General features: G+C 63.6%; 227 protein-coding genes, 2 tRNA genes, 1 other RNA gene and 1 pseudogene (2 of these 231 running past the window's edge). 110 read left to right on the top strand and 121 right to left on the bottom strand.

Annotated features, from left to right (window positions below):
* On the top strand, positions 1-134 hold the end of the coding sequence (locus tag BN69_RS05760) for a hypothetical protein (protein ID WP_014890622.1). 385 nt of this gene lie to the left of the window's left edge; only the last 134 of its 519 coding nucleotides appear in the window; the start codon falls outside the window, past its left edge; the stop codon is at positions 132-134.
* 17 nt (positions 135-151) lie between these two features.
* Here the strand turns inward: BN69_RS05760 and ypfJ are convergent, their stop codons facing one another.
* Together ypfJ and BN69_RS05770 are read right to left on the bottom strand one after the other, a co-directional pair.
* Positions 152-1045, bottom strand: coding sequence for a KPN_02809 family neutral zinc metallopeptidase (gene ypfJ / locus BN69_RS05765; RefSeq protein WP_014890623.1), 894 nt, complete (start codon positions 1043-1045; stop codon positions 152-154).
* A gap of 98 nt (positions 1046-1143) precedes the next feature.
* Entirely contained in the window at positions 1144-1986 is an 843-nt protein-coding gene (locus BN69_RS05770) for a TIGR00282 family metallophosphoesterase (protein ID WP_014890624.1), read from the bottom strand.
* Between the two features lie 293 nt (positions 1987-2279).
* On the opposite strand from BN69_RS05770, the gene BN69_RS05775 reads away from it, so the two are divergent.
* From BN69_RS05775 to BN69_RS05785, 3 genes are read left to right on the top strand one after another with little or no spacing between them, the layout of a single operon-like run.
* Positions 2280-2762, top strand: a complete 483-nt coding sequence (locus BN69_RS05775) for a hypothetical protein (RefSeq protein ID WP_148277042.1) — start codon at positions 2280-2282, stop codon at positions 2760-2762.
* A gap of 51 nt (positions 2763-2813) precedes the next feature.
* Positions 2814-3998, top strand: coding sequence for an aminodeoxychorismate synthase component I (locus tag BN69_RS05780; RefSeq protein ID WP_014890626.1), 1185 nt, complete (start codon positions 2814-2816; stop codon positions 3996-3998).
* A complete protein-coding gene (locus tag BN69_RS05785) occupies positions 3947-4612 on the top strand; it encodes an aminotransferase class IV (RefSeq protein WP_041926820.1) in 666 nt (221 codons plus the stop codon). The genes BN69_RS05780 and BN69_RS05785 overlap by 52 nt, the downstream gene beginning before the upstream one ends.
* Before the next feature lie 292 nt (positions 4613-4904).
* Here BN69_RS05785 and BN69_RS05790 read toward each other — a convergent pair whose 3' ends face one another.
* The 3 genes from BN69_RS05790 to BN69_RS05800 form a co-directional block, all read right to left on the bottom strand.
* Positions 4905-5948, bottom strand: coding sequence for an IS110 family RNA-guided transposase (locus BN69_RS05790; protein ID WP_014889743.1), 1044 nt, complete (start codon positions 5946-5948; stop codon positions 4905-4907).
* A gap of 244 nt (positions 5949-6192) precedes the next feature.
* Positions 6193-7473: a cell wall hydrolase gene (locus BN69_RS05795; protein WP_051013232.1), complete on the bottom strand. Its 1281-nt coding sequence runs from the start codon at positions 7471-7473 to the stop codon at positions 6193-6195.
* Between the two features lie 157 nt (positions 7474-7630).
* Positions 7631-8047 carry a secondary thiamine-phosphate synthase enzyme YjbQ gene (locus BN69_RS05800; protein WP_014890629.1) on the bottom strand — a complete coding sequence of 139 codons (417 nt, stop codon included), beginning with the start codon at positions 8045-8047 and terminating at the stop codon, positions 7631-7633.
* Between the two features lie 107 nt (positions 8048-8154).
* On the opposite strand from BN69_RS05800, the gene BN69_RS05805 reads away from it, so the two are divergent.
* Positions 8155-8826, top strand: a complete 672-nt coding sequence (locus BN69_RS05805) for a Crp/Fnr family transcriptional regulator (protein WP_041926821.1) — start codon at positions 8155-8157, stop codon at positions 8824-8826.
* A 162-nt stretch (positions 8827-8988) separates the two neighbouring features.
* Here the strand turns inward: BN69_RS05805 and ppdK are convergent, their stop codons facing one another.
* Entirely contained in the window at positions 8989-11667 is a 2679-nt protein-coding gene (gene ppdK, locus BN69_RS05810; protein ID WP_041927179.1) for a pyruvate, phosphate dikinase, read from the bottom strand.
* Between the two features lie 228 nt (positions 11668-11895).
* Here ppdK and BN69_RS05815 point away from each other — a divergent pair, with 228 nt between their 5' ends.
* The 3 genes from BN69_RS05815 to aspS all read left to right on the top strand — a co-directional run bounded on the left by BN69_RS05815 (position 11896) and on the right by aspS (position 15282).
* Positions 11896-12084, top strand: a complete 189-nt coding sequence (locus BN69_RS05815) for a DUF1192 domain-containing protein (RefSeq protein ID WP_014890632.1) — start codon at positions 11896-11898, stop codon at positions 12082-12084.
* An 87-nt stretch (positions 12085-12171) separates the two neighbouring features.
* On the top strand, positions 12172-13395 hold the full coding sequence (locus BN69_RS19385; protein ID WP_014890633.1) for a lipase family protein: 1224 nt from the start codon (positions 12172-12174) through the stop codon (positions 13393-13395).
* Positions 13396-13500: 105 nt separating this feature from the next.
* Positions 13501-15282, top strand: a complete 1782-nt coding sequence (gene aspS / locus BN69_RS05825; RefSeq protein ID WP_014890634.1) for an aspartate--tRNA ligase — start codon at positions 13501-13503, stop codon at positions 15280-15282.
* A 79-nt stretch (positions 15283-15361) separates the two neighbouring features.
* Here aspS and BN69_RS05830 read toward each other — a convergent pair whose 3' ends face one another.
* On the bottom strand, positions 15362-15706 hold the full coding sequence (locus BN69_RS05830; RefSeq protein ID WP_014890635.1) for a PepSY domain-containing protein: 345 nt from the start codon (positions 15704-15706) through the stop codon (positions 15362-15364).
* Between the two features lie 237 nt (positions 15707-15943).
* On the opposite strand from BN69_RS05830, the gene BN69_RS05835 reads away from it, so the two are divergent.
* The 8 genes from BN69_RS05835 to BN69_RS05865 all read left to right on the top strand — a co-directional run bounded on the left by BN69_RS05835 (position 15944) and on the right by BN69_RS05865 (position 21788).
* On the top strand, positions 15944-16579 hold the full coding sequence (locus BN69_RS05835; RefSeq protein WP_041927180.1) for a 50S ribosomal protein L25/general stress protein Ctc: 636 nt from the start codon (positions 15944-15946) through the stop codon (positions 16577-16579).
* Positions 16580-16716: 137 nt separating this feature from the next.
* Complete coding sequence (gene pth / locus BN69_RS05840) at positions 16717-17322, top strand: aminoacyl-tRNA hydrolase (RefSeq protein WP_014890638.1); 606 nt, start codon at positions 16717-16719, stop codon at positions 17320-17322.
* A 61-nt stretch (positions 17323-17383) separates the two neighbouring features.
* Positions 17384-17742, top strand: a transfer-messenger RNA (tmRNA) gene (ssrA, locus tag BN69_RS18690).
* Positions 17743-17842: 100 nt separating this feature from the next.
* Positions 17843-18448 (top strand): SspB family protein, encoded by a 606-nt coding sequence (locus tag BN69_RS05845; protein ID WP_041926822.1) that lies wholly within the window; start codon positions 17843-17845, stop codon positions 18446-18448.
* A complete protein-coding gene (locus BN69_RS05850; protein ID WP_014890640.1) occupies positions 18448-18642 on the top strand; it encodes a DUF4169 family protein in 195 nt (64 codons plus the stop codon). The genes BN69_RS05845 and BN69_RS05850 overlap by 1 nt, the downstream gene beginning before the upstream one ends.
* On the top strand, positions 18639-18920 hold the full coding sequence (locus BN69_RS05855; protein ID WP_014890641.1) for a ribbon-helix-helix domain-containing protein: 282 nt from the start codon (positions 18639-18641) through the stop codon (positions 18918-18920). The genes BN69_RS05850 and BN69_RS05855 overlap by 4 nt, the downstream gene beginning before the upstream one ends.
* Before the next feature lie 171 nt (positions 18921-19091).
* A complete protein-coding gene (locus BN69_RS05860) occupies positions 19092-21446 on the top strand; it encodes an ATP-dependent helicase (protein WP_014890642.1) in 2355 nt (784 codons plus the stop codon).
* Positions 21447-21593: 147 nt separating this feature from the next.
* Positions 21594-21788: a type II toxin-antitoxin system HicA family toxin gene (locus BN69_RS05865; protein ID WP_014890643.1), complete on the top strand. Its 195-nt coding sequence runs from the start codon at positions 21594-21596 to the stop codon at positions 21786-21788.
* Here BN69_RS05865 and BN69_RS05870 read toward each other — a convergent pair whose 3' ends face one another.
* The gene (locus BN69_RS05870) at positions 21789-22085 is read right to left on the bottom strand and encodes a type II toxin-antitoxin system HicB family antitoxin (RefSeq protein WP_014890644.1); all 297 of its coding nucleotides are present in this window, start codon (positions 22083-22085) and stop codon (positions 21789-21791) included.
* A 413-nt stretch (positions 22086-22498) separates the two neighbouring features.
* Here BN69_RS05870 and BN69_RS05875 point away from each other — a divergent pair, with 413 nt between their 5' ends.
* Positions 22499-24142 carry a L,D-transpeptidase family protein gene (locus BN69_RS05875; protein WP_014890645.1) on the top strand — a complete coding sequence of 548 codons (1644 nt, stop codon included), beginning with the start codon at positions 22499-22501 and terminating at the stop codon, positions 24140-24142.
* On the opposite strand, the gene BN69_RS05880 is transcribed toward BN69_RS05875, so the two are convergent.
* Positions 24131-24808 (bottom strand): class I SAM-dependent methyltransferase, encoded by a 678-nt coding sequence (locus tag BN69_RS05880; RefSeq protein WP_014890646.1) that lies wholly within the window; start codon positions 24806-24808, stop codon positions 24131-24133. The two genes, BN69_RS05875 and BN69_RS05880, sit on opposite strands and share 12 nt — an antisense overlap.
* Positions 24809-24908: 100 nt before the next feature.
* On the opposite strand from BN69_RS05880, the gene BN69_RS05885 reads away from it, so the two are divergent.
* Positions 24909-26717 (top strand): ABC-F family ATP-binding cassette domain-containing protein, encoded by a 1809-nt coding sequence (locus tag BN69_RS05885; RefSeq protein ID WP_014890647.1) that lies wholly within the window; start codon positions 24909-24911, stop codon positions 26715-26717.
* Between the two features lie 178 nt (positions 26718-26895).
* Positions 26896-27357, top strand: coding sequence for a pseudoazurin (locus tag BN69_RS05890; RefSeq protein WP_014890648.1), 462 nt, complete (start codon positions 26896-26898; stop codon positions 27355-27357).
* A 102-nt stretch (positions 27358-27459) separates the two neighbouring features.
* On the opposite strand, the gene BN69_RS05895 is transcribed toward BN69_RS05890, so the two are convergent.
* The 16 genes from BN69_RS05895 to msrB form a co-directional block, all read right to left on the bottom strand.
* Positions 27460-28779, bottom strand: coding sequence for an MFS transporter (locus BN69_RS05895; protein ID WP_014890649.1), 1320 nt, complete (start codon positions 28777-28779; stop codon positions 27460-27462).
* Positions 28780-28782: 3 nt separating this feature from the next.
* A complete protein-coding gene (locus BN69_RS05900; RefSeq protein WP_014890650.1) occupies positions 28783-29490 on the bottom strand; it encodes a class I SAM-dependent methyltransferase in 708 nt (235 codons plus the stop codon).
* A gap of 42 nt (positions 29491-29532) precedes the next feature.
* On the bottom strand, positions 29533-30384 hold the full coding sequence (locus BN69_RS05905) for an NADPH-dependent oxidoreductase (RefSeq protein WP_014890651.1): 852 nt from the start codon (positions 30382-30384) through the stop codon (positions 29533-29535).
* A gap of 106 nt (positions 30385-30490) precedes the next feature.
* A complete protein-coding gene (locus tag BN69_RS05910; protein ID WP_014890652.1) occupies positions 30491-31765 on the bottom strand; it encodes a glycerate kinase type-2 family protein in 1275 nt (424 codons plus the stop codon).
* A 129-nt stretch (positions 31766-31894) separates the two neighbouring features.
* A complete protein-coding gene (locus BN69_RS05915; RefSeq protein WP_051013233.1) occupies positions 31895-32647 on the bottom strand; it encodes a DUF3142 domain-containing protein in 753 nt (250 codons plus the stop codon).
* Positions 32617-34746: a PA5441 family protein gene (locus tag BN69_RS05920; RefSeq protein WP_014890654.1), complete on the bottom strand. Its 2130-nt coding sequence runs from the start codon at positions 34744-34746 to the stop codon at positions 32617-32619. The genes BN69_RS05915 and BN69_RS05920 overlap by 31 nt, the downstream gene beginning before the upstream one ends.
* Positions 34747-34921: 175 nt before the next feature.
* Positions 34922-35893, bottom strand: coding sequence for an HpcH/HpaI aldolase/citrate lyase family protein (locus tag BN69_RS05925; RefSeq protein WP_014890655.1), 972 nt, complete (start codon positions 35891-35893; stop codon positions 34922-34924).
* A gap of 21 nt (positions 35894-35914) precedes the next feature.
* Positions 35915-38668 (bottom strand): phosphoenolpyruvate carboxylase, encoded by a 2754-nt coding sequence (locus tag BN69_RS05930; RefSeq protein WP_014890656.1) that lies wholly within the window; start codon positions 38666-38668, stop codon positions 35915-35917.
* A 101-nt stretch (positions 38669-38769) separates the two neighbouring features.
* Positions 38770-39657 carry a succinate--CoA ligase subunit alpha gene (gene sucD / locus BN69_RS05935; RefSeq protein WP_014890657.1) on the bottom strand — a complete coding sequence of 296 codons (888 nt, stop codon included), beginning with the start codon at positions 39655-39657 and terminating at the stop codon, positions 38770-38772.
* A gap of 17 nt (positions 39658-39674) precedes the next feature.
* Positions 39675-40847 (bottom strand): malate--CoA ligase subunit beta, encoded by a 1173-nt coding sequence (locus tag BN69_RS05940; protein WP_014890658.1) that lies wholly within the window; start codon positions 40845-40847, stop codon positions 39675-39677.
* Positions 40848-40881: 34 nt separating this feature from the next.
* A complete protein-coding gene (gene fchA, locus BN69_RS05945; protein ID WP_014890659.1) occupies positions 40882-41514 on the bottom strand; it encodes a methenyltetrahydrofolate cyclohydrolase in 633 nt (210 codons plus the stop codon).
* Between the two features lie 12 nt (positions 41515-41526).
* The gene (locus tag BN69_RS05950) at positions 41527-42387 is read right to left on the bottom strand and encodes an NADP-dependent methylenetetrahydromethanopterin/methylenetetrahydrofolate dehydrogenase (protein WP_014890660.1); all 861 of its coding nucleotides are present in this window, start codon (positions 42385-42387) and stop codon (positions 41527-41529) included.
* A gap of 166 nt (positions 42388-42553) precedes the next feature.
* Positions 42554-43495 (bottom strand): D-2-hydroxyacid dehydrogenase, encoded by a 942-nt coding sequence (locus BN69_RS05955; RefSeq protein WP_014890661.1) that lies wholly within the window; start codon positions 43493-43495, stop codon positions 42554-42556.
* Between the two features lie 95 nt (positions 43496-43590).
* On the bottom strand, positions 43591-44784 hold the full coding sequence (locus tag BN69_RS05960; protein WP_014890662.1) for an aminotransferase class V-fold PLP-dependent enzyme: 1194 nt from the start codon (positions 44782-44784) through the stop codon (positions 43591-43593).
* 63 nt (positions 44785-44847) lie between these two features.
* Complete coding sequence (locus BN69_RS05965; RefSeq protein ID WP_014890663.1) at positions 44848-46581, bottom strand: formate--tetrahydrofolate ligase; 1734 nt, start codon at positions 46579-46581, stop codon at positions 44848-44850.
* 684 nt (positions 46582-47265) lie between these two features.
* A complete protein-coding gene (gene msrB / locus BN69_RS05975) occupies positions 47266-47667 on the bottom strand; it encodes a peptide-methionine (R)-S-oxide reductase MsrB (protein ID WP_014890665.1) in 402 nt (133 codons plus the stop codon).
* Positions 47668-47787: 120 nt separating this feature from the next.
* Between msrB and BN69_RS05980 the strand changes: the two genes are divergently transcribed.
* A complete protein-coding gene (locus tag BN69_RS05980) occupies positions 47788-49356 on the top strand; it encodes a phytoene desaturase family protein (RefSeq protein WP_014890666.1) in 1569 nt (522 codons plus the stop codon).
* A gap of 50 nt (positions 49357-49406) precedes the next feature.
* Here the strand turns inward: BN69_RS05980 and BN69_RS05985 are convergent, their stop codons facing one another.
* Together BN69_RS05985 and BN69_RS05990 are read right to left on the bottom strand one after the other, a co-directional pair.
* Positions 49407-49649 carry a hypothetical protein gene (locus tag BN69_RS05985; protein ID WP_014890667.1) on the bottom strand — a complete coding sequence of 81 codons (243 nt, stop codon included), beginning with the start codon at positions 49647-49649 and terminating at the stop codon, positions 49407-49409.
* A gap of 124 nt (positions 49650-49773) precedes the next feature.
* Positions 49774-50985 (bottom strand): cation:proton antiporter, encoded by a 1212-nt coding sequence (locus BN69_RS05990; RefSeq protein ID WP_014890668.1) that lies wholly within the window; start codon positions 50983-50985, stop codon positions 49774-49776.
* A 203-nt stretch (positions 50986-51188) separates the two neighbouring features.
* Here BN69_RS05990 and BN69_RS05995 point away from each other — a divergent pair, with 203 nt between their 5' ends.
* Both BN69_RS05995 and BN69_RS06000 read left to right on the top strand, forming a co-directional pair.
* A complete protein-coding gene (locus BN69_RS05995) occupies positions 51189-52772 on the top strand; it encodes an MFS transporter (RefSeq protein WP_014890670.1) in 1584 nt (527 codons plus the stop codon).
* Positions 52773-53025: 253 nt separating this feature from the next.
* Positions 53026-53535 (top strand): CopD family protein, encoded by a 510-nt coding sequence (locus BN69_RS06000; protein WP_244435045.1) that lies wholly within the window; start codon positions 53026-53028, stop codon positions 53533-53535.
* On the opposite strand, the gene BN69_RS06005 is transcribed toward BN69_RS06000, so the two are convergent.
* Entirely contained in the window at positions 53505-54017 is a 513-nt protein-coding gene (locus BN69_RS06005; protein WP_041926823.1) for a DUF2231 domain-containing protein, read from the bottom strand. The genes BN69_RS06000 and BN69_RS06005 overlap by 31 nt on opposite strands.
* Positions 54018-54044: 27 nt before the next feature.
* Here BN69_RS06005 and BN69_RS06010 point away from each other — a divergent pair, with 27 nt between their 5' ends.
* From BN69_RS06010 to BN69_RS06020, 3 genes are read left to right on the top strand one after another with little or no spacing between them, the layout of a single operon-like run.
* A complete protein-coding gene (locus BN69_RS06010) occupies positions 54045-54704 on the top strand; it encodes a cytochrome c oxidase subunit II (RefSeq protein ID WP_041926824.1) in 660 nt (219 codons plus the stop codon).
* A complete protein-coding gene (ctaD, locus tag BN69_RS06015) occupies positions 54701-57184 on the top strand; it encodes a cytochrome c oxidase subunit I (protein ID WP_014890673.1) in 2484 nt (827 codons plus the stop codon). The genes BN69_RS06010 and ctaD overlap by 4 nt, the downstream gene beginning before the upstream one ends.
* Entirely contained in the window at positions 57181-57504 is a 324-nt protein-coding gene (locus BN69_RS06020; RefSeq protein WP_014890674.1) for a hypothetical protein, read from the top strand. Before ctaD ends, BN69_RS06020 begins: the two co-directional genes overlap by 4 nt.
* A 37-nt stretch (positions 57505-57541) precedes the next feature.
* Here BN69_RS06020 and BN69_RS06025 read toward each other — a convergent pair whose 3' ends face one another.
* From BN69_RS06025 to gph, 6 genes are all read right to left on the bottom strand, one after another.
* Positions 57542-58024: a DUF1643 domain-containing protein gene (locus tag BN69_RS06025; protein WP_014890675.1), complete on the bottom strand. Its 483-nt coding sequence runs from the start codon at positions 58022-58024 to the stop codon at positions 57542-57544.
* A gap of 203 nt (positions 58025-58227) precedes the next feature.
* Entirely contained in the window at positions 58228-59040 is an 813-nt protein-coding gene (locus BN69_RS19060; protein ID WP_148277044.1) for a hypothetical protein, read from the bottom strand.
* A 545-nt stretch (positions 59041-59585) separates the two neighbouring features.
* A complete protein-coding gene (locus BN69_RS20030) occupies positions 59586-59798 on the bottom strand; it encodes a hypothetical protein (protein WP_244435046.1) in 213 nt (70 codons plus the stop codon).
* A 489-nt stretch (positions 59799-60287) separates the two neighbouring features.
* A tRNA-Val gene (locus tag BN69_RS06035) sits at positions 60288-60362 on the bottom strand.
* Between the two features lie 147 nt (positions 60363-60509).
* The gene (locus BN69_RS06040) at positions 60510-61061 is read right to left on the bottom strand and encodes an HD domain-containing protein (protein WP_014890677.1); all 552 of its coding nucleotides are present in this window, start codon (positions 61059-61061) and stop codon (positions 60510-60512) included.
* Between the two features lie 63 nt (positions 61062-61124).
* A complete protein-coding gene (gene gph, locus BN69_RS06045) occupies positions 61125-61829 on the bottom strand; it encodes a phosphoglycolate phosphatase (RefSeq protein WP_014890678.1) in 705 nt (234 codons plus the stop codon).
* 129 nt (positions 61830-61958) lie between these two features.
* Here gph and BN69_RS06050 point away from each other — a divergent pair, with 129 nt between their 5' ends.
* Genes BN69_RS06050 through gor form a run of 3 tightly spaced genes read left to right on the top strand, consistent with a single transcriptional unit; the run spans position 61959 to position 64479 of the window.
* Complete coding sequence (locus tag BN69_RS06050) at positions 61959-62357, top strand: hypothetical protein (protein ID WP_014890679.1); 399 nt, start codon at positions 61959-61961, stop codon at positions 62355-62357.
* Positions 62358-62386: 29 nt separating this feature from the next.
* Positions 62387-63109, top strand: coding sequence for a ribose-5-phosphate isomerase RpiA (gene rpiA, locus BN69_RS06055; RefSeq protein ID WP_041927182.1), 723 nt, complete (start codon positions 62387-62389; stop codon positions 63107-63109).
* Positions 63106-64479: a glutathione-disulfide reductase gene (gene gor, locus BN69_RS06060; protein ID WP_014890681.1), complete on the top strand. Its 1374-nt coding sequence runs from the start codon at positions 63106-63108 to the stop codon at positions 64477-64479. Before rpiA ends, gor begins: the two co-directional genes overlap by 4 nt.
* A gap of 94 nt (positions 64480-64573) precedes the next feature.
* Here gor and BN69_RS06065 read toward each other — a convergent pair whose 3' ends face one another.
* Positions 64574-65791, bottom strand: a complete 1218-nt coding sequence (locus tag BN69_RS06065) for an acyltransferase family protein (protein ID WP_014890682.1) — start codon at positions 65789-65791, stop codon at positions 64574-64576.
* A 193-nt stretch (positions 65792-65984) separates the two neighbouring features.
* On the opposite strand from BN69_RS06065, the gene BN69_RS06070 reads away from it, so the two are divergent.
* Entirely contained in the window at positions 65985-67364 is a 1380-nt protein-coding gene (locus BN69_RS06070) for a class II 3-deoxy-7-phosphoheptulonate synthase (protein WP_014890683.1), read from the top strand.
* A 31-nt stretch (positions 67365-67395) separates the two neighbouring features.
* On the opposite strand, the gene BN69_RS06075 is transcribed toward BN69_RS06070, so the two are convergent.
* The gene (locus tag BN69_RS06075) at positions 67396-68538 is read right to left on the bottom strand and encodes a ceramide glucosyltransferase (RefSeq protein ID WP_014890684.1); all 1143 of its coding nucleotides are present in this window, start codon (positions 68536-68538) and stop codon (positions 67396-67398) included.
* A 244-nt stretch (positions 68539-68782) separates the two neighbouring features.
* Between BN69_RS06075 and gltX the strand changes: the two genes are divergently transcribed.
* From gltX to BN69_RS19065, 4 genes are all read left to right on the top strand, one after another.
* A complete protein-coding gene (gene gltX, locus BN69_RS06080) occupies positions 68783-70135 on the top strand; it encodes a glutamate--tRNA ligase (protein ID WP_014890685.1) in 1353 nt (450 codons plus the stop codon).
* Complete coding sequence (locus BN69_RS06085; protein WP_244435047.1) at positions 70116-70541, top strand: DUF1622 domain-containing protein; 426 nt, start codon at positions 70116-70118, stop codon at positions 70539-70541. The genes gltX and BN69_RS06085 overlap by 20 nt, the downstream gene beginning before the upstream one ends.
* A 306-nt stretch (positions 70542-70847) precedes the next feature.
* Positions 70848-71960, top strand: coding sequence for an RNA-binding domain-containing protein (locus tag BN69_RS06090; RefSeq protein WP_158491294.1), 1113 nt, complete (start codon positions 70848-70850; stop codon positions 71958-71960).
* Positions 71957-72379, top strand: a complete 423-nt coding sequence (locus BN69_RS19065) for a hypothetical protein (protein ID WP_014890688.1) — start codon at positions 71957-71959, stop codon at positions 72377-72379. The genes BN69_RS06090 and BN69_RS19065 overlap by 4 nt, the downstream gene beginning before the upstream one ends.
* A 236-nt stretch (positions 72380-72615) precedes the next feature.
* Here BN69_RS19065 and BN69_RS06095 read toward each other — a convergent pair whose 3' ends face one another.
* The gene (locus BN69_RS06095) at positions 72616-73188 is read right to left on the bottom strand and encodes an NnrU family protein (RefSeq protein WP_014890689.1); all 573 of its coding nucleotides are present in this window, start codon (positions 73186-73188) and stop codon (positions 72616-72618) included.
* A gap of 30 nt (positions 73189-73218) precedes the next feature.
* Positions 73219-73566, bottom strand: a complete 348-nt coding sequence (locus BN69_RS06100; RefSeq protein WP_014890690.1) for a hypothetical protein — start codon at positions 73564-73566, stop codon at positions 73219-73221.
* A gap of 142 nt (positions 73567-73708) precedes the next feature.
* On the opposite strand from BN69_RS06100, the gene BN69_RS06105 reads away from it, so the two are divergent.
* The 14 genes from BN69_RS06105 (at position 73709) to BN69_RS06165 (ending at position 87465) form a co-directional block, all read left to right on the top strand.
* Positions 73709-74287: a hypothetical protein gene (locus BN69_RS06105; RefSeq protein ID WP_014890691.1), complete on the top strand. Its 579-nt coding sequence runs from the start codon at positions 73709-73711 to the stop codon at positions 74285-74287.
* A gap of 371 nt (positions 74288-74658) precedes the next feature.
* Positions 74659-75972 carry a winged helix-turn-helix domain-containing protein gene (locus BN69_RS06110; RefSeq protein ID WP_014890692.1) on the top strand — a complete coding sequence of 438 codons (1314 nt, stop codon included), beginning with the start codon at positions 74659-74661 and terminating at the stop codon, positions 75970-75972.
* Positions 75973-76028: 56 nt separating this feature from the next.
* A complete protein-coding gene (gene mce, locus BN69_RS06115) occupies positions 76029-76433 on the top strand; it encodes a methylmalonyl-CoA epimerase (RefSeq protein WP_014890693.1) in 405 nt (134 codons plus the stop codon).
* 5 nt (positions 76434-76438) lie between these two features.
* Positions 76439-76675 carry a DUF1467 family protein gene (locus BN69_RS06120; RefSeq protein WP_014890694.1) on the top strand — a complete coding sequence of 79 codons (237 nt, stop codon included), beginning with the start codon at positions 76439-76441 and terminating at the stop codon, positions 76673-76675.
* A 142-nt stretch (positions 76676-76817) separates the two neighbouring features.
* Positions 76818-76893 (top strand) — tRNA-Lys (locus tag BN69_RS06125).
* Positions 76894-77301: 408 nt separating this feature from the next.
* On the top strand, positions 77302-79092 hold the full coding sequence (locus BN69_RS06130) for a carbamoyltransferase family protein (RefSeq protein WP_014890695.1): 1791 nt from the start codon (positions 77302-77304) through the stop codon (positions 79090-79092).
* A complete protein-coding gene (locus BN69_RS06135; RefSeq protein WP_014890696.1) occupies positions 79089-80477 on the top strand; it encodes a formyl transferase in 1389 nt (462 codons plus the stop codon). The genes BN69_RS06130 and BN69_RS06135 overlap by 4 nt, the downstream gene beginning before the upstream one ends.
* A 13-nt stretch (positions 80478-80490) precedes the next feature.
* Positions 80491-80697 (top strand): hypothetical protein, encoded by a 207-nt coding sequence (locus BN69_RS19070; RefSeq protein ID WP_148277046.1) that lies wholly within the window; start codon positions 80491-80493, stop codon positions 80695-80697.
* Between the two features lie 661 nt (positions 80698-81358).
* On the top strand, positions 81359-82132 hold the full coding sequence (gene rfbF / locus BN69_RS06140) for a glucose-1-phosphate cytidylyltransferase (RefSeq protein WP_014890698.1): 774 nt from the start codon (positions 81359-81361) through the stop codon (positions 82130-82132).
* A gap of 59 nt (positions 82133-82191) precedes the next feature.
* Positions 82192-83247, top strand: a complete 1056-nt coding sequence (rfbG, locus tag BN69_RS06145; protein WP_014890699.1) for a CDP-glucose 4,6-dehydratase — start codon at positions 82192-82194, stop codon at positions 83245-83247.
* Between the two features lie 4 nt (positions 83248-83251).
* Complete coding sequence (locus BN69_RS06150) at positions 83252-84490, top strand: class I SAM-dependent methyltransferase (protein WP_014890700.1); 1239 nt, start codon at positions 83252-83254, stop codon at positions 84488-84490.
* Positions 84487-85020, top strand: a complete 534-nt coding sequence (locus BN69_RS06155) for a dTDP-4-dehydrorhamnose 3,5-epimerase family protein (protein WP_041926827.1) — start codon at positions 84487-84489, stop codon at positions 85018-85020. Before BN69_RS06150 ends, BN69_RS06155 begins: the two co-directional genes overlap by 4 nt.
* Before the next feature lie 93 nt (positions 85021-85113).
* Positions 85114-86004: an NAD-dependent epimerase/dehydratase family protein gene (locus BN69_RS06160; protein WP_244435048.1), complete on the top strand. Its 891-nt coding sequence runs from the start codon at positions 85114-85116 to the stop codon at positions 86002-86004.
* 132 nt (positions 86005-86136) lie between these two features.
* Positions 86137-87465 (top strand): glycosyltransferase family 2 protein, encoded by a 1329-nt coding sequence (locus tag BN69_RS06165; RefSeq protein ID WP_014890703.1) that lies wholly within the window; start codon positions 86137-86139, stop codon positions 87463-87465.
* Positions 87466-88146: 681 nt separating this feature from the next.
* On the opposite strand, the gene BN69_RS19075 is transcribed toward BN69_RS06165, so the two are convergent.
* Positions 88147-88401 (bottom strand): hypothetical protein, encoded by a 255-nt coding sequence (locus BN69_RS19075; protein ID WP_014890706.1) that lies wholly within the window; start codon positions 88399-88401, stop codon positions 88147-88149.
* Positions 88402-88816: 415 nt separating this feature from the next.
* On the opposite strand from BN69_RS19075, the gene BN69_RS06180 reads away from it, so the two are divergent.
* The 5 genes from BN69_RS06180 to BN69_RS06200 all read left to right on the top strand — a co-directional run bounded on the left by BN69_RS06180 (position 88817) and on the right by BN69_RS06200 (position 92761).
* Positions 88817-89638, top strand: coding sequence for a hypothetical protein (locus BN69_RS06180; protein WP_014890707.1), 822 nt, complete (start codon positions 88817-88819; stop codon positions 89636-89638).
* A gap of 94 nt (positions 89639-89732) precedes the next feature.
* Entirely contained in the window at positions 89733-90002 is a 270-nt protein-coding gene (locus BN69_RS06185) for a hypothetical protein (protein ID WP_014890708.1), read from the top strand.
* Between the two features lie 72 nt (positions 90003-90074).
* On the top strand, positions 90075-90659 hold the full coding sequence (locus BN69_RS06190) for a hypothetical protein (RefSeq protein WP_014890709.1): 585 nt from the start codon (positions 90075-90077) through the stop codon (positions 90657-90659).
* Between the two features lie 39 nt (positions 90660-90698).
* Positions 90699-92255 (top strand): porin, encoded by a 1557-nt coding sequence (locus BN69_RS06195; protein ID WP_014890710.1) that lies wholly within the window; start codon positions 90699-90701, stop codon positions 92253-92255.
* A gap of 149 nt (positions 92256-92404) precedes the next feature.
* The gene (locus tag BN69_RS06200; RefSeq protein ID WP_014890711.1) at positions 92405-92761 is read left to right on the top strand and encodes a hypothetical protein; all 357 of its coding nucleotides are present in this window, start codon (positions 92405-92407) and stop codon (positions 92759-92761) included.
* A 152-nt stretch (positions 92762-92913) separates the two neighbouring features.
* On the opposite strand, the gene BN69_RS06205 is transcribed toward BN69_RS06200, so the two are convergent.
* A complete protein-coding gene (locus BN69_RS06205; protein WP_014890712.1) occupies positions 92914-93918 on the bottom strand; it encodes an MORN repeat-containing protein in 1005 nt (334 codons plus the stop codon).
* A gap of 155 nt (positions 93919-94073) precedes the next feature.
* A complete protein-coding gene (locus BN69_RS06210; protein WP_014890713.1) occupies positions 94074-94916 on the bottom strand; it encodes a lytic murein transglycosylase in 843 nt (280 codons plus the stop codon).
* Between the two features lie 35 nt (positions 94917-94951).
* On the opposite strand from BN69_RS06210, the gene BN69_RS19395 reads away from it, so the two are divergent.
* Positions 94952-95092 carry a hypothetical protein gene (locus BN69_RS19395; protein WP_158491295.1) on the top strand — a complete coding sequence of 47 codons (141 nt, stop codon included), beginning with the start codon at positions 94952-94954 and terminating at the stop codon, positions 95090-95092.
* Here the strand turns inward: BN69_RS19395 and BN69_RS06215 are convergent.
* The 5 genes from BN69_RS06215 to galK all read right to left on the bottom strand — a co-directional run bounded on the left by BN69_RS06215 (position 95073) and on the right by galK (position 99014).
* Positions 95073-95339 carry a hypothetical protein gene (locus tag BN69_RS06215; protein ID WP_244435049.1) on the bottom strand — a complete coding sequence of 89 codons (267 nt, stop codon included), beginning with the start codon at positions 95337-95339 and terminating at the stop codon, positions 95073-95075. The two genes, BN69_RS19395 and BN69_RS06215, sit on opposite strands and share 20 nt — an antisense overlap.
* A 115-nt stretch (positions 95340-95454) precedes the next feature.
* Entirely contained in the window at positions 95455-96120 is a 666-nt protein-coding gene (locus BN69_RS06220) for a 3-oxoacid CoA-transferase subunit B (protein WP_014890715.1), read from the bottom strand.
* Entirely contained in the window at positions 96120-96776 is a 657-nt protein-coding gene (locus BN69_RS06225) for a 3-oxoacid CoA-transferase subunit A (protein ID WP_014890716.1), read from the bottom strand. The genes BN69_RS06220 and BN69_RS06225 overlap by 1 nt, the downstream gene beginning before the upstream one ends.
* 15 nt (positions 96777-96791) lie before the next feature.
* On the bottom strand, positions 96792-97841 hold the full coding sequence (locus BN69_RS06230; protein WP_014890717.1) for a UDP-glucose--hexose-1-phosphate uridylyltransferase: 1050 nt from the start codon (positions 97839-97841) through the stop codon (positions 96792-96794).
* A 9-nt stretch (positions 97842-97850) separates the two neighbouring features.
* On the bottom strand, positions 97851-99014 hold the full coding sequence (gene galK, locus BN69_RS06235) for a galactokinase (protein WP_014890718.1): 1164 nt from the start codon (positions 99012-99014) through the stop codon (positions 97851-97853).
* A gap of 83 nt (positions 99015-99097) precedes the next feature.
* Between galK and BN69_RS06240 the strand changes: the two genes are divergently transcribed.
* On the top strand, positions 99098-101056 hold the full coding sequence (locus tag BN69_RS06240; RefSeq protein WP_014890719.1) for a beta-galactosidase: 1959 nt from the start codon (positions 99098-99100) through the stop codon (positions 101054-101056).
* Between the two features lie 25 nt (positions 101057-101081).
* On the opposite strand, the gene BN69_RS06245 is transcribed toward BN69_RS06240, so the two are convergent.
* Positions 101082-102095 (bottom strand): magnesium transporter, encoded by a 1014-nt coding sequence (locus tag BN69_RS06245; RefSeq protein WP_244435050.1) that lies wholly within the window; start codon positions 102093-102095, stop codon positions 101082-101084.
* A gap of 220 nt (positions 102096-102315) precedes the next feature.
* Between BN69_RS06245 and BN69_RS06250 the strand changes: the two genes are divergently transcribed.
* Both BN69_RS06250 and BN69_RS06255 read left to right on the top strand, forming a co-directional pair.
* A complete protein-coding gene (locus BN69_RS06250; protein WP_014890721.1) occupies positions 102316-102660 on the top strand; it encodes a DUF5132 domain-containing protein in 345 nt (114 codons plus the stop codon).
* Positions 102661-103104, top strand: coding sequence for a hypothetical protein (locus tag BN69_RS06255; RefSeq protein WP_014890722.1), 444 nt, complete (start codon positions 102661-102663; stop codon positions 103102-103104).
* A gap of 2 nt (positions 103105-103106) precedes the next feature.
* Here the strand turns inward: BN69_RS06255 and BN69_RS06260 are convergent, their stop codons facing one another.
* A complete protein-coding gene (locus BN69_RS06260) occupies positions 103107-104288 on the bottom strand; it encodes a methionine adenosyltransferase (RefSeq protein ID WP_041927184.1) in 1182 nt (393 codons plus the stop codon).
* Positions 104278-107178, bottom strand: coding sequence for a cation-translocating P-type ATPase (locus tag BN69_RS06265; protein ID WP_041926830.1), 2901 nt, complete (start codon positions 107176-107178; stop codon positions 104278-104280). The genes BN69_RS06260 and BN69_RS06265 overlap by 11 nt, the downstream gene beginning before the upstream one ends.
* A 476-nt stretch (positions 107179-107654) precedes the next feature.
* Here BN69_RS06265 and BN69_RS06270 point away from each other — a divergent pair, with 476 nt between their 5' ends.
* The 3 genes from BN69_RS06270 to BN69_RS06280 are packed head-to-tail and all read left to right on the top strand — an operon-like array spanning position 107655 to position 110796.
* The gene (locus BN69_RS06270; RefSeq protein ID WP_014890726.1) at positions 107655-107846 is read left to right on the top strand and encodes a hypothetical protein; all 192 of its coding nucleotides are present in this window, start codon (positions 107655-107657) and stop codon (positions 107844-107846) included.
* The gene (locus tag BN69_RS06275) at positions 107843-108988 is read left to right on the top strand and encodes a catalase family protein (protein WP_148277049.1); all 1146 of its coding nucleotides are present in this window, start codon (positions 107843-107845) and stop codon (positions 108986-108988) included. Before BN69_RS06270 ends, BN69_RS06275 begins: the two co-directional genes overlap by 4 nt.
* Positions 108976-110796, top strand: coding sequence for a c-type cytochrome (locus BN69_RS06280; protein ID WP_041926831.1), 1821 nt, complete (start codon positions 108976-108978; stop codon positions 110794-110796). The genes BN69_RS06275 and BN69_RS06280 overlap by 13 nt, the downstream gene beginning before the upstream one ends.
* A gap of 270 nt (positions 110797-111066) precedes the next feature.
* Here the strand turns inward: BN69_RS06280 and BN69_RS06285 are convergent, their stop codons facing one another.
* The gene (locus tag BN69_RS06285; protein ID WP_244435051.1) at positions 111067-112218 is read right to left on the bottom strand and encodes a lysozyme inhibitor LprI family protein; all 1152 of its coding nucleotides are present in this window, start codon (positions 112216-112218) and stop codon (positions 111067-111069) included.
* Positions 112219-112338: 120 nt separating this feature from the next.
* Here BN69_RS06285 and BN69_RS19715 point away from each other — a divergent pair, with 120 nt between their 5' ends.
* The 3 genes from BN69_RS19715 (at position 112339) to BN69_RS06300 (ending at position 117897) form a co-directional block, all read left to right on the top strand.
* Positions 112339-113145 (top strand): ImuA family protein, encoded by an 807-nt coding sequence (locus BN69_RS19715; protein ID WP_014890730.1) that lies wholly within the window; start codon positions 112339-112341, stop codon positions 113143-113145.
* 91 nt (positions 113146-113236) lie between these two features.
* Positions 113237-114601, top strand: coding sequence for a Y-family DNA polymerase (locus BN69_RS06295; RefSeq protein WP_014890731.1), 1365 nt, complete (start codon positions 113237-113239; stop codon positions 114599-114601).
* Positions 114598-117897: an error-prone DNA polymerase gene (locus BN69_RS06300; protein ID WP_014890732.1), complete on the top strand. Its 3300-nt coding sequence runs from the start codon at positions 114598-114600 to the stop codon at positions 117895-117897. The genes BN69_RS06295 and BN69_RS06300 overlap by 4 nt, the downstream gene beginning before the upstream one ends.
* Positions 117898-117920: 23 nt before the next feature.
* On the opposite strand, the gene BN69_RS06305 is transcribed toward BN69_RS06300, so the two are convergent.
* From BN69_RS06305 to rpsL, 36 genes are all read right to left on the bottom strand, one after another.
* Positions 117921-118262, bottom strand: a complete 342-nt coding sequence (locus BN69_RS06305; protein WP_014890733.1) for a LapA family protein — start codon at positions 118260-118262, stop codon at positions 117921-117923.
* A 112-nt stretch (positions 118263-118374) separates the two neighbouring features.
* Complete coding sequence (gene ihfB, locus BN69_RS06310; protein ID WP_014890734.1) at positions 118375-118665, bottom strand: integration host factor subunit beta; 291 nt, start codon at positions 118663-118665, stop codon at positions 118375-118377.
* 36 nt (positions 118666-118701) lie between these two features.
* Positions 118702-119673 (bottom strand): signal peptide peptidase SppA, encoded by a 972-nt coding sequence (gene sppA / locus BN69_RS06315; RefSeq protein ID WP_041926833.1) that lies wholly within the window; start codon positions 119671-119673, stop codon positions 118702-118704.
* Positions 119674-119769: 96 nt separating this feature from the next.
* A complete protein-coding gene (gene cutA / locus BN69_RS06320; RefSeq protein ID WP_014890736.1) occupies positions 119770-120087 on the bottom strand; it encodes a divalent-cation tolerance protein CutA in 318 nt (105 codons plus the stop codon).
* 6 nt (positions 120088-120093) lie between these two features.
* A complete protein-coding gene (locus BN69_RS06325; RefSeq protein ID WP_014890737.1) occupies positions 120094-121584 on the bottom strand; it encodes a DegQ family serine endoprotease in 1491 nt (496 codons plus the stop codon).
* Positions 121585-121839: 255 nt separating this feature from the next.
* Positions 121840-122253 (bottom strand): 50S ribosomal protein L17, encoded by a 414-nt coding sequence (gene rplQ / locus BN69_RS06330; protein ID WP_014890738.1) that lies wholly within the window; start codon positions 122251-122253, stop codon positions 121840-121842.
* A 118-nt stretch (positions 122254-122371) separates the two neighbouring features.
* Entirely contained in the window at positions 122372-123391 is a 1020-nt protein-coding gene (locus tag BN69_RS06335; protein WP_014890739.1) for a DNA-directed RNA polymerase subunit alpha, read from the bottom strand.
* A gap of 86 nt (positions 123392-123477) precedes the next feature.
* Positions 123478-123867 (bottom strand): 30S ribosomal protein S11, encoded by a 390-nt coding sequence (gene rpsK / locus BN69_RS06340; protein ID WP_014890740.1) that lies wholly within the window; start codon positions 123865-123867, stop codon positions 123478-123480.
* A gap of 127 nt (positions 123868-123994) precedes the next feature.
* Positions 123995-124363: a 30S ribosomal protein S13 gene (gene rpsM, locus BN69_RS06345; RefSeq protein ID WP_014890741.1), complete on the bottom strand. Its 369-nt coding sequence runs from the start codon at positions 124361-124363 to the stop codon at positions 123995-123997.
* Between the two features lie 207 nt (positions 124364-124570).
* Positions 124571-125158, bottom strand: a complete 588-nt coding sequence (locus tag BN69_RS06350) for an adenylate kinase (RefSeq protein ID WP_014890742.1) — start codon at positions 125156-125158, stop codon at positions 124571-124573.
* Positions 125155-126495, bottom strand: coding sequence for a preprotein translocase subunit SecY (gene secY, locus BN69_RS06355; RefSeq protein WP_014890743.1), 1341 nt, complete (start codon positions 126493-126495; stop codon positions 125155-125157). Before secY ends, BN69_RS06350 begins: the two co-directional genes overlap by 4 nt.
* Positions 126496-126646: 151 nt before the next feature.
* On the bottom strand, positions 126647-127123 hold the full coding sequence (gene rplO / locus BN69_RS06360; protein WP_014890744.1) for a 50S ribosomal protein L15: 477 nt from the start codon (positions 127121-127123) through the stop codon (positions 126647-126649).
* Positions 127124-127133: 10 nt separating this feature from the next.
* On the bottom strand, positions 127134-127343 hold the full coding sequence (gene rpmD / locus BN69_RS06365) for a 50S ribosomal protein L30 (protein WP_014890745.1): 210 nt from the start codon (positions 127341-127343) through the stop codon (positions 127134-127136).
* 11 nt (positions 127344-127354) lie between these two features.
* On the bottom strand, positions 127355-127927 hold the full coding sequence (gene rpsE / locus BN69_RS06370; protein WP_014890746.1) for a 30S ribosomal protein S5: 573 nt from the start codon (positions 127925-127927) through the stop codon (positions 127355-127357).
* A 139-nt stretch (positions 127928-128066) separates the two neighbouring features.
* Positions 128067-128429, bottom strand: coding sequence for a 50S ribosomal protein L18 (gene rplR / locus BN69_RS06375; protein WP_014890747.1), 363 nt, complete (start codon positions 128427-128429; stop codon positions 128067-128069).
* A 9-nt stretch (positions 128430-128438) separates the two neighbouring features.
* Complete coding sequence (rplF, locus tag BN69_RS06380; RefSeq protein ID WP_014890748.1) at positions 128439-128972, bottom strand: 50S ribosomal protein L6; 534 nt, start codon at positions 128970-128972, stop codon at positions 128439-128441.
* 32 nt (positions 128973-129004) lie between these two features.
* The gene (rpsH, locus tag BN69_RS06385; protein WP_014890749.1) at positions 129005-129403 is read right to left on the bottom strand and encodes a 30S ribosomal protein S8; all 399 of its coding nucleotides are present in this window, start codon (positions 129401-129403) and stop codon (positions 129005-129007) included.
* A 10-nt stretch (positions 129404-129413) separates the two neighbouring features.
* Positions 129414-129719 carry a 30S ribosomal protein S14 gene (rpsN, locus tag BN69_RS06390; RefSeq protein WP_014890750.1) on the bottom strand — a complete coding sequence of 102 codons (306 nt, stop codon included), beginning with the start codon at positions 129717-129719 and terminating at the stop codon, positions 129414-129416.
* A 47-nt stretch (positions 129720-129766) separates the two neighbouring features.
* Positions 129767-130480 (bottom strand): 50S ribosomal protein L5, encoded by a 714-nt coding sequence (gene rplE, locus BN69_RS06395; protein WP_014890751.1) that lies wholly within the window; start codon positions 130478-130480, stop codon positions 129767-129769.
* Entirely contained in the window at positions 130473-130790 is a 318-nt protein-coding gene (gene rplX / locus BN69_RS06400) for a 50S ribosomal protein L24 (protein WP_014890752.1), read from the bottom strand. Before rplX ends, rplE begins: the two co-directional genes overlap by 8 nt.
* Positions 130790-131158 (bottom strand): 50S ribosomal protein L14, encoded by a 369-nt coding sequence (rplN, locus tag BN69_RS06405; protein ID WP_014890753.1) that lies wholly within the window; start codon positions 131156-131158, stop codon positions 130790-130792. Before rplN ends, rplX begins: the two co-directional genes overlap by 1 nt.
* Before the next feature lie 84 nt (positions 131159-131242).
* Positions 131243-131485, bottom strand: a complete 243-nt coding sequence (gene rpsQ / locus BN69_RS06410) for a 30S ribosomal protein S17 (RefSeq protein WP_014890754.1) — start codon at positions 131483-131485, stop codon at positions 131243-131245.
* A 6-nt stretch (positions 131486-131491) separates the two neighbouring features.
* Complete coding sequence (rpmC, locus tag BN69_RS06415) at positions 131492-131704, bottom strand: 50S ribosomal protein L29 (protein ID WP_014890755.1); 213 nt, start codon at positions 131702-131704, stop codon at positions 131492-131494.
* A 10-nt stretch (positions 131705-131714) separates the two neighbouring features.
* Positions 131715-132128: a 50S ribosomal protein L16 gene (gene rplP, locus BN69_RS06420; protein ID WP_014890756.1), complete on the bottom strand. Its 414-nt coding sequence runs from the start codon at positions 132126-132128 to the stop codon at positions 131715-131717.
* Between the two features lie 24 nt (positions 132129-132152).
* Positions 132153-132902 (bottom strand): 30S ribosomal protein S3, encoded by a 750-nt coding sequence (gene rpsC, locus BN69_RS06425; protein ID WP_014890757.1) that lies wholly within the window; start codon positions 132900-132902, stop codon positions 132153-132155.
* 13 nt (positions 132903-132915) lie between these two features.
* A complete protein-coding gene (gene rplV, locus BN69_RS06430; RefSeq protein ID WP_014890758.1) occupies positions 132916-133302 on the bottom strand; it encodes a 50S ribosomal protein L22 in 387 nt (128 codons plus the stop codon).
* 22 nt (positions 133303-133324) lie between these two features.
* Positions 133325-133603: a 30S ribosomal protein S19 gene (gene rpsS, locus BN69_RS06435; RefSeq protein WP_014890759.1), complete on the bottom strand. Its 279-nt coding sequence runs from the start codon at positions 133601-133603 to the stop codon at positions 133325-133327.
* A 3-nt stretch (positions 133604-133606) separates the two neighbouring features.
* Positions 133607-134446 carry a 50S ribosomal protein L2 gene (gene rplB / locus BN69_RS06440; protein ID WP_014890760.1) on the bottom strand — a complete coding sequence of 280 codons (840 nt, stop codon included), beginning with the start codon at positions 134444-134446 and terminating at the stop codon, positions 133607-133609.
* A 21-nt stretch (positions 134447-134467) separates the two neighbouring features.
* Positions 134468-134764, bottom strand: a complete 297-nt coding sequence (locus tag BN69_RS06445; RefSeq protein WP_014890761.1) for a 50S ribosomal protein L23 — start codon at positions 134762-134764, stop codon at positions 134468-134470.
* On the bottom strand, positions 134761-135381 hold the full coding sequence (rplD, locus tag BN69_RS06450; RefSeq protein WP_014890762.1) for a 50S ribosomal protein L4: 621 nt from the start codon (positions 135379-135381) through the stop codon (positions 134761-134763). The genes BN69_RS06445 and rplD overlap by 4 nt, the downstream gene beginning before the upstream one ends.
* 3 nt (positions 135382-135384) lie before the next feature.
* Positions 135385-136122 carry a 50S ribosomal protein L3 gene (rplC, locus tag BN69_RS06455; protein ID WP_041927187.1) on the bottom strand — a complete coding sequence of 246 codons (738 nt, stop codon included), beginning with the start codon at positions 136120-136122 and terminating at the stop codon, positions 135385-135387.
* Positions 136123-136180: 58 nt separating this feature from the next.
* Complete coding sequence (gene rpsJ / locus BN69_RS06460; protein ID WP_014890764.1) at positions 136181-136489, bottom strand: 30S ribosomal protein S10; 309 nt, start codon at positions 136487-136489, stop codon at positions 136181-136183.
* Between the two features lie 112 nt (positions 136490-136601).
* Complete coding sequence (gene tuf / locus BN69_RS06465) at positions 136602-137792, bottom strand: elongation factor Tu (RefSeq protein WP_014889814.1); 1191 nt, start codon at positions 137790-137792, stop codon at positions 136602-136604.
* Positions 137793-137838: 46 nt separating this feature from the next.
* Positions 137839-139914 (bottom strand): elongation factor G, encoded by a 2076-nt coding sequence (gene fusA, locus BN69_RS06470; RefSeq protein WP_014890765.1) that lies wholly within the window; start codon positions 139912-139914, stop codon positions 137839-137841.
* Positions 139915-139945: 31 nt separating this feature from the next.
* Complete coding sequence (gene rpsG / locus BN69_RS06475; RefSeq protein ID WP_014890766.1) at positions 139946-140416, bottom strand: 30S ribosomal protein S7; 471 nt, start codon at positions 140414-140416, stop codon at positions 139946-139948.
* An 11-nt stretch (positions 140417-140427) separates the two neighbouring features.
* Complete coding sequence (rpsL, locus tag BN69_RS06480; RefSeq protein WP_014890767.1) at positions 140428-140799, bottom strand: 30S ribosomal protein S12; 372 nt, start codon at positions 140797-140799, stop codon at positions 140428-140430.
* Between the two features lie 575 nt (positions 140800-141374).
* Here rpsL and cydP point away from each other — a divergent pair.
* From cydP to BN69_RS06500, 4 genes are all read left to right on the top strand, one after another.
* Positions 141375-141527 carry a cytochrome oxidase putative small subunit CydP gene (gene cydP / locus BN69_RS19400; protein ID WP_158491296.1) on the top strand — a complete coding sequence of 51 codons (153 nt, stop codon included), beginning with the start codon at positions 141375-141377 and terminating at the stop codon, positions 141525-141527.
* Positions 141528-141535: 8 nt separating this feature from the next.
* Entirely contained in the window at positions 141536-143128 is a 1593-nt protein-coding gene (locus BN69_RS06490) for a cytochrome ubiquinol oxidase subunit I (protein WP_014890770.1), read from the top strand.
* 1 nt (position 143129) lies between these two features.
* The gene (gene cydB / locus BN69_RS06495; RefSeq protein WP_014890771.1) at positions 143130-144275 is read left to right on the top strand and encodes a cytochrome d ubiquinol oxidase subunit II; all 1146 of its coding nucleotides are present in this window, start codon (positions 143130-143132) and stop codon (positions 144273-144275) included.
* Between the two features lie 207 nt (positions 144276-144482).
* Complete coding sequence (locus BN69_RS06500; protein ID WP_014890772.1) at positions 144483-144722, top strand: HP1242/YdcH family protein; 240 nt, start codon at positions 144483-144485, stop codon at positions 144720-144722.
* Between the two features lie 195 nt (positions 144723-144917).
* Here the strand turns inward: BN69_RS06500 and BN69_RS06505 are convergent, their stop codons facing one another.
* Complete coding sequence (locus tag BN69_RS06505) at positions 144918-145343, bottom strand: hypothetical protein (RefSeq protein ID WP_014890773.1); 426 nt, start codon at positions 145341-145343, stop codon at positions 144918-144920.
* Positions 145344-145829: 486 nt separating this feature from the next.
* On the opposite strand from BN69_RS06505, the gene BN69_RS06510 reads away from it, so the two are divergent.
* From BN69_RS06510 to BN69_RS06535, 6 genes are all read left to right on the top strand, one after another.
* Positions 145830-146528, top strand: a complete 699-nt coding sequence (locus tag BN69_RS06510; protein ID WP_014890774.1) for a response regulator transcription factor — start codon at positions 145830-145832, stop codon at positions 146526-146528.
* 22 nt (positions 146529-146550) lie between these two features.
* Positions 146551-148476, top strand: a complete 1926-nt coding sequence (locus BN69_RS06515) for a sensor histidine kinase (protein ID WP_014890775.1) — start codon at positions 146551-146553, stop codon at positions 148474-148476.
* A complete protein-coding gene (locus tag BN69_RS06520; protein WP_014890776.1) occupies positions 148473-148937 on the top strand; it encodes an HPr kinase/phosphorylase in 465 nt (154 codons plus the stop codon). Before BN69_RS06515 ends, BN69_RS06520 begins: the two co-directional genes overlap by 4 nt.
* 189 nt (positions 148938-149126) lie before the next feature.
* Positions 149127-149528: a PTS sugar transporter subunit IIA gene (locus tag BN69_RS06525; protein ID WP_014890777.1), complete on the top strand. Its 402-nt coding sequence runs from the start codon at positions 149127-149129 to the stop codon at positions 149526-149528.
* On the top strand, positions 149525-149842 hold the full coding sequence (locus tag BN69_RS06530) for an HPr family phosphocarrier protein (RefSeq protein ID WP_014890778.1): 318 nt from the start codon (positions 149525-149527) through the stop codon (positions 149840-149842). Before BN69_RS06525 ends, BN69_RS06530 begins: the two co-directional genes overlap by 4 nt.
* 168 nt (positions 149843-150010) lie before the next feature.
* Entirely contained in the window at positions 150011-151825 is a 1815-nt protein-coding gene (locus tag BN69_RS06535) for a glucan ABC transporter ATP-binding protein/ permease (RefSeq protein WP_014890779.1), read from the top strand.
* 113 nt (positions 151826-151938) lie between these two features.
* On the opposite strand, the gene rpsR is transcribed toward BN69_RS06535, so the two are convergent.
* Together rpsR and rpsF are read right to left on the bottom strand one after the other, a co-directional pair.
* Positions 151939-152175, bottom strand: a complete 237-nt coding sequence (gene rpsR / locus BN69_RS06540) for a 30S ribosomal protein S18 (protein WP_014890780.1) — start codon at positions 152173-152175, stop codon at positions 151939-151941.
* Positions 152172-152627 (bottom strand): 30S ribosomal protein S6, encoded by a 456-nt coding sequence (gene rpsF / locus BN69_RS06545; protein WP_014890781.1) that lies wholly within the window; start codon positions 152625-152627, stop codon positions 152172-152174. The genes rpsR and rpsF overlap by 4 nt, the downstream gene beginning before the upstream one ends.
* Positions 152628-153082: 455 nt before the next feature.
* Between rpsF and BN69_RS19560 the strand changes: the two genes are divergently transcribed.
* Together BN69_RS19560 and panB are read left to right on the top strand one after the other, a co-directional pair.
* A complete protein-coding gene (locus BN69_RS19560) occupies positions 153083-153220 on the top strand; it encodes a hypothetical protein (RefSeq protein WP_170162538.1) in 138 nt (45 codons plus the stop codon).
* A 68-nt stretch (positions 153221-153288) separates the two neighbouring features.
* A complete protein-coding gene (gene panB / locus BN69_RS06550; RefSeq protein WP_256364810.1) occupies positions 153289-154116 on the top strand; it encodes a 3-methyl-2-oxobutanoate hydroxymethyltransferase in 828 nt (275 codons plus the stop codon).
* On the opposite strand, the gene BN69_RS06555 is transcribed toward panB, so the two are convergent.
* Positions 154100-155455, bottom strand: coding sequence for an O-linked N-acetylglucosamine transferase, SPINDLY family protein (locus BN69_RS06555; RefSeq protein WP_014890783.1), 1356 nt, complete (start codon positions 155453-155455; stop codon positions 154100-154102). The genes panB and BN69_RS06555 overlap by 17 nt on opposite strands.
* 171 nt (positions 155456-155626) lie before the next feature.
* On the opposite strand from BN69_RS06555, the gene hemH reads away from it, so the two are divergent.
* Positions 155627-156634 carry a ferrochelatase gene (gene hemH / locus BN69_RS06560; protein WP_014890784.1) on the top strand — a complete coding sequence of 336 codons (1008 nt, stop codon included), beginning with the start codon at positions 155627-155629 and terminating at the stop codon, positions 156632-156634.
* Between the two features lie 196 nt (positions 156635-156830).
* Here the strand turns inward: hemH and BN69_RS06565 are convergent, their stop codons facing one another.
* Complete coding sequence (locus BN69_RS06565; RefSeq protein ID WP_014890785.1) at positions 156831-159110, bottom strand: membrane protein; 2280 nt, start codon at positions 159108-159110, stop codon at positions 156831-156833.
* A gap of 30 nt (positions 159111-159140) precedes the next feature.
* The gene (locus tag BN69_RS06570) at positions 159141-159686 is read right to left on the bottom strand and encodes a TetR/AcrR family transcriptional regulator (RefSeq protein WP_051013398.1); all 546 of its coding nucleotides are present in this window, start codon (positions 159684-159686) and stop codon (positions 159141-159143) included.
* A 138-nt stretch (positions 159687-159824) separates the two neighbouring features.
* Here BN69_RS06570 and BN69_RS06575 point away from each other — a divergent pair, with 138 nt between their 5' ends.
* The 5 genes from BN69_RS06575 to BN69_RS06600 all read left to right on the top strand — a co-directional run bounded on the left by BN69_RS06575 (position 159825) and on the right by BN69_RS06600 (position 167596).
* Entirely contained in the window at positions 159825-160274 is a 450-nt protein-coding gene (locus tag BN69_RS06575) for a copper uptake system-associated protein (RefSeq protein WP_014890787.1), read from the top strand.
* 604 nt (positions 160275-160878) lie between these two features.
* Complete coding sequence (locus tag BN69_RS06585) at positions 160879-163242, top strand: TonB-dependent receptor family protein (protein WP_014890789.1); 2364 nt, start codon at positions 160879-160881, stop codon at positions 163240-163242.
* Positions 163243-163324: 82 nt separating this feature from the next.
* Positions 163325-164038: an ABC transporter ATP-binding protein gene (locus BN69_RS06590; RefSeq protein ID WP_014890790.1), complete on the top strand. Its 714-nt coding sequence runs from the start codon at positions 163325-163327 to the stop codon at positions 164036-164038.
* Positions 164035-166503, top strand: a complete 2469-nt coding sequence (locus BN69_RS06595) for an ABC transporter permease (protein WP_041926836.1) — start codon at positions 164035-164037, stop codon at positions 166501-166503. Before BN69_RS06590 ends, BN69_RS06595 begins: the two co-directional genes overlap by 4 nt.
* A 34-nt stretch (positions 166504-166537) precedes the next feature.
* Positions 166538-167596 (top strand): lipocalin-like domain-containing protein, encoded by a 1059-nt coding sequence (locus tag BN69_RS06600; protein ID WP_014890792.1) that lies wholly within the window; start codon positions 166538-166540, stop codon positions 167594-167596.
* A 10-nt stretch (positions 167597-167606) separates the two neighbouring features.
* Here BN69_RS06600 and BN69_RS06605 read toward each other — a convergent pair whose 3' ends face one another.
* Positions 167607-168035, bottom strand: a complete 429-nt coding sequence (locus BN69_RS06605; RefSeq protein WP_041926837.1) for a MarR family winged helix-turn-helix transcriptional regulator — start codon at positions 168033-168035, stop codon at positions 167607-167609.
* 593 nt (positions 168036-168628) lie between these two features.
* Here BN69_RS06605 and BN69_RS06615 point away from each other — a divergent pair.
* Both BN69_RS06615 and BN69_RS06620 read left to right on the top strand, forming a co-directional pair.
* Positions 168629-169396: an enoyl-CoA hydratase-related protein gene (locus BN69_RS06615; RefSeq protein WP_041926838.1), complete on the top strand. Its 768-nt coding sequence runs from the start codon at positions 168629-168631 to the stop codon at positions 169394-169396.
* Positions 169397-169515: 119 nt separating this feature from the next.
* Positions 169516-170499: a DnaJ C-terminal domain-containing protein gene (locus BN69_RS06620; protein WP_014890796.1), complete on the top strand. Its 984-nt coding sequence runs from the start codon at positions 169516-169518 to the stop codon at positions 170497-170499.
* 9 nt (positions 170500-170508) lie between these two features.
* On the opposite strand, the gene BN69_RS06625 is transcribed toward BN69_RS06620, so the two are convergent.
* Positions 170509-171402, bottom strand: coding sequence for an anti-sigma factor family protein (locus tag BN69_RS06625; protein WP_014890797.1), 894 nt, complete (start codon positions 171400-171402; stop codon positions 170509-170511).
* A 2-nt stretch (positions 171403-171404) separates the two neighbouring features.
* Entirely contained in the window at positions 171405-171905 is a 501-nt protein-coding gene (locus BN69_RS06630) for a DNA-directed RNA polymerase sigma-70 factor (protein ID WP_014890798.1), read from the bottom strand.
* A gap of 217 nt (positions 171906-172122) precedes the next feature.
* Here BN69_RS06630 and fabI point away from each other — a divergent pair, with 217 nt between their 5' ends.
* The 3 genes from fabI (at position 172123) to BN69_RS06650 (ending at position 174951) form a co-directional block, all read left to right on the top strand.
* Entirely contained in the window at positions 172123-172983 is an 861-nt protein-coding gene (gene fabI, locus BN69_RS06635) for an enoyl-ACP reductase FabI (protein WP_014890799.1), read from the top strand.
* 90 nt (positions 172984-173073) lie between these two features.
* Positions 173074-173301 (top strand): hypothetical protein, encoded by a 228-nt coding sequence (locus BN69_RS06640; RefSeq protein ID WP_014890800.1) that lies wholly within the window; start codon positions 173074-173076, stop codon positions 173299-173301.
* A 339-nt stretch (positions 173302-173640) separates the two neighbouring features.
* A complete protein-coding gene (locus BN69_RS06650) occupies positions 173641-174951 on the top strand; it encodes a hypothetical protein (RefSeq protein WP_014890801.1) in 1311 nt (436 codons plus the stop codon).
* A gap of 228 nt (positions 174952-175179) precedes the next feature.
* On the opposite strand, the gene BN69_RS06655 is transcribed toward BN69_RS06650, so the two are convergent.
* The 5 genes from BN69_RS06655 to lspA form a co-directional block, all read right to left on the bottom strand.
* On the bottom strand, positions 175180-177225 hold the full coding sequence (locus BN69_RS06655) for a M3 family metallopeptidase (RefSeq protein ID WP_014890802.1): 2046 nt from the start codon (positions 177223-177225) through the stop codon (positions 175180-175182).
* A gap of 49 nt (positions 177226-177274) precedes the next feature.
* The gene (locus BN69_RS06660; protein WP_014890803.1) at positions 177275-178558 is read right to left on the bottom strand and encodes a M16 family metallopeptidase; all 1284 of its coding nucleotides are present in this window, start codon (positions 178556-178558) and stop codon (positions 177275-177277) included.
* An 84-nt stretch (positions 178559-178642) separates the two neighbouring features.
* Complete coding sequence (locus BN69_RS06665; protein ID WP_014890804.1) at positions 178643-179968, bottom strand: M16 family metallopeptidase; 1326 nt, start codon at positions 179966-179968, stop codon at positions 178643-178645.
* Between the two features lie 63 nt (positions 179969-180031).
* Complete coding sequence (locus BN69_RS06670; protein WP_014890805.1) at positions 180032-180748, bottom strand: hypothetical protein; 717 nt, start codon at positions 180746-180748, stop codon at positions 180032-180034.
* A 102-nt stretch (positions 180749-180850) separates the two neighbouring features.
* Entirely contained in the window at positions 180851-181360 is a 510-nt protein-coding gene (lspA, locus tag BN69_RS06675; RefSeq protein ID WP_041927190.1) for a signal peptidase II, read from the bottom strand.
* A 429-nt stretch (positions 181361-181789) separates the two neighbouring features.
* On the opposite strand from lspA, the gene groES reads away from it, so the two are divergent.
* Together groES and groL are read left to right on the top strand one after the other, a co-directional pair.
* Positions 181790-182077, top strand: coding sequence for a co-chaperone GroES (gene groES, locus BN69_RS06680; RefSeq protein ID WP_014890807.1), 288 nt, complete (start codon positions 181790-181792; stop codon positions 182075-182077).
* 37 nt (positions 182078-182114) lie between these two features.
* On the top strand, positions 182115-183752 hold the full coding sequence (gene groL, locus BN69_RS06685) for a chaperonin GroEL (RefSeq protein ID WP_014890808.1): 1638 nt from the start codon (positions 182115-182117) through the stop codon (positions 183750-183752).
* A 55-nt stretch (positions 183753-183807) separates the two neighbouring features.
* Here the strand turns inward: groL and BN69_RS06690 are convergent, their stop codons facing one another.
* Positions 183808-184683: a LysR family transcriptional regulator gene (locus BN69_RS06690; protein WP_014890809.1), complete on the bottom strand. Its 876-nt coding sequence runs from the start codon at positions 184681-184683 to the stop codon at positions 183808-183810.
* An 80-nt stretch (positions 184684-184763) separates the two neighbouring features.
* Here BN69_RS06690 and BN69_RS06695 point away from each other — a divergent pair, with 80 nt between their 5' ends.
* On the top strand, positions 184764-185531 hold the full coding sequence (locus tag BN69_RS06695) for a haloacid dehalogenase type II (RefSeq protein ID WP_014890810.1): 768 nt from the start codon (positions 184764-184766) through the stop codon (positions 185529-185531).
* A gap of 2 nt (positions 185532-185533) precedes the next feature.
* Here the strand turns inward: BN69_RS06695 and BN69_RS06700 are convergent, their stop codons facing one another.
* Together BN69_RS06700 and BN69_RS06705 are read right to left on the bottom strand one after the other, a co-directional pair.
* Entirely contained in the window at positions 185534-186325 is a 792-nt protein-coding gene (locus tag BN69_RS06700) for an SDR family NAD(P)-dependent oxidoreductase (RefSeq protein WP_041926840.1), read from the bottom strand.
* A 59-nt stretch (positions 186326-186384) separates the two neighbouring features.
* Entirely contained in the window at positions 186385-186888 is a 504-nt protein-coding gene (locus tag BN69_RS06705; protein WP_014890812.1) for a YciE/YciF ferroxidase family protein, read from the bottom strand.
* A gap of 264 nt (positions 186889-187152) precedes the next feature.
* On the opposite strand from BN69_RS06705, the gene BN69_RS06710 reads away from it, so the two are divergent.
* From BN69_RS06710 to BN69_RS06725, 4 genes are all read left to right on the top strand, one after another.
* Positions 187153-187299, top strand: a complete 147-nt coding sequence (locus BN69_RS06710; protein ID WP_014890813.1) for an aa3-type cytochrome c oxidase subunit IV — start codon at positions 187153-187155, stop codon at positions 187297-187299.
* Positions 187300-187371: 72 nt separating this feature from the next.
* On the top strand, positions 187372-188499 hold the full coding sequence (locus BN69_RS06715) for a Re/Si-specific NAD(P)(+) transhydrogenase subunit alpha (protein WP_014890814.1): 1128 nt from the start codon (positions 187372-187374) through the stop codon (positions 188497-188499).
* A 37-nt stretch (positions 188500-188536) separates the two neighbouring features.
* The gene (locus BN69_RS06720) at positions 188537-188989 is read left to right on the top strand and encodes an NAD(P) transhydrogenase subunit alpha part 2 (RefSeq protein ID WP_014890815.1); all 453 of its coding nucleotides are present in this window, start codon (positions 188537-188539) and stop codon (positions 188987-188989) included.
* 4 nt (positions 188990-188993) lie between these two features.
* Positions 188994-190391 (top strand): NAD(P)(+) transhydrogenase (Re/Si-specific) subunit beta, encoded by a 1398-nt coding sequence (locus tag BN69_RS06725; protein ID WP_014890816.1) that lies wholly within the window; start codon positions 188994-188996, stop codon positions 190389-190391.
* 268 nt (positions 190392-190659) lie between these two features.
* Here BN69_RS06725 and BN69_RS06730 read toward each other — a convergent pair whose 3' ends face one another.
* Complete coding sequence (locus tag BN69_RS06730) at positions 190660-193272, bottom strand: TonB-dependent receptor (protein WP_014890818.1); 2613 nt, start codon at positions 193270-193272, stop codon at positions 190660-190662.
* Between the two features lie 581 nt (positions 193273-193853).
* Between BN69_RS06730 and BN69_RS06740 the strand changes: the two genes are divergently transcribed.
* The 8 genes from BN69_RS06740 to BN69_RS19730 all read left to right on the top strand — a co-directional run bounded on the left by BN69_RS06740 (position 193854) and on the right by BN69_RS19730 (position 199469).
* On the top strand, positions 193854-194282 hold the full coding sequence (locus tag BN69_RS06740; RefSeq protein WP_014890820.1) for a hypothetical protein: 429 nt from the start codon (positions 193854-193856) through the stop codon (positions 194280-194282).
* 154 nt (positions 194283-194436) lie between these two features.
* Positions 194437-195081, top strand: coding sequence for a MotA/TolQ/ExbB proton channel family protein (locus tag BN69_RS06745; protein WP_014890821.1), 645 nt, complete (start codon positions 194437-194439; stop codon positions 195079-195081).
* Entirely contained in the window at positions 195081-195608 is a 528-nt protein-coding gene (locus BN69_RS06750; protein WP_014890822.1) for an ExbD/TolR family protein, read from the top strand. Before BN69_RS06745 ends, BN69_RS06750 begins: the two co-directional genes overlap by 1 nt.
* Positions 195605-196324 (top strand): hypothetical protein, encoded by a 720-nt coding sequence (locus tag BN69_RS06755; protein WP_014890823.1) that lies wholly within the window; start codon positions 195605-195607, stop codon positions 196322-196324. The genes BN69_RS06750 and BN69_RS06755 overlap by 4 nt, the downstream gene beginning before the upstream one ends.
* Before the next feature lie 241 nt (positions 196325-196565).
* A complete protein-coding gene (locus tag BN69_RS19725) occupies positions 196566-196856 on the top strand; it encodes an energy transducer TonB family protein (RefSeq protein ID WP_244435052.1) in 291 nt (96 codons plus the stop codon).
* Positions 196857-196941: 85 nt separating this feature from the next.
* Entirely contained in the window at positions 196942-197463 is a 522-nt protein-coding gene (locus tag BN69_RS06765; protein WP_014890825.1) for a hypothetical protein, read from the top strand.
* Between the two features lie 66 nt (positions 197464-197529).
* A complete protein-coding gene (locus tag BN69_RS06770) occupies positions 197530-198819 on the top strand; it encodes a sialidase family protein (RefSeq protein WP_014890826.1) in 1290 nt (429 codons plus the stop codon).
* Between the two features lie 230 nt (positions 198820-199049).
* Positions 199050-199469 (top strand): TlpA family protein disulfide reductase, encoded by a 420-nt coding sequence (locus tag BN69_RS19730; protein ID WP_244435053.1) that lies wholly within the window; start codon positions 199050-199052, stop codon positions 199467-199469.
* A gap of 6 nt (positions 199470-199475) precedes the next feature.
* Here BN69_RS19730 and BN69_RS06780 read toward each other — a convergent pair whose 3' ends face one another.
* Positions 199476-199676: a twin transmembrane helix small protein gene (locus BN69_RS06780; protein WP_014890828.1), complete on the bottom strand. Its 201-nt coding sequence runs from the start codon at positions 199674-199676 to the stop codon at positions 199476-199478.
* Positions 199677-199736: 60 nt separating this feature from the next.
* Positions 199737-202205 carry a TIGR02302 family protein gene (locus tag BN69_RS06785; RefSeq protein WP_014890829.1) on the bottom strand — a complete coding sequence of 823 codons (2469 nt, stop codon included), beginning with the start codon at positions 202203-202205 and terminating at the stop codon, positions 199737-199739.
* Positions 202206-202328: 123 nt separating this feature from the next.
* Between BN69_RS06785 and BN69_RS06790 the strand changes: the two genes are divergently transcribed.
* Positions 202329-202841, top strand: a complete 513-nt coding sequence (locus tag BN69_RS06790) for a hypothetical protein (protein ID WP_041926841.1) — start codon at positions 202329-202331, stop codon at positions 202839-202841.
* Positions 202842-202946: 105 nt separating this feature from the next.
* Here BN69_RS06790 and BN69_RS06795 read toward each other — a convergent pair whose 3' ends face one another.
* From BN69_RS06795 to BN69_RS06805, 3 genes are all read right to left on the bottom strand, one after another.
* On the bottom strand, positions 202947-203174 hold the full coding sequence (locus BN69_RS06795) for a hypothetical protein (protein WP_014890831.1): 228 nt from the start codon (positions 203172-203174) through the stop codon (positions 202947-202949).
* A 38-nt stretch (positions 203175-203212) separates the two neighbouring features.
* The gene (locus BN69_RS06800; protein WP_014890832.1) at positions 203213-203524 is read right to left on the bottom strand and encodes a hypothetical protein; all 312 of its coding nucleotides are present in this window, start codon (positions 203522-203524) and stop codon (positions 203213-203215) included.
* A gap of 94 nt (positions 203525-203618) precedes the next feature.
* The gene (locus BN69_RS06805; protein ID WP_014890833.1) at positions 203619-204944 is read right to left on the bottom strand and encodes a dihydroorotase; all 1326 of its coding nucleotides are present in this window, start codon (positions 204942-204944) and stop codon (positions 203619-203621) included.
* Between the two features lie 104 nt (positions 204945-205048).
* On the opposite strand from BN69_RS06805, the gene ygfZ reads away from it, so the two are divergent.
* Entirely contained in the window at positions 205049-205882 is an 834-nt protein-coding gene (gene ygfZ / locus BN69_RS06810) for a CAF17-like 4Fe-4S cluster assembly/insertion protein YgfZ (protein WP_014890834.1), read from the top strand.
* Between the two features lie 42 nt (positions 205883-205924).
* On the opposite strand, the gene BN69_RS06815 is transcribed toward ygfZ, so the two are convergent.
* Together BN69_RS06815 and BN69_RS19405 are read right to left on the bottom strand one after the other, a co-directional pair.
* Positions 205925-206521, bottom strand: a complete 597-nt coding sequence (locus BN69_RS06815; protein WP_244435054.1) for a hypothetical protein — start codon at positions 206519-206521, stop codon at positions 205925-205927.
* A 197-nt stretch (positions 206522-206718) separates the two neighbouring features.
* A complete protein-coding gene (locus tag BN69_RS19405; RefSeq protein WP_158491297.1) occupies positions 206719-206880 on the bottom strand; it encodes a hypothetical protein in 162 nt (53 codons plus the stop codon).
* A gap of 354 nt (positions 206881-207234) precedes the next feature.
* On the opposite strand from BN69_RS19405, the gene mch reads away from it, so the two are divergent.
* The 5 genes from mch (at position 207235) to fae (BN69_RS06840) (ending at position 211563) form a co-directional block, all read left to right on the top strand.
* Entirely contained in the window at positions 207235-208215 is a 981-nt protein-coding gene (gene mch / locus BN69_RS06820) for a methenyltetrahydromethanopterin cyclohydrolase (protein WP_014890836.1), read from the top strand.
* 15 nt (positions 208216-208230) lie between these two features.
* A complete protein-coding gene (locus tag BN69_RS06825; protein WP_244435055.1) occupies positions 208231-209190 on the top strand; it encodes an ATP-grasp domain-containing protein in 960 nt (319 codons plus the stop codon).
* A gap of 1 nt (position 209191) precedes the next feature.
* Complete coding sequence (locus BN69_RS06830; RefSeq protein WP_014890838.1) at positions 209192-210067, top strand: triphosphoribosyl-dephospho-CoA synthase; 876 nt, start codon at positions 209192-209194, stop codon at positions 210065-210067.
* Positions 210068-210205: 138 nt separating this feature from the next.
* A complete protein-coding gene (fae, locus tag BN69_RS06835) occupies positions 210206-210715 on the top strand; it encodes a formaldehyde-activating enzyme (protein ID WP_014890839.1) in 510 nt (169 codons plus the stop codon).
* Positions 210716-210993: 278 nt separating this feature from the next.
* Positions 210994-211563: a formaldehyde-activating enzyme gene (fae, locus tag BN69_RS06840; protein WP_014890840.1), complete on the top strand. Its 570-nt coding sequence runs from the start codon at positions 210994-210996 to the stop codon at positions 211561-211563.
* A gap of 29 nt (positions 211564-211592) precedes the next feature.
* On the opposite strand, the gene BN69_RS06845 is transcribed toward fae (BN69_RS06840), so the two are convergent.
* Positions 211593-212300, bottom strand: coding sequence for a HisA/HisF-related TIM barrel protein (locus tag BN69_RS06845; protein ID WP_014890841.1), 708 nt, complete (start codon positions 212298-212300; stop codon positions 211593-211595).
* Between the two features lie 45 nt (positions 212301-212345).
* On the opposite strand from BN69_RS06845, the gene BN69_RS06850 reads away from it, so the two are divergent.
* Positions 212346-212954 (top strand): hypothetical protein, encoded by a 609-nt coding sequence (locus BN69_RS06850; protein WP_014890842.1) that lies wholly within the window; start codon positions 212346-212348, stop codon positions 212952-212954.
* 162 nt (positions 212955-213116) lie between these two features.
* On the opposite strand, the gene BN69_RS06855 is transcribed toward BN69_RS06850, so the two are convergent.
* From BN69_RS06855 to xoxF5, 4 genes are all read right to left on the bottom strand, one after another.
* Positions 213117-213683 (bottom strand): PQQ-dependent catabolism-associated CXXCW motif protein, encoded by a 567-nt coding sequence (locus BN69_RS06855; protein ID WP_014890843.1) that lies wholly within the window; start codon positions 213681-213683, stop codon positions 213117-213119.
* Positions 213683-214585, bottom strand: coding sequence for a substrate-binding domain-containing protein (locus tag BN69_RS06860; RefSeq protein ID WP_014890844.1), 903 nt, complete (start codon positions 214583-214585; stop codon positions 213683-213685). The genes BN69_RS06855 and BN69_RS06860 overlap by 1 nt, the downstream gene beginning before the upstream one ends.
* A gap of 18 nt (positions 214586-214603) precedes the next feature.
* Entirely contained in the window at positions 214604-215071 is a 468-nt protein-coding gene (locus tag BN69_RS06865; RefSeq protein WP_041926843.1) for a c-type cytochrome, methanol metabolism-related, read from the bottom strand.
* A gap of 143 nt (positions 215072-215214) precedes the next feature.
* Entirely contained in the window at positions 215215-217023 is a 1809-nt protein-coding gene (gene xoxF5, locus BN69_RS06870) for a lanthanide-dependent methanol dehydrogenase XoxF5 (RefSeq protein WP_041927193.1), read from the bottom strand.
* A 291-nt stretch (positions 217024-217314) separates the two neighbouring features.
* Between xoxF5 and BN69_RS06875 the strand changes: the two genes are divergently transcribed.
* Both BN69_RS06875 and BN69_RS06880 read left to right on the top strand, forming a co-directional pair.
* Positions 217315-218238 (top strand): quinoprotein relay system zinc metallohydrolase 2, encoded by a 924-nt coding sequence (locus tag BN69_RS06875; RefSeq protein WP_014890847.1) that lies wholly within the window; start codon positions 217315-217317, stop codon positions 218236-218238.
* A gap of 198 nt (positions 218239-218436) precedes the next feature.
* Positions 218437-219231, top strand: a complete 795-nt coding sequence (locus BN69_RS06880; RefSeq protein WP_014890848.1) for a quinoprotein dehydrogenase-associated SoxYZ-like carrier — start codon at positions 218437-218439, stop codon at positions 219229-219231.
* 29 nt (positions 219232-219260) lie between these two features.
* Here BN69_RS06880 and BN69_RS06885 read toward each other — a convergent pair whose 3' ends face one another.
* The 5 genes and pseudogenes from BN69_RS06885 to cobT all read right to left on the bottom strand — a co-directional run.
* On the bottom strand, positions 219261-221417 hold the full coding sequence (locus tag BN69_RS06885; RefSeq protein ID WP_014890849.1) for a DNA/RNA non-specific endonuclease: 2157 nt from the start codon (positions 221415-221417) through the stop codon (positions 219261-219263).
* A gap of 163 nt (positions 221418-221580) precedes the next feature.
* Positions 221581-221892 carry a SorB family sulfite dehydrogenase c-type cytochrome subunit gene (sorB, locus tag BN69_RS06890; protein WP_014890850.1) on the bottom strand — a complete coding sequence of 104 codons (312 nt, stop codon included), beginning with the start codon at positions 221890-221892 and terminating at the stop codon, positions 221581-221583.
* A gap of 7 nt (positions 221893-221899) precedes the next feature.
* A pseudogene (sorA, locus tag BN69_RS06895) lies at positions 221900-223112 on the bottom strand (SorA family sulfite dehydrogenase catalytic subunit).
* Between the two features lie 50 nt (positions 223113-223162).
* Complete coding sequence (locus BN69_RS19565) at positions 223163-223303, bottom strand: hypothetical protein (protein WP_014890853.1); 141 nt, start codon at positions 223301-223303, stop codon at positions 223163-223165.
* A 124-nt stretch (positions 223304-223427) separates the two neighbouring features.
* Positions 223428-223844, bottom strand: partial view of a cobaltochelatase subunit CobT gene (cobT, locus tag BN69_RS06900; protein ID WP_014890854.1) — the end only. 1509 nt of this gene lie beyond the right edge of the window; 417 of the gene's 1926 nt are visible here — the last part of the coding sequence; its start codon lies off the right edge, out of view; its stop codon occupies positions 223428-223430.

Raw genomic sequence — 223844 nt, forward strand, 5'->3', positions numbered from 1 at the left:
GCTTGGCGCGTCCGGTCGGGCTCATCGCGCCAAAAAGCGCGCTCGCGACGGCGGCTGAAGGCGCGGATCTGGCGCGGCTTGCGCGAAAGATGCGGGGCGCCGATCTGACGACCCGCGCCCGCCGCGTCCTGTAGCCGCAGCGTCCGGCCGATCAGCGCGCGAATGTATTGCAGGCGTCAATGCTGCCCGTGCGCAAGCCTTTCAGCAGCCATTGCGTGCGCTGCGCCGCCGAGCCGTGGGTGAAGCTGTCCGGCACCACATAGCCGCGCGTCGCTCTTTGCATGCGATCGTCGCCGATCGCCTGCGCCGAAGCGACCGCCTGCTCAATGTCGCCTTCCTCGAGAATGGGCTTTTGCTTGTTGGCGTTGTTGGCCCAGACGCCGGCGAGGCAATCGGCCATCAGCTCCGCGCGCACCGAAAGCGCGTTGGCTTCCGAACGGCTGCCCGCCATTTGCTGCGCCCGCTGGACCTTCGGCAGAATGCCCATGAGGTTCTGAATGTGATGGCCCATCTCGTGCGAGATCACATAGGCATAGGCGAAATCGCCGCCGCCGCCGAACCGCCGCTGCATGTCGCGGAAAAAGGACGTGTCGAGATAGATGCGCTGGTCGAGCGGACAATAGAACGGCCCCATCGCCGACTGCGCCGCGCCGCAGCGCGACTGGGTGTAGCCGCTAAAGAGAACGAGCCGCGGCGGCTGGAAGCGCACGCCCCTCTGCTCCGGAAGCACCTGCGACCAGACCTGCTCGTTGGAGCCCACCACCTTCGCGACGAAACGCCCCATTTGATCCGTCGGCGCGCTTTGCCGCGGCGCCTCCTGGCGCGGCGAAGCCACGTCGCGCTCCTGGCGCATATTGTTGATCATCTGCGCGCCGCCGATGAGAATCGCAGGATTGACGCCGAGCGCCCAGCCGATCAGTCCGAGGATCACCATCGTGCCAAGGCCGATGCCGCCTGCGCCCATGCGGGGTCCGCCCCCCATCATCGGTCCGCCGCCGCGACGATCCTCGATATTGTCAGACGACTGGAGATCTTCCCACTTCATATTCGCGCGCTCCGGGGCGCGCCCCCCAGGGCGCTGCTCGATGAGCTATTTAATTGAGCTTACTGCCTCTGGGTAGAGCGGCCCTCGCGGACGGCGGCTCATGACGCGCCCCATTCCTTTGGCCACTCTTCCCGCAGCCGGCCGCCGAGCCGCACCGGCGAGATCATGGTCGCCAGCCCGTCGGCGCCGATTTCGGCCGCCACGCCGCAGAAGGTCGCCTCGCCATTCGCCGGCTCATAGCGCGCGCCGGGCGTCTTGCGCAGGAACCGGCGCAGCGGCTCCTCCTTGTCCATGCCGACGACGGAGTCGTAATCGCCGGTCATGCCGGCGTCGGTCTGATAGCCGGTGCCGCCCGGCAGGATCTGCGCGTCGGCGGTCGGCGTATGCGTATGCGAGCCGACCACCAAAGACGCGCGGCCGTCGACGAAATGCGCCATCGCCATTTTCTCGCTCGACGCCTCGGCGTGCATGTCGATGAAGATGGCGTCGCATCCGACGCCGAGCGGACAGGCGCCCAGCTCGCGCTCGATGGCGGCGAAAGGATCGTCGAGCGCCTCCATGAAGACCCGGCCAATCGGATTGACGACGAGCACCTGCTGCCCGCGCGCCGCCGTATAGAGGCCGGCGCCGCGTCCGGGCGTTCCCGGCGGATAATTGATCGGGCGCAGCAGCCGCGGCTGGCGTTCGATGAAAACCAGCGCCTCGCGCTGATCGAAGGCGTGATTGCCGAGCGTGACGCAATCGACGCCAAGGCCGAGCATTTCCTCGCAAATGGCTTCGGTGACGCCAAAGCCGCCGGCGGCGTTCTCGCCATTGGCGACGACGAAGTCGAGCGCCCATTTTTCGCGCAGCCGGGGGACAAAGCGCGACAACGCCGCGCGGCCAGAACGGCCAAGCACGTCGCCGATGAAGAGTAAGCGGAGCTGAGTTGCAAAGGTCACAGCATCTGGATAAGCGCGTAGAGGGACGTGCGCAACGCTGCCGCGCTGGGACACGCTTGAGATGACCAATAAGTTGCACCTAAATGACTACGTTATCGCCCATCACTCATGATCAGCAGAAAATCATTTCGCCCCTCTGTAGAGATGAAATATCTAGAAGGTTTGATTCGCTAAGAGGAATAATGTATTTTGTAATTTTACTTGCCAGCATGGCGCTTACGTACATAAGCATAGCCATATCCGCGAAGTTTTCAATAATATTAACAGAAGCTGTTATAATAATAATCTACTGCATGTTTGTTATTATCAATATAAACATTCTTGAACATTTATTGCGCAGGCGAATCGCTTATGTCATTACTCATATTTTATATGGAACTGCAATCAGAGCAAAAATAGCTGACATCAAGGTTATAGCAAGACGCTTCGCTCGCACGATGTCATATGATACCTTCATGACATGTAGACCAAGCGATGATCGGTTCAACATGATCCGTCAGAAAATATATGGCGATGTAACAGAATATGTAGCAGTTGGCGACGATATTCTATTTTTCTGGAACGGAGACATTAACTATCCAAATATTTATCCAGTGATGTATCAGAAGGAATTCAGATGTCTACTCCAAGAAAAAGAAGATCAAGACTTAGTGAAATTCGCTGATGCAGTCGTTAATCCAGCGCTTGGGGAAGACTATTTCCTCTTTGCAAATTTCCTCGATGAAAATGGCAGGCTTCTGAACTGGCTCGAACTTTGGCCTGCGCGCCACCTTTAATTAATGGAACGGTTTGATATAACACCCGCTCCCTTGAAAGCGCCGCCACACATGCAAGACGCCGCCGAACGCCCCGCCGTCCTGACGCAAAAAGACGCGCCGGCGCGGCCTTACGTCGTTTTCGAAGACGGCCGCAGCGACGGACAGGCGCTGCTGTTCGAGGAGCCGGAGGAGATCATCGTCGCCCGCGCGGCGAAAGACGTCGCGGCGGCGTTCGAACGCATGGAGGCGGCGACAAGGCGCGGCCTCTATCTCGCCGGCTACGCCGGCTACGAACTCGGCTATGCGCTGGAGCCCAAATTCGCCGCCCAGGCGACGCCCGACGCGCTTACGCCGCTGCTGCTCTTCGGCGCGTTTCGCGCGCCGCGGCCCTGGTCGCTGCCGCCGGCCGAGAGCGCGGCGCCGAACATTCCGCTTTCCCCCGCCTGGACTCAGGACGAATACACGCAGCGATTCAACACGTGCCGAGACTATATTTTCGCCGGCGACGTTTATCAGATCAATCTCACCTTCCCGATGTACGGACGCTATGACGGCGATCCGCTGTCGCTTTATCGCGGTCTGCGCCAGCGCCAGCCGGTCGCTTATGGCGGCGTCGTGGCGCTCGAAGCCGAGACCGTCGTGTCGCTGTCGCCGGAAGTCTTCTTCGAGGCGCAGGACCGCGACATTCGCGCCCGCCCGATGAAAGGCACCGCGCAGCGCGGCGTGATGCCGACCGAAGACATGGCGCGCGCGCAATATCTCGTCGAAGACGAAAAGTCGCGCGCCGAAAATCTGATGATCGTCGATCTGCTTCGAAACGATCTGTCGCGGCTCGCCGTCGTCGGCACGGTGAAAGTCACCGATCTCTTCACCATCCAGACCTATCCGACGCTGCATCAGATGACGTCGGGCATCGAGGCGCGGCTGCGCGACGACGTGACGCTGAAGGATCTCTTTACCGGGCTTTTCCCTTGCGGCTCGGTGACCGGCGCGCCCAAGATCCGCGCGATGGAGATTATCCGCGATCTCGAATGCGCCGCGCGCGGCGTCTATTGCGGGGCGCTCGGCGTCATCGCGCCTGATGGCGACATTCGTTTCAACGTCGCGATCCGCACGCTGACCATTTTTCCGGAAGGCGACCTCGTCTGCAATGTCGGCTCCGCCGTCGTCGCCGATTCCCGCGCGCGCGAAGAGTATGAGGAATGTCTGATCAAGGCGCGCTTTCTGACCGGCGCGAGAACGACTTCGGCCTGATCGAAACGCTGCTATGGACGCGCGACGAGGGCTTCGGCTTACTGGCCGAACATCTCGCGCGGCTTGCGGCTTCGAGCGCCGCGCTCGGCTTCGCCCATAGTGACGCGCGCGTCCGCGACGCGCTGAACGCCGCTGTTGCGGGCGCGTCGCGCGGGCGCCTTCGCGTGCGGCTAGTCCTTGCGCGGGACGGAACGATCGAGAGCAGCGTCACGCCCATCGAGCCGGTTCCGAGCGATACCGTCTGGCGCGTCGCCGTCGCGAAGCGGCGCTTTGCCTCCGCCGATCCGCTGTTGCGGCACAAGACGACGCGGCGCGCGCTCTATGAAGATTCTCTCACTGATGCGGCGCAGCGCTGCGGGGCCGATGAAGTTCTCTTTCAAAATGAGCGCGGCGAGTTTTGCGAAGCGGCGCGCTGCAACCTCTTCGTTCCGCAAGGCGAAGTCTTGCTGACCCCGCCGCTGTCTTGCGGCCTGCTGCCGGGAACGCTGCGCGCCGCGCTCATCGCGCAAGGTCGCGCCCGCGAGTCGATCCTGCGGCTTGAAGATATTTCAGAGTCGGAGTTTTTTCTCGGCAATTCGGTGCGCGGGCTGGTTCGCGCGCGGCTCGTCGAGTGACGCGATTCAGTTCCGAGCCGAACAGGCGGAATGTCATATGTGGACGGCCCCGCTTGGCAAGCGGTTTTTTGTCGGCGCGGTGAACCTGGTGGCGGGTTTCGGTCATATGTCCGGCCTTTTGGCGCGGCGCGTATGTCCGCTGGCCCTGATGAAGTTCGACTGCGAAGGCTCCTGATCATTCCCGCGAGCTTTGTGCACGTGACACGTAGCGGAGTGTCCTTCGTCGTCGTTTCCGACCCTGTCGTTCATCACGTCGATGTTTCGCCCTCGCCAAACTGGATGGTTCGAACGGTTACGCCATCGAGGGCTTCCCTGCGCGCGCCATGATCTGGGTTCGGAAGGCCTCGCCGGTCGTCATCATGGCCCAGATGATCCGCGCCAGCTTGTTGGCGAGCGCGAGGCTCACGAGCCGCGCCGGCTTCCTGGCCAGGAGGGCGACGAGCCAATCGCGCAGAACGCCGTTGCGTTTGCCGGCCACGCGCAACAGCGAGGTCGCGCCGAGCGTCAGCAGCTTGCGCAGATAGCGGTTGCCCTGCTTGGTGATGGCGCCGAGCTTTTCCTTGCCGCCGCTGGAGTTTTGCCTGGGCGTGAGGCCGAGCCAGGCGGCAAAGTCGCGCGCGGATTTGAAGACGCTGGGGTCCGGGACGCTGGCGACGATCGCCGTGGCGACGATCTTGCCGACGCCGGGGACGCCGGCGAGCAATTTGCTGATCTCGCTTTGCGCATGGACGTTGGCGATCTCTTTATCGAGCGCGACGATCGCGGCGCTGATCGCCTCCAGCTGCTGGACGAAAATCTTTACGGTCGCCTTGGCGATTTCTGGAAGCGTCGCGTCATTCTTGGCTTTTTCCAGCAGTTCGCCCGCATGGCCGACGCCCTTGGCGGCGACGACGCCAAACTCCGCGAGATGTCCGCGCAGCGCATTGACGCTCATGGTGCGCTGCTTGACCAGAAGCTCGCGCGTCTTGTGCAGCATCAAGCTCGCCTGGTTCTCGGCGCTTTTGATCGGCACGAAGCGCATGTCTGGCCGCGACACGGCCTCGCACACCGCCGCGGCGTCGACCGCGTCGTTCTTGCCGCGCTTGACATAGGGCTTGACGTAAATCGGCGGGATCAGGCGCACGTCATGGCCCATGGCGCGCAGTTCGCGTCCCCAATAATGCGCCGAGCCGCAGGCTTCCATGCCGATCAGGCAGGGCCCCGCCTCGGCGAAAAAAGCAAGAAAACCATCCCGCCGCAGCTTGCGCGTGACGGCCCGCCCATCCTCGCTCACCAGCGCGTGAACTTGAAAATACCGCTTGCCCAAATCAATCCCGATTCTGATAAACTTCTTCATGGACGGCCTCCCTCTCTGTGGCGCTCCGGCGACCACGTCTTGGCACTTTAGATGCCGTTAAGGCGGGGCCGTCCACCCCATCATTCCCGACGCGCGCTTTGCGCGATCGGGAATCCCGAGCAAGACTAGCGATCCTGGATTGGCTCTGGATTCCCGGTCAGGCCTTCGGCCTGCCGGGAATGACAAGACCCAAGCGAAACGGATCAGGCGGAAGTCGTATGACCGTCGGCAAAGAGCGCAACGATCACGTCTGCCCCGGTTTCAGCCGGTAGAAAATATGCCTGCCGATGACGTCCATCTTTCGGAGCGCGCGCGCCCAGCGCGGATGGACGTAATTGGCGTGATAATGCGTCGAACGGCCGACGTCGGAGATGTAGGTTCGACCAACCATGACCTCCTTGGCGACGCGCACCGCCTGTTCCCAGGCGTCGCCTTCGGTGATGCGGAGCGATTTGCCCTCGCAGGCGAAGGAAAACTGGCAGCCGCGATAATGGCGCCGGTTCTGATAGACGACGCCGCAGACGCTCGACGGATAGAGGCCGCTCTGGACGCGGTTGAGCACGACCTGCGCGACCGCGGCCTGCCCCGCCTCGGGCTCGCTGCGGGCCTCGAAATAGACCGCTTCCGCCAGGCAGCGGGCCTCGCGGCCAAGCTTTTCCGGATCGATCGAAGCGGCGTAATCCGGACGTGACGCGCTCAACGCCTTGCCGGGCGTCGACAGCGCCAGCGTCGCGCCGGGGAAGGACGACACTTCGATGGGCACGGCGTCCGGCTGCGCCGGCGTCGACGACCCCAGCGCGACGGCGCGCGGCGTCTGCGGGGTCGCGCCATGAAGGGCGCGTTCGGTCCGCGCCTCCCGCGCGAGGTCGCGGAGCGCGTCGGCGCCGGTCGGCGTCGAGATCGACGAACTCTGCGCCGGCGAGGCGGCCGCCATTGACTTTTGCGTCGTCGCCGGCTCCGGCGCGGCGCCCGCGTCCGCCTCTTCGAGCGCGTCGTCGCCCGGGGTTTTGCCGCGCGGCGCAAGCGGCGTCGCCGTCGGCCGCGTCGACTTGCCGTCGAGTCCGAAGGAGAGCGGCGGCGACTCGCTCAGCCCCAGATTCGCCGGCTGCGGCCGGCGCGTCTCGAAACCGGGCCGCATGGCGACCACCGGGTCGCCCTTATGCCGCCGATCGACCTGGGGAAAATGCTTCACATCGGGCTTGAGGTCGACATGCGGCTCGCGCTCGTCACGAACGGCGTCATCCTCCTCCGGGCCGCCAACCACAAGGCGCGCCTGCTGAATTTGGGCGCGCGTCTCGCCATAGAACCCGTAGTCGCCGCTCGCCGCCTCGCTGAAGCCGAGCGTCAGCGCCCCTGGCGCGCGCGCCGCGAGCGGAGAAACGCGCCAATCGGCGACGGGGTCCTGCCCGGCGGCCGCGGTGAAGGAGACCAAGACGCCGACGCCGAGCGCCCATGGCGCCGTTACGCTGAAGACCCAGGGCGCAACCCCTCTGCGCACGAAACGCGTTCTCGACTGACGACGCATAGACTGATCCATGTGCGACGGCGCGTCTGGCAAGGCGCCGCGATTTGCGTCGCTCCGCCCCGGATGCGATCCTTCGCAAAACCTTATCGTTCATTAGCCTTGCGGAACCGTTGCCGGGGCGTCGCCGCCATCGTGCCAGAATGACGCAGCGGCGCGATCATTCGCCGATCAGATGCAGCGCGACCTCGCGCCGGTGCGGCCGCCGGCGATGCTCGAATAGAAAGACGCCCTGCCAAGTTCCAAGCGCCAGCGCGCCGCCAATGAGGGGGATCGAGAGCTGCGTCTGGGTGAGCGCGGCGCGAATATGCGCGGGCATGTCGTCGGCGCCTTCCGTATCATGGGCGTAATCCGCGCCTTCGGGCGCGAGCCGCGCGAAGACGGCTTCGAGATCGCGCAGCACGGTGGGATCGGCGTTCTCCTGAATGAGCAGCGACGCGGAGGTGTGGCGACAGAACGCCGTCGCCAGCCCCTGCGTCATGCGCGCGCCGCGGGCAAAGTCGCGGACGGCCTCGGTGAATTCGTAAAAACCGCGCCCGGATGTATCGATCCGCAGAATTCGGCTCGTTTGTCGCATGGAGCGAATGTGCGAAGGCGCATGGGAAAGTCCAGCCCCGCAGGCTTTTTGAACGCTTGTCTTGGACACGCGCAAAGGTTAAGCGCGGCGTAAGGATGGAAGCTGCAATGTCCGAACTGATTGATACGCTAATGAGTTGGGCCGCGTCGGATACGGGAAAGACGGTCGGCGGGGCGGCGCTGACGGCGCTCGCCTGGGCCGAAGCGTCGACCGTCGTCGGCGCCGCTTACATGAAGCGGATGATCCCGCTGCGCATCACGGCGATGCTCGGCAATGTGCTCGGCGTGACCTTGGGGCTCATCATCGCCAGCCCGCCGACGATCGCCAAACATGCGATCAACCTGCCGCTGAACTTCACCCGCATGCGCGAAATGCGCAAGCTTATCGCCAGCGTGCGCGAAGCCAACGGCAGCGACCTGAACATCGAATGGCTGAAGCCCTTCATGCATCCGCGCACCCTGCGACGCGGCGAAGCGGTCTTCAAGAAGGGCGACGCCGCCGACGAGGCCTTCGTCGTCGTCGAAGGACGCGTCGAAATCGTCGAACGCGACGCGATTCTCTCGCCGGGCGCCATTTTCGGCGAGATGGCGCTGTTTACGACCAACGGCAAACGCACCGCGACGGCGCGCTGCGTCGACGACGTCAGCCTGCTCGTCATCACCTATGAGCAGTTCGAACAGCTCTATTTTCAAAACCCCGAATTCGGCCTGTATCTCGTGCGGCTGATCGTGCGCCGCTTCGAGATGAATCATCGCGAGGAAGAGCTGGAGAGCGCGTAAATCCGATTGAACGGTTCAGCTGTCATTCCCGACGCGCGCGACGCGCGCGAGCGGGAATTCAGAGCCAAATCAGCGTTCTCGCAGTGACCCTGGATTCCCGGTCAGGCCTTCGGCCTGCTGGGAATGACATGGCCCAGGCGGACGGATCAGCCGGAATTCGTATCACGCCGTGCTCACGGCCTTTTCGCCGAGCGCCGCCTGGGCGGCGGCGAGCCGCGCGATCGGCACGCGAAACGGCGAGCAGGACACATAGTCGAAGCCGATCTTGTCGAAGAAGGCGACGGAAACCGGATCGCCGCCATGTTCGCCGCAGACCCCGAGCGTGATCGTCGGATTCGCGGCGCGGGCGCGTTTGCAGCCGACTTCGACCAGTTCGCCGACGCCCTCCTGATCGATCGTCACGAAGGGGTCGGCCGGCAGCAGCCCCTTTTCGACATAGGCGTTGAGGAAGGAGCCCGAATCGTCGCGCGAAATGCCGAGCGTCGTCTGCGTCAGGTCGTTGGTGCCGAAGGAGAAGAAATCCGCCGACGGCGCGATGTCGCCGGCGCGCAGCGCGGCGCGCGGCAGTTCGATCATGGTGCCGACATGATAGTTCGGCCTGATCCCGGTCTCGCCCTCGACGAGCTTCGCCATTTCGGCGACGCGCGCCTTGACGAGATCGAGCTCGGCGCGGGTGAAGACGAGCGGCGCCATGATCTCGATGTCGACGGGTTCGCCCGTCGAGAGAGAGGCTTCGATCGCCGCCTCGAAGATCGCCCGCGCCTGCATGTCGACGATCTCGGGGAAGATGACCGCAAGCCGCACGCCGCGAAAGCCGAGCATCGGATTGAATTCGGAGAGCTGCGCGGCGCGGCGGCGCAGCTTCACCGGATCGGCGCCCATCGCCTTCGCCACGGCGGCGATCTCGGCGTCCGAATGCGGCAGGAACTCATGCAGCGGCGGATCGAGCAGTCGGATCGTCACCGGCAGGCCCGACATGATCTCGAACAGCTGCTTGAAGTCCTCGCGCTGCATCGGCAGCAGCTTCGCCAGCGCGAGGCGGCGTCCCTCAGTGTCGTCGGCGAGAATCATCTCACGCACCGCGACGATGCGCTCGCCCTCGAAAAACATATGCTCGGTGCGCGCGAGGCCGATGCCCTCGGCGCCGAAACGGCGGGCGGCGCGCGCATCGGACGGCGTTTCGGCGTTGGCGCGGATTTTCAGGCGCCGCTTCTGATCCGCCCAGGACATCAGCACGGCGAATTCGCCGGTGAGTTCCGGCCGCTGCATCTTCACCTCGCCGGCGATCACCTGGCCGGCGGAGCCGTCGATGGTGATGCGCTCGCCCTTGCCGAAGCGCTTGCCGGCGACGGTGAAACTCTGGTCCTCATAGTCGATCCGCAGCGCGCCGGCGCCGGTGACGCAGGGCTTGCCCATGCCGCGCGCCACGACGGCGGCGTGCGAGGTCATGCCGCCGCGCGCGGTGAGAATGCCTTCCGCCGCATGCATGCCGCCGATGTCCTCGGGACTCGTTTCGATGCGCACGAGGATGATCTTGCGCCCGTTCGAGGCGAGCTTGGCGGCCTCTTCCGGATCGAAGACGATTTCGCCGACGGCCGCGCCGGGCGAGGCGGGGAGACCCGTGGCGAGAATATTGCGCTTCGCCGCGGGATCGATGGTCGGATGCAGCAATTGTTCGAGCGACTGCGGCTCGACGCGCGTGATCGCCTCATCCTTGCCGATGAGGCCTTCGCGCGCCATGTCGACGGCGAGTTTCAGCGCCGCGCGGGCGGTGCGTTTGCCGGCGCGCGTCTGCAGCATCCATAATTTCCCGCGCTCGACCGTAAACTCCATGTCCTGCATGTCGCGGAAATGGCGTTCGAGCTTGTCGGCGTATCCCTTGAATTCGGCGAAAACGGCAGGCATCGCCGCTTCGAGCGAGATTTTCTCGAAGCCCGACGCGTGGCTCGCGGACTGGGCGATCGGCTGCGGCGTTCGAATGCCGGCGACGACGTCTTCGCCCTGCGCATTGATGAGATATTCGCCGTAGAGTTCGCGCACGCCGGTCGAAGGGTTGCGCGTGAAGGCGACGCCGGTCGCCGATTGCGCGCCCATATTGCCGAACACCATCGCCTGGATGTTGACCGCTGTCCCCCAGCTTTCGGGGATGTTGTGCAGGCCGCGATAGACGATGGCGCGATGGTTCATCCAGGATGAAAACACCGCCTTGATCGCGCCCCATAATTGCTCGCGCGGATCCTGTGGGAAGCTCTTGCCGGCGGTCTGTTCGACGATCGCCTTGTATTGCGCGGCGACCTTGCGCCAATCGTCGGCGGTCAGCTGCGTATCGAGCGCGAAGCCCTTGCTCTCCTTGATCTTCTCCAGCGCCTCCTCGAACCGGTGATGTTCGACGCCGAGGACGACGCTCGAATACATTTCGATGAAGCGCCGGTAGCAGTCCCAGGCGAAGCGTTCATCGCCGGAGTCGCGCGCGACCGCTTCCACGGTCTCGTCGTTGAGACCGAGATTGAGCACCGTGTCCATCATCCCGGGCATTGAGGCGCGGGCGCCCGAACGCACCGAGACGAGCAGCGGCTGCTGCGGATCTTCGAAGGCGTGCCCGGCGACGCGGCCGATGTCGGCAAGCGCGGCGTCGACCTGCCCGGCGAGATCGGCGGGGAAGGTCTTGCCGTTGGCGTAAAAATAGGCGCAGACCTCGGTGGTGATGGTGAAGCCGGGCGGCACGGGCAGTCCGAGCGCCGCCATTTCAGCGAGATTGGCCCCTTTGCCGCCCAAAAGCTCTTTCATCGACGCCGATCCTTCGGACCGACCGGCGCTGAAACTATACACCCACTTGGTCATACCTTTTTCGTCCGGCGAGAGAGGCGGGCGCGCAACGCGCCGCGCCCGGGCGGTTTTGGCGTTCTTGGGCGCTTCCGGCCGCGCCGCGGCCGCCGACGCCCCGCCTGCGCGGATCATCAAGCGCGCCGGAAGTTACGCTCAAATGACGCGCGACCACAAGTTTGCGCATAACTCCTTGAGCGCTATTTTGGCCAGTGATCGAAGAAATCCAGCCGAGGTCGCGCGGTGATGAAAAGCGAACAGGATGACGCGCCGCGTCCCGCGGCTTTCGAGATCGGCCAGCCGCTCGATCTTCTGTCCGTCGCCGAACTCGACGAACGCATCGAGCGACTGCGGCTAGAGATCGCCCGACTCGAGGCCGCCCGCGCGGCGAAACAGGCGGCGAACGCGGCGGCGGAAGCGTTTTTCAGGAAGTAAGGCTTCAATACAAAAAAGAGCTTTACCTGCTCCTACAGTCGTGCACACTAGCATTTGCTGCGGATTTTTTTATTAGGAGTTTTTTCAATGAAAGCGTTTCTTTTGTTGCTGTTGATTGGCTTGTTCCAGTTGTTTCCCGCGGCGGCGCAAGCTGACATTCCGGATTACGTATTAGCCTATCGACTCGCAGTTGCTTCTTACTGCGCATATGCCGTAAACGACCTCGATGACGATCACGGCAAAGAGCGCGCCCGTCGTTGCCTAACAGAAGCCAAGAAACGGGACCCAGAGCGATTACAGTCCTTGGACGTGCAGGGCGCGGATATCGAGACTTATTTCGATCCGCGCCATAGTGAAAATGCTTATTTGCTGGCCCGTACAAAGGACGGTTTAATCCTGGCGTTTCGCGGCACTCTTACGCCGCCAATTGATCCCGATGGATCTTTATTTCATGTCGCGCGAAAAACGATTGAAGAGCATAACCTTCACGTTGCTGGTTTTCAAAAGTTCGTTGAGGACTGGTTGAGGGATATTGATGCTGTGACCTCCGCTGGTCGCCACCCCGGCATACAGGGTGCGTGGGAGGATATTCTCGCACATCTTGACACCAAATGCGGGCGCGAAGCCCAGCCCTGCTTTCGCGATTTGTTAGCGCATCTCGATCCGGAAAAGGGTGAAAAGCTCTTCATAACTGGGCACAGCAAGGGTGGCGCCTTGGCTACACTCGCTGCGTTGGACATCGCGAATAAGTTCGGCGTCGTGTCGCCGACCGTCTATACCTTCGCTGCTGCAAAAGCTCTTACCGAGAAACAGGCCGCAGAAGAGATGGTCAGAGCCAGCAATATATGGCGGTTTGAACGGGCTGACGATCTTGTGCCCGCCCTCGCGCCTGATAGTACCGCCTTCTATTGGCCTTGGCACTATGCTCATGTCGGTTCGCTGGCGCTCCTCGGCGCCGGCCGGTCACGATTGTGTCCGCCTAGCCCCAACGGCATCTACACTCCGAATGATCGAGACCGCATTGCCTCCATTTTATTGGATGCCGCGACATCCGCACCAATCAATTTCCTCGCTAGCGTGGCTCAGATTGATCCAATCGGCGCGTTAAAAAAAGTAGTTAATGGCGGCGAACCGGCTTGCCGAAAGTTTGTCGACGCTCATTTCGCTGTGTTTTCGGATGTCCGCCAACTGGCACGCAATGGCGACACCTCTGGGCCTGGTTTTTTTGTCGACGATCTTACGGACGACAACAAAGACAAGATTCTATGGGGTTATGGTCAGTGGTGTAATCTCGTAAAATTTATCGACTGAGTCTCCGCTCGCCTCTATTGCGCCGGCTTGACAGCCGGCCCTTTGGCGTGCGCTTTTCCGCGCTTGTCGCGCTAAGCGCCCCTCCTTGCCGAGACTGCCTATTCCATGCATCGCTACCGTTCGCATAATTGTGGCGCGCCCAATGAGGCGCTCGTCGGCGAAAAAATCCGACTTTCCGGCTGGTGCCATCGCATCCGCGATCACGGCGGCGTGCTGTTTATCGATCTGCGCGATCACTACGGGCTGACGCAATGCGTCGTCGATCCCGATTCGCCCGCCTTCGCGCAGGCGGAGAAATTGCGCTCGGAATGGGTGGTGCGGCTCGACGGCGAGGTGCGCAAGCGCCCCGCCGGCACCGAAAATCCCGACATGCCGACCGGACAGGTCGAGGTTTACGTCAACGAAATCGAGGTGTTGGGCGCCGCCGCCGAATTGCCGCTGCCGGTCTTCGGCGACCAGCAATATCCCGAGGACACGCGCCTCAAATATCGGTTCCTCGATCTGCGTCGCGAGAAGCTGCACCAGAACATCATGCTGCGCGGCCGCATCATCGATTCGATCCGCATGCGCATGAAGCAGGCGGGCTTCTTCGAGTTCCAGACGCCGATTCTGACCGCCTCCTCGCCCGAGGGCGCGCGCGACTTTCTCGTGCCCTCGCGCCTGCATCCGGGGAAATTCTACGCGCTGCCGCAGGCGCCCCAGCAGTTCAAGCAGCTGATCATGGTCGCCGGCTTCGATCGCTATTTCCAGATCGCGCCCTGCTTTCGCGACGAGGACGCGCGCGCCGACCGCTCGCCGGGAGAGTTCTACCAGCTCGACGTCGAAATGAGCTTTGTGACGCAGGAAGACGTGTTCGGCGCGATCGAGCCGGTGCTGCGCGGACTCTTCGAGGAGTTCGCCAACGGGAAAGCCGTTACGCAGAAATTCCCGCGCATTTCCTTCCGCGAGTCGATGCTCAAATATGGCACCGACAAGCCGGATCTGCGCAACCCGCTGCTGATCGCCGACGTGTCGGAGGAATTCGCCCGCGAGGACGTGAGCTTCAAGGCGTTCAAAGGCAAGACGGTGCGCGCCATCCCCGCGCCGGGCGCCGCGAGCCAGCCGCGAAGCTTCTTCGACAAATTGAACGATTGGGCGCGCAGCGAAGGCGCGCCGGGGCTCGGCTATGTGATCTTTGAGGAAGAGAACGGCGCGCTCGCCGGCAAGGGCCCGATCGCGAAATTCATTCCCGCCGAGGCGCAGGCCGCGATCGCCGCCAAGGCGGGCGTCAAGGCCGGCGACGCCGTGTTCTTCTCGGCCGGCGAAGCGACCGCCGCCGCGAAACTCGCCGGCATGGCCCGGCTGCGCATCGGCGACGAACTCGGCCTGTCGAAGCAAGACGTCTTCGAATTCTGCTGGATCGTCGATTTCCCGATGTATGAGTGGAACGAGGACGACAAGAAGGTCGATTTCTCGCACAACCCCTTCTCCATGCCGCAAGGCGGCATGGAGGCGCTGGAGACGCAGGATCCGCTCACCATCCTCGCCTACCAATATGACATCGTCTGCAACGGCGTGGAACTATCGTCCGGCGCGATCCGGAACCATCGTCCCGACGTCATGAAGAAGGCGTTCGAGATCGCCGGCTATGGCGAAGACGTGCTGATCGAAAAATTCGGCGGCATGTATCGCGCCTTCCAATATGGCGCGCCGCCGCACGGCGGCATCGCGCCCGGCGTCGACCGCATCGTGATGCTGCTCGCCGACGAGGAAAATTTGCGCGAGGTGACGCTGTTCCCGATGAATCAGCGCGCCGAGGATCTGCTGATGGGCGCGCCGTCGGAAGCGACGATGAAGCATCTGCGCGAACTGCACATCAGGCTGAATCTGCCGGAGACGAAGCCGTAGGCGCGCACCATTCTTATTGCAGGGCTGGCGCCGCTTGCCAAAGTCGGCAAGCGGCGCCATCCGCGCGGCGGTCCCGACCTCAGTAGCGATCCACGCCGCGCCTGTTGTCGCGCCACGTGTCGCGCCTATCGTAGCGGCCACTGCCATAATATCCGTTGCGGCCCGCCCTGCCTTCTAATTCTTTGTTCGTCAGCTTGAAGTTCTGATCGAAGGTCAGGTCGTAACGCTTGCCCCGACATTTGGCGTCGTCGACTTCGAATTTTCCGTCGTCGAATTCCATCTTGCCGCCGGAACAGCCCGCGTCCTTCATCGCTGAACGGATGCTGGATTTCTCTTCGCGGGTGAGCCGACGGTCGGCCTGGGCCGGAGTCGCCGCCATGCCGACGAGCCCGAGAAGCGCGATGCACGTCACGAGAATACGCATGTTCGAACCCTTTCTCTTGCAGCCGGAACGAAGCCGCGGCTGCGCCATGCCGCCCAAAAGGCCGGCGATCTGCGGCCATATGAGGCGCCAGCCGCTATCGGAAAGAGGGCCGCTGAATGTTTCGGCCCTCCGCCTTGCCTCCCGTGGCGCGGTCCCCTATAAGCGCCGCGGCGCCTGCGTTTCCGACACCCCTGGAGGCGAAGCAGCGCCTTTTCTTTTGACATGAAGGACACCGACATGGCCGAGACCAAGAAGCTCGCGGCCACGGTGCGCAGCGGGACAGGCAAGGGGGCCGCCCGCAGCGTTCGCCGTGAGGGCCGCATACCAGCAGTGCTCTATGGGGGCGGCGAAGCGCCGCAGCCGCTTTCGCTCGAAAAGAAGAGCCTCTCCCAGCTGATCTTCGCCGGGCACTTCCTCACGACGATTTTCGAGCTCGACATCGACGGCAAGAAGGAGCGCGCCATCCCGCGCGACTATCAGCTCGACGTCATCAAAGACACGCCGATGCACGTGGACTTCCTGCGCCTGAAGCCGGGATCGCGGCTGCGCGTGCAAGTGCCGGTGCATTTCACCAACCAGGAAGCGGCGCCTGGCATCAAGCGCGGCGGCGCGCTCAACATCGTCTATCACACGGTGGAGATGTGGGTGCCGGCCGACAATATTCCGGAGGCCATCACCGCCGACCTGACGGGCATGGACTTCAACGATTCACTGCATATTTCGGCGATTCCGCTGCCGGAGGGCTGCAAGCCCACCAATCCCGACAAGAATTTTACCGTCGCGAGTCTGACGCCGCCGGCGGGCGGCGGCGCCGAGGAGACTCCGGCGGCTGCGCCTGCGGCCGCTCCCGCCAAGGAAGAAAAGAAGAAGTAGCCCCTCCCCGTCCCTCCCCCGCCGCGCTTCGCTTGCGGGAGAGGGAACGCTAACGATCGGCATTCTCACGAAGCCGGCGAGCGCCGGTTCTGCGCCCTCTCCCGCGAAGCGGGGGAGGGTTGGGGTGGGGGTATTTCATGCTGCTCCTTGTCGGACTGGGCAATCCCGGACGCGCCTACGCCAAGAACCGGCACAATATCGGCTTTATGGCGCTCGAAGCGATCGCCAAGCGACACGGCTTTCCACAAGCGCGGGCGCGCTTCCAAGGTCTCGTCAGCGAGGGGGCGATCGGCGGCGAAAAGGTCATGCTGCTGCAGCCGCAGACCTATATGAACGAAAGCGGCCGTTCGGTCGGTGAAGCCGCGCGCTTTCACAAGATCGGCGTCGATGAGATCGTCGTCCTCCATGACGAACTCGATCTCGCGCCGGCCAAATGCCGGATCAAAACGGGCGGCGGCGTCGCGGGCCACAACGGGCTGCGCTCGATCACCGCGCATATCGGCAACGACTATAAGCGGCTGCGGCTCGGCATCGGCCATCCGGGCGATAAGGCGCTGGTCCATGCTTATGTGCTCAGCGATTTCGCCAAGAGCGAGGAGCCCTGGGTGGCTGCGCTCTGCGAGGCGATCGCCGAAAACGCCGGACTGCTCGTCAAAGGCGATGACGCCGGGCTGCAGAACCGGCTGCACCTCGCCATGGACGCGAAGGGCTTTGCTACGGTGAAGCGCGTCGGCGCGCGATAGGCCGGGCTCGTTCGCGCCACACGCCCCTTTCGACAAAAGCGCTGAAGACGCGGACCGTGGGGGACTTTCACAAAATCACGCAAGCGCCTATATTCAATTTGCCGGCGCTTGCGTCGGCTATGGCGATAAACGGACACCGTAATAAACCATTCGGACCCGGGGGCGGTACCCGGCGCCTCCACCCAAGCCCGTCGCAGCGGCGGGTTTCGGCGGGGGCGAAATAGGATTGACGAGGGTGTAAAGGGTGATTTTTCGCTCGGCATGATACCGCCGTTATCGGGTCAAACCTTATAGTTGCCAACGACAACTATGCTCCGGTGGCCGTCGCTGCGTAATGCAGCGCCCAAACTGGGAATTAAGCCCTAGGGGTTAGCACTTCTAGGCGGGGTCAGGAGGCGCCTGGCAACAGAAGCCTCCGCTTCAATTTTCTCGCGCCGCGCCGCCGTGATGCAAGCGCGGCAGGCATGGCGGTCGGAGCGGTAGCCGGTCGACCATACGGATGGCAGTCTGGCGCGACGCAATGGCTAAAGACATTATTCGCTATGATCTTCTTGTTCAGGACGCCATGCGCGGCGTCATGCGCAAAGTGTTGGGCGACGTCGCCGAGAGCGGGTATCTGCCCGGCGACCATCACTTCACCATCAGCTTCCGCACCGATGCGCCGGGCGTCACGATTTCGCGCCGCCTCGCCGAACAATGGCCGAGCGAGCTGACGATCATCCTGCAGCATCAATATTCAAATCTGGAAGTCGACGAAGAAGGTTTCGGCGTCACCCTGTCGTTCCGCTCGGTCCCCGAGCATCTCTATGTGCCCTTCTCGGCCGTCACCGGCTTTTTCGATCCCGCCGTCGAATTCGGCGTGCGCTTTGAGAGCGCCGAAGACGGGCTTGAGGAAGACGACGATGAGGACGCGCCTTCCCCGGGACCAAGCCTCGTTGCGAAAACGCCCGAGTCGGTGAAGGCGTTCAAGCCGACCAAGGTCGAGCCGGTAAAATCTGAACCGGCCAAAGCAGAGCCGAACAAGACGCCGAGCGCCGACAGGCAAAAAAAACTCAAGCCGGTCGAAACGAAGGAAGACGGCGACGACAAGATCGTCTCGATCGACGCCTTCCGCAAAAAGCCCTGATGGGCGAGGTCGTCAATCTGCGGCGCGCGCGCAAACAGCGCGACCGCCGCGTCAAGGACGACGCCGCGCAGGCGAAGCGCGCCGCCTTCGGGCGCGCCAAATCCGAGCGGGAGTTGACCGCCGCGCAGGCGCAGCTGGAAAGCGCCAGGCTGGAGGCGCATCGGCGCGAGCGGGAAGCGGACGATCCGGCGTGAGCGAGGCGCCGGCGTCGCAGAACTCCAGCTCCCGCGTCGTCAAGCATTCGGTCGTCATCGCCGGCCATCGCACCAGCGTCTCGCTTGAGGACGCCTTCTGGCGGGCGCTGAAGGACATCGCCGCGCAGGAGAGCGTGTCGCTCGCGGCGCTTATCGCCCGGGTGGATGCGGGGCGCGGCGAGGCGAATCTCTCCTCGGCGCTGAGGGTGTTCGTGTTGGAGCGGGCGCTCGAAGCGCGTGAAACGTCCCCAAGCCCCTCACCTCACCTCTCCCCGTGAACGGGGAGAGGAGTCATAGAGACTGCGCGCCTTGTGCAAATGTTTGCGCGACGTCGGCCGCCTCTTCTCCCCGCATGCGGGGAGAAGTGAGATGAGGGGCCGGGGGATTGGCGCCCAATAAACGGCCGAAACAGTGATTCGCCTTCCGTTCTCCTGTATGGTCGCAGAATCATGAAAAGCAGCCCGTCGCCCCAGCCCGACGACTATACGCCCCAGTCCGGCGGGCTCGCCGGGCGCGCCGCGGCCTCGAGTCGGCCGCGCTATCTCGACGCGCTCAATCCCGAGCAGCGCGCCGCGGTCGAGACGCTCGACGGTCCAGTGCTCGTGCTCGCCGGCGCCGGCACCGGCAAGACGCGCGCCCTGACGACGCGCATCGGCCACATCCTCGCGCTCGGCAAGGCCCGCGCCTATGAAATCCTCGCCGTCACCTTCACCAACAAGGCGGCGCGCGAGATGCGCCAGCGCGTGGAAGCCCTCGTCGGCGAAGGCGCGCAGGCCATGCAATGGCTCGGCACTTTTCACGCGATCAGCGCCAAGATTCTGCGCCGCCACGCCGAGCTCGTCGGCTTAAAGCCGAACTTCACCATTCTCGACACGGACGACCAGATCCGCCTCTTGAAGCAGGTGCTGCAGGCCGAGAATATCGACGACAAGCGCTGGCCGGCGCGCGCCCTCGCCATGCGCATCGACGGCTGGAAGAATCGCGGGCTGACGCCGGCGCAGGTCCCCGCCGGCGACGCCGAGAGCTTCGCCAACGGCAAGGGCGCGGCGCTTTACGCGCTCTATCAGGAGCGGCTCAAGGTTCTGAACGCCGTCGATTTCGGCGATCTCCTGATGGAGAGCCTGCGGCTCTTTCGCGACAATCCCGACGTGCTCGCCGATTATCAGCGGCGCTTCAAATATATTCTGGTCGACGAATATCAGGACACCAATGTCGCGCAATATCTGTGGCTGCGGCTGATTGCGCTGGGACGGGCGCAGGGTCAGCAAAATCTCTGCTGCGTCGGCGACGACGATCAGAGCGTCTATGGCTGGCGCGGCGCAGAGGTTGAGAACATCCTGCGTTTCGAGCAGGATTTTCCCGGCGCCAAGGTCATTCGCCTCGAGCGCAACTACCGCTCGACGGGACATATCCTCGCCGCCGCCTCGCATCTCATCTCGCATAATGAAGGCCGGCTTGGCAAAACGCTGTTCACCGATGGCGACGAGGGCGAGAAGCCGACGCTGACCGGCGTGTGGGACAGCCAGGAAGAGGCGCGCAGCATCGGCGAGGACATCGAGCAATTGCATCGCAGGGGCGATTCGCTCGAAGAGATCGCCATTCTCGTGCGCGCCTCGTTTCAGATGCGCGAATTCGAAGAGCGCTTCGTCGAAATCGGCCTGCCCTATCGCGTCATCGGCGGCCCGCGCTTTTACGAGCGGCTCGAAATTCGCGACGCGCTCGCGTATCTGCGCTGCGTCGCGCAGCCGGCCGACGATCTCGCCTTCGAGCGCATCATCAATACGCCCAAACGCGGCCTCGGCGACGCGACGCTGCAGATGCTGCATGAATATGCACGACGCGAAGCCATTCCGCTGATGCAAGCGGCGCGTTTTCTCGTTGAAAGCGAGGAGCTGAAGCCGAAGCCCCGCGGCGCGCTGCGCGGCCTCATCGGCGATTTCGACCGCTGGCGCACGCTGATCGATGCAAAGCCGCAGCATGAGCTCGCCGAGCAGGTGCTCGATGAGTCCGGTTACACCGAGATGTGGCGTTCGGACAAGACGCCCGAAGCCGCTGGACGGCTCGACAACTTAAAAGAGCTTGTGCGGGCGATGGAGGCCTTTCCTGACCTCGAGTCCTTCCTCGAACATGTGTCGCTGGTCATGGAGGCTGACAGCGCCGTCGATCAGGAGCGCGTCTCGATCATGACGCTGCATGGCGCGAAGGGCCTCGAGTTCGAGACCGTCTATCTGCCCGGCTGGGAGGAAGGGCTGTTTCCGAGCCAGCGCACGCTCGACGAACAGGGACGCGCAGGATTGGAAGAAGAGCGTCGCCTCGCCTATGTCGGGCTGACGCGGGCCAAGCGCCGCGCGAAAATCTATTTCGCCAGCAACCGGCGCATTCACGGGCTGTGGCAGGCGACCGTGCCGTCGCGCTTCATCGACAATCTGCCGTCGGACAATGTCGAGGTGGTCGAGGCGCCGAGCGGGTCGCAATATGGCTCCTATGGCGTCTCGCGCTTCGCCAATCTCGACGTCTATGGCTCCGACTATGCGACGCCGGGATGGAAACGCGCGCAGGCGGCGCGGGGCGACGCCGGGCGCGGCGAGCCGATGCGCGGCGCACGCGGCAAGCAGCCCGTGACGATCGAGGGCGAAGTGATCGCGCGCTCCTCGGGCGGTTCGCGCTTTTCAGTCGGCGCGCGGGTGTTTCACTTGAAGTTCGGGCCCGGCTCGGTGGCGGCGGTCGACGGCAACAAGCTCACTGTCGATTTCGACAAGGCCGGCAGGAAGATGGTGCTGGAGAGTTTTGTGCAGGCGGGGTGATTCGAGACAGTCAAGGCTTGACCAGCTTCTTTCCCCAATCTCCCCGTATTTCATCACCGCAATGTGCATAACGCGGAAAACTATTCTTCGTCCGCCAGAGGCTGTTTCTTGCTGAAATAATGAGCGCCGAATCGAAAAGGCGTTCACATGCTCACCAACAGCCGCGACATCATTCGCCGCCTCGAAAAAGAGGGATGGCGGCGCGTGCGCGTTACTGGTTCCCATCATCACTTCGCAAAGAACAGTCGGCGAGACATCGTTACCGTGCCTCACCCGCGAAAAGACATCCCTATCGGAACCGTCAAGCACATCTACCGGCAAGCCGGTTGGGACAAGAATTAATCAAGCCGCCTGTTGGATGAGTTCGGGACGCGGAGCGGGCAAGGCGATCACGAGTTCCGCGTCTTCGAAACTATCAGCCCATTTTGGATCGGCTTTGATGTCCGACAAGTCGCGCGTCGTCGGCAATGGATCGCCGAATTCGATCATCGCTTCGGTCCATCCTTCCAGCGCTTCAGCCGCCATGGCGAAAATATCATCGATCTCGTCGGCCGCCGAAAAGCATCCCGGCGCGTCGGGAAAGCTCATGCCGTAGGCGCTGTGTTCGTCCTTATGGACGATGACGATGTAGGGCTTCATTGGCGGCCTCTGGGGGTCCATGACAAATCATAGCGCGTTCGAGTCCGGCCCGCCATCGCTCGGCGTCGTTGTACAGGGCTTCGAACTTGGGCTCGCTTTCAGCCGTCACGCTCGGCCTTGTGCTGCCTTGCGCCGGGCATCCACGCCGGACGATCGCAAAACGCATCCCGGGGAGACGGCGGCCTCGCTACCCGGATTCGGAGCCCGGCGCCATTGTGGCGTCGCCGCCACAGTCAGGCTTTTTCGGGGGTTGAACGGGGCGCGTCGCCGCGCGCCGATTCACAAGCCTGATGCGGCGCCTTACTGTTCAGGCGAAGCAACGGAGGATTGCCGCGCGGCGGCGCTCCGCCCATATCTTGACTGGAAAGGCGCCGCAGATCTCGCCGCGACGGGATTTTGCGCAAGGAACCGCTATGACCGCTGGCGAAAAGGCCGAGCGACTTCTCCGCGCCGCGCTTGCGGGCGCGACCCTGTCGGCGTTCGCCGCTCCTGCGGCGGCGGCGCAATATCCGCCGCGTCGCGCCGAAACGTTTGACCCGCCGCCGCTCGTCGCGCTGTTTGACGTGGAGCGCCTCCCGACGCGCGCGCCATTGGACAACCCGAACTTCGCCGTCGCGGACCCGGCGCCCGCCGCGGTCCTGCTCGACGTCGAGCTGCGCGCCGAGCCTGTCGAGCCGGACTCGCTCGACCTCGCCAGGAGCCTTCAGCCTGAGGAGAAGCGCGATCTCGCCCTGGCGCTCGACGCCTGGGCGACGGCCGGCGATGCAACGCTCGGGCCCGAGCGCCGCCGGCTGCGCGCGGCGTTGGCGGCCGCCTACGCCGCCCGAGATCTCGCGCCGTTCTGGATCGAGAATGGAGAATGGCGCGCTTCGGCCCGGGCCGCGCTCGCGCGCCTCGCGCTCGCCGCCGATGACGGGCTCGATCTTCGCGCCTATGCGACGCCGGACGCCGAAAAGGCGGCGCCCACGGCGGCGGACGAACTCGCTCTGTCGGAGGCGATCGCCGCCTATGCGCTGCAGGCGCGTGGCGCCCGGATCGAACCTGAACGCATCTCGCGGCTCGTCGGGGCGAAAACGACCCTCCCCGATCCGGCGCAGGCCGTGGCCGAAGTCGCCGGCGCGGGCGCAACCGCCGGCGACGCGCTGCAGGCCTATAATCCCACGCATTACGGCTATCAGCAGCTGCGCGAAAAACTCATCGAGATGAGAATGCAGCGCGCCGGCGCGCCTGCCTCCGACGGACTTTACGCCGCAGCCGCCGAGGGCGTCACCCAGAGCGACGTCCTGCCGGCCGCAAGCAAGTCCAAGCGGCGCCGCGCCGCCGGGCTCGCCAAGGCTTCGACCTCGCGGGTCGAAGCCGAAATCATCGCCAATATGGAGCGGTGGCGCTGGTTGCCGCGCGACCTCGGCGAAGAGCGGGTCGAGGTGAATATTCCCGACTTCGAACTCGCCGTCGTGCGCAATGGCGAGGTGACGCATCGCACGCGCGTCATCGTCGGCAAAGAGGCGACCCCGACGCCGATCTTCTCCAATGCGCTGCAATACATCATCGTCAATCCCTATTGGAACGTGCCGCCGTCGATCCTGAACAAGGAGATGCTGCCGAAGGCGAACGGCGACGTCGCCGCCATCGCGGCGAGCGGCTTCAACGTGTCCTATCGCGGCGGCAAGCTCGTGGTGCGCCAGCCGCCCGGCGAGCGCAATGCGCTTGGCCGCATCAAATTCATGTTCCCCAACGATTTCTCGGTATATTTGCACGATACGCCGTCGCGCAACCTGTTCGCCGCGTCGCATCGCGCCTTCAGCCATGGCTGCATGCGCGTCGACGCGCCTTTCGCGCTGGCGGAAGCCGTGCTCGGCCCCCGCAGCGGCTGGTCGGAAAGCCGCGTGCGCCGGCTGATCGGCGGCTCGGAACGCTACATCAATCTCTCCAAGCCGCTGCCGATCCACATCGAATATTTCACCGCCTATGTCGACGAAGGCGGGCGCATCGTGCTGCGCCCCGATCTCTACGGCTATTCGGCGCGGGTGCGGAAGGCTTTGGGGCTAGGCGCCTGAACCTTTCACGGTTGCGGAAAACAGCGCGGCGCAGCCGATCGTTTCGACGCTCACCGCGCTGAAGCGCTTTTCGAGTTCGCGCGTCAACGTCTCCAGATCGTCCTGCGCATTCGAAAATACGCCCTTGGAGTTATAGAACGCCATCAGCCTCTGCGCCGCGAAGCTGCGTTCGACCCCGCCTTGCAGCAGCGTCGAGCCGAAGACGACGGCGCCGGGATTCAGCAGGGGCGCGAGGAAATCGAAGGCGCGCGCCTTCGTCGCCATGTCGCCCGGCAGGCAATGCAGGAGATAATTGACGCCGAGCGAGTCGAATTTGGCGCCCTCGGCGTCGATCGGCGCCAGCACATTGCGCACATAGATCTCGGGCCGATAGCGCGCGATGCGTCGCGCCGCATATTGCAGCGCGTCGCGGTTCATATCCATCAGCGCGACGCGCGGCGTCGGCGCCGGAAAACGGCAGCGATCGAGAAAATAGCCGGTGCCGACGCCGACATCGAGATGATTGCCGCTGATGTGTCGATCGTAATGGGCGAGCAGCCGGGGAGTGGGACATTTCCAGATCCACCGATTGGACAGGCCGAGCACCAGCAGATCGTAGATCGCGAGCATCTTCGGCGTGTAGACCGCCTGTCCGGCGTGAATTTGCTCGGTGGTGATCGGCGGCATCGCTCTGGCTCCGGAACTATCGGCGGCTTCGGGGGTGACAACCGGCCCGCCTGCGTGGAAGAAGCTTATCTCATGTTCATAAGGCGCTGCTAAGCTTCCAATGCCCCCTCCCCTCCTCGCCCTCCAGGGCGTCATGCTCACTCTCGGCGGAAAGCCGCTGCTGGAGGGCGCCGATCTCTCGGTGGCGCCTGGCGCGCGGCTGTGCGTCGTCGGCCGCAACGGCTCGGGCAAGTCGACGCTGCTCAAGATCGCGGCCGGCGAGATCGAGCCTGACGCCGGCGTGCGCTTCCTGCAGCCCGGCGCGAGCTTACGCTATCTGCCGCAGGAGCCGGATTTTTCGGGCTTCGCCACGGCGCTCGCCTATGTCGAAGCCGGCCTTGGGCCGCTCGACGATCCTCATGTCGCCAGAACCCTGCTCAACGATCTGGGGCTCGGGGGCGACGAAAACCCCGCACGCCTCTCGGGCGGCGAAGCGCGACGGGCGGCGCTCGCCCGAGTTCTCGCGCCTGAGCCAGAAATTCTGCTGCTCGACGAGCCGACGAACCACCTCGATCTGCCGACGATCCTGTGGCTCGAAGAAAGGCTCGCGGCGCTGCGCTCGGCGCTCGTGCTCATCAGCCATGACCGCCGCTTTCTTCAGGATCTGACCCGGGAAACGCTTTGGATCGACCGCGGCCGCACGCGTCATCTGGCGCGCGGCTTCAGGGAATTCGAGGCCTGGCGCGACCGCGAATTGGAGGAAGAGGAAAAGCAGCAGCACAAGTTGGAGCGCAAGATCGTCGCCGAAGAACATTGGCTGCGCCACGGCGTTTCCGGCCGGCGCAAGCGCAATATGAAGCGACTCGGGGGCCTGCATCATCTTCGCGCGGAGCGCCGCAATCGCGTCATGCCGACCGGCGACGTGAAACTTGAAGCCAGCGAAGCGCAGCTGTCCGGCAAGCTGGTCATCGAGGCGATCAAGATCGGCAAGTCGTACGGCGAACGCGTCATCGTCGAGAATTTCACGACGCGCATTCTGCGGGGCGATCGCATCGGAATCATCGGCGCGAACGGCGCCGGCAAGACGACGCTCGTCAATCTGCTGACCGGCGCGCTCGCGCCCGACAGCGGCAAGGTGCGATTGGGCGCCAATCTCGAAATGGCGACCCTCGAGCAAAGCCGCGCGAGTCTCGATCCGGGAACCACCTTGCAGGACGCGCTGACCGGCGGCGGCTCCGACACGATCGAGATCAATGGCGAGCGGCGTCACGTCATCGGCTACATGAAGGATTTCCTGTTCAAGCCGGAGCAGGCGCGCACGCCGATCGGCAGGCTTTCGGGCGGCGAGCGCGGGCGCTTGATGCTTGCGCGGGCGCTGGCGAAGCCGTCGAATCTCCTGGCGCTCGACGAGCCAACCAACGACCTCGATCTCGAAACGCTCGATCTCTTGGAGGAAATGCTCGCCGACTATCCCGGCACGCTGATCGTCGTCAGCCATGATCGCGATTTTCTCGATCGCGTCGCGACGAGCGTGCTGATGAGCGAAGGCGACGGCCGCTGGATCGAATACGCCGGCGGCTACAGCGACATGGTCGCCCAGCGGGGCAAGGGCGTCGAGACGCGGGGCGCGATCGCCTCGGCGCGGGAGACGAAAGAAAAACCCGCGCCGCGCGAAAAGGCGGCGATCCGGCAGAAGCTCTCCTTCAAGGAGCAGCATGCGCTCGCGACCCTGCCCGGCAAGATCGACGCGTGGCGGGAAAAATGCGCGAAATTGCAGACACTGCTCGATGACCCGGAGCTTTATGCGCGCGATCCGGCAAAATTCGCCAAGGCGAGCGAAGCATTCGCCGCGCTTCAAGCTGATATCGCTGAGGCCGAAGATGAGTGGCTCGCGCTGGAAATCAAACGCGAAGAAGAGCGCTCAAACTAGAAGACTTCCACTCTACAGCAGTCGGCACAATGGAAGTCTTCCATGCAAAGTTGTGTCGCTCGTTATTGATGATCGAAATTAGCATAGCTAGATGTCGGGCTCTCTTCCAAGAGAAACGCCGCTGCAGGGAAATTTGCATCGGCGCGTCGATTAAGAATAGTTCCAGGGAGAAAGCTTCGTGACACGCGCATATCTCACTTTTGGCCGCCCGTTCGGCGCGACCGCCTTGGCTCTTGCGATCCTCATCGGATGGTCGCGCCCTTCACGGGCGGGCGAAACCGTCGAGATCAAAATGCTCAACAAGGGCGCGGACCGTTACATGGTGTTCGAGCCGGAGGTCGTGCGGATCAAACCGGGCGACACGATTAAATTCGTCGCGGCCGACAAGGGGCATAACGCCGTCACGATAAAGGAGCTGCTCCCTTCCGGCGCGGAGCCGTTCCGCGGCAAGATCAATGAGGAATTGGCGATCACGCTGTCGACGCCCGGCGTCTATGGCTTCCGTTGCGATCCGCACTACACGCTGGGAATGGTCGGCGTCATCGTCGTCGGAGAGCCGACCAATCTCGAAGCCGCCAAGCAGGCGAAGCTGCCCGGCAAGGCGGGCGAGGTCATGACGAAACTTCTGGGAAGCCTCTGAGTCTTCGCGCCGATGCAGGTTGGCGAACGCCCAATCAGCCGCAACGAGAGAGGCTTTCGCCGCGGTGAAAGCCTTTCCGCGGCGCATGGCCGCAGCTGGACATCAGGCGCGAAGATATCGAAGGCTGACTCTGCCGATGCGGAGAATCAGCAAAGCCGCGATCAGCGGTCCGAGGGCGAGCGCGAGCAATGCGTCGGAAAATTCGCCCGTCGCGCCTTTGACGAGACCGACGAGGTAGGGCCCGGCAAGCCCCGAGATATTGCCGATCGAGTTGATCACCGCGACGCCGACCACGGCGTCGCCCGTTCCGAGCGCCAGCGTCGTGAAGCTCCAGAACGTCGGCAGCGCCGCGATGGCGCCGACGGCGGCGACGGACAGCGCGATCATCGACAGCAACGGCGTCGGCGCATAGGCGGCGCAGGCCAATCCCATGGCGCCGACGACGCCGGCGAGCGCCGTGTGGCCGACGGTCTCTCGTCGCCGGTCGGAGCTGCGGCTCCAGGCCCACATCGCCAGCGCGGCGCAAATATAGGGAATTGACGCCAGCAAACTCGTCGCGACGACGCCGAATCCGAAAGCTTTGATGATCTGCGGGAGCCAGAAGCTCAAGCCGTAGAGCGCAATGACGATTCCGAAATAGGCGACGCCGAGAATGAGAATGCGCACATCCTTGAACGCGCGCCAATGGTCGCCATGGTCCCGCCCGGCCTCGCGTTCGAGCACGGCGCGCAACGAGGCCTTTTCGCCGGACGTCAGCCATTTCGCCGACTGAGGTCCGTCAGGCAGATAGAAAAAACAGACGACCCCGAGAAGAACCGACGGCAGCGCCTCCATCAGGAACAGCCAGCGCCAGCCGCTGATCCCGCCGACGCCGTCGAGCGAGGCGAGGATGAATCCCGAGATCGGCGATCCGATCGCGCTGGCGAGCGGAACCGCAATCAGGAAGCCGGCGAGAACGCGCGCGCGCTGGGCGGCGGGAATCCAATAGGTGAGATAGAGAATGACGCCCGGCGCGAAACCGGCTTCCATCACGCCGAGCAGCAGACGCAGAACAACGAAGCTCGCCTCGCTCCAGATGAAGGCGGTGAGCGCCGAAACGAGGCCCCAGCTGACCATGATCCGCGCGATCCACATGCGCGCGCCAACGCGATGCATGATGTAATTGCTCGGCGCTTCGAACAGGCAATAGCCGATAAAGAACACCCCAGCGCCCCAGCCGAAGAATTCGGGCGTGAAGCCAAGCTCGGCATTCATTGTCAGGGCGGCGAAGCCGATATTCACCCGGTCGAGATAGGCGACGATAAAGCCCGTGACGAGAAACGGTATCAGACGCCGCGCCACTTTCGCGACGACGCGGTCGGCGTCGACGGTTTCACGCGGCGGGCCGAGCTTGGGGGGCGCTGCGACGGCCGCATCCGACATAAGTCAAGCCCGCTCAAAGCGCATGAGATGGTGCCAGCGATGCGGAACATCGCCCGGCAAGCGCTTAAGACCTGCAGCGCGCGCCTGCTGCTCCAGAAGCGACAATGGCTCGGGATAGTCGCTTGTCGAGACATGATCGAAAATCGCGTCCTTCTCAGCCCGCGAAAGGCCGGTCCAATCCTTCTCGATCCAAGCGAAATAATGCCTCAGATAGTCATCGCGCGTTTCGTCTTCCTCGCGCATCGTGTCGACCAGCAACAGCAGGCCGCCGGGCGCGAGCGCCCGCGACGCGCGGCGGAAAAATTCCGCTTTGTCCTCTGTAGACAGGTGATGCAGAACGAAACTGCTGTGGAGGACATCATAGGAGACGCCCTCGGCGAGAGCCGACAGCATGTCGCTGTGCGCGAGTTGCACCGGACATGGCAGAGATTTCAGATTTTCGGCTGCGAGCGCGAGCGCGGTTTCCGAAAGATCGATCCCCTTGTAGCTCGACGGCGAGATCCGGCGGAGAATCGGCGCAAAGACATGCGCGTCGCCGCAACCGAGATCGAGCAGAGAGAAGGCCCGCCCCTCGAAACGCTCGCGCAAGGCGCGCTCGACCTCTTCGCCGAGCGCCGCGTGGAACATGAAATCCTTGACGACGACCTTCTCGTAAGTGTCCCAGAGATCGAAAATCTCGCCCGAGTATGCGCGCTTTACATCGGCGTCCATGAGCCAGCCTTTTTGTCGATTCACTTAAGAGCGAAGCCAAGTTTACTTAAGTGCGAAGCCGAGTGCGTTGAGGGCTTCGCGAATGCGGTCGCGACCGCTCAACGCCTCCGGACCGCGCACGCGCGACAGCGCCTGACGAATCCATCCCTGATCCGGCAGGCCCTGCTCCTTCTGGAACTCCTTGAACTTTTCGTCGAGCGTTTCGATCGCCTCGCGCTGCGCCTCGCCCCATTCATATTGCTCGCGATGCAGCACCGCCCCCTGGCCGAGGCGAGGCTTGACGGCGGCGTTGGCGGCCGGATCGGGCACGCCGACGACCATGCCGAAGACGGCGAAGACGTTCGGCGGCAAATTCAATTCCCTGGCGACCTCTTCCGGCTTGTTGCGCATCGCGCCGATATAGCAGCAGCCCAGGCCGATCGATTCGAGCGCGGTGACGGCGTTCTGCGCGGCGAGCGCGGCGTCGACCACGCCGGTCAGGAACAATTCGAAATATGAGAGTCCGGCGCCGTCACGGCCTTTCTCGCGCCCGAGATGTTCGAGCCGCGCGAGATCGCAGAGCCAGACGAGCAACAGCGGCGCGTTATGGATATGTTTTTGCCCGCCGGCGAGATCGGCGAGGCGGGTCTTGCGCGCCTCGTCCTGGACCGCGACGACGCTCCAAACTTGCAGATTCGACGATGTCGACGCCGACTGCGCGGCGGCGACAATGATTTCCAGCGCGCCTTCGGGCAGCGGCTCGGGCAGGAAATTGCGATGTGAACGATGCGCCAGAATAAGGTCCAGCGTGTCGTTCCACTGCGTCGGCTTTGGCGAATCGTCGCGTCGATAGCGCTCAAACATCGCCGCCGCGCCGCGCGGATCGATGGGCTCCGGGCTCACAGGCTTGTTCATGGGCTTCCAAAGAGGAGAGGATGCGCTGCAAGCCAAGCTTGTCGGCGCTCTTTAGGTCAGTTTAACAAGCCACGCGCGAGGGTCCAAGCGCTTTGCCCAGGACGATTTACACCCGCCTTGGCACGAGGATCGCACGAAAATCATTAACGTTGGTGCGCGTCGGCCTGGTGACGACGAGATCGCCGAGCTTCTCGAAGGCGGTGTAGGCGTCATTGTTGGCGAACAGCGCCTTGAGATCGACGCCCGCCTTTTTGGCGCGTTCAAACGAATCCGCCGTCATGATCGCGCCGGCGTTGTCCTCACTGCCGTCAATGCCGTCGGTGTCGCAGGCGATCGCCGATATGCCGCCAAAGCCTTCGAGCGCGAGGGTCAGCCCCAGCAGGAATTCGGCGTCGCGTCCGCCCCGCCCCTTGCCGCGCACGGTGACTGTCGTCTCGCCGCCCGAGATGATGGCGACGGGTGGTTCGAACGGCTGGCCATGGAGGGCGATCTGCTTTGCGATGCCGGCATGCACGAGCGCCACGTCGCGCGACTCGCCCTCGAGGTCGCCCAGAATGCAGGGCGTGAACCCCGCCGACTTCGCTACAGCCGCAGCCGCATCGAGCGAGCCTTGCGGCGTGGCGATGAGAATGTTCTGCACTTTCTCGAAGATGGCGTCGCCGGGCTTGGGCGTTTCGCATTCGCTCTTTTGCAGATGCGCCAGCACCGCCGACGGCGCGTCGATCTTATATTTGGCGATGACGGCGCGCGCATCTTCGCGCGTCGTCGGATCGGGAACCGTGGGACCGGAGGCGATCACCGAAAGATCGTCGTTCGGCACGTCGGAGATCATCAGCGCCACGACCCGCGCCGGCGCCGCGGCGCGGGCGAGACGTCCGCCCTTGATGGCGGAGAGATGCTTGCGCACGCAATTCATCTCGGAGATGTTCGCGCCGCTCTTCAACAGGGCCTTGTTCACCGCCTGCTTTTCCTCGAGCGTGACGCCCTCGGCCGGCAGCGCCATCAGCGCCGAGCCGCCACCCGAAATCAGCGCGAGAACGAGATCGTCCTGCGAAAGTCCCTGCACCTTCTGCAAAATGCGCTTCGCCGCCTCGCGTCCGGCCGCGTCCGGCACCGGATGCGAGGCTTCGATCACTTCGATGTGTTTTGTCGGCGCGCCGTGCTCGTAGCGCGTGACGACGAGCCCTTCGAGCGGGCCTTGCCAATGCGCCTCCACCGCCGCCGCCATGGAGGCCGCCGCCTTGCCGGCGCCGACGACGATGGTGCGGCCCTTTGGCGGCGCGATCTTCGTCAGATGCGGCGGCAGGCACACGGCCGGCGATGCGGCGCCGACGGCGGCGTCAAACATGGCGCGAAGGAGGGTGCGGAAATCGTCGGACATCGCGCATTTTACCTTGTTCTTTTGGCAATCCGTCGGTTAGCGCCCTGGAATTGCGACAACCGTCGGCGCTGTCTTTTCAGCATCTCAAGCGCCCGTCAACCGGGCTCGGAGTCGCGCGCCGCGGCTCGCTCATCGCGGTGGATTACGCAAAAACACGACATAGCCGCGAAAATAGGGATGACGCGACAGCGTTTCTGGCGGCGACCAGACGGCGCCCTCGGCGAGGCCGAGCCGGAAAGGCGTATGGACACGTCCGACGCGCGCCAGATAATCGTCGATATGGTCAACCGTGGCGCGGCCGCGATAGGTCTGAAACACGACCTCGTCGACGCTCCGACCCAGTCTGTCAATGTCTTCCGGCGTGGCCTGAGAGGCCCAATCCATAAGTCCGCTAACGCCAAGCCCGCAATCCGCCGGCAATGTCTGACGTAACTCCGCAAGGAAGGCCGCGTATGTGGTCAGACCGCGCGTTGCGGCGTCAAAGTCGATCTGAACGCCGATGACCTTGTCCGACTTGGCGCGCCACTCGGCCAGCCGACGTTTGACCGCCGCAAAAATCGCGGGCGTCCAGTCGATGCTGCGCACGCGATAGACAAGCCATAGCGCTTGCGGATGAGGGCTCGGCTCGGTGGCGCCCTGCGCCTTCAGACGAATCTCACCTGAATCGTCGGGTCCGATTTCAGCCTGGAGCAGATAGATGGTCTTGGCGGAAGCGAGTTCGGGACGCGCGCGCACGCCCGCCCATAGCCAATAGGAGTCGTAATCCGCCGCGCGCACAATCGTGTCGGCTGCCGCTGTCCAAATGACGCCAACTGCGAGAAGACACGCGGCGGCGACGCGCCGCGACATCGTCACCAGTAAAATCTCAGGCTTTTCGCCCATGTTGTCGCGCCATATTGCGTCTTGAGCTGGTCATACCAGGCTTTGCGCTGCGCCTTCTCGACGTCCTTGCCGCCGCAAGTGTTGTTGTTCGCCGGCGCGTAGCAATTGACCGCGCGGTAGAGCGCATAAGCCCGGTCGCGCGCAGGCGTCACCGGCGAACCGACGAGCTTCTTATAGACCTCGCCACGCGCATAGGGTTCGCCGGGAAATATGGATTTGCCGCCGCCAAGTTCATCGGACGCAGGGCGGGACGCCTCAAAGCCGTCGAGACCGTTCAAGCGGATGAAGTCGCCAAAGCACAACATGGCGTGCGGGTCCTGAGGATTGGCGGCGAGTTCGCCGACAATCGACTTGATGTCTGGACAAGCGTAGCCCTTGTCGGCGCCGCCGCTCCACAGCAGGACGCTGGATTGGTAATTGGGATATTGCCCGGGCCGTGCGGTGTCGGCGTCGTCCTTCGCCAGTCCCTCCGCGGAATAATCCCGAAGGAACCCCGCATATTGGCCGTGCGTCGCCTCCTTGAGGAGAAGCACGAATCGCGCGAGCTTGCGCTCCTCAGCCGAAGCCGGGTCCGCGACGGCCATCCGCAGCAGGATCGGACCTGCAACATATCGCAGCAGCATCGCACGAATCCGCGGCGACGACAGTTGCGTGTCCTTCAAGAAGACTTTGTTGACCTCTCCGGAGCGTTCCCAGCTCAGCGCCAGGCCGAGTTCGACCGCCTCTTTCTGCCAGGGCTGCGTGGCGAGCGGCAGCAGGCGCGTCCAGTGGTCGATCGCCGCCGCATACTGCCCCGACGCCATCAGCGACTGGCCGCGAAGAACTTCGCGGCTGAAACCCAGATAGGGCGGCGACAACGGCCCGGGCGTCGGATCCCCTAACAGCTTCAATGCCGTCGCATGGTCGCCATCGACATAGTAGGCGCGCGCCGCCTTCAGAAAGGCGAATAACGCCTCATGGCCCGCGAAGTCCCGCGCCTGCGCATCGAGATCGGCCGCCGAGAACTTCTTCTGCGACGCATCCGCAGGCCGCATCATCGTCAAATCGTCGATCGCGAGAAGATTTGCGTCATGGACGTCTTTTGAATCGAGCCCGAGTTTCGAGTCGATTTCAGCGGCAAGATCCGAACTGCGCAGATTGGCGTCCGGATCGCGCGCATGCCTTAGTTGCCACGCGTACTCGGTCGCAGCTTGAGACCGGTCGCCAGCGAGCCAATAGACGCGACGCAACAGGCCGCGCGCCGACGCCGCGTAGCGGCCGTGCGGATAGTCGGCGAGATAGGATTTGAATTCGGATTCCGCCGCTTTCAGCGATTGGCGATCCGACACTTTTGGCTCGGGAACGCCGTCCAGTTCGGCGAACGCTCCAACCGACGCCTTGTTCAGAAGCGTGCGGGCGATCATGTAGCGCGCGCTCTCGCGCACCCACACATTCTGCGCTTTCGCGAGGCTGCGAAAAGCTGTGAGCGCAGCATCGAATGCGCCGCCGTAAAAGGACTCTGCGCCGGCAAGATAAGCGGCGAATTCGCGCGCGGCGGCCGATGCGTCGGCGCCCGCGACATAAGCCTTCGAGGCGCCAGGCGCCGCATCCTTTCCCTGGCAGGCCGTCGTTAGCTCCTTGCGTGAACGGATGAGCGCAGCGCGCTCAGCTTCGCTAAGAGTCTTTTCGGCCTGCGCCGCCTGAATAAAGGCGTCCTCGCCGCTTTGAGCGGAGACGCATCGCGTGCCTTCGTCAAAGAAGTCGCTCGGCGTCGTCGTCACGTCTTTGACGGGCCGGCCCGCATAATCGCAAGAGTTTCGCGCAAACGTGTCGTTAAACGCGTCACGCGCGAAAAGCACGAAATAGTCGGGATAGATGTCGAGCTTCACCTCGTCTTTTGGCGCCTCGACGGGCCAAGGCCGCGCGTCCATCATCAGGAACTGCGCGTTGACGCGGCTGTCATTGCCCGGACTGAGGAACGGCAAATTGTCGCGACTGGAAAAGTCCTTGTGATCCAGCTTCCATCCGGCGCGGCCGAGACCGTCGCCGGCGCAGGCGAACGCCTGGCTCGCGGAACACAGCAGCATGAGAGAGGCGAGACTCGAAGAAAGCTGGCGCATGGCGGTTCCCTGAACGTGGCCGGCAAGCTGCGTCGGACTGCTTCCTACCGGATCGGCGGGCGCGCGTCTGTTGAATATAATCAAGCAGAATTTAGAAGCTTCAAAAATAGGGCGAGGGTGGCGCTATGCCGTCCCCTCGCCCTTTATAGGCCCCGCTCTTTGGGAGCGCTGCGGCTTACGCCGCCATCGCGTTGGCCTTTTCGATCAACGCCTCGGCCATGCGGATCGAGGCGATGTCGATCAGGCGGCCGTCGAGCGAGACGGCGCCCTTGCCTTCCTTGGCGGCCTGGCTCATCGCGTCGAGAATGCGGCGCGCCTTCGTCACCTCGGCGTCGGACGGGGTGAAGACCTGATTGGCGAGTTCGATCTGCGAGGGATGGATCGCCCACTTGCCCTCATAGCCGAGCACCGCGGCGCGCTTGGCGGCGGCGATATAGCCGTCCGGATCGCCGAAGTCGCCGAAGGGTCCGTCGATCGGACGCAGGCCATAGGCGCGGCAGGCGACCATCATGCGCGTCTGCGCCGCATGCCACTGATCGGCCCAGTAATATTCGCGATTGCCGCTGGCGTCCTTGTCGGTCAGCACGCCGTAATCCGGATTGACGCCGCCGATGACGGTGGTGCGGGCGCGGGTCGAGGCCGCATAGTCGGCGACGCCGAAGGACATCGCCTCGAGGCGCTTCGACGACTGCGCGATGGCCTCGACATTGGCCATGCCGAGCGCGGTCTCGATCAGGATTTCGATGCCGATCCGCTTGGTGCGCTTTTTGTACTGCTCGATCTGCGTGATCATCATGTCGATCGCGTAGACGTCGGCCGGAACGCCGACCTTCGGGATCAGCACGATGTCGAGGCGCGGGCAGTTCTCGAGAACGTCGACGACGTCGCGATAGCAGTATTGCGTGTCGAGACCGTTGATGCGCAGCGTCATCACCTTCTTGCCCCAGTCGATGTCGTTGAGGCCCTGGATGATGTTCTTGCGCGCCTGTTCCTTGTCGTCCGGCGCGACGGCGTCTTCGAGATCAAGGAAGATCTGATCGGCCTTTGACTGCGCGGCCTTTTCGAACATGCCCGGCGCCGAGCCCGGCACGGCGAGTTCCGAACGATGCAGACGCGGCGTGGCCTGCTCAATTAACGTGAAGCTCATATTTTTCCCCTTCCTGTTGAATTAGCCTGTGGCGCCTAGGCCGGCGGCGACGCAGCTGATCGAGAGCAGCAGAGGCACTTTGACGGCCTCTTTCTCCGCCTCGTCCTTTGCCTCGCGAAACCGGCGAAGCAGCGCCACCTGCTCGCGATTGACCTCGTTGATGGTCTGCAGGCGATGCGACAGCCGCGCCTGATATTCCTTGAAGCGCTCCGCCAGTTCGACGCCGCCGGTGACGCGCAGCGCCATCTCGCGCGTCAGTGCGAATTCTTCTTCGATGGCCTTGAAGATTTTATTTCGCACGGCTTCGTCAGCGACAAGCCCCGCATATTGTTTGGCGATCGAGAGATCGACGAGCGCGAGTGTCTTCTCGACTTCGTCGATAATGAGCCTGAACATGCGCGAATCTTCGAACATGCGGCGCAAGAGCTCGAAACCGCGGTCGCCGCGCACGTCAACGAAATTCTTCAGACCGGATCCGACGCCGTACCAGCCGGTGATCGCATGGCGGTTCTGCGCCCAGGCGAAAACCCAAGGGATCGCGCGCAAATCCGCAAGGCTTTTCGCGCCGAAGCGCCGCGCCGGCCGCGACCCGATGTTGAGCAGCGAAATCTCCTCGAGCGGGCTGGCGGCCTGGAAGTAGGCGACAAGATCCGGATCGCCGATGAATTTCGCGTATGCGGCGAAAGAGGCGCCGGAAATCTCCTCGAGCGCCTCGTCGAATTCCGCGTGCGGGGCCAGCGCTTCCTCACGTTCGGACTTCAGCGCATGCTGAAACACGGATGAGGCCAACAGCTCCATCTGATAGGCCGCCGTGCCGCGATTGGCGTATTTGAACGACACGACCTCGCCCTGTTCGGTGACGCGAAAACGGCCGCGGATAGAGCCCGCCGGCTGCGCCGCGATGGCATGGCCGGTCGGCGCGCCGCCGCGCGACACCGAACCGCCGCGCCCATGGAAGAAGGCGATGGCGACGCCCTGCTCGCGGCCGACCTGAGTGAGGCGCGCCTGCGCCTTGAACAGCTCCCAATTCGACGACAGAAAGCCGCCGTCCTTGTTCGAATCCGAATAGCCGATCATCACCTCTTGCAGATTGCCCTGCCAGCGCGTCGAGCGGCGCACGACCGGAACCTGCAGAAGATCGCGCATGATCGCCGGCGCGGCGCGCAGATCGCCGATCGTCTCGAAGAGCGGCACGATGGGCAGCGTGAGGATCTCGACCCCGGGTTCGTCGAGAAACAGCCCCGCCTCCTTGGCGAGCAGATACACGCCGAGGACGTCGACCGCCGAACGCGTCATCGACAAAATAAATCCGCCGAAGGCTTCACGGTCGAGCTGCGTCCGCATCTCGGCGACGACCTCGAACATCTCGATGACGTCGCGGGTATCGGCGGAAAGCCTGTCGCGCGGGAGAGGCGTCTGACGCGGTTTTGCAAGCTCGGCGAGGAGCCATTGGCGCCATTCGGGAGCATCGAGGTCCGGCGGCGTCTCGCCGCCGGTCTTCAGGCGCCACAGCTCCTCGAGCGCCTGCGTCGTGCGCGTCGTGTTCTGGCGGATGTCGAGGCGCACCGTGCTGAAGCGGAAGGTCTCCACCGCGCGGCGCAGCGGGCGCACGAGATCCGTCGCGATCGCGTCGCTCTTGGCTTCCGTGAGCGCCTTTTCGAGCATCAGCAGGTCGGCGATGAGTTCGTCGGCGCTCGCATAGCGCGGACCTGTCGTCGCTTCGGCGTTGACGGCGCGCAGCGTCTGGTCGAGCTTGCGCAGAATCGTCATCACGAACTGCCGGTAAGGCTCGTTTTGATTGCGCGCTTCGATCGCCGCGCCGTCCGGCAGCGTCGCGAGGCGCTCAGCCAACTCCTCGCGGAACGATTGCGGAATATCGGCGGCGCGCTGGCTGATCGACAGCATGCGCGCGAGATCGACGAAGCGCGTTCGATAATAATTCAAGCTCGCCGCGGCGTTTTCGCGCATGGTGCGGCGGGTGACGTCATTCGTCACGAAAGGATTGCCGTCGCGGTCGCCGCCGATCCAGGACCCAAACTGGAAGAAGGGCGCGACTTCGAACGTCTCGTTGGGATAATGGCGTCGCAGCGCGCGTTCGCAGGATGACAGAAGCTCCGGCGCGAGATCGAAAATGCTCTCGTGAAAGAAGTGCTGGCCCCAGGCGACTTCCTGATCGACCGTGGGCTTTTCAAGATGCAATTCGCCGGTGAGCCACAGAAGTTCGATCTGATCATAGATCGACTTCACCAGCGCCTCGCGCTCGCGGTCCGTCCAGCGGGTCGATTCGAGTTCGCGCATCAGCAGATAGATGCGGCGATATTTTTCGAGGATCGAGACGCGCTTCGCTTCGGTCGGATGGGCGGTGATCACGGGCCGGATGCGCAGCGTGTGCAATTGCGCGCGTATTTCGTCCGGGGCGACGCCCGAGGCCGCCGCGCTCGACAAGACGTAATCGAACGTGCCGAGCAGCTTGTCGTGACCCTTTTCGCGCTCGATCCGGCGGCGCCGGCGCATGGCGTACGCCTGCTCCGCGATGGACACGAGCTGAAACAGGATGCCCTGCGCCTGAAGCGCGCGCGCCATCTGGCGCGGCTCCAGACCCGCGCCCGCCTTTGAGTCGCGCACGACGGCTTCGATCTCCGGCGTGTGCCGGCGAATGACGGTGAGCAGTTGCTCGCGCAGAAAGTTGGAAGCTTCGGTGACCGAACGAGTCGCGTAAGCAGACGGCAAGCCGGTCGAAGACAGGCTCTTCAATGTCTGGGTCTCGGCGGTCATCAAAACTCCTTAGGCGCTTACGACGCCGCGCGGGATGAACGGCTTCGCAAAATACAGCCCGGACGGCGGCGCGCGACGGCGCCGACGCCATGCTGCATTCCTCAGGCGCTCTGCAACACCTTGGCGACAGTCGATCCGAATTCGGCCGGGCTCGGCGCGACAGTCAGCCCGTAAGACTTCATGATCTCGGTTTTTTCCGCGGCGCTGTCGCCCGTCGCCGAAATGATGGCGCCGGCGTGGCCCATGCGGCGGCCCTTGGGCGCGGTGAGGCCGGCGACGAAGCCGATCACCGGCTTGGAGAAATTCTCCTTGATCCAGGCGGAGGCTTCGGCCTCCTGCGGACCGCCGATTTCGCCGATGATCAGCACGGCCTCGGTCTCCGGGTCCTTGTCGAACAGCACCAGATGGTCGAGGAACGACGAGCCGTTGATCGGATCGCCGCCGATGCCGACCGAGGTCGATATGCCGAGGCCAAGCGCCTTCAGCTGCGACGCCGCCTCATAGCCAAGCGTGCCGGAGCGCGAGATCAGCCCCACCGGCCCCTGCTTGTAAATATGGCCGGGCATGATGCCGAGCATCGCCTTGCCCGGCGAAATGATGCCGGCGCAGTTCGGTCCGACCAACATCGGCCGGCGATCCTTGGGAAAGCGCAGGAAGTAGCGCTTCACGCGCATCATGTCCTGCGCAGGAATGCCGTCGGTGATCGAGCAGATCAGGCGGACGCCGGCGTCGGCGGCCTCCATGATCGCGTCGGCGCAAAAGGCCGGCGCGACGAAGGTGATCGACGCCTGCGCGCCGGTTTCGCGCACCGCTTCGCGGACCGTGTTGAACACCGGCACGCCGTGATGGGTCTTGCCGCCCTTTCCGGGCGTGACGCCGGCGACGACATTGCTGCCGTAGTCGATCATCTCCTTGGTGTGGAAACTGCCCTTGTCGCCGGTGATGCCCTGGACCAGGATCGGCGTCTTTTCGTCAATGAGAATGCTCATGTGTCGTTCTCCGGCGCTTACTTGGCGCCCTGATAGGCGGCGACAGCCTTCTCGGCGGCTTCGGCCAGCGTGTCGGCCTGGATGATCGGAATGCCGCTTTCGGCGATGATCTTCTTGCCCGCTTCGACATTGGTGCCGGCGAGGCGCACGACGAGCGGCACGCCCTCGATCTTTTCGGCGCGCACCGCGTCGACGACGCCCTGCGCGACCCAGTCGCAGCGATTGATGCCGGCGAAGATGTTGACGAGCACGACTTTGACGCGTCGATCCGACAGAACGAGACGGAACGCGGTCGCGACGCGCTCGGGCGAAGCGCCGCCGCCGACGTCGAGGAAGTTCGCCGGATTGCCGCCGGCGTGCTTGATCATGTCCATGGTCGCCATGGCGAGTCCGGCGCCATTGACGATGCAGCCGATTTCGCCGTCGAGGCCGATGTAGTTCAGGCTGTGCTCGGACGCCTGCGCCTCGCGCGGATCGCTCTGCGAGGGATCGTTCATGTCGACGATGTTGTGACGGCGGAACAGCGCATTGTCGTCGAAGGACATCTTCGCGTCGAGCGCCAGAACCTTGTCGTCCTTGGTGACGACGAGCGGATTGATTTCGAGCATGGTCGCGTCATTGTCGCGGAAGGCGCGATAGGCGCCCATGATCGTCTTCACCGCGCGTGAGACCTGCTTGATACTGAGTCCGAGCTGAAAGGCGAGTTCGCGCGCCTGAAACTGCTGCAGGCCGACGGCGGGTTCGACGATGACCTGGAGCAGTTCGTCAGGGGTGTTCTTGGCGATCTCTTCGATATCCATGCCGCCATGTTTTGACGCGATGACGCGCACGCGCTCCAATTTGCGGTCGAGAACATAGCCAAGATAAATCTCGCGCTCGAAAGGATCGGCGACCTCGACATAGACGCGCTGCACCGGCTTGCCTTCCGGTCCGGTCTGCGACGTGACGAGCCGCTTGCCGAGCAGATCGCGCGCCGCCTGCTGCACTTCATGATAGGTGCGGCAGAGTTTGACGCCGCCCGCCTTGCCGCGCGCGCCGGCGTGAATTTGCGCCTTGACGACCCAATGCGAGCCGCCGAGTTCAGTCGCGGCGTAGACCGCCTGATCCGGGCTGAAAGCGACCGTGCCGGGCGGAACATCGACGCCGTGACTCGCCAGTATTTCCTTGGCCTGATATTCGTGGACGTCCATTTCAGTCCTCTCCTCGCAATGCGGCGCGGCTTTCTCAGCCGCCTATTTTGGCTTTGACCGTCTCATAGACCGCTTCCGTCTCGGCTGCGGCCTTGGCGAGCAGCGCATTGACTTCGGCAAGCTGCTGCTCGGCGAAATCGCGATCCTTGATCGCCTTGGCGTTGATGAAGACGTTGAGCGCGCAGCTGCGCAGGCCGGCGTTGGCGGCGAGCACCGCGACTCCGGCGTCGCTGATGACGTTGAGATTGCCCTTGTCGGCGGCCTCTTTCGACAGGCCGATGACGTCATAACAGATTTTGCACGTCTTCAGCGGCGCCAGCGTCGCTTCCTTCAGCGCCGACTGGATCGCCTCGGAGCGCTTCGCCTTCTCCTCATCCGTGCCGCGCGGCAAGCCATAGGCGCCCATCAGCGTGTTGAAGGCGACGACGTCTTCATCGACGCCCGCGGTCAGCTCGGCGCGCAGCTTTTCAGCCTTGGCGAGAGTGACCTGCAGATCGGCGGAAACGGCTTCATAATTCTTTTTGCCGATGGTGAGGTTGCACACCATAGAAACCAGCGCCGCGCCCATTGCGCCCGAGAGCGCCGCCGCGCCGCCGCCGCCGGGAGTCGGCGCGTCGCTGGCGAGTTCGTCGAGGAATTTTCCAATTGTATCGTTCTTGGCGCTCATATCTTTCCTCGCTCAGGCGAGCTCTTTGGCTTGCGCATAAATATTTTCGCAGTCGAACACCTGGTCGGCGGCGTCAAACAGCTTGCCGACGCATTCGCGATGCAGTTTGAGCTTGAGCCCGCCAAGGCCTAGAGCGCCGATCACGATCTTGCCGTGACGCTCCTTGGCCTTGTCGGTCGCCTCGACGCCGCCGATTCCGAGCGGCGGCTGCGCATTGCAGTCGGCGATGAGTTCGATCGTCGGATCGTTCCGCCAATCTTGCTCGTCGAGCAGCGGGACGCCGATGGCGCCTGCCGCGAAGACGATCTGAGCGCCTTTGACGGCCTGGGCGCGCGCCGCATTATCCGCGGCTTCGATCGCCGCCGGCGTGAAGCCAAAGCGTTCCTGAATGGCGTTGGCCGCCGCTTCGGCGCGCGACTTCTGACGCGAGGTGATTGTTACTTCCGCGCCTTCGATATTCAGCATCGCGGCGGCGCGCATGCCGACGGGGCCGGTGCCGGCGAGCACGACGGCCTTCTTGCCCTTGAGCGAACTCGCCTTGGCGAGCAGCGCCACGCCGGCCGCGGCGGTGGTGTTGGAGCCGTTCGAATCGAGCATCGCCGAGACGCGGAAATTCGAGAAGAAGCGCTTCTTCACCGCTTTGAACACGGCTTCGCCGGCCGTCATGCTGCCGCCGCCGACGAAAATCGCGGTGCATTGTTTTTCTTTCGGGCCGCGCGTGTAGATGCAGCCGTCGACCAGCGCGCCGACGTTCTCGGGCGTCACGGCGCCATAGCCGATAATGTGATCGGCGCCGCCGTCATAGCCGACGACCGTGTCGAACACGCTCGGAACCGGATCGGTGTCGAAAAGGAAAAGCAGTTTCTTGGTCATTGGAGCTCGAACCTTTCACCGGCCCCCTCCCCAACCCTCCCCCGCGCTTCGCGCAGGAGAGGGAGCAGACTCGGCCATTGACGCGCATTCGCGCAACCTCGGGCATTGGTCCCCTCTCCCGCTTGCGGGGGAGGGTGGCGCGAAGCGCCGGGAGGGGGCGTCAGCCTCACGCGGTCACGATGTTGCGCGGGCTGCCGGCGACAAAGGCGTCGATATTGTCGACAAGCTGGTCGGCGAGCACCTGCATCGCCTCTTTCGAGGCCCAGGCGACATGCGGCGTGATGATGAGATTGGGAATCGTCGGATCGAGCAGAATATTGCCGTTCTTCGGCGGCTCGACGGTTAAAACGTCCATGCCGGCGCCGGCGATGACTCCGTTACGCAACGCGTCGGCGAGCGCCTGCTCGTCGATGATGCCGCCCCGCGCGGTGTTGATGATGCAGGCGGTCTTCTTCATCGACGCGAATTCCTTCGCGCTGATCATGTTCTTCGTCTCCGGCGTGAGCGGCAGGTTGAGCGTCACGACGTCCGCCTCGCGCAGAATCGTCGGGATGTCGACCTTGTTCGGCACGTCCATGACGTCGTTGATCAGCACCTTCATGCCGAGCGCCGTGGCGCGCTTCTCGATCTCCTTGCCGAGCGCGCCATAGCCGACAATGCCGAGCGTCGAGCCGGCGATGTCATAGATCGGATAGTCGAAATAGCAGAACTGATTGGCGTAGCCCCAACGGCCTTGCCGCACCGAGTTGTAGTAGTTGATCAGATTGCGGCGCAGCGCGAAGAGCAGCGCGAACACATGTTCGGGCAGCGTGTTGAAGGCGTAGTTGCGGATGTTTGAAACGACAATCCCATTGGCGCTCGTATAGGCCTTGTCGATCACGTCGGTGCCGGTCGCGGCGACGGCGATGAGCTTCAAGTCGGGAAGCTGTTTCAAGGTCGCTTCGCGCAGCGGCACCTTATTGGTGATGCAGATCGTGGCGCCCTTCAGGCGTTCGACGATCTGGTCGGGCGGCGTCTGGGCGTATTCCGTGTATTCGTGAGGAAAATTCGGCTTGCGCACATTGGCGTCGAGCGTTTCGCGATCGAGAAAGACGATTTTGTGCGACATGTCCCAGTTTCCCCTCACGTCATTCGTTCTTGTCGGCAGTCGGCGATCGGGCTTCGGCAGTCGAAATTCTCCGACTGCCGACCGCCGATCGCCGATTACATCTTGAGCAACGGATTGGCGCGATAGACCGCCTGCGCCGCCGCCGCGCCCGAACCGGGAGTCACGGGAATGCCGACGTCGAGCATGGCCATCTCCGCGCCGCCGATGGCGCCAAGCAGCATGAGTTCGTTGAGGTCGCCGAGATGGCCGATGCGGAACACCTTGCCCGCGACTTCGGACAGACCGGCGCCGAGCGCGAGATTATAGCGCTTGTAGGCGATCTCGATGACCTTGGCCGCGTCAAAGCCCTCCGGCACGACGATCGCCGTGACGGTGTCGGAGTTCCACTTGGGCTCCTTGGCGCAGCACTTGAGGCCCCATGCGGAAACCGCCGCGCGAACGCCCTCGGCGAGATGATGATGCCGCTTGTAGACCTGATCGAGGCCCTCCTCGAACAGGATCGAGAGCGACTCCTTGAGGCCATAGAGCAGCGGCACGGACGGCGTGTAGGGGAAATAGCCGTTCGCGTTCTGGGCGATCATGTCCTGGAATTCGAAATAGGCGCGGCGCCCCTTGTTGCTCTTGCCCGCTGCGATCGCCTTCTGGCTCGCCGCCATCAGCAGCAGGCCGGCCGGCAGCATGAAGCCCTTCTGCGAGCCCGACACGATCACGTCGACGCCCCATTCGTCCATCTTGAACTCGAGCGAGGCGACCGAAGACACGCCGTCGACGAAGAGCATGGCGGGATGCTTGGCGTTGTCCATCGCCCGGCGCACCGCGGCGATGTCGGAGGTGACGCCCGTCGCCGTCTCATTATGCGTGGCGAGAACGGCCTTGATCTCGTGATTCTTGTCGGCCTTCAGCGTCTCTTCGATCAGCTCCGGATCATTGCCCGTGCCCCATTCGCGCTCCTGCACGACGACGTCCAGGCCCTGACGCTTACAAAGATCGATCCACAGATGGGAGAATTGGCCGAAGCGCTGCGCCAGAACCTTGTCGCCCGGCGACAGCGTGTTGGTGATCGCGGCTTCCCAGCCGCCGGTGCCCGACGCCGGGAAAATGAAGGCATGGCCCTTTTCGGTGCCGAAGACCTTCTTCAGGCCGGGGAAGAGCGGCTTGACGAGATCAGGGAAGGTCGGCGAGCGATGGTCTTCGGACGCGACCGACATGGCGCGCACGATGCGGTCGGGCAGATTGGTCGGGCCCGGCACAAACAGGAAGTTCTTGCCGGGAATTCTGGAATTCAACATTTCTCAAGCTCCTTTCGAGCGGCGGGTTTCAGAGGGCGCGGCGGCGACGACGCCGGGAACGCGCTAGAACAGGCCGGCGATGCGGCCGGAGTCGTCAACGTAGATGTTGTTGGCGGCAGGGACCTTCGGCAGTCCTGGCATCGTCATGATGTCGCCGCACACCACCACGATGAACTCGGCGCCCGCGGAGAGACGCAATTCGCGGATCGGGATCGTGAAGGCCGAAGGCGCGCCTTTGGCGTTCGGATCCGTCGAGAAGCTGTATTGCGTCTTGGCGATGCAAACCGGGAAGTTGCCGAAGCCCTCCTTCTCCAGTTCGGCGAAGCGCGCCTTGATGCTCGAATCATAGGAGATATCGGCGGCGCCGTAGAGCTCCTTGGCGATCGTGCGCACTTTTTCGGCAAGCGGCATGTCGTCCGGATAGAGCGGCTTGAAGTTCGAGGGCTGCGTCTCGATGGTGTTGACGACCGCCCTAGCGAGATCGGCCGCGCCGGCGCCGCCGGAGCCCCAATTGTCGGCGACGACGCAGTCGACGCCTTCCGCCTTGCAGAGCGTGTCGAGCGCCGCCATCTCGGCCGCGGTGTCAGATGAGAATTTGTTGATCGAGACGAGCACCGGCACGCCGAATTTGCGGACATTGCCGATATGGCGCTTCAGATTCTCGAAGCCCTTCTCGACCGCGGCGACATTCTCGGCCTTCAGATCGTCCTTGGCGACGCCGCCATGCATCTTGAGCGCGCGGATCGTCGCGACGATCACCGTGATGTCGGGCTTGAGGCCCGCCTTGCGGCACTTGATGTCAAAGAACTTCTCGGCGCCAAGATCGGCGCCGAAGCCCGCCTCGGTCACCACGTAATCGGCGAGCTTCAGGCCGGCCTTCGTCGCGATCACCGAATTGCAGCCATGCGCGATATTGGCGAAAGGCCCGCCGTGGATGATCGCCGGATTGTTCTCGAGCGTCTGAACGAGGTTGGGCGCGATCGCATCCTTGAGCAGCGCGGCCATGGAGCCCGCCGCCTTCACTTCCGAGGCGCGCACGCTCTTCTTTTCGCGGGTCTGGCCGACGATAATGTCGCCCAAGCGCCGCTGCAGATCGGCAAAATCCGAGGCGAGACAGAAGATCGCCATCACCTCCGAAGCGACGGTGATGTCGAATCCATCCTCGCGGGCGAAGCCGTTCGACACGCCGCCGAGCGACGACACGATCGAGCGCAAGGCGCGATCGTTCATGTCGACGACGCGCCGCCAGGAAACCCGGCGCGAGTCGATCTTGGGCTCGCCGCCCCAATAGATGTGATTGTCGATCAACGCCGCGAGCAGATTGTTCGCCGCGCCGATGGCGTGGAAGTCGCCGGTGAAGTGGAGATTGATGTCCTCCATCGGCACGACCTGCGCATAGCCGCCGCCGGCGGCGCCGCCCTTGACCCCGAAACAGGGACCGAGCGAGGGCTCGCGCAGACAGCACAGCGCCTTTTTGCCGATGTGATTGAGACCGTCCGTGAGGCCGACGGTCGTCGTCGTCTTGCCTTCGCCGGCGGGGGTGGGCGTGATCGCCGTGACCAGGATCAGCTTGCCGTCGGTCTGCCCCGCGAGAGAGGAGATGTAGTCGAGGGAAATCTTCCCCTTGTAGTGTCCGTAGGGCTGCACATGTTCGGCCGGGATGCCGAGCTTGTCGCGCGCGACGTCGATAATGGGCCGCATCTTGGCGGCCTGCGAAATCTCGATGTCGGACTTCGGCGCAAGATGCTGATTGTCCTTTCCGCTCGCGCCCGGCGCGGCGGCTGACCGTTCTGACATGCAGTCCACTCCCTATCAGGCCTGCGTCGCACAAGCCCAGAATTCGTTTTTTTCGGTCGTCGAGAACCGAGCGTCGGCGCCGCCGATCCCGCTCCCGGCCGACCGGGCTGAAATCCTGCCGATGCAGGCTGCAGCCTTTTTTGCGACCGTAGTTTTCTCCAATTCGCGCATCAAGGCCCGCGGTTCGCCGCAACGAGCCGACGCGCGCATGAATCCGCTTACTGAAAATTCATTGGCGGACACCTCGTATGACGGGAATCAAAATTGATCGTCAAGCCGGCAGAGCCGCCAGCGGCGTGACGACGTCATGGGCGCCGCGACGCGGCTCCCGCTCGCGCGACACACGCGCGAGGCGAATCGCTTATTCGACAAGCCGGGCCGGCCGCCTATCCTTGACCTGCCCGATAGTATGGTCTGAGGCAGGTTACGCGCCCACCGATCAATACGCGCATTCGCTACAAGAAGTGTGACGTTTCCTACACGCCCGAAAAGCTGATGCGACGGGTCTGGACGGGCGCGCCGCTTACGGCCGGGAGACGTCCGGCCCCGCCCTTACCTATCCGAAGAAACCGCAAGCCGGCGGGCGCGGCATGGGTTGCGGCGTCCTGAGAAAAAAATTTGTCGCAGTCAGCGTCGCAGCCTTGACTCTATCGGCCGATCACGAAGCTCGATAGTCTTTGACGCCTACTCCGGCTGAAAATCGAGTGCGACGCCATTGATGCAATAGCGCAGGCCGGTCGGCGGCGGGCCATCATTGAAGACATGCCCCAAATGCGAGCCGCATCGGCTGCAATGCACTTCCGTGCGCACCATGCCATAGCTGCGATCGACGGTCGAGCCGAGCGCGCCGGGAAGCGGATCGAAGAAACTCGGCCAGCCGGTGCCGCTTTCGAACTTCTCGCCCGAGCGAAACAACGGCTGGCCGCAGCCGGCGCAATTGAAGGCGCCGCGGCGCTTTTCGTGATTGAGCGCGCAACTCCCGGGACGCTCCGTGCCATGCCCGCGCATGACCTCATATTGCTCGGGCGTGAGACGCGCGCGCCATTCGGCGTCGGTGTGGGTTACGGGGAAGCTCGCATCGGCCATCGCCAGCGCCTCGTCTGAGATTCTTGGGCTGGGTCCTATCTTGTATCGCCCGCCGCCTTTCGCCAGAGGGGCGTGGCGGGATAGAGTGACGATCTTTCGGTGCGGCAAAGACGATTCGGAATGAGCGACAAGACATTCGACGCCGTGGTGATCGGCTCGGGACTGGGCGGATTGACGGCGGGCGCGCTGCTTGCGCATGCCGGCTACAGCGTCTGCCTGTTAGAGCGCAATTTCAGCCTGGGCGGCGCGGCGTCGGTGTACAAGGTCGGCCCGCTGACCGTCGAAGCCTCGCTGCATCAGACCTCCGACGCGCGCAACCCCCGCGACGTGAAGCACGACATCCTGCGTCGGCTGGGCATTCTCGACGAACTCGAATGGCTGCCCACCGGCGCCCTTTATAAGGTGCGCGGCGGGCCGGTCGGCGAGGCCTTCGAACTGCCTTTCGGCTTTGCGGCCGCCTATGAGGCGCTCGCCGCCCGCTTCCCCGACAAACGCGCCGCCATTCAAAGATTTCTCGGAGAGGTCGAGCAGATTCACGATGCGCTGTGGACCTTGAAGCAGGCCCGCGAGGAGAGCTCCTTCGCCAAATTGGCGCGCGGACTTTGGGAAGTCGCGCCGGCCGCGGCCGGCTGGCAGAATTCCTTGCACGAGATCATGGAGCGGGATTTCGCCGGCTGCGAGGCCTTGAAATGCGCGCTGGGCGCCAATCTCGCCTATTACGGCGACGACCCGCGCCGGCTCTGGTGGATCTTCTACGCGCTCGCGCAGGGCGGCTATATCGCCTCGGGCGGCGCCTATATCAAAGGCGGCTCGCGACAGTTGAGCCTCAAGCTCGCGAAGGCGATCACCAAGACCGGCGGCGTCGTGCGCATGGGCCGGCAGGTCAGCGCCATCGAGACCGATGCGGACGGCAATGTGGTCGCCATACGCCATGTCGCGCGGCGCGCCGGCGACGGCGAGGAACGCATCGAAGCGCGCGTCGTCATGGCGAATTGCGCGCCTTCGGAGGCGGCGGCGATGATGGACGCGCCCGCGCGCGCGAAAATGGAGGAGGCCTTCGGGTCCCGCCGGCTTTCGACCTCGCTGTTTTCAGCCAATTTCGGCCTGAGCGCGAAGCCCTCCACGGTCGGGCTGACGAATTTCACGACCATCGTGATGCCGCCCGACATGCGGCGCTTCGATCAATATGGCGATGGCGCCGGCGCGATGGCGGAGGATCCCAAGGGGACGTTGCCCCTCCATACGATCGCCAATTTCACCGCGGTCGACTCGGGTCTTTGGGACGAGCCGCCGATTCTCGTCAGCGTGCTCGGCCTCGATCGGCTCGACAATTGGCGCGATCTGCCGCGCGACGCGGGACTTGCGCGCCGGGAACGCTGGCTCGACGCCATACAGGCTTCTCTCGAGAAGGACTATCCAGGCTTTTCCGGCCTGGTCACGACGCGGATGCTGCTCAACGCCTATTCGATGGCGAGCTATCTCAATACGCCGGAGGGCGCCGTGTACGGCTTTGCGGCGCTGCCCGCCGAAGCGCCGATTCTGATGGGATTTCCGCGAACGCCGCAAACGCCGATCGCCGGACTCTATCTCGCCTCGGCTTTTGGCGGCGAGCATGGCTTCAACGGCGCGATGTTGTCGGGCGCCGAGGCCGCGCGGCTCGCCGAAAGACGGCTCGCCGTCGCGACCTGATGAAGTGAGGCGCGGATTGAGGCCGCGGCGACGCGTTGCGCCGCGCGTTGTTAGCGCTTGCGCTTCTTGCCGCCCGTCGACACGAGGCCGAGTTCGGCTTTGCAGGCGGCGCTGATCGATCCCGCATTGGCTCTCAGGCATCGCTCGATGGCGACGGCGTCCGGAATATACGCCTCGCAGACGCGATTCGCGTCGGCTTCGCAGGCCTCGCGCTGTTCAGGCGTTCCTTGAGCGAAAGCCGGCGTGAGCGCAAAAAAAGCCAGCACAGCCGATAGCCTCAAAATGATGCGCATTCAGATAGTCCTTCCTGTTGTCCGCGCTTCGAGGCGTATCGCAGGCGCGCCACGCGGCAGGCGCGCGTCCTCGAGCGACAATGGGACGTTGATTGCATCGCGCCCGCTGGGAATCAAGTCGCATTTATCCCTCCAGGACGGACTCCTTCGCCGGATCTGCGGAACGAACGCGCTGCGGCGCCGCCTCTCGCGGCAGCCGATGGCGCGGCAAATAAAGACTGTTCGCGATCATCGTGGGCACGATCGCCGTCGCGATGATCGCGGCGACGAGCGTCGAATATTGGTTTTCGTCGATGATATTGTTCGACAGGCCGAAAAGCGCCGAAATCGTGCCGAATGTGAGGCCGGAGGCCATCAGCAGCGTCGTATACATCGCGTCCTTGTGCGGCGAACCGAACCGGCGCGCCACGGGATAGACGCTGACGACCTTGGTCGCCATCTCGACGGCAAGAAAGGCGACGACGCCAAGCGGCGCGGCGAGAACGGCCGGGATGGAGACAAAATATCCGGCTCGGATGAAATAGAAGGGCGTCAGCAGGCCGATGGTCACCGCCCGGAACCTGCGGATGAGCGCATTGTCGCGGCCGACGGAGCCCGCGAGCGCCATGCCGATGAGATAAGCGGGCAAGACGCCTTCGCTCCCTGCCCAGGTCGCGAGCGCGCCGAGCGCCATCAGCGCGAAGAACAGGAATTTCGTCTCGAATTCGGAGGGGCGCCCGCCCAGCTTCGCAAAGATCACGGGCGTCGCCCGCGGCAATCCGACGAACGCCGCGCCCACCGCCGCGACGAACACGGCGGTCTTCCAGGTGAAGGGCGCGAATACGAGGCCGAGCGTCACGACCGTGCCGAGATCGGTGATGAAACAGGCGGCAAGAATGGTCTTGCCGAAATCGGTGCGGTTAAAGCCATATTCCATCATCACCGTATAGACGACGGCGACGGAGGTGGCGGCGAGCGCGATGCCGGCGAGCAGCGCCGGCGAACTCTCCCAACCCAGCAGATAATAGGCGACCGCCCAGCAGCCGATGGCGGGCGCAAGGAAGCTCGCGACGCCGACCGACGCGGCCTCCCTCCACTTCAGTTTAAGAACGTCGGGATCGAGTTCGGCGCCGGCGAGAAACGTCAGCGCGATGGCGCCAAGTCCGGCGAGCGTTTTGACCCAAGGCTCCTGGGCGCTAAAGATTTCGGCGCCCACAGTCGCGGCGAAAAGCGTCCGCGCGCACATGCCGATGATGATTTCGGTCAGCGCCGTCGAGATGCGGAATCTCGCGGCGATCATCGAGGCGATGAGCGCGAGGCCGAATATGAGCGCCGCCTGAAACCAGATCCCCGTCATGCGCCTGCTCCCTTGCCGGCTTGTATGGCGCATGGCGCAAGCAATTGGCAAGCTTGCGGCGTTTCAGACGACGCGCTTCGTGACAAGTCCGCTGTTTTGGGCGAAGACTCGCACGCACAAATGAGCAAACGGATGAGCTGCGCCTACGGAATTGACATAAGCCTGTTCGATGGGAGCCCACGTCCGCCCGGAGCAGGACGGTCGTGAATGAGTCAGGGCGCATAAAGGGCTGGCGATTCCTGCTGCTCAACGTCGCGGCGGGCGCGGCGAACGTCGTCATGTTGTCGAACGTGCCGGGCTATACGGTGCTCGCGCCCTACGCAGCCGGGAGCCTTGAGGGCGTGACGCCGAGCTACGGCACATGGGCGACGACCGACCATATGGTTGGGATCGCGCTCGGCCTTCCGTTGTCGCGGTGGCTTTCAGGCCGGCTTGGCGACTATCGGGTGCTGGTCGGCGCCCTTGTCGCCTACGCAGCCGCTTCGCTGATGTGCGCGGCGAGCGAGACGATCTGGTTTTTCGCGCCGATGCGCTTTCTGCTCGGCCTGATTGGCGGCGTCGCCCTTCCGCTCGCGCAATCGGTGACTCTTGGGCAATATCGGGATGATCAGCGCACGCTTGGCGTCGGCTTTTGGGGCGTCATGAGCATGGCGCCCTTCACCATCGGCGTGTTCATGGGCGGCTTCTGGGCGGAGTATTTCAACTGGCGCTGGCTGTTTTATTCCAACGTCATGGTCGCGCTGCCAGCGGCGGCGGCCATTTGGGCGCTGTTCTACCGGCGCGACGTTCAGCGCCGCATGACGCGCTTCGACACGATCGGCTTCATTCTGCTCGCGACAGTGCTGCTCGGCGTGCAGACGATTCTCAACATGGGCAATGATTTCGACTGGTTCGCCTCGCCCGTGCTCGCATGGCTGCTCCTGATCGTTCTCCTCGCTTTGCCGATGTTCATTTTCTGGGAGTTCGGCGAGCGGCGGCCCGCCCTCGACCTGCGGCTGTTTCTGCATCGCAATTTCGCGATCGCGACATTCTGTTCGCTGGTCGGCTTTCTGATCATTCAGGGGCTGCTGTCGGTGTTCATCGTGCAGCTGCAGGTGCTGCTCGGCTACACGTCTTCGCTCGCCGGCATGGTCTATCTGGCCATGATTTTTCTGGCGATGGCCGCCGCCGCCGTCGTGCATGAGATCACGAGAAACGTCGATGCGCGACTCATCGTCTTCCTCAATTTCATCGGCCTCGCGGTGACCTTCGTATGGCTCGGCCACTACGACAAGAGCGCCTCTTTCGATAATGTCACGACGCCGATGTTCTTCTTCGGCTTTTCGCTCGCGATGTTCTTTGCGCCGCTCGCGACGCTCGCCATGACAGGACTCGCCGGCGAGCGACTGATCCGCGCCGCGGAGGAGCTCGCGATGTTGCGCACGGTGTTCGGCGCCATGGGCATCACGCTGCTCGGCGTTCTCTTTTTCCGCCGCACGCCCTTCCATCAGCTCGACCTCGCCGATCATTTCGGCGGACGCCGCTTCGCCTCGCTCGACCTGCTCGCCTCGTTCCTGGAGCGTATGCAGGCCATGGGCATGTCGCCGAATGCGGCGCGCAGCCGGGCGGCGCAGCTCATCCGCCAGCAGGCCGGGATCCTGGCGCTCAACGACGCCTTTCTGTTCGGCGCGATGACGTTCATCTTGCTGGCGGGAGTCATCTGGCTCGCCTACCCCAGCTACGCATCCAAGAAGCGCCGACAGACGCTGACCCGGCTTACGGCCGAGGAGCTGATGGAGCAGCCGTAAGATCAGGCGAAAAGATCAGCTTCAACGCAGCGGTGCGTTTCATTCACGCCTGGCGTAAAGATTAGCTCTGGACTGGGAACACGGCGCAGCTTCGATCGTTTCAGTTTTGTATTTTTCCTTCGAAAGCGCCCGTGGTTCATCGGACATTGATCCCCGTCCCCGCGCCCATGGATGTGTGCATCGTTGCTCCTGGCGGCGATTCCGGAGCGGCGCCTGCGGCCCGCTGCGCGAAACCTCAGGACGGCCGTCGGTGATGGGTCCGCTCGCGCCGCTGGCTCCCTATTTTCTGGCGCTCCACATTGTAGCGCTTGCGCTGTGGTGCGCGGGGCTCATCGCGCTGCCGCTGATGCTCTCGCGCCACGACCCGGCGATCAGCCAGTCGGACTATGCGCGAATCCGCCGCTACACCCATTTCGCTTATACGCTCGGCGTGACGCCTGCGGCGGTTCTGGCGGTGGCCTCAGGGACGGCGCTGGTGTTCCTGCGCGACGCCTTCACGCCGTGGATGTTCCTGAAACTTGTCTTCGTCGCCGCCCTGGTCTTCACCCATGGCTGGGTCGGGCACACGGTCACGATGATGGAGGAAACGCACGGCCTTCATCAGCCGCCGCATCCCGCCCTGCAAGCGACGGCGGCGTTCATCCCGATCCTCGCCATCCTGTTTCTCGTGCTCGACAAGCCTGATTTGAGCGAATTTCGCTTTCCGCACTGGCTCTCGCAGCCGCAGGGCGGTCAGCTCCCCTTTTTGGCGCCCAGCCGATAATCGAAGACGAGCTTGCCGCCATGCCATCCCGTAACCGACACCAGGATTACGCCAAGGATCGACAAGAGCAGCCCATAGGGAAGCACGACCGCCTGATAGTCGTGGAGCCGATAGCCCCAGTTCACCCCGAGAAGCGCGAGCAACAATACGGCGAGGATGAAATGCGACCAGGCCGCGGTCCTGGCGCGTATGCCGGCGACCAGCAACAATTCCGCGGTTCCGGACACGCCCGCCACGAGGCCGAGCAGGAATCCCCCTCCCGCCGACCAGACGCCGGCGCGCGCCCAGAAGGCGTCGCCCGTCCACCAATAGAGGAGATCGGCGCCGAGCAAGGTGAAGGTCAGCGCGATCGGAAATGCGACGGACATCGCATGAATGGGATGGCCGAGCACCGCCACCCGGGATTCGGTTTCGTGAAACTCGGGCAACTGTCTGATCGGATCGATGAAGCCTCCTGGCTCGCCATCCCGTTTGTTCGCCACCGGCGTTCCTCCGCGCGTCGTCTCCTTGTGTTAACGCCCTTGGCGCTCGCCGGTTGCGCCGGACGCCTGTCGGCCGTCGATCCGGCGGGGCCCGCCGCCAAAAACATTGCGACGCTGTGGTGGACGATGTTGGCGGGGTCAGCGGCGATATTCGCGCTGGTGATGCTGCTGCTGCTGATCGCCTTTCGGCGAACGCCCGCGCGCGACCAGAGCGAGCGTCGGCAGGAGCGCTTCTGGCTGTATGGCCTCGGCCTCGCCTTCCCGCTCGCCACCCTGGCCGCGCTGCTGATCTACGGGCTGGTTCTGGGGGAGACGCTTCTTCCCAAAAGCGGCGAAAACGTCGTCACGGTGCGCGCACAGGCGCGTCAGTGGTCCTGGAGCTTCGGCTACGCTGACGCCGCCGGACTGCGCACGCAGGGCGTTCTGCACATCCCCGCCGGCCGACCCGTCGACGTCGAGATCACCTCGCTCGACGTCGTCCACAGTTTCTGGGCACCTCGGCTCGCCGGCAAGCTTGACGCCATTCCGGGGCAGGTGAACGTGCTGAGGATCGAAGCCGCGGAGCCGGGAGAATATCAAGGCGTCGACGCCGAATTCAGCGGCCCCGGATACAGCGGCGACGCCTTCACGGTGATCGCGCATGATCCGGCGGGCTGGGCGGCCTTTCTCGGGCGCGCGACAGAATGAACGCGCTCGCGCGCCATCGCGCCCTCAGTCGGATCTGGTCTTCGCGGCCCGGCTGGAGAGGCGTCATTTCGACCGTCAATCACAGCGATATCGGCAGAATGTTTCTTCTTGTCGCGACGCTCTTCTTTCTGATCGGCGGCGTCCTCGCCATGTTGATCCGAACGCAACTCGCCGCGCCGCGTTCGGCGTTCGTCGCGCCCGCGCTCTACGATCAGATCTTCACGATGCATGGAACAGTCATGATGTTCCTCTTCGCGATTCCGCTGTTCGAAGGCGCGGCCGTCTATCTGCTGCCGAAACTGCTGGGCACGCGCGACCTCGCCTTTCCGCGCCTCTCGGCCTATGGCTTCTGGTGTTACGTGTTCGGCGGGTTGATGCTGGTCTTCGCCTTGCTGGCCGGCCTTGCGCCAGACAGCGGCTGGTTCATGTATCCGCCGCTGTCTTCGAGCGCGCATTCGCCCGGCGTCAACGCCGACTTTTGGCTCATCGGAGTCACCTTCGTCGAAGTGTCAGCCATCGCGGCGGCGGTGGAGATTTGCGTCTCGATCCTGAAGTTCCGGGCGCCGGGCATGTCGCTGGACCTCATGCCGATCTTCGCGTGGTACGCGCTCGTCACCGCCCTGATGATCCTGATGGGCTTTCCGCCGTTGATCCTCGGCTCCATTCTGCTGGAACTGGAGCGCGCCTTCGGCTTTCCCTTTTTCGAATCCGCGCTCGGCGGCAGCCCCTTGCTCTGGCAGCACCTCTTCTGGCTCTTCGGCCACCCGGAAGTCTACATCATCTTCCTGCCCGCCGCCGGCGTCGTCTCCACCGTCCTTCCGGTGATGGCGCGCACGACGCTGCTTGGTTATCGCTGGATCGTGGCGGCGGCCGTCGCGCTCGCATTCCTGAGCTTCGGACTTTGGGTGCACCACATGTTCGCGACGGGCGTTCCGCATATGGGGCTGGCGTTTTTCTCGGCCGCCTCGACGCTTGTCGCGGTTCCCACCGGGATTCAGATCTTCGCCTGGCTTGGCACGCTCTGGAAGGGCGCGCCGCGCCTCACGCTGCCGATGCTCTACATCATTGGCTTTTTCTTCACCTTCGTGATGGGCGGCCTGACCGGAGTCATGGTGGCGATCGTGCCGTTCGACTGGCAGGCGCATGACACGGCCTTCGTCACCGCGCATCTGCATTATGTGCTCGTTGGCGGATTCGTCTTTCCGATGCTTGCCGGTCTGTACTATTGGCTCCCTCAGCTCACCGGCCGCAAGCGTTTCTTTCGAATCGGCGAGATGGCCTTCTGGCTCATCTTTCTTGGATTCAACGGCGCCTTTTTCGCCATGCATTGGGTCGGCCTCCTCGGCCAGCGACGCAGAATCGCCTGGTATCCCGAAGACGCGGGCTGGACCGAAATCAATCTCATCTCCTCGATCAGCGCATTCATCATGGCGATCGGCGTCGCGATGGTGGTGTTCGACATTGCGCTGCATGCGCTTCTCGCGATCCGAGGATCTCGCAATCCCTGGGGCGCCGGGACGCTGGAATGGGCGATGCCGACGCCGCCCGCCGCCTATAATTTCGCCAGCATACCGATGGTGGCCAATCGTGAGCCTTTGGCGAGGGACCCGGAACTCGCCAATAAAATCGCCCGCGGCGAATATTTTCTCGGCGCGCCGCGCGGAGAGTTGCGCGAGACGTTGACCGTCGACGCGGCGAGCGGAAGCCCTGAAGCGCTGGTCATTTTCCCCGGCAATTCGACGCTGCCTATCGCGCTTGCGGCGGCCACCGGAGCGTCCTTTCTCGGCGCGCTGATCCGAGCCTATTGGATCGTTCCGATCGCGCTGTTGCTGGTTATGGGAATCGCGCTGCGCTGGGGATGGTCGCAACAGGCGGCGAATTGTCCTGGACTTCAGAATGTCGGTCGCGCGACGCTTTTGCCCCAGGCCGTCGACACGGATCGTTCTCCCGGCTGGTGGGGATCGGTCTTCCTGCTTGGCGCGGACGCCGTTCTCTACGGCTCGCTCTTCTTCGGATACGCCTTTCTTTGGACCGTCGGACCGAATTGGCCGCCGCCCCAATTTCTGTCGCTATCCGCTATCGAACTGGCCCTCGGTCTCATCGGCGCGGCGGCGACGGCTTTTGGCCTCCGCGCCGCGGCGCGCGCCGCTTCGCGCGGCGCGTCTCTATGGCGCGGACTTCTCGTCGCGCTCGCCGGCGCCGCCCTGACGATCGCGGCGCTTGCGATGACGCTGACGCGCGCGGGCCAACTGACGGATTACGCCTATGGCGCGACGATTTTCGTGATGATCGCCTATGCGCTCATTCATGCTGCGATCGCGACGATCATGACATCCTCGCTCGCATGCCGAAGCTTGCGCGGCGGCGCGTCGCGCCCGCGAACATCCAACGTCAACATTGTGCGCCTCTGGACCGACTATGCGGCCTTTGTCGCCGCAACCAGCCTCGTCGCGACGCAATTTTCGAGCTATCTGACATGAAGGACGTCGTTCGACTCGTCATCGCCCTGCTCGTGTGGCTTGCCTTGTTCAGCGCCCTTTATGGGCTGGAAGGCGTCGGTTGCGCGGCAGGCTGGCAACGCATCCCGGTCAATGGCGCGACGCTGTTCCAAGCCGCGATGACGACCGCCTTTCTTGTCGCGCTTTTTATACTCGTCGCCGTTCTCGTCGCGCTGCGTTCGCAGCGCTTTCGCTCCGCCTCTCCCTTTGTCGCGCACGTCAGCACAATTCTCGCGATCGCGGCGCTCATCGCGGGCGCATGGACTCTGTTTCCGGCCTTGGCGCTTCCACATTGCGCATGAGGGCGTCAGGCCGAGCGCGCAGGCGCGGCGCGGCCTTTTACGAAAAATGCTCCAGCGGCTGGTCGGCGCGCACATAGAGCGGATGGCGCGGCGCGCCGCGCTGCGTCCTGCCGAGGCAGGCGAGACGCGCGCCCGACGCCTGAAACATCAGGAGCGCGCCGTCGATTTGATCTTGTCGGGCCAGCGCGCCCCACGCGCAGATGATGGGGAGCGACTGAGCGACCGCTTGCGCCGCGAGGCCAATGAGCGTGCGCCGATTCTTCGGCCCGATCGGATCGCGCGCCGACCAGAGCGCCTCGGGCGCGGGCGCGCGCAGCGCATAAAGATTGGCGACGATAAGTCCGCCCGCGCCTTCGCGCCGCGCGAAGCCGATGCAGCGGCGAATCGTCGGATCGTCCTCTTTAGCGTCGGCCGTCGACGGATTGAGCATGACGAAGGGCAGCAGCGGCGCATCGCTCCATCTGCGCGTGAGGCTGTAACGATAGGCGCCGCACGCGGAGATGACGGCCGCTCTTTCCATTTGGCGCGTGAGGGCGGAAAGGCTAGCCACAAGCTTAGTCTAAGAAAAAATCATGCTGACGATCGCACCACTATTCAACTGCCCGTCACACTATCTGAGGGCCGTAGAAGACCAATCGAATTAGCAAGGCGCTGCTATCCGACAGCTCGTGAGATGAGCAACCTCGCACAACCACGAATCACCATGACCTTGCAAGCGGGGCTCTATCTTATAACGGCTTCACAAGAGACTGCTTGGGTGTTCTCTGCCGTTGAAGCAGATACTAGGCTACCGCTTGAATTAGCCCAACTCCAATAAACTCTGAACTTATCTCCAGGCAACAAGCCAAACACATCTGCAACAGCGACACCGTTTTTCCATGAGTCAACATCTACATCTGTAGTTGATTCTGAGTTTTTCCTTTTAATACATAATTTTGGAGTACCATAGATAAGCTTACTCCAGTCAATTGCAGAGAAATCTATAACCAGCGTAATTCTGTCTGACGCGTATATGACGTTCTTTCCACAGTATGAGTTACCATCTTGAAACCCATTTCTGTACACATAGATCATCTTTGGATTAGGCGTCCGGTTTGAGAACGCAGCCTCGTCGCTATTATCTACGCTTACATCCGCATCTATTTCAATCCTGCTTTTCTCGTCAGTCTTTCTTGTTATGTTTGAAACAGAAGGATTAATAGACAGTATCTCTGGCTCAATGCCGCTGGATTGCAGCTTAATGTGATACGGAGCCTTGGTCTTGTGTATAGACACTTGTTCAACATAAGTCGCACTGTCAAAAACCTCGCTTCCGCGATGGATATCAATTGCGCTTTCTGCTTTCCTGTCCTTATAAAAATTTATATGCACATATATAAAGTCTTCAACAATGCGAATCTCATTTGTATAAAATACGCCCGGCACATATTTGTTAACTTCGGATTTAATCTCTAACCAATTTGTGCTCGCAACGGCGGAGACGGCTCCCGCAAGGGCAGTTATCGCGGCTATCAATTTCAGAAAAAAATCTTTCATTGCAACCTCACTCGTAAACAAACCAAGCAATTCTTTCTGGACTGAGTATGGCTCGCAGGTGCGAGAGGGCGAGTCGATATGACCTCTGCGGCGATCAGCGTCTCATCCCATAATTAGATGATAGTAGTCGACTCTCGCGGGTGCGAGCAAGAAGAGCGTCGACTGCTTGATATCTCCTCTCCGCCATCGTTTTTTGCTGATCAGGCTCGCATCACGCGAGAGAGCAGTAGCGAACGATGTTGGGAGTAGCGCTGGCCGCTTCTTGGCGTCTGTTACGTGTTAATGGTGGGCGGCACAGGGATTGAACCTGTGACCCCTCCCGTGTGAAGGGGCTCGGGCAGCTTTCGTATGTTTTTGATCTACAACTGACTACAGAAAATCCAGGGCCTTGATTATTGTCGTAGCCTGTCGTAGGCCGACAAAATGGTCCGGATTTGCCGGACTAAACGATCGTAGTCCGGCAAATCCGGACTGGATGTTAAAGTGGCACAGGTCCGTTACGATTTGTGGCCGAGGCAAAGTCGGCCCTCACTACGTTCCGGTTCTCATTTTCCCTGCTTTTCCGCCTCGGATAGCGCAGCAAGGATTTTAATTGCGGCGTCGTGAGGAATGATCTTTTTGAACTGAAAAAGCACCATGCCGGGCTGCCCAGTCGCCTCTTCCATCGTCCAGGCAGCCGCCGTGCTGTTTTTCGCCGCGATCTCCGGCGCCAGCTCCTCCGGCGGCATCTTCAGAGCGTCAGCAATCAGCTTGAGCATGCGCGGCTCGGGTTTGGCCCTGTTATTAACATAGGCGCTGATCCGATCCTTTCCGACAACCACTTCGTAGCCTCGAGCGTCCGTCTTCGTCTCATTCCAAACGAGTCGGGCTAGGTCAGACTGTGACATATTTCGCTCAAGTAGGATTCGCCTCAACCGATCTCCAAAGGTCATTATTGCTCCACAAGCTCTGCCATGAAAAATGCAGGAAGCGTGACTTCGCCATGTGTTCGTCTCTTCAATATCTCCGATGTGCCCGAAAGCTACAAAGCGGCGCCTCAGGTCGACCCGCCTACAAAACTGGGTCGGCTCTTGCGCCAGCAAAAACGACGGTGCATCCGCAAAGCGCTGGTCTTCCATACACACGATCAGGAAAGAACATGACAGAGCATGACAGAAGTGGTCAAAAGAGTCCGGAAATGCCGGACTAAAAGGCAGAAACTGCCCGCTGTGCGATGTGCTTGAAAGCAGAAAACCTTTTGATTTCAATGGTGGGCGGCACAGGGATTGAACCTGTGACCCCTCCCGTGTGAAGGGAGTGCTCTCCCGCTGAGCTAGCCGCCCGTCGCCATCGGCGATCGATCCTCCTCGTGTAGGAGAGCCCGGCGCCTTCCGTCAAGATCGGAGATCGCCTTTGGCGTCGCAGATCGCCCTGGCCGCCGCCGAGGCTCAAGCCTGGGCCGAGCCGCCGCGTCCCGCGCCCCCGGCCGCTCACGGCGGGGTCCACTCCTTCGAAAGAACGCGGCGCACCATCGGCTCGAAGGTCGCGAGCGGCTCATTCTTGTAGGCGGGATCGAAGGACACTTCGTCATATTTGGCGCAGAACTCGATCGTCTGCTCATAGGCCGGGTCCGAGCGGAATTTGTCGCGGGCGTTCGGATCGAGGCCAAGGTGCGCGGCGTAGAAATAGGTCTGGAACAGGCCGTGCTGCGCCAGCATCCAGTAATTGTCGCGGCTGATGAAGGGCCTCAGGATCGCGGCGATCACCTCGCCATGATTGAAAGGTCCAAGCGTTTCGCACGCGTCATGCAGCAGCGCGACGACCACATATTCCTCGTCCTTGCCGTCGCGCAGCGCGCGCGTCGCCGATTGCAGACAATGATCGCAGCGCGTGATGTTATAGGCCGTGTCCTTGCTCAGATCCCGCAACAGTCCAAAGAGCCGGTCCGGCAGTTCCTTGAGCGTATGCTCGTGAACCTGTTTGAGGATCTGAAAATCTTCGTCGGTGCCCTGGTCCATCCGCGTGAAGTGCATTTTCTCCATATTGCGAGCCTTTCCCGGAACTTGCGCGGCGCCGGCCTCGACGGCGAAGCGGGGCTCAAAAGATCAAGACGCCTCAATCGCGCGGTGGAACAGCGCCTCGTCCAGCGAGGCGACCGCGTCCCACAGCTCGTCGAAATGCGAAATCACGCGATCGGGCGAAAACGCCGCGACCGGCGTGTCGGTATAGCCGAAATCCACCGCCACCGACGGCGTTCCGGCGGCGCGGGCGGTGTCGATGTCGGTCTTGGAATCTCCGACCATCACCGCGCGCCTTGGGTCGCCGTCCGCCGCCTCGACCGTCAGCCACAGCGTGCGCGGATCGGGCTTGTGCATGGGAAAGCTGCCGCGGCCGCAGATCGCCGCGAAGCGGTCCGCCGCCGAGAGTTTTTGCAACAGCAGCCGCGCCAGTTCTTCAGGCTTGTTGGTGCAGACGGCGAGGCGAAAGCCCGCGGCCTTGAACCGGTCGAGCGCGGCGAGCGCGCCGGGAAACAGCATGCTCTCGTCGGCGATATGCGCCTCGTAGTAGACAAGAAAGTCGCGCACCAGCGCCTCCGTGCGCTCCGGATCGAGCGCCGCGCCATGATGGGCGAAGCCGCGCTCGATCAGCGCCCGCGCGCCGGCGCCGACGAACGGCCGCCCGGTCTCGAGCGCGAGCGGCGTCAGTCCCTCGCGCATGAGCAGAACATTGAGCGTGCCGATGAGATCATAGGCGGTGTCGGCCAATGTGCCGTCAAGGTCGAAAACGAGAACAGGGAAGCGGGCTGTCATACGCAGGGGGTAGCCGCGCGGGCCCCCGGGATCAAGCTTCGTTGGTTCGACAGGCGAATTTTGCCGCCTCCGCACACGCGGACTCTACGTGTAGACTGCGCCGACCGATTCGCGACAGGGAGCGCAAATATGCGTGGAACGCGCCATTTCCATACGCGTCGACGTGCAGCTTTGACGGCCGGCGCGCTTATCTTCGCCCTTTCCGGGGCGTCGACGGCGACGGCCGGAAATTACGAATTTCTGGCGGCGCCGCAGACGGATCTCAATCGCGTGTTTCGCCTCGACCGCTCCAATGGCGAGGTCGGCGCCTGCCAATACGGCTTGAAGGAAAGCGCAGCGATCGGCGTGACGCTGTGCTATCCGCCTGGCGAAGGCGCGCGCGCCGGCGTTTTCAGCGAATATGCGCTGGTGGCGTCGCGTCATACCGGCGAAGGCGGCGTATTCCGCGTCGATCTGCGTTCCGGCATGATGTCGATCTGCTTCGTGCTGAACGAAACATCGGTGGTCTGCACGCCGCCGGCCAAATGAGCGAGCGACTTGGCGAAGCGAATGTCCGTATGAGCGCCTTTTCCGCCGAGGCGATGAAGCGCGCCGCCGCGCGCGCGGCGCTCGAGTCCGTAACCCATGGCATGCGGCTCGGGCTCGGCTCTGGATCGACGGCGGCGCATTTCGTCGATCTTCTCGGCGCCCGCGTCAGGGAGGGGCTGGAGGTCGTTTGCGTGCCGACCTCCGAGCGCACCCGCGCGCAGGCCGAAAGCCTCGGGATAACGCTCTCCACCCTCGACGAGACGCCGCAACTCGATCTCACCGTCGACGGCGCCGACGAATTCGACCCGGCGCTTCGCCTGATCAAGGGCGGCGGCGGCGCGCTGCTGCGCGAAAAAATCGTCGCCGCCGCCTCGACGCGCATGTTCGTCATCGCCGACGCGACGAAGGAAGTAAGAACGCTCGGCGCCTTTCCCCTGCCGGTCGAAATCGATCGGTTCGGCGCGCGCTCCACCATGCTGCACATCGAACGGGTCGCGCGCGGACTGGGGCTCATCGGCCCGCTGATGATGCGCGAAGCGGAGCCTGGCGAGCGCTTCATCAGCGACGGGGGCCATTACATCGTCGATTGCGCATTCGGCGCCATTGACGATCCAGACGCCCTCGCTGCGCGGCTTTCGGCGATTCCCGGAATCGTGGATCACGGACTGTTCATCGGACTCGCAACGGCGATCTTCATCGCCGGCGCCGGGGGCGTGCGCATTCTGGGCAACATATCGGGCGACCCCTTATGACGTTCGACTATGACCTTATCGTCATCGGCGCCGGATCCGGCGGCGTCCGCGCCGCGCGCGTCGCCGCCAGCCATGGCGCGAAAGTCGCGATCGCCGAGGAATTTCGCGTCGGCGGCACCTGCGTCATCCGCGGCTGCGTTCCCAAAAAACTCTACGTGCTGGCGAGCCGCTTCCACGATGACTTCAAGGACGCCGCCGGTTTCGGCTGGCGCGTCGGCGACGTGTCCTTCGACTGGCCGGCGCTCGTCGCCGCCAAGGAAAAGGAGATCACGCGGCTGTCAGACCTTTACGCTGAAACGCTCGCGAGTTCCGGCGTCGAGCTCATCCGCGCGCGCGCGACGCTCACCGATCCAAACGGCGTGCGTTTCTCCAACGGCCGGACCGCCCGCGCCCGCTACATTCTTATCGCCACCGGCGGCGCGCCGGTGCTCGCCCCCCACATTCCGGGCATCGAGTTCGGCATATCTTCGAACGAGATTTTCGATCTGCCGAAGTTTCCGCAAAGGCTGCTGATCGTCGGCGCGGGATATATCGCCGTCGAATTCGCCAGCGTCTTCGCGCGGCTCGGCGCGACGGTGCATCTCGCCTATCGCGCCGATCTGCCGCTGCGCGGCTTCGACGACGATCTGCGTTCGCGCGTCTGCGAAGCGCTCAAGACGGCTGGCGTCGAACATCGGGCCGGCGTCCTGCCGACGCGCATTACGCAAAACGCCGGCGTTCTGAAGGTCGAGATGAGCGACGGCGCGCCGCTCGAGGTCGACTGCCTGCTCATCGCCACCGGGCGCAGGCCGATGACGCAAGATATGGGGCTTGAGGCCGCAGGCGTGGACTTACGCGAAAACGGCGCGGTCGCCGTCGACGAGCGCTCGCGCTCGAACGTCGACTCCATCTACGCCGTCGGCGACGTCACCGATCGGATCAATCTGACGCCCGTCGCCATTCGCGAGGGGCAGGCCTTCGCCGACAGCGTCTTCGGCGCCACGCCGACGACGGTCGATTACGCATGCACGCCAAGCGCCGTCTTCACCACGCCCGAAATCGGAACGGTTGGGCTGACCGAGGCCGAGGCGCTGGCGCAGCAGGGCGCGATCGATATTTATGAGACGCAGTTTCGCCCCATGCGCGCGACGCTCTCCGGACGCGGCGAACGCGTTTATATGAAGCTGATCGTCCACGGCTCGAACGGGCGCGTGCTTGGCGCGCATATTTTGGGTCCCGAGGCGGGGGAGATGGCGCAGCTCATCGCCGTCGCCTTGCGGATGGGCGCGACGAAGCGCGATTTCGACGCGACGATGGCCGTGCACCCGACGATGGCGGAAGAGCTCGTGACAATGCGCGCGCCGTCGCGGCTGCTCAGGCCGCAGGCTTAGCGCGCGACATCCGCATCGATCCCTGTATGCGCGCTAACTTCTTGAACCAACGCACTTTCTATGCCGAACCGGCATCCGCTTCGGCGCAAATGATTTAGGCTTCGATCCGCTGGCGCGGCGGCTGCGCCGCAACGGGCTGCTGCTCCGGAGCCGGAGCGGCGGGCGCCGGCGCCCATCTGTCGAGGAGGGCGCGAAGCTTGCGCCGCGCCGCGCCCGTCTTCGCCTCGGTGACCCGAGAGAAGAAATAGCCGGCGACGATGGCGACCCCCATCACCGAGAAGGCCACGGCATAATTCTGCGGGGTGGCGAGCTGCGTCGCCCAGTCATTCCCCCATGTGCTGCCGACCGCCGCCCGCGCGAAGATCAGGATCGGCATATGGATGCTGTAGAGCGAGAAGGAAAAATCGGCGAGCGTCTTGTGGAACTTGGGACGCAGCAGCGAAAAACCCTCGGACGGCCCGTAGCGGAAGGCGAGCAGGACATTGATGAACAGGCCGGACGCAAGGAGATCGCCGGCGTCGGCGAGCCAGGGATGGGCCTCAAGAAGATGGCCGCGCACGACCAGCCGGATGACCGCGACGACGGCGGCGTAGAGGATGAGCGCCTGCCAGCGCGAGCGGATCATCGGCCGGGCAAGCAGCGTGGCGAAGGCGCCGCCGGCCCAAAGAATATAGCCGAATTTGAACCAGCTCGCCGGCGTCGAGAGCGCCAGGAAGAGCGCCGCGCCGAGCGCGAAACCCAAAAAGCGCAGCGCCAGCGGGTAGTTGCGTGCGAAGGGCAACAGCAACAGCGGAAAGGTGACATAGTACCAGAATTCGCAGGCGAGCGACCAGAGCGGCCCGTTGGTGCCGAAATAGTCGAAGGCGATGCCTTGCAGATTGAGAAAACTCGCAAGAAACAGAAGCGGGGAGAAATGGCCCTTGAACAGCGGCCATTCGTAGACGCCGCTGCTGGCGAACAGCCACCTGCCGAGCGAATCGAGAACGAGCGTGAGCGCGACGGCGGGCCCCACGACGAGATAGATTCGCGACACGCGATGAATGAAGTATTCGCGCAGGAAGGGCTGGTTCTTGCGCACATGCGCGAGCACGGCGCCGCCGACGAGATAGCCAGACATCACGAAGAAGGCGAGCACCGCCTGGTGCCCAAGCTCGAAGGCCGAGTAGAACCACCAGAGATAGGCGAGCGGCCCGTGCGGCGCGCTCATGATGTCAGCCTGGTTGGTTAACAGGTTGTTCGTGTGGACCGCCAGCACGACAAGCGCGCCGAGCCAGCGGGACGCCTCGATGAATTGCGATAGAATGAACGGCATCGCCCCGGTTCGCCCCCTCGCTCTCGGCGTCGCTCGCGCCTCGGCTTTATAGCGGGTCGCCCCCGGCTTCGCCAAATCGTTGTGGCCAAGCGGAGGGTCGCATTGGAGGCGATAATCCACTATAAGCGCCGCTGGCGTCGCTGCGAGAACGACCCCAGCGCCTGTCGGGCCTGATTTTGCGGAGTTTTGCGAAGTGGAACGTTGGACGCCGGGCAGCTGGAGAAATCTACCGATCGAGCAGACGCCGGTCTATCTGGACCCGACGGCGCTCGCCGATGTCGAGCGCCAGCTCGCCGGCTTTCCGCCGCTGGTTTTCGCCGGAGAAGCGCGCAATCTGAAGCGCCACTTGGCGGAAGTGGCGGCCGGCAAGGCGTTCCTGCTGCAGGGCGGGGACTGCGCCGAGAGCTTCTCGGAACATTCGGCGGACAATATACGCGACTTTTTCCGCGTCTTCCTGCAGATGGCCGTCGTGCTGACCTACGCCGCCGGGTCGCCGGTGGTGAAGGTCGGGCGCATCGCCGGCCAATTCGCCAAGCCGCGCTCCTCGCCGATCGAAAAGCAGGGCGACCTGGAGCTGCCGAGCTATCGCGGCGACATCATCAACGACATCGCGTTCAACCCGCAGGCGCGGGAACCCGATCCGCAGCGCCAGCTGCTCGCCTATCGGCAGTCCGCGGCGACGCTGAATCTCATCCGCGCCTTTGCGGCGGGCGGCTTCGCCAATCTCGAAAACGTCCATCGCTGGATGCTGGGCTTCGTCAAAAGCAGCCCGCAATCCGAGCGCTATCAGAAGCTCGCCGATCAGATCACGGAAACGTTGAGCTTCATGCGCGCGATCGGTCTCGACCCGGAACATCATCCGGAGTTGCGCGGCACCGACTTCTACACGTCGCATGAGGCGCTGCTGCTCTGCTACGAACAGGCGCTGACCCGCATCGACTCGACGACGGGCGACTATTACGCGACCTCCGGCCACATGCTCTGGGTCGGCGACCGCACCCGTCAGGAAGACGGCGCCCATATCGAATTCGTCCGCGGCGTCAAAAACCCGCTCGGACTAAAATGCGGTCCGAGCCTGAAGCCCGACGCGCTGCTGCGCCTCATCGACGCGCTCGATCCCGAGAACGAGCCCGGCAGGCTGACGCTGATCTGCCGTTTCGGCGCGGACAAGATCGAGGACGCGTTGCCTGAGCTGGTGCGGGCGGTGACGCGCGAAGGCCGCAACATCGTCTGGTCCTGCGATCCGATGCATGGCAACACGGTCAGCGCCGGAGGCTATAAGACGCGGCCGTTCGATCGGATCATGTCGGAAATTCGCAACTTCTTCGCCGTGCATCAGGCGGAAGGCTCCTACGCCGGCGGCATTCATCTCGAGATGACCGGCAAGGACGTCACCGAATGCATGGGCGGCGCGCGGGCGATTTCCGAGAGCGATCTGCGCGACCGCTATCACACCTATTGCGATCCGCGCCTCAACGCCGAACAGGCGATCGAAGTCGCATTCTTGGTGGCCGAACTCTTGAAGGCGGAACGCGTCGCCCGCGGCGTGCGGGAGCAGCACGCGGCGGAGTGAGCCAAGAGCCAAGCCAAGACGCGCGGGCCGGCTAGCCCGTCGTCTCCTCCGCTTCGCGGACCGTCATCTCGGCGCCGTGCCAGACGAAATCGTCGTAGAGCAGCGCGTCGATGAACATCACCGGCAGCATCAGGTCGCGCACGATCAGCGCAAAGGGCGTGCGCCAGTCGAGCGGGAAGCCGCAGACCCGCGCCAGCCAGATTTCGCCGCCGTGCAGCGAAAACACGATGAGCGCCGTGACCAGCGCCACCGTGGAGACGCCGCCGTCGAGCTGAACGGCGGCGTAGGCGCCGAACACGATCGCCGCAAAACTGCCGTTCATGAATTCGGGAATGTAATGGGCGGGAAAGGTCGCCCGGCGCAGACGCGCCCAGCGCACATGCCGCGAGTAGACTTCGCGCGCGGTGCGCTTGCCAAGCGGCTGCTCGAAGGGCATGTCGACGAGGCGCACGTCCATGCCCTGCGCGCGGATGACCTTGGTGGACGCCGCGTCTTCGGCGATTTCGCTCGCCAGCGCGCGAATGCCCCCGGCTCTGTCGAGCACGTCGCGCCGCCACATCATATTCTTGCCCTGCGCGAAGCCGGCGCCGATCGCTTCCGCGCCATATTGCCAGCGCGCCTGGAACGTATTGAGGATCGCGCATTCGACCGTCGCCCAGAAGCCTTTCGGACGCGAACCGATGGGCATCGACACGCTCATCGCCGTATTGTCGCGGAACGCGGCGAGCATGGTCTGGATATAGTCGCGCGGCGGCAGCGCGTTGGAGTCGGCGAGGATCACATGATGATGCCGCGCCGCGTCCCACCCCTTGACGCAATTGTTGAGCTTGGGATTGGCGCTGACATAATCGTCGCCGACGAGCAGCCGCGCCTCGCGCTCGGGATGCGCCGCGATCAGCCGCTCGACCAGCGGAATGACCGGATCGCTCGGCGACTGCACGCAGAATATGATCTCGTAATCGGGATAGTCGAGATCGAAGGTCGCGCCGAGCGTCTCCTCGCTGAAGGGCTCCAGCCCGCGCAAGGGCCGCACGATGCTTACCGGCGGCGCATCGTCCGGCGGCGGCAGAGTTCGCTCCCGCGCCCGACATTTTCGGGACATCAGCGCCATGCTTGTGAAATTGAGGATGAGGATAACGGCGCACCAGCCGGCGCAGATATAGGCCAGGATCATGAACGGCGCTTTTGCTTAAGAGTCGTAACGGAGAGAATCACAACGCCGGACGCCAGCGGCGTGGCTCGGCTTTCGGCGCGCGACGCCCGGGCGCGGCCATTTCGAAATTCCGCCTGACAAAGACGTCGCCTCTTGGCAAAAGGAAGGTGGCGCGAGAATCTTCTCCCGACGCGCGGCCGCCGAACATTCCTGCTGAAAACCCTGCTGCTGCATCCCTTGTTGAAACTCCTGACGAAGCTTCCTCATGACCTCTCCGATCGTTCGTTTCGCGCCCTCGCCGACCGGCCGCATTCACATCGGCAACGCGCGCGTCGCGCTATTCAACTTTCTGTTCGCCGCCGCCAACTTTGGACGATTCGCGCTACGGTTCGATGACACTGATTTTGCTAGATCCAGCGAGGAATTCGCGCGTGGAATCGAGGTTGATCTCGCCTGGCTGGGCGTCGTTCCGCATGCGGTTTTCCGCCAGTCGGCGCGCGTCGCGCTCTATGAGGACGCCGCCGATCGCCTGCGGCGCTCCGGCCGCCTCTACCCTTGCTATGAAACCCAGGAAGAGTTGGACAAGCGCCGCAAGATGCAGCAGGCGCGCGGGCTGCCCCCAGTTTACGATCGTGCGGCGCTGCGCCTGAGCGCGTCTGACCGCGCCGCGCTCGAAGCCGAGGGTCGACGGCCGCACTGGCGATTCATGCTCGAGCCGGGCGTCGCCGAATGGAATGATCTTGTGCGCGGTCCGGCGCATATCGACTGTTCGGCCCTGTCGGACCCGGTCCTGATCCGCGAGGACGGCAGTTTTCTTTACACGCTGCCCTCGGTCGTCGACGACATCGACATGCGGATCACCCATGTGATTCGCGGCGAAGACCACGTCACCAATACGGCCGTGCAGTTGCAGCTCATCCGAGCGCTTGCGCCTGATGCGCCGGCGCCGATTTTCGCGCATCATAATCTTCTCATCGGCGCGGGCGGCGAAGCGCTGTCGAAGCGAACCGGATCGCTCTCCATCGCCTCGCTGCGCGAAGAAGGCTATGAGCCCCTCGCCGTCGCCGCGCTCGCGACGCTGACCGGCTCCTCCGACAATGTCCACGCCGTCCGCTCGCTCGACGAACTCGCGCAGAGTTTCAATCTGTCGCATGTCTCGCGCAATCCGGCGCGTTTCGACCCCGCCGATCTTGAGACTCTGACGCACCGGACGCTTGCGCTCTACGAATATGACGACGTGCGCGAGCGGCTCGAAGCCTTGACGATCGTCGGCCGCAAGGCGGAGCCCTTATGGCGCGCGGCGCGCGGCAATCTTGCGCGCTTCGACGATATTCTGACATGGTGGCGCGTCGTGGACGCGGAGATCGAGCCGATCCGCGAGGATAAATCATTCCTGCAAGACGCGGCGCAGCTTTTGCCGTCGGAGCCTTGGGACGAGACCACATGGGCGGCCTGGACGAGCGACATCAAGACGGCGACCGGCAGAAAGGGCAAGGCGCTCTTTCACCCGCTGCGGCTGGCGCTGACCGGCGCCGAGAGCGGGCCGGAGCTCGCCGCGCTGCTGCCGCTCATCGGCCACGCCAAGGCGCTCGCGCGACTTGTCGGCGCCCGCGAATGAAAGCGAAGCGCTCGTGACGTTTCTGGCGAGCATCCACGAGATCATCAACTTCGCGGGTCTGGCGCTCGACGTCGTCGGCGTGCTGATCATCGTCGCCGGCGCGGTCCTGTCGACGCTCGCTTTTCTGACGCCCTGGAGAGCGCGCCCCCTCACCTATCGCGGCTACCGAAAGAATGTCGGCCGCTCGATCCTGCTCGGGTTGGAGTTCCTCGTCGGCGGCGACATCATCCGGACCGTCTCCGTCGAACATCCAAGCCTCGAGAACGTCTTCGTGCTCGGCCTGATCGTGATGATCCGCACGGCGATGAGCTTTACGATGGAGGCGGAGCTCGAAGGCCGCTGGCCGTGGCAGGGCCGAAGCCTGGAGACGGCGGCGCCAAGCGAAGATGAATCGGCGCCGTCATAGAATAAGTTTTGCTATTAATAACTACCTGTCCCGAAGTTTCGTCCGTGCGCTCTTACCACGGACCCATCCTTTCTCTTGGACATCCATGAACACAAAGAGCTCCAAGCCGGCACAAAGATATTGGGGCGTGCAAATCAAAAGTACACTCCCGTTGTCCGGCTTGCCAACGGTCCTCCAATTTGAGCTATGATGCCGTTGATACTAACAAAATACGGGCCGTCGACGCCACATGGCAAAGTCCTCATTTCGATCTGCAGAACATCAGCTAAGTTTGATATCGATTCGCTGTTATGTAAATCAGTGAAGATGATGACCGTTGACGAAATATTTCGCTCTCTTACAAATATACCAATCGTCGACATAATGGAAGATCGTCGGATCGAACGAAAGGTTGTTGGCGTATCCGCAAGGTCCCTGTCAGATTACTTTTCAATATTTGCGAACACGCCGCCAGATGGCGGTATAATCTTAATTGGAGTTGATGACGACGGCAGTGTATCAGGATGCGATGCCGCAAACCAACATCATGTCAATGAGCTAGAGCGATCGGGGGACGTCCATTGCCCAGATGCGCGCTATGAATTGCAAACAGTGAGATGCCTCAACAAGAATGGTTCCCCTGACTTCATTCTCGGGATCCGTGTCCACTATCGACATGACAAGGTGGTTGAGACGAACCAAGGCGAGGCCTTCATTCGAAGGGGCGAATCGCGTCGGAAACTGACGGATGATGAAAAGCGCGACCTACGGAACGCAAAGGGCCAACTAGATTTAGAGCAGGAGCCGGTGCCCCTGCTGTATCCAGACGATTTCAAAGCGCATCTGATCAGTCAGTATGTATCTAGCGTGCGCGCCGCGCGTAGGTTGTCCGCCGAGCTTTCGCCAGAAGAAATCCTCGAAATTCGCCACCTAGGCAAAATCAAGAACGGAAAATTTCACGCGAATTTGGCCTGCGCTCTCCTGTTCGCTAAAGACATTGAATCTATCGTTCCTGGGTGCCGCATCCGCTTTTTTAGGTTTGACGGGACCGTCGAAAAAACGGGCGAAGATTACAATGTCATAAAAAGCGAGTGGATCGAAGGAACTGTGTCCGAGTTGATAGTTGAAGCTCAGAAGGTAATATCGAGCCAAGTAAGAGAGTTTAGTAAGCTTGGAAAAGACAATAAGTTCTACTCTGTTCCTGAGTATCCAGAACAGGCCTGGTACGAAGCTGTCGTTAACGCGTGTGTTCATCGTTCGTACGCACTAAAAAACATGAATATATTTGTGAAAATGTTTGATGACCGCCTAGTTGTGGAAAGCCCCGGCGGGTTCCCTCCATTTGTTACGGCTGATAACATTTACGACATGCATCAGCCTCGAAATCCACATTTTGATGGATGCGATGTTTTACTTGAAATTTGTTCAATGTGCGCATGAAGGAACACGACGCATACGTGATTATATGCAAAAAATCTGGACTTCCTGCGCCAATATTCGCGCAAAAAGAAATAGGCAGTGCGCTTGTTCAAGTTACGTTGAAAAACGATATTGACCACAGAAAGGTTTTCGTTGACACAGACGCCTTCAATGTTTTAGGTGAAGGTCTTGCAAAATCTCTTGGCGATTATGAAAGGCGAATTGTAAATTTTATTGCTGAAAATAGAACCATAAACGTCACGCAAGCAAGCAATCTAATCGGAAGACGTTGGCAGGCTTGCAAAAAAATACTAACGGGATTGGTTGATAGGGGAATTTTAGACCACATCCATAGCAAGGAAATTGAACGCGATGCTTCTCAATATTACGCTCTGAAAAAGAAATTTAGCGATAAGATCAAATCTGCCGGCCCTGAATAAAGGTGTATTGAGAAAGTCCCGGACCAAAATTCATACCTATGTTTTTTTGAGCGCAGAGAAGTCAGTGAAAAGAACTTGAGCATAATATCACACGGGCATGGGAGTTCTTGAAAAAGGTCGCCGGCGAGATTCACGTCGAGCACAAAGCGTCAGCGCCTCCTTCCCAAGACAGTTCCTGATGAAGATCCAGTTGCTTCTTCTAACGAGGCCTTTCAAACGCGCCTGTCATTCGCCCGCTAAGGCAGCACCGAAACGCCGAACAGCCAGGGGTGCAGATAGAGCACGATGAGAAACAGCGCCGTTCCGACGCCGAGCGCGATCGCGTCGCCGCGCGTGAATTGCGAAATCCGCGGCGCGCCCCCGTCGCCGCGCTTCTTCACCGCGACGCGGTCGAAGACGCCCCAGGCGAGAAAAGACCCGAACAGGATCATGCCGCCGAGATCGCCATTGACGAGAAGATGCGCCAGCGCCCAGCTCTTTATCGCGACGAGCGTCGGATGGCGCAGCGCGCCGCGAATGCGGCCTGGCGGCGCGCGACGGCTCACGATCGCGACGAAAGCGAACCAGACGAGCGGCATGGCGAGATGGCGCCCCCACGACGGCGGCGTCCAGACATAGATCAGGCCCTCTGCGCGATAACGAATGAAACCATAGACGATGAGCCCGAGACCGATAGCGGCGACGATCCCGTAGGCCGCCTTATAGGTCTGAAGGCCGTAGCGCTCGATCAGACCGGCGCGCGTCTCGCGAAAGCTCGTCAGCGTATGGACCCCGAGAAAAATCACGATTCCGAGAATGAGAATAAGCATGGGTTCTCCGCCTTCCGGATCAATTCGCGTCTAAAAGCACCGCACCTGCGCCTCGGCCTGGGCGCGGCGCAACTCTTGAAGCATATCGCGGGCCGCGTCCGTGTTGCGCATCAGCGCGCCGACCTGCCCCGCCTGCTGATTGACGCTCGCGACGGTCTCGGCCGTGACATACCGCTCATAAGGCAGAATGGTCGCGATGACGTCTATGGAGCACGAGCACTGCTCCAAGGAGAGGCGCGAATCGCCATTCGCCTTCATGCAGCCGAAGACGTAATCGGCGCGCGCGGAGGTCGGATAGTCGTTGAGATCCGCCGCCCGCGCCCAAGCGCCCGCAAGCGGAAGCAGCGCGACAGTGAGGAATTTCGATACCGGGCGCATCTTTTTCGTTCCTGCCGGGTTCTTTCCTTGGACAGAATATCGCATGCGCATGGGCGACGCACCGAACCGCTATTCGACGAAGGGATGGCGCGCAAGCTGAGTTTCGGAGCGGCCTCGCCCAGCTTTGAACAGGGAGGACGGCATGTCGAAGCCTTTTAGTCCTATTTGGTTGCTGATGTTGGCGGCGCTCGTCTGCGCGCCTCTGTCGCTCGCTTTCGCTCATGGCGCGATGCAGCGCCAGCAGAACGTCTGCATGCTGAAAATCGGCCCGGATTTCATGTATTTCTCCGGCTACCAGCCTGCGGCGTCGCGCAACAGGTTCTGTGAGGACATTCCCACGATCGGCGCGACGATTTTCGTCCTCGATTATGCTCAGGACGAGATGCGGGAAATGTCGACGGACTTTCGCATCATCCGCGACATCGGCGACAAGGAGCCGCAGGACCGCCTCGACGCGGCCACGGTGGCCTATCTGCCGCCAAAGGTCTATCCGGCCGGCACGCTGAATTTTGAACATGTCTTCAACGAGACCGGCCAATTCGTGGGAATCGTCACGGTCGACGGTCCGAACGGCGAGCACTGGGTGTCGCGGTTCCCCTTCACGGTCGGCGGACGGCCGCTGTTCGCGCGGATGCCTTACTTTCTTTTTGCGGCCGCCGGCGTTCTGGCTCTCGTGCTTTTCGTTTGGGAAAAGGATGACCAAAGCGCGCGCCGCGCTTAGGCGGCGCTTATCCATCACATAAAACCATGTGATCGATAGGAATCGCTAAAATCACAATGTCGAGCAGGTTCTCATCGAAAAAGTCCGTCAACTTTTTCGGGACCCTGTTCTGGGCGGACGACGGCGCGGCGTCATGCGGGCGTTAATTTGGACGCGCATAGATTGCGCCGAGCCTCCTGAACGTGCTGCGTATCAGGAAGGCTCAAACGCCGGGCCGGAGGTACGTCCGGCGTTTTTTATTTTGGAGAGCCGCCGGCGGCCGCGAAGGGCCAGAATTTCAAAAAAACTATGTGATTTTCACGACTTAACCATGTAGGGCTCTTGCCGAAGCCGCACCGTCTTGTCATCATCGCGGCTGGCTGGGGGCCGCGATGGGCGAGTTGGTGAAGCGATTTTCCGGATTCAGTTACAGCGCACAGGGCGGACTGCAGCGCGACGGCAAGCGCATTCATCTTGGCCCGCAGGCGCGTCAACTTCTTGAAATGCTTCTGGAATCTCCTGGCGCCCTGATCACCAAGGGCGAAATTGCCGCGCGGCTGTGGCCGGATCGCGCCGCGTCCGATGATTCCATCGACCGCTGCGCCTATCTTTTGCGCAAGCCCCTGCGCGACGCCGGCGGCGAGGAGCTGATCGCCACCGCCTATGGCCGCGGGCTGTCGCTGCGCGGGACGGTCGAGACCATCGACCAATGCGCCGCGCAAACGCTCCGTCTCGCCCCGTTGAGCGAGCCGCATATCCTCGATCTCTGGCAGACCGCCTACGAGCTTGCCGGCGACCGCACGCGAGAGGGCTTCGCGCGCGCGCAGGAAGCGATCGCATCCGCCGCCCAGATCGACCCCGGCAACCCGGCGGTCTGGGCTCTCGCCGCCGACATCGCCGCCGGCCGGGTCGTACGCGGGTTTCTTCGTCCCGCCCAGGCGGCGGCGATGATCGAGGACTTCGCCGGCCGGGCGCTCGACGCCCTGCGCGATCATACGCCGGCGCTGGCGGTTCTCGGCTGGGCCCGCGGCGCGCTCAGGGGCAAGATCGCCGAGGGCCTCGCGCTCCTCGATCAGGCCGTCGCCGTTGATCCGCTCTACGGCAAAGCGCGCGTCTACCGCAGTTGGCTGCTCGCGGCGGCCGATCGTCTCGACGACGGCCTCGCCGACTGCGAAGAGGGCCTCGTCAACTCGCCGCATGACCAGGCGCTGCTGTCGGTGCGCGCATGGCTCATTCTCTGCGCCGGCGACCTCGAGCGGGCGCGCCGCTATGCGCGCGACGGGCTCGACTTAAGGCCCGACGCCGCGACGCTGCATCTCGTGATGTCCATCGCCTACAGCCTTCAGGGCCTTCACGAACAGGCGGTGAGCACGGCGCGCCGCGCCGTCGCCTCCAGCCCAGACGATCCCTTCCAATCGAGCGTGCTCGCCTACGCCCTCGCCCGCGCCGGCCGCGCCGAGGAGGCGCAAGCGCTCATAGGCAGGCTCGTCCAAGACGAGGAGCTCTACGCGCCGCCCTGCTTCCTCGGCGCGGCGTTTTTCGCTCTGGGCAAGCGCGCCGAGGCCCTCGAAGCGATTCGGCGCGGCCTTTCCGACGGCTGTCCCTGGAGTTCCTTCGCACGCGTCGATCCGCGCTTCGTCGCCTTGCGCGGCGCCATCGACGGTTTCGGCCGCCCGCAACAGGCCGAGGCGCGCCCCGCCGGTTGAAATTGCCCGCCTCAGCGCTTATTGGCGCTGCACAGCATTCTTCCGGAAGGAAAAAAATGATCGGCCGTCTGAACCATGTCGCTATCGCCGTCGATAGCGTCGAAAAGGCTTCCGCCATCTACCGCGACGCGCTGGGAGCGAAGGTTTCGGCGCCGGAATGCGTCGCGGCGCACGGCGTGACGGTCGTTTTCGTCGAATTGCCGAACACCAAGATCGAGCTGCTCGAACCATATGGCGAAAACTCGCCGATCGCGGGCTTCGTCGCGAAAAACCCAGCCGGCGGCATCCATCACATCTGCTATGAGGTCGAAGACATTATCGCGGCGCGCGAGCAGCTTAAGGCCTCGGGCGCGCGCGTGTTGGGCGACGGAGAGCCAAGGATCGGCGCGCATGGCAAGCCCGTGCTGTTTCTGCATCCCAAGGACTTCTGCGGCGCCTTGATCGAACTCGAGCAGGCTTAAGGCGGATGCCCTTTTCCCTGCCGCTGGCGGCGGCGATCTATCTGACGATCTGGTGGATCGTGCTGTTCGCCGTGCTGCCGCTCGGCGTTCGCTCGTCCGAAGAGGCCGAAGAAGAACTTCCCGAGGGCGCCGACCCCGGCGCCCCCGCCTCGCCCGATCTCTTGAAAAAAGCGGGGATCACGACGGTGGTCTCGGCCGTCCTCTTCGGCCTGCTGGCGCTTTTCGCCAAGCTCACGACGTAAGCGGGCGCGGTCGCCCGCCGGGGGTTGACCGTCCCGCCGCCCGCCGGTAGTTGATCGCCAAGCGTGGGACGGACGCCCCGCACGGCCGAACGGACCGACCCGCTCAGTCGACTACGGCGGCGCCGCCCGCCGCCTCTGGAGCGAGCGCGTAGCTCAGTCGGTAGAGCACCTGACTTTTAATCAGGGGGTCGTGGGTTCGAGCCCCACCGCGCTCACCAAATAAATAATTGCTGCTATCGATCTGCTTAAAAAAGCGGTTCGGCGACCAAATGGTGACCACCGTTCGGAGCGCGTTCCTGATTTATCGATTCTCGCCGCACGAATGCGCGGAAACTTCATTTTTCGCGACTCTGACCACGCCGCATAGCTCGCACGGTCTATTGCTTCGATCCGAATCGGACAATGTCACTGCTTCGGGGTTCGAGCCCCTTGGGAGCGCCATTTGCGGCCGACGACAACGTCATGCAGATTCCCGTGCGCATCGCCCAGACTCGCTCACGCAAAAAGCGATAGGAATCCCTCCGAGGACGCAATTTTCGAATTTTATCTACTGGCAAGTTAAATTTGTTAGAAACCATTGAGACGAGTAAATTCATTAGGAAACGAAGCAATGGGAGGGGATATCAATGGGTTATATTTTAGGCCTTTCATTTGATTTCCATGACTCTGCGGCCGCGCTGATCAAGGACGGCGTTGTTGTCGCAGCCGGAATCGAAGAGCGATTCTCACGAAAAAAGCACGATTCGAGCTTTCCTCGTCATGCAGTCGAGTTTTGTATGCAATCTGCCGGGATTTCGTCGTCCTCACTCCAGGCGATCGCTTATTATGAAGTCCCGATGCTTAAGTTCGATCGAATCTTGTGGTGTTCCGAGCAAGCTCAGGGACGCAACCCCGAATATTTGGACAAGACCATATCGTCGTGGCTCCGATACCGAAAATTCGAAGTTATTGATCGGATATCGGAGGAGCTCGGAGTGGCCCCGGAAAAGATTTCGTACGTAGATCATCACCTATCTCACATGAGCGCGGCGTTCTATTGTTCCGGTTTTGACGCGGCGACAATCGTCACCATGGATGGCGTCGGAGAGTACGAAACAACGTCTTGGGGGATAGGAAACGGAACCGAGATACGAAAACTTGGATCGGTTTCTCTGCCAAATTCGATAGGGCTCTTTTACAGCGCCTTGACAGCCTTCTTAGGTTTCGAAGTTAACGAAGGCGAGTACAAGGTAATGGGCATGGGGGCGTTTGGAGAGCCCATTTATTACGACCTTCTAAGGCCGATGTTTCGGCTCGAGGAAGGAGGAGGATTTTCAATCGAGCCTATGTATTTCGAGTTTCTGACGCCTAAGGATCTTCCATTTACCGATGCGCTTGTTGAATTGCTGGGGCGGCCTCGAGACCCAAAACAAGATTTCGCGACTGTCGTTGATGATTTGCCGTCGGGAATCGCCGTGCATGAGGCGGACGCAATTTTGAAGACCAGCAAGCGCTATGCGGACATTGCCGCCAGTGTTCAGAAGGTTACAGAAGAGGTCATTTTTCACGTCGTGGACTCGGCGGTTCAAGCAACAGGCATCAAGGAAGTATGTCTAGCTGGCGGCGTAGCGCTCAATTCTCTCGCAAACGGTCGATTGATACGCGAAAGGGGCTATTCCCTATATGTGCATCCTGCTGCAGGGGACTCCGGCAGCGCGATCGGCGCGGCCCTGTGGCGTCATTATCAGGAGGCGGGAACGCCGCGTTCCGCCCCCCTCACCTCGGCTTATCTGGGCTCAGATTGTCCTTTGGACGAAGACATCGATCGCGCCATCGCAGATTCTGGCTTTCAATGTTGCGGGATATTTGCACACGATCAACTTCCTTTAGAGATTGCGCGACTGTTGGCCGAAGGCAACGTCGTCGGGTGGTTCCAGGGGAACGCCGAATGGGGTCCACGCGCGCTGGGGAATCGCAGCATCCTTGCGGACCCGACAAGAGCGGACATGAAAAAAATCGTCAACGAGCGCATTAAGTTCAGGGAGCCGTTCCGCCCCTTCGCGCCCGCAGTACTCCTCGAAGAGGTTCACAACTACTTCGAATGCCCCGCGATTCGAGATCGCACGAGCCCAGAATATTTCATGTTGGCGGTTCATCACGTGCTTCCGTCCGCTCGATCCAAGGTCCCGGCGATTACTCACGCGGATGGAACCGGACGGTTGCAGGTGGTTGACGCCACGTCCAACCCGGCTTTTTATAGCTTACTCAAAGCATTTAGGGAATTAAGTGGAGTGGCAGTATTAATGAACACGTCTTTCAATCTGAAGGGCGAACCCATCGTCGATACTCCGAGCGACGCGCTGCGTACATTTTCATACAGTGGCTTGGACTATCTGGTTATCGGTTCCCGTGTCGTATCGAAGGATTTTGTTATATGACTCGGCTGGATACGGAGGCTCGAACCGCCGTTATCTTCGACCCACCGGCGGACATAGCGATCCCGCATTCCAGGCAAGTGACCGAGGGATTCCGATTTCACACCGCGAATGTCAAATATCTGAGTGTGATCGCGCCAAGCGAGGCGCGGCGCTGGATTGAAACTTATCTGCCGAATGTGTCCGTACAAGACCCGAGCGTACTGAAGTCTGATCAATTTGACGCGATTGTGTTCACGATTCCTCGCAATGAGACAAAATTCTACGTTCCTCCGTTCGTAACTCCGTCGTCAAACGCATCATCGAAGTGGAAATGGCCTTTTTTACGCTCCCGAAGCGTAGCTTCTCCTCAAGTGTCCTCGCTTCGCTTCTACATTATAGACTGGAATGGGCGGTTATCGCCGCTTGCGCGCGAATATGACGATCAAGACGCGCTGAATATGGACGCTCATATTTTCAACAGGCTCTCTAAACCCGAGGCATGGGGCTTCTATTACTTCCCTTATGGCTACTTGTTTCGATATCCGGGGATGGGGCCCCTAAATCAATTCGGGTTCCGCGTGCCCGACGACCTTTCAAACCTCAAGAATCGCGACGCCAATCATAAGTTGGTCCTATGCTATGGCGGATCTACTGGATTCAGCATGTATACGCTTCCTCATCAAATGTATCCTGCCGTCATCGAATGTGCGTTGAATAAGAAGGCTTTGGAATCAGGGGCGGACGTTAAGTTCACGGTTTTGAATTTCGGTCAGCATGGTCATGTCGTGATGAATTCAATACTTACATATATGCTTTTTAATTATCACCTGAAGCCTGATTTTGTAGTCGGGCATGATGGGTGGAACGATATCCTTTATGGAATGGTGCAAGACCCTCGCCTTCTCAAGGACGGCAATGTCGCGTATCAGAATAATCTTGAGGGCTGGTCGCAGATCCTTCATGGAACGTCACAATTGCAGCAAACTCAGGCGGAAACACCCTTCCGAGCGATGTGCGCGGCGCCAGCGGTTCTGGGACAGTATTTTTCTCGAAAGCGGCAGTTGGAGTCGATGGTTGAAGCGAATGGGGGCAAATTCATTTGGGGATTGCAGCCGAATTGGGCTGGAAAAGGCAGGTTGCATCCACTGGAATCGGCAAACGTAGAAGCCTTCAAGACCCACACGCCTTTCACCGAAGTGACTCGGATGGCGCTGCCATTATTTGAGAGAGCATCTCTTCAGTTGGAAAGGTTGGATGTTGTAAAAGTTGACCTTTACAAAGAATTCCGGAAGTATGGGGAAGACGATTATCTTTTTGTCGATACAGTTCATCTCAGCCCTGATGGTGATGAGATCGTAGGTAAAGCCTACGCAAATGTCATCGCGGGATTGTGTGGCCTAAACTAGAAAGGCTTCTGTAATGAACCGAACAGAGATCTCTCAGATCAAAGCGGAGGAAGAGGAACGAATCCGCCGCCTCATTGATGAGGCGACACGTTTGCAACTCTCTCGAACAACGGAATATCTTCGTGGCCATCGGCGAGATTTGGTGGACATCGCGGTTCGCGAACGTACAACGCCCGAGCCGTCGAAATTGCCGTCACCATTTGTATACGCGATGCAGTGATCGCCCGGGGTCATTTCAGGCAAGGCCTTTTCGGGCGTGTTCTTGATGTAGTCGAAGGGCAGGAAGTCGTCGATGCGGCTCATGGCGTGGCGTGATTATTAGGTTTTGCGAAATCGCTTATGCCGCGTTTTCGTCCCTCTCATGCGCACAGGCCAAAATTTTCGACGTCTCCAAATTCACAGCGATATTTCAATCACATATGTGTTCGCATCTTTGTCCTGACCGGCGCGCCGCTCTGGACAGAACTTGCGAACACATATGTGATTGAAATACAGACATAAAGTTGGAAAAGCACTAAGGCTACGCCAGCAAACGTCGCGCGCGCTTACGCGTTCAGAAAGGTTGGCAGGCTCAAAGGACAACAAAAAGGCCAAGACGGTTGATTGATGGGGTGAGGCGACGCGCGACAGGAGCCGCCGCGCGCCCTTGGAATCTACGCAGACAACGCACCCATCATCTGGCTAGGACTACCGAATCTGCTGAGAAATGCTCTTTGGATTTAATCAAGCGATTTCGAGCTGACCGCGCCAATCAAGCGTCGATCGCTTGCCAAGCGCCAGTCGAAGAGCAATTTGGGGCGCACGCATAGGAAAATGCGTGGCGACTATATTAAACTGGCCCATCGATAGGCGCCGTCCGCGACGACACTGGAGGAGAAAAGATGCAGGTTGTCATACTTGCGGGCGGCATGGGGACGCGAATTTCCGAGGAATCTTATCTCCGCCCAAAGCCGATGATCGAGATCGGCGGCCGCCCAATATTATGGCATATTATGAAAATCTATCACGCTCATGGCGTGAACGACTTCGTCGTCTGCCTTGGCTATAAGGGCTATATGATCAAAGAGTATTTCAGCAATTATTTCATGCATAACGCCGACATAACCGTCGACGGCGAAACCGGACAGGTTGAATTTCATAGTCGCAAAAGCGAATCCTGGAAGATCACGCTGGTCGACACCGGCGAATCGTCGATGACCGGCGGACGGCTCAAGAGAGTCCGCAGCTACCTCAAGGAGGGACGGCCTTTCTGCTTCACCTACGGCGACGGCGTGGCCGACGTGGACGTCGGCGCGCTGATCAAGTTTCATCGCGCGCATGGGCGCAAAGCCACCCTCACCGCTGTGACGCCGCCCGGCCGTTATGGCGCCTTGTCTCTCGAAGGCGACGCCGTCACCAAATTCATCGAAAAGCCGCCCGGCGACCAGAGCTTCATCAATGGCGGATTTTTCGTTCTGGATCCTTCCGTCATCGACTATATCGACGGCGACGCGACGCCCTGGGAGGAAAGTCCGCTGGCGCGTCTGGCGGCGGAAGGAGAATTACGCGCATATAAGCATGAGGGATTTTGGCAGCCGATGGACACGCTGCGCGACAAGAATCGGCTCGAATCATTGTGGAATAGCGGTCACGCGCCGTGGAAGGTGTGGAGCTGAGGCGCCGAATGTGACCGGCGAGCGCGAGGAAATATGAAGCTGGACTGGCGGGAATAAGCGTGGACAAATGGAAGACCTTAGCCGGCCGGCGCGTTCTCTTGACCGGCCATACCGGTTTCAAGGGCGCTTGGCTCGCCCTCTGGCTTGATCGACTCGGCGCCGAAGTCTACGGTTTTGCGCTGCCGCCTGAAGGCGATGCATGTCTTTACGAGATGGCGCAGGTCGGCAAGCGTCTGCACTCGACGTTCGGCGACCTGAATGATTTCGAATCGGTCGAGGCCGCCGTCGCTAAAGCCCGCCCGCAAATCGTTTTACATCTCGCCGCGCAGGCGATCGTGCGCCGGTCGCACGCCGATCCGCTCGGCACGCTCGCGACAAATGTCATGGGCGCCGCGCATCTGCTGCAGGCCCTGCGCAGCGCGCCCGACGTTTCGACGGTACTGGTCGTCACCTCCGACAAGGTCTATGCGAATGACGAGCAAGGCGCCGCCTTCGCGGAAGACGCGCGCCTTGGCGGCAAGGACCCCTACTCGGCGTCCAAGGCGGCGGCCGAACTCGTCACCCGCGCTTACGCGCAGTCCTTTTTCAAAGATGCGCGCGTGAAGATCGTCACCGCGCGGGGCGGCAATGTCATCGGCGGCGGCGACTACGCGGCCGACCGCATCGTTCCCGACATCGTGCGCGCGGCGGCGAAGAACGAGAGACCGGTGCTGCGCATGCCGCACGCGACTCGGCCATGGCAGCATGTGCTCGATTGCCTGCATGGCTATCTGACCTATGTCGATGCGCTTGAACGCGGCGAGAACCTTCCCGAAACGCTGAATTTCGGGCCCGACCCGACAGCGCCGATCACGGTGAGCGAACTCACCGAGGAAATGCTCAAAGCGCTTGGCCGCGACGCGCGCTACGACCATCAGCCGGCGGATTCGCGCGAAATGCAGGTCCTGGCGGTCGACTCCGCGCGCGCCCGGGCGCTGCTCGGCTGGCGCGACCGCTTGCCCGGCCGGCTGGCGATCAACTGGACCGCGGATTGGTACCGCGCCGCCTTTGCAGAAAGCGGCCCTCTGGCGACGACGCTCGCGCAGATCGACGCCTTCGAGAAACTTCCTGGATAAGACAATGCAAACGCCAGCCTGCCGCTTCTGCGGCGCACCGCTGAAACATGATTTCGTCGATCTCGGCTCGACGCCGCTCGCCAACTCCTATGTCACGGCGGAAGAGATCGCGCGGGGTCTCGACAGGAGCTTTCCGCTCCATGCGCGCGTTTGCGACGCCTGCTTCCTGGTGCAGGTGGACGCGCCGGTGGCGTCCGAGGCGATCTTCTCCGACTACGCCTATTTCTCTTCCTATTCGGACAGTTGGGTCGCGCATGCGCAGCGTTACGCAGATGCGATGATCGAGCGGTTCGGGCTAGGCCCGCAGTCGCTTGTGATCGAAGTCGCGTCGAATGACGGCTATCTGCTGCAGCATTTTATCGCGCGCGGCGTGCCGGCGCTGGGGGTCGAGCCGGCGGCCAATGTCGCGCAGGCGGCGCGCGCCAAAGGCGTGCCGACGGAAGTCGCCTTTTTCGGCAGGGAAACGGCGCGCAAACTGGCGGCGCGCGGCGTCGCCGCCGATCTCACGGCGGCCAACAATGTGTTGGCGCATGTTCCCGATATCGGCGAATTCGTCGCCGGATTTGCGGAAATTCTCAAGCCCGGCGGCGTCGCGACCTTCGAATTTCCGCACGTCTTGAACCTCATCCGCGAACTGCAGTTCGACACGATCTATCACGAGCACTTTTCCTATCTCTCGCTCGTGGCGGTGGAGCGCGTTCTGGCCGCGAACGGTCTTGTCGCTTTCGACGTCGAGGAACTGCCGACGCATGGCGGCTCGCTCCGTCTATACGTCTGCCGCAAAGGCGCCGATCATGCGCCGACGCCGCGCCTGGAGGCGGCGCGCGGCGCCGAGCGCACAGCGCGTCTCGATGCGATCGACGGTTACGCTGGCTTTTCCGAAAAGGTGGAAGCGGTGAAGGCTTCCTTCCTGAATTTTCTCGCGCGCGCCAAGGCCGAAGGCAAGACGGTCGCCGCCTATGGCGCGGCCGCCAAGGGCAACACCTTCCTCAATGTCTGCGGGGTGAACGCGAATGATATTGTCTGCGTCTACGATCGCAGCGCCGCCAAGCAGGGAAAGTTTTTGCCGGGAAGCCATATTCCAATTCGCGCGCCCGCGACGATCGCCGATACGCGCCCCGATTATCTGGTGATCCTTCCGTGGAACCTGCGGGAGGAGATCGTCGGCCAGTTGGCCGAAATTCGCCAATGGGGCGGCAAGTTTGTGACCGCCGTCCCTGAAACCCGAGTGTTCGACGCTTGAAGTTTACGCCGACCGAAATGCCGGGCGTCGTCGAGATCGCGGCCGAGCCGCGCGCCGATGCGCGCGGCTTTTTTGCGCGCATCTACTGTCCGCAAGAATTTGCGGCCGCCGGCGTTTCCTTCACATCGACGCAGATCAATCTGTCGCGCAATGATCGAATGCATACGCTGCGCGGCATGCACTGGCAGGACCCGCCTAACGCCGAGGCGAAGCTGGTGCGCGTGACGCGCGGCGCGATCCACGACGTCGTGATCGACCTGCGCCGCGAGAGTCCGACCTTCCGGCGCTGGATCGCGAGGCGCCTCGACGCGAGCCGCGCCAATGCTCTGTTCATTCCCGAAGGCTGCGCGCATGGCTTTCTCACCCTCGAACCCGACACCGATGTGCTCTATCAGATGAGCCGGCCGTTCGTGGGCGGGCAGGCGCGCGGGCTGCGCTATGACGATCCGGGATTTGCGATTAGCTGGCCGGCCCTCCCCGCCGTGATCGGCGAGGCGGATCTCGCCTGGCCGTCGCCCTGGCGCGGCTGAAACGACAGAGATTTGCCGCCGGCGTCCCTATTCTGTATGCGTTCGTTGCACATGCTAACGCTTTCACGCCGGGGGGTCGCGTTGCGAGTTCTGGTGACGGGCGCTTCGGGATTTGTCGGTAGGCAAACTACCGGAGCGCTGGCTCGCGCGGGCGTCGAGGTTCACGCGCACGCTCAGCACGCTGAGAAAGTCGACGGCGCCGTTGTCGCCTATGGCGGAGATTTGCGCGCGCCCGGCGCGGCTGACGCGCTGATCGATCGGATACGTCCGGACACTGTGCTCCATCTGGCGTGGAACGTCGAGCACGGCGCATTCTGGACCAGCCGAGACAATCTCGATTGGACCGCCGCAACGCTACGTCTTGCTCGCGCCGCGCTTGACGCCGGCGTTCAGCGCTTCGTGGGCGTTGGAACATGTTTCGAATATCGCTGGCCGGACGACGGAACGTGCGACGAAGGAACCACCGAAATCGCGCCGACCACCCTTTACGCCGCCGCAAAGGACGCAGCGCGACGGGTGCTGCAGGAGCTTGACGATATTTCGTTTGCGTGGGCGCGCCTGTTCTACCTTTATGGGCCTTTCGAGCATGAGGCGCGGCTTGTCGCTTCCCTCGCGGCGAAACTTGCCCGCGGAGAAGCCGCGCCGCTTTCGCGGGGGCTTGCCGTGCGCGATTTTCTCGACGCCCGCGACGCGGGCGCGGCGCTCGCAGCGCTCGTTCTAAGCGAGACGACAGGCGCTGTGAACATTGCGAGCGGCGAGGGAGTGAGCGTCGCGTCCATCGCCGAGCGTCTTGGCGCGATTGCGGGTCGCTCGGATCTTATTCGCGTCGGCGCGCTGCCCGACCGTCCCGACGAACCGCCACGCATTGTCGCAGATGTGCGCCGACTGCGTGACGAAGTGAGGTTTCGACCGTCGCGAACGCTCGACGAGGGTCTCGCCGAAACCTACGCTTGGTGGCGCGCAGAGGTAGGGGGCCGGCCATGATCGCCGCTACTGCGAAGCAAGCATATGCTTGCGGAGTAATCTCACTCACCGGCCGAGCGACTTGGCTGAACCGGCGTTCCTGGCCGCACGGCCCGCTTCACATTCCAGTCGCGAGCATAAGGACTAGCGTTTATGAGCCAACCTGATTTCAGTCTCGTCATACCGACCCGTGAACGCGCCGCAACATTGCGCTTCTCGCTCAAAGCCTGCCTGGAGCAGGACTTCGATTCATATGAGATCGTCGTTTGCGACAATTGCAGTTCTCCGGCGACCCGCCAGGTCGTCGAAGAGATCGGCTCGCCGAAGATTATCTATCACCGCGCGCCCGAGACTTTGTGCATGCGCGATAATTACAATCTCGCGTACAGCCTCACGCGCGGCAAATATGTCACCTACATAGGCGACGACGATTCGCTCTTGCCGTTCGCTTTTTCGACGCTGCGCGGCTTATTCGCCAACCAGAATGTGAAGTCGATCAGCTGGGACAGCGCCATTTACTCCTGGCCGAACATCGCCCGCGACGATCTTGCGAATCATTTGCAGATTCCGCTCACTCGAAATGTCGAGCGGATGAATGGCCGCCAGACGATGCAGGACGTTCTGGCGGGACGCGCGCCCGCAACGCTCTTGCCCAACATCTATCACGGCTGCGTGGCGCGCGAAGTGCTTGAGCAGATCCGCGCGACCACGGGAAAAGTTTTCGATAGTTTCCACTGCGACACCTATTCCAGCTTCGCTGTTGCCTATTTGGCGGGAGAATATCTGTCGCTCTCGGCGCCGCTGTCGATCAGCGGGTTCTCCGCATCCAGCAACCACATCGCCTTTAGTTTTCTGCGCAGCAAACATCAAATCGCGCAGACATTTCGCGGCGAAAACGAGGTCGCAGGCCTGCGCCTCCATCCTTCCGTTCCCGATCTGCCTTCAGGATTCATTTGCGTTGCGGATTCTTTCCTTCGCGCCAAGGAAGACCTGTTTCCCGACGATCCGATAAGCCTCGATCGCCGGGCGATGGTGGAGAGCTTCTTGCTCGCCCCGCCGATCGACGACCTTGACGAATGGCCCTATGTGGAAGCGGAGTTGCGGCGATCCCTGTCCGACGATCCTGCGCTCGTTGCGTGGTTTCAACAGCGCATCGAGAATTTTACGCCGCGCCCGTCGCCTCGCGACAGCTATCGCCCCAATTTGGAAGGGATACACGCCCAGCGTCTGTTTCTCGACGCGAGCGGCTATGGCGTGACCGACATCGCCGGCGCGACGCGCCTGTCGTCGCGTCTGCTGGGTTATCGGGGCAAGACGCCAGAATGGATCGCCGGCCTTACGCCCGATGATTCCCGCCTACGTTCCTTCTACCGCCAAAAGCGATTGGAGATGCTTTTGAATCTCCTCAAGACGCGACGTCGGGCGGGGTCGGCGCGCCTTGAAACGCAAAGCGAGGGTTCCGCCGGCGTCAATCAGCGCTGAAGTTTGGCGCGCCAAACGCCGCCCCATGCGGCTCATCCGCTTTCACGAAGTCGCGAGGCGGCGATCAAGGCGCCGTTGCGGCGGCGATCGCTTCGCGCGGACGGCGCGATTCGACGCGCCTGCGTCTCTCTCCGGACCGGCTTCGGAAGCTGGCCAGAGAGATATTCGGCGGCGCGGAGCTGGTGACGAAGCGAGGCTGCGAAGCAGGACTGATTCGATTCCCCGTCGCAATATCTTGGCTGAAGTCGCGATTGGCGCCTCTCGGATAAGTAAGAGGCGCGAATGCGCGCCGGCGCAGAGAGGCTCCGCGCAGACCGCGCGTCGACATTGATTCGTTGCGGAGGAGCGGGCGTGCTCGCCGACGCGGCCAACCCTGAACGTGCGCGCGCAACGCGCCTTGGACAGGCGGAATCGCGAGCGTCCGAGATTTGGCCGCCTGCGCGCGCCAAGATCAACAAGTCCTTATCAAATGTTGGCGCGGAACGCGCGCGCCGTTTCGACAAATCAGCGCGACTCGCTTGCGACGTGCAGGCTTACGGCTCCGCTTTCCGTAGTCTTATTCGATATAAATCGCCGGAGACGGCCTCGGCGCATGCCTCCCTCCCAGGTAGGCAGGTCATTAAGCGTGGCAGCTAAACAATCGACATGTAACACGCTCACATGTCACTTGAGCAATGCATGCTAATTGGCTTTGCTCCAGCGTTTTCCGCGCTGGCAGCCATGCATTTTATGAGTTTTACACGCCGTGTGCTTATAGGACGGCCGCGATCTGAACGCCTGAGGATCATAGCTCGGCGGATTTTGTTCGCGAACCATATTCTCCAGCACCACGGTGCCGATCGGGCCCATATCTCCTTGCGCCATCAGCGAAGTTGGGCTCGTAACAGCCAGCGAGAGAAAGGCGGTGGAGATCAGCTTAAGTCGGTGAAATACCATTATTTTTTCCTCACATGACCGTAGAGCGCTCGAGTTGATTAGCTATGCAGCGAACGTCCATGGAATACAAGAAGAGTCTTTGGCATTCATTCAATGTTCTCCTTTTGGAGACGTTCCATAATTCTCGTCTTCACTCCAATGACGATGTCAAACCCTCGGTGGTGGAGTTTGTCCACACGTTCAAAAACCTATGTTTTTTCCATGCAGCGTCCAAAATATTTGAGATATCTCTGATATTTAGACCATGTATATTGCAGCGCATTACAATGTTGCACTTTCGCCACAGTTGTTACTAAAACTGGTTAGCGAGACATTTAGTGGCTGGACGGATCGACTGCACTTGGACAACTCTGCGCCTCGATGATCGGCGCGCTGGTCGTCGGCATTGGACAAAATCACTAGAAGGATCCTCCCCATGAAGAAGTTCTCGCTTGTGGCCATCGCCACCGTGCTCGCCGCTCCCGCCTTCGCCGATCCGATCACTGCGGTGCCGGTTGGCGTCAATACGTCCGTGTCCCAGGGCGTGAACGTCGGCAGCGTCACCAACCTCGGCCTCAACAACGTCGGCGTCGTCAATCAGAACGTCGCGGTCGGCGGCGGCATCGATCTCGCCACTGGCGCGTTCAGCCAGACCACCGCTAACTTCAACATGGACACGCACGCGTTCAGCGTCGGCAGCATCGTCGACTCCGGCAATGGCGGCGACGCCGGCGACGTCACGGTCGTTGCTGTCAGCGCGGCGGTTGCGCTGTCGGAGAATGACTCCGATCAGGCCGGTCTTGCCGGCGGCGTCGCGATCCCGGTCGCTCTCTCCGCCCAGGGCACGGCGCTGCAGGACACGGCGCCCCTCAGCATCATTCCGGTTAACGTCGGCGTCGGCGTCGGCGACAACACCACCTCGTCGACCGCGACTGTCGGCACCGTTCAGGCCAATCTGTCGTCGCAGCGTTCGACCACTGTCGCCGCTTCCCGCCAGGACGGCATCGGCAACGGCATCGACGCCAATGGCGGCAACGGCCAGGCCTTCATGATCACCATCGGCTCGAACAACACCAGCATCGACAACACCTCGGTGTCGAAGATCGAAGTCGACACCCACATCAACATCGCCGATCGTGGCGGCGTCGCTGGCGGCCTGCGCCTCGAGGACTCCTTCAACCCGATCGATATCCAGGACAATGCGGTTGCGATCAACGGCTTTGCCGCCACGCTCAACCACAACAGCATCGAAGACTAATACTGAAACGAGCGCCGGTGCGCTTCTTTAGCCAACCGGCGCTCGCGACATTCGAGGGCGGCGTGAGCAGGGCGCCTTTCAAAGGATCACTCCAATGAAGTCGAGACTGCATGCCGCCCTCATCGCGCTCATCGGGTTCTCCGTCTTTGCGGCTCCCGCCGACGCAGCCAAGAGTCACAGACAGCGACGACCTGTAGCGGTTGTGGCGGATGACAGTTCGCCGGCATGTCTCGGCGGCTATTTGGCGCAGACGGAAGCTCAGGATTACCTCAGAGACGACATCTGGGTTTTGGAGCCGGTTCCGGGCAGCGACAATCGCCCCTATCGCTTCGAGTGTCGGCAACCGGTTTTTCTCACGCGCTAGTTCTTAGCGCCGAGTCTTTAACGAGCGCCCTGGCGCGCTTGGTCATCATTGTTCGAAAGCTGGGAATAGAAGATGTCGCGAATCTCGCTTACAGCCGCAGTCTTCCTCCTGAGCGCCATGAACTCCGCCTTTGCGCAGATGGCGACGCAGAGCGCGCCTTTCAATTTCGCATATGGATTCTCCGGCGGATCGCAGTCGTCCATCGACCTCTCGCAGTCAGGCTTCGTGAACGTCTATTACGGAGTTCAGGACTCCAATCAGGCGAATCAAGCGGTGATCAACCAGAACGGGCTCAACAACTATTCGCAGATGCAGCAGGTCGGCGACTCCACGGGTGAGTTTAGCAGCAGCCCGAACCTTCGCGGCGACGGTCCGCGGTTTGGCGGACAGAATTACGCGTCCGTGACCCAGAACGGCATGGTGAACGGTTCGCAGATCACGCAAATGGGGGGCACGAATGTCGCCGCCGTTGCGCAAAACTCCGCCGTCGGCAATGGCGCCGCGCCTCGGGTGCAAATTCCGACCGACGGTCCGATCTATCAGTCCTATCAAACCGCGGAAGGTTATCTTTCGCTTTTCGCCACGGACAGCATGAGCCTGGCGATCTGGACGCCTCCAGGTCTGACGGCGACGAACAGCTTTGGACGAATGCACTGACGACGAACTTTTGACCGGATTGTCCAAAGGACTGGCTCCGTGAAAACGCGAATAAAAATCGTCGCATCATTCGCCTGCGCCGCCGGAATGGCGGGAGCGTCGGCTGTGCGCGCCCAACCGGCAAGTTTCGACAAGGGCGTCGACGCGTCGATCCTGGAAGCCACGCGCGCGATCGAAGAACTCAACGCCGCGTCAAAAAAGCGCGTGAAAGAGAAGCGTCCCGTGTATCAGCCGGTGGCGAAAGCGGCGCAGCCCGTTGTGAGAATGACGGGGCCGTGCAACCTGAACGGCAATACCCAGTTCTTCCAAATTCCCTACGTCGGCTTTTGCGGCGCGGTCCATGGATCCTTCACCGGCTTCCTGGGAAAGGACTTTGCGACCGAAGACATCGCGTTCACGACGCAGCGGCTTCCTGCGTATCGATACGGATGGAACGGCCTTGCGTTGAGCGCCGCCGTGCCGATGCTGTACTATTGGAAAAATCCGCTCGTCGGCAGGACGACGTCCGGGGCCTATACCGGCACATACAGCATGGTGAATTTTCTGGCCTTCCGGAATACGGATTACGGAACGATCTCCGTGTTCATCAACGCCGGATTGTTCGCCAGGACGGTAAAGAACTATGAAGGCGAAACGCGCATCACCCTGAACCAGATCAATGGGCATTATTGGCGGGGCGCCTTCGATCAGGCCTGGGTTCAATTCGGCGGGCTGCGCGTCGGACTGCAGCCCTCGCTCTTCAGCTTCAGCCGCACCGGCTACACCTTTATGCCCGGCTATGCGTCCTACATGACGACGCCAGCGGTTTCGTACACCCACAGAATCGACAATCTCAACATTCTGCCGAGTCTCTTTCCGCGCTTGGGCGCCTCGGTCAGCGTATCGGCTGAAGATCCGACGCTGAGGCGTTATCCGGACGGGGTTCTGTCCAGATATCCGACGGGCATGGGATACCCGGATTTTGTCGCGCAATTGCGCGTCGGCGCGCCCGCCTTCGTCCTCCACGCGTCGGGAGCTATGCACGAGATCAGGGACGTCTCCGCCAACGCCTACAATACCTTCATGCCGAAATACTCCACTTGGGGCTGGGCTGCGCAGCTTGCCGGCGAATATCGTTGGAAGTGGAGCGGGCTCCTTGGTCCGATCGGCGGCGAAATGTACGGAAAGGCCATGCTGTCGGCCACTGCGACTCAAGGCGCGCTGTCGTATCTCGGCATACCGTATATGTCGATCGACTATGTGAGCAGCTCGACTGGAACGATTCAGAGGAGCTCCGGTCAGGCGGTCATGGGATCCTACGAGCATCTCTGGACTCCCGTGTTCAAGACCTCGATCACCGGAGCGGCGTTTCAGGCCTACATGGGCTCCGCCCCGGAATTTCTCGGTTTCGGCAACGCAGCTTTCGGCTTCAATACGCAAGTCAGAGGTCAGCGCGTCGTCGGCAACGCCGAATATTGGGCCGGCGAGGGATGGGCGTTCGGATTGGAAGGCGGCTGGACATGGAGCCAGGCCAACGGCCAATACCTCTTCGGGCGCGGCATGCCGGTCGCCGTCAATTTCCCGAACGTCCTCACCTATATGCGGAAGGCCTTTTGACGCGGCCGGAGACATGTGGCGTTTCGGCCACATCGAGGATTCTATCGCAGTTCGTCGAGGTCGAAACGATCGACCGCAGCGCGCTGCAAAGCTAGGGTGACAGTAGGCAGTATCCGAACACTGAACGCTAACTTCCAGGGACCAGATCCATGAAAAAGCTGATCGCGACAATCTCCTTGTGCATGCTGGCGGCCGGACCGGCCCTCGCCGACGGTCAGAACAATCAGAACCAGAACCAGTCCCAAGCGTATGGCAACAACTATTCGACCGTCACGCAGATCGGCGTGAACAATAACGCCGCCGTCGTTCAGAACGGCTCGGTCAGCGGAAGCCTCCTCGATCTTGGTTCGGGGAACCAGAATCAGAGCAATGTGAACATCGATAAGCAAGCCTTCGCGATCGGCAGCATCATCGACTCCGAAGGCGCGACGATCAGCAAGACCGGCTCGGACAATATCTCCATTTCCAATAATTCGCAGGCCTCGATCGTCACGCCCATCCAGTAGGCGCGTCGAAACGAAGAACGGCCGAGACTCTAAAAACCCCAGCCCGCGCGGGCTGGGGTTTGCGTTTGCAACGACTTCGCCTCGGCGCGGCGGCGGCCTCGGCGACCGCCGATCAGAACGACCTGCCCCCGCGAGCGCCGGGCCCACGCGGCCTACTGGGCCTGATATTTGCCCGCTTTGAACAGTCCGGTCAGCGATTGCCCATCGGGAGACCTCATCGTTCCCTGTCCGTCCGGCTCGCCATTCTGGAATTCGCCGCGGTAGGAGGCGCCGTTGGGCAGGGTGAGAATGCCCTTGCCGTGCGGGCGTCCGTCGCGGAATTCGCCCACATATTTCTTCCCGTCCGGAAATGTGTAAGCGCCCTTGCCGATGATCCGGCCGTTGACGAATTCGCCGCTGTAGCTTTCGCCATTGGCGATCGTGAACGTGCCTTTGCCGTGACGGACGCCGTCGCGGAACTCGCCCACGTATCGTCCGCCGGACACGAAAGTGATCGCGCCGCGCCCGGTCGCTTTTCCGTCGCGGAACTCGCCCGCATAAACGTCGCCGTTTGGAAACTTCAGTCCGCCGACGCAGCGCTTCCAAGGCTTGGCCATGCTGACGTCGCAAGGCGGCAGACCGTCTCTCGGCCCCTTCTGTTCGCTTTGCGCCGCGCCGCCCGCTTTCGGCTTCACCGCAAGTTCGCCGTCAACGAAATTTCCGGAGAATTTCTTGCCGTCGGGCATGGTGACGGCGCCCTTGCCATGGGGAACGTCGCCCTCGAACTGGCCGACATAGATCTTTCCGTCAGCGGCGACCAATTTGCCCTGGCCGCTTTTTTTTCCGTCCTTGAAACCGCCGGTGTAGGACTCGCCGTCAGGATGCGTGATGGTTCCCTTGCCGTTTGGCGCGCCGTCGCGGAATTGGCCCTCGTATTTCTTGCCGTCCGTGAAGATGAGCGCGCCTTTGCCGTTGGCCTTGCCGCCCTTCATCTCTCCAATATAGCGGTTGCCGTCGGGCGCCGTTACGACGCCGAAGCACTGCTGCGAGATGTTTTCCTGGGTGCATTTTGGCAGTTTGCTTTGCGCCGACGCGGAGAGCGAAACGCCGGACGCGCCCGCGCAAAGCGCAAGCAAGAAAATGCCGCGGCGAAATTTTGAGACTGAGGCGTAAGGCATGGCGAAACCTGCGCTGGTGAGGCGACGGAACCGTCAGCCTTATAGCCTAGTCGACAATTAGAACAACGAACTTTTTCAAGGAAGAATTTGCTGAAATCGATCAGTGCGGATCGTTCCGCGATCATTCGACACGCGCCTGAACGGCGCGCCGCGGCTCACGGCGCGCCCGTGAGCTTCGTCGCCAGCAGGGCGATCGTTTTTACGTAAACCCGCGCCTGATTCCACTCGAGCAGAATCGCGAAGTTCGGCTCGCCTTCATTCCAGCCCGCGCCAGAGCGCCAGCCTTTGCCCTTGAGGAAATTCGCCGTCGAGGCGAGCGCGTCCGCCGTGGACCGTATGAGATCGCGTCTGCCGTCGCCGTCGAAATCGACGCCATATTGCAGATAGGAGGAAGGCATGAATTGCGTCTGGCCGATTTCTCCGGCCCAGTCGCCGCGCATTTGCGCCGGGGACATGTCGCCGCGCTCGACGATTCTCAGCGCGTGATTCAGCTCTTCATGAAATTGCGCGGAGCGCCTGCAGTCATAGGCGAGCGTCGCGAGCGCCTGCATCGTCCTGAAGCGCCCATTGTCGGCGCCAAAGCCCGTTTCCAGACCCCAAATCGCCACGAGCACCGCTCCGGGAACGCCATAGCGCGCCTCGATCCGTGCGAGCAGGGCCGCGTGCCGCTGAAGCAGCGCCCGCGCCTTGTTCAAGCGCGCGGGCGTCACCAGACGACTCGAAAACTTCTCGAAACTTAGGTGAAAAATCCTCTGTCCGCGGTCGCGGCCAATCACCGCGTGATCATAGGTTACGCCAGTCAGCGCGGCGTCGAGCGTCCGTTGCGAAACTCCTTGCGCCGCGGCGTCGCGTTTCACCTCATCGAGCCATTGGCGAAAACCGGCCTCCGACGATCCGCAGGGCGCGGCGCGCGCCGATCCGGCGCAAGCGCCCAAAGTCAACGCGCTTGCCGCAAGCAACGCGCTCCACGCCTTGGCGCTTATCGACAGCCGGTTCATGGCCGGCAGTTTACTGGGCCTGCGCAGGCGCCGCAATGAAGCTGCGCGCAAGAAACGCCGTTCGGGCGGACGCGCCGGACGTCATCGTTGATCAGCGCCCGACGACCTTGGCGGAATGCGCCGCCAGCGCCGGCATGCCTCAAGCGAAGAACGAAATCAGCGGCGCTTTGCCCTGAACTGGCGTTTGCAGGCGCTTGACAGCTCGTTCATATGCGCGCGCAGGCATTTTTCGACGGCGATCGCATCGGGCTCTTCCGCCGCGCAGAACTTGTGGGAGTCGCGCTCGCAGGCCGCGCGCTGCTTGTCCATCGTCCGGGCTGTCGCGGGATTGAATGCGGCGAGGCCAATAAAGGCCGCAAGAAGGAAAATCAGCTTGCTCATAGATCGACTCTTTGCTGTTGGCGCTTGACCGCCGCGGTTCAAGAGCGGCGCGGCCAAAGCGACAAGTGTAGCGGCTCCAGCCGATATCAAGGGCGTCGAGGCGAGGGCGTCGCAGGACCCGCGCCGCCTGCGCAGGGACGCTGAGGCGAGTCGTCGTTCAGGCGGGCCTGTCGATGATCGGCATCTCAGGCGTAACGTCCGGCGCGATCAGCCGCGCGCCGGTGCAGGCGACGATATCCGTGACGCTGACGCCGGGCGCGCGTTCGCGGAGCGCCAACCCTTCATCCGTCGGCTCGATGACCGCGAGCTCAGTCACAATAAGGCTGACGCGCCGCGCCGCCGTCGGCGGCAAGGTGAGCGTTTCGACGATCTTCGGTTCGCTCTTCGCGGCGTGCTGCATCGCCACGATGACGCGTTTCGCGCCCGCGACGAGGTCCATGGCGCCGCCCATTCCCGGCGTAAACTTTCCCGGAACCATCCAGCTGGCGAGACGCCCCGCGGCGTCGACCTGCAACCCGCCGAGCACCGCCAGGTCGACATGGCCGCCTCGAATCAGCGCGAAGCTCGTCGCGCTGTCGAAGCTCGCGGCGCCCGGCAACGACATGATGAATCCGCCGCCGGCGTCAATGAGATCGCGATTCTCCATTCCGTCCGGCGGCGGCGCGCTGAAGCCGATAAGACCATTTTCGCTCTGCATGGCGACGGACAATCCCTTCGGGATGAACCGCGCCACGAAGGTCGGCAGGCCGATCCCGAGATTGACGAGCATGCCGTCGCGCAGCTCCAGGGCGACGCGGCGCGCGATGAGCTCCTTGGCGTCCATCAGCGCGCCCTGCCCACGATGTGCGTGACGAGCACGCCCGGCGTGCGCACCGCGTCGGGCGGAATGACTCCAACCGGCACGATTTCGTCAGGTTCCGCGATGACGCAATCGGCGGCGAACGCCATGACCGGGTTGAAATTGGCCGCCGTCAGCCGATAGGTCAGATTGCCGTAGTAGTCGGACTCATGCGCGCGCAGCAGGGCGAAATCCGCCCGCAGCGGCTTTTCGATGAGAAAGCTTGCGCCGTCGATCTCAACCAGTTGCTTGCCTTGCGCGACGACCGTTCCCACGCCGGTCGGCGTCAGGACGCCGCCGAGCCCCGCGCCGCCGGCGCGAATCCGTTCGGCGAGCGTGCCTTGCGGTATGAGCTCCACTTCGATCGCGCCGGCGCTCATCAACCGCTGCGTGGTCGGATTGGTGCCGATGTGCGAGACCTCCACGCGCGCAACGCATCCCGCTTCGATCAGCTTGCCGACGCCGACGGTCGGATAGGCCGTGTCGTTGCCGATAATCGTCAACGCGCGCGCGCCACGCGCGACGAGCGCGTCGATCAACCGATCAGGCGAGCCGACGCCCAGAAACCCGCCGATCATGACGCGCGCTCCGTCGGGAACGAGTTCGGCTGCGGCTTCGACGGCGATCGCGTTTTTTCTCATCTCGCTGAACCCTGGTTATCGTGTGGGCTTGTCGAGATAATGCGTTTCGGAAACGTCGCGCAAACGCGCCGCCGCCGTTTCCGGCGTGATGTCGCGCTGGGGTTCGCCAAGCATCTCGAATCCGACCATGAATTTCCGCACGGTGGCCGAACGCAGCAGCGGCGGATAGAAATGCGCGTGAAAATGCCAGTTGGCGTGCGGCGCGCCGTCGGTCGGGCGCTGATGGAATCCCATCGAATAGGGAAAGTCCGTTTCAAAAAGATTTTCGTAGCGAATGGTTAGGCGCTTAAGGATGTCGGCAAGCGCCCTCGCCTCGCAGCCGGTCAATTCGTCAAACGCGCCGATATGCCGCGTCGCGATCACCATGGTTTCAAACGGCCAAATCGCCCAGAACGGCACGAGCGCAACGAAATGATCGTTGCCGCAAATGATTCGCTCGCCGAGGCTTCGCTCCAGCGCCAGATAGTCGCACAGGAGACAAGAGCCGGTCTGCTCCAGATATGTGCGCTGGCGCGCCGATTCCTTGGCGGCTTCGTTCGGAATGCTGTGCGTCGCCCAGATCTGGCAGTGCGGATGCGGATTGCTCGCGCCCATCGCCGCGCCGCGATTTTCGAAAATCTGCACGTAGTTGATCGCATCCAAGGCGCCGAGCCGCACCGTCTCGTCGCGCCATGCCTCGACGACGCGAGTGATCTCTGGGACGCTCATGTGCGGCAAGGTCAGATCGTGGCGCTCGGAAAAGCACAGCACGCGGCAGCGGCCGGGCTCGCCCCGCGCAATCAGCAGTCCGTTCCGAGCGAAGTCCTCCTCGGGACCTTGCGCCGTCAGCGCCGCGAAATCATTGTCGAACGCGAAAACGCCTTCATAATTGGGATTTCGCGCGCCATTCGCCCGCGCGTTTCCAGGACACAGATAGCAGGTCGGATCGTATCGAGGTCGTTCTGGAGCGTGGGTTTTTTCGACCTGGCCTTGCCATGGCCGGCTGGTCCGATGCGGCGAGACGAGCACCCACTCGCCCGTGAGCTGATTGAGTCGGCGATGCGAAGCGCTGTTCAGCAGGGACACGAGCGGCTCCTAATCGCCGACAGGGCCCGCGCCGGGACCAGGCAGGCAGGTGAGGATGGGCGGCGTCACGCCGGTCGCCGCGCGATATCTGTCAGCCATCGCCTGCGCGAAAGCTTCCGCATGTTGCGCCTCAACCAGATTGATGGTGCAGCCGCCAAATCCGCCGCCCATCATCCGCGCGCCATAGACGCCCGGAAGGCTGCGGGCGATCTCGACCATGAGATCAAGCTCGGCGCAGCTCACTTCATAGTCGTCGCTCAGACTTTCGTGCGAAAGATACATGAGACGGCCGCATTCCTGAAGGTCTCCCGCGTCCAGCGCCGCGGCGGCGCGCAACGTCCGGTCGATCTCGCCGACGACGTGCCGCGCGCGGCGAAAGACGAGTTCGGACATCGCATCGGCGTGGCGCATCAATTGGGCGAATGTCACGTCCCGCAACGCCGCTATTCCATCGATCCGCGTCGATAGAACCGCGACCGCGCGCTCGCAGTCCGCGCGACGCAAATTATATTCATCGCTCGCGAGCTGGTGGCGCACCATCGTGTCGCAAAGGACAAGACGCGCGTTCGGATCGATCGAAACTTTGCGCGAAACGAGACTGCGGCAGTCGAGCAGCAGCGCGCTCCCGGCGACGGCGCAGCACGATATGTACTGGTCCATAATGCCGCAGCGAACGCCCACAAACTGATTTTCGGCGCGCTGACAGATTTTGGCGAGTTCGACTCTGTCGACATCGCCGCCGGAAATCGTCACAAGCGCGAAGCCCGCGGCGACTTCGAACGCCGCCGAGGCCGAAAGTCCGGCGCCGATGGGCAAATTTCCGTCGAGGACGAGATCGGCGCCGCTGAGTTCATAGCCGGCGCGTTCTAGAAAGATCGCGACGCCACGCACATAATCGGTCCAATCGCCGCGCGGCTGTGCGTTCGCATCGTCGAGATCGAATTCGACGACTTCGTCCATGATCAGCGAGCCTATGCGCAAACGCCGGTCGAAGCGCGGCGCAATGGCGGCCCAGATCGAGAGATCAAGCGCCGCCGGCATGACAAAGCCGTCGTTGTAATCGGTATGCTCGCCAATGAGATTGATGCGGCCCGGCGCCCGAAAAAGGCGCGGCTCGCGCTCGAAATTGCGGCGGAAGGCGGCAATCAGATCTTGCTCGATCCTCGACTCCATTCCAGCCACAGTCCCATTGTCATCAAATCGTCAAGGCGACGCCGCATCGGATCGGCGGTAGAGGATCAAATGATAGTCCGCGCATGACACGTCAACGCCTTGGCGTTTGCTACTATCCTGAACATTGGCCGCAGTCACGCTGGAGCGACGACGCGGCCATGATGAAGGAGATAGGTCTTTCCCTTGTTCGGATTGGCGAATTCGCCTGGTCGCGGCTGGAGCCGAACGCGGGCGCCTATCGTTTCGAATGGCTGGGCGACGCCATCGATACGCTACATCGCGCCGGCCTCAAAGTCGTGCTTGGCGCGCCGACGGCGACGCCGCCCAAATGGCTCGTCGACAAGATGCCGGAGATGGCGGCGCTCGACGCCGATGGGCGGCCGCGCAAATTCGGTTCGCGCCGGCATTATTGTTTCAGCCACGAAGGCTACGCTCAAGAATGCGAGCGCATCGTCGAGCGTTTGGCGAGAGCCTTCGGCGGCCATCCCGCAGTCGTGGCGTGGCAGACCGACAATGAATTTGGCTGCCACGACACTGTGCTGAGCTATTCGCCGGCCGCGCTGCAGGCGTTTCGGCGATGGTGCGAGGCTAAATATCGCTCGATCGAGACGCTGAACACCGCCTGGGGCAATGTCTTCTGGTCGATGGAATATCGAAGCTTCGACGCGATCGAGCTGCCGAATCTGACCGTCACCGAAGCCAATCCGTCGCATCTGATGGATTTTCAGCGTTTCTCGTCCGATCAGGTCGTCGCCTTCAACCGGCGCCAAGCGCAGATCATCCGGCGTCATGCGCCGGGCGCGACGATCCTCCATAATTTCATGGGCGCGTTCGTCGACTTTGATCACTATGCGCTGTCGGATGATCTCGATATCGCCGCATGGGACAGCTATCCGCTCGGCTTTCTCGAACGTTCGTCTCACGACGACGATTTCAAGCTGCGCTACATGCGCGTCGGCGATCCTGACTTTCAGGCCTTTCATCATGATCTCTACCGCGCGTGCGGGCGCGGCCGATGGCAGGTGATGGAGCAGCAGCCGGGCGCCGTGAATTGGGCGCCGTGGAATCCAGCCCCCGCGAAAGGCGCCGTGCGGCTCTGGACCTTCGAGGCTTTCGCCGCCGGCGCCGAGGCGGTGAGTTATTTTCGCTGGCGGCAGGCGCCTTTCGCGCAAGAGCAGATGCATGAAGCGCTGCTGCTGCCGAACGCCGCGCCGAACGAAGCCTATGATGACGTCGCGCGCATGTCGAAGGAGCTCGCCATGCTCGATGCGCGCGTCGAAACGGCGCGCGCGCCAGTGGCGCTGATCTTCGACTATGAGAGCGCCTGGGCGTGGCGCATCCAGCCGCAAGGCCAGGACTTCTCCTATTTCGATCTCGTCATGTGCTTCTATCGGGCGCTGCGGCGCGCGGGGCTTTCCGTCGACGTCATTCCGCCGACCGCGGCGGCGATCGCCGATCGAAGGCTGATCATTGCCCCCGCGCTTTTTGCGCCGTCTGACAACTTCGCAGAGGCGCTGGCGAAAAGCGGCGCGAGCATCCTGCTCGGTCCGCGCACGGGATCGAAGACGGCCGATTTTCAAATACCGGCGGATCTCCCTCCCGGCGTTTTGCGACGCATCATCGACATTCGCGTCAGACGTGTCGAAAGCCTTCGGCCCGGCGCAAGAGTTCCGGTCTCCGCACAAGGCGCTTTCGTGCGTTGGCGAGAATTTTTAACTCTCGGCGAGAGCGTCGCGCCCGAGTTCACATCGGAAGACGGCGAGACGGCGCTCGCGCGGTCCGACAATGTCTTTTATCTCGCCGGTTGGCCGGACGAAGAATTGCTGACAAGCGTCTTGCGGCGGGTTTTCGTTGTCGCCGGCATATCGACGCTCGCCTTACCGGAGGACATCCGCGTCCGCGACAATGGGGCGATGCGCTACATCTTCAACTACGGCGCCACGACGACGGATATTTCGGCGCTCATCGGCGACGAAACTCTATCGCTGGGCGAGCGCCTTCTCGAACCCTGCGGCGTCGCGGCCTTCAGGCGTCGCGGCTGATCGCCGCACGCTTCAAACGCGCTGCTCAGAACACCAGCCAAGAAGCGACGACGAAATAAGTCATGAGCGAAAAAGTGTCCTGCACCACGGTCGCGACCGGGCCGGAGCCGAGCGCCGCGTCATAGCCGAGTCTTGCGAACAGCCAAGGCATTAAAAATCCGAACGCCGTCGCGATGGTGCTCGCGACCGCAAGCGAAATTCCCACGGTCGCGGCGAGGCCGACGCTCGAAAAGAAAAACCAGACGATGGGGAAAGCGAGACAGCCGAGCATCGCGCCGAGCAACGCCCCGGTGCCGAGCTCCCCGGCGAAGAGTGGCAGCAGGGCCGAATCGGTCAGGGACAGGCCGCGCACGACCACGACTTCCGACTGCGTGCCGACCGAATCCGCGAGATAGACGATCGCGGGGATAAAGAAGGCGACAGCGATATGCGCGCTGAGCGCAGTTTCGAAGCGCGACATCATGGCTGTCGCCGCCGCGCTGCCGGCCATGCCGACAAGCAGCCAGGGCAATCGATACAGCGCGCGACGGTGCGGCGCGGCGGTCAACGCGTCTCTTGCGGCCTCCGACTTGCCGAGGATGCCCACCATGTGATGCAGATCCTCAAGATGCTCGTCGCGCAGAATCGTCATGAGCGCGCGCGCCGGCACGGCGCCGAGGAATCTTCCTTCGGCGTCGCAGACGGCCAAGATCGACAGTCCCGAGTGAATGGCGAGGCTCGCCGCAGCTTCGCGATCCGCGCCGAGCGGGACGCTGTAGGCTTCGGCCGTTCGGGCGATGTCATGCAGCGGCGTCGTCTCCGGCGCCCCAAGCAGATCGCGTATGGCGACGACGCCAATGAGGCGGCCGTCTTGGGCCAGCACAAAAACATGCGAGGCGTCGTCGAAACGCTGGCCGATCAACCGCGCCCGCGCCTCGCCGGCGCTCTCCCGCGAGCGGGCCACAGGCACGGACGTCACGAGATAGCGCCCCACGGTCTGGCCGTTCGTCGCCACTGGAGGCAGGCGGTCTAGCGTCGAGATGCCGGGCGTTGCGGTCATGGCTTCCATGATGTTCTGAGAAAAAGAGCGGCGTCCGCGCCGAATGAGCCGCGGGCAGCCGCAGCTCATAGGAACGCGCCACGTTACAGTTATGTGACCGCGTTCGCGCGCTTTTTTCGCGAGCGCGTCGATTGTTGCCGATAGCATGTCTTGATAGAATTTCCTGGCCGTCGTCGCTTGGCCCTGGCGGCCCTCAGCGAATCGGACCGGAGTCGATGTGATGAAACCCTTTGGATTTGCGTTGGGCGCGTTGACCGGCGCCGCCGCGGTTTTGCTTCTCAACCGTCAGGGAACGCAGCGCATGCGCCCAATCGCCAAGGCGGCGATGAAGGCCGCGGTGATGGCCTACCACGAAGCGCGCGTGCAGGGCGCTGAACTCGCCGAAGCCGCCGAAGATCTCTTCGCCGAAGCCAAGGCCGAGGCCGTGGCCGATATTTTCGCTGCAGCGATGGCCGCCGCGCAGACCAAGGCTGCCCAAGCGAAGACCGAAACGAAGCCGGAAGCGACGTCAAAGCCCGAAAGCGCAGAGAATCCCGCGCCGCGGGCCGCAAGCGAGAGCGCGTAAATGAACGATGCAATCCTGCCCCTGGCGCAGGTGGCCCACGCCATGCCCGGCCGCGCGCGGCTGCGCGTCGCCGACCGCCGCGGCGACGCCGCTTATTTCGCTTCGGTCTCCAAGGGACTGTCGGCGATCGCCGGCGTTCGCAACGTCGAAGTGGCGCCGCTGACGGGCAGCGTGCTCATTCAGCACAGCGGACCCTTGGCGCGCATCGGCGTCGCGGCGCAGGAGGCGCGGCTCTTTGTCTTCGGCGAAGCGCCTCACGCCGCACGCGAGGCGCCGGCGGTCTCGATCGACCCGAAAATCGTCGCGGCGCTGGCGCTCTTTGCAGCGGCGCTGTGGCAAATGTCGAAGGAGAGCGTTTTGCCGCCGGCGATCACCCTGCTTTGGTACGCCACACGGCTCGGCGGCGTTTGGTCGCTGGACGGCGACGGCGATAGCGGCGAGTAGGCCTAACCCTTAAGCGCCTCAGCGACGTCGGTCGCTTCCCACGGGAGGTCGAGATCGGCGCGGCCGAAATGTCCGTAGGTCGCGAGCGGCAGATAGAAGCCGGCCGGGCCGCACATCTGGGGCGCGGCGCGCAAGCCGAAGCGGCGGACGATCGAGGCAGGTCGGAACTCCAGCAGCGCGGCGAGGCGTCTGGCGATTTTCTCATCGGCGAGATAGCCGGTGCTGAAGGTCTCGACCGAGAGACTGATGGGCTCCGCCTGCCCCGCCGCGTAAGCCAGATGGACTTCGCAGCGCTCGGCGAGGCCCGCCGCGACGATGTTCTTGGCGGCGTGCCGCGCCGCATAGGCGCCGGCGCGTTCGATGCGCGAAGGGTCCTTGCCTGACAGCGCCGAGCCGCTCTGGCGCGCGATCTCGCCATAGGCGTCGATGCCGTTCTTGCGTCCGGTCAGACCGGCGTGGCGCGCCGGTCCGCCGATTTCAAAGGGTTCGCCGGCGTTGACGTGAACCGTGGTGCGCACGTCCGGCCTCATGTCGCCCGCGGAAAGCGCGTCGAGCGCGATCGCGCGCAGCCGGTCGAACTTGTCGTCATCCATCGCCGCGCCGTCAAAGGCGACGGTCAGCGACACGCCGTGGATGCGCGCGGGACGACCTTCGCGATATTCGATCGAGACTTGCGTCTTGGCGTCGGGCGAGAGCGATGAAAATCCGTCGCGCCGAGCGGCGTCGAGGGCGCGGGCGACCCTATGCGCGAGGCTGATCGGCGCCGGCATGAATTCGGGCGTGTCGCGACAGGCGTAGCCGAAAACATTGGCCTGCTCATGCGCGACGCGCCTGCCGATCGCCGCGTCGTCGTCGAGTTCTTGGAGAGGCGGCTCGCGCGCCTCGAGCGGCAATTCCATGAAGCTCGTCAGTATCGAGCAATTGCGCGCGTCGAAGCTCCCGGCGGCGTAGCCGGCCTCCTGCATGACCGTGCGCGCGAGCGCCGGCAAATCGACGAGCGCGTCGGCGGCGTATCGCGCGGCGAGAAAGACGACGCCCGTCGCCAGGGCGCATTCCACAGTCGCGCGCGCGCGATCGTCTTCACGCAGGAGCGCATCAATGGCCGCATCGCTGATCTGATCGCAGAGCTTGTCGGGGTGCCCCGGAGTCACCGACTCCGACGTGAAGATCATGTCAGGCGACATGGCTTTCTCCATTGCCGCGCGGCGGCGTCTCTTCACGATCGGCGATTCTGCCGATGATGTCGTTGGCGAGCGAACTGCCGAGCGCGACGGCGCCGATCCGCACCAGATCGCCGGCGCCCAGCGGCGACAGGCCGAGAATTCGCCGGGCCAATGGAAAGAGTTGCACGCCCGCCTGCAGCAGCAGGGTCGCGCCGACGGCGCCATAAAGCGTCGAATTGGGCGCCCTGCCGATCTCGGAGCTTAACCCCCGCAACTCGGAACGACAGGACAGGCTGTGGAGCAGCTGGCCGCAGGTGAGGCCGTGAAAGGTGACGGTGCTGGCGCGCGCGCCGCCCGCGCCGCCGCCGAGGCTGAAATAGCCGATCAGCGCGGCGACGCCCATCACCGATCCCTCGCGCAGAACGCGCCTGAAATCGGAGGCGGCGAGAATCGGCGCTTTCGGATCATGCGGCGGCCTGTCGAGCACGCCGAGCTCCGGCGGCTCAAGCCCCAGCGCGATCGCCGGCAGCGCGTCGGTCGCCAGATTGAGCCAGAGCAGTTGCATCGGCGTCAACGGCTCGCCGCCGACAAGCGCGGCGCCAAGCATGGCGATGGTCTCGGACGCGTTGGTCGATATGAGATAGCGCAGCACCTTGCGGATATTCGCGTAAGTGGCGCGACCGAGTCTGATGGCCTCGACGACGCCATCCATGTCGTCGGTCGCGAGCACGATGTCGGCGACCTGACGGGCGACGTCGCCGCCTTCTCCGCCCATGGCGATTCCGACGTCGGCGGCGCGCAGGGCGGGGCCGTCGTTGACGCCGTCGCCGGTCATCGCGACGATATGGCCGTGGCCTTGCAGCGCCTTGACGATGTTGAGCTTGTCGACGGGGCTGACGCGCGCGAAGACATGCGGCTGCCTCGCCAGCGCCTCCAGCATCTCGGGCCGCATCTTCGCCATCTGCCCGGCTTCGAGCACGCGCAGCTCGCCGCCGTGATTGAGATCGAGGCGCCGCGCGATGGCGAAGGCGGTCGCGCTTTGATCGCCGGTGATCATGACCGTGCGCACGCCCGCGCGATGCAGCTGCTCGAGCGCCGGGCCGACGCTGGCGCGAATAGGATTCGCCATGCCGGCGAGACCGAGCCACACGAGATCATGCTCGTCACGGGGATCGCCGCCGGCTTCGCCGACCGCGACGCCGAGAACGCGCAGCGCATCGCCGGCCATGCGTTCATTGGCCTTGAGAATGGCGGTCCGCGCCGGGCCGTCGAGCGGCGCGGCGCCGTCGGCCGTGCGGCGGGCCGCGCAACGCGCCAGCACCTCGACCGGATCGCCTTTGACGCAGAGCATGCGCCCGCCGCCGGCCGCTTCGTGGAGCGTGCTCATGCGCTTGCGGCCCTCGCCGCGCGCCACGCTCGTCAGCGCCGGGGCAGATCGCCGAAGCGCGATGGGATCGACGCCCATCGCCACGCCCGCCTCGATCAGCGCGGTTTCGGTCGGCGTGCCGTCGATCTCCCAACCTTTCGCTGCGGGCGCGACGGCGGCGTCGCTGCACAGCGTCGCGGCTTCGAAGAGGCGACGCGCAATAGCGACCGTCGCGGCGTCGGCATCGACGCCGTCGCGCAATAATCGCCCGTCCTGCAGCTCAAACGCGCCACTGTCGACGTGAACGCGCGCCGCCGCCATGCGGTTTTCGGTGAGCGTGCCGGTCTTATCGAGTCCGATCGTTTCGATCGCCCCAAGCGTCTCGACGGCGTCGATCTTGCGCACCAGCACCTTGCGCCTGCGCATGTCCTGCACGCCCAAGGCGAGCGTCGTGGTCGCGACGGCGGGCAGCCCCTCGGGAATGGCCGCCACCGCGAGCGAGATCGCGCTGCGCAAAGTGGGGATAAGGCCATGGCCGCGCAGAAGACCAAGAGCGAAGACGCACGCGCAAATGGCGCCATTGACGATGACAAGTTCGCGCTCGACGTCGCCAAGTTCGCGCTGGATGGGAGTCTGGGGCCGCTGCAGCGCGCCGAGCAATTGCTGCACGCGGCCGATCTCGGTCTGCGCGCCGATGGCGGTGATAATGGCTGCGCCGGATCCGCCGGTCACCGCCGTGCCGCGAAACACCATATTGCGACGATCCGGGACTCCCGTGTCCGGCGATAAGACGATCCTTGCGTCTTTGGGGGCCGGTTGCGCCTCGCCGGTGAGCGGCGATTCATTCACCGTCAGATCGTCGCTGGCGATCAGCCGCGCATCCGCCGGCACGAAGGCGCCGCGCTCGATCAGCAGGAGGTCGCCCGGCGCCAGATCGCGCGCGTCGACCCTCAATCGTGCGCCATTGCGGATCACGGCGGCGTCCGATAGCTCGTCCGAGGCAAGGCCCGAAATCGTGCGGTCCGCCTGACGCTCGGTGGCCGCGGCGATGCCGGCGTTGATCAACACCACCGCGGCGATCATCACCGCGTCGGCGACGCCGCCGGTGGCCAGCGACACCACCGCCGATGCGCCGAGCAAAACGATCGGCAGACTGGTCAATTGCTCGGCGAAAATGATCGCAGCCGAGCGCGGCTCGGCGCGGCGGAGTTCGTTGCGTCCCCATCTTTGCAGTCGTTCCGACGCGTCCTCTGTCGTCAAGCCTCGACGGACGTCGGTCTCCAACCGCGTCGCGAGCGCATCGATCGCCTCGGCGTGCGCGGCGCTTTCCGGCGCGAGCGACGCGCCGTCGCCGACGTCCCATGCCGGCTCTTCGGCGACCGCCGCTTCGAGCGCCTGCATCAGCCGCGCGCTTGTGAGAGGCTGCTGAAATTCGATGAGAGTCGAACCCGTCAACTCGCTGGAGCGAACGAAAAGGACGCCGGGCAGGCGTCGAAGCCGTTCCTCGACGGCCCGCGCGAGCGCTGCGCGGCCGCGCAGACCCATATGGCGGATCCGCGCGCGGCCGCAACACGCGTCATGAATAAGCTCGGCGCCAAATTGCGCACAGGACTCAACGCCGAAGCGACGCGAATCTACGGGCGCGTTCTTTGAGTCCGCTTCAGGCAGGATCATGGAGCACATTGTCTGGCGCGCATCGAAGCCCGCTTTTCACGACCGCTCGATGACATTTCTCAGCCCTGCGAATCGCTTCCGCAAACCCGCTGTTCTGAAGTCATGTCTTCGGCGGCCGACCGCAAACGGCGACGCGCAATGGGCGCACTCCGCAATGTTCGAGATCGCTACTATAGTTGCGCGCAAGGGATAGACGCAACCGCACGCCCTGCGCCGCCAATTCGACCGCCGGCGGAACCTTAGCGAAGGTTCGGCGTTCCCCCACGACGGCAGGATTGAGTCGCGCCTTTGTCAATTTGCAAATCTGCTAATGTTTTCAGTTTCGTCGATTCGGGTGGGAGCGAGCGATGGTCTTGAGAGAGCTGCGCGCGGCGAGCTTCGCCGCAACTGCGTCCGCCGCCGCGCCGCTCAACTCTCTTCGCACCGTCGATAACGCCATTCTAGCCGCCGAGGTGACGCGGGCGTATAACGCCATTGCGGCGGACTTCTTTCTCATGCGCAATTCAAAAATCGCTTTCTCGAGGGGAGGACAATCATGACAAAGAGACGGAGCGCGTCTGTCGCAGCCGCCGCCATGCTTTTGGCCGTGTCGACACATCCGCGCCAAGGCGCCCGCGCCGAACAGGCGGCGGCCGCCGTCGCGACGCCGCCCCCGCTCACCAAATTCGAAAAGGCGCCTCCGGGCGAAGCCGAGCAGATTGCGCAAATCATCGCGCTCACCACGCAGCTTCTGGAGATGCGCTATCCTGAAGGCATGGCGCGGCGAGGCGTGCATCCGAAGGATCACGGCTGCGTCAAAGCGACATTCACCGTCAATTCCGACATTCCGGAAAATTTTCGGGTTGGCGTATTCGCCACGCCCGGCAAAAAATATCCGGCCTGGATTCGCTTCTCCAACGCCACGCCCTTTCTCGCGCCCGATCTCGGCAAGGGCGGTCCCGACAGTCGCGGCATGGCGATCAAGCTGATCGGCGTCGAAGGAGAGACGCTGCTGAACGAACCGGGCGCGAAGACGCAGGATTTTCTGCTGATCAATCTTCCGGCTTTCGCTTTCCCCAACGTTTCGGAATATTTGGAAGTCACGAAAATCCAGCTGGCGAACAATGATGATATTCGGCCTTTCTTCGCCAATATGACGCCCGAGAAGCAGAAGACCGCGGCCGTCGTCACAAAGATCAAGCAAACCAATGTCGGCAATCCGCTCGAGAGTCCCTATTTCTCCGCCGCGCCATTTCTTTATGGCTCCGACAGGGTCGCGAAATTCAGCGTGACGCCGAGAAGCGCGGAAAAAACGCCCGTGCCGGCAAATCCAACCACGAATTATCTGCGCGAGGCGATGAAGAAGAGCCTCGACCCCGCCAATGGCAAGCCGGCCGTCTTCGATTTCAAAGTCCAGCTGCGCAATGACGAGTCGCTGCCGATCGAAGACGCGACCGCCGAATGGTCGGAGACGACCGCGCCGCAGCAAAATGTCGCGACGATCGAGATCGGTCAGCAAGATTTCGACAATGCGTTTCAGGTGACGGAATGCGAGCATATGGCGTTCACGCCCTGGCACGGGCTCACGGCGCATCGACCGATCGGCGGCATCAATCGGCTGCGTCGCGACGTTTACATCGCCTCTTCGACGTTCCGGTCCCAGCCCAAAGAGCCGACGGGATTCCCAAAATGGCCGTGGTGACGCGTCTCACAAGCGCGATCGCGCGCATTTCGTTCGTCGCAGGCTTGGCGCTGGCGTCGCACGCCTGCCTGCACGCGCCGGCTTGCGCGCAAACGACGCCTTCCGGCGGCGAGTGGCGCGCCGAGCAAGAAAGACGGTTGAAGGCGCTTGACGCCTATATCAGCCGCAAGCCGGTCGCCTATCGTTGGTTCGCGGATTTTCCCTTCGGCCTGACGGATGGCGCGCCCTTCATCCTTCTGAAGCTGCTGCCGAAGCTCGCGCCGGAAGAATGGGGAAGCGGGAATAATTTTCTCGACGTCGCCGGCCTCTTCATCGATGAGCGCGATCCCACCTACCCGATCGCGCGCGGCTTCGGCTGGACCGGATTGGCGCGCCAGGACGCGAACGGCGCGCTCGACTACGCGGCGTTGAGTTGCGGCGCCTGCCATATCGGCCGCGTGCGTCTCGACGACGGCAGTTTTCGCTATCTCGACGGCGGCGTGAACGCGCAGTTCAACCTCGTGCAATATCGCGTCAGAGTCAGAAACACGATCGAGAAGATCACCGCCGGCGCGACGACGCCAGAGGAGAAGATCGAACGCGCCACTCGAGCCGTTCTCACAGCGCTCGACAAGGCGCACGCCCAAGACAGAAATTACTTCTACAAGAACTACTCCTTCGCTGGACGCCGCTTCGACGCCGCCTATGAGACGCGTCAGATCGAGCTCTTCATGCAGGACGCCCCGGCGATCGTCGGCAAATATCTGACGCGCGCCGGACTGGAATATGTCTCGCTGCTCGACCTCGTCTACAAGAACTATAAGGGCTTCGAGGAGCAGATGACGCAAGGCTTCGGCGGCATGGCCGACGCGACCGGAGTCAGCACGTCGATGGTCTACGCCGCCGCCGAAGCGCGCGGCGAAACTCCTGATCCGAAGACAAGCCTGCCGCCGACGCCGGGGATCACCGACTTCATGGCCGTGTGGGAGCAGGAGAAGCGGCTGGCGCGCTGGTCCACGGATCACACGCAGCTCGTCGACGGCGGCGGACAATGGAACGGCAATATTCCGATACCGATCTTCCGCAACCTCGCCGCCGAACTGACGTTGGGGCTCGGAGCCGACACCGACATCCGCATCGCCGCCTTCAGCGAGGATCTGCTGCGCGACCTGCCCGCGCCCGTCTATCCCTTCCCCGTCGATCTCGCGCTCGCGAAAAAAGGCGCGGCGCTTTTTGAAGAAAATTGCGCGGCGTGTCACCGGCCGCATAACGGCAAGGTCTACGACCTCGGCACGGATCTCGGCCGCGCGCGCGTCGTCAGCGATACGATCGCGAGAAACGCCCGCGACAGCTTCACGAAGATCTGCCCGCCGGCGAGAGTGGTCGAGATGCCGCCCGCGGGCGACCGGATCGCGCCCTGCGCGAAGTTCGAAGGGGTCTCGCTGGAGAACCGCGCCGACGTCGCCATGGCCGATCCGAAGGCGCATGAGGGCTATAACGCGCTGCCGCTTGGGGGCGTGTGGGCGCAGGCGCCCTATCTGCACAATGGCTCGGTGCCGACGCTCTATCATCTCCTCGTCCCGCGCGAGCGCCCGGCCGTCTTCGTCAAGAGCCGACTAGACTACGACAAGAAGCTCGTCGGCTTTGCCTGGGAGCCCGCGCAGACGCTCTCGCGCGAGGGCTATCGTTTCGACGCCACGTCCTTTCCGGCGCTCTCCAACAAGGGGCACGACAAGGACGTCGTCGAGGACGGCAAGACGCTGAAGCTCGATTGGTCGGACGACGTCGCCGGCGCCATGGCGCTCGTCGAATATCTGAAGACGAAGTGACATTCGAAGCCAGGCGAGCGCCGACCGTCCTGCAGCCGTCATGCCCGGCCTTGTGCCGGGCATCCACGCCGAGACATCGCGAAATGTTTCGCGCCGAGATGGCATGTCCGGCTGATGTTCTCACATTTGCAGCGCGTCGTCGCGTGGATGGCCGCGACAAACGCGGCCATGACGCGGTGAGTGACAGCTTGCGCCTAACTCAGCCTGTAGCGCTCAAGCGCTGCGCAACTCCGAAAGGATACGCTTTAATAATTTTCGATCGGAAACGTTCTACTGCAGGATATATTCCTTTTTTATAATTCTGTTTAAAATTGAATATGGTAACTCACACTGACACATGCACTGCCCAAACCCGCCGAAGGCATAATCTCCATAATCAACCATTGCAGACGAAATGGTAAAACTCCAGTTTGCCAGTTCGCGGGTTCTGTTTGAAACCTCTCCTCGTTCGTCGTCGCTTAAATTCTTTTTTAATAATAATTTTTCTCCCATGGAGTCACGTTCATCTTTTTGCTCTTTTACTTGTGGCGCGCAGAGCTGCAATATCTGCTTTGCGCCGGCCTCATCAAATAAATCATCAAAATTTAAAACACGCCCTGAATTAACATCAAATGCCTTGTTTACTGAATAGCGGAACGGATGGGCTTGACCGACAACGTTTTCATATACGACCCCAATAGACGCAATATTCGCAGAGAGATAATTTAACTGCACCGACAGGTCCACAAAAAACTCGTGCCCCTCCAATGTAGAGGCTTTGTTATTCTCCAGTTTTGAGTCGTCGATCGCTGATTGTATGTGTTCATCGATAAACCTGTTTGCGTCCGCCATCCACGCCGCGCCGGGACGAAAATGAAAGGCTGTAATCGTCAGTCTGGCTTGGCCCTTCGCGGCAGGAACGCGCATGAAAAAGGGCCTTCCCACAACCAAGTGGCCGCCGCTCCCTGAGGTTGCACGCCCGGCCAAATAGGTCTCCCTTTGCCTGGTGGCTTCAATCAAACACTTAATAAATGGCGCGGTCTCTCGTTGATCTTCGCATGAGTTGTTACGCCACTGGATCCATTCAGTTTGAGATTCCTTTAATGCCGACCGCTCCTTAGCTGTAAACTCTTCCCGCAAGCGATTGTATGCGAGGCCCAACAAATCATCGGCCGCGCGAGCTTCTGCATCGGCGCAAATCGCTTTATCGGCTCGGGTTTGCGCGAGCGCGCAATCAATTGCTCGGGCGGGCGCCGCCGAACAAAATAAAGAAATAGCCGAGATGCATGCGCCTATCCCCGCTGACAAATAGATTCGCTTATTACGATCCAAGATATTTTCCTTTTGAAACGCGTGGCGTCGCGCAAGGCTGCTGCGATCCTCGCTGCATAGGGCTGCACCGGCATGCGCCGCGACCAGATCTGCTGCAGCTTGTGCGCGCACGTTGATCGATGGGGGTATTCTGACCAAGAGATATATGCTGGCCGTCGCGCCCTGTCTCTCGTCCCGCCTTGACTCTCCCGCATGGCGAGTCATTATAAGAACATAACAGGAACACATGAGATGACCCATCCGCTGGCGTCGCTGCGGAAAAGCCTGGCTTGCGCCCATCCGGCCGCAACTTCCGAGACCATCGCGCTCGGGGCGGAAAGCCTCGATCGGCGGCTCGGCGGCGGGATTCTCCGCGCGGCGCTGCACGAGGCCTATGCCGGGACCGCCGCCGACGCCCCGGCGGCGACGGGCTTCGCTTTGGCGCTCGCCAGGCGCTCCATGGCGGGAGAGGGGAAGCCGCTGCTCTGGGCGCGCCCCGAGGCGCTGAGCGCCGAATCCGGCGCGCCCTATCCGCCGGGCCTCGCCGACATCGGCCTCGACCCCGCCGCCGTCGCCTTCATTCGCGTGCGCGACGCGAGGGAAGCGTTGCAGGCGGGCGCCGAAGCCGCACGCTGCGCCTCTGTGGGCGCAACACTGATCGAACTCTTCGGCGAAGCGCGCGCCTATGACCTCACCGCGAGCCGGCGCCTCGCTCTGGCCGCCGCCGCCGCCGGCGCGCCGATCTTCATCGCGCGCGTCGCCGCCTCCCCTGCGCCGAGCGCCGCCGCGAGCCGCTGGCTGGTGCGCGCCGCGCCTTCCCGCCCGCTCGGGGGAAACGCGCCGGGTTCTGCGGCCTTTACGGTTTTTCTGCTGCGCCAGCGCGGCGGCGCGGCGGGGCAAGAGTCGCAAGAGTGGCGTGTGGAGTGGAACCGTGACCGTGGCGCCTTCGAGGACAGAACATTCGACGCATCGTCGCTATCTGGCCCTGTGGCTTCCCTTCCTGTCGGCGGAGCGCCTGACGCAGTCGCGCCGCAACCAGTCGGACGCAAGTTCGGATGACACGCCGCTCATTCTCGTCAAGAAAGAACGCAGCGCGCTGCGCATCGACGCGCTCGATCGAAAGGCGATCGCGCTCGGCTTGACGCCGGGCATGACGCTCGCCGACGCCCGTGCGCGCGCGCCCCATCTCTCAGTCGCCCAGGCCGACGCGGACGCCGACGCGCGGCTGATGCTGCGGCTTGCCGCCTTTTGCGAACAGTTCACGCCCCTCGTGGCGCTCGATCCGCCCTGCGGCCTCATGCTCGACGCGACGGGCTGCGCGCATCTTTTCGGCGGCGAAGCGATGATGCGGACCTGCGTCCTGCAGGCGATGGCGCGCCTCTCCTTCACGGGACGCGCCGCGGTCGCCGGAACGCCCGAGGCTGCGCGGGCCCTGGCGCGTTTTGGCGCGCAAGCCCTCGCGCCGCCCGGCGAAGACGAAAATTTCACCCGCCCGCTGTCCATCGCCGCGCTTGAAGCGCCAAGAGAAACGAGCGTCGCGCTGACGCGCGCGGGACTTACGACATTGGGCGATCTCGCCGATCGTTCCAGCGCCGCGCTGACGGCGCGTTTCGGCGACGAAACCATGCGACGGCTGACGCGCATTCTGGGACGCGAAGACGCGCGCATCACGCCCTTGCGGCCCTTGCCGGACTGCATGGTCGAGCGCCGTTTCGCCGAACCCTTTCTTGATCTTTCTGCGATAGAAAACGTTCTGCGCCCGCTGATCGCGGAAGCGATGGGCATTCTCGAAAGGCGCGGGCAAGGCGGCCGCGCTTTTGAAGCGCGCTTCTTTCGCACCGACGGCGCGGTTCGCGCGCTCTATTTCGAAACCGGCGCGCCCTCGCGCAATGTCGAGGCGCTGCTGCGGCTCTTTCGCCTGAAGGCCGACTCGCTCGCCGATCCGCTCGATCCGGGATTCGGCTTCGACGTTATCCGCTTTTGCGTCTTCAACGCCGAAACTCTGGCGCAAAGCCAGATCGGCTTCGAGCGGCAGGGCGCGCAGGACAGCGACGTCGCCGATCTCGTCGATCGCCTGGCGGCGCGTTTTGGCCGCGAACGCGTGCTGCGCTTTGCGACGCATGAGACGCATGATCCCGTGCGCGCCGCCTCCTATGTTTACGCGGCTTCTCCTTCCAAACCCAATTCCTGGGAGAAGCCGGAGCCGGGCGAGCCGCCCTTGCGGCCGCTGTTTCTGTTTGATCCGCCGCAACCCATCGACACAATGGCGGAGACGCCGGACGGTCCGCCGATGCATTTCAAATGGCGCCGCGTGCGCCATTTGATCGCCCGCGCCGAAGGGCCGGAGCGCATCGCGCCGGAATGGTGGCGCAACGCGGTCGGCCGCGACAGGCGAACGCGCGACTATTACCGGCTGGAGGATCGCGAAGGCCGCCGCTTCTGGGTGTTTCGCGAGGGCCTCTATGAAAGCGAAACCGCGAGCCCGCGCTGGTTCCTGCATGGGCTCTTCGCATGAGCGCGCCTTACGCCGAACTCGTCGCGGCGACGAATTTCTCCTTCCTGCGCGGCGCGTCGCATCCGTCAGACATGGCGCTGACGGCGCTGCTGCTCGGCCATACCGGTATTGGCGTCGCCGACCGCAACAGCGTCGCCGGCGTCGTGCGCGCCTATGCGGCGCTTAAGGAGCTGCAAGAAAAATTGCGCGATCCGCCGGCCGGCGACGAGGCGGCGCTTCTCACTGCGCTCGACGCGGAGCGCGTGGGCTCCTTCAAGCTCGTCGTCGGCGCGCGGCTGGTCTTCGCCGACGAAACGCCCGACATCGTCGTTCATCCGCAAAATCGCGACGGCTGGGGAAGCCTCACGCGTCTGCTGACGAGGGGGAATCTGCGCGCCAAGAAAGGCGAATGCCGCCTTTATGTCGACGATCTTGCGCAAGCCGCGCGCGATCTACTGCTGATCGTCATGCCGTCGCGCAATCTGGCGCGTCTGCCGTCCATGCTTGCGCGTCTCCACGATCTTGCGCAAGGCGACGTCTGGCTCGGCGCGACCATGCCGCGGCGCGGCGACGACAGGCGGCGTCTTGCAAAATTGAAAGAGATCGCCGCGCGAACGCAGACGCCCTTGCTCGCGACGAATGACGCGCTTTACGCCGATCCCGGCCAGCGCGATCTGCAGGACGTCATGACCTGCATCCGCGAAGGCGTGACGCTCGCGCAAGCCGGACGCCGGCTGGAGGTCAACGCCGAGCGCCATTTGAAGACGCCCGACGAAATGGCGCGTCTCTTTGCCGACGCGCCAGAAGCGATCGAGGAGACGCAATGTTTTCTGGCGCGCGTCGATTTTTCGCTCGGCCAATTGAAATATGAATATCCGGACGAGCCTGTGCCTCCCGGGCGCAATCCCCAGGAGTGGCTCGAGGAGCTGACTTATCGCCACGCGGCGATGCGCTATCCGCAAGGCGTGCCGGAGAAGGTCGAGAAACTTCTGCGCGAGGAGCTGGCGCTGATCAAGACGCTCGACTACGCGCGCTATTTTCTCACCATTCACGACATCGTGCGGATCGCCGAAGACAAGGGAATTCTCTGTCAGGGGCGCGGCTCCGCAGCGAATTCCGCCGTCTGCTATGTGCTCGGCGTCACCTGCGTCGATCCGGCGGAGAATGATCTGCTCTTCGCCAGATTCATTTCGCAGGAGCGCAAGGAGCCGCCCGACATCGACGTCGATTTCGAACATGAGCGGCGCGAGGAGATCATCCAGCATATCTACGCCAAATACGGCCGCGCGCGCGCCGGCCTCGTCGCGACCGTCATCAGCTACCGGCCGCGCAGCGCCATTCGCGAGGTCGGCAAGGTCTTCGGACTGACCGAGGACGTGACCGCCGCCCTCGCCAGCACGCAATGGGGGAGTTGGGGCTCAGATATTCCGCAGGCATACATTCGCCAGACCGGGCTTGATCCCGAAAATCCAATCATCCGCCGCGCCATCCATTTCGCGACGCGGCTGCTCGGCTTTCCGCGCCATCTCTCGCAGCATGTCGGCGGCTTCGTTCTCGCGCGCGGGCGGCTCGACGAGCTGACGCCGATCGCCAACGCCGCGATGCCGGAACGCACCTTCATCGAATGGGACAAGGACGACATCGACGCGCTCGGGCTGATGAAGGTCGACGTGCTGGCGCTCGGCATGCTCACCTGCATCCGCAAATGTTTCGATTATCTGCGCGTCCATGAAGGAAAGGACATGGGCCTCGCCGACGTGCCGCTCGAGGATCAGGCGACCTATGACATGTTGTGCAGAGGCGACTCGATCGGCGTCTTTCAGGTCGAAAGCCGCGCCCAGATGAACATGCTGCCGCGCCTGAAGCCGCGTGAATTCTACGATCTCGTCATTCAGGTGGCGATCGTGCGGCCGGGACCCATCCAGGGCAATATGGTGCATCCCTATCTGCGCCGCCGCTCTGGCAGCGAGCCGGTGATCTATCCCTCGCCCGCGCCGGAGCATGGGCCGGCGGACGAATTGCGCAAGGTGCTCGAAAAGACCAAGGGCGTGCCGCTCTTTCAGGAGCAGGCGATGAAGCTCGCCATGGTCGCGGCGAAATTCTCCGACGTTGAAGCCAATCGTCTGCGCCGCGCGATGGCGACTTTCCGCAATGTCGGCACGATCCATCAATTCGAGGCGCTGATGGTCGAACGCATGGCGGCGCGCGGCTATGATCGCGGCTTCGCGCAAAGCTGTTTCGAGCAGATCAAGGGCTTCGGCTCCTATGGCTTTCCGGAAAGCCACGCCGCGTCCTTCGCCAAGCTCGTCTACATCTCCTCCTGGATCAAATGCCACTATCCGGCGATCTTCGCCTGCGCGCTGCTCAATTCGCAGCCGATGGGCTTTTACGCGCCGGCGCAGATCGTGCGCGACGCGCGCGAACATGGCGTCGACGTGCGCGCCGTCGACGTGAATTTCAGCGAATGGGACAATCGGCTGGAGCGCGCCGAAGACGGCGCTCTCGCGCTGCGTCTGGGCTTTCGCCAGGCGGACGGCGTGCATGAGAGCGAAGCAAGACGCATCGTTGAAGCGCGGACGAAGCCCTATGACAGCGTCGAAGATCTCGCGCGGCGGGCGGCGCTCAACGCCGCGACGATGCGCGCGCTCGCCGACGCCGACGCTTTCCGCTCCTTGCAGAGCGACCGCCGCGACGCGCTCTGGGCGGTGCGGCGCCTGCCGGACGCCAAACCCCTGCCGCTCTTTGCGGCCGCCGACGCCCGCGAACTCGCCAAGGAGGAAGATCCGCTGCTGCCGCAGATGTCGCTCGGCGAACATGTCGCGGCCGACTATCAGACGCTGCGGCTGTCGCTGAAGGCCCATCCGATGGCGGTGCTGCGGCCGATTTTCGCGCGCCAAAAGATCATGGCCTGCGCGGAAGTTTCGGCGCTCACTGACGGCGCCTGGGCGCGCGCGGCGGGCGTCGTATTGGTGCGGCAACGGCCGGGACAAGGCAACGCCATTTTCGTCACGCTCGAAGACGAAACCGGCATCCTCAATGTCGTCATCTGGGCGCGGCTCTTCGAGCGCTTCCGCCGCGAGACGATGGCGTCACGACTCATGCTGGTGGAAGGACGGCTGCAGAAAAGCCCGGAGAATGTCGTGCATCTGATGGCGCAGCGCATCATCGACCGCAGCCAGGACCTCAATCGGCTGTCAGAGGCGCATCGGCCCGAAATCGTCCTGTCGCGCGCCGATGAATTCATCCATCCGCAGCATCCGCGCGTCAAACATCCGCGCAATGTGCGAATCTTGCCGAAGTCGAGGGACTTTCACTGAAGGAACGGCAAAAGGAGAGCCGCTTAGCTGCTCTTCACTCTCTTATCGGCCGGCAGGCTCGCCAACGCCTGCTGACGCAGCTTCTCGATCTCCACACGCGTCTTGCGCGCCTCGGCGCGCGCGACCTTCGCGGCGCGGCGCACGGAGAGATGCCCAAGCCAGGAAGAGATCCCGCCCGCGAGCACGCCGATCGCCATCGACGCCAGAACGACAAGGAAGATCGGCGCCTCGAAAGAAGGACCCGATCCGTCGCTCGGCGCGAAGGGATCAAGCCCGATGCGCACCAAGCCACGATTGGCCATCGAGAAAAATAGAATGATGAGCGCCAGAGGAACGAAAATGATGACGCGCAGGATGGACTTCATAACATCTCCCTCTTGCCGGCGCCGCGCAACACGCTGGGCAGCCACATACAGCCGCCGCTTCGCCGCTGCCGCGCGTCCCGAGACCGAGAGGACGCAGCCGCTTTAAATCGCCTCAGCCCGGATAATTCTCATTGAGGCGCTCGCGCATCTCTTTACCGGTTTTGAAGAACGGCACGCTCTTTTGCTGCACCGAAACCTGCGCGCCCGTGCGCGGGTTGCGACCGGTGCGCGCGTCGCGCTTCTTGACCGAGAAAGCGCCGAAGCCCCGCAATTCGACGCGATCGCCCCGCGCCAGCGCAGAGGTGATCTCGTCAAGAATCGTGCTGACGATCGTCTCGACGTCGCGCTGGTACAGATGGCCGTTTCGGCGCGCGATACGTTGAATAAGTTCGGACTTTATCATGAGCCGATCCAATGTGTTGGCGTCGTGCCGCCCGAGTCAGTTGGCGGCCGAATGCTGCCAAATCGCCAAAAGGCCGTCAAGCTCGCCGCTCCGTTCGAGCAGAATTGATTTTTCCAAAAAACCGGCGATCGACTCCAATCCGGCGACCCGCGCGAGGCCGGCGGCGGCGCCCACAAGCCCAAGCCGCTCCAAGCTGGATTTCTTCTTCCATTCGCGCACCGGCGTGTCTTTTGCAATTCCCTTGTTGGCGACCAGCCAGTCGATGGCCTCGCGTTGCCCGCCGATGAGATCGACGAGCTTCAGCGGCACGCCCTGCCGCGCGGTGAAGACACGGCCGTCAGCGACCTTGGCGAGCTCCGCCTCGTCGAGATTGCGCCGCTCTCGAACGAGACCCTTGAACCAGGCATAGGAGTCGGCGACAAGACTGGCGACCGCCTCGCGCGCCTGCGGGCTCGTCGGTTCGAGCCCGTTGGGCGCGGCCTTGAGCGGCGACGATTTGATCGTCTCGACCTCGACGCCCCAATTATTAAGCAGCTTCGAGACGTTGGGATATTGGAACAGCACGCCGATCGAGCCGATGAGCGAATTGCCGCGCGCAACGATCGTATCGGCGGCAAGCGCGGCGATATAGGCGCCGGACGCGGCCACCGTTCCGACAACCGCGACGACAGGCTTCTTTTCCGCGACGCGCCGAAGCTCCTCATAGAGCCGTTCCGAGCCCGTCGTCGTGCCGCCGGGACTCTCGATCTCCAGCAGCAGAGCCTTCGTTTGGCTCGACTCCCCGATCTTCTTGATCATATCGATCGTATCGTCGTCGCCGGTGATGACGCCCTGCAGCTCGAGACGGGCGATATGCGGCGTGAGCTTATCCGCCGAATCGGCGCCGCCCAGCCGCACCACGGCGATGAGGCCCGCGACGCCTATTGCGATCAGGGCGGCGAGACGCCACCAGCCGAGCTTGCGGCGAAGCCTGCGGCGGTCAACGAAATAGTCGGTGGGAGGTGACATCCAAGGGTCCCGAAGGCTGGCGCGGCGCATAGAGCGTCGCCGCGCAGGAAAGGTAATGCCGAGATCGGCGATTTGGAAGACGCTCCGCCGGCGCGTTTACCGCCGCGTCGCCTCCATCGCCCAGGCGAGATAATCCCGGTCCGCCTCGGCGACGTCGATGCGCAGAATTTCCGGCATCTCGTAGCTATGCAGACGGCGGACCAGTTCGGCAAGCGCGGGATAGTCCTCGCCGCGCGCTTTCATGTGCAACAGAAACTCGGGGTCTTCGCGCATCTCGTCCTTCCAGACGTAATGGCTACGAATGGGATGTATCTGAACGCAGGCGGCGAGCTTCGCGGAGAGCGCCGCCCGGGCGAGCGCGCGCGCCTTTTCCTCGTCGTCGATGGTCGTGGCGAGGATCGCAAGCGCGCTCATGCCGATCTAGCCGCCGATGACGGTCGTGAACACCTGCCCGCCGCGCGCCAGGGTGATCTTCCAATAATAGGCGCGCCCTGCCGTTACGCTCTCCAGATCGCGCGTCGTCCCGATCTTTTGGTCGTTGACGGCGAGAATGATGTCGCCGCGCTGCAGATTGAGCTGCTGCGCGTAGGAGCCGTCATCGACCTCGGACACGACGACGCCACTGTTCGTTCCCTGCACCGACATCTCTTCGATGACCGCGGGAGAAATATTCATGACCGTCGCGCCGGCGAAGGGCGACGCGCCCTTTATCCTTATCGCGTCGCGCGGCGGCGTTTCCGGCGCCGGCGAGAGGCGAATTTGCGCGACGATCTTCTTGCCGCCGCGCAAGACGCCGAGCGTCGCCTGTCCGCCAATCGGCTTGGTGGCGAGCCGATAGCCGACCGCCTCGGGATCATCGGCCGTCTGGCCGTCGACCGAGATAATGACGTCGCCGCGCTTTAGACCGGCTTCAGCCGACGGCCCCTTTGGATCGACGTCGGCCAGCAGAGCGCCGGTGGGACGATCGAGCCCGAGGCCGTCGGCGATCTCCTGCGAGAGCGTTTGCAGCGTCGCGCCCATCCAGGCCCGCCGCACCTGCTTGCCGCCGCCCTTCGCGGCGGCGATCACGCTCTTGACCATATTGACGGGGATGGCGAAGCCGATGCCGACCGATCCGCCGGACTTCGAGAAGATCGCGGAATTGATGCCGACGACGCGCCCGTTCATATCGACCAGCGGTCCGCCCGAATTGCCGGGATTGATCGCCGCATCCGTCTGAATGAAGAAGCCATAGTCGCTGATGCCGACATGGGTGCGCGAAAGCGCCGAAATAATGCCTTGCGTGACCGTTTGACCGACGCCAAAGGGATTGCCGATCGCGAGCGTCAAATCGCCGACTTCGAGCGCGTCCGAATCGCCAAGCTCCATCGTCGGGAAATTGGCGCCGTCGACGAGCTTCAGCACCGCGAGATCGGTGCGCGGATCGCGTAACAAAATCTTGGCGGCGAATTCGCGCTTGTCGGCGAGCGCCACCTTCACGTCGGTCATGCCCTCGATCACATGGTTGTTGGTGACGACAAGGCCGCTCTGATCGACGATCACGCCCGAACCCAGCGATTGCGCCATGTTGCGCCCAGGCATGCCGCCGCCCTCGCCAAAGAAGCGACGGAAGATCGGATCATCGAAAAGCGGGTTGGCGGGCATGCGCTCGACGCGCGACGCGAAGACGTTGACAACCGCCGGCTGCGCCTTTTTGACCACCGGCGCGAAGGAATAAATCAGTTCGCCGCGGCTCGTCGGCACGGCGCGATCAGGCGCCGGCGGCGTAAAGCTCTCGACGCGGCCAGGCGGCCTTGGCGAGACGGCCTGGGCCGGTTCAGCCGAGACTTCGGCGCGCGCGAAGGCCAGAGGCGCCGCGAGGGCGCAGGCGAGCGCCGCAGCCATAAAAATGTGACGCGCCGAAATCTTCATGAAGCGCTCCGTAGCTCGTTTTTGCCGGCGCATTTATAGACGCAAAGACTCGAGACGATAAGAATGCGCCGCAATGATCGCACTGCGCGAGATGCGTCGTCGAGCGCCATCCGGAAGTATGGCGCGGCCATGGGCTTTCGCGCGAGGTTCTCGGACTTGCTCTGAAAACGCTTTCGGCGCCGCGTCCCGATAACCGAGATACGACGCCGCGATTGCTGACCTTTATGACGATCGAAGCGGTCGCCCTTGAGCCGCTTACGCCGCCGCCTCCGCTTCGTGGACCGGCCCGGAGTCCTGCCCCTTGGCGTTCACGTCGCGATCGACGAATTCGATGACCGCGAGCGGCGCATTGTCGCCATAGCGGAAGCCCGCCTTCAGCACGCGCGTATAGCCGCCGTTGCGATCCTTGTAGCGCGGTCCGAGCACGTCGAAGAGCTTGCCGACAAGCTTGACGTCCTTGATCTTGGCGATCGCCTGCCGGCGCGCATGGAGGTCGCCGCGCTTGCCGAGCGTCACCAGCTTTTCGACGACGGGACGCAGATCCTTCGCCTTTGGCAGCGTCGTGACGATCTGCTCATGCTTGATGAGCGCCTGCGCCATATTGGCGAACATCGCCTTGCGGTGCTCATGCGTGCGCCCGAAGCGGCGCTTCTTGTGACCGTGATACATGCGGCTCTCCGTTGATTATGCGGCCGCCGTGCCAAGGAACGGCCGTCGATTATGGGCAGTCGGCGTTAGGCAATCGGCAGTCGAAATCCGACTGCCGAAGCCCGACTGACGACTGCCGTCAGTAATGCTCCTCGAATCTCTTCGCGAGATCGTCGATGTTCTCCGGCGGCCAGCCGGGGACTTCCATGCCGAGATGCAGACCCATCTGCGCCAGCACCTCCTTGATCTCGTTCAAGGACTTGCGGCCGAAGTTCGGCGTGCGCAGCATTTCGGCTTCCGACTTCTGAATGAGGTCGCCGATGTAGACGATATTGTCGTTCTTCAGGCAGTTCGCCGAACGCACCGAGAGCTCGAGCTCGTCGACCTTCTTCAGCAGCGCCGGATTGAAAGCGAGCTGCGGAATCGACGGCGCGGCCTCTTCGCGGCGCGGCTCTTCGAAATTGACGAAGACGTTGAGCTGGTCCTGCAGAATGCGCGCCGAATAGGCGATCGCGTCTTCCGGGCTCATCGCGCCATTCGTTTCGACGGTGAGCGTCAGCTTGTCATAGTCGAGAACCTGGCCCTCGCGGGTGTTTTCGACGCGATAGCTCACCTTCTTGACCGGCGAATAGAGGCTGTCGATCGGAATGAGGCCGATCGGGGCGTCTTCGGCGCGGTTGCGGTCGGCGGGCGCATAGCCCTTGCCGTTGGCGACGGTGAATTCGATGCGGATCTCGGCGCCTTCGTCGAGCGTGCAGATGACGAGCTCAGGGTTGAGGACCTGCACGTCGCCCGTCGTCTGGATGTCGCCCGCGGTGACGGCCCCCGGTCCCGTCTTCTTGAGCGTCAGGCGCTTCATGCCGTCGCCCTGATATTTGATGGCGATGTCCTTGATGTTGAGGACGATGTCGGTTACGTCCTCGCGCACGCCGGGGATTGACGAGAACTCATGCAGCACGCCGTCGATGTGAATCGACGTGATCGCCGCGCCCTGCAAGGACGACAGCAGAATGCGGCGCAGGGCGTTGCCAAGCGTCACGCCAAAGCCGCGCTCCAGCGGCTCGGCGACGGCGGTCGCGACGCGCTTGGGATCGTCTCCGGCGGTGACTTCGAGCTTGTTCGGCTTGATGAGTTCCTGCCAGTTCTTCTGGATGCTCACTTGGAGGCCTTTCCTTGAAGCTCCTGAGTGCGGCGTTGGGGCATGCGCCGCGCCGCGCGAAATCAAATCAGACAATCTGAATGAACTCAGACGCGGCGGCGCTTGCGCGGCCGGCAGCCGTTGTGGGGAATGGGAGTCACATCGCGGATCGACGTGACGGTAAAGCCCGCCGCCTGCAGCGCCCGCAGCGCCGACTCACGGCCGGAGCCCGGACCGGAGACTTCGACCTCAAGCGTGCGCACGCCGTGCTCGCCGGCCTTGCGGGCCGCGTCTTCGGCGGCCATCTGCGCGGCGTAGGGCGTGGATTTGCGCGAGCCTTTGAATCCCATCGAGCCCGCGGACGACCAGGACACAGTATTGCCCTGCGCGTCGGTGATGGTGATCATGGTGTTGTTGAACGTCGAATTCACATGCGCGACGCCGGAAACGATGTTCTTGCGCTCGCGGCGACGAACGCGCGTTGTATCCTTAGCCATTGTTCAGTTTGCCTTTCGATATCGACGCCGCCGTAATTCCAGCGGCTCCACCTGATGGGGCAGTCGGCAGATCGGCAGTCGGCAATCGGGTTCCGACTGCCCAAGCCCTACTGCCGAAGCCCCGGAATTACTTCTTCTTGCCGGCGATCGGCTTCGCCTTGCCCTTGCGGGTGCGGGCGTTGGTGTGCGTGCGCTGGCCGCGCACGGGGAGTTGGCGGCGATGGCGCAGGCCGCGATAGCAGCCCAGATCCATCAGACGCTTAATGTTGATCGCGACCTCGCGGCGCAGATCGCCCTCGACCATGTAATCGCGGTCGATCGTCTCGCGAATTTGCAGGACTTCCGCATCGGTCAGCTGCGCCACGCGGCGTTCGGCCGGTATGCTCACCTTCTCGCAGATCTCCGCCGCCTTTTTGGCGCCAATGCCGTGGATATATTGGAGCGCGATGACGACGCGCTTGTTCGTCGGGATATTGACGCCTGCAATTCGGGCCACTTTGTCTCTCCATGTGAGAAGGAGCCTTAAGCTCCGGGATGACGCCCGCGTCCGGTGGAGCCCGGCCCATGCGGACGGTTGTGAACCGTCTTCATACGAAAACAGGCCCCGCCCCCCAATTCGGGAGCCGGAGCCGACTGTCCAACAACGTGAAGACTGCCAATTTAGGGGCCAACGGGTTGAGGGTCAAGCGATTCCGCGAAAAAATTAGCCGGCGCCCGACAGGGCGCGATCAATCTCCGCGGTCACATTTTCAATCGGCGCCATCCCGTCGATCCTGGTCAGCTCGCTACGCTTGGCGTAGTGCGCCGACACCGGGGCCGTTTGGGCCCGATAGGCTTCGAGCCGCGTCTTGAAGCTTTCCGGATTGTCGTCGGCGCGCACCACGCCGCCCGCGGCGCGGGTTTCATCCACCCGTTTGCGCATCCGGTCGACGAGCGCGCCTTCGTCCACGGCGAGTTCGAGCACGGCGTCGAGCGCCAAGCCCCTGCGCTCAAGAAGCTCCTGCAGCGCCTCGGCCTGGGCCACCGTGCGGGGGAAGCCGTCGAGGATGAACCCGCTGGCGCAGTCGGACGCGTCCAGCCGTTCGTCGATCAAGCCGATCACGACCTCGTCCGGCACCAGCGCGCCGGCGTCCATGATCTCCTTGGCCTTGAGGCCGATCGGCGTTTTCGCGGCGACCGCGGCGCGCAGCATGTCTCCCGTCGACAGCTGCGGCACGCCGTGCTTTTCGACCAGACGCGCCGCCTGCGTTCCCTTGCCGGCCCCCGGCGGACCGAGCAGCACCAGCCTCATCGGGCGCGTTTCCCGCCGCGAAGCTTGGTCTTGCGAATCAGCCCCTCATATTGCTGCGCCTGCATATGACCGTGGATCTGCGCCACGGTGTCCATGGTGACGCTGACGACGATGAGCAGCGACGTGCCGCCGAAATAGAACGGTAGATTGGCGTAGGCGATGAGTCCTTCCGGAATGATGCAGATGATCGCCAGATAGGCCGCGCCGAGCACCGTGATCCGCATCAGCACTTCGTCGATGAATTTCGCCGTGCGTTCGCCTGGGCGAATGCCCGGCACGAAACCGCCGTGCTTCTTGAGATTGTCCGCCGTCTCGACCGGATTAAAGACGATCGCGGTGTAGAAGAAGGCGAAGAACACGATCAATCCGACGTAAGCGAGCATATACAGCGGCCGCCCGTGGCCGAAATAGGCGGAGATCGTCGCGAAGACGCTTTCGCTGCCGGTCGACTGGTAGAAATTCGCCACGGTCGTCGGCAGAAGCAGCAGCGACGATGCGAAGATCGGCGGGATGACGCCGGACGTGTTCAGCTTCAGCGGCAGGAAGGACGTCTGTCCTTCATAGACTCGGTTGCCGTGCTGGCGCTTGGGATAGGTGATCAGCAGCCGCCGCTGCGCCCGCTCCATGAACACGATGAAGGCGACGACGGCGAAGGACATGATGATGACGCCGATGATCAGCGCCGTCGAAATGGCGCCCTGCCGGCCCAACTCCAAGGTCGAAACGATCGCCGATGGAAACGCGGCGACGATGCCCGCGAAGATGATGAGCGAGGATCCGTTGCCGATCCCGCGCGAGGTGATCTGCTCGCCAAGCCACATCAGAAACATCGTGCCGCCGACCAGCGTCACGACCGTGGTGATGCGGAAGAATATGCCCGGATCGGTGACGACGCCCTGCTGGCCCTCCAGCCCGATCGCCATCGCATAGGCCTGGAACGTCGCGAGCGCGACGGTGAGGTAGCGAGTGTATTGGTTGAGGACCTTGCGGCCCTGCTCGCCCTCTTTCTTCAGCGTCTCAAGCGTCGGAATGACCGACGTCAACAGCTGAATGATAATCGACGCCGAAATATACGGCATGATGTTGAGCGCGAAGATCGCGCGGCGCTGCACGGCGCCGCCGGCGAACATGTTGAAGAGCTCCAGCATGCCCTTCGACTGGCCGAAAAAGCTTTTCGCGAAGGCCTCGGGGTCGATGCCCGGCAGCGGCACGTAAGTGCCAAGGCGATAGACGATCAGCGCGCCCAGCGTGAACAGGATGCGCTTTTTCAATTCCTCGGATTTGCCGAAGGCGGAGAGATTGACGTTGGCCGCGAGCTGCTCGGCTGCCGATGCCATGAAGGAACTCCCCTTTCGCGCCGCTGTCGACGCGACGCATTTTGTTGGGCTCAGCGCTCGGAGCGTCGCCGTCGAGGCTTGCCCGCTCCGTTCGGAGCGTTTGGTATAAAACAGCGCAGCCGCTCATGCGAGAGCGGCCGCACATTTTGCTTTATTGCGCCGGCGTCTCGCCGGCGAGAAGTTTCACGGAGCCGCCGGCGCCCTCGATGGCCGCGACCGCCGATTTGGAGGCCGCCACGACCTCGAAGGCGAGCTTCGCCTTCAACTCTCCCTGGCCGAGGATCTTGACGCCGTCGCGCGGCCTGGTGACGACGCCGGCCGCAAGCAGCGCCTCGATCGTCACCGGCGCGGCGGCGTCGAGCTTGCCGGCGTCCAGCGCCTGTTGAATGCGCCCAAGATTGACCTCGTTGTAGTGGGTCGAGAACGGATTGTAGAATCCGCGCTTCGGCAGGCGCCGATGCAACGGCATCTGACCGCCTTCGAAGCCCTTGATCGCCACGCCGGTGCGCGCCTTCTGGCCCTTGACGCCGCGCCCGCCGGTCTTGCCCTTGCCGGAGCCGATGCCGCGGCCGACGCGCATGCGGTTCTTGCTCGCGCCGGGATTGTCGGTGATTTCATTGAGTTTCATGGCCGCGTCCTCACTTCCCGTCGACGGTTTTGGCGTCGACGATTTTCACGAGATGCGCCACCTTGGCGATCATCCCGCGCACGGCCGGCGTGTCTTCCAGCGCGCGGCGGCGGCCGATGCGCGTCAGGCCGAGGCCAAGAAGCGTACGGCGCTGCCGTTCGGGACGGCCGATCGGGCTGCCGATCTGTTCGACGACGATCTGCTGCGTGCTCTTCGTCATGGGTCGTCTCCTTACGCGTCGACGGCGTCGGCGTCGACGCCTTGACGGCGCGACTGCAGCACCGAAACTTTAAGCGAGCGGCGCGCCGCGACCGAGCGCGGCGAATCTTCGCGGCCGAGCGCATCGAAGGTCGCGCGGATCATGTTGTAGGGATTGGACGACCCCTGGCTCTTCGCCACGACGTCATGCATGCCCAGCGTTTCGAAAATCGCGCGCATGGGACCGCCGGCGATGATTCCGGTGCCCGCCGGCGCCGCGCGCAGGATGACGCGGCCCGCGCCATGGCGCCCATGAACGTCATGATGCAGCGTGCGGCCTTCGCGCAGCGGCACGCGGATCAACGCGCGCTTGGCCGCTTCCGTCGCCTTGCGGATCGCCTCAGGCACTTCGCGCGCCTTGCCGTGTCCATAGCCGACGCGGCCCTTCTGGTCGCCGACGACGACGAGCGCGGCGAAGCCGAAACGCCGGCCGCCCTTCACCACCTTCGCGACGCGATTGATGTGGACCAGACGATCCACAAATTCGCCGTCGCGATCGTCACGATCCCGATCGCGGCCGCGACCGCCTTCTCCTTCACGCGCCATTGTCTCTTCCGTCACTTACGCGGCGTGATGCGCCGCTCGCTTCCTTCACTGCCGACCCATTCGGATCGACGCCCGGCGCATCTGCGCCGGCACGCATTCCGCGCGAGAAGCGCCCGCCCTCAACGGCGCGCGCCCCCTGTTAGAACTCCAGACCGCCCTCGCGGGCGCCGTCGGCCAGCGCCTTGACGCGCCCGTGATACATGTATGCGCCGCGGTCGAAAACGACCTCCTTGACGCCCTTGGCGACGGCGCGCTCCGCGAGCAGCTTGCCGACGACCTTCGCCGCCTCGACGTCCGCGCCGGTCTTCAGACCCTCGCGGTTCGCCTTCTCGAGCGAAGAGGCGGCGACGACCGTCGCGCCCTTTTCGTCGTCGATAATCTGCGCGTAGATCTGCTTGGACGAGCGAAACACCGAAAGGCGCAACCGCCCCTTGGCGCGTTCACGGATCGCCCGGCGCACCCGCGCCTTTCGACGCTGTTCGACTTTGACATCCCTGGCCATGGCGGGTCCTTACTTCTTCTTGCCTTCCTTGCGGAAGATGAATTCATTGGCGTATTTGACGCCCTTCCCCTTATAGGGCTCGGGCGGGCGCAGGGCGCGGATCTCGGCGGCGACCTGGCCGACCTGGCGTCGATCCATGCCGCTGACGCTGATTTCCGTCGGCTTCGGCGTCGCGATCGCGATGCCGGCCGGAATCGGATAGCTCACGTCATGCGAATAGCCGAGCGCGAGCTGCAGCGTTTTTCCCTGCACCGAGGCGCGATAGCCGACGCCGGTGATCTCGAGCTTCTTCTCAAAGCCGGTGGTCACGCCGACGACGATATTGTTGATCTGGGCGCGCGCCGTGCCCCACAGCGCGCGGGCGCGCTTGGTTTCATTGCGCGGGTCGACCGAGATGGCGTTGTCCTGCTGGACGACGGAAACGTCGTCGGGCGCCAGGAACTCCAGCTGGCCCTTCGCGCCCTTCACCTGCACGAGCTGACCGTCCACCTTGGCGGTGACGCCGGCGGGAATGACGACAGGCTTCTTGCCGATACGAGACATGGTTGCAATTCCTGTTTGATGAGGCGCAAGGTCTAGAAGACCTTGCACAGCACCTCGCCGCCGACATTATTCTCGCGCGCCGCGTGATCGGCCATGACGCCCTTCGGGGTCGACACGATGGTGACGCCGAGGCCATTCGCCACGCGCGGCACTGCGTCAACCGCCGCATAGACGCGGCGGCCCGGCCGCGACACGCGTTCGATCTGCTTGATGACCGGTTCGCCGTCGAAATATTTCAGTTCGATCTCGAACTCGGTCCGGCCATTGCCGAAGTCGGTGCTGCTATAGCCGCGGATATAGCCCTCTTCCTTCAGCACGTCGAGCACATGCGCGCGCAGCTTCGAGCCCGGAGAGGACACCTTGTCCTTACGGCGCATCTGCGCGTTGCGGATGCGGGTGAGGAGATCGCCCAATGGATCGTTGATCGCCATCTGCGTCTCCTTACCAGCTGGACTTCACGAGGCCGGGCACCAGGCCGCGGGACCCCAACTCGCGCAGCGCAATGCGCGACATTTTCAGCTTGCGATAAAAGCCGCGCGGACGGCCCGACACTTCGCAGCGGTTGCGCACGCGAACCGGCGCCGAATTGCGCGGGAGCTCAGCAAGCTTCAGACGCGCCTCGAACTGCTCTTCGACGCTCAGCGTCTTGTCGTTCGCGACCGCCTTCAGCCGCGCGCGCCGCCCGGCGTAGGACTTCACGAGCCTTCGCTTCCGCTTGTTGTTCTCAATCGCGCTTTTCTTCGCCATTACCAGTTTCGCCTTTCAGTATCCGCGTTTGAGGAGCCGTTACGCCCTCACTGCCGGAACGGGAAATTGAACGCCTTCAGCAAGGCGCGCGCCTCTTCGTCGGTCTTGGCCGTCGTGCAGACGATCACGTCCATGCCCAGGATCGACTCGGCCTTGTCGTAGTCGATTTCGGGGAACACGATGTGCTCCTTGATGCCGAGCGCATAATTCCCGCGTCCGTCGAACGACTTCGGATTCAATCCGCGAAAGTCGCGCACGCGCGGCAGCGCCACGGTGATCAGACGATCAAGGAACTCATACATCCGCGTCTTGCGCAGCGTCACCTTGGCGCCGATCGGCATGTTCTCCCGCAGCTTGAAGGTCGAGATCGCCTTGCGCGCGCGGGTGACGACCGGCTTCTGGCCGGCGATGAGGCCAAGGTCGCTCGCCGCCGACGTCGCCTTCTTGCTGTCGTTGACGGATTCGCCGACGCCCATGTTGAGCACGATCTTCTCGATCGTCGGCACTTCGAGCGCGTTCTTATAGCCGAACTGCTTCTGCAGCGTCTCGCGCACGACCTCTTCATAATGCTTCCGCATGCGCGGCACATAAGCGGCGTCCATGGCGACCGCAGCCGCGTCATCGCCGGATTTGGCCGGCTTTTCCTTGGCCGCAGGCTTTTCGGCCGATTTCGCGGCGGCCTTCTTCGGCTCCGCGCCTTCGGCGGCGGGCTTTTGAGCCTTGGCGGGCTTTTCGGCCTTGGGCTTCTTTTCCTCAGCCATCGATCAATTCTCCGGAACGCTTGGCGACGCGGACCTTGCGGCCGTCGTCGAGAATCTTGAATCCAACGCGCGTCGCCTTGCCGTCCTTGGGATCGGCGACCGCCAGATTCGACAGATCGATCGGCGCGGCCTTGTTGATGATGCCGGCTTCGCGATCCTTGGTCTGACGCTGATGGCGCTTGACGATGTTGACGCCGTCGACGACGGCGCGGCCTTCGGCGGGGATCACGCGCAGCACTTCGCCGCTGCGGCCCTTGTCGCGGCCGGCGAGAACGACGACTTTGTCGCCCTTCTTGATCTTGGCGGCCATTACAGAACCTCCGGGGCGAGCGAGATGATCTTCATGTGGTTCTTGGCGCGCAGCTCGCGCGGCACCGGCCCGAATATGCGGGTGCCGATCGGCTCCTTCTGATTGTTGATCAGCACCGCGGCGTTCGAATCGAAACGGATCACTGAGCCGTCGGAACGCTTGATGTCCTTCGCGGTGCGAACGACCACGGCCTTCAGCACGTCGCCCTTCTTCACGCGGCCGCGCGGAATCGCCTCCTTGATCGACACGACAATAATGTCGCCGACGCCGGCGTATTTGCGCTTGGAGCCGCCCAGCACCTTGATGCACATCACGCGGCGCGCGCCGGAGTTGTCGGCGACGTCGAGATTGGTTTGCATCTGAATCATGGCTTACCCGCCTTTCGTTCCGGTCTGGTTTCGGCAAGCCCACTTTGGACCCGCCGACTTCGTCCGGACAGTTCGTTCCACCGACTACGCCTCGGCCGTCGCTTCGACGACCCGCCAGCGCTTCAATTTCGAGATCGGCGCGGTCTCTTCGATCGTCACCGAATCGCCCACCTTGAACGCGCCGTTCTCGTCATGGGCGTGATAGTTCTTCGTGCGGCGCACCGTCTTCTGGAACAGCGGGTGGGTGAAGCGACGCTCGACCTTCACCACCACGGTCTTGTTCTGCTTGTCGCTGACGACGACGCCCTGGAGAATTCGCTTCGGCATGGCGCTTTAACCTTGCTGTTCCGCGCGCTTTTGCGCGGCGATGGTTTTGGCGCGGGCGATGTCGCGACGAACGACGCGCACGCGTGAGGTGTTCTCGAGCTGGCCGGTCGCCCGTTGGAAGCGCAGATTGAACTGCTCCTTCTTGAGCTTCAGCACTTCGTCATTGAGCTGATCTTCGGTCATCGCCTTGATATCGGAGAGGCGCTGTTTGGATTTCATCACGTTCCCCTTATTCGGCGATGCGTTCGATGAAGCGCGTCTTGATCGGCAGCTTCGCCGCGGCGAGCGTCAGGGCCTCGCGCGCGATGGGCGCCGGGACGCCGTCGATCTCGAACATGATGCGGCCGGGCGCAACGCGCACGGCCCAGAATTCCGGCGCGCCCTTGCCCTTGCCCATACGCACTTCGGTCGGCTTCTTGGAGACCGGCACGTCCGGGAAGATGCGGATCCACACGCGGCCGGCGCGCTTCATATGGCGCGTCATGGCGCGGCGCGCGGCCTCGATCTGGCGCGCGGTGATGCGCTCCGGCTCCAGCGCCTTAAGGCCGAACTGACCGAAGTTCAGCGAAAAGCCCGCCTTGGAGGCGCCACGGATGCGGCCCTTGAAGGCCTTGCGGAACTTGGTGCGTTTGGGTTGCAGCATGATTGCGCTCTTTAATCTTGTTCGTTACGCCGCGTCGCGCGGTTCGCGGTGCTCGCGACGGCGGCGCTCGCCGCCGCGGTCGCGATCGCCATGATCGCCGCCGGACGCCTGTTCGGCCGCCTTCTTGTCCTGCGCCATCGGATCATGCTCAAGGATTTCGCCCTTGAAGATCCAGACCTTGATGCCGCAAGCGCCATAGGCTGTGTGGGCGGTCGCCGTGCCGTAATCGACGTCGGCGCGCAGCGTGTGCAGCGGCACGCGTCCTTCGCGATACCATTCGAGACGGGCGATTTCGGCGCCGCCGAGACGGCCCGAACAATTGATGCGAATGCCCTGCGCGCCGAGCCGAATGGCCGACTGCACGGCGCGCTTCATCGCGCGGCGGAAGGCGACGCGACGCTCCAGCTGCTGCGCGATCGACTCGGCGACGAGCGCGGCCTCGGTTTCGGGCTTGCGCACTTCGACGATGTTGATGACGACTTCGCTGCCGGTGAGCTTGCCCACGAGCTTGCGGATCTTGTCGATGTCCGCGCCCTTCTTGCCGATGACGACGCCGGGCCGCGCCGAATAGATCGTCACGCGGCACTTCTTGTGCGGGCGCTCGATGACGATCTTCGACACCGCCGCCTGCTTCAAGGTTTTCGACACGGTTTCGCGGATCGCCATGTCCTCGTGCAGGAGCTTGGCGTATTCGCCCTTGCTGGCGAACCAGCGCGAATCCCAGGTGCGGTTGACGCCCAGTCGCAGCCCGATCGGATTAACCTTCTGACCCATGGTTTTAAATCCTTTAGGCGTTGGCTTGCGCTTGGACTTCGCGCACGATGATCGTCAGATTGGCGAAGGGCTTCTCGACGCGGCTCGCCCGGCCGCGGGCGCGGGCGTGGAAGCGCTTCATCACCAGCGCCTTGCCGACAAAGGCCTGGGCGACGACGAGATCGTCGACGTCGAGACCGTGATTGTTCTCGGCGTTGGCGATGGCGCTTTCAAGCGCCTTCTTCACCTCATGCGCGATCCGCTTTCTGGAGAACTCCAGATCGGCGAGCGCGCGATCCACCTTCTTGCCGCGGATCAACTGCGCGAGCAGATTGAGCTTCTGCGGCGAGACGCGCAGCATGCGCGCGACGGCCTTCGCTTCATTTTCCGCAAGCCGGGGCGGATTGGCTTCCTTCGACATCGTGAGCCTCTCTTAGCCTCTCTTAGCCCCTCTTGGCCTTCTTGTCGGCCGCATGGCCGTGGAAGGTGCGGGTCGGAGCGAATTCGCCGAATTTGTGCCCGATCATGTCTTCCGACACGGACACGGGAATATGCTTCTGGCCGTTGTGCACGCCGAAGGTCAGTCCCACGAATTGCGGGATGATCGTCGAGCGGCGGCTCCAGATCTTGATCACCTCGGAGCGGCCTGAACCACGCGAGGTCTCGGCCTTCTTGAGAAGATAGCCGTCGACGAACGGGCCCTTCCAAATCGAGCGCGCCATGGGTTAGCCCTTCTTCTTGCGATTGTGTCGCGAGGACACAATGAAACGGTCGGTGGATTTATTGGTGCGGGTCTTCTTGCCCTTGGTCGGCTTGCCCCAGGGCGTGACCGGATGACGGCCGCCGGAGGTGCGGCCTTCGCCGCCGCCGTGCGGATGGTCGATCGGATTCATCGTGACGCCGCGATTGTGCGGGCGGCGGCCGAGCCAGCGTGAACGGCCGGCCTTGCCGATCGAGGTGTTCATATGATCGGGATTCGACACGGCGCCGAGCGTCGCGAAACACTGGCCGTGCACGAGGCGCTGCTCGCCGGAATTCAATCTGATGATCACATAGCCCTGGTCGCGGCCGACGATCTGCGCATAGGTGCCGGCCGACCGCGCGACGGCGCCGCCCTTGCCGATCTTCATCTCGACATTGTGCACGATGGCGCCGACAGGGATGTTGGCGATCGGCATGGCGTTGCCGGGCTTCACGTCCACCTGATTGCCGGCGATCACTTCGTCGCCGACGGCGAGCCGCTGCGGCGCGAGAATATAGGCGAGCTCATTGTCCGCATAGCGAATGAGCGCGATGAACGCCGTCCGGTTCGGATCATATTCGAGCCGCTCGACCTTGCCGGCGACGTCGAGCTTGCGCCGCTTGAAATCGACGACGCGATAGGCCTGCTTATGGCCGCCGCCGCGAAAGCGCACGGTGATCCGGCCGGCGTTGTTGCGGCCGCCCTTTGAACTCTTGCCTTCGGTCAGGGTCTTGACCGGCTTGCCCTTGTAGAGCTCGCTGCGGTCGACGATGACGAGCTGGCGAAGGCTCGGCGTGACCGGCTTGAATGTCTTCAGCGCCATAGTTCTATCCTCACGCCTTCCTTACAGTCCGGTCGTCACGTCGATCTTGTGGCCCTCGGCGAGGGTCACGACCGCTTTCTTGACGTCGCTCTGCTGGCCGCGCTGACCGCGGAAGGTCTTGACCTTGCCCTTGCGCACCAGCGTATTGACCGCCTCGACCTTGACGTCGAAGAGACCTTCGACCGCCGCCTTGATCTGCGGCTTCGTCGCGGTCTTGGCGACCTTGAAGACCACCTTGTTGCTCTCGGAGGCGAGCGTCGCCTTCTCGGTGATGACCGGGGCGACGATCACGTCGTAATGACGAACGTCCTTGCTCATTTCAGTCGCGCCTCCAGCGCGTCCACTGCGGCGCGGGTCAACACCAGCTTCTCGCGGCGGAGGATGTCGTAAACATTGACGCCTTCGACGGGCAGGATGTCGATCTTCGGGATATTGCGTGCGGCGAGCACGAAATTATGCTGCGGCGCGCCGCCGACGATGATGATCGCGTTCTCGAGACCGGTCTTGGCGAAACTCGACGCGAGCAGCTTCGTCCTGGGCTCGGCGAGCTCCGCCGACTCCCAAACGATGATGCCGCCGTCCTTGGCCTTCGCGGACAGAGCATGTTTCAAGGCGAGCTGGCGCACCTTCTTGGTCAGGTCATGCGCATGGCTGCGCACCACCGGACCGAAGGCGCGTCCGCCGCCGCGGAACTGCGGCGCGCGCGCCGAGCCGTGACGGGCGCCGCCGGTGCCCTTCTGCTTGTGCAGCTTCTTGCCCGAGCGCGCGATTTCGGCGCGGTTCTTCACCGCATGGGTGCCGGCGCGCCGCTTGGCGAGTTGCCAGCGGATCATGCGGAAGATCAGGTCCTTGCGCGGCTCAAGGCCGAAGACCTCATCGGAGAGTTCGATCGAACCGGCCGCCTGGCCGTCGAACGACGTGACGTCGATCTTCACGGCTCAGTCCTCCTTCTTTTCTTCTTGCGGAGCGGCGTCCAAATTCGCGGCTTCACCCTGTCCGTCGCCGAGGCGGAATTTGCCCGGCTGCGGCGCATCCTTCGGCAGCGCGCGCTTCACCGCGTCGCGCACGAAAATCCAACCGCCGGCCGTGCCCGGCACCGCGCCTTCGACCAGCAGCAGTCCCCGCGCCGGGTCCGTCTGCACCACCCGCAGATTTTGCGTGGTGACGCGCTCGACGCCCATATGGCCGGCCATTTTCTTGTTCTTGAAAGTCTTGCCCGGGTCCTGACGGCCGCCGGTCGAACCATGCGAGCGGTGCGACACGGAGACGCCGTGGGTCGCGCGCAGACCGCCGAAGCCCCAGCGCTTCATCGGGCCGGCGAAGCCCTTGCCGGTGGAGGTTCCTGTCACGTCGACGAACTGGCCGACGACGAAATGATCCGCCGTGATCTCGGCGCCGATCGGCAGCAACTCTTCCTCTTTCACCCGAAACTCGGCGAGCTTCAGCTTCGGCTCCACCGAGGCCGCGGCGAACCGCGTGCGTTCGGCCTTCGAGACATTCTTGACCTTGGCGCGGCCGATGCCGAGTTGAACGGCGGTGTAGCCGTTCTTCTCTTGAGTCCGCTGCGCGACGACCTGGCAGCCGTCGAGCTTCAGGACCGTGACCGGCACATGCTCGCCCGCCTCCGTGAAGATGCGGGTCATTCCGACCTTTTGCGCGATGACGCCCGACCGCATGATCCAATCCTTCGCAAAGCGCGCTCGCATCCTTCAGCGAGCGCCGCCTGAATTCCGTTTAGAGCTTGATCTCGACATCCACGCCGGCGGCGAGATCGAGCTTCATGAGCGCGTCCACCGTTTGCGGGGTGGGATCGACGATGTCGAGAACGCGCTTATGCGTTCTGATCTCGAACTGTTCGCGCGACTTCTTGTCGATGTGCGGCGAACGGTTCACCGTGAATTTTTCGATGCGCGTCGGCAGCGGAATCGGACCGCGGACCTGAGCGCCCGTGCGCTTGGCCGTCGAGACGATCTCCTTCGTCGACGTGTCGAGAATCCGGTGATCGAACGCCTTGAGGCGAATCCGGATATTTTGACCGTTCATTTTTCCGTCCTTTAGGACCGCGAGCGGCTCTGCTCGCCTTCATGCGCCGCGCGCCGTTGCGCGCGGCTTCTTTCACAAGAGCGAGCGCTTGGCCCGCGGCCCGGGATTCGCTTTACTCGATGATGCTGGCGACGACGCCGGCGCCGACCGTTCTGCCGCCTTCGCGGATGGCGAAGCGCAGCTTCTCCTCCATGGCGATCGGCACGATCAGCACGACGTCCATCGTCACATTGTCGCCCGGCATCACCATCTCGACGCCGTCGGGAAGCGTGACGATGCCGGTCACGTCCGTCGTGCGGAAGTAGAATTGCGGACGGTAGTTGGTGAAGAACGGCGTGTGGCGGCCGCCCTCTTCCTTGGTGAGGATATAGGCCTCGGCCTTGAACTTGGTGTGCGGCTTCACCGAGCCCGGCTTGCACAGCACCTGGCCGCGCTCCACGTCCTCGCGCTTCGTGCCGCGCAGCAGGCAGCCGACGTTGTCGCCCGCCTCGCCCTGATCGAGGAGCTTGCGGAACATCTCGACGCCCGTCACCGTCGTCTTCGTCGTCGGACGGATGCCGACGATCTCGACTTCCTCGCCGACCTTCACCACGCCGCGCTCGATGCGCCCCGTCACCACCGTGCCGCGGCCCGAAATCGAGAACACGTCCTCGACCGGCATCAGGAAGGGCTGATCCTTCGGCCGCTCCGGCTGCGGAATATATTTGTCGACCTCCGCCATCAGCTTCAGGATCGCGTCATGGCCGATCTCGGGATTCTTGCCCTCGAGCGCGCACAGCGCCGAACCCTTGACGATCGGAATGTCGTCGCCCGGGAACTCATACTTGCTGAGCAGCTCGCGCACTTCGAGCTCGACGAGCTCCAGAAGCTCCGGATCGTCGACCATGTCGACCTTGTTCAAGAACACGACGAGCGCCGGCACGCCGACCTGGCGGGCGAGCAGAATATGCTCGCGGGTCTGCGGCATCGGGCCGTCGGCCGCCGAAACGACGAGGATCGCGCCGTCCATCTGCGCCGCGCCGGTGATCATGTTCTTCACATAGTCGGCGTGGCCGGGGCAGTCGACGTGGGCGTAGTGACGGTTCTGCGTCTCATATTCGACATGCGCCGTCGAAATGGTGATGCCGCGCGCCTTCTCTTCCGGCGCCTTGTCGATCTGGTCATAGGCCGTAAAGGTCGCCCCGCCCGTCTCCGCCAGAACCTTGGTGATCGCCGCCGTCAAAGACGTCTTGCCATGGTCGACGTGCCCAATCGTCCCAATGTTGCAGTGCGGCTTCGTGCGTGAAAACTTTTCCTTGGCCATCGCCGTGCTCCTTTGAAGAGTACCTGTCGCCCCGTTGCGTTCGAGATCAGGCGTATTTCGCCTGGACCTTTTTCGACTCCGCTTCGGGGACTTGTTCGTAGTGATCGAATTGCATCGTGTAGCTCGCGCGACCCTGCGTGAAGGAGCGCAGCTGATTGACGTAGCCGAACATGTTGGCGAGCGGCACCATGGCGTTGATCACCACGGCGTTGGCGCGCATGTCCTGACCTTGAATCTGTCCGCGACGGGAGTTCAGATCGCCGATGACAGAACCGGTGTATTCCTCCGGCGTCACCACTTCGACCTTCATGATCGGCTCGAGCAGCACCGAGCCGCCCTTCTGCAGCGCTTCGCGCGTCGCGGCGCGCGAGGCGATCTCGAAGGCGAGCACCGAAGAGTCGACGTCGTGGAAGGCGCCGTCGACGAGCGTCGCCTTCAGATCGACGACGGGGAAGCCGGCGAGAATGCCGGAGGTCGTCACCGATTGAATGCCCTTGTCGACGCCGGGGATATATTCCTTCGGCACAGCGCCGCCGACGATCTTGCTTTCGAACTCATTGCCCTTGCCGGCTTCATTGGGTTCGAAAATAATCTTCACGCGCGCGAACTGACCGGTGCCGCCGGTCTGTTTCTTATGCGTATAGTCGATTTCAAGCTTGCGGCCGAGGCGCTCGCGATAGGCGACCTGCGGCGCGCCGATATTGGCGTCGACCTTGTAGGTGCGCTTCAGGATGTCGACCTTGATGTCGAGATGCAGTTCGCCCATGCCCTTGAGGATGGTCTGGCCGCTTTCCTGATCGGTCGAGACTCGGAAGGAGGGATCCTCCGCGGCGAGCTTCTGCAGCGCGATGCCAAGCTTCTCCTGATCGGCCTTCGACTTCGGCTCGATGGCGATCTCGATGACCGGATCCGGAAACTCCATGCGCTCCAGAATGACTGGCTTCTGCATGTCGCAGAGCGTGTCGCCGGTGCGCGTGTCCTTGAGGCCCGCGAGCGCGACGATGTCGCCGGCGTAAGCTTCCTTGATGTCTTCGCGGTTGTTGGCGTGCATCAGCAGCATGCGGCCGATGCGCTCTTTCTTCTCTTTCGTCGAATTGAGCACTGTCGTGCCGGAGTCGATCTTGCCCGAATAGACGCGGGCGAAGGTGATCGTGCCGACGAAGGGATCGTCCATGATCTTGAACGCGAGCATGGAGAAGGGCTCGGAATCGAGCGGCTTGCGATCCAGCTCCTCGCCCGTATCCACGTCGACGCCCTTGATCGCCTCGCGATCGACCGGCGACGGCAGATAATGCACGACGGCGTCGAGCAGCGGCTGCACGCCCTTGTTCTTGAAGGCCGAGCCGCAGAACACCGGGATGAAGGCGATCTTGCGCACGGCGGTGCGGATCAGCCTGTGCAGCGTCTCCTCGTCCGGCTCCTGGCCGTCGAGATAGGCGGCCATGGCGTCGTCGTCCATTTCGACCGCGGCTTCGATCAGCGCCAGATGATATTCCTTGGCCTTGTCGAGCAGGTCGGCGGGAATCTCTTCGTCGTGATATTTCGCGCCGAGCCCTTCGTCTTCCCAGACGACGGCCTTCATGCGCACGAGATCGACGACGCCCTTGAAATTCGACTCGGAGCCGATCGGCAATTGCACGCAGATCGGGCGGCCGCCGACGCGCGTCTTGATTTCCTCGACGCAGCGGTCGAAGTCGGCGCCGATCTTGTCCATTTTGTTGACGAAGACGATGCGCGGCACATTGTATTTGTCGGCCTGACGCCAGACGGTCTCGGTCTGCGGCTCGACGCCCTGGTTGCCGTCGAGCACGCATACGGCGCCGTCGAGCACGCGCAGGCTGCGCTCGACTTCGATGGTGAAGTCGACGTGGCCGGGCGTATCGATGATGTTGAGGCGCTTGCCGTTCCAGAACGTCGTCGTTGCGGCGGACGTGATGGTGATGCCGCGCTCCTGCTCCTGCTCCATCCAGTCCATCGTCGCGGCGCCTTCATGCACCTCGCCGATTTTATGGCTCTTGCCGGAGTAATAGAGGATGCGCTCCGTCGTCGTCGTCTTGCCCGCGTCGATGTGGGCCATGATGCCGAAGTTACGGTAGTCCTCGATCGGATGAGAGCGGGCCATGACGGTTGTCCTCGTAAGCTCGTGCTGCGCCTTACCAGCGGTAGTGCGAGAAGGCGCGGTTGGCCTCCGCCATGCGATGCGTGTCTTCGCGCTTCTTCACCGCGGCGCCGCGGTTGTTGGACGCGTCGAGCAGTTCGGCCGACAGGCGATCGACCATGGTCTTGTCGTTGCGGGCGCGGGCCGCGGTGATGATCCAGCGGATGGCGAGCGCCTGACGACGCTCGTTGCGCACTTCGACCGGCACCTGATAGGTGGCGCCGCCGACGCGGCGGGAACGAACCTCGATCGCCGGCGCGACATTCTCGAGCGCCTGCTTGAAGACGGCGAGCGGATCGCTCTTGGCCTTCGCCTCGACCTGATCGAGCGCGCCATAGACAATCTGCTCGGCGACCGACTTCTTGCCGTCGTACATGATCGAGTTCATGAATTTCGTGAGCACGATGTCGCCGAATTTGGCGTCTTCGATCACTTCACGCTTTTCGGCACGGTGGCGACGAGACATCGAACGGCTCCTTACTTCGGACGCTTCGCGCCGTATTTCGAACGGCGCTGCTTGCGGTCCTTGACGCCCTGGGTGTCCAGAACGCCGCGCAGAATGTGGTAGCGAACGCCGGGAAGATCCTTCACGCGGCCGCCGCGGATCATCACGACCGAGTGCTCCTGAAGATTATGGCCCTCGCCCGGGATGTAGCCGATGACCTCGAATCCGTTGGTCAGGCGCACCTTGGCGACCTTACGAAGCGCGGAGTTCGGCTTCTTCGGCGTCGTCGTATAGACGCGGGTGCACACGCCGCGCTTCTGCGGGCAGGACTGCAGATGGCGCGCCTTCTCGCGATAGGTCGGCGCTTGGCGCGGCTTGCGGATCAACTGGCTGATCGTCGGCATTCAATAGGGTCCTTCGCGTGATTGCGAATGGCGGATGTCAAGGTGGCCTCGCCGCGCATGGCCTTAAAGGCACGCGCAAACGAGCGAAGCGCCGATGGCCGTAAGGGCCAAGGCGCTTCTAACGCAGAGGATCCCGTCGCCGGGATCGTGCCTTCCTGTCCGACGAGCTTTGGACGCGTTCTAACGTCCGAGCGCCGGTATGATTACCAATTACGTTTGGCGGTCACAGGCAAGGCGACAGCGTTTAAGTTCGAAGGATCGAGAGCGAGGCGCTCGCCGACGGCGTGAACTTACGGCCTGTCGAAAGTGGGCGGAACCTAATCGCGAGCGTGCGGCGCGTCAAGCGCAGAATGCGCGATTTTTCGAATATCGTCGCATGCCCGTCTGCGCGTCTGTGCTTGAGTCTTTCGCCGCCGCGCGCGTCTCGCATGCGCAAGCGTTCTACTCTGTGTCACGCCCGCCGCACGTCGCCAATCAATTTCGCGGTTAAGTCGGCAGTATTGGAGGCGCCGGCAAAATCCCGGCGGCCGCGGAACGGCTCCTCATCTTTCGCGTTAGCCCCCGGGGAGACGCCCATGTCGAAATTCCGTTGGCGCGGCCGAAGCTTAACCAAAGACATCAGCGCCGTGCTCACCGCCAAGGTCTTGGCCCTCGCCGCGATCTATTTCGCCTTCTTCGCCTCGAAGCCCGCGCTTCCCGGCGCGGCGCGCTGGCTGTTTGGACCGTGAGCGCCGCTATGGACGTCGTCGAGCTTTCCCGCCTGCAGTTCGCGCTCACCGCGCTGTACCACTTCCTCTTCGTGCCGCTGACGCTCGGGCTCTCGGTGCTGATCGCGATCATGGAGAGCGTCTATGTGATGACCCGCCGGCGCATCTGGCGGGACATGACGATCTTCTGGGGCATTCTCTTCGGCATCAATTTCGCCATGGGCGTCGCCACCGGCATCACCATGGAATTCCAGTTCGGCACGAACTGGTCCTACTATTCGCAATATGTCGGTGACGTCTTCGGCGCGCCGCTCGCCATCGAAGGCCTGATGGCCTTCTTTTTGGAAGCGACCTTCATCGGTCTGTTCTTCTTCGGCTGGGACCGGCTGAGCCGGCCGGGCCATCTCGCGGTCACCTGGTGCGTGGCTTTGGGGTCGAATTTCTCGGCGCTGTGGATTCTCGTCGCCAACGCCTGGATGCAGAATCCCGTCGGCAGCCGCTTCAATCCGGACACCATCCGAATGGAGGTGACGGATTTCATGGCGGTCCTGTTCAATCCCGTCGCGCAGTCCAAATTTGTCCACACCGTCGCCGCGGGCTATGTCACCGGCGCGGTCTTCGTTCTGGCGATCAGCGCCTGGTATCTGCTGCAGGGCCGCCATCGCGCCTTCGCGCTGCGCTCGATGACCGTCGCCGCCTCATTCGGGCTCGCCTCGGCGCTTTCGGTCGTCGTTCTCGGCGACGAGAGCGGCTACGCCACGACCGAAAACCAGAAAGTGAAGCTCGCGGCGATGGAGGGCCTGTGGCGGACGGAGGCGCCGCCGGCGGCCTTCACCATTTTCGGCATCCCCAATCCCACGACTCACGAAACCTCTTACGCCCTTCAGGCGCCCTGGATGCTAGGGCTCATCGCGACCCGCTCGCTCGACAAGGTCATTCCCGGAATCTTCGATCTGATCGATGACGCCAAGACGCGCATCAGCCGCGGCGTCGAGGGCTATGAGGCGATGCGCCGCCTCAAGGGCGCGGCGCCGGACCCGGCGGCCCGCGAGATCATCGATCGACGACAGAGGGATCTCGGCTATGCGATGCTGCTGCGCCGCTATACCGACAATCCTGCCGCCGCGACGCCCGAGCAAATCGAGAAGGCGGCCTGGGACACGATCCCGAATGTGCCGGTGATCTTCTGGTCGTTCCGCGTCATGGTGGCGCTCGGCTTCTACTTCATCGCGCTCTTCTCCGCGATGTTCTATCTTTCGTCCAAGCGCGCCTTCGAAGAGCGGCGGTGGCTCCTGCACGTCGCGGTGTGGTCCTTGCCGCTGCCATGGATCGCGGCGGAGCTTGGCTGGATCGTCGCCGAATACGGCCGCCAGCCATGGATCATCGAGGGCGTGCTGCCGACCTTTCTCGCCGCCTCTCCGATTAAGCCCGGCAACGTCTGGCTGAGCCTTTCGGGCTTTGTGCTGTTCTACACCGCGCTGCTCATCGTCGACGTATTCCTGATGGTGAAATACGCCAAACTCGGACCGACCGAGACGTGGCAGGTTCCCGATCTTGCGACGCGGCAGGCGCCGCCCGGCGGCGCGCCGATGGGCGATCTGAGACCCATCGAGGAGGCCTGAAATGCATATTCCTCTCGACTACGACACGCTTCGGGTCATCTGGTGGGCGCTGCTTGGCGTCCTGCTGATCGGCTTTGCGGTCTTTGACGGCTTCGACCTGGGCACGGCGATGTTGTTGCCCATCCTCGGCCGCAGCGACCAGGAGCGGCGCGTTCTTATCAACAGCATCGGTCCGGTGTGGGAGGGCAATCAGGTTTGGTTCATCCTTGGCGGCGGCGCGTCATTCGCGGCTTGGCCGCCGGTCTATGCCGCCGCCTTCTCCGGCTTCTACGTTGCGATGTTCGTCACGCTTCTGGCGCTGATCCTGCGGCCGGTCGCCTTCAAATTCCGCGGCAAGATCGACAATGCGCTGTGGCGACAGACGTGGGACTGGGCGCTGGTTTTCGGCGGGCTGGCGCCCGCGCTGGTCTTCGGCGTCGCCTTTGGCAGTCTGCTGCAGGGCGTTCCGCTGCGCTTCGACGACGAGCTGCGCGCCATCTATGAGGGTTCGTTCTTTGAGCTTTTCACGCCTTTCGCGCTGCTTTGCGGCGCCGTCAGCGTCTGGATGCTCGTGATGCACGGCGCGGCCTATGTGCAGGCCAAGACCGTGGAGCCGATCGCGGCGCGCGCGCGCCGCGCCGGCATGATCGCCAGCATCGTCACTTTCGCGCTGTTCGCGATGGGCGGCGTCTATGTCTACGCCCACCTCAACGGCTATGCGATCGTTAGCGAGATAGCGCCCTCCGCGCCTTCCAATCCGCTGCGAAAGAGCGTCGAAGTCGCGGCCGGCGACTGGATGCTCAATTATGGGCGTTATCCATGGTCGGCGGCGGCGCCGGCGCTTGGTCTTCTCGGGGCGCTGTCGGCCGCCGCGATGTTCGCGCTGCGAAAGGAAGCCGCCGCCTTCATCTGCAGCGCCGCCGCCGTGACCGGCATCGTCGCGACGCCGGGTTTTGCGATGTTTCCCTTTCTCATGCCGTCATCAATCGAGCCTGACGTCAGTCTGACGGCGTGGGACGCCTCATCGAGTCATTTGACGCTGTTCGTCATGCTCATCGCCGTCATCATTTTTCTCCCCATTGTTCTTGCCTATACCGCCTGGGTCTATCGGGTGCTGCGCGGAAAGGTGCCATCCCGTATCTTTGAGCCGGGCGGCCACGCCTACTGAGGGCGCAAGGCGTTATGCGCGTTTCGAGCCGGCGCCTTCTTCGCCATTCGGTTGCCTCGGGACAGGCGCAGATGCCAAATGCGTCGAATTCGTCTCATCTGCGCAGTTTGGTCGCATGCGGACGGCATTGCGCCTGGCGCGAGCCGGTCACATCATCGCCCGCTGCGACGGCGACGCCGCCGAAGTTCGTCAAGGAAGGAAGCTCGAATGAGCCATGTTGCGCATGAGTTGCACGAAGAATTTCCCGAACACGCCGAGGCCATTCACATCCTAAAGACCGAGAACGCGCACTTCGCGCGCATCGCGGAAGACTATCACACGCTCAATCGCGCCATTCACCGCATGGAGACCAATGTCGAGCCGGCCGACGACGCGACGATCGAAGATTTGAAAAGGAAGCGGCTGGCGCTCAAGGACGAGATCGCCGGCTTCCTGGCGACGGCGTAAGCCTCACGCCCCCGCCCCTCCTCGCGGCGCGGGAGAGGGAGCGGGCCCCGCGCAGTTGCCGTCATGCCCGGCCTTGCGCCGGGCATGACGGGGCGACCGCGCCTATTTGAGTCTTGGAAGGCGCGCCACCGCGTGAACGGCCGCGACAAGCGCGGCCATGACGCGGGGAACCGGCCGACCTGCCACGGCGCCGCGCTATCGATATTGCGCCGGCGGCTGCGGATTATTCGCGGGGTTGCTGTCGTGCTTGGTCAGGCGGGCGACCAGCGGACCGCCGACGAGGGGCTGCAGCTCCGCCTCCAGCGCGTCGGCGACGTCCTTGCCGTAGATTTCCTCGCCGGCGACATGGATCGAGAAGGCTTTGCTGTGCTTCTCGATTTTCGCCGGGTCTTCGATCACCGCCTTGGTCCATTTGTAGAGCGGGTAATTCTCCTCGCCGCGCTGTTCGGCCGCGGCGACATATTCGGAAAAGGCGTCGAGCTGGTTCCGAAGCTTCGCGTTATGTTTGGCGAGAATGTCGCTGAGCGGTTTTAACGCCGGATTTTCCGGATCCCTGCGCGCGAGCTTGGCCGCTGCGTCGACGAGATTGACTCGAACCTGATATGCCCAATCTTCGCTCATCGATCCACTCCCTGGGGCTGCCGCCGCCGCGCCGCGCTTTTTACTTGCGTCTTATGACCCGAACGGCGTCGGAGCTAAAAGAACCTCCAGCAGATTGGCGAAAACCCGAGATTTTCCAACCCCCGGGGCGCCGCCAGATTCTCGCTGTGGCCAAGCTATCCCATTGTCGTTATTATATTTAATCGCGCATGCCCTGGCACAAGGTGATTTTTCCAGAAATGCTGTGTATAAGCAGTACAGCGGCATCGAGGCGGCGCCGCCCCTTGGAAACGGACGTCGGCCACATTTCAGCCGCCTTGGCCTCGGACTTTGTCAGGTCGACGGCGCCTGTCGAAAGTCCCGCCGTCGAGTCGATAAGTGTGTCGACAGTAGAGCATCGACGTCGCGCCCTTCGAGGAGTCGGGGGCGGCCGTTTCGCGCGGAACGCGCAGTCACGTCGCGCCGGCCCGGACGTTAAATTGCGGCCGCAAATAGCAAAGGGTGAAGATGCCGACCATCGCTCTCGTCGACGACGATCGAAACATTCTCACCTCAGTCTCCATCGCTCTGGAAGGCGAAGGGTATCGCGTCCAGACCTATACCGACGGCGCGCAGGCGCTCGACGGGCTGCGCGCCAACCCGCCCGATCTGGCGATCTTCGACATTAAGATGCCCCGGATGGACGGCATGGAGCTTCTGCGTCGACTGCGGCAGAAGTCCGACCTCCCGGTGATTTTTCTCACCTCCAAGGACGAGGAAATCGACGAGCTGTTCGGCCTGAAGATGGGGGCGGACGACTTCATTCATAAGCCCTTCTCGCAACGGCTGCTCGTCGAGCGCGTCAAGGCGATCCTGCGGCGCGCCAATCCCAAGGAGGCCGCGGCGCAGAAGGAATCCGAGGCCAAGGTCCTGGAGCGCGGCGCGCTCGTGATGGACCCTGAGCGCCACACCTGCACTTGGCGCGGCGATCCGGTGGTGCTGACCGTGACCGAATTCCTGATTTTGCAGTCGCTGGCTCAGCGTCCCGGCGTCGTGAAGAGCCGCAATGCGCTCATGGATGCGGCCTATGACGACCAAGTCTATGTCGACGATCGGACGATCGACAGCCACATCAAGCGCTTGCGCAAGAAGTTCAAGGTTGTGGACAATGATTTCGAAATGATCGAGACGCTCTATGGCGTGGGCTATCGATTCAAGGAAGCCTGAGTTCTCGCGGAGGGGACGCGAGATGGACGCAAGCATCGAGGGTGACGGCGACGTGACCGCCGTCGGCGACCCGGTCGCGGAAGCGCCGCCGCGTTCCGCGGTCCCGGCGGCAGCTCCGGCGCGCGACGCCGCGGCGGCGCGGGCGCGCCTGTGGCGGACAATCTCCATCCGCTTGGCGCGGGCGCAGCGAACCGTGCAACGAACTGTCCAGTCGCATCTATCGTCCTCGCTCACCCGACGCATCGTCGTTCTCAATCTTGGCGGGCTGGTCGCGCTGCTCGCCGGGTTCCTCTACCTCAACCAGTTTCGCGAAGGTCTGATCGACGCCCGCGTGCAAAGCCTGCAGACGCAGGGCGAGATCATCGCCGCGGCGGTGGCGGCCTCGGCGACGGTGGACACCGACGCCATCTCCATCGATCCGGAAAAGCTGTTGAAGCTCGCGCCGGGAGAGAGCGCGAGCGGCGCCGACGGCGGATCGCCGCTGGAGTTTTCACTCAATCCCGAACGCGTCGGGCCGCTGCTGCGGCGTCTGGTGTCGCCGACGCGGCTGCGGGCGCGCATCTACGACCGCGACGGCTTTCTGCTGCTCGACTCGCGCTCCGTCTCCGGCCGTTCGAACATTCTGCGCTTCGACTTGCCGCCCGCGGCCGGCCAGCCTACGACCCTCGACGCCTCCTCCTTCCTCGAAAGATCGCTGGAGTTTGTCCAACGGCTGTCGCATCGGCCGGAGCTGCCGCTTTACGAAGACATCGGCATGGGCAATGGCAAAGCCTATCCTGAGGTCGGCAGCGCGCTCGGCGGCCACATTCATTCGGTGGTGCGCGCCAACGCCAGGGGCGAAACCATCATTTCCGTCGCCGTTCCGGTTCAGCGCTTCCGGTCGGTGCGCGGCGCGCTGCTCCTCTCGACCATGGGCGGCGACATCGACGCCGTCATCGTCACGGAACGCTGGGGCATCATCCGCATCTTTCTGGTCTCGGCCGGCGTGATGCTGCTGATCTCGCTGTTCTTCACCAACACGATCACCGAACCGATGCGCCGCCTCGCCGAGGCGGCCGAGCGCGTGCGGCGCGGCGTGAAGTCTCGCCAGGAGATCCCGGACTTCTCGGACCGGCCGGATGAAATCGGCCATCTTTCCGGCGCGTTGCGCGACATGACGAAGGCGCTCTACAACCGCATCGACGCGATCGAGCATTTCGCCGCGGACGTCGCGCATGAACTCAAGAATCCCTTGACGTCTCTGCGCAGCGCCGTCGAGACGCTGCCGATCGCCAAGACCGAGGAGTCGCGCGACAGGCTGCTCGCCATCATCAAACATGACGTCGGCCGGCTGGATCGTTTGATCAGCGATATTTCCGACGCGTCTCGTCTCGACGCCGAACTCGCCCGCGCCGACATGGACGTGGTCGATCTCGCGGCGGCGCTATCGACCGTCGTCGACTTGGCGCGCGCCGTGGATCGCGGCGACCGCGTCAACATTCAACTGACCGTGCGCGCCTCGCCGCATGACGCGCCGCGCGGCCGCTGGCGCGTTCTCGGCAATGACTCGCGTCTCGGACAGGTGTTCAACAATCTGATCGACAATGGCCGGTCGTTTTCAAAGCCCGGCGGAGCCGTGCGCGTGCTGCTGTGGCCGGAGCGGGCTAAGGGGCCGGGAGGCCAGCAGATCGAGGGCTACGAGATCATCGTCGACGACGACGGCCCCGGAATTCCCGACGGCGCGTTCGATCGCATCTTCGAGCGTTTCTACACCGACCGCCCGGAACAGGGATTTGGCCAGAATTCCGGGCTCGGGCTCTCGATCTCCCGCCAGATCATCGAGGCGCATGGCGGACGCATCCGCGCCCTCAACCGCACCCGCGCACATCCGCAGGGCACTGACGAGCCCCGCCGCGGCGACGCCGTGCTCGGCGCGCGCTTCGTCGTCTGGTTGCCTTCGGCGCGATGACGCCGCCGCAAGCGTCCGACTATGTGCACGCCACCGCGCTGGTTCTCGGCGAATTCGGCCTGCTGCTGCGCGGACCGTCCGGCGCCGGCAAGAGCGCGCTCAGCCTGCAGCTTGTCGCCGACTGGCGGGCGCGCGGCGCTTTCGCGGCGCTTGTCGGCGACGACCGCGTCGCGCTCGAAGCGCGTCACGGCCGCCTGATCGCAAGACCGCACCCGTCGATCCGCGGCATGATCGAGGCGCGCGGTCTCGGGCTGTTACGCGTCCCTTATGAGCCGGCCTGCGTCCTGCGGGGCGTCGTTGACCTTCTCGCGTCCGGAGAGTCGCCGAAACGATATCCCGATGCGGACGAAGCAAAGACTCGGTTGAGCGGCGTGACGCTGCCGCGTATGTTCGAAAACGCCGCAAACGTCGGGGCGGCGGCGCGGATTGCGGCTTACATTCAGAATGTTGCGACAAATTGACGGAGCCTCGCTGTTTTCGCTTGCCTATTTCGCCGCGTTGCACAAAATGTCGCCCCTGTTGAGCGGGGCGATCACGGCGGGCGCAACGGCTCCTCCTGGGATGCAATTTGGCTCCGTTCGCCCTTGCGGGCCGACGCATTTTACGAGACATCGGCGCGCAAGAGACGTCTTCATGAGTGGTAGGGTCGTATGATCGGAATGGTCTTGGTGACCCATGGCCACCTTGCCACTGAGTTTCGCGCGGCGCTCGAACACGTCGTCGGACCTCAAAAGCAGATTGCGGCGATCTCGATAGGGCCCGAGGACGATATGGAGCGCCGGCGCGGGGATATCATTGAGGCGATCCGCGAGGCCGACAGCGGCGACGGCGTGGTGCTGCTCACCGATATGTTCGGCGGCACGCCCTCCAATCTTGCCATATCCGTAATGGATGGCGGAAAGGTGGAGGTTCTCGCGGGGGTCAATCTGCCGATGCTGATCAAACTCGCTTCGGTCCGCGATACGCAACCTTTGGAGCAGGCGGTGCTGCAGGCGCAGGACGCCGGCCGCAAATATGTTTACATCGCCAGCAAAGTGCTCAACGCAAAATGAATGACCTCGTGACCGATAAATTGCATCAGGCTGCGGCCGAAGACGTCTTGTCGCGGGAACTCGCGATCGTCAACAAGAAGGGGCTGCACGCCCGCGCAACCGCCAAATTCGTGCAGTGCTGCGAGAAGTTCGACGCCGTCATCACTGTTTCGAGAGGTGATGAAACGGTTGGCGGCAGCTCGATCATGGGCATTCTGACGCTGGGCGCAAGCCAGGGCGCGACCATCACCGTCACCGCGACGGGACCGCAGGCGAAGGCGGCCCTCGACGCGCTGGAGACGCTCGTCGCCCACCGCTTCGGAGAGGACGAATAGCGCGGCGCAAAACGCCGCCGCAAGCGAGCGCGCGCGAAAAACCCTGCACGCAGGCGGCCGGGCTCCATTGAGCGCGTCCGCCACGGTCGCCGCGTTAATTGAAGGCCTCGTGAAAGTCGCGATCCGTCGCAGTTTGCTGAACCCTCCCCTGCAGGCAGGCGTCGTCACATGTCCGTCTTTAAAGTTTACGTGCGGGTGCTGGGGCTTCTGCGTCCTGAGGCGCGGCTCGCGATCATCCTCGTTGCGGCCAATCTGGCGCTCGCCGTCTCCGCCTTCGCCGAGCCGATGCTCTTTGGGCGCATCATCGACCGCATGACGCGCGCGCAGGCGCCCGGCGCGACTTTGACATGGAGCGATCTGCTGCCGCTCGTGTCCGCCTGGGCCGCCTTCGGCCTGTTTTCGATCGGCGGCGCCATTCTCGTCGGACTCAACGCCGATCGTCTGGCGCATCGCCGACGGCTGGCGATCATGTCGGATTATTTTGATCACGTTCTCAGCCTGCCGCTGAGTTTTCACAGCAACGTCCACTCCGGACGTCTCCTGAAGATCATGCTCGATGGCGCGAACGCCATGTCGGGGCTGTGGCTGTCGTTCTTTCGCGAGAACTGCGCGTCCTTCGTTGCGCTCTTCGTGCTCTTGCCGGCGACGCTGTTCGTCAATTGGCGGCTCGGCTCGCTGCTTGTGGCGCTTGTCGCGCTCTTTTATTTCGTGACGAGCTTCGTCCTGCGACGCACGGAAGATCTGCAGGGCCAGGTCGAGCGCTACAATTCGACGCTCGCCGAACATGCGTCCGATGCGCTTGGCAACATTCCGGTGGTGCAGAGCTTTACCCGCATCGAAAGCGAGTCGCATGCGCTGAACCGCATCATCGATGACGTCATCGCGGCGCAGATGCCGGTTCTCTCCTGGTGGGCCTTCGTCGCCGTCGCCAGCCGCGCCTCGGCGACGCTGACGATTCTGGCGATTTTCCTGCTTGGCGTCTGGCTGCATTTGCGCGGACAGGCGACGATCGGCGAGATCGTCGCCTTCATGAGCTTTGCAACGATGCTGATCGCCCGCCTCGAACAGGCGGTCGGCTTCGTCAATGTCCTGTTCCAGCAGTCCGCGAAGATTGCGGAATTCTTCGGCGTGCTCGACACGCCGGCGAGCGTCGCCGATCGCCCGCACGCCCGCGACGCGGGGCGGCTTGTCGGCGCGGTCGAATTCGACCACGTCGCCTTTTCCTACGACGGGCGACGGCCGGCGGTGCGCGACGTGTCGTTTACGGCGGAACCTGGCGAGACGATCGCGCTCGTCGGCGCGACGGGCTCCGGCAAATCAACGACGCTCGGGCTCCTGCACCGGGCTTTCGATCCAGACAGCGGCGCGGTGAAAATCGACGGCGTCGACATCCGCGAATTCACGCTGAGTTCGCTACGCCGCAACATCGGCGTCGTCTTTCAGGAGCCGATGCTGTTTGCGCGGTCGATCGAGGACAATCTGCGCATCGGCAATCCCGACGCGAGCGACGAGGAGATCGCGCATGCGCTCGAACTGGCGCAGGCGACGGAATTCGTCGCGCATCAGAGCGACGGGCGGGCGACGCGCGTCGGCGAACGCGGCCGCTCGCTCTCGGGCGGCGAGCGCCAGCGGCTCTCGATCGCAAGAGCGCTGTTGAAAAACCCGCCGATCATGGTCTTCGACGAGGCGACCTCGGCGCTCGATGCGACGACCGAGCGGATGATCCAGAAGGCGTTGGAGGCGGCGATGAAGGGCCGCACGACCTTCGTCATCGCCCATCGGCTGGCCACCGTGCGCAACGCCGACCGCATCCTCGTCTTCGATCAGGGCGAGATCGTCGAGAGCGGCGGCTTCGACGAATTGGTCGCGAAGGGCGGTCGCTTCGCCATGCTAGCGGCGGCGCAGTTCATGACCGAGCCGACCGTTTCGACGACGCCGCTTGACGGGGTTTACGAAGCCGGCGCGCAGCAGCCGGCGGGGTGAGGATGCAAGCGCGCTGCGGAGAAGCAGGCCAGCGACGGATAACCGCGAATCAGTCGCAATAAAAAAGCCGCGCCCCTTTCGGAGCGCGGCCGCAGGCTTTCATAGCGATCTTCTTAGCGGATCACGTAAGGCAGCAGGCCCAAGAATCGGGCGCGCTTGATCGCCTGGGCGAGTTCGCGCTGCTTCTTGGCCGAAACGGCGGTGATGCGCGAGGGCACGATCTTGCCGCGCTCGCTGATGTAGCGGGACAGCAGGCGCGTGTCCTTGTAGTCGATCTTCGGCGCGTTGGCGCCGGTGAACGGGCAGGACTTGCGGCGGCGGAAGAAGGGGCGGCGCGGTGCGGTGCTCATTCGACCTCTCCTTCAACCTTGCCTTCTTCGCGGCGCGGGCGACGCTCGGGCCGATCTCCGCGGTCGCCGCGATCCCCGCGCTCGCCTCTATCGCCGCGCGGGCCGCGGCGCTCGCCGCGGTCGTCGTCTTCACGTTTGCGAAGCTGGGCGGAAGGACCCTCCTCCAGCTCGTCGACGCGCAGCGTCAGCACGCGCAAAATATCTTCGTTGATGCTCTGCTGGCGCTGCATTTCGGCGATCGCCGCCGGCGGCGCGTCGATGTTCATCAGGGTGAAATGCGCCTTGCGGTTCTTGTTGATCCGATAGGCGAGCGATTTGACGCCCCAATATTCGATCTTGCCGACCGTGCCGCCGAGCGACGTGATGACATTTTTGAACTGCCCGGTCAGAGCCTCCACCTGCTGGGGAGACACATCCTGACGGGCGAGATAGACATGCTCGTACAGAGGCATGGATTTTCGCCTTTCCGTTGCCGCGAGCCGCTCCGGCGCCAAGCCCTTCGAGCGATTCTTGGGGACCTGCCCCGGAAAGGCTCGAGAAGGAAAGTTCGAAGGCGGAGGCACGGGAAGACGGGAATAAACCCTCGCTCGTTGAGCTGCGCATATTCTTGTCCGAAAGCCGCATCGCACTTTTCGGGAATATGCGATCTCTGCATATTCTTGTCCGAAAACCGTTTTGCGCGTTTCGGGAATATGCGGTCTCTGCGCATATTCTTGTCCGAAAACCGCTTCGCACTTTTCGGGAATATGCGCTCGAGCGCTTCCGTTCAGCCCCCGGCCGGGAACGTCGCGATCGGCGGTTTATACGCGGCTTTAAGCAGGATGCAAGAGCGCAAGGCCTCGCGGCTTGCCGCAGGGCGGCTCGGCCAGTATGGTCGCGCCGTCAAGCCGCCGCCAGGAAGGACGAGATGACGCGGAAATTCCGAGTGTTCGCGCTGCTGGCGGCCCTCTCCGCGCTGCTGTCCGCCTGCGACAAATGCGGCGGCTTCCAGGAGCTCCGCGTTCCCGGCCAGCCCCACGCCTGCAGGGACGGCGTGGCGCGCTGACGCATTCCCCAGCCAGCGCAAGCCGTTTTAGAGTGTCGTCCTGACGATTAGGCGCGCCGGAGCCCCCTTTGCCGAACGCCAGCACCTTCCTCGACATGAAGCGCCGGGGCGAGAAAATCGTCGTCGTCACCGCCTATGACGCGCCGACCGCGCGCCTGGAGGTCGAGGCGGGGGCCGACATTATCCTCGTCGGCGACAGCGTCGGAGTGAATGTTCTGGGCTATGCGCATGAGCGCGAGGTGACGCTCGCCGACATGGCCCATCATATCGCCGCCGTGCGGCGCGGCGCGCCCGAGGTCTACATCATCGGCGATTTGCCCTATGCGACCTATGACACGGCGGAACAGGCGATCGAAAGTTCGCGACTCCTGCGCGAATCCGGCGCCGATTGCGTGAAATTCGAAGGCGCGCAACTCGACATCATGCGCGCCTTGACCGCGGCCGGCTTCGACGTGTGCTCACATCTGGGCCTCGAATCGCAGCATCACGACGTGAAGCGGCGCCAGGGCAAGACGGCGCAGGCCGCCGCGAAACTCTATGACGACGCGCTGGCGCTCGACGCCGCCGGACAGAAATTTGTGGTGCTGGAGCTCGTGCCGCAGGAGCTCGCGGCGCGGATCACGCAAGCGATCAGCGCGCCGACGATCGGCATCGGCGCCGGCGCGGCGACCGACGGACAGGTGCTCGTCGTCAATGATCTTGCAGGGCTCACCGCGCGTGAATTCAAGCACAACCGCCGCTACGGCGCCGTCGGCGCGGCGCTGCGCGAGGCCGTCGCGGCCTATGCGCGCGACGTGCGCGCCGGGCGCTTTCCGGGGGAGGAACACGCCTTTCATATGGCCGACGACGAACGCGCCGCCTTCGAGCGGGCGGCGGGTCTTAAGCCGCTCCGATGACGACGGGCGGCGCGCCGGCGAGACGCCGGCGCCACATGGCTTCAAACAGCGATTCCAGCGCGCGCGTGTAAGAACGGACGTCGAAAAGCGCCGTCGTCAGGCGATTGGCGGCGAGCTTTCCCCGCAGTTCGGCGTAACGCACGGGATCGCCCGCCAAGACCAGCGCGATCTCTAAATATTCGTCAAAATCCGCCGCGATCAGCTCCGGCATTCCGATCGCATGCAAGAGGCTCCCGGCCACGCGCGAGGGAAAGGTGTCGCCGGCGCAGGTCACGATCGGCACGCCCGCCCATAGCGCGTCGCTCGCCGTCGTGTGCGATCCGAAGGGCGCGGTGTCGAGCGCGAGATCGGCGAGTTGCAGGCGCGCCAGATGTTCGGCCTGCGGCAAATGCGGCGCGAAGATCATCCGCGCCGCGTCAATCCCGCGTCGGCGCATTTCATTGCGCAGATTGCCTTCCGCCAGCATCGCCGCCGAGAGCCACAGCACCGCGCCCGGCGTCGCCTCGAGCAGTCGCGCCCAAAGATCGAAGATGAAGGGCGTGAGCTTATAGGCCTGATTGAAGCAGCAATAGACGAAGCCTTCCGCCGGCAGACCGGCGGCGGCCCGCGACGGCGGCGCGCGCAGCGGCGTCCCGCGCCCGTGCGGCTGATAGGCGTGCGGCAGATAGGCGAAGGCTTCCGAATAGGCCGACGCCGACGACGGCGGCGTGACATAGCGATCGGTCACGATGTAATCGCACACGCCCGTTCCGAGCGTGCCGGGATAGCCGAGATAATTGACCTGAACGGGCGCGGGCCGCAGCATCATCACGCTGGTGCGCGCGCCATGAGTGAAGCCCTTGAGGTCGACCAGAATATCGACGCCATCCGCATTGATGAGGCGCGCGGCCTCAGCGTCGGTCAGCTGCGAAATATCGGCGAAAGCGTCGAAAGCGGCCCGCAGCCGGGTCCGCATCGCCCCCTCGACGCCGCAATAGCTATAAGCGCGGATCTCGAAGCGGGCGCGATCATGCGCCTCCAGCGTCTCGACGAGAAGATGCGCGGTCGCATGCTCGTGGAAGTCGTTTGACAGATAGCCGACGCGAATCCGGCTGCGGCGGGAAAGGTCGAAGCGCATGGCGAGGCTCGCGCGCAGCGGCCCCGCCGCCAAAAGCCGCGCGGCGGTCCAGCTCTCGGAACAGGCGCGCTGTTCGCCAGCGGTAATGCCGGGCTCCGACAGCAGGAGGAAGGGAGGCGTCGCCGGCCCGTCCGGCATGGCGAGCGCCGCCCGAATTTGCCCCGCGGCGGCGTCGAAATCGTCCCATTCGCACATGGCGCGGCTGCGAGATATGGATTTCATGGCGCCCTTTCGCGAGGGGCCAATCCGCACATCAGCCGGCCTTCGTGCGGGAAGCGATTTCCATGCCGCGCGCATGGTCATCGTGGCGAGTTGCCAGGACCGCCGCCGCCGCTAGAAGATATTCTCTTGCCGCGCCGCCATCCGGGCGGGCGATCCGCAACAAGGCTCATCATGACGTCCGCCACGATCTCGAAAGAAGCGCCGGTCGGACTCCTTCTCGTCAATCTCGGCACGCCTGATGCGCCCGACGCCGCGGCGGTGCGGCGCTATCTGGCGGAATTTCTATCCGACCGCAGGGTCGTCGACCTCCCGCGCGCGCTATGGCTGCCGATCCTCTACGGCGTCGTGCTCAACACCCGCCCGGCGCGCTCGGCGAAGCTCTATGAATCGATCTGGAACGTCGACACGGGCGAAGGTCCGCTGAAGACCTTCACCCGCCTGCAAGCCGAGAAGCTGCAGGCGCGGATGGGCGCTTCCAATCTCGTCGTCGATTACGCGCTGCGCTACGGCGCGCCGTCGATCGCGACGCAGATCGAGTCGCTCATCGCGAAAGGTTGCACGCGGATCGCGCTGTTGCCGCTCTATCCGCAATATGCGTCATCGACCACGGGCTCCGCCGCCGACGCCGCTTTCGACGCGCTGCGCAAGATGCGCAAGCAGCCGGCGCTTCGCATCGGCGCGCCCTATTACGACGACCCCGCCTATATCGACGCGCTCGCCGCCAGCGTCAGGCGCGCGCGCGCCGCGCTCGATTTCGAACCGGAGGTCATCGTCGCGTCGTTCCATGGCCTTCCGCAGGCGCAAATCGACCGCGGCGATCCGTATCGCGCGCACTGCGAAGCGACATGGCGGCTGCTCTGCGAACGGCTCGGCATGAACGGCCAAAGCCTGCGCCTCGCCTTTCAGTCGCGTTTCGGGCGCGCGCGCTGGATCGAGCCTTACACGTCCGACGTCGTGACCGAACTTGCCGGCGCCGGCGTCAAACGCATCGCCGTCGTCGCGCCGGGATTTTCCGCCGATTGCCTGGAGACGATCGAAGAGCTTGGCGTCGAAATCCGCGATCTCTTTCTTGAGAAAGGCGGCGAGAAATTCGCCCGCCTACCCTGTCTCAACGACAGCGACGAAGGCATGGCGCTGATCGAGACTCTGGCGAAGCGCGAGATTGCGGGGTGGATTTGATACGGATTCCGCGCGATCCGTTCTCTTGGACGGTGTCATTCCCGGCAGGCCGAAGGCCTGACCGGGAATCCAGAGCAAATTCAAGAATGCTGGTCTTGCTCTGGATTCCCGATCGCGCGCGTTGCGCGCGTCGGGAATGACGTCGGAGCGGCGCAAAGAGAATTCGTGTCCCGCGCCAATTGCCGACATTCGCGCGTTATCTTCGCGACAATTCGGTCAGCAATCCGCGCAGCGGCTGAAATTCGAAGCGCACCTCATGGCGCCCTTCCGGAATCGCAACGGCCCGGAACATCACATTGGCGCGCAAAATCGGCGCCTCCGCGCCATCGACGTGCGCAAACCACCACGGATGCCAGACGTCGTTCAACACAAGCCAGCCGCCGCCCGGAGGCGCGCTGACCGCCGCGACGACGCGGTCGTTCTCGTAGGAGAGGATTTTCGCCGTCGCCGGCGGCGCGTCCTTGCGCGTATGGCAGATCGGCGGCGTCTCCAGGAGCACCGTCTCGCGATAGTCCGCCTCCGGCCACTCGCCGCTCTGCATCATCGCCGCGAAATCGACGTGGATGGCGCAGGTTGCGAGCATGACGCGCGGCATGGCGCGAGGATTTTCGTAAATGTGAACGTCGCCGATGCGCGTGAGCTCGACGAAGTCGCCATGCTTGTAATTCTCGTCGATCTTTTCGATGGGCGCGCCGGTCGCGATAAATCGCAGGCCGAGCATGTCCGACAGGACCGAGCGATAGGCAGGATAGAGCTTGGAAAACTGGCGCTGCTCGGGAAGCGCGAGATGGTCTCCGGCGCCGGTTACGTCTTCGAAGAGCCGAAGCCGGATGGGATTGTAACCGAGATCATGATCGAAGCCGTGGACGAGCGACGCGTTCGGCCAATGGAAATCGATCGCCGCAAGTTCGACGCGGTCGCGACGATCCGGCGCCGCCGTTTCCTTGAGCTTGCCGCGCAGATAGGCGATCACCGGATCCTTGCCGTCGACCCGCAAGGCGTCGAACTGTTCAGGCGGCAAGGCCGTCGATTCATTGGGTCCATTGCCGATCGTCAGATCGACGCCCATCAGCATGGCGACCGCCGCGAGCAGATAGGGGCCGCCCAACAGCCTGTCGCGAGTCGCGAGGACAAGCGCGATGGCGAGCGCGGCAAACATCGCGCTTATCGCGAGCGGCCAGGAGGCCTGATTAAGATGGCCCTTGGCGGCCGCGACAAGCAGCGCGACCGCGAACAGCGCGGCGACGGCGCCGACAAGCCAAGCCGTGCGTGGCGTCGCCTCGCCGCGCTCAACGAGATTGAAGCCATAGCCCGCGAGAATCGCGAGCGTCGCGCCGAGCAAGAATGTCGCGTCGGCCGGCCGCCGCCAAAGGTCGACGCCCGGCAGATGATAGAAGAAGGCGAAGGCCGGCGTGTAGCGGCCCAGGGCGTAGAGCGCGAAAAACAGCGCGGCGGCGGCGAAGAAGCGGATTTCCTTATTCGACAGGAAGCGCCTGCCCAGCGACGCGAGCAACGATACGAGCGTCAGTTCGCCCAAGTAAACATTGGTCATGTTGCGCGCGAGGAATAGGTCGCGCTCTCCGACGGGGGGCCCCCAGAAGTTTTTAAGCGGACCGTCCGTTCCGAACATATTGGCGGAAATCAGCGTCCAGAAGGAGCCCGGCGGCAGCGAGCCCTTGAATGCGCCGTCGAGATCGATCTCGGGTCGGTTTGAATGCGCGGCGAGCTCCAGCGTGAACGCAAGCGGGACGACGATGATCGTCAGCCCCGTGAGCGCTCCGGCGGCGAGGGGCGCGACCGCGCTGAGTTTGGGCGATTCATCCGTCGCGACGCGATAGGCGGCGTAAGCGGACAGCATCAGCACGCCCAGAAACGCGACCTGGTCCCGTCCCAGCACCAGCAGCGCGGCGGCGGCGCCCGCCGCGGCGCCGTAGAGCGCCGACCGCCGATCGAGACCCCGCGCCAGCAGCCACAGCGTGACCGGCAGCCAGGCGAGACTCATGATCTGCCCGACATGCTGAATGCGCCACGCCGCCGAGCCGCCAAACGCGAATGCGAGAGCAGCCAGCAATCCTCCCGCGGCGCTCCAGCCGCGATCGCGAAAATAGGCGATGAGCGCAAGGCCGCCCATGGCCAGCATCGCGAAGACGATCGCGTCGGTCAGGACGAAGGACGGTTCGGGAACGAGCGCCGCCGCCAGCAGGAAAAACGGCGCGAAGATCAGCGATTGCGGATCGGCGATCTGCGGCATCCCCGCAAAGACGTGCGGCGTCCAGAACGGCGACTGGCCGCTGTGCAGGGCATGGGCGAGAAAGGCGAATTGCGGAAAAAAATGCGCCTTCGCGTCCCAGGGAATGGTGAGGCGCCCGGACAGCCAGGGAAAAGCGAGCGCCAGCGCGCAGACGAGGAAGAACGCCGCCGCGAGGGCGTAGGGCTGACCATCCGGGCGGCCGGCGTTTTTGCCGATTCGTTGCATGCCACAGTTCTAGCGGCTCCGGGCCATGGCTCAAAGCTGCGCTTCAGGCGCCCGCCTGAGGCCGAAGCGCGCAGCGAGCGCGTCGATGTCAACCGTCGCACGGCGCTTGTCATCCGATTCCAGCAGGAGGCGCAACCCCATGCCGCGCAGCATGTCGATAAAGGCGATGATATCGGGGTCGTCGGCGGTCCGTCCGAAGAGCGGCGCGAGCTGCTCGGCCACGCCGCGGGCGTGGGCGGCGAGCGTTGCGCGAATTTCCGCTTGGTCGCTCGCCTGCGCCACGACGCTTAAGAAGAAGCGCATCCTGTTGCGCTCGAACATGAGCGCGCGCACCGCTTCGACAGGATCGACGTCGCCGCCGATCGCACCGCGCTTGGGCTTATGCGCCTGAGCATGCGACGCTTCGAGCGTCGCGGCGAGCAAATCCGTCTTGCGTGGAAAATAATAGGTCAAATGCGACTGCCGCAGTCCGGCCGCGGCGGCGACGCGGGTTTGGGTCAGCGCGGAGACGCCTTCCTTCCTCAAGATTTTCAACGCGGCGTCCAGAATGCGCTGACGCGCGCTTTTTTCGACCATCGCCATAAGCGTTCATTCAAACCTTCGCCGCGCCAGCGTCCTATCAAAAAAAACGCGCCGCGGAAACGCCTCTGACGCTTGCGCTATATTTGGTAATATACCAATCTGGGTCGGCCACGCCGGCGTTGGAGAGGACTGATGAGATTTTTTCTGATTTTGACGTTTAGCGCGGCGGCGTGCCTGAGCGCGCGCGCCGACGACGGATCCGAGGCGGCGCGCCGCCTGCTTTTCGAAACATTCGACAAGCCCGAAACGCGCCTTTTCGTGGATGCTGTCGTCGTTGCGGGCGACTCCGCCGTCGCTGACTGGCGTCAGGGCGAACTCGGCGGCCGGGCGTTTCTGACGCGCAAGGGCGAGGCGTGGAGCATCGCGCTTTGCGCCGGCGACGCCCTAAAGGACCGCGCCACGCTTGAAAAGCTCGGCGTTTCGAAAGCGAACGCCGAGGCGCTTGCAAGGCGGCTGGCGGCCGAAGAGAAGCGGCTCTCGCCCGAGGTCGTCGAGCGTTTCTCCCGATTTGACGGCATGGCCGCCGTCGAGGCGGATGGAAGCCATTCGCCGTTCGATCCCCATCACAAGCCTATTCCCTGACTGTCGCGCACTGTTGCGCCGAAGCAACAGCGACCGAAAATGCGCCCGTCAGGCCAGCCGAAGCGTTGCCAAGACGTCATTTGGTAGATTACCAACAATCATGCTTGGCGCTCCGGGCGCCCCCTTTCACGCCTTCGGCGAGACGCAGCCACGAGGATCCGAGACAAGATGGCGGCCCTTGCGAGAACGCCTCGCTCGATGATTTTGCGGCGCATCGGGGCCCTTTGCATCGCGCTGCTTGTCGCGCTCGCGGCGGCGTCATCCTCGGCGCCGGCGCATCCCGCCCGTCCCGAGACGACCGCGCATTGTCTGGACACGCCTCAGCCGGCGCCGACGAAGCATCCGTGTGGCGGCGAGCAATGCTGCTTGCTGTGCGGTCACAGCCAGAAAGACCTGGTTTTTCCTGTTTTTGAGCCCGCTTCGGCCGCCATCGCCTATGCGCCGCCACGCGCCGCAAGCCGCGCGTTCCGCGCCGTTCGGGCGCCGCCTGTAAAAGGCGTCCGCGCACATTCGCGCGCGGCACCGCGCGCGCCGCCCCGCTTCTCCTGATCGCGACAGTCTTCCCTCAACGATCGCGCGGCGAGACGCCGCTCAGGAGATTTCCATGTTCCGGACCGGCTTGCTGCGCGGCGCCTGCGCCGTCGCCCTTGTTCTATCTTTCGCGGACTCGAGCGTTTTCGCGCAGCAGAGTCTGCCGACCATCGACATTGGCGGCGTCAGGTCGCGCGTCGCCGGACGCGGCGGCGGTCGCGCCCCGTCTACGGCCACCCCGCCGGCCGCCCCCGCCACGCCGACGCAAACCGGCGGCGGCGGCGGGTCGCTGACCGTGCCCTCGGTCGCCGAGCAGCGCCGCGAACTCATGCGCAACGTCGGCTCGGTCGCCTTCGTCGACGCCAATACGCCGGAGATTCAAACCCGCTACGTTCACGACCTGCGCGACGCGCTCAAGGACGTCCCGGGCGTCTATGTCGAAAGCCGCTACGGCCAGGAGCTGCGTCTGTCGATCCGCGGCTCGAATCTGACGCGCGACTTCCATCTGCGCGGACTGGAGCTGCTGCAGGACGGCATTCCGATGAATTACGCCGACGGCGGCGGCGACATGTATCAGATCGATCCCAAATATTTTCGCGCGATCGAAGTCCTGAAAGGCGGCAACGCCCTCGCCTATGGCTCCTCGACGCTCGGCGGCGCCATCAATTTCATCTCGCCGACCGCCTATACGGCGCTCGCGCCGAACATGGCGTCGCTCGAGGGCGGCAGCTATGGAACCGTGCGCGGGCAAGCGCAGATGTCCCGCATCATCGGCAATTTCGATTTCCTCATCAACGGCACGTTCACCCATGCCGACAATTACAGAAAACATTCGACGACAGACTACACGCAGCTCAACGGCAATCTCGGCTATCGCTTCTCCAACGATCTCGAGACGCGGTTCTATTTCGGCGTCTATGACACGTGGCAATTGCTGCCGGGGCAGCTCAATGAATTCGACGCGCGCAATGATCCGCGGCTGTCGCTGCCGCCGTTTCCGCCGGGCTTCGGAGCGGACGGCTTTGGCGCCAATCAGGCGCGAAACGTCAAGAATTGGCGTATTTCGAATAAGACCACGATCCTGAGCGAAATCGGCCGCATCGACCTCAACAGCTGGTACACGCATAATTATCTCTATCATCCGATCTTCGTGGTCATCGAACAGGAAGGCGGAACCTGGGGATTCACGCCGCGCCTCACCTCGAATTTCCTCGTCGACGGCCACCCCAATGAGCTCATCCTCGGCGGCCGCGTCTGGGGCGGATCGTCGAGCGATAATTGGTTCGACAATTACAATGGCATGCGGCTCAATCCCTATGGCGGGATCCCCGCCAATTTCGCCAGTGCGCAGTTCTCCTTTCCACCCTATTCGTTCAACGGACTCGCGCAATTTGGCGCGGCGAATTCGTGCTTCGGCTTCTGCGGCCTGTTCATCAATCCCGGATTGGATCCGCGTCTGCGCAACAACCGCGCGACGGCGCTCAATCTCGAAGCCTATTTCGAGAATCGCCTGCACATTGCGCCGCAGCTCATCTTCATGTTCGGCGCCAAGCTTTTCGCCGATACGCGCCGCTATGCGGTTCTCGGCGGCATTCCCTTCGAGCCGGTTCCCGGCGTGTCGGACAAGGTCTACCGCGGCATCGTGCCGAAGGTCGGCCTGATGTTCGAGCCGACGCCGGACATTCAATTCTTCGCCGACATGACCGGAAGCCGCGACGTGCCGGACTTCATCGACCTCACGCAAGGCGTGTTTCCGCCGCCGCGCGACGGCACGACCTTCACGCCGCTCGCGGCGCAGAAAGCCTGGACCGGCGAACTGGGGGCGCGCGGCGGATGGGACCGCTACACCTGGGACGTCACCTTCTACCATTCGGAACTGCAGGACGAATTGCTGAAGTTCACCACCAATCCCGGCCTCGGCATTCCGGCGACGACCTTCAACGCGAAGCGCACCATGCACCAGGGCGTCGAATTCGCGGCGAGCGCCGAACTCTTGCGCGACATTTTCGCGCCGGATGCGGGCGACGCGCTGAAGCTGTCGCAGGTCTGGACCTGGAACGACTTCCGCTTCGTCGGCGATCGCGACTTCGGCGACAATACGCTGGCCGGCATTCCGCGCCACGTCTTGCGCACCACGCTGTCCTATTGGCGGCCGGCCGATGGCCTGTATTTCGCGCCGCAGATGGATTGGGTTCCGGCGGGCGCTTACGTCGACTACGCCAATACGCTGCAGGCGCCGGGCTATGTCTTGCTGGGCGTCCAGGCGGGCATGAAGCTGCCCTACGGTCTCTCGTTCTTCGTCGAAGCGCGCAATCTGACCAATCGCCACTACATCAGCGACGTGACGACGATCGTCGACGCCCGCGGTCTCGATCCGCGGGTCTTCTATCCGGGCACGGGACGCGTGATCTACGGAGGCCTAAGGCTCGCCTTCTAGCGGCGCTTGGGCGATCGGCGAGGCAAGCCATATATAGGGCTGGCGCGCCGGCCGCCTTCGCCGGTCCGATGAAGGATAGCGCTTGTCGATTCACGCGACGCCGGAAAATCTCGCCGCTACGCGGACAAGCGCGCCGATGCTGCGCGTCGAGGGGCTGCGAAAATCCTATCCGACGCCGCAGGGCCGCACTCCCGTGCTGCGCGGCGTGGACTTCACGCTCGCCGCCGGCGCCAGCCTGGCGCTGACCGGCGAATCCGGCAGCGGCAAGAGCACGCTCCTGCATCTGGTCGGCGCGCTCGACGACGCCGACAGCGGCGAAATCATTCTCGACGGCGTCGCGCTGACGCGGCTGTCGGAACATGCGCGGGCCGCCATCCGGCGCGAAAGGATCGGCGTCGTCTTTCAGCAGTTCAATTTGATTCCGAGTCTGACCGTTTGCGAAAACCTGGGCTTCCAGGCGCGACTGGCGGGGCGATACGATCCGGCGTGGCAGGAAGAGCTCACGGCGCGTCTTGGTCTTGCGACGCTCGCCGCCCGCTATCCTGAGGAACTGTCCGGCGGACAGCAGCAGCGCGTCGCCATCGGCCGCGCGCTGGCCGTGCGCCCGAGGCTTCTGCTCGCTGACGAACCCACCGGCAATCTCGACGAAGCGACCGGCGACGCCGTCATGGCGCTCGCCCTCGACCTCGTCGCCGCGACCGGCTGCGCCTTTCTTATGGCGACGCACAGCGAACGGCTTGCGGCGCGGCTGCAACGGCGCGTGCGGCTGGAAACCGGTCTTCTGGCGACGCAATGAGAGAGATGCTCTGGACGCTGGCCGCGCTGATCAGCCACTGGCGCCGACGGCCGGGCAATCTCGCGACGCTCGCGCTCGGCCTCGCCATCGCCACGGCGCTGTGGAGCGGCGTGCAGGCGCTGAACGCTCAGGCGCGCAACAGCTACGACGCCGCGGCGAACGCGATTTCGGGCGGCGGCGCGCGCACGCTCGTCGCCGCGCGCGGCGGGCTGTTCGATCAAGACCTGTTCGTGAAGCTGCGCCGCGCCGGCGTCGACGTCTCGCCGGTGCTGGAAGGCGCAGTCCGAATCGGAGAGAAGAATATTCGGATCGTCGGCGTCGAGCCGGTGTCGCTGCCGCGCGCTTCGCCAATCGCGCATAGGCGAAGCCGCGCTGACGTTCTGGAAGAATTCTTCTCCGGCCCGGGCCGCGGCTTTGCCGCCCCGCAGACCCTGCGCCGGCTGGATCTTCTAGAGGGCGCGCAGCCGCGAACCGAGCGCGGTCGGCTGCTGCCGCCGCTTGCGGCGCTCCCCGAAGCGCCGCCCGGCGCAATCATCGTCGACATCGGCGTCGCCCAGCGCCTGCTCGATCGCCCCGGAAAACTCTCGCGCCTCGTCATCGCCGACGAGGAGGCGTTCGACAAGGCGCGGCTTAAGCCGATCGCCGGCGATGCGCTGCGGCTCGTCGCGCCGAACGATGACAGCGATCTGGGCCGTCTGACCGACAGTTTTCACCTCAATCTCACCGCCTTCGGCTTTCTTGCGTTCCTGGTCGGGCTGTTCATCGTGCACGCCGCTTACGGCCTCGCCTTCGAACAGCGACTGCCGACCCTGCGCACCTTGCGCGCGCTCGGAGTTGGGCCGCCCCATCTCATCGCGGCGATGGCCTGCGAAATCGCGATCCTGACGCTCTTGGCGGGCGGCGCGGGCGTCCTCGGCGGTCACGCGATCGCGCAGGCGCTTCTGCCGGATGTCGCAAAAAGTCTCGAGAGCCTCTACGGCGCGCAAATCTCCGATCGCCTTGCGCTCGATGCGCGTTGGTGGCTCTCCGGCCTCGCGATGGCGGGCGCCGGCGCGGCGCTCGCGGCGGCGAGCGGCCTGACGAAAGCACTGCGGCTGCCGGCGCTGTCATTCGCGCGTCCCATGGCCTGGCGCGGCGCGCATCACCGCTATTTGCGACGGCAGGCCGCGCTCGCGGCGCTCGCCCTTGTCGCGGCGGCTTGCGCCTATAGCTTCGGCGAGGGGCTCGCGTCAGGCTTCGCGATCATCGGCTTGGCGCTTCTCGCCGCCGCTCTCATTCTGCCGGTCGGCCTCGCCGGCGCCCTGGCGCTCGGCGAGCATTTCGCGCGCCGGCCGCTCGCCCGCTGGTTCTTCGCCGACGGACGCCAGGAAATTTCCGGTCTTTCGCTTGCGCTGATGGCGCTGCTGATCGCGCTTGCGACCAATATCGGCGTCGGCGGCATGGTCGAGGGCTTTCGCCAGACCTTCGATCGCTGGCTCGACGCGCGCCTCGTCGCCGAGATCTATTTCGAAGCGGCGACGCCCGCCGATGCGCGCGACATCGAGGCGTGGGCGCGCACCCAGCCCGACATCGCCGCGATCCTCCCCGTCTGGCGCGCGAAGACGCGCGTCGGCGGATGGCCCGTCGATGTCGTCGGCATGACGCCTCACCAAACCTATACGGCGCATTTTCCGCTGATCGACGCCGCGCCGGACGCATGGACGGCGCTGCACGCCCAGGACGCCGTCCTCGTCAGCGAACAATTGGCGCGCCGTCTTGGTCTGACGGTCGACGAAACCCTCGACATTCCGACGTCGGGGCAAGACTGGCCCGCGCGCATCGTCGGGGTCTTTCCGGATTACGGCAATCCGAAAGGCCAGCTGCGCATTGATCACGAAAAGCTGAAGCGCTCTTTCGACGACGCCTCCGGCGTGCATTACAGCCTGCGCGTCGATCCGGGCGCCACGGCGCGCGTCATCGACACCATGCAGCAGCGCTTTGGCGGAAAAATCGCGCGCATCGTCGATCAGGGCGAAGTCAAAGCCCTGTCGACGGAAATCTTCGAACGCACATTCGCCGTGACGACGGCGTTGAACACGCTGACGCTGATCGTATCCGGCGTCGCGCTCTTCGCCAGTCTGCTGACGCTCAGCGACATGCGGCGCGCCCGCATCGCGCCGGTCTGGGCGCTGGGCGCGACGCGGCGAAAGCTGGCGGCGCTGGAAATGGCGCGGGTTTTGGGGTTCGCCGCCGGCGCCGCGGCTTTCGCGATCCCTCTTGGGCTGTTCATGACCTGGTGCCTCGTGGCCATCATCAATGTCGCCGCCTTCGGATGGCGACTTCCATTTCATATGTTTCCGGCGCAATGGCTTGTGGTTTCCTGCATCGCGCTCGGGGCCGCATTCTTTGCGGCGCTTATTCCCTTCGCGAGGCTTGCGCGCGTTTCGCCGACCGAACTGCTTAGGGTCTTCTCCAATGAACGCTAAGGCCTCGAACGGTTCTCCCGAACGACGCTCGGCAATGTCGAGGCGATCGGCGCTGCTTCTCGCGCTGTCGTCGAGCGGCGCGTTGGCGCAAGGCTTCGGCGGTCTTGGCGCGACGGCGCCGGGGTTCGCGATTCCCCGACCCGGAACGCCGCTCGTCTTCCCGAAAGACCATGGCGCGCATCCCGATTTTCGCACCGAATGGTGGTACGTCACCGCAAATCTAAACGGCGACGACGGCGCCTCGTACGGCGTCCAATGGACGCTCTTTCGCTTTGCACTGGAGCCGAACGCGGCGCGGGCCGGCTGGGACGACCGCACCATCTGGATGGGCCATGCGGCGGCGACGAGCGCCAGCGACCATCTCTTCGCGCAGAAATTCGCCCGCGGCGGAATTGGCCAGGCGGGCGTCGCGGCTTCGCCCTTTCGCGCCTTCATCGACGACTGGGCTTTGGAAACGCGCGACAGTTCTGCGGATTCGGGAATAGAGCGGCTGCGCGTTTCGGCGGGCGACAGGAATTTCGCCTATGCGCTCGATCTCACAGCGACGGAGCCGGTCGTATTGCAAGGCGAAGGCGGCTACAGCCGCAAGTCCGAGGCCGGCCAGGCCTCCTATTATTACAGCCAGCCGTTCTTTACGGCGGAAGGCGCGTGGTCGATGAACGGACGCAAAATCCAGGTCTCCGGCCGCGCCTGGATGGATCGCGAATGGTCGAGTCAGCCGCTAAGCCCTGATCAAAAAGGCTGGGACTGGTTTTCGCTGCACCTCGAGGGCGGCGCCAAGCTGATGCTGTATCGCATGCGCAGCGTCGAAGCGCCGTCGTTTCTCTTTGGAAATTGGATCGACGCCGACGGCGCGACGTCGATGCTCGCGCGCGGCGACATCGTCATCGAGCCTCTGGAAACGACACGCATCGCCGATCGCGACGTGCCGATTCGCTGGCGCGTGAAGATCAAGAGCCGCGGGGTCGACGTCGAGACGCGGCCGCTCAATCCGAGAAGCTGGGTGGGAACCGATTTTTCCTATTGGGAAGGTCCGATCCGCATGACCGGTTCGCACAGCGGCGAAGGCTATCTCGAAATGACCGGCTATTGACGCTCCGCGGCTACGCGAAGACGTTAGCAAAAAAGCCCCTCGTCTCTCGCAGCTTCTTCAAATGTACGGCGGCGAGCTCCGACAGGCGCCGCTCGCCCGCACGCGTGATGACGACGAGCGAACGACGGCGATCGGTCGGGTCGGTCTTTCGCCGGACAAGCTTCGCCTGCGCGAGGCGCGACACGAGTTCCGCCGCGCTGTGATCGCGGATCATCAGCTGCTCGGCGAGTTCGCCGACGCTGATGTGTTTAGCGCCGCGATAGGTGCGCACCACCAGCAGCGCCTGATACCACTGCACGGTCACGCCATGGTCCGCGGCGACCTGTTCGCTGAAGGCTAAGAACCTTCGCAAGGCGATGCGAAATTGCGCCAACGCGGCCAGGTCGTCTTCACTTGGCGCCTTGCGCGGGGTCCCTTGCGGCTGATCGCAGAGAGTCAAATGAAACCCCTTACTTCCCGAGTCGTTCTCGCGCTGGGCGACTCATTTGGAGTGAAGTAATAGTGCGCGCGCCGCGCCAACGGGTCAATTCTGGTCCGCGTCGAAGCGCGCTTTATAATTGCGCGATGAAGCTCGTCAATCCTTGCAAGACAAGCGTCGGGGCGCGGCGGCGACTCCTCCCGCGCAAGCGGCGGGCGACGCCCTGCGGTCCGGCGACGGCGCCTGCGCCATAGGACGGATTTTGCTCATGCGTCTGGAATGCGGCATCGCTTCTCTCGCGAAAGGACTCCGGCGCCTCGAATGGAATGAGGTCATGGACAAAGTAGACAGGCTTATATCCGATCGCGCTGTGAGCCGGCGCATATACAAGCTCCGATCGACAAGAAATTGCGCGACATTGAAATAGATCGCGCCATGCGGCGCCTCGCCCGTCGACCTTCCAAGATAAGGCGCCCGGCGGCTGCGCGCCGCGCTTGCGGCGCTCCTGCGAGTCGCCGATGATCCACGGCCCTGGCGCCCGCCTTAAATCCAGCTCAGGACATTTCCACAAAACTTTGGCGAGCTCGGCGCAGCGCGCGGATCCGGAGACGCTTATGTCGGAAAAGATCATCGTTTCGAGAGATCTCGGGGTGTGGCGCCTGCTGATGAACCGCCCCGAAAAGAAGAACGCGCTTGATCGCGAAATGTATCGCGCCTTGATCGCCGCGCTCGACGAGGCGGCCCATGACGCGACGGCGCGCGCCGTCGTCTTCGCCGGCGCGCGCGGCAATTTCACCGCGGGCAATGATCTCGCCGACTTTCGCGATTTTGCTCCCGGCCGAGATATTGCTCCTGGCGCGGAAACATTTCCGGCGCTGGCCTTCGTTCGCGCGGCGGCGGCCTTCGAGAAGCCGCTCGTCGCCGCCGTGACGGGGGACGCCGTCGGAATCGGCGCCACCCTGCTCTTCCACTGCGACCTCGTTTACGCCAGCTCGGAGGCGCGGTTCACGATGCCGTTCGTCGACCTCGCCCTGCCGCCCGAAGGAGGCGCAAGCCTGCTGGTTCCGCGCCGCTTCGGCATGGCGAAGGCGTCCCAATATCTGCTGCTTGGCGAGAGCTTCGACGGCGCCGAGGCGCTGCGTCTGGGCCTGGTCAACGCGCTGGCCCCACCGGAAGGCGTGCTTGATCTTGCAATGGACGCCGCGCGGCGTCTCGCGGCGAAGCCCAGCCAAGCGCTATTCGCGGCGCGGCGGCTGATGCGCGGCGACCCCAATGACATTCTGTCGCGCATCGACGCGGAAGCCGCGCTTTTCGCCAAGGCGCTGACGTCGCCCGAAGCGCGCGAGCGCTTCGCCGCCTTTTTCGCGTCCCGCGGGCGCTAGGCTTCAGCCCGTCGCGACCTTCGCCGCTTGCGTTGCGAACGCGCTTCTCCCAAATAATAGGCGGACATACGCGCCCGCGCCGCCAAGGGCGGGCGCTCACATGGGCTGATTGGAAGATTATGCGCGATCCTTACGACGTTCTCGGCGTGCCCAAATCGGCGAGTCACGCCGAAATCAAGAAGGCGTATCGCCAGCTCGCCAAGAAATTCCACCCTGACCGCAACAAGGACGACCTGAAGGCCAAGGAGCGATTTGCCGAAATCAACTCCGCCTATGAAATCGTCGGCGACGAGACGAAGAAGGCGCAGTTCGACAAGGGCGAAATCGGTCCGGACGGGAAACCCCGCTTCACCGGCTTTGAAGGCTTCGGCGCGGGCGGAGGCGCCGGCCCCGGCGGCTTTACCCGCAGTTGGCGCCAGGCTGGCGGCGCGCCCGGCGGCGATCAGCATTTCGAGTTTCACTTCGGCAACGAGGCGCCCGGCGGCGGGCGGGCGGGCTTCGACCCTTCCGACCTCTTCGCCGATCTCTTTGGCGCCGGCGGGCGCCGTCGCGCCGGCACGCAGCCGACCCGCGGGGACGACGTCGTCGCCACCGCCACCGTGCCGCTGGAAACGGTCGCGCACGGCGGCTCGGCCCGAGTCATCCTGCCCAGCGGCCGCACGCTGGAAGTCAAAATTCCGGCGGGAATCGAGGACGGCAAGCAGATTCGGCTGCGCGGCCAGGGCCAGCCCGGCTCCATGGGGGGCGAACCCGGCGACGCGCTGATCACCGTGAAGGTCGCGCCGCATCCTTACTTCAAGCTGGATGGCCGCGACCTGCGGCTGGAGCTGCCGGTGACGGTTTATGAAGCCGCGCTCGGCGGACGGGTTCCGACCCTGACTCTGGACGGCAAGGTGGAGCTGACCATTCCGCCGCACTCCAACAGCGGGCGCGTGCTGCGGCTGCGCGGCAAAGGCCTTCCGGCGAGCGACGGCAAAATAGCCGGCGACCTCTATGTCTCGCTGAAGATCATGCTGCCGGAAACGGCGTCGAGCGATCTCGACGCGCGGATGCGGGAATGGCGCGACGCGCATCCCTATGATCCGCGCGCCAAAATGTCGTGAGGTCCTCGGTTATTTAACCTGCGCAGGCGTCGCCGCGACCGCGGCGGCGGCGGCTTCCGCCGCGGCCTGCATCGCTTCGGGCGCCAAGGCGCCAACGAGCACGAAGGCGAAGCCCCCAGCCCGCCATTCTATGACCGAAACGCCCTGACCGCGCTGACCCGCCGGCGCGGCGAGCGCCTCCGCCCGCTCGAAATAAAGCCCAACCCGCCCGCCATCGTCGCGCTCATAGACGAGAAACGCCGCCGGCGCCGCGACGCCGGGCGCGACGCGTCCGCCAAGCAGCCGCAATCCGACGCCGCTCAAATCCGGCGCGCGTGAAAACCCCACGCGCTCCTGAAGCCACGCGAGCAGTTCGCCGCGCCGGCTGGCCTCGACCTCCACGGGTCGCGGGTCAAGAATGTAAGTCGCGTAGGTCAAGCCCGCCCGCGCGGCATAGCTCGTGGCGGCGATGGCGCGCGTCATCGGGCTCTGCGCCGGGGGACGGCTTGCCAGAAACAGCAACGTCGCCGCGGCGACGGCCGCGCCGGCAATGAGCGTCAGCAGCGTCGAAGCGAGCGCCTGACGCCGCCGGCTGGCGCGGATTTCGTCGAGCTTGCGCGTCGGACGCGGCGCGGCGCCGGGTCGCCCCCAATGGATGGCGCCGGTTTCGATCGGCCCCTGACCGGCGGGCGGGGCCGGCGGGCGCGCCGCCGCCTCCCGCAGCGACAGAGGCGGCGTCTCAAGCGCCACCGGCTCGAAAGCGGCGCGCAGCGCCGCGTTTTGTCGCCGCCAGCCTTCAACGAGCGCGGCGTCCTCGGGATGCTGCAGAAGATGGTCTTCGACCTTGCGCCGCCGCTCGGGGTCGAGTTCGCCATCCACGAGGGCGTGCAAATCGGCTTCTTCAATCAGCGCCGAGGGCGTCATGCTTACTTCACGATCCGCAGATGCGAGGCGGCGCGGCGGCCGCCCTCCAAGGGCGCGACGGGCCGCAAGCCTTCCGCGCCGAGCGCCGCCCGCGCGCGCATCAGCCGCGCCAGCGCCGTTTCTCGGCTCGCGCCGACGATGCGCGCCGAGGCGTCATAGCCGAAGCCCTCGAGCGAGACGAGCAGCAACATGGCGCGCTCGTCGAAACAAAGACTTGCAAGCCCATGCACGACCGGCGGGTGGCGCGACGCCGGTCCTGGGGCGTTTGCGAGCTTTTTCTGAGCGAGCCCGACAAGCGCCGCATAGGCCTCGATTCGCGCTTCGGCGAGATCGGCGGGGCGCAGATCTCGCGCCCGAATCCGCGCGCCGACCAACTGCAGCGCGCTTTGCACGAGATCGTCGGCGATGGCGGGGCCCGCGCCGGCGCAAAGCGCGCGCGCATAGCGTCTCAGGGCCGGAGTCGCTCCGCCCAGACCCGCTATGATGTCGGCTCTTCTGCCCATGCGGCCCGCTCCGCTCGGTCTTCTCGCCAGTCTGCGAAGCCAATGACGTTTCCTATCGAATGATAGGGCATCGCCGCGCGATTGGCTATGCTTGGCCGTTCTGGCGCATCCGATTTCACATTCGCCGCCCCTGTGGCGCGAGGGTTTCCTTTGCGCCCAAAGCAGGCTAAACGGCGCGAGCCGCCGAGCGCTTTTCTCGCCCAGGACATAGACACGCATGACACAGCAAGCTGCGCCCGCCGCCCTTTTCGCCGGACTGCTCAAGGGAAAGAAGGGGCTCATCCTGGGCGTCGCCAATAATCGCTCGATCGCCTGGGGAATCGCCAAGGCCTGCGCCGACGCAGGCGCCGAACTCGCGCTCACCTATCAGATCGAAGCGCTGGAAAAGCGCGTGCGCCCGCTCGCGGCGGACATCGGCGCGACGGTCGTCGGGCGCTGCGACGTCGCCGAGCCGGAGACGATGGACGCCGTCTTCGCCGAGATCGAAAAGCTCTGGGGCAAGCTCGATTTCGTCGTGCATTGCCTCGCTTATTCCGACAAGGACCAGCTCGACGGGCGCTATGTCGAGACGACGCTGGAAAACTTTCAGATGTCGCTCAACATCTCCTGCTACTCCTTCACCGCGATCGCGCAGCGCGCCGAGAGACTGATGACGGACGGCGGCTCGCTGTTGACGCTGACCTATTACGGCGCCGAGAAATGGATGCCGCATTACAATGTGATGGGCGTGGCGAAGGCGGCTTTGGAGGCCTCGGTGCGCTATCTCGCCGCTGATCTCGGCGTCAAGAACATCCGCGTCAACGCGATTTCGGCGGGGCCGATCAAGACCATGGCGGCCTCCGGCATCGGCGACTTCCGCTACATTTTGCGCTGGAACGAATATAATTCGCCGCTGCGCCGCGTCGTGACGATCGAGGAAGTCGGCGAGACGGCGGTCTATCTGCTGTCGCCGATGGCGCGCGGCGTTTCGGGCGAAGTGCTGCATGTCGACGCCGGCTACCATGTCGTGGGCATGATGAATCCGAGCGCCGCGCCGAAAATGGCCGATTTGCTGGCGCTGCTGCCGCAGGAGAAGTGACGCGCCGCGTCATGCCCGCGCTTTTGTCGCGGGCATGCGCGGTGAGCGGAAAATGCTTCCAACGCTCGCACAAATCGCTAAAATTGCGCCATGACGAAACTGCTCGAACAGGCCTTCGAGGCGGCCCGCAGCCTGCCGCGCGCCATGCAGGACGACATGGCCCGCATCATCATCGCGATGACGGGCGAAGAGATGCCGGCCGTTCAGCTCACCCCCGAAGAAGAAGCCTCGTTCGAGGAATCTCTGACGCAGGCCGAGCGCGGCGAATTTGCGACAGACGAACAAATTCGGGCCATCTGGGCGAAGCATGGGCTGTGAAGCTTCGCTACACGCAACGCGCCGCCGCTGAACTCGACGAGATTCTTTCTTTCATCGACGCGCTTTCGCCACAGGGCGCGCTCACAGCGTCAAAGCCCGAATTCAGGCGATGACGGCGCTCCTCCTGGAGCATCCACAAACCGGCTAAAACGGACTTCGCCGCATGGTGGTCTACCCTTACCCCTATCTGATTTTCTATCGCGCAACGGAAACCGAGTTTATCATCCACGGCATACGCCACGGCGCCCGCCGGCGATCCGCTACAACGTGAGCGGCCGGAACATTGTGCGGCTCTATGTCTGATATAAACGAGTCCGACATTTTGAGGCGAAAACATAAATGATCAATGTAGCAAGAATTGCGGGTCCAATCTTTGAATTGCAAACTAACGCGTTCGGACGAATTACCGTTGACAATCTTACCATCACGCGTCTGGCGAAGATTGAGAAGGCCATCAAAGACCGAGGTGGAAACTCGCCGATTGAATTCATTGATATTCTTATCGGCACTCTGGCCAAAGATGAGAAGGGAAAGCATTTAACACCGGAGCAAATCGCATCTCTTTCTTCAGAAGAAAAAGAGCATTTTGCGGAGCAGCTATTAAATTACGTTGAATATATGTATCACGACCTTGTCATTGAACAATCGGAAAACGACAAAGGAGAAACAACAGTTAGCTGCCGGAAGGGTGACGTTACTATTCCACGCAACGAGAACGAGTCCGCAACTGCATATTTGCAGCGTACATTTTCAAAATATCTCGAAAAACAGGCGAAAATATTCGAGGAAATTAGCCCGAAAGGCCTCAACGACTCGTTGGCGAAAAGCGTCTTGGGTTGGGCCTCGCCATCGACGCTTTCCGCGCTAACGCGAAATGCAAAGATTTCTGATCAAATAGCGCAAACCCTCGCTCTGACTCGCACGAATGACGCCTTATCTCGCTGGAACGATATCGCCAAGGCGTCGGACCCTCTAACGCGCTTGAGCGATATCTTAAAGCCCAACGATGCTCTTTCTCGTTGGAACGATATTAGCAGGGTCACAGATGGCTTCGCTGGCTTGAATAATTCCATCAAGGCTGCGGAAGCCGCAAGCAAGGCCTTCAAAGCGGAGCATCTCACGCCGAAGATTAAGGACGTGTTTGGAGGAACTAAGTTTGAGATTCCCAAGCCACCCCCAAATCCAATACATGGCACCAATGAAAGATTGGATGGCCTGCTTGAAAGGTTCGAACGCTTCGAAACGCTTGCAGGGCAAACAGTGGAACTCGTTCACAGCATGAATACAGCGGCTTCTGGGCTCCTTGAAGCATTTGCCAATGGAGCGCGGGACACGGAGAAATTTTCTCGTCGTTCCATCAAAATCGCATGGATTGCGCTGTCTGCGGCAATCGTTATGCCGATTGGTCAGACTGGCTACGACATATGGAAATCTCAGCAGCAGGATGCAGAAACGAAACGTCTCGTTCAAGGAGTCGTTCAGCAGTTTCTCGATACCGAGCAGAAGTCCTCGAATGGATTCAAGAACGCTATATCGGAACGTCTCAACCAATCCCAAGCGGATGAGGCCGATATTGCCAAGGCTCTTTTGTCCTTGAGCAGTGAAATTCGCGCTTTAAGGGAAAGTCAGCCCGACCGTCGCAAGAGGTAAAGTTTCGCAAGCGCAGTAAGCCGCGCCAACAGACCGCAATCGTCACGGCAGTTTTCCTCGTCAGCGTCGTTTTGCCGGAGCCGTTCGGACCGGCGAAGACGACGAGCTTCGGCGCGCTCATCCAGAATTTCAGCCCGCCAGCTTGGCTTGCTTCGAAGATTTGTCGAAGGAACTCGCTTTGGCCGCCCCCGCTCGCCACTCTCTTCGTTACTGCAACAGCGAGTTCTTCTACGCCGCCGGCTCCGCAAATCCCCTTTGCCTTAGCAGCGGCTCCACCGTCGGCATCCGCCCGCGGAAGGCCACATAGGCGTCCGCCGCGTCCTGTCTGCCGCCCGCGGCGTAGATGTGATCGCGCAGGCGCTGCGCGACCTCGGGCGCGAAGGGGTCGGCCGTTTCCTTGAAGGCTTCGAAAGCGTCGGCGTCGAGCGTTTCGGCCCAGAGATAGCTGTAATAGCCCGCCGAATAACCGTCGCCGGAGAAGATATGCGAGAAATGCGGCAGGCGGTGCCGCATGACGATTTCCGGCGGCATGGAAATCCCCGCGAGGCTCTCCGTCTCGAAACCGCCCGCCTCGAAATCCGGCCCGACGCTTTGCATGTGGATGTCGAGATCGACATGCGCCGAGGCGCAGAACTCGACCGTCGCGAAGCCCTGATTGAAATGGCGCGAAGCGGCGATGCGCGCGACGAGATCATCGGGAATGGGCGCGCCGGTCTCGGCATGCAGCGCGAATTTCTTCAGCACCGCCGGCTCCAGCAGCCAGTGCTCGTAAAGCTGCGAAGGCAGCTCGACGAAATCGCGCGCGACATTGGTGCCCGCGACCGAAGGATAGGTCACGTCCGACAGCATGCCATGCAAGGCATGGCCGAATTCGTGGAACAGCGTGCGGGCGTCGTCGAGGCTGAGCAGCGTCGCGGCGCCATCGGCGCCTTTGGTGAAATTCATCACATTGACGATGATCGGCCGGGTTTCGCCAGCGAGCTTGTGCTGCGCGCGGAAGTCCGACATCCAGGCGCCGCCGCGCTTCGAGGGCCGCGCAAAATAATCGGCAAGGAACAGCGCGACATGTTTGCCGTTGCTGTCCAGCACATCGAAGGCGCGCACATCCGGATGGTAGAGCGGCAGGCCTTTCTGCTCGACGAAGCGGAGGCCGAAGAGTTTTTGCGCGACGTCGAACGCCGCGGCGATCATGTTGTCGAGCTGGAAATAGGGACGCAGCGCGGCCTGATCGAGATCGTAGCGCTTCGCGCGCACGCGCTCGGCATAATAGCGCCAGTCATGCGCCGCGACGGTGAAATTCGCCCCCTCTTCCTCGACCATCGCCTGGATCTGCGCCCGCTCCTCGGCGGCGCGCGTCAGCGCCGGCGCCCAGACGCGATCGATCAATTCGCGCACGGCGGCCGGCGTCTTCGCCATCGTGTCATCGAGCTTGAAAGCGGCGAAACTGTCGAAGCCGAGCAGCTTCGCGCGCTCTTCGCGCAATTGCAGAATTTCGCGGATGAGCGGGCGGTTGTCGGTCGCGCCCGCATTCTCGCCACGGCTCGCCCAGGCGCGAAACACCGTCTCGCGCAGATCGCGCCGCGTCGAGCTTTGCAGAAAGACTTCCGCGCTGGAGCGCGACAGCGTTACGCCATATTTGCCGGGCGACCCACGCTCGGCCGCAATGCGCGCAGCGGCGGCGCGAAAGTCCGGCGAGAGGCCGTCGAGATCGCTTTCGTCGAGCAGCAGCAGCCATGATGATTCATCGGCCAGCACATTTTGCGAAAACCGCGTCGAGAGGCCCGCCAGCCGTTCGAGGATCGTTTTGAGACGCGCCTTGTCGGCGTCTTTCAGCTTCGCGCCGGCGCGCACGAAATTCTTATAGGTCAGCTCGAGAACGCGCCGCTGCTCCGGCGTCAAATCGATCGCCCCGCGCGTCTCGTAAAGCGCCTCGATCCGGCGAAACAGCGCGGGATTCATGGAGATGTCGCTGGAGTGACGCGAAAAGGCGCCGGCCATATCGCGCTCGATCTCCTGCAACTCAGGCGTCGTGTCGGCGGCGGCAAGATTCCAGAACACCGCTCCGACGTCGGTCAGAAGTCGCCCCGCCCGCTCCAGCGCGCCGATGACATTGTCGAAACTCGGCGACGACGGGTCGTTGGCGATGACGTCGATCTCGGCCTTGTGCTCAGCGAAGGCCGTTTCGAACGCCTCGCGGAAATGCGCGGGCCGGATCGCATTGAAAGGCGGCAGGCGGAAAGGGCCGCCCCACGCCATAAGGAGAGCGTTATCCATGACAGTCTCTTAGCAAGATGCCGACCATCGGCGGCGCTGTGACAGGCCGCTACACCCCCGCGGGCTTCCCGACCACCGTCACCAGCAGGTCGCCGTCGCCCAAGAGCCGCTTCGCGCCGCGCTGACAATCCTCCATCGTCACCGCGGCGATGCGGCCGTTCCGCTCATCGAGGAAGCTCGGCGCGAATCCATCGAGCTGCAAATTGACCAGCTGGCTCGCGATCTTGGTCGAGGTGTCGAAGCGCAGCGCATAGGAGCCGGTGAGGAATTTCTTCGCCTTGTCCAATTCATCCTCGGTCGGACCGTTGGCGACGAAATTTCTGAACTCTTCCTGGATCACGCCGATCGCTTCGCCGGCGCGCTCGTTCTTCGTCGCGGCGGCGCCGATCAGCATCGGACAATGGTCATATTCATTGAGATGCGAATAGACCGAATAGGCCATGCCGCGCTTTTCGCGCACCTCGCGGAACAGCCGGGAGGTGAAGGTGCCGCCGCCGAGAATGTGGTTGGCGACGACCACGGCGTAATAGTCGGGATCATGTTTGGTGATCGACGGGCGCCCGAAGCGGATTGTCGATTGCGGCACGTCAAGATCGACGATCTGGCGCGTGCCGACATTAGCCACTGCGATTTCCGGGACGGGCGCGAGATCGTTCTGCAGCGCCAGCCCGCCGAAGGTCGCGTCAAGCAGATCGGAGAGCGTCGTCGCGTCGATCGCGCCGACGACTCCGATCTTGAGATCGCATCTCGCGAAGAGCCGCTCGCGCAGGGCGATGAGGTCCTCGCGCGAGAGCGTGTCGATCGACGCAAGCTCGCCGCGCACCGGGCGCCCATAGGGATGGTTCGGGAAGGCCGCTTCGCGGAAGGCCTTCGACGCCATCGAATCAGGGTCATTGGCGTCGCGCTTCAATTCCGCGGCGAGCTGGCTGCGCACGCGCGCGACGTCGCCGGATTCGAGCCGCGCGTCATTGAGCGCGAGTTTTAACAGGCCGAAGGCCTTGTCGACATTGCGCGAGAGCGTCTGCAGGTGGCCCGAGATCGCGTCGCGATCGGCGCCGAAGCCGACATGAATCGCGAGATCGTCGATGGCGCGATGGAAGCCGCGCGCGTCATAGGGGCCGGCGCCTTCGTCGAGCGTCGACGCGAGCAGCGTCGCCAGTCCGGGCTTATCCGCCGGGTCCTGCGACGCGCCGCCGCGGATCGCGAATTCGAGCGCGACGAGCGGCACGGCGTGGCTCTCCACGAGCCAGGCCTCAAGGCCGGCCGGCGTCGTGATCCGCTGCACATGTTCGGCGCGGGAGGCGATGGTGACGAGGGGCGCGTGAGCGGTCATTTCAGTTCCTAACGGAGGTCGGCGGTAAGTCATGGGTCGAGTCAGGCGTCGGCTTTGCGCCGACGGCCCGACGCGATCGTCGTCTCAGGCGGGAAGCAGAAAACCCGTGACGGCCCTGCGCTTGTCGAGCCATTTGCGCGCGGCGTTTTGCACGTCCTCGGCCGTCACCTTCTCCATACGCTCGGGCCAGGCGACGACGTCGTCGATGGTGAGGCCGGTGGCCAACGCCTCGCCATACCAGCGGGCAAGCGAGACCTGGCTGTCCTGCGCGTAAACGGCGTCGGCGATCAGCCGAGTCTTGGCGCGCTGCAAATGCTCCGCCTCGATCGGCTCCTCGGCGAACCGCCGCAGCACGCGATCGATCGCGACGTCGAGGTCCTGGAGCGAAACGTCCGGCGCGGGCGTCGCATAGACCCAAAGCCGCGTGTCGTCGACGGCGGAGCCCATGTAATAGGCGCCGGCGCCGACCGCGACCTGCTCCTCGACGACCAGCGCCTCATAGAGCGCGCTCGTGGGTCCGCCGCCGAGCATATAAGCGAGCGTCTCCAGCGCCTCGGCTTCGCCGGGCTGCGCCGTGCTGTAGGACGGCACCAGATAAACCTGCTCATGCGCCGGCTGCTCGACCTTCTCATCGCGCAGCGTCACCAGACGATGGGCGCGGTGCGGCGGCTCCTGGGCGCGGGCGCGCCGCGGCGGCGCGGCCTGCGCGGGAACCTTGCCGTAGGCATCCTTGGCGAGACGCTCGACCTCGTCAGCCTCGACGTCGCCGGCGACGATCAGGATGGCGTTTTCCGGCGTATAGAAGCGTTGGTAATAGGCGAGCGCATGTGTGCGATCGAGCCCCTCGATCTCGTGATTCCAGCCGATGATCGGGATGCCGTAGGGATGATGGGCGAAGAGCGCCGCCTGTACGGCCTCGTCGAGCTGGGCGGAAGGATCGCTGTCGGTGCGCATGCGGCGCTCCTCAAGCACCACGTCGCGCTCCGGATCGACCACCTCGTCGGTCAGAACCAGATTGCGCATGCGATCGGCCTCGAACGCCATCAGCGTGGCGAGATGCTCCTTGCCGATGCGCTGGAAATAGGCCGTGTAATCATAGCTGGTGAAGGCGTTCTCCTGGCCGCCAAGTTCCGCGACAAGATTCGAGAATTCGCCCTGCGGATGATTCGTCGTGCCTTTGAACATCAGATGTTCAAGAAAATGCGCGATGCCCGACTGACCGAGCGGGTCGTCGGCGGCGCCGTTTTTGTACCAGACCATATGCGTGACGACAGGCGTGCGCGCGTCGGGGATGACGACGACTTCCATGCCGTTGTCGAGCGTGAAGCTCGCAATGCTCGCGCGCGCAGGCCCCGGCGCGGCAGCCCCAGGCGCAAGCGAAACGGCTGACGCCTTCGTCTCAAATGACATGAACGGCCTTTCTCGCGGCGGCGGCCGCGTCTCGGAGAGTGTCTCTCCTATATAGGCCGTAATTTAATTCTTGTCGTTGTCCGAGCTTCCGCGCAGGAATTGCGGCATCACGGCGCTGAAGTTCGACAGCATATCGCCGCCTCGCGTGTCCGGGGCGGCGGAGCTGTAGGCGCCGGTCGCATGGGCCCCTCCGCTTCGCATGTCCGGGGCGCCGGGGTTCGCGCCCGAAGCGCCGGCGGCGGAATTGTCCGCGCCGCCGCGTCCCCAGCTGAACGGGTTCCACCAGGAGCTCTTCTTGGCGGCTTCGGTCTCGCGGAGATTGTTGAGGTCCTGCGTCGGCCGGCGGTAGCCGGGCGGCGGCTCCGTCAGCATGATGCGGCTCGGCTCCTCGACGGCGGGCGCGGGCGGCGGACCGCCTGATCCAAAGGAAAGCACCCGCGCAATCACCCCGGGGCGCGGCGCCTCCGGCGGCGCGTTCGGCACCCGGGCGTAGCGGTTGACGTTGCGGCGCCGCTCGGCCGAAAGTTCGGCGGGCCATTCGCCCGGCTTGGCGCCCCGCTCGCGCGGCGGCGGGAGGTCGCCGGCGCTCGGCGGCAAGACGAGCTTCGGCCGTTCGCTATAATCGATCTTGCCGACGCCCTCGTCCGAAGACGCGCCGACCATCTCCATCATCGCCGACCATGTGGATTTATCGTCGCCGGCCAGAGCTGGCGCGGCCTGGATCGCCGCGAAACCGGCGAGAGCGTAAAGGGCGCAGCGCTGCGACTGAGCAAGCTTCATCTGTCGGACTCCATTCGGGGCTCCGGTTATATGCGGCTACATGGACGCGACTTATTGGCGATTTAGTGGCGAAGACCGGGCCACGGCGCAACCAGAGCGCGTTCAAGTCTCGGCGCGCCGCTCCTGCGGCAGAAAAACGCCCTCAACGACGAGCAGCGCCACGCCCGCCGTGATGAAGACATCGGCGACATTAAACACGTAGTTCGCGAGAGGTCCGACGGGCAGGCTGGTGTGCAGATAGAAGAAATCGGCGACCGCCCCCCGTGTGATGCGGTCGGCGGCGTTGCCGAGCGCGCCGCCGATGATCAATCCCAGCGCCACAGCGGTCGCGCGGCTTTGCGTGCGCACCATCCAGATGGCCAGTCCGGCGATGATCGCGCCCTGCATCGTCAACAGCGCGAGTCGGGTCAAGGTTTCGTGGGCCGGAAACAGCGAATAGGAGACGCCATAGTTCCAGGACAGCACGACGTCGAGGAACGGCGCAAGGCTCATCGGCGGCCGGGCGGCGACGTCGAATATATTCAGCATCCAGAATTTATGCGCCTGGTCGAAGGCCAGAGCGGCGAGCGCCGCGGCGAGGCCCAGTGCGCGGGGGGAAAGTCTGCCAGACAAGCGGGATCTCCATGACGCCACCGCAGCATTAAGCCGGATCAATCCGAAAAAGAAACGGCCCCGCTCATCCGACGAGATCACTGGGCGACGATCGTCGTCCTTCTGCTGGAACCCATCCAGAACGGAGCCGGCGAAGGCGTTGATCTGAAGCTCTCCGCACCGAATTTGATCGCCTGTGCAAACGAACGGTGCGAGGCGCGGCGCCCGACCGATTTCATGAAATGGCTAAGATCAGTCTTTAGGCTGCGCGTGGCTGCAGGGCCAAAAAACCCAAAATTCTGCGCCTTTCCCCAACTTGACAGCGGTTGGCCTCGCCCATATCTGTGTGGCGCTTGCTGGCACTCATCGCAAGCGAGTGCCAGCAAGCCTTCGCATATCCCTTTTTGACGGGGCCCGAACCCCGTCAGGTCAGAAAAGGAAAGATCAACAATGACGTTCCGTCCCCTCCACGACCGCGTCGTGGTCAAGCGACTCGAAGGCGAGGAAAAAACCAAAGGCGGCATCATCATTCCCGACACCGCGAAAGAGAAGCCGCAAGAGGGCAAAGTGATTTCCGTCGGCCCCGGCGCGCGCGACGAAAACGGCAAGCTGAACCCGCTGGACGTCAAGTCCGGCGACCGCGTGCTCTTCGGCAAATGGTCCGGCACCGAAGTCAAGATCGACGGCGACGACCTGCTCATCATGAAGGAAAGCGACATCCTCGGCATCGTCGACTGACTCGACGCCGTTCGCTTCCAACTCAGGAGAATTGTAAATGGCTGCAAAAGACGTCCGTTTCTCCACTGACGCCCGCGATCGCATTCTGCGCGGCGTCGAAATCCTCAACAACGCCGTCAAGGTGACGCTCGGGCCCAAGGGCCGCAACGTGGTCATCGAAAAGTCCTTCGGCGCGCCGCGCATCAGCAAGGACGGCGTCACCGTCGCCAAGGAAATTGAACTTGCCGACAGGTTCGAAAACCTCGGCGCCCAGCTCGTCCGCGAAGTCGCCTCCAAGCAGAACGACATCGCCGGCGACGGCACGACGACCGCGACGGTTCTCGCTGCGTCGATCGCCCGCGAAGGCTCCAAGGCGGTGGCCGCCGGACTCAACCCGATGGATCTGAAGCGCGGCGTCGATCTCGCCGTGGAAGCCATCGTCGCCGATCTCAAGCAGCATTCGAAGAAGGTCACCTCGAACGACGAGATCGCGCAGGTCGGCACGATTTCGGCGAATGGCGACAAGTTCATCGGCGAAGAAATCGCCAAGGCGATGCAGAAGGTCGGCAATGAGGGCGTGATCACGGTCGAGGAGGCGAAGAGCCTCGAGACCGAGACCGACATCGTCGAAGGCATGCAGTTCGATCGGGGCTATCTCTCGCCCTATTTCATCACCAACGCCGAGAAGATGATCGCCGAACTCGACGATCCCTACATCCTCATCCACGAGAAGAAGCTCTCGACGCTGCAGCCGCTGCTGCCGATCCTCGAAGCCGTCGTGCAGACCGGCAAGCCGCTGCTCATCGTCGCCGAGGACATCGAAGGCGAAGCGCTGGCGACCCTCGTCGTCAACAAGCTGCGCGGCGGGTTGAAGATCGCCGCCGTCAAGGCGCCGGGCTTCGGCGATCGCCGCAAGGCGATGCTCGAAGACATCGCCATCCTCACCGGCGGCGAGTTGATCGCCGAGGACCTCGGCATCAAGCTCGAGAACGTCACGCTCGCCATGCTCGGCCGCGCCAAGCGCGTGCGCATCGAGAAGGAGAACACGACGATCATCGACGGCGCCGGCGAGAAGAAGGACATCGAGGCGCGCATCTCCCAGATCAAGGGACAGATCGAGGAGACCACCTCTGACTACGATCGTGAAAAGCTGCAGGAGCGTCTGGCGAAGCTCGCCGGCGGCGTCGCGGTGATCCGCGTCGGCGGCGCGACCGAAGTCGAAGTCAAGGAGAAGAAGGACCGCGTCGACGACGCCCTCAACGCCACCCGCGCGGCGGTCGAGGAAGGCGTGTCGCCCGGCGGCGGCGTGGCGCTGCTGCGCGCCATCAAGGCGCTCGACGCCGTCAAGGTCGGCAATCCCGACCAGCAGACCGGCGTCGACATCGTCCGCAAGGCGATCCAGGCGCCGGCGCGCCAGATCGTCGACAACGCCGGCGGCGACGGCGCCGTGGTGGTCGGCAAGCTGCTCGAAGCGTCCGAATACGGCTACGGCTTCGACGCGCAGAAGGGCGAGTATGGCGATCTGATGAAGCTCGGCATCATCGACCCGACCAAGGTCGTGCGCACCGCGCTGCAGGACGCCGCGTCAATCGCCGGTCTGATCATCACCACCGAGGCGACGATCACCGAAGCGCCGAAGAAGGAAGGCCCGCCGGCCATGCCGGGCGGCGGCGGCATGGGCGGCATGGACTTCTAAGTCTCGCCACCAATCGCTGATCCAGTCAAAGTCCCGGGGAAACCCGGGACTTTTTTTACGTTCCTTGTCGGCTTTGGGTCGCGCCGAATATGCCTTCGATCCAGGCCGTCACCGCCCTGATCCTTGGAACATGTCTGTCGCCGGGATTGACGAGCAGCCACACTTCGCGCTTGAGCACGGGCGCCTTGTCGCCGAGCCGGCGCAACCCAGACTCGCGATCGGCGATCAAACACGGCAGCAGCGACTTTCCGATGCCGATCTTTACGGCGTTGAGGGCCAGTTCGGAGTCATTGACGGCAAGGCTCGCCGGATGTCCCTGCCGACTGACCGCCCGATTGATCCAGGCGACGTGTGGAAGCCCGGCCATCTCCGCCTCGTAAGTGATCCATGAAAGCCGCCGCGCGTCCCCCGCGGTCGGCGCGTAGACGGCATAGTCGAGGTCTGCGATGCGACGCGTGATCGCTCGTTGATCTTCTCGCGGCCGCGCATGGCGAAGCGCGATGTCGGCGTCGCGACGCATAACGCTGAGATTGCGCGGCTCGGCGATGATCTCGAGCGACAGTCCGGGATAGATTTGAGTCAGCCGCTCGACCGCGGGCAGCAGAAGCCGGCTTGCGATGAGCGGGATGGCGGTGATGCGGACGCTGCCGGTCGGCGCGGAGTCGGCGCCAGCCGACGCTTCGGCGATCGCGATCGCCTCTTCCTCCATGCGCTCCGCGCGTTCGATGATATACGCGCCGATCTCCGTCAGGCGCCAGCGAGGCTCGAACAGCGTCAATCCGAGGCCTTGTTCGATGCGCCGAACTCGCCGCGCCACCGTCGTCTCGTCCACCCGCAAAGCCTTCGCCGCTGGCGCGATGGCGTTTGCGCGGGCCACCGCAAGCACGTAGCGCAGATCGTTCCAGTTCATCGGCGGCGAATTTGCTGACATGAGCGGCAAAACTACCGCTGCCGGGGCGTCTTTGCATCAACTAGGTTTCTCCCCGTCGACTTTGAAGACGGAGCCGGAACATGCACTTTGATCGTCGTCTATTGATCCAGGGAGGTCTGGCGTCGATGACCGGCCTGCGATCGCCGGAGCATCCCCGACGTTCCGTCAGAACTGCGACGGCGCGCTTCAAGGCTTTGGCTTTCGACGCGTTCCCGATCTTCGATCCAAGGCCGATTGACGCGCGCGCCGAGACGCTTCTTCAAGGCGACGGAAGGCGACTTGTCGAGTTGTGGCGAAATCGTCAGTTCGAATATTCGTGGCTGCGAACTGCGTCAGGCCAATATGTGGACTTCATGAAAGTATCGGAGCAAGCGCTGGTCTTCGCCGGCAACGCGCTGAAGCTGCAAGTGAGCGCAGAGACGCGCGATCAACTCCTTCGCGCCCATCTTGCGCTCGGCCCATGGCCGGACGCGAAGCCGGCTCTGCAGGAACTGCGATCGGCGGGCGTTCGTCTGGCGCTTCTCTCCAATCTTACGCCCGATATGCTGAACGGATCGATCGTAGCGTCCGGGCTTGAGGGCGTTTTCGAGCATGTCCTGAGCACGGATCGTGCGAAGACGTACAAACCAAGTCCAGACGCCTATCGGCTAGGAGTCGATGCGTTCGGACTGGCGGAAAGCCAGATCTTGTTCGTCGCCTTCGCCGGATGGGACGCGGCCGGCGCAAAGGCCTTTGGCTATCCGACGTTTTGGGTCAACAGGCTCGGCCTGCCTTCCGAGGAGTTGGGGAGCAAAGCTGATGCGGAGGGCAAATCGCTCGCAGATCTGACGGCGTATGCGCTCGATTGACGTTACTGACCCGCCGTGCCCGGCGCGGTCTGCTGCGCATGTCGCTTCGCGAGGATCTCGCCGGGGGTGATGTTCGCCGCCGCAACCTGCAGCTTGTTGGCCCAGCCGCTGATGATCTCCGCGTCGCCGCGCATCATGGCTTCGAAGCCATCCATCGCCACTTCCTGGGCGGACGCCTTTTCCGACCGTCCGACTTTCGTGTCCATCAGATCAGCGCGCTCGAAGAAATCGGTCGCGGTCACTCCCGGCATCAGGCAGGTGACGGTGACGCCGGAATCCTTGAGCTCCTCGCGCAGCGCGAAGCAGAAACTGTTGAGAAAAGACTTCGTCGCGTTGTAAACGGCCTGATACGACCCCGGAATGAAGCCGGCGATGGAGCCCGTGACCAGAATGCGTCCGGCGCCCCGCGCGCGCATGTCCCTGGCGACCTTGTGAAGCAGATAGATCGTGCCCGTCACATTGGTGTCGAGCACATGCCGCTCCGCCGAGAAGTCTTGATCGAGAAAGCCGCGACCCAACCCATGTCCGGCGTTGGCGAGAAGCGCGGCGATCGGGCGCCCCTCAGCTGCGGCGCATAACCGGTCGACGCCATCCGTTGTGGAGAGGTCGGTTTCGACCTCGGTCACATTCGCGCCAAGCTCCCGAAACCGAGCGGCGGCGCCGTGAATTTCGGGACGATCGGCCGCGATCGCCAGATCAAAGCCCCGCTGAGCGCAGATCCGGGCCAGTTCGTAGCCAATCCCTGACGAGGCGCCGGTCACCACGGCGAGCGGCTTCCGCGAAGTCTGGTTCATTTCCACGTCAGCGGCGCCGCCCGCGGACGACGCCGATGCTCCTGTTGGGCGCCCTTGCGTCAGGCGGCCTTACGATTGACCCGCCCTTCGGCAAGCGACGACAGTTTCTTGTCCGCGTTCTTTTCTTCCGCGAGCGTCTCCGACAGAAGCTGCGCGCAGTCTTCGCGGCCAAGCTCCTTCGCCCAGGCGATCAGCGTGCCGTAACGCGTGATTTCATAATGCTCGACGGCCTGAGCGCTCGCGATCAGCGCGGCGTCCAGCACTTCATTGTCGGCGGTTTCGCCCGAGACCTCATCGGCCTCTTCAAGAATGCCGTCGATCGCCGGGCAGTTGACGCCCTTGGGGGCCACGCCATGCAGTTCAAACACTTTCTCAAGCCGGCGCACCTGATTTTCCGTCTCGCCAAGGTGCTGCTCGAACGCTTCCCTCAGCCGCGGATCGGAGGCCTTCTCGACCATATCGGGCAGCGCTTTCAGGATCTGGTTTTCAGCGTAGTAAACGTCGCGCAGCGTATGCACGAAGAGATCGTCGATGGTCTTGATGTCCTTGGAAAAGAGACCCATCGTCCCGCTCCGGTTTTGGCGATGTGAAGGAAGCCCGCGGGCCGCAGGCGTGCATTGGAACGCCGCCCGCGCGCGAATGTTCCCCAGAGGCGGAGAGGCGCGCCTGAACGCCGGAAGGGGCCGCATTTGAGTTCGCGCGCCCTGCGCGTCGGGGCGCCGCAGGCTTCCGAACGCTTCAGGCCGTTGCCCTATGGCTTCCGCTCGTTTAGCATCAGCTTCGCACGCGGGATCACGCGCGCGTCAGCAAGAATCGGGAGGAGCGAAATGGCGAGCTTGCGCACGCCGGCGGAGTCGAACGGCGACTGGGCCGAGCATCTAAGGACCTACAACACATTCTTGTTGCTGCTGAAGATCGGCGCGGCAAGCACTGCGGTTCTGCTGCTCCTGCTGTTTTTCTTCGTCGCGCGCTAGGTTCAGAGCCTCCGCTTTTTACCGCTGGCGGCGACGCTGGCGGCGACGGTTTTTCCACAACCGGAGTTCGTTATGCGCATCGCCGTACTGGCTGAAACGGATAAATCCGAGCCGCGCGTCGCGGCCACGCCCGAGACCGTCAAGAAATTCATCGGACTAGGCGCCGACGTCGTGGTCGAGGCCCGCGCGGGCGACGCCGCCGGCTTCTCCGACAGCGACTACGCCGCCGCCGGCGCGACGATCGCCGATAACGCGGCGGCCGCGCTAACGGGCGCCGACGTCGCGCTGCGCGTGCGCCGTCCCTCGGCGGCGGAGCTCGCCGGCGCAAAGTCCAATCTCGCGGTGATCGCGATCATGGATCCCTTTGGCGCGGGGGCTCAGCTCGCCGATCTCGCCAAGAGCGGCGCGATCGCCTTCGCCATGGAGCTCATGCCGCGCATCACGCGGGCGCAAACCATGGACGTGCTGTCGTCCCAAGCCAATCTCGCCGGCTATCGCGCCGTCATTGACGCGATGGCCGAATATGGCCGCTCCTTTCCGATGATGATGACCGCCGCCGGCACCGTCCCGGCGGCGAAAGTCTTTATAATGGGCGTCGGCGTCGCCGGTCTGCAGGCGATCGCCACGGCGCGGCGCATGGGCGCGATCGTCACCGCCACCGACGTGCGGCCGGCGACGAAGGAGCAGGTCGAATCGCTCGGCGCGAAATTCATCGCCGTCGAGAACGAAGAGTTCAAACAGGCCGAGACCTCCGGCGGCTACGCCAAGGAAATGTCGCCTGAATATCAAAAGGCGCAGGCCGAACTCGTCGCGTCGCACATCGCCAAGCAGGACATCGTCATCCCCACGGCGCTGATCCCCGGCCGACCCGCGCCTAAGCTCATCTCGGCGGAGATGGTGCGCTCCATGCGGCCCGGTTCGGTCATCGTCGATCTTGCGGCCGAACGCGGCGGCAATTGCGAATTGACCAGGCCCGGCGAAACCGTGGTCGTCGACGGCGTGAAGATCTTAGGGGCGCTCAATCTCGCCGGCCGCATGGCGTCGACGGCGTCGAGCCTCTACGCCAAAAATCTGCTGGCCTTCGTCGAGACGCTCGTCTCGAAGGACACCAAGCAGCTCGCCATCAATTGGGAAGACGAACTGGTGAAGGCGACCGCGCTGACCCGCGACGGCGCCGTCGTCGACGAGCGTTTTAAATAGCCGCCTGCGCGCGTATCAAACTAAGGGGCGTTAAGCGATGACCGACTCTACGCAACAATTGCTCGAGAAGGCGCAGGCGGCGGCGGAGGCCGCCCGCCATCTGGCCGAACAGGCGCAACACTATTCGGACGAACTCGCGCATACCGCCGCGGCCGCGGCGGCGCACGGGCTCGCCGGCGGCGCGATTGATCCTTTCGTCTTCCGCGTGGCGATCTTCGCCATGGCGGTCTTCGTCGGCTATTACGTCGTCTGGTCGGTGACGCCGGCGCTGCATACGCCGCTGATGTCGGTGACCAACGCGATTTCCTCGGTCATCATCGTCGGCGCGCTGCTCGCGGCGGGCGTCGAAGGCATGACCGCCGCCGAGGCTTCGGGCTCATGGTGGGCCAACGCCTTCGGTTTCATCGCGGTCATTCTCGCCAGCGTGAACATCTTCGGCGGCTTCCTCGTCACCGAACGCATGCTCGCCATGTACAAGAAGAAGGGCTGAGGCCATGAGCGCCAATATCGCAGCCCTTCTCTATCTCGTCGCCGGCGTGCTGTTCATCTTCGCGCTGCGCGGCCTCTCCTCCCCCGCCACCTCTCGCGAGGGCAATCGCTACGGCATGATCGGCATGGCGATCGCCGTGGCGACGACGCTGCTGACGCATTTCCCCTCCTTCGGCGGCCTGCTGATGATCGTGATCGGCGTCGCCATCGGCGGCGGTGCGGGCGCTTTCATCGCCCAGCGCGTGCCGATGACGAAGATGCCGGAGCTCGTCGCCTTCTTCCATTCGCTCGTCGGCCTGGCGGCGGTGCTTGTCGCCGCCGGCGCCTTTTTTGCGCCGCGCGCCTTCGGCATCGGCGACGCGAATGAGATTCACGCCGGCAGCCTCGTCGAAATGTCGCTCGGCGCGGCGATCGGCGCGATCACCTTCACCGGATCGATCATCGCCTTCCTGAAGCTGTCCGAACGCATGACCGGCAAGCCGATCCTGCTGCCCGAGCGCCATACGATCAACATCATGCTCGGCGTCGCCCTGCTGGCGTTGACCGCGCTCTTCGTCGGCACGCAGAGCGGCGCTTGGCTGTTCCTGCTGATCCTCGCCTCGCTGGCGCTGGGCGTGACGCTGATCATTCCGATCGGCGGCGCCGACATGCCGGTGGTCGTCTCCATGCTCAACTCCTATTCGGGCTGGGCGGCGGCGGGCATCGGCTTCACGCTCGGCAATCTCGCGCTGATCATCACCGGCGCGCTTGTCGGCTCGTCGGGCGCGATCCTCTCCTACATCATGTGCAAGGGGATGAACCGCAGCTTCATCTCCGTCATTCTCGGCGGCTTCGGCGGCGAGGTGGCGGGGCCGGCCGGCGGCAAGGAAACGCGCAACGTCAAACAGGGCTCGGCGGAGGACGCCGCCTATATCATGCAGAACGCTGGCAAGATCATCATCGTGCCCGGATACGGCATGGCGGTGGCGCAGGCGCAGCACGCGCTGCGCGAAATGGCCGACCTGCTCAAGGCGGAAGGCGTCGAGATCAAATACGCCATCCATCCGGTCGCCGGGCGCATGCCGGGCCATATGAACGTGCTGCTGGCCGAGGCCAACGTCCCCTATGACGAAGTGTTCGAACTCGAAGACATCAACTCCGAATTCGGACAGGCGGACGTCGCCTTCGTCATCGGCGCCAACGACGTGACCAACCCCGCCGCCAAGACCGACAAGACGTCGGCGATCTACGGCATGCCGATCCTCGACGTCGAAAAGGCGAAGACGGTTCTGTTCCTGAAACGCGGCATGGGCTCGGGCTACGCCGGCGTCGAGAACGAACTGTTCTTCCGGCCCAATACGATGATGCTGTTCGGCGACGCCAAGAAGACCGTCGAATCGATCGTCAAGTCGCTGGCGCATTAACGCCGCTTCAACGACGCCAAAACGAACGCCCGGGAGTTTCCTCCCGGGCGTTTTTGCATGGTCGCCGCACATGAAAGCGCGCGCAGATCATTCCGCTCTCATTCGACATCCGTTCAAATGGCGCGGAAGTCTTTCCCGACGCGCGCGCATCGCGCGCGATCCTGACCAGCGTTCCTGGATTGGCGCTGAATTCCCGGTCGGGCCTTCGGCCCGCCGCGAATGACAACCCAAGCGAAGGGATCAGGCGGAAGTCGGATAATTGGGCGCCCTACTCAAAATTCCACGCGACAGGCTGGAACCATGAGCCGAAGTCCGGCCAGCCGCCTTCATTGCCCGTGTAGAACAGACCCGGCTCGCCCTTGGTCTCGCCGAATTGGTAGCGTCCGGCGACATAGAAGGTTCTTTGCGGGAACGGATGGAACAGGAAGTACCGGTAGTTGCCGATGTTGTCGACGCCGAAATCGGCGGAGAATCGATCGTTCCATTTGTAGTGGATCTTGGTGTCGACGACGAAGAACGGATCGAAGGCGAAATAGATTCCATAGGCGCGGTCATTGTTCGCCAAGGTGCGCCACAGCTTGCTCTGATAGCGTCCGGCGAGCGTAAACGCCCAATGATCGTCCGGCCGATAGGTGAAAGCGAGCGTTCCGCGCCATTCAGGAACGTTCGGCACGGTCTTGCCCGCCACCGACGTCGCCCAGGGGAACTCAAAATTCCCGGTGCTCGGCGCCCAGGTCGGATCGGAGATGACTCGCGCGTTGAGCCAGGTGGCGCTGCCGAGCACCTCAAGCCCCTTGAAGCCGAAGTTGTCCTTCTGAAACGCCACTTCGACGCCGCTGTTGCGAATGCGCTGGACGTTGGTCGGCGTTTGCACCAGTTGCGCGGGCGCCGCGGGCACAGAGACCAGCTGGTTGATGATGGCGTCGCGCACTTCTTCGTCGAAAAAGGAGATGCGCGCGGCTCCATCCGGTCCGAGCTTGCGCTCGATCATCAGCTCTTTGCTGAGCGCCGACTCGGGACGCAGATTGGGATTTGGGTTGGTTGCGACGCCATTAACGCCGACGGTGGCGAGGTTGTAGAGCTCGCGCACAGTGGGGAAGCGGTTCGCCATGCCGATCGAACCGACGGCGCGCCAATCATCGTCGAACTTGTATTCGAGCGATCCCTTCGGCGAGAAGCGGGTGCTGTAGAGATTGGGCTGGTAGATCGGCAGCCAGGAGAGCGTCGAGCCAGTCAGCGCAGTTCCGAAATTGTTGACGCCCGCCGCCTGATTGTAGCCGTTCGACGCCGTCCAATGCTCGCCGCGAAGACCGGCCGTGAACTTCAGGTCCGGCGTGATGAAGAAGGCGTCCTGGAACCAGAGCGCCTGCGTGCGCGTCGTGCCCTGAGCGATCGTGATCGCCGCGCCCGTGCTTGCGTCGGTCCCGGCGGTCCAATTTGTCGTCAGCCAGACCGGATTGTTCAGGTGAAACTGATCGCCATGCACGCCGAAGGAGATGTCGTGGCCCTGCAAGAGTCCTTCCGGCGGCCGCACGATGCCCTTCGCGTCGAAGAGCGTCCAATAGGTGCCGGTGAAGACCGTATCGCGGCCGGTCTGCGTGTAGCCGCCGAAAGGAACCGCCGCGGACCAGGGCGAAATTTGATCGGACTGCAAATAGGTGAAATTTGAGGCCGAAACTTCGAAGTCGAACGGACCGCCGCTGTTGGAGCGCACCGCCGCGGCGTTGACCATGATCTTTTCCTGGACCCGGTAGCGGCCCTGCGTCGCGAAATTCTGCAAAATGGCGTTGCTCAGGCCGCGCCCCGTGGTCGTCACGCCCCAATAGGGGCCAGCGCCCGCAGTGAGATAGTTCTCGGGATAAGACTGGCCGTCGTTGGACCAGAAGCCGAATGTGTACGTGCCGCGGATCGTGTTGGTGAAGTCGTAAGCGAATTTCAGTTTCGCATTGATCTGATCATTGGCGAGATTGCCTGTCGAGCCGATGACATTGGCGAAGGTGGTGCCATAGACGTTCGTCGCCAGATAGCCCCCGGGGTAGAAATTCGGCGTCGTGACATAGGTGAGCGGCTGCTGCGATCCGCGCTGCCAATTGCCGGAGACCGTCCAGAGAAAGTCGCCGACCTTATCGCCGATAAAGAAGCTCGAGACGTTATTGACGAAACCTCGCGAGGTTCCCCACTGGGAGAAATCCTGGATCGCCGTGGTGTTCTTGACCGAGACTTCGAGTTTTTCGGGCATGCGCGTCGTGATCTTCAACACGCCGCCCATCGAGTTGCCGGGGTATTGCGCCGCGAAAGGTCCGTACAGGAAGTCGACGCGCTCGATTTCCTCCGGCGCGACGAGGCCCCAGCGCGGCGCGCCGATCGTATTGTCGTTGCCGATCAGCGCCGTCAGCAGCAGATCGTCCGCGTAGACGAGACTGCGCGCCGAGGAGCCGACGCCCCAGGTGCGGGTCTGCAAAACCGCCTGAGTGTCGCCGCTGTTGCGTTTGCGCACGAAAAGGCTCGGCATGTATCTGACCGCGTCTTCCGTATCGATGATGTTGATTTTACGCTCGATCTGCTGCCGAGTGACGCTCGCGACCGTGTTGGGCAATTGCCACTTCTGAACGAAGGCCGGCTTGCCGTCGGGAAGCGTCGCCGCCCAAATCGACGGCGGCAAAGGCGCTGGGGCCGGGCTTGGAGCCGGCGCGACATTCGTGGGCCTCCCAGGGCCAGCGACGCGCTCGGCGCCCCGGCGCATGACGCCGCGGCGCTGGCCGCCGACGTCAATTGTCGGCAGCGACTGCTGCGCGGCGGCGGGCGCGACGTCAAGTTCCGAGAGCGCAAGAAGCGTGAGAGCGCCGATTGAGACGCCGCGCAGGAGCGAGTGGCGAGACATGAGAAACTTCCTTCTGGCGCCGGCCAAGGCGGCGCAACTGACCTGAATGGCTTTCGCCGGGCGTTCGGCAGATCAGGTGAAGGAAGGAGGTCCGCGGGTCGGGGCGCTACGGTTGGGCCGTGACGGAACCAGCGCCTGCGCCGGCGGCGCCCGCGGCGCGAGATTGTGTTCCACGCCGCGGATCGCAAAAACGGCGTCCGCCAGCGGCAACATGCTCCAGCCGAGTTGGCAGAGCGCGCAGGAACACCCGTCGCGATCCGCTTCGCCGGCTGGCGCTTGATCCGAATCGCCCTGCGCCGCAGGCGACGCGTTGGCCAGCAAATGGCACTTGGCGATCGGCGCGTTTGGCGCGCTTGACGCGTCAGCGGATCTCGACGCCAGCGCCTCGCATGGCGATGCGAGCCTCGCGATGAGCGCAAACAACATAAAGAGCGACGCGAGTCGGCGGATGCGCATAGGATCTCTGCAAGTCCGGCGTACATTAACTGTAGCGGCGCGGCGCATGCAGATGAGCCGGTAAACCGAGACTTTCCAAGCCTGCGCGCGTTGTCAAAGGTTAAAAAATCAACTAAGAGACATTTATGTCACAGTTGCGCGCCATGCGTCGGGAATTCCGCGCGGCACTCGCCGTCGCGGCCGTTTGCGCGCTGATGCTCTCGCTTCTTCTGTCAGGCGCTACGCGGCCCGCGCACGCATTCGCGAACCAAGGCGGCGTCGCCTGCGATCACGCCGCTTATGTCGCAGGCCTGCACGCAACCGCCGCGCAGAAGGGAAGTTCGACGCAGCGCGACGGCGCGCCGGCGCATTCTCCGCGTAACTGTCCGGACTGTTGCCTGAACGCCCATGCAGGCCACGCCGTTCTTCCAGAACGCCTGATTTCTGTCGCGCGGCCAAACGCCGAACCAGCGGCTCCGATCCAACTTCGCGCGGTCGCCGCGCAGCCGCCCGAGAGTTTCGCCGCGAACGGCGCCAATGGCGCGCGCGCTCCACCCTCAATTCATATTTTCTGAAATTGCGTTAGGCTCCAGGGCGCGCCGCGCCGGAGTCTGATTGCGGGCTTTCGCCGGTTTGCGGCCTCTCGTCTCGCGAAGACATAACAAAACAAAAACTGACGCTTCGCCTGCGCGGTCGCCGCAAGCGCGTCCAAAAAACGAGTGAGTGAAAATGGATTACAACACGCTTTCCCCTCTCGCCATGTTCCTTAACGCCGGTCCTGTCGGAAAGGCGGTCATGGCGCTGCTGCTGCTCGCGTCGATCTGGACGTGGGTGCTCATCGTCGAAGGCGTGGTGGCCGTCACCCGCATCGCCAAATCCGCGCGTTCGGCGCGTCAGGGCGGAGACGTTGGCGTTCTCGCGCCCGTCGCCGAAGCGGGCCGCGAAGCTTTTGCGCTCGATCTCCCGGACGAGACGATCGGCGACAAGCGCGCGCGCATCGCCGACCATATGAGTCGCGCCGCGCGCGAGTTCCTGACCAAGGCGGAAGGCGGCCTGCCGAATCTCGCCGTCATCTCATCGGTCGCGCCCTTCGTCGGTCTTTTCGGCACGGTGTGGGGCATCATGACGAGCTTCGCCGGCATCGCTCAGTCGCAGGACACGAGCCTCGCCGTCGTCGCGCCGGGCATCGCTGAAGCGCTTGCGGCCACGGCCTACGGACTCGCCGCCGCCATCCCCGCCTCCGTCGGCTACAACCGCATCGGCGCCGCCTTCGCGCGCGTCGGCCAACAGGTCGCGCACTATATCGAAGACGAGGCGCTGCTGATGTGCAGCGGCCAACAGACGCGCGCGCGTCGCGATCGGGAGGCTGCATAATGGGAATGCCCTCACGCCAGCGCCAGAGCGCAACCGAAGGCCTGTATCAGCCGCTCGCCGAAATCAACGTGACGCCGCTCGTCGACGTCATGCTGGTGCTGCTCATCATCTTCATGGTGACCGCGCCATTGCTCGCCAAGGGCGTCAAGGTCAATCTGCCGCAGGCGAGCGCCGCGATGCCGATCAACCAAAAAGACCCGATCGTCGTGACGGTCGGCAAAGAGGGCAAGATCGCGCTTGGCGCGGACGAGCTCTCTCCCGAGGCGCTCATCGACGGCATCAAGGTGATGATGGGCGACGACCACTCGCGCGTCGTTCATATCCGCGGCGACACCGAGGCGGTCTATGGCGAGGTCGTCGCGGTGATGGATAAGCTTGCGACGAACGGCATCACCCATATCGCAATCATGACCAACTCGCGCAGCAAGACCGGACCGGCCTCGAAGGCCGCGCCCGGCCGCGCCGCGCCCGCCGCCGGCGCTCAGCCCGCGCAAGCTCCGGCGGCGCCGGCGGGAGCGCTGAAATGACCGACCTCGCGCTAAGTCCGCAAGGCATGGCGCGAGAGGGCGACCACCACCCGCCTTCGGGTCCGGAGCCGGTCAAGCCCTCCTGGCTGCGCTCGGTGACGACCGTCCTGGTCGTCGCGGCGCATGTCATGGTCTTCGGCATACTCGCCTATTCCGCGAAACCGACCGCCGTATCGCTCGACTCCGTCAGCATGGACCTCGTTCCGGAAGGCGATTTCTTCGAACAGGAGGAAGTCGCCGAGGCCGACGACACGCCGCCGCCCGAAGCGGTCGAGGAGCCTGACATCGCGCTGCCGCCGCCGGTGGTGATGGCGCCCGACGCGGTGCCCTTGCCGGCCAAGAAGGAAGACGTCGACAAGGTCAAGAAGAAGGTCGAGCAGCAACAGGCCCAGCGCGCGCAGCAACGTCAGGAGGCGCAGGCGCGTCGACGCTATGGCGCGCCTGAGGGACAGGCCGGGAATTCGGGCGCGTCGCAGGCGACGTGTCTTGCCCATATCGCCGCCGCGCTTCGCCGCCATACGCCAGGCAACACCAGCCTTGGTCCCGGCAGCGCGAGCGTGACGTTCCACGTCAATCCGGGCGGCGGTCTGTCGGGCATCTCGGCTTCGGGATCGACTCCGGCGCATGCGGCGCTCGCGCGGCGGATCGTCTCCTCCGCGCGCGGCCCAGGCATGTGCGGCTCGGCCTATGTGAGCCAGGCTTTCGCCTTCCATTGACGCGAACGGCGGCGGACGCTTGCGCCCGCCGCCCGAGATCGTTCCGGATTTAGGGGGCCTGATGAAGCTCGCGCGATTGCTTACCATCGCCGCGGCGTTCGCTGCTTGCAGCGCGCACGCAGAGGACGCCAAGCCCGCGGCCTCGGCGCCCGCGTCGCCGCGATCCGCAGCGCCCGCGCAAACCACGGCCCCGGCGCGCGCCGCAGCGCCAAAGCCGGCCGCGCCCGCGGCGACGGCGGGCGTGGCGGCCCCAGCCGCTCCGGCGATGTCGGAGAGCAAGTTCCTCGGCGTGCTCTATACGGCGATCGCCAAGCAAACCCCTTCGGAAAGTCCTGCCGGCGACGGCGAGGTGACCGCCAGCTTTCACGTCAACGCGCAGGGCAAGATCGACAAGGTGACGATCGACAAGACGACAAGTCCGGCGCTTTCAGAAACCGTGAAGAAGATCCTGTCGAGCGTCGAAGCGCCGCCGCCGCCGGGCGGATCGATGGATGTGGGGCAAACTTTCAAGTTCCGCGCGACGCCGAAATGATCGATCGCGCCATTCATAGCTTTCGGTCCGTGGCCGAAAGGTCCATGCGCATGAGGCCCGCGCATTTTTAGAGAAGGAGAGGGAAATGCGGCATATTTCTCGACTGACATTGAGCCTTTCCGCGTTGGCGTTCGCCTGTGCGCTTGGCGCGAGCGGACCGGCGCGCGCGCTCGACGAGGCCCCGAAGCCGAAGGCCGAAGACAGCGCCGCGCCGAAGCGCGAAGACGGCAAGGATGCGAAATCCGAGGAGAAGACCGAAAAGCGCGAGGAGAAGACCGACGCCGGGCGCGAACAGAAACCGAAGGCCGCGCGGGACGAGAAGGCCGAAAAGGCCGCCGATAAAAAGAAGCATGCCGACAACGGCGCCTATCTGCGCAAGCTCGGTCAACTCATCCGCGCGCGCTCGCCGGGCACGACGAGTCTTGGCGAAGGAAGCGCCGTCGTTCGCTTTCGTCTTGGCGCCTCAGGCGCGCCTGACAGCGTGACGCTCGTTTCCGCTTCGACGCCCCGCCACGGGCAATTGGCGCGCTCCATCGTCTCCGGCCTGCGGGCGCCGCCGCCGCCCGGCGGCTCCTATGACGGCGTGCAGAGTTTCAGATTTCACTAGAGGCGCGGCGCCGCCTTACGCCCGCCTCTAAAAGCGTCCGCCTTGGGCCGCAAACAGGAGAGAAGAATGAAGCGCATCGCCTTTGCCCTGCTCGCCGTTTGCGTCCCCGCCACGCTGACCGCGCAAGAAGCGCCGCGAGCGCCCGCGGACGCGGATAAGGCCGCGCCGCCAGCGCACTCGATGACGCCGGGCGCAATGAGTCACCACCCCGCCGCCGCCTGCGCCGAGGCGAAGGTGGATTGCGCGGCGACCGCCGTTCCCGCCTTTGCCAAGGACGGACGACTGTGGGTCGCCTTCTCCGTCGGCAAGAGCGTTTACGCGGCCGCCTCTTCCGATAATGGCGCGACGTTTGCCGCGCCGACCGCGATCGCCACGATCGACGACGGCGTGATCGACGCGCATGGCGACGCGCGTCCGAAAATCGTCGCGCTCAAAGACGGGACGCTGCTCGCCAGTTATACGACCCGGCCCGACAAGCAGATGATCGGCACGATCTTCATCGCGCGCTCGACCGACGGCGGCAAGACGTTCTCGACGCCGCAGGCGCTTCTGAGCGAGGGCGGCCAGCGCTTCGACAGCATCCTCGTCAACCGCAAGGGGCGCATCTACGCCGGTTGGCTCGACAAGACGCATGCGCTCAAAGCCAAGGCCGAAGGCAAGGAATTTCTCGGCAGCGGCGTCGCCTTCGCCTATTCCGACGACGGCGGCAAGACCTTCAAGGGCAAATCGATCCTCATCGATCACGCCTGCGAATGCTGCCGCATGTCAGGCGCGCTCGACAAGGATGGAACGCCGGTCTTCGCCTGGCGACAGGTGCTGGAGGGCAATATTCGCGACCATATGGTCGCGAAGCTTTCCGCGGACGCCACGCAAGCGACGGCGACGCGCGTGTCCGACGACGAGTGGGCGATCAACAGCTGCCCGCATCATGGACCGTCGATCGCGATCGACGCCGCCGGCGGTTGGCATGTGGTCTGGTTCACCAAGGGCAAGAAGCGCCAGGGACTCTATTACACGCGCAGCCTCGATGCGGGCAAAAGCTTCTCGGAGCCGGAGAAATTCGGCGACGACGCGCGCGCCGCCGGACATCCGACGCTGGTCGCGGCCAAGGGCCGCCTGTATCGCGTTTGGAAGGAATTCGACGGAACGACGACGACGATCGCCATGCAGATGTCGCGCGACAACGGCAAGAGCTGGAGCGCGCCGCGCGTCGTGGCGCAAACATTGGACGCCTCCGACCATCCGGAGCTCATCGCCAACAACGGCGCGGCGTATCTATCCTGGTTAACGCATAAGGAAGGCTATCGCCTGACGCCGCTGCCGCGGGACGAAAAAAGCGCAGCGGCGCCGCAGTGACGCCGACTCGCACGGGCGCCGCCTTGTCATGCGCGACGCGCGCGCCGCGCGTGATCGGCGATCCAGAAACGACCCGCCGCGCGCGCTTCATCACTCTCGAGTCCCGCTCGGGCCTGCGGCCTGCCGGGAGCAACAAGAACCATAAAAATCGTCCAGTGGGTCTTCGCCGCATGCGCCTCATGTCACTCGCCCTCGTCTTTGCGCTTCTTGCAGGAGGAGGCGCCTTCGCCATGGACTTCAAGCCCTACGGCCGAGGCGCGTTCGGGCAATTGACCAAGGCACACGCCGGCAGGCCGCTCATCGTGCATTACTGGTCGGTGACCTGTCCGCCCTGCCTCGTGGAATTGCCGCAATGGGCGAAGATCGCCGCGGAGAAAAAGGGATTCGACATCGTCTTCGTCAACACCGACGGCGACGATGAACGCGCCCGCGCGCAAGCGCGCATCGAGAAGGTCGGACTCTCGAGCGCGGTCCATTACGGCTTCGCCGACGACTTTGTCGAAAAGCTTTATTTCGAAGCGGACAGCGCCTGGCGCGGAGAATTGCCCTTTACGGCGCTCGTCGCCCCGGACGGCGGCGTCGTCACGGTGACGGGCGCGGTCGACGATCCGCTGATCGTCGAGTGGCTGGAGAAGCGCGTCGCCAAGTGAGCGCGCTTACCAGCGGCCCCGCGCGTAAAGCACGCCGAGCACGATGAGAAGCGCCAGCAGTTGCAGGCCGACGCGCCAACGCATCAGCTTCTGCGAGCGGGCCGGCGCGCCCTCGCCGCCGCGAAACATATTGATGAAGCCGGCGACGACGACAAGAATCACCGCCGCGACGGCGACGACGACCAATAGATTTGAAGGACTTGGCATGAGCGGCGCTTCTCCCTACCCGCTGCGCTGTAGAGAAGCGCGCGCCCGCCGGCAAGGCGTTTATCGCCGCAGCAGGCGCTGCAGATAATCGAGCTCTTCCTGCGGGCGCTCAGGCTGACCGAGCCTGCGGCGCAGCTCCTCCTGCACGCGATGGGCGCGCTGCGCCGGCGGCAGGCCGAGCGGATCATATTTCCCATAGGCGTCGGGACGATTGCCGTCGCCGGGCGCCCGCCCGAGCGGATCGCGGCCCTTGCCCCGGCGCCCGCGCCTGCCGGGGCCGCCGCCCTCTTCTTCGGCGCTTTGGTCGCCCTCGCCGCGCATTTGCTGCGCGAGCCTGTCGGCGCCCTTGCGCAAGGCCTGCACCGCGCGCCCTTGCGCGTCGACCGCCCTCGCGCCGCCTTCGCCGGCCTTGCCGAGCGCGTCTTCCGCCTCCTTCATCGCGCGGCGCGCGTCGTCGAGCTCTTCGGCGGCTTCGACGCCGCCCTCGCGCAGCGCGTCCTGCTGGCGCTCGAGCCGCTCGCGAAGCGCCTGCTGGCGTTGGCGTTCGTCGCCGAGCTCCCCGTGCTGCGGCTGTCCCTTCTGTCGATGGCCGCGCGCGCCGCGACTCTCCGTATCGCTCGGCGCGTTCATCCCCTGGAACGTGTCGTCGCGCAATTGCTGCTCTTCGCGCGACAACTGATCCAGTTCGTTGAGCGCGCGCGCCATTTCGCGTCCGCGGCCGCGACGCTGGCCCGCGCCCTGCGCCGTCTGCACATTTTCGAGAATGTCCTGGAGCTCCTCCAGGAGCCTTTGCGCTTGCGCCATGTCGCCCGACTTCATGGCTCGGTTCATCTCGTCGAGCATCGCCTGCAGCTCGTCCGGCGTGACGGCGTCGCCGCCCTCCTCCGACTCCTGGCGCGGCGAACCTTCCGGCGGCAATCGGCTGCCGAGCTGCTGGAGAAATTTATCGAGCGCGGCGCGAAGCTCCTCGGCGCGTTTCGCGATTTCCTGCTCGCTGTCGCCGCGCGCGATCGCATCCTTCAATTCGCGCTCCGCCGCGCGCAGTTCGCGCTCCGCCTGGGAGGTGTCGCCCTCCTCCAGGCCGAGCGCCATCGCCCACAGCATTTCACAGACGCCGCGCAATTCGTCGTCGCTGCGCGGACCCTCGAGACCGCGGCGCGCCTCGCGGAGTCCGAGATGGACGGCGGCAGGCGTATCGAAGGCTTCCGGCGCGACCGACAGCGCCTCGAGCGCCACGCGAACGCTTGAGCGCGAATCCGGATCGAGCGCGAGAATGCGCCTCTGTTCGGCGAGCGCGCGGGCGAGCGGCTTGACGAAGCGACGCTGCGGCAGAGTCACGTCGATCGATTCAGAAGCGCCTTCATTGTCGGCGGCGTCCTTGGCGACGAGGCGCATCGCGAGCTTCGCGCCGCCGAACGGACTGTCGGCGAGATCGATCGTCGCCTTGGCGTCGCCCTGGCCGCCGCCGCCGGGCGGCAAAGCGAGCGCGAGACGCGGCGGCTCGTAGAGCGCGCGTCGTGCGCTGGGCGGGCGGCTAAAGACCGCTTCGGCGCCGACGACGCCGTAATCGTCGGTGGCGCGGAACGCGAGCGTCATCGAGCCTCGAACATTGTTGCGCGGCTTTTCCGTCAGCGCGATGCTCGGCGGCTTGTCCGGGATCGCCGCAAGATCGAAACGCCGGCCGTCGGAAAGCGAGACGCGCGCCGCGCGCGAGAGTTTGAACGCCTGCTCTTTCGCCGCCCCCTTTTGCGCGTCCTCGACGGCCGCCTGCGCGGCGGCCAGTCCGCCGGAGACGGATACGCCTAAGTCCGGAGGGCGGATGCGCAGCGTCGAATTGACCGGCGCCTCGATGGGCGCGTCGCTTTCCTTCGCCAGCACGATCGGCGGACGCCCCGTAAAGGCGGGCGGTTCGAGCCAGGCGTCGACGCGCGCAGCGGTCCCGAAGCTCGCGGACGCCCGCCAGTCGAACGCGGCGGCGATGCGCGCGCGCTTTTCGTCGCCCGCCGCGAATCCGGCGGCGACCGCCGCGACGAGCGCCAGCGCGCGCAGCGCGTAAGGGTCGCGCTGCGGGACGCGCGGATGCGGCGCCTCGATGGGCGTCTGCGCCAGCGCCGTCTCCAGGCGCTGGCGATGCAACGCCCAGAGCGCCTCGACCCCCGCGTCGGCGTTCGGGCTCGCGAGCCGATCCTCGAGCGAAGACGCAGGACGCAACGCGGCGTCGCCGCTGCGGTCCAGCCGTTCAAGCGCGGCAGCGCGATGCGGCCAGCCGCGCGCCGATTCCCGAGCGATCACATAGAGCGCGGCGAAGCCGAAGAGCGCCACGCCGCCGATGCGCGCCTCCAGCGGCGCAGCCTGCCAAAGGCCCAGCCAGGAGAGCGTCAGAAAGAACAGGAGAATCGTGGCGAGCGCCAGGCCGGCCCGCCAGACGCGCTCGGCGAGAATCGCGAGCGCCGACTGGCGCAGCATCCCCTCAAGACGCGGCGAGGTCCTTTTCCCCGAGGGCGCATTCTGGTGCTGAAGCTCGTCCATTTACTCTCCGAGAGCGCGCCGATGACAATGGCGGTTTCGTTGCGGACAGACAATCTTGGCCGTAGGAAAACGGTAAAATTCAGCGGATTGGCGCATCAAGGGCGGAGCGCGCTAACATGCTGCATGATCCGCAAACCCAAGGGTGACGTCACTGGCGACGTCCTTTCGCCCCCGATCGGCGATCTCGCGCTTTTGCCCGCGCCCGTCGCCAGGATCCGCGACAAGATTCTCGCCGCTTGCGAGACGGGCGATGTCGAGGCGCTCCGCGTTCCGATCGACTGGAACGAGACGCGCCCGCTGTTCGCCAAGAGCGGCGCCTTCAAGGCCGGCGCCGATCCCATCGAGATTTTGAAGGCGCTTTCCTTCGATCGCAAGGGCCGCGAAACGATTTCGCTCATTCTTGCGATTTTTGCGCAGCCCTTCGTCAAGATCGTGCGCGGGCCGACGACGCTCTACGAATGGCCGGCCTTTGCGCGCCACCCACAGGCGGCGGCCAATGAGGAGGAGGCGCGCGCAAGATGGCGCTGCGTGCGTTTCGCCGATCTTATACGCTCCAATGCCGAAGGAAAGCCGCGCGCGATGCGCATCGGCGTCGGGTCGGACGGCGTTTGGCACTACTTCTGGAGCGAAGACTGAAAGTTCGTCGAAGCGTCGGGAGACGGCGCGGCGGCGATCGCCGCGCCGTAATCTGGAGAGGCTGTTCGGCAGGTCGAACGCGACCGCCGCCGGCAAAGCACTAAGTTAGATCTCGCGCTCCTGCTCATGCGGCGCGGCGTGCGCGCGGCCTTCATCTTCGGCGCGTTTCAATTCTTCCGCTTCGTCGCCTTCGATCGCCTGCTCGGCGTCCTTCGCCGCCTTGTCGACCTTGCCGCTTTCGACGAATTTCCTCGTGGCCTCATTATACTGTTTGGCGGCGGTTCGGCTGCCTTCGCCTTCGTTCGTCGGCTGCACGTCCTTCTGCGCGGTCATCGCGTTCTCCTGTCGCTTTCAGCAGCAATGGCTTCGCGCTAGCTGGCGCGCCGTTCATTGCGTTTGCGCGTTTCGGCGGCCTTCTTGGCGGACGCCGAGCGTTCTGCAGCTGGACGCGACGCGGAAGCTTCGCCGCCGATCTTGCCGCCCTTGTGCGCCGCCGGATTGCCCGTCTTGGCGCCGCGGCCGGACCCCGATTTCTTGCCGCCGCCGTCGTCCTTGTTGACGGTCGCCCAGGCGCGGCGCTCGGCTTCTTTCTCGGACACGCCGCGTTTCTCGTAGCCTTCCTCGATGTGCTCGGCTTTGCGTTTCTGCTTGTCGGTATAGGCCGACTTGTCTCCCTGCGGCATGGCTCATCTCCTTTTGCGCGCAATTGGGAATGAGCGACTAACCGCGCGCGAGGCCGCAATGTTCCGGGCCTTCGCGCAACTTTGCAAAAGGAGCTTAGAGCGCGTTCCAGAAGCGCATCGGCGCTCCGCTGGAAGGCGTTACGAGTTCGCCGTCCCACATGACCTTGGCGCCGCGCACGAAGGTCCCGACCGGCCAGCCGACGACTTCCTTGCCGTCATAAGGCGTCCAGCCGACGCGCGAGGCGATCCAGGAATTGCGGATCGTCTCGCGGCGCTTCATGTCGACGATGGTGAGATCGGCGTCGTAGCCCACCGCGACGCGCCCCTTGCCGGCGATGCCAAAAAGCCGCGCCGGACCGGCGCTGGTGAGGTCAACGAAACGCTGCAGGGTCAACCGGCCGGCGTTGACGTGATCGAGCAGCAGAGGAACGAGCGTCTGCACGCCTGTCATCCCCGAGGGGCTGTTGGGATAAGGCTTGGCCTTCTCTTCCAGCGTATGCGGCGCATGATCGGAGCCGAGCACGTCGACGACGCCCTGCGCGACGCCGCGCCAGAGGGCCTCGCGATGGCGCGCCTCGCGCACCGGCGGGTTCATCTGCGCCAGCGTGCCGATGCGCGCATAATCGCGCGCATCCATCGTCAAATGATGCGGGGTCACTTCGACGCTGGCGATGTCCTTATGTTCGGCGAGCAGCGCGATCTCTTCTTGCGTCGTGACATGCAGCACATGGACGAGCGCGCCCTTCTCGCGGGCGATGTTCATCAGCCGACGCGTCGCGCGCACCGCCGTCTCGACGTCGCGCCAGACCGGATGCGAGGACGGATCGCCGGCGATGCGCAGGGACTTGCGCAGATTCAGCCGGTCTTCGTCTTCGCTGTGAAAGGCGGCGCGTCGGCGCGTATGCGACAGCACCTCCGCGACGCCGGCGTCGTCGGCGATGAGCAGCGAGCCGGTCGAGGAGCCCATGAACACTTTGATCCCGGCGGCGCCCGGCAGGCGCTCCAATTCGCCAAGATGCGCGGCGTTCTCATGCGTGCCGCCGACCCAGAAGGCGAAATCGCAATGCATGCGCCCGCTCGCGCGCGCCACCTTGTCGGCGAGCTCCGCTTCGCCCGTCGTCAGCGGATTGGTGTTGGGCATGTCGAAGACGCCGACGACGCCGCCCAGAACCGCGCCGCGCGATCCCGATTCAAGGTCTTCCTTGTGCGGGGCGCCGGGCTCGCGGAAATGCACCTGGCTGTCGATGACGCCAGGCAGAATATGCAGGCCGCGACAATCGATCGTCTCACCGGCCGAGGCGCGAGAGAGATCGCCGATTTCGGCGATCTTGCCGTCGCGGACGCCGACGTCGCGTGCGCCCTCGCCGTCCTGATTGACGAGCGCGCCGCCGGAGAGGATGACGTCGAAAACCTGCGGCATGAGTGGCGCCTCGCTTGCGATGTCGTCGCAGGATGGAGTTTTGTTGCTAATGCGCCAAAGGCGCGCGAGACTCAAGCAGCTGGCGGCGGAGGCGGAAGAGAGACATGACGACGGCGATCCTGCTCGATGACCGCGCGATCATTGAGATTTCCGGCGAAGACGCAGGCAAGTTCCTGCATAATCTGGTGACCAACGACGTCGCCTCGCTCAAGGCCGGAGAGGCGCGCTTCGCCGCGCTGCTGACGCCCCAGGGTAAGATTTTGTTCGATTTTCTGGTCTTCGCCGCAGGCGAAGGGGGCTATCTGCTCGACTGCCCGCTCGCGCTTTCCGCCGATCTCGAAAAACGTCTGAACATTTACAAGCTGCGGTCGAAAGTGACGGTGACGAACCGCAGCGGCGAATTCGAAGCGATCGCCTTTCCCGATGCGACCGAAGCGCCGCAGGTCGAGGCCGTCGCCATCGCCGCCGATCCGCGCGGCCCGCTCGGCTTCCGCGCCATCGCGGCGAAAGGCAAGATACCGACGGCGGAGGGGCGGAGCGCCTACGAGGCCCGGCGCATTCATGCCGGCGTGCCGCTCGGCGGCGTCGATTTCGACTATGGCGCAACCTTTCCGCACGAAGCCAACATGGATCTGCTCTCGGGGCTCGACTTCAAGAAGGGCTGCTATGTCGGCCAGGAAGTCGTGTCGCGGATGAAGCATCGCGGCCTGGTGCGCAAGCGGATCACGAAATATCGGGCGCAAGGCGCCGCGCCCGCGCCGGGCGAAACGATCCGCGCCGGCGACGTTGAAATCGGCGTCACCGGCTCGCGCCTGCATGAAGAGGGTCTCGCCTTGATCCGTCTCGACCGTCTCGGCGACGCCTTGGCGGCCGGCGCGACGCCAATGGCGGCAGGCGCGGATTTGTCTTTTGAGACTCCGGACAAACCGGCGACTTAGGGATACGACGGCCGCCGCAGCAAACGAGCGCAGGGGGCGCCGTCACGCCTGCCGGAACTTGGTCTTCTTGGAGGCTCTCTTGCCGAAGGAATGCACGTACCAGCCCGCGCCTAAAGCGATCGCGACCACGGTGGCGACGGCGACCGCGGTCCAGGCGCGCATGAACTCCTCGCCGACCGAGAAGAGGAAACGGGCGTTGTATTCCTTGCGGCCATCCTCGCTGCGCGCCCGCACGAGCGCCACGTAGTCTCCTTGTTTCTTGAAATCATGTTCGAGCTGGATGACGCCGGTTTGGAACCGCGCGGGCGGCAAATAGGCTTCGTTTGGCGCTGCTTCGTCGTCGCCATTCGGCGCCGCCTCAACGATTCGGATCTCCACCATCATATCCCGCAATTCGTCCTGCATCGTGTCGACCACGATGGTCGTCGATCCGGTTTCGGGAACGTCCTCGCAGAACTGATCTCGCGATTGCGTCGGTTGATAGAAGCTGAAGGTGATGACGTTCGGGCCCATTTGGGCCGAGCATTCCCGAACTTTCTGGAACGCCTTGGCGGAATCCCTGCGCACCGCTTGCGCCTCCGCGCAGTCGATCGAGCCGATCGCCGCGAGGAGAATGAAGAAGAGCCTAATTCTGAACATGTTTTCGCCCGAATTCGACATCGTGTCTCGAAAATCGAGAATGCCGCATTTTTGGGCCTGCCGTCCATCGCCTGCCGACGGCGAAGGCGACGAAATGAGTTCCCCAAGCCGAAGGCGTATCGCAGCTGGACGCTGACGGAAGTTGCTCTCAGCCCGCCGATCTTCGTCGACCCGCCGATGGCCGGTCGGCGCGTGGCCTATCGGGCCAGGGAATCGAGCGCGACGTCCATGGCGCGGACGAGCGCCATATTGCCGAAGAGAATCACCGCAATCGCGAGCGCGACGTAGAGCACGTCGGCCAACGCAAGATGTCCAGCCGCATGTTCGGCGACGTCCCGTTCAGTCGGCTGCACGTCCATCTCATCTTCCTTCCAGCGTAAAAATATATCGTACTGGTCGCTTTTCGCACAAAGCGCGCCTGCTTGATGTGCGGAAACACACAAGCGATGCTCAACGCTTCAGCAGCCGATTGGTTGCCTTAATAAACCCACAAAGATTGAAGTTTTGTGACATTCGGCCTCAAACTTCATGGCCGATTCATGGCCAGCTTATGGCCGAGCGGTTCGCGCCGCGACATGCTGCGACGCGGCCCGGCTTTCGTTTCGGCGGAAAAGCTCTATAAGTTCAGGGCTCGAACCGGCGGCAGGCGCATGCTTAGAACGGCCGGGCAAGGGTGGATAGCGCCACAGAGCGAAAGAAGGGAAGGGCCACACGTGAGCGGAAGCCTGAACATCAGCGGCCGCACGACCGAAAGCGTCAACGCTCTCGCGGGCGCGCTGGTCGACCGTCTCGTCGCCGGCGCGGCGAAATATCGGGTCTCGGTCGAGCGCGGCGGCCTCGGCGAATTACTGATCGACGCCGGCGCCAAGGTCCCGGGCGGCATTGAGGCCGGCCTGCTGCTGACCGAGATCTGCATGGGCGGACTTGGGCGCGTCGCCCTTTCCCACACGCCGGCCGCGCCCAACTGGCCGTTTTGGCTGACCGTGACCAGCGCCGATCCCGTCGTCGCCTGCCTCGCCAGCCAATACGCCGGCTGGAGCCTCAGCCATGAAAAATTCTTCGCTCTGGGGTCGGGGCCGGGCCGCGCCCAGGCGCGGGCCGAAAAGCTCTTCGACGAACTGTCGTATCGCGATCTCGCCGACCGCGTCACCATCGTCCTCGAAAGCGGCTCGCCGCCGCCCAAGGAAGTTGTCGAGAAAGTGGCGGCGCGCTCAGGCGTGACGCCGGACAAGGTCGCCTTCATTTATGCGCCGACGCAGTCGCTCGCCGGCGGCGTGCAGGTGGTCGGCCGGGTGCTCGAAGTCGCGTTGCACAAGGCGCATGAGCTGCATTTTCCGCTCGACGACATTATCGACGGCGTCGCGACGGCGCCGCTCTCGCCGCCCCACCCCGACTTCGTGCAGGCGATGGGCCGCACCAATGACGCGATCATTTATGCGGGGCGCGCGCATCTTTTCGTGAAGGGCTCGGCGGCCGCCGCCAAGGAGCTCGCCGAGAAGCTGCCGAGCATGACGTCGCGCGACTATGGCCGGCCGTTCGCCGAAATCTTCAAGGCGTATAAGGGCGACTTCTATAAGATCGACGGCAGCCTGTTTTCGCCGGCCGAAGCGCTTGTGACGGCGGTCGAGACCGGCGAAACCTTCCGGGCCGGCGAGATCAATCTGGCGCTGCTGGATAAATCGTTTGGCGGGTGATCGCCGGGGCGTTGTTTGACTGCGTTCGACCTGCTCGATAGATCCGACCCCACCGCTCTTCTGAGCGAGGATAGCGGGCCACCGCCGCGTGTGGCGGTCTTCACCGACAAGCTCGATTGGCATGTGGAGCGCACGCTCCGCGCCTTGCGCAGGCAGGGCGCGACGCCGGTCGCCGTGCGGCTCTCCGCCTGCAAGATCGAGACGGGCCGCGCCCACGGCCTCATCATCCCCAGATTTCGCGACCTTCCCGACCTCGCCATCGTTCGCGCCATCGGCGACGGGTCGCTCGAAGCGATCACCATGCGGCTCGGCGTCCTGCACGCCCTGGAGGCGCTCGGCGTTCCGGTGGTCAACAGCGCGCGCGCGATCGAACGCTGCACCGACAAATCCATGGCGAGCTTTCTTCTGGCGCGGGCCGGACTGCCGACGCCGCAGACTTTCGCGGCGCAGACTCCCGCGCAGGCGCGCGCCATCGCGCGGCGCGAATGCGCCAAGGGCCCGCTCGTCATGAAGCCCCTGTTCGGGGCGCAGGGCTGGGGCCTGCGCTTGATCGAATGCGAAGGCGATCTGCCGTCGCTTCAGGACGCGCGCGGCGTGTTCTATCTGCAGCGCTTCGTCGGCCCGGCGCGACCGCCCTTCGAAGACATGCGCATTCTCGTCTCGGGCGGCGAAACCATCGCCGCCATGCGCCGGCGCTCGAGCCATTGGATCACCAATGTGCGGCAGGGGGCGAAGCCGCTCGCCGTCGAGCCGTCAGAACGGGAGACGGAGATCGCGCTCGCCGCCGCAAGCGCGCTCGGCGTCGATTTCGCCGGCGTCGACATCATCCATGACGACCGCGGCGCGCCGCTAATTCTTGAAGTCAACAGCATGGCGGGCTGGAGCGGACTGCAGCGGGTGACGCCCTTCTCGATCGCCGACAGAGTCGCCGCCGACGCGCTCGCGCAGCTGACGCGCGCGCGACGTCGCGCCTGACGTGGCGACCTTCGCGGCCGACCCGCAAGCGATCGCCACCGCCTTCGTCGCCGCCTGCGAAGCCGAGCTGCAGGCGCCCAAGCCCGGCAACGTCCATGTCTTCGCCGACGGCCATGGCATGACCACGGCGGATTTCCTCGCCAGCGCCGAGGCCGCCGCCCCCTTCATCGGCGCGGAGCGATCGAGCGTCGGCGCCCGCATCGCCGGCGCGATCGAAGCGACGCGGGCGCGCGTCGGGCAGAACACCAATCTCGGCATCGTGCTGCTCTGCGCGCCGCTGGCGCAAGCCGCGACGACCGCGCAAAGCGCCGATCTCAACCAGGAGACCGGGCGCGTCCTGCAGGCCCTCGACATCGACGACGCCGACGCCGCGTTTCGCGCCATCGCCCATGCGCGGCCGGCGGGGCTTGGAGATGCGCCGCAGCATGACGTCCATGCGCCGGCGCAAACGACTCTCCTCGAAGCGATGCGCGCCGCCGCCGGCCGCGACCGCATCGCCTGGCAATACGCCAATGGCTTCGCCGATATTTTCGACCTTGGCCTTGAGACTCTCGCCGAAGCGCGCGCGCGAAGCGCCGATGCGGCGCTCGGAACGCTCGCCGTCTATGCGGCCTTTCTCGCAGCTTTTCCGGATAGCCATATCGCGCGCAAACATGGAGTCGCCGCCGCCGAGGCGGTTCGCGGCGAGGCGGCGCTTTTCGAAAAGAGTCTCAAGAACGCCAAAGGCCGCGCGGCGGCGTTCGAACTGGCGTTGGACTTCGATCGCGCGCTGAAACAGCGTGGGTTGAATCCCGGCACAAGCGCCGATCTGACCGTCGCGGTTCTTTTCGCCGATTATCTTGGGGCCATCTTGGCAAGGCCGCGCAAAAATGGTTGAGTCCGCCGCGCGCGGGATGGACTCGCGGCTATCTGACCACCGGTCCGATCGGGCTTTTTTCGCTCGGCGCCGAAGAGGGGATAGAGGCGCTCGGGACCGAATGGCGCGCGCGATCATGAGGAATTCTGGGAGGAACACATGGCTTTAATCAACAAGATGCTGGTCGGCGAGTCGCTGGTCGGCGACGGCAATGAAGTTGCGCATATCGACCTGATCATGGGTCCGCGCGGCTCGGCGGCCGAGCTCGCCTTCGCCAATGCGCTCGTCAACAACAAGGACGGCTTCACGACGCTGCTCGCGGTCGTCGCGCCGAACCTGCTCTGCAAGCCCAACACGATCCTGTTCAACAAGGTGACGATCAAGGGCGCCAAGCAGGCGGTGCAGATGTTCGGCCCGGCGCAGCATGGCGTCGCCAAGGCCGTCGCGGATTCGGTCGCCGAGGGCGTGATCCCGGTCGACGAAGCCGACGACATCTTCATTGCGGTCGGCGTGTTCATTCACTGGGACGCTTCGGACGACAAGAAGATCCAGGACTATAATTACACCGCGACGAAGGAAGCCATCGCCCGCGCCGTCAGGGGCGAGCCGAAGGCGTCGGAAGTCGTCGCCAAGCGCAACGAAGCCAAGCATCCCTTCGCGCCGAACTGAACCGCTTAGGAACATGCGCAGCGGGGAGCTCGAACGCTCCCCGCCGCCGCGCTCGCAGCCGGCCGAGGCCGCCGCTCGAGCGGCCAAGCGTCGACGCTGCAAGACGATGACGCCGGCAGAGTTCTGACGCCGGCAGAGTTCTAAAGTCTGGCGCGCGGGGGCGGCAGCCAGCAGAAATTTCGTCTTCCCCGAGGGAGGGCGCAACCAGCAATAGGGGCATTCCGCGCGCGCAAAGTCAGACGCCGCAGGGACGCGAACGCACCGGAAGGGATGGGATCATGGCTTCGTTCTTTGAGAAAATACTGGGCGCGCTCTTTCCGAAGCCGTCGTCCGGCTTCACGTCGAGCAGCGCCAAGACCAGCGTCGGCGAATCGCTCGTCGGCGACGGCAATGAGGTCGCGCATATCGACCTGATCATGGGTCCGCGCGGCTCGGCCGCCGAGAAGGCCTTCGCCAACGGCCTCGTCAACAACAAGGACGGCTTCACGACGCTTCTCGCCGTCATCGCGCCAAACCTGTTGGTGAAGCCCTATACGATGATGTTCAACAAGGTGACCATCAAGAACGCCAAGCAGGCCGTTCAGATGTTCGGCCCGGCGCAGTATGGCGTCGCCAAGGCGGTCGCCGACAGCGTCGCCGAGGGCGTCATTCCGATGAGCCAGGCTGACGACCTCTTCATCTGCGTCGGCGTGTTCATCCACTGGGAAGCCAACGACGATCAGAAGATTCAGGACTTCAATTACTCTGCGACGAAGGAAGCCATCGCCCGCGCGATGAAAGGCGATCCGAGCGCGCGCAGCGTGTTGTCGGCCCGCGTCACCGCGAAACATCCTTTCGCCGCCAACTGAGCTTTGGCGGTTCGCTTTCCAAGGGAGCCTCAGGGCTCCCTTTTTTTGTGCTCGGACGCGAAGCGGTCGAGGTCGGCGCGCGTCAGAGCGCCGTCATGCAGCGCCGTCGCGACCAGCGCGCCGGCGGCGCCGATCGCCTGAAGCCGTTCAAGATCGTCCGCGTCGCGAACGCCGCCGGCCGCAAACACCCGCCGATCGCCGGCGCGCTCGATGATTTGCGAAACGCGCGCAACATCGGGACCCGCGCCGACGCCGACGCGCGTCAGCGTCATGACGATGACCTGGCGCGGCCACTGCTTGGTACATTCGTGCAGCGCATCCGGACCCAAAAAAACCTCGTCGCGAAAATCGAGCGAGAGAACGATATTGGGATCGTGCTGCGCAGCCTGCAGGAAGGCGCTGTCGTGCAAGGATTCGCTGCCGATCACGCAATCAATGCGCGCCGCGCCGCGCCAGTCGCAGGACGCGGCGCCGGCGTCGACCATAAAGCGAAGCGATGGAAATCGCTCCGTCAGCGCGCCGATCTCACGGCTATTATCGCCGCTTCCCTCGATCGCGTCGAGATCGGCGATATAGATTCTCTCGAATGGATGAAGCGTCAGAAAGCCGGCGACGACATCGACCGGCGCGCTCGTCGCCGCAAGCGGCGATGCGATCGGCCTATAGCTGTCGCGGGCGCCGGCGCGGGCGCGCATGACCACGCCGCTGCGAATATCGATGACGGGGATGATCTGCATGAGGCATTATAGCGCGTCGCGATCCTGCGACGTCCGGCAAACCTCATGATTCATCGCAGCCTGCTTCTCACGCTTTTTTTGCTCGTGTTCGTCGACGCTGCGACGGCGCAGCAAAGCCAGCCGGATTGGCCGTGCCGACAGGTGCGCGTGCCCGAACTCGCGGTCGGCGGCGTCTGGGCCGGTCCGCCGCTCGACGACGCCGTGACGCATTGGCGCGACGATGCGACAATCGCCGATCTCGTCACGCGCCTCGCGCAGCGACGCACGCCGATGGATGAAGCTGAGCAGCTTATTGCGCAATTCGCCAAATCTTCCGGCGACAAGCGCAAGGAGCGCCTGACGACGCTGTTCGCCGGCGTCTATGAGCGCATGAATGACGAGCGGCGCGACCTGGTCAACGGCCTTGATCGTTTTGGACGGCGCCTGAAAGCGATGGCGGAGACGACGCGCAAGGAGACGCAGACGCTGCGCGAACTGCAGGATCAAAAGCCGCCGGACCCCGAAGCGATCAAAAAGGCGAGCGAAGCCGTGCAGTGGCGGCTGCGGGTGTTCGAGGAGCAACGGCGCATGGTCGGCTATGTGTGCGAAAGCCCGGCGTTGATCGAGCAGCGTTTCGGCGCGCTGGCGCGGGCGATCCAGCAGGCGATGGAGTAATATGGATCCCGCCGATCCACTTGCTTGGATCTTGTCGTTCCCGGCAGGCCGAAGGCCTGACCGGGAATCCAGAGCCGACCCAGGAACGCTGGTATTGCTTTGGATTCCCGATCGCGCGCGTTGCGCGCGTCGGGAATGACGCCGCCACCGAATTAAGGCGCCCTACTCGCGCGGCTCAGGCTGGCGCTCCTCGAGCGGATGGCCGGCCTGCTCCCAAGCGTCGGCGCCGGGCGGATACCACAGCACATGCGTATAGCCGAGGGTGAGCGCGCGTTTCGCCGCGTTCCAGGACGCCCAGCAATTGGTGCGGCAATAGAAGACGAGCGGCTTCGATTTGTCGCCGCCGCTCGCGCGCGCCACGCCCTGCTCGAAATAGCGCGCCATCGGCTCGGAGAGTTCGCCAAACCCGGTGTCGGGAAGCCACACGCTGCCGGGAATGTCGAAGCGCTTCGGATCCCGCCACACTGCGTTCTTCGGCAGGCCTTCCGGCTTTGGCGGCCGCGACAAGGCGTCGATGAAAACCGCCTTCTTGCCGCTCCACAGTTCAAACGCCTGCGGCGTGTCGAGCACGGTCGCGCCCTTGAGCGTCGCCGGCGTCGGCGCGTGATAATTGTCCAGCCGGTAGCCTTCCGGCTCCGGCGGCGCTTGGGCGAAAGCCGGCGCGGCGCAAAGCGCGACCGCCGCACAAAGCGCGAGAACGCCGCGATTAAAATGTTTCGACAGACTCATCACGGAACCGTGATTGCATGTCCCGCCTCATCGAGCAACGGGACTCCATAATCGCGAAGAATGCGCTCCAGCTCGATCTTGTTCTGGGCGATCAGCGTATTGAGTTCGCGCTTCCAGTTCTGATCGGAATGACGAACCCCGAAGCCGATGCGGAAGGCCATGCGGGCGCCGGGCGTCTCCGGCAGCGGCGTCACATTCAGCTTCACGTTCGATTGTTTGGCGTAATAGCCGGCGATCGGCCCCCACAGCAGCGCGACGTCGATGTCTCCCATTTCGAGATCATGCGTCATCGCCGCGCCGGAAGATTCGACGCGCGTATCGACCATCAGCGCATAGGGCTTCACCGACGCCATCAGGCCATTCATCGCCAGCACATTGCCGGGCGGCGTGTTGGCGACGAGGCCGATGCGATGCGGCTTTTCCTTCAGTCGAGGATCGTCGAGCGTCTTGAGGCCGTCGAGCGCCGAGCCGGCGCGGGTCACGATGGCGTAGGTCGTCCGGTAATAGGGATTGGTGGTCTGCACCAGGTCATTGCCCTGCGGCATGCCGAGGATGACGTCGCAAAGATGCGCGTTCAGCGTATTGCGCACAAAGCCGGTGGCGCCCGGATAATAGGTGTAGGCGAGATCCTTGCCGAGCTTCTTGGCGAGGAATTCGGCGATTCTGTTCTCGAAGCCTTCGCCCTTGTCGTTTGAAAAGGGCAGATTGTTCGGATCGGCGCACACGCGCAGCGTCTTGGGATCGACGAGTTCGATCGACCCCTGATTGTCGTCGCCCTTGGCGCCGAAGTCGGGCCCCATATGCTGCGCCGAGGCGGGGGCCGCCACAGAGAGGATCGCGGCGGCCCAGCCCGTCGAGAGCAGCGCGGAAAAACCGCGCCGGCTGATGTCAAAGCGGATCATGCGATCGTATCGACGCTCTTATTTCTGGCTCATGCACTCGGTCTCGGCCTTGGCGAAGGCTTCCGGGCGATCTTCCTTCTTCCCCGGACGGCCGGGCTCGATGGCGCCGGTCGAGAGCGCGCGCAGATAGACATAAAGATCGTCGATGTAGCAGGAGGCGTTCTTGTTATCGGCGAAGGCCGGCATGACGCTATTGCCGTTCTGGCGGCCGCCGATGACGATGCCGGCGAACTCCGCATAGTCGAACCGCTTCACCGAATCCTTGAGCGCCGGCGCATAAGTCGAGCCGCCGCCATTGGGGCCGTGGCAGACGTGGCATTCGGCGTGATAGCGGCGATAGCCGGAGAAGGTGTACCAGTCCACCTTGCCGTCGGGGCCGACGTTGTAAGTGGGATCGCCTTTGGCGTCGAAATATTTGCCGTCGACCGACTTGACGGCCTTGGGGTCTCCCGGCGCCTCGGCCATTGCGGAGCTTCCCACGCACATGATGACGCCCAGAGCTAACGCTCCGGCCAGCGACGATCTCATTACCTCTCTCCTTGGTCTCTTCCCACACAATGTAAACGCCGACGCTCGGCGGCACCTTGACGGTGCGCCGAGCGCCGGCCTTTGGTTGCTTCGCGTCTCGCTTAGTTCGGCAGAGCGAAGACAGTCAGCACGCCGCCAAGAGCCGTATAATTGGCCAGCGACGCATAGTTGCCCACGGCGCCGAGTCCCTCGTTGCTCTTCGAGAGGCCAGCCGCCAAGCCGATGCCGGCCCAGCCGCCAACGCCCGAGAGCACCGCGACATACTGCTTGCCGCCGGACTCATAGGTGGTGACGTTGCCGATGATTCCCGACGGAGTCTTGTACTTATAGAGCTCCTTGCCGGTCTTGGTGTCGACGGCCTTCAGATAGCCCTCGAGCGTGCCGTAGAAGGTGACGCCGCCGTCCGTCGACGTCGCGCCGCCCCAGACCGAGAACTGCTCCTTGTTGGACCAGACGATCTTGCCGACCTTGGCGTCCCAGGCGATGAAGTTGCCGGTGTGGGTCTCGCCCTTGTCCTTGCCCGCGGGGAACATTTCCAGCGTCGCGCCGACGTAGGGCTGGCCCGCCGTGTAGCTCACGCGGAACGGCTCATAGTCCATGCAGACGTGGTTGGTCGGAACCAGGAACAGTCCCGTCGTCGCGTCATAGCTCGCCGGCTGCTGGTCCTTGGAGCCAAGCGCCGCCGGGCAGACATATTGCGTGTTGACGTCTTCGCCGTTCTGCTCCGTCGAATATTTCGCCACGCCGAGCGGACGGCCATAGGTCTTGGACGACTTGTCCATGTCGACCTTGCTCGCCCAGTTCACCGCCGGATCGAATTTCTCGGCGACAAGCAGTTCGCCGGTGGCGCGGTCAAGCGTATAGGCGAAGCCGTTGCGGTCGAAGTGAACGAGAGTCTTGCGCTTCTGGCCGCCCATGTCCTGGTCGGCGAGAATCATCTCGTTGATGCCGTCATAGTCCCACTCGTCGTGGGGCGTCATCTGGTAAACCCACTTCACCTTGCCGGTGTCGAGGTCGCGCGCCCAGATGGTCATCGACCAGCGGTTGTCGCCCGGACGCTGCTTGGGGTTCCAGGTCGAGGGATTGCCCGAGCCGTAGTAGACGAGATTGAGGTCCGGATCATAGCTGTACCAGCCCCAGGTGGTGCCGCCGCCGATCTTCCACTGATCGCCTTCCCAGGTCGTGATCCCTGAGTCCTTCTCGACCGGCTTGCCGAGATGGGTGGTCTTGCCCGGCTCGATCAGCGTGTCGGCGTCGGGGCCCATCGAATAGCCGCGCCACACCTGCTGGCCGGTCTTCACGTCATAGGCCGTGATGTGGCCGCGCACGCCGAATTCGCCGCCGGCGATGCCCACGAACACCTTGTCCTTGAAGACATGCGGGGCCGCGGTCGAGGTCTGGCCCTTGGAGGGATCGCCGTTCTTGACCGACCAAAGCAGCTTGCCGGTCTTGGCGTCGAGCGCGACGAGCGTGGTGTCCGCCTGCGCCAGGAAAATCTTGCCGTCGCCATAGGCGAGGCCGCGGTTCACCGTGTCGCAGCACATCACCGGCACGACCGACGGATCTTGCTTGGGCTCATACTTCCAGAGGATCTTGTGGTCCGGGTCCTTCAGGTCGAGCGCATAAACATTGTTGGGGAACGGCGTATGCAGATACATGACGTCGCCGATGACGAGCGGCGCGCCTTCATGGCCGCGCAGAACGCCGGTGGAGAACTGCCACGCCGGCGCGAGCTTGCCGACGTTCTCGGTGGTGATCTGCTTAAGAGCGGAATGGCGCAGGTTGGCGTAATCGCCCGTCGGCATCACCCACTGCTTGGGATCCTTCTGCAGGGTCTGCAAATCGTCAGCCTTCGCCGCGCCGGCGAGCGCGAGTACGGCCACCGAAGTCGACAACAACAGTTTATGCATGAGCTTTTCCTCCTGACGACGCCCGGCGCGCATTTTTATGCGCCGCCGCCGACGTCGTGCCTCCTAGGCGCCTCGACATTGGGAAGGCGATTTCCGTTTATGTCTCATGCCGGCAGGACAAAACGTCCACCAGCGGCGAGAAGCTCCCGGTTCCCGTCCGGAAGACATCTTTTAACTCGGAAACGGCGGGATAATATGTCGCTAGCGGTTGAATCGCAATCGCAAAAAACAAAGGCGCGGCCGTGCGATGCAGCGCATCGGCTATCCGGCGAAACCGCTAAGGCGAACAACATGTTGCGTCGCATGCTGGCGCTTGTCGCGGCGGTCGCGCCGCTTCTCGCCGGGAACCCGGTCCGGGCCTTTTCGTTAAGCGAAATCGCCTCCGGCGTTTACGCGCACCATGGCGAAACTTCCCTCATGAGCCGGGAAAATATGGGCGACATCGCCAATCTCGGCGCCATCGTCGGGGACGAATCGGTCGCAGTGATCGACACGGGCGGCAGCCTGATCGAAGGACGCGCCTTCCTCGCGGCGCTGCGCGAAAAGACGCGCAAGCCCATTCGCTACGTAATCAACACCCACGCCCATCCCGACCACACCTTCGGCAATGGCGCCTTCGTCGAGACCGGCGCGACCTTCGTCGGGCACAAGAATCTGCCCCGCGCGCTCGCCGCCCGCGGCCCGCATTATCTTTCGGCCTTCCGCGCGCAGATGGGCGACGCCCTCGACGGCGTGACGATCGTGCTCCCGACGCTGACCGTCGACCAGACGCTGACGCTCGATCTCGGCCACCGCGAGATCGTCCTGCAGGCGTGGCGCACGGCGCACAGCGAATGCGACCTCACCATTCTCGATCCAAAGAGCGGCGTGCTCTTTTCCGGCGATCTGCTCTTTTTACAGCATGTGCCGGTCGTCGACGGCAGTCTGCTCGGCTTTCTCGACGTCGCCGACAGGCTCGCGGCGCTCAAGGCGACGCAGGTCGTCGCCGGGCATGGCCCCCTCCCCGCGCCCTGGCCCAAGGCGCTCGAGAATCAGCGCGCCTATCTGATGCGGCTGACCGCAGACCTCCGCGCCGCAATCAAGAAGGGCGAGGGCGTCGCGGCGGCGGCCAAGGAAGCCGGCGGCGAGGAGCGGGAGAAATGGCGGCTGTTCGACGATTACAACGCCCGCAACGCCACGGCGGGATTCGCGGAGCTGGAGTGGGAGGGGCCGTGAGGATGACTTTGTCACGTGACGGCGACCAGAGTTGGCGCTTATTCTTGTCACAAGATCAGCGCTCTCGCCGTCATTGCGAGGAGCTTTATCCGAAGTCGGGTATACCCGACTTCGCAAGAAACCGACGCAGCAATCCAGAGCGGGGCGCCTTTCGATGGATTGCTTCGCTACGCTCGCAATGACGAAGTTGTTAGGAGGATGCCGGATATGAACACAGCAGCCCGTTCCGCCGCCGGCGCCCTCTTCGCGCTTCTTTCAAGCGCCGCCCTCGCCCAAACCGCGCCCGATCCCTGGCCCGAACTCGTCGTCGACATCTTTCACAGCCGGCCGATCGCGGCGGCTGACGGCGCCATCGCGCTCGACGCGCCGGCGCGCGCCGAGGATGCGGCCATCGTGCCGATGACCATGCGCTTTTCGGACCCCTCGCAGATCAAGGTCGCGACGCTGGTCATCGACCAGAACCCGATGCCGATGGCGGCGGCCTTCACGCTCGGCGACAAGTCCGGCGTCGGCTTCATCGAGACCCGCGTGCGGGTGAACTCCTATTCCAACGTCCATGCGGTGGCCGAGATGAGCGACGGCAAGCTGCGCGCCGACGCCAAATTCGTCAAAGCCTCGGGCGGCTGTTCGGCGCCCGCCGTCAAGGATCAGGACGAGGCGGTCGCCAATATCGGCAAGGTGAAATATCGCGAATTCAAGAGCGCCGATCCGGCAAAGCGCGAAGCGCAGATCATGATCCGCCACCCGAACGCCTCCGGCATGCAGATGGACCCCGTCTCGCGCGCCTATCTGCCGGCGCATTTCATCGACTCTGTCGAAGTCTTTCAGGGCGAGACGCCGATCTTCAAGATGGAAGGCGGCATCTCGCTCTCGGAAGACCCGACCTTCCGCTTCACCTATGCGCCCAACGGCGCGAAGACGATCCGCGTCGAAGCCCATGACAATAAGGGCGGCGTCTACAAGGGCGAATGGCCGATCGGCGACGCTTCCTGAGCGGCGCTTTCGCCAAAGGCGTCTAGTGTCTATTTCCTTTCAGTCGAAGGCAGCAGATCAGCGAAATTCGCGACGCGGATGATCGCCTCCGCGCCGACTTGCGGCTGACCGGCGCTATTGATCGTGTCCGCCTTCCGGAGGGCCTCGCCGAAGTCGATGCCTGTGCGTCCTTCGATGGATTCGACTGATACGCGCCACTGCTGGACTTCAACCGCTTTCAGTTCCTCGGGCGATCCGAGGTTTTTGCGCGGCTCGTCGAGAAGATTCAACTGGTCAACGACGAGTCCTACCGATTTCAGACCAAGCTTGCCCTTCCAAACGACGATCTTGAAGAAGGATGATGGGATTTGCACGTCATCCGCCCAGCGGTCGATCTTCTCATCGAAAATCGGCCCTTGGATGACGCAGAGCCGTTTGCCCGAGTCTTCCGCCAACACGCCATTCTCCAAAACATAGCGCTCGACGCCCTGCCAGAACTTAGCCGACTGGTTGAAGCGGAAATGCTGGGGCGAACAATTGGTAAAGTGAAACGTGTCGGCGTTGGCGCGTTCCGCCGAACTCGCATCGCCCCAAGTCGGATCGCTGCGGCGCGTGAGATGCCCGCGATCAAAATAATCAGACCAGTCAGAATAGAAGCTCTGGTCGAGAACGAAACCATTGCTGATGCGCGGGTCCTTAAACCAGCGGTCGCCTTCGGCGGTCGAGGCGACCTGTCCCGTTTTCCGATCTACGTTGAGGTAGGTGGCGCCGTCGATATTCGTCGCGGTGAAGAAGGCGATCCGCTTTGCCTTATTGATGACTATGCTGAAATGTTCGTAACGCAGTACGCCTTCGCTAGCATGTGGCTCGCCAGCACGCAGCGGCGCGACTTGTTCGGCGAGCGGCCCCGTGATGCGCGGTGCTGGCGTAACGTGGCCGGGGATAAAGTCCTCCTGATACCCTTTTCGCGATGCATAATCCCGGTCAATCTTCAGCGCCTCGGCAGCTTTCAGGAGCGGCTTTGGCGGCTCCGCTTCCGACGACTGGGGGACCGCGGCCACGGGCGCGACGGCAAGCACAGGCGGCGCGGCGGCGCCCACGCGAACGGTGATCTCAATGGGCACAACGACCTTCACCTCGCCTCCTTTCTCCCTGGCGACAGGCATGACCACAGGGTTTCCCGCGCTAGACATGTCGACTCCTGTGTGGGCAAACGATTCTCGACTCGAGACCGCGCGAGGCGCGCCGAGCTTGTGGGGCGATGGCGGCGGCGCATCCGCAAAGGTGAGCGCCTGAGCGAGCAACGCTCGCTGGTCGCCGTCGAGAGATCCGAGACGCTGTTTCAGGTCGCCATAAATGGCGCTGATGCGCACCCCCTCGTTGACTTGCGTATTGGCTTTTTCGTCACCGTCGCCCAAGGCGAGAGACGGCTCGCCCCAGTGGTGCAACGCAATCAGTTCCCATTCGTCGTTAAATACCGGCGATCCGGAAGAGCCGTGCTCCGTGTCGGTTTCGTACAGCAGGCTTCGCGTGGTGCGATATTGCAGCAAATTATTGCGCACGCTGATCATCTTGTAACTGCCTAGCGGGTGCTGAATGATATTCACGCTCATCCCGAGCATATGCTTGTCCGGATGGTCGGAGAGGATGCAGTAACCTAGCGACTCGAGCGAATCCTCTCCTGCGATACGATCGCCCACGGCGACCAACGCGTAATCGAGCACCGATTCGGGAGAAAACAGGCTGAAGCGATCGGGATCCAATCGGAAAGCTGTCGTCTTGGTCAGGCGCCCAGCCTCGATTTCCCTTCCAAAAGTGATCTGTGCGCTCTTGGCGTGATCCGCGCTTTCGAGGACATGCTGATTGGTGATAAACAAATTCGGACTGACCAGAAAGCCGCTGCCTACCGAACTATTTAGCGGCGATTCAACATAGGCGACGGCAGTACGCACGCGAGCGCCGATGGTAAGGAAAGACGCCGGTTGGAAATCCAATGCGCCGCGAATGGCCTCGGCGGCCGATCTTGGCGTTGGAGGAACCCGCTTGGCGACGTAGGCCGCGGCGCGGTCCTCGTTTCTCTCGACCTCGCGCCAACAGCCCCTGGCAATGAGATCGCGTGCGCGCTTGCGCGCTTCACGCGTGTCCGCCATGAGTTTTCGGAAATCGTCGAGAGCCCGTTCGCCTAATCTTGCTTTACCAATATCCATTTGCGCTCGCTCCGAGCACGACCTGCGAAATGGGGATCCGTCCGAAAGCGGCGGAACGAGCAACATAATGTCGTGAAACGCGCTCTATCAATGCTAAGTTTAAGCGATTAGCGCAACTTTATTGTGACGACTCTCCAGAGTCTTCCAAAAGCTTCAAAAAGCTTCAATAGGTTGCGGCGAGATAATCCACGATCGCGGCGGCGTCGGGTTCGTCGATCTGCGCATGGTAGGACGCGATCATCTTTTTGACGACGCCCTCCCAGAACGCCCGGCCCATCTTCGGCGGCTGGCGCTCGATATAGTCGACCGAGTGGCAGGCGGCGCAATTGCTCTGGGCGGTTTCCTGGCCCGGTCCGGGGCGCAGCGTCGCGGTTTCTTCCGGCAGCGCATAGGTCAGCGTCTCGGCGGCGCCGAGCGCCGGCGCGAGAGACGCCGCCGTCGCCACCAGGATGAGGGTTTTGCGAATGCGCCGCATGTCTCCGCTAGACCGCCTCTATCCGAATTGTCTCCACCACGTTCTGCATATAGCCGGCGTGGTTCCATAAGGGCGCCAAGGGCTGCGACTGGCCGACGCGACTGACGGCGCGGGATTTCAAATGATGCACGCCGGGCCGCAGCGACAGCTCCGTCCGCCATTCGCGGAAGGAATAGCGGCCAAGATCCTCGCCGAGCCGCGCCGCGGTCCAGCTCGCGCCGTCGTCAGCTGAGAGCAGCACCGCTTCGACGCCATGGCCGCCGTCGAAGGCGATGCCCCTGACCTCGAAGGCGACATGCGCCGCGACCTTCGCGTCTTCGGCCGGCCGCGTCACGAAGCTGCGGACATTGAGCCGCTTGATCGGCCGCGTCGCCCCCTTCGGCGCGCCGGGCGTGACGCAGACGCAATCATTATCGGGGATGCGATAGGCGCTCGACATCCAGAAGCCGCTAAAATCGCTGTTGAGCACTTCGATATCGTTGAGATGCTTCACCCAATAGGTGCCGTAACAGCCGGGAACCACCAGCCGCAACGGGAAGCCGTTGAGCCATGGCAGGTCTTCGCCATTCATGGCGTAGGCGAGCATCACTTCGCCGTCGCCGGCGTGGCCGAGGTCGAGCGCCTTGACGAAATCCGGCGTCTCCCACGGGCGAGTCGAGCCCGTTGAAGGCGACGGACTGAGCCCCCGGCTTCGGGCCGGCCTTTTCGAGCAGCGTCTTGAGCGCGACGCCGCGCCAGCGGGCGTTGCCCATCGCGCCATGGCCGAACTGTCCGCCCCCGACGCGCGGCTCGACGAAGCCGCGGCTGTTGCCCGAACATTGATTGACGGCGACGATCTCAACTGGCTCGAAGTCGCGCTTGAGCGCTGCAAGCGAGAGCGACAGCGGCATCTCGACATGCCCCCGCACCTCGAGGCGAAAGGCTTCCGGATCAATGCTGAGCGGGACGCCGGCGAGGTGATAGCGGACGAAAAAGGCGTCGTTGGGCGTCAGCACGCCTTCGTCGTAAACGGAAAAAGGGGTTTCGAGCTGAGGCGGCCTGACGGTCTGCTCGATCAGCGCACGTTTCCCAGGGTAGCGCACGAGGGGCCGGTCGCCATTGGCGAACCCCAGTCGCGCGGCGTCCGCCGCGAACGCGCGCCGTCCGTCCAATGAGGACAGCGCCGCAAGGCCAAGGCTTGCGCCTCGCAGAAATGATCGCCTGCTCGTGGCACGGGGCATATTCAAGCCGCTCGCGGCCGGCGCCTTGCAGCGACTGCGCGGATAGACCGTCAGGAGCCCCAGATCGTCAGCGCGGCGCAGAGCGCGAACGGCAGCGTCGCAAGCGCCAGAACGCCCGTAACGCACAGAATCCGCTCAGCTTCGCTCGCCTCTCTCGGAGCCGCCTTTTCCTGCCAGTTGATGAACGCCATCACGATCCCCTTACAAGTCCGACGGGCCCCTGCCGTTAGGCTCGGCAAAGAGGCGCCCGCATAGGAACGCGCGAGGCGGCGAATCGTTGCAATAATGTTAAAAAAGGCTGAAGCGCCGGCTGTGTCAGCGGCGCGCCACGACCGGCGCGCGGGAGCGGCGCTGGGTCGGCGGCGGCGCCGGCGCGGCGTTTTCGCTGAACAGCTCGGCGAGCTTTTCTGTCATGGCGCCGCCCAACTCCTCGGCGTCGACGATCGTCACCGCGCGCCGGTAGTAGCGGGTGACGTCATGGCCGATGCCGATGGCGATGAGTTCGACCGGCGACTTGCTCTCGATCTCTTGAATGACCTGCCGCAAGTGCCGCTCAAGATAGTTGCCGGCGTTAACCGAGAGCGTCGAATCATCGACCGGCGCGCCGTCCGAGATCATCATCAGGATGCGCCGCTGCTCGGTGCGCGCGAGCAGACGGCGATGCGCCCAATCGAGGGCCTCGCCGTCGATATTCTCCTTCAACAGCCCTTCCCGCATCATCAGGCCGAGGTT

It is taken from the genome of Methylocystis sp. SC2 (genome assembly GCF_000304315.1).
Classification (GTDB): Bacteria; Pseudomonadota; Alphaproteobacteria; order Rhizobiales; family Beijerinckiaceae; genus Methylocystis.

Excerpts from the sequence above, each read along its gene's own strand:
- ypfJ (WP_014890623.1), bottom strand. The coding sequence starts at position 1,045 with ATGAAGTGGGAAGATCTCCAGTCGTCTGACAATATCGAGGATCGTCGC.
- BN69_RS05775 (WP_148277042.1), top strand. The coding sequence starts at position 2,280 with ATGTTTGTTATTATCAATATAAACATTCTTGAACATTTATTGCGCAGG.
- BN69_RS05780 (WP_014890626.1), top strand. The coding sequence starts at position 2,814 with ATGCAAGACGCCGCCGAACGCCCCGCCGTCCTGACGCAAAAAGACGCG.
- BN69_RS05785 (WP_041926820.1), top strand. The coding sequence starts at position 3,947 with ATGTCTGATCAAGGCGCGCTTTCTGACCGGCGCGAGAACGACTTCGGC.
- BN69_RS05790 (WP_014889743.1), bottom strand. The coding sequence starts at position 5,948 with ATGAAGAAGTTTATCAGAATCGGGATTGATTTGGGCAAGCGGTATTTT.
- BN69_RS05795 (WP_051013232.1), bottom strand. The coding sequence starts at position 7,473 with ATGCGTCGTCAGTCGAGAACGCGTTTCGTGCGCAGAGGGGTTGCGCCC.
- BN69_RS05800 (WP_014890629.1), bottom strand. The coding sequence starts at position 8,047 with ATGCGACAAACGAGCCGAATTCTGCGGATCGATACATCCGGGCGCGGT.
- BN69_RS05805 (WP_041926821.1), top strand. The coding sequence starts at position 8,155 with ATGTCCGAACTGATTGATACGCTAATGAGTTGGGCCGCGTCGGATACG.
- ppdK (WP_041927179.1), bottom strand. The coding sequence starts at position 11,667 with ATGACCAAGTGGGTGTATAGTTTCAGCGCCGGTCGGTCCGAAGGATCG.
- BN69_RS05815 (WP_014890632.1), top strand. The coding sequence starts at position 11,896 with ATGAAAAGCGAACAGGATGACGCGCCGCGTCCCGCGGCTTTCGAGATC.
- BN69_RS19385 (WP_014890633.1), top strand. The coding sequence starts at position 12,172 with ATGAAAGCGTTTCTTTTGTTGCTGTTGATTGGCTTGTTCCAGTTGTTT.
- aspS (WP_014890634.1), top strand. The coding sequence starts at position 13,501 with ATGCATCGCTACCGTTCGCATAATTGTGGCGCGCCCAATGAGGCGCTC.
- BN69_RS05830 (WP_014890635.1), bottom strand. The coding sequence starts at position 15,706 with ATGCGTATTCTCGTGACGTGCATCGCGCTTCTCGGGCTCGTCGGCATG.
- BN69_RS05835 (WP_041927180.1), top strand. The coding sequence starts at position 15,944 with ATGGCCGAGACCAAGAAGCTCGCGGCCACGGTGCGCAGCGGGACAGGC.
- pth (WP_014890638.1), top strand. The coding sequence starts at position 16,717 with ATGCTGCTCCTTGTCGGACTGGGCAATCCCGGACGCGCCTACGCCAAG.
- BN69_RS05845 (WP_041926822.1), top strand. The coding sequence starts at position 17,843 with ATGGCTAAAGACATTATTCGCTATGATCTTCTTGTTCAGGACGCCATG.
- BN69_RS05850 (WP_014890640.1), top strand. The coding sequence starts at position 18,448 with ATGGGCGAGGTCGTCAATCTGCGGCGCGCGCGCAAACAGCGCGACCGC.
- BN69_RS05860 (WP_014890642.1), top strand. The coding sequence starts at position 19,092 with ATGAAAAGCAGCCCGTCGCCCCAGCCCGACGACTATACGCCCCAGTCC.
- BN69_RS05865 (WP_014890643.1), top strand. The coding sequence starts at position 21,594 with ATGCTCACCAACAGCCGCGACATCATTCGCCGCCTCGAAAAAGAGGGA.
- BN69_RS05870 (WP_014890644.1), bottom strand. The coding sequence starts at position 22,085 with ATGAAGCCCTACATCGTCATCGTCCATAAGGACGAACACAGCGCCTAC.
- BN69_RS05875 (WP_014890645.1), top strand. The coding sequence starts at position 22,499 with ATGACCGCTGGCGAAAAGGCCGAGCGACTTCTCCGCGCCGCGCTTGCG.
- BN69_RS05880 (WP_014890646.1), bottom strand. The coding sequence starts at position 24,808 with ATGCCGCCGATCACCACCGAGCAAATTCACGCCGGACAGGCGGTCTAC.
- BN69_RS05885 (WP_014890647.1), top strand. The coding sequence starts at position 24,909 with ATGCCCCCTCCCCTCCTCGCCCTCCAGGGCGTCATGCTCACTCTCGGC.
- BN69_RS05895 (WP_014890649.1), bottom strand. The coding sequence starts at position 28,779 with ATGTCGGATGCGGCCGTCGCAGCGCCCCCCAAGCTCGGCCCGCCGCGT.
- BN69_RS05900 (WP_014890650.1), bottom strand. The coding sequence starts at position 29,490 with ATGGACGCCGATGTAAAGCGCGCATACTCGGGCGAGATTTTCGATCTC.
- BN69_RS05905 (WP_014890651.1), bottom strand. The coding sequence starts at position 30,384 with ATGAACAAGCCTGTGAGCCCGGAGCCCATCGATCCGCGCGGCGCGGCG.
- BN69_RS05910 (WP_014890652.1), bottom strand. The coding sequence starts at position 31,765 with ATGTCCGACGATTTCCGCACCCTCCTTCGCGCCATGTTTGACGCCGCC.
- BN69_RS05915 (WP_051013233.1), bottom strand. The coding sequence starts at position 32,647 with ATGGGCGAAAAGCCTGAGATTTTACTGGTGACGATGTCGCGGCGCGTC.
- BN69_RS05920 (WP_014890654.1), bottom strand. The coding sequence starts at position 34,746 with ATGCGCCAGCTTTCTTCGAGTCTCGCCTCTCTCATGCTGCTGTGTTCC.
- BN69_RS05925 (WP_014890655.1), bottom strand. The coding sequence starts at position 35,893 with ATGAGCTTCACGTTAATTGAGCAGGCCACGCCGCGTCTGCATCGTTCG.
- BN69_RS05930 (WP_014890656.1), bottom strand. The coding sequence starts at position 38,668 with ATGACCGCCGAGACCCAGACATTGAAGAGCCTGTCTTCGACCGGCTTG.
- sucD (WP_014890657.1), bottom strand. The coding sequence starts at position 39,657 with ATGAGCATTCTCATTGACGAAAAGACGCCGATCCTGGTCCAGGGCATC.
- BN69_RS05940 (WP_014890658.1), bottom strand. The coding sequence starts at position 40,847 with ATGGACGTCCACGAATATCAGGCCAAGGAAATACTGGCGAGTCACGGC.
- fchA (WP_014890659.1), bottom strand. The coding sequence starts at position 41,514 with ATGAGCGCCAAGAACGATACAATTGGAAAATTCCTCGACGAACTCGCC.
- BN69_RS05950 (WP_014890660.1), bottom strand. The coding sequence starts at position 42,387 with ATGACCAAGAAACTGCTTTTCCTTTTCGACACCGATCCGGTTCCGAGC.
- BN69_RS05955 (WP_014890661.1), bottom strand. The coding sequence starts at position 43,495 with ATGTCGCACAAAATCGTCTTTCTCGATCGCGAAACGCTCGACGCCAAT.
- BN69_RS05960 (WP_014890662.1), bottom strand. The coding sequence starts at position 44,784 with ATGTTGAATTCCAGAATTCCCGGCAAGAACTTCCTGTTTGTGCCGGGC.
- BN69_RS05965 (WP_014890663.1), bottom strand. The coding sequence starts at position 46,581 with ATGTCAGAACGGTCAGCCGCCGCGCCGGGCGCGAGCGGAAAGGACAAT.
- msrB (WP_014890665.1), bottom strand. The coding sequence starts at position 47,667 with ATGGCCGATGCGAGCTTCCCCGTAACCCACACCGACGCCGAATGGCGC.
- BN69_RS05980 (WP_014890666.1), top strand. The coding sequence starts at position 47,788 with ATGAGCGACAAGACATTCGACGCCGTGGTGATCGGCTCGGGACTGGGC.
- BN69_RS05985 (WP_014890667.1), bottom strand. The coding sequence starts at position 49,649 with ATGCGCATCATTTTGAGGCTATCGGCTGTGCTGGCTTTTTTTGCGCTC.
- BN69_RS05990 (WP_014890668.1), bottom strand. The coding sequence starts at position 50,985 with ATGACGGGGATCTGGTTTCAGGCGGCGCTCATATTCGGCCTCGCGCTC.
- BN69_RS06000 (WP_244435045.1), top strand. The coding sequence starts at position 53,026 with ATGGGTCCGCTCGCGCCGCTGGCTCCCTATTTTCTGGCGCTCCACATT.
- ctaD (WP_014890673.1), top strand. The coding sequence starts at position 54,701 with ATGAACGCGCTCGCGCGCCATCGCGCCCTCAGTCGGATCTGGTCTTCG.
- BN69_RS06020 (WP_014890674.1), top strand. The coding sequence starts at position 57,181 with ATGAAGGACGTCGTTCGACTCGTCATCGCCCTGCTCGTGTGGCTTGCC.
- BN69_RS06025 (WP_014890675.1), bottom strand. The coding sequence starts at position 58,024 with ATGGAAAGAGCGGCCGTCATCTCCGCGTGCGGCGCCTATCGTTACAGC.
- BN69_RS19060 (WP_148277044.1), bottom strand. The coding sequence starts at position 59,040 with ATGAAAGATTTTTTTCTGAAATTGATAGCCGCGATAACTGCCCTTGCG.
- BN69_RS20030 (WP_244435046.1), bottom strand. The coding sequence starts at position 59,798 with ATGCTCAAGCTGATTGCTGACGCTCTGAAGATGCCGCCGGAGGAGCTG.
- BN69_RS06040 (WP_014890677.1), bottom strand. The coding sequence starts at position 61,061 with ATGGAGAAAATGCACTTCACGCGGATGGACCAGGGCACCGACGAAGAT.
- gph (WP_014890678.1), bottom strand. The coding sequence starts at position 61,829 with ATGACAGCCCGCTTCCCTGTTCTCGTTTTCGACCTTGACGGCACATTG.
- BN69_RS06050 (WP_014890679.1), top strand. The coding sequence starts at position 61,959 with ATGCGTGGAACGCGCCATTTCCATACGCGTCGACGTGCAGCTTTGACG.
- rpiA (WP_041927182.1), top strand. The coding sequence starts at position 62,387 with ATGAGCGCCTTTTCCGCCGAGGCGATGAAGCGCGCCGCCGCGCGCGCG.
- gor (WP_014890681.1), top strand. The coding sequence starts at position 63,106 with ATGACGTTCGACTATGACCTTATCGTCATCGGCGCCGGATCCGGCGGC.
- BN69_RS06065 (WP_014890682.1), bottom strand. The coding sequence starts at position 65,791 with ATGCCGTTCATTCTATCGCAATTCATCGAGGCGTCCCGCTGGCTCGGC.
- BN69_RS06075 (WP_014890684.1), bottom strand. The coding sequence starts at position 68,538 with ATGATCCTGGCCTATATCTGCGCCGGCTGGTGCGCCGTTATCCTCATC.
- gltX (WP_014890685.1), top strand. The coding sequence starts at position 68,783 with ATGACCTCTCCGATCGTTCGTTTCGCGCCCTCGCCGACCGGCCGCATT.
- BN69_RS06090 (WP_158491294.1), top strand. The coding sequence starts at position 70,848 with ATGATGACCGTTGACGAAATATTTCGCTCTCTTACAAATATACCAATC.
- BN69_RS19065 (WP_014890688.1), top strand. The coding sequence starts at position 71,957 with ATGAAGGAACACGACGCATACGTGATTATATGCAAAAAATCTGGACTT.
- BN69_RS06095 (WP_014890689.1), bottom strand. The coding sequence starts at position 73,188 with ATGCTTATTCTCATTCTCGGAATCGTGATTTTTCTCGGGGTCCATACG.
- BN69_RS06100 (WP_014890690.1), bottom strand. The coding sequence starts at position 73,566 with ATGCGCCCGGTATCGAAATTCCTCACTGTCGCGCTGCTTCCGCTTGCG.
- BN69_RS06105 (WP_014890691.1), top strand. The coding sequence starts at position 73,709 with ATGTCGAAGCCTTTTAGTCCTATTTGGTTGCTGATGTTGGCGGCGCTC.
- BN69_RS06110 (WP_014890692.1), top strand. The coding sequence starts at position 74,659 with ATGGGCGAGTTGGTGAAGCGATTTTCCGGATTCAGTTACAGCGCACAG.
- mce (WP_014890693.1), top strand. The coding sequence starts at position 76,029 with ATGATCGGCCGTCTGAACCATGTCGCTATCGCCGTCGATAGCGTCGAA.
- BN69_RS06120 (WP_014890694.1), top strand. The coding sequence starts at position 76,439 with ATGCCCTTTTCCCTGCCGCTGGCGGCGGCGATCTATCTGACGATCTGG.
- BN69_RS06130 (WP_014890695.1), top strand. The coding sequence starts at position 77,302 with ATGGGTTATATTTTAGGCCTTTCATTTGATTTCCATGACTCTGCGGCC.
- BN69_RS06135 (WP_014890696.1), top strand. The coding sequence starts at position 79,089 with ATGACTCGGCTGGATACGGAGGCTCGAACCGCCGTTATCTTCGACCCA.
- BN69_RS19070 (WP_148277046.1), top strand. The coding sequence starts at position 80,491 with ATGAACCGAACAGAGATCTCTCAGATCAAAGCGGAGGAAGAGGAACGA.
- rfbF (WP_014890698.1), top strand. The coding sequence starts at position 81,359 with ATGCAGGTTGTCATACTTGCGGGCGGCATGGGGACGCGAATTTCCGAG.
- BN69_RS06150 (WP_014890700.1), top strand. The coding sequence starts at position 83,252 with ATGCAAACGCCAGCCTGCCGCTTCTGCGGCGCACCGCTGAAACATGAT.
- BN69_RS06165 (WP_014890703.1), top strand. The coding sequence starts at position 86,137 with ATGAGCCAACCTGATTTCAGTCTCGTCATACCGACCCGTGAACGCGCC.
- BN69_RS19075 (WP_014890706.1), bottom strand. The coding sequence starts at position 88,401 with ATGGTATTTCACCGACTTAAGCTGATCTCCACCGCCTTTCTCTCGCTG.
- BN69_RS06180 (WP_014890707.1), top strand. The coding sequence starts at position 88,817 with ATGAAGAAGTTCTCGCTTGTGGCCATCGCCACCGTGCTCGCCGCTCCC.
- BN69_RS06185 (WP_014890708.1), top strand. The coding sequence starts at position 89,733 with ATGAAGTCGAGACTGCATGCCGCCCTCATCGCGCTCATCGGGTTCTCC.
- BN69_RS06190 (WP_014890709.1), top strand. The coding sequence starts at position 90,075 with ATGTCGCGAATCTCGCTTACAGCCGCAGTCTTCCTCCTGAGCGCCATG.
- BN69_RS06200 (WP_014890711.1), top strand. The coding sequence starts at position 92,405 with ATGAAAAAGCTGATCGCGACAATCTCCTTGTGCATGCTGGCGGCCGGA.
- BN69_RS06205 (WP_014890712.1), bottom strand. The coding sequence starts at position 93,918 with ATGCCTTACGCCTCAGTCTCAAAATTTCGCCGCGGCATTTTCTTGCTT.
- BN69_RS06210 (WP_014890713.1), bottom strand. The coding sequence starts at position 94,916 with ATGAACCGGCTGTCGATAAGCGCCAAGGCGTGGAGCGCGTTGCTTGCG.
- BN69_RS19395 (WP_158491295.1), top strand. The coding sequence starts at position 94,952 with ATGAAGCTGCGCGCAAGAAACGCCGTTCGGGCGGACGCGCCGGACGTC.
- BN69_RS06220 (WP_014890715.1), bottom strand. The coding sequence starts at position 96,120 with ATGGACGCCAAGGAGCTCATCGCGCGCCGCGTCGCCCTGGAGCTGCGC.
- BN69_RS06225 (WP_014890716.1), bottom strand. The coding sequence starts at position 96,776 with ATGAGAAAAAACGCGATCGCCGTCGAAGCCGCAGCCGAACTCGTTCCC.
- galK (WP_014890718.1), bottom strand. The coding sequence starts at position 99,014 with ATGGAGTCGAGGATCGAGCAAGATCTGATTGCCGCCTTCCGCCGCAAT.
- BN69_RS06240 (WP_014890719.1), top strand. The coding sequence starts at position 99,098 with ATGACACGTCAACGCCTTGGCGTTTGCTACTATCCTGAACATTGGCCG.
- BN69_RS06245 (WP_244435050.1), bottom strand. The coding sequence starts at position 102,095 with ATGACCGCAACGCCCGGCATCTCGACGCTAGACCGCCTGCCTCCAGTG.
- BN69_RS06250 (WP_014890721.1), top strand. The coding sequence starts at position 102,316 with ATGAAACCCTTTGGATTTGCGTTGGGCGCGTTGACCGGCGCCGCCGCG.
- BN69_RS06255 (WP_014890722.1), top strand. The coding sequence starts at position 102,661 with ATGAACGATGCAATCCTGCCCCTGGCGCAGGTGGCCCACGCCATGCCC.
- BN69_RS06260 (WP_041927184.1), bottom strand. The coding sequence starts at position 104,288 with ATGTCGCCTGACATGATCTTCACGTCGGAGTCGGTGACTCCGGGGCAC.
- BN69_RS06265 (WP_041926830.1), bottom strand. The coding sequence starts at position 107,178 with ATGGGTCTGCGCGGCCGCGCAGCGCTCGCGCGGGCCGTCGAGGAACGG.
- BN69_RS06270 (WP_014890726.1), top strand. The coding sequence starts at position 107,655 with ATGGTCTTGAGAGAGCTGCGCGCGGCGAGCTTCGCCGCAACTGCGTCC.
- BN69_RS06275 (WP_148277049.1), top strand. The coding sequence starts at position 107,843 with ATGACAAAGAGACGGAGCGCGTCTGTCGCAGCCGCCGCCATGCTTTTG.
- BN69_RS06280 (WP_041926831.1), top strand. The coding sequence starts at position 108,976 with ATGGCCGTGGTGACGCGTCTCACAAGCGCGATCGCGCGCATTTCGTTC.
- BN69_RS19715 (WP_014890730.1), top strand. The coding sequence starts at position 112,339 with ATGACCCATCCGCTGGCGTCGCTGCGGAAAAGCCTGGCTTGCGCCCAT.
- BN69_RS06295 (WP_014890731.1), top strand. The coding sequence starts at position 113,237 with ATGACGCTCGCCGACGCCCGTGCGCGCGCGCCCCATCTCTCAGTCGCC.
- BN69_RS06300 (WP_014890732.1), top strand. The coding sequence starts at position 114,598 with ATGAGCGCGCCTTACGCCGAACTCGTCGCGGCGACGAATTTCTCCTTC.
- BN69_RS06305 (WP_014890733.1), bottom strand. The coding sequence starts at position 118,262 with ATGAAGTCCATCCTGCGCGTCATCATTTTCGTTCCTCTGGCGCTCATC.
- ihfB (WP_014890734.1), bottom strand. The coding sequence starts at position 118,665 with ATGATAAAGTCCGAACTTATTCAACGTATCGCGCGCCGAAACGGCCAT.
- sppA (WP_041926833.1), bottom strand. The coding sequence starts at position 119,673 with ATGTCACCTCCCACCGACTATTTCGTTGACCGCCGCAGGCTTCGCCGC.
- cutA (WP_014890736.1), bottom strand. The coding sequence starts at position 120,087 with ATGAGCGCGCTTGCGATCCTCGCCACGACCATCGACGACGAGGAAAAG.
- BN69_RS06325 (WP_014890737.1), bottom strand. The coding sequence starts at position 121,584 with ATGAAGATTTCGGCGCGTCACATTTTTATGGCTGCGGCGCTCGCCTGC.
- rplQ (WP_014890738.1), bottom strand. The coding sequence starts at position 122,253 with ATGTATCACGGTCACAAGAAGCGCCGCTTCGGGCGCACGCATGAGCAC.
- rpsK (WP_014890740.1), bottom strand. The coding sequence starts at position 123,867 with ATGGCTAAGGATACAACGCGCGTTCGTCGCCGCGAGCGCAAGAACATC.
- BN69_RS06350 (WP_014890742.1), bottom strand. The coding sequence starts at position 125,158 with ATGAGGCTGGTGCTGCTCGGTCCGCCGGGGGCCGGCAAGGGAACGCAG.
- secY (WP_014890743.1), bottom strand. The coding sequence starts at position 126,495 with ATGGCATCGGCAGCCGAGCAGCTCGCGGCCAACGTCAATCTCTCCGCC.
- rplO (WP_014890744.1), bottom strand. The coding sequence starts at position 127,123 with ATGAAACTCAATGAAATCACCGACAATCCCGGCGCGAGCAAGAACCGC.
- rpmD (WP_014890745.1), bottom strand. The coding sequence starts at position 127,343 with ATGACGAAGAGCACGCAGCAGATCGTCGTCGAACAGATCGGCAGCCCG.
- rpsE (WP_014890746.1), bottom strand. The coding sequence starts at position 127,927 with ATGGCGCGTGAAGGAGAAGGCGGTCGCGGCCGCGATCGGGATCGTGAC.
- rplR (WP_014890747.1), bottom strand. The coding sequence starts at position 128,429 with ATGGCCAGGGATGTCAAAGTCGAACAGCGTCGAAAGGCGCGGGTGCGC.
- rplF (WP_014890748.1), bottom strand. The coding sequence starts at position 128,972 with ATGTCTCGTATCGGCAAGAAGCCTGTCGTCATTCCCGCCGGCGTCACC.
- rpsH (WP_014890749.1), bottom strand. The coding sequence starts at position 129,403 with ATGGCGATCAACGATCCATTGGGCGATCTCCTCACCCGCATCCGCAAC.
- rpsN (WP_014890750.1), bottom strand. The coding sequence starts at position 129,719 with ATGGCGAAGAAAAGCGCGATTGAGAACAACAAGCGGAAGCGAAGGCTC.
- rplE (WP_014890751.1), bottom strand. The coding sequence starts at position 130,480 with ATGGCTGAGGAAAAGAAGCCCAAGGCCGAAAAGCCCGCCAAGGCTCAA.
- rplX (WP_014890752.1), bottom strand. The coding sequence starts at position 130,790 with ATGGCCGCCAAGATCAAGAAGGGCGACAAAGTCGTCGTTCTCGCCGGC.
- rplN (WP_014890753.1), bottom strand. The coding sequence starts at position 131,158 with ATGATTCAGATGCAAACCAATCTCGACGTCGCCGACAACTCCGGCGCG.
- rpsQ (WP_014890754.1), bottom strand. The coding sequence starts at position 131,485 with ATGCCGAAGCGAATTCTCCAGGGCGTCGTCGTCAGCGACAAGCAGAAC.
- rpmC (WP_014890755.1), bottom strand. The coding sequence starts at position 131,704 with ATGAAATCCAAACAGCGCCTCTCCGATATCAAGGCGATGACCGAAGAT.
- rplP (WP_014890756.1), bottom strand. The coding sequence starts at position 132,128 with ATGCTGCAACCCAAACGCACCAAGTTCCGCAAGGCCTTCAAGGGCCGC.
- rpsC (WP_014890757.1), bottom strand. The coding sequence starts at position 132,902 with ATGGGTCAGAAGGTTAATCCGATCGGGCTGCGACTGGGCGTCAACCGC.
- rplV (WP_014890758.1), bottom strand. The coding sequence starts at position 133,302 with ATGTCGAAGGAAGCCAATCCGCCCCGGCTTGCGGAAAATGAAGCGAAG.
- rpsS (WP_014890759.1), bottom strand. The coding sequence starts at position 133,603 with ATGGCGCGCTCGATTTGGAAGGGCCCGTTCGTCGACGGCTATCTTCTC.
- rplB (WP_014890760.1), bottom strand. The coding sequence starts at position 134,446 with ATGGCGCTGAAGACATTCAAGCCGGTCACGCCGAGCCTTCGCCAGCTC.
- BN69_RS06445 (WP_014890761.1), bottom strand. The coding sequence starts at position 134,764 with ATGAGCAAGGACGTTCGTCATTACGACGTGATCGTCGCCCCGGTCATC.
- rplC (WP_041927187.1), bottom strand. The coding sequence starts at position 136,122 with ATGCGGTCGGGCGTCATCGCGCAAAAGGTCGGAATGACCCGCATCTTC.
- rpsJ (WP_014890764.1), bottom strand. The coding sequence starts at position 136,489 with ATGAACGGTCAAAATATCCGGATTCGCCTCAAGGCGTTCGATCACCGG.
- tuf (WP_014889814.1), bottom strand. The coding sequence starts at position 137,792 with ATGGCCAAGGAAAAGTTTTCACGCACGAAGCCGCACTGCAACATTGGG.
- fusA (WP_014890765.1), bottom strand. The coding sequence starts at position 139,914 with ATGGCCCGCTCTCATCCGATCGAGGACTACCGTAACTTCGGCATCATG.
- rpsG (WP_014890766.1), bottom strand. The coding sequence starts at position 140,416 with ATGTCTCGTCGCCACCGTGCCGAAAAGCGTGAAGTGATCGAAGACGCC.
- rpsL (WP_014890767.1), bottom strand. The coding sequence starts at position 140,799 with ATGCCGACGATCAGCCAGTTGATCCGCAAGCCGCGCCAAGCGCCGACC.
- cydP (WP_158491296.1), top strand. The coding sequence starts at position 141,375 with ATGTCGAAATTCCGTTGGCGCGGCCGAAGCTTAACCAAAGACATCAGC.
- BN69_RS06490 (WP_014890770.1), top strand. The coding sequence starts at position 141,536 with ATGGACGTCGTCGAGCTTTCCCGCCTGCAGTTCGCGCTCACCGCGCTG.
- cydB (WP_014890771.1), top strand. The coding sequence starts at position 143,130 with ATGCATATTCCTCTCGACTACGACACGCTTCGGGTCATCTGGTGGGCG.
- BN69_RS06500 (WP_014890772.1), top strand. The coding sequence starts at position 144,483 with ATGAGCCATGTTGCGCATGAGTTGCACGAAGAATTTCCCGAACACGCC.
- BN69_RS06505 (WP_014890773.1), bottom strand. The coding sequence starts at position 145,343 with ATGAGCGAAGATTGGGCATATCAGGTTCGAGTCAATCTCGTCGACGCA.
- BN69_RS06510 (WP_014890774.1), top strand. The coding sequence starts at position 145,830 with ATGCCGACCATCGCTCTCGTCGACGACGATCGAAACATTCTCACCTCA.
- BN69_RS06515 (WP_014890775.1), top strand. The coding sequence starts at position 146,551 with ATGGACGCAAGCATCGAGGGTGACGGCGACGTGACCGCCGTCGGCGAC.
- BN69_RS06520 (WP_014890776.1), top strand. The coding sequence starts at position 148,473 with ATGACGCCGCCGCAAGCGTCCGACTATGTGCACGCCACCGCGCTGGTT.
- BN69_RS06525 (WP_014890777.1), top strand. The coding sequence starts at position 149,127 with ATGATCGGAATGGTCTTGGTGACCCATGGCCACCTTGCCACTGAGTTT.
- BN69_RS06530 (WP_014890778.1), top strand. The coding sequence starts at position 149,525 with ATGAATGACCTCGTGACCGATAAATTGCATCAGGCTGCGGCCGAAGAC.
- BN69_RS06535 (WP_014890779.1), top strand. The coding sequence starts at position 150,011 with ATGTCCGTCTTTAAAGTTTACGTGCGGGTGCTGGGGCTTCTGCGTCCT.
- rpsR (WP_014890780.1), bottom strand. The coding sequence starts at position 152,175 with ATGAGCACCGCACCGCGCCGCCCCTTCTTCCGCCGCCGCAAGTCCTGC.
- rpsF (WP_014890781.1), bottom strand. The coding sequence starts at position 152,627 with ATGCCTCTGTACGAGCATGTCTATCTCGCCCGTCAGGATGTGTCTCCC.
- BN69_RS19560 (WP_170162538.1), top strand. The coding sequence starts at position 153,083 with ATGACGCGGAAATTCCGAGTGTTCGCGCTGCTGGCGGCCCTCTCCGCG.
- BN69_RS06555 (WP_014890783.1), bottom strand. The coding sequence starts at position 155,455 with ATGAAATCCATATCTCGCAGCCGCGCCATGTGCGAATGGGACGATTTC.
- hemH (WP_014890784.1), top strand. The coding sequence starts at position 155,627 with ATGACGTCCGCCACGATCTCGAAAGAAGCGCCGGTCGGACTCCTTCTC.
- BN69_RS06565 (WP_014890785.1), bottom strand. The coding sequence starts at position 159,110 with ATGCAACGAATCGGCAAAAACGCCGGCCGCCCGGATGGTCAGCCCTAC.
- BN69_RS06570 (WP_051013398.1), bottom strand. The coding sequence starts at position 159,686 with ATGGTCGAAAAAAGCGCGCGTCAGCGCATTCTGGACGCCGCGTTGAAA.
- BN69_RS06575 (WP_014890787.1), top strand. The coding sequence starts at position 159,825 with ATGAGATTTTTTCTGATTTTGACGTTTAGCGCGGCGGCGTGCCTGAGC.
- BN69_RS06585 (WP_014890789.1), top strand. The coding sequence starts at position 160,879 with ATGTTCCGGACCGGCTTGCTGCGCGGCGCCTGCGCCGTCGCCCTTGTT.
- BN69_RS06595 (WP_041926836.1), top strand. The coding sequence starts at position 164,035 with ATGAGAGAGATGCTCTGGACGCTGGCCGCGCTGATCAGCCACTGGCGC.
- BN69_RS06600 (WP_014890792.1), top strand. The coding sequence starts at position 166,538 with ATGTCGAGGCGATCGGCGCTGCTTCTCGCGCTGTCGTCGAGCGGCGCG.
- BN69_RS06615 (WP_041926838.1), top strand. The coding sequence starts at position 168,629 with ATGTCGGAAAAGATCATCGTTTCGAGAGATCTCGGGGTGTGGCGCCTG.
- BN69_RS06620 (WP_014890796.1), top strand. The coding sequence starts at position 169,516 with ATGCGCGATCCTTACGACGTTCTCGGCGTGCCCAAATCGGCGAGTCAC.
- BN69_RS06625 (WP_014890797.1), bottom strand. The coding sequence starts at position 171,402 with ATGACGCCCTCGGCGCTGATTGAAGAAGCCGATTTGCACGCCCTCGTG.
- BN69_RS06630 (WP_014890798.1), bottom strand. The coding sequence starts at position 171,905 with ATGGGCAGAAGAGCCGACATCATAGCGGGTCTGGGCGGAGCGACTCCG.
- fabI (WP_014890799.1), top strand. The coding sequence starts at position 172,123 with ATGACACAGCAAGCTGCGCCCGCCGCCCTTTTCGCCGGACTGCTCAAG.
- BN69_RS06640 (WP_014890800.1), top strand. The coding sequence starts at position 173,074 with ATGACGAAACTGCTCGAACAGGCCTTCGAGGCGGCCCGCAGCCTGCCG.
- BN69_RS06650 (WP_014890801.1), top strand. The coding sequence starts at position 173,641 with ATGATCAATGTAGCAAGAATTGCGGGTCCAATCTTTGAATTGCAAACT.
- BN69_RS06655 (WP_014890802.1), bottom strand. The coding sequence starts at position 177,225 with ATGGATAACGCTCTCCTTATGGCGTGGGGCGGCCCTTTCCGCCTGCCG.
- BN69_RS06660 (WP_014890803.1), bottom strand. The coding sequence starts at position 178,558 with ATGACCGCTCACGCGCCCCTCGTCACCATCGCCTCCCGCGCCGAACAT.
- BN69_RS06665 (WP_014890804.1), bottom strand. The coding sequence starts at position 179,968 with ATGTCATTTGAGACGAAGGCGTCAGCCGTTTCGCTTGCGCCTGGGGCT.
- BN69_RS06670 (WP_014890805.1), bottom strand. The coding sequence starts at position 180,748 with ATGAAGCTTGCTCAGTCGCAGCGCTGCGCCCTTTACGCTCTCGCCGGT.
- groES (WP_014890807.1), top strand. The coding sequence starts at position 181,790 with ATGACGTTCCGTCCCCTCCACGACCGCGTCGTGGTCAAGCGACTCGAA.
- groL (WP_014890808.1), top strand. The coding sequence starts at position 182,115 with ATGGCTGCAAAAGACGTCCGTTTCTCCACTGACGCCCGCGATCGCATT.
- BN69_RS06690 (WP_014890809.1), bottom strand. The coding sequence starts at position 184,683 with ATGTCAGCAAATTCGCCGCCGATGAACTGGAACGATCTGCGCTACGTG.
- BN69_RS06695 (WP_014890810.1), top strand. The coding sequence starts at position 184,764 with ATGCACTTTGATCGTCGTCTATTGATCCAGGGAGGTCTGGCGTCGATG.
- BN69_RS06700 (WP_041926840.1), bottom strand. The coding sequence starts at position 186,325 with ATGAACCAGACTTCGCGGAAGCCGCTCGCCGTGGTGACCGGCGCCTCG.
- BN69_RS06705 (WP_014890812.1), bottom strand. The coding sequence starts at position 186,888 with ATGGGTCTCTTTTCCAAGGACATCAAGACCATCGACGATCTCTTCGTG.
- BN69_RS06710 (WP_014890813.1), top strand. The coding sequence starts at position 187,153 with ATGGCGAGCTTGCGCACGCCGGCGGAGTCGAACGGCGACTGGGCCGAG.
- BN69_RS06715 (WP_014890814.1), top strand. The coding sequence starts at position 187,372 with ATGCGCATCGCCGTACTGGCTGAAACGGATAAATCCGAGCCGCGCGTC.
- BN69_RS06720 (WP_014890815.1), top strand. The coding sequence starts at position 188,537 with ATGACCGACTCTACGCAACAATTGCTCGAGAAGGCGCAGGCGGCGGCG.
- BN69_RS06725 (WP_014890816.1), top strand. The coding sequence starts at position 188,994 with ATGAGCGCCAATATCGCAGCCCTTCTCTATCTCGTCGCCGGCGTGCTG.
- BN69_RS06730 (WP_014890818.1), bottom strand. The coding sequence starts at position 193,272 with ATGTCTCGCCACTCGCTCCTGCGCGGCGTCTCAATCGGCGCTCTCACG.
- BN69_RS06740 (WP_014890820.1), top strand. The coding sequence starts at position 193,854 with ATGTCACAGTTGCGCGCCATGCGTCGGGAATTCCGCGCGGCACTCGCC.
- BN69_RS06745 (WP_014890821.1), top strand. The coding sequence starts at position 194,437 with ATGGATTACAACACGCTTTCCCCTCTCGCCATGTTCCTTAACGCCGGT.
- BN69_RS06750 (WP_014890822.1), top strand. The coding sequence starts at position 195,081 with ATGGGAATGCCCTCACGCCAGCGCCAGAGCGCAACCGAAGGCCTGTAT.
- BN69_RS06755 (WP_014890823.1), top strand. The coding sequence starts at position 195,605 with ATGACCGACCTCGCGCTAAGTCCGCAAGGCATGGCGCGAGAGGGCGAC.
- BN69_RS06765 (WP_014890825.1), top strand. The coding sequence starts at position 196,942 with ATGCGGCATATTTCTCGACTGACATTGAGCCTTTCCGCGTTGGCGTTC.
- BN69_RS06770 (WP_014890826.1), top strand. The coding sequence starts at position 197,530 with ATGAAGCGCATCGCCTTTGCCCTGCTCGCCGTTTGCGTCCCCGCCACG.
- BN69_RS19730 (WP_244435053.1), top strand. The coding sequence starts at position 199,050 with ATGGACTTCAAGCCCTACGGCCGAGGCGCGTTCGGGCAATTGACCAAG.
- BN69_RS06780 (WP_014890828.1), bottom strand. The coding sequence starts at position 199,676 with ATGCCAAGTCCTTCAAATCTATTGGTCGTCGTCGCCGTCGCGGCGGTG.
- BN69_RS06785 (WP_014890829.1), bottom strand. The coding sequence starts at position 202,205 with ATGGACGAGCTTCAGCACCAGAATGCGCCCTCGGGGAAAAGGACCTCG.
- BN69_RS06790 (WP_041926841.1), top strand. The coding sequence starts at position 202,329 with ATGATCCGCAAACCCAAGGGTGACGTCACTGGCGACGTCCTTTCGCCC.
- BN69_RS06795 (WP_014890831.1), bottom strand. The coding sequence starts at position 203,174 with ATGACCGCGCAGAAGGACGTGCAGCCGACGAACGAAGGCGAAGGCAGC.
- BN69_RS06800 (WP_014890832.1), bottom strand. The coding sequence starts at position 203,524 with ATGCCGCAGGGAGACAAGTCGGCCTATACCGACAAGCAGAAACGCAAA.
- BN69_RS06805 (WP_014890833.1), bottom strand. The coding sequence starts at position 204,944 with ATGCCGCAGGTTTTCGACGTCATCCTCTCCGGCGGCGCGCTCGTCAAT.
- ygfZ (WP_014890834.1), top strand. The coding sequence starts at position 205,049 with ATGACGACGGCGATCCTGCTCGATGACCGCGCGATCATTGAGATTTCC.
- BN69_RS06815 (WP_244435054.1), bottom strand. The coding sequence starts at position 206,521 with ATGTTCAGAATTAGGCTCTTCTTCATTCTCCTCGCGGCGATCGGCTCG.
- BN69_RS19405 (WP_158491297.1), bottom strand. The coding sequence starts at position 206,880 with ATGGACGTGCAGCCGACTGAACGGGACGTCGCCGAACATGCGGCTGGA.
- fae (WP_014890839.1), top strand. The coding sequence starts at position 210,206 with ATGGCTTTAATCAACAAGATGCTGGTCGGCGAGTCGCTGGTCGGCGAC.
- fae (WP_014890840.1), top strand. The coding sequence starts at position 210,994 with ATGGCTTCGTTCTTTGAGAAAATACTGGGCGCGCTCTTTCCGAAGCCG.
- BN69_RS06845 (WP_014890841.1), bottom strand. The coding sequence starts at position 212,300 with ATGCAGATCATCCCCGTCATCGATATTCGCAGCGGCGTGGTCATGCGC.
- BN69_RS06850 (WP_014890842.1), top strand. The coding sequence starts at position 212,346 with ATGATTCATCGCAGCCTGCTTCTCACGCTTTTTTTGCTCGTGTTCGTC.
- BN69_RS06855 (WP_014890843.1), bottom strand. The coding sequence starts at position 213,683 with ATGAGTCTGTCGAAACATTTTAATCGCGGCGTTCTCGCGCTTTGTGCG.
- BN69_RS06860 (WP_014890844.1), bottom strand. The coding sequence starts at position 214,585 with ATGATCCGCTTTGACATCAGCCGGCGCGGTTTTTCCGCGCTGCTCTCG.
- BN69_RS06865 (WP_041926843.1), bottom strand. The coding sequence starts at position 215,071 with ATGTGCGTGGGAAGCTCCGCAATGGCCGAGGCGCCGGGAGACCCCAAG.
- xoxF5 (WP_041927193.1), bottom strand. The coding sequence starts at position 217,023 with ATGCATAAACTGTTGTTGTCGACTTCGGTGGCCGTACTCGCGCTCGCC.
- BN69_RS06875 (WP_014890847.1), top strand. The coding sequence starts at position 217,315 with ATGTTGCGTCGCATGCTGGCGCTTGTCGCGGCGGTCGCGCCGCTTCTC.
- BN69_RS06880 (WP_014890848.1), top strand. The coding sequence starts at position 218,437 with ATGCCGGATATGAACACAGCAGCCCGTTCCGCCGCCGGCGCCCTCTTC.
- BN69_RS06885 (WP_014890849.1), bottom strand. The coding sequence starts at position 221,417 with ATGGATATTGGTAAAGCAAGATTAGGCGAACGGGCTCTCGACGATTTC.
- sorB (WP_014890850.1), bottom strand. The coding sequence starts at position 221,892 with ATGCGGCGCATTCGCAAAACCCTCATCCTGGTGGCGACGGCGGCGTCT.
- BN69_RS19565 (WP_014890853.1), bottom strand. The coding sequence starts at position 223,303 with ATGGCGTTCATCAACTGGCAGGAAAAGGCGGCTCCGAGAGAGGCGAGC.